Source organism: Pseudomonas savastanoi (assembly GCF_020917325.1).
GTDB lineage: Bacteria > Pseudomonadota > Gammaproteobacteria > Pseudomonadales > Pseudomonadaceae > Aquipseudomonas > Aquipseudomonas amygdali.
This window is the reverse complement of record NZ_CP076652.1, coordinates 402,465-633,150: the sequence shown is the minus strand read 5'-3', so window position 1 is coordinate 633,150 and position 230,686 is coordinate 402,465. Positions and strand designations below refer to the sequence as shown.

General features: G+C 59.6%; 181 protein-coding genes, 1 pseudogene and 2 riboswitches (2 of these 184 only partly in view). Of the genes and pseudogenes, 97 read left to right on the top strand and 85 right to left on the bottom strand.

Annotation, left to right across the window (positions count from 1 at the left end; all coding sequences use genetic code 11):
- Positions 1-799 carry the 5' portion of a phosphoserine phosphatase SerB gene (gene serB, locus KP808_RS02755; RefSeq protein WP_004654576.1) on the bottom strand. The gene continues 416 nt to the left of window position 1, outside the view, so only the first 799 of its 1,215 coding nucleotides appear in the window; it begins with the start codon at positions 797-799; its stop codon lies beyond the left edge, outside the window.
- Positions 800-929: 130 nt separating this feature from the next.
- On the opposite strand from serB, the gene KP808_RS02750 reads away from it, so the two are divergent.
- Entirely contained in the window at positions 930-2,471 is a 1,542-nt protein-coding gene (locus KP808_RS02750) for a HAMP domain-containing protein (protein WP_058401211.1), read from the top strand.
- A gap of 445 nt (positions 2,472-2,916) precedes the next feature.
- Here the strand turns inward: KP808_RS02750 and KP808_RS02745 are convergent, their stop codons facing one another.
- The 7 genes from KP808_RS02745 to cpdA all read right to left on the bottom strand — a co-directional run bounded on the left by KP808_RS02745 (position 2,917) and on the right by cpdA (position 11,059).
- The gene (locus tag KP808_RS02745; protein WP_029241083.1) at positions 2,917-3,612 is read right to left on the bottom strand and encodes a PqiC family protein; all 696 of its coding nucleotides are present in this window, start codon (positions 3,610-3,612) and stop codon (positions 2,917-2,919) included.
- 183 nt (positions 3,613-3,795) lie between these two features.
- Entirely contained in the window at positions 3,796-6,051 is a 2,256-nt protein-coding gene (gene parC / locus KP808_RS02740) for a DNA topoisomerase IV subunit A (RefSeq protein ID WP_230017404.1), read from the bottom strand.
- Between the two features lie 10 nt (positions 6,052-6,061).
- Positions 6,062-6,595 (bottom strand): retropepsin-like aspartic protease family protein, encoded by a 534-nt coding sequence (locus KP808_RS02735; protein WP_011167552.1) that lies wholly within the window; start codon positions 6,593-6,595, stop codon positions 6,062-6,064.
- Positions 6,592-7,569: an esterase-like activity of phytase family protein gene (locus KP808_RS02730; RefSeq protein WP_230017403.1), complete on the bottom strand. Its 978-nt coding sequence runs from the start codon at positions 7,567-7,569 to the stop codon at positions 6,592-6,594. Before KP808_RS02730 ends, KP808_RS02735 begins: the two co-directional genes overlap by 4 nt.
- Positions 7,566-9,470, bottom strand: a complete 1,905-nt coding sequence (gene parE, locus KP808_RS02725; protein ID WP_002551799.1) for a DNA topoisomerase IV subunit B — start codon at positions 9,468-9,470, stop codon at positions 7,566-7,568. The genes KP808_RS02730 and parE overlap by 4 nt, the downstream gene beginning before the upstream one ends.
- A gap of 76 nt (positions 9,471-9,546) precedes the next feature.
- Positions 9,547-10,164 (bottom strand): YqiA/YcfP family alpha/beta fold hydrolase, encoded by a 618-nt coding sequence (locus KP808_RS02720; protein ID WP_230017402.1) that lies wholly within the window; start codon positions 10,162-10,164, stop codon positions 9,547-9,549.
- Positions 10,165-10,252: 88 nt separating this feature from the next.
- Positions 10,253-11,059, bottom strand: coding sequence for a 3',5'-cyclic-AMP phosphodiesterase (gene cpdA, locus KP808_RS02715; RefSeq protein ID WP_230017401.1), 807 nt, complete (start codon positions 11,057-11,059; stop codon positions 10,253-10,255).
- Positions 11,060-11,441: 382 nt separating this feature from the next.
- Here cpdA and KP808_RS02710 point away from each other — a divergent pair, with 382 nt between their 5' ends.
- Positions 11,442-15,422 (top strand): NACHT domain-containing protein, encoded by a 3,981-nt coding sequence (locus KP808_RS02710; protein WP_230017400.1) that lies wholly within the window; start codon positions 11,442-11,444, stop codon positions 15,420-15,422.
- Positions 15,423-15,725: 303 nt separating this feature from the next.
- On the opposite strand, the gene KP808_RS02705 is transcribed toward KP808_RS02710, so the two are convergent.
- Both KP808_RS02705 and KP808_RS02700 read right to left on the bottom strand, forming a co-directional pair.
- Positions 15,726-16,178 carry a DUF1249 domain-containing protein gene (locus KP808_RS02705; protein WP_002551796.1) on the bottom strand — a complete coding sequence of 151 codons (453 nt, stop codon included), beginning with the start codon at positions 16,176-16,178 and terminating at the stop codon, positions 15,726-15,728.
- Entirely contained in the window at positions 16,169-16,786 is a 618-nt protein-coding gene (locus KP808_RS02700; RefSeq protein ID WP_002551795.1) for an NUDIX domain-containing protein, read from the bottom strand. Before KP808_RS02700 ends, KP808_RS02705 begins: the two co-directional genes overlap by 10 nt.
- 207 nt (positions 16,787-16,993) lie before the next feature.
- Between KP808_RS02700 and KP808_RS02695 the strand changes: the two genes are divergently transcribed.
- The gene (locus KP808_RS02695) at positions 16,994-17,740 is read left to right on the top strand and encodes an RsiV family protein (protein ID WP_004654549.1); all 747 of its coding nucleotides are present in this window, start codon (positions 16,994-16,996) and stop codon (positions 17,738-17,740) included.
- Here the strand turns inward: KP808_RS02695 and cytX are convergent.
- On the bottom strand, positions 17,709-18,998 hold the full coding sequence (cytX, locus tag KP808_RS02690; RefSeq protein ID WP_230017399.1) for a putative hydroxymethylpyrimidine transporter CytX: 1,290 nt from the start codon (positions 18,996-18,998) through the stop codon (positions 17,709-17,711). The two genes, KP808_RS02695 and cytX, sit on opposite strands and share 32 nt — an antisense overlap.
- A 666-nt stretch (positions 18,999-19,664) precedes the next feature.
- On the opposite strand from cytX, the gene KP808_RS02685 reads away from it, so the two are divergent.
- A protein-coding gene (locus tag KP808_RS02685; protein WP_122259038.1) for an IS3 family transposase occupies positions 19,665-21,016 on the top strand; the annotation gives its coding sequence in 2 pieces (ribosomal slippage) (positions 19,665-20,124 and positions 20,124-21,016; 1,353 coding nt in all).
- Positions 21,017-21,213: 197 nt separating this feature from the next.
- Here KP808_RS02685 and thiC read toward each other — a convergent pair.
- Positions 21,214-23,103, bottom strand: a complete 1,890-nt coding sequence (gene thiC, locus KP808_RS02680; protein WP_005743016.1) for a phosphomethylpyrimidine synthase ThiC — start codon at positions 23,101-23,103, stop codon at positions 21,214-21,216.
- 156 nt (positions 23,104-23,259) lie between these two features.
- Positions 23,260-23,364: riboswitch (TPP riboswitch) on the bottom strand.
- A 162-nt stretch (positions 23,365-23,526) separates the two neighbouring features.
- Between thiC and KP808_RS02675 the strand changes: the two genes are divergently transcribed.
- The gene (locus KP808_RS02675) at positions 23,527-24,966 is read left to right on the top strand and encodes a TolC family outer membrane protein (protein ID WP_058399891.1); all 1,440 of its coding nucleotides are present in this window, start codon (positions 23,527-23,529) and stop codon (positions 24,964-24,966) included.
- 191 nt (positions 24,967-25,157) lie between these two features.
- Here KP808_RS02675 and waaA read toward each other — a convergent pair whose 3' ends face one another.
- Positions 25,158-26,438 (bottom strand): lipid IV(A) 3-deoxy-D-manno-octulosonic acid transferase, encoded by a 1,281-nt coding sequence (gene waaA, locus KP808_RS02670; protein ID WP_005752733.1) that lies wholly within the window; start codon positions 26,436-26,438, stop codon positions 25,158-25,160.
- A 69-nt stretch (positions 26,439-26,507) separates the two neighbouring features.
- Between waaA and KP808_RS02665 the strand changes: the two genes are divergently transcribed.
- The 4 genes from KP808_RS02665 to KP808_RS02650 are packed head-to-tail and all read left to right on the top strand — an operon-like array spanning position 26,508 to position 29,869.
- The gene (locus KP808_RS02665) at positions 26,508-26,840 is read left to right on the top strand and encodes an SMR family transporter (RefSeq protein WP_002551789.1); all 333 of its coding nucleotides are present in this window, start codon (positions 26,508-26,510) and stop codon (positions 26,838-26,840) included.
- A 48-nt stretch (positions 26,841-26,888) separates the two neighbouring features.
- Positions 26,889-28,064: an NAD(P)/FAD-dependent oxidoreductase gene (locus KP808_RS02660; protein ID WP_230017398.1), complete on the top strand. Its 1,176-nt coding sequence runs from the start codon at positions 26,889-26,891 to the stop codon at positions 28,062-28,064.
- The gene (locus tag KP808_RS02655) at positions 28,061-28,876 is read left to right on the top strand and encodes an aldo/keto reductase (protein ID WP_019742281.1); all 816 of its coding nucleotides are present in this window, start codon (positions 28,061-28,063) and stop codon (positions 28,874-28,876) included. The genes KP808_RS02660 and KP808_RS02655 overlap by 4 nt, the downstream gene beginning before the upstream one ends.
- 36 nt (positions 28,877-28,912) lie before the next feature.
- Positions 28,913-29,869, top strand: a complete 957-nt coding sequence (locus KP808_RS02650; protein ID WP_230017397.1) for a metal ABC transporter ATPase — start codon at positions 28,913-28,915, stop codon at positions 29,867-29,869.
- Positions 29,870-29,916: 47 nt separating this feature from the next.
- Here KP808_RS02650 and hldE read toward each other — a convergent pair whose 3' ends face one another.
- Positions 29,917-31,341 carry a bifunctional D-glycero-beta-D-manno-heptose-7-phosphate kinase/D-glycero-beta-D-manno-heptose 1-phosphate adenylyltransferase HldE gene (gene hldE / locus KP808_RS02645; protein ID WP_058399886.1) on the bottom strand — a complete coding sequence of 475 codons (1,425 nt, stop codon included), beginning with the start codon at positions 31,339-31,341 and terminating at the stop codon, positions 29,917-29,919.
- A gap of 127 nt (positions 31,342-31,468) precedes the next feature.
- Complete coding sequence (gene msbA / locus KP808_RS02640; protein WP_058399894.1) at positions 31,469-33,271, bottom strand: lipid A export permease/ATP-binding protein MsbA; 1,803 nt, start codon at positions 33,269-33,271, stop codon at positions 31,469-31,471.
- A 178-nt stretch (positions 33,272-33,449) separates the two neighbouring features.
- Between msbA and KP808_RS02635 the strand changes: the two genes are divergently transcribed.
- On the top strand, positions 33,450-34,088 hold the full coding sequence (locus tag KP808_RS02635; RefSeq protein WP_038820444.1) for a BUD32 family EKC/KEOPS complex subunit: 639 nt from the start codon (positions 33,450-33,452) through the stop codon (positions 34,086-34,088).
- 45 nt (positions 34,089-34,133) lie between these two features.
- Here KP808_RS02635 and KP808_RS02630 read toward each other — a convergent pair whose 3' ends face one another.
- Genes KP808_RS02630 through KP808_RS02600 form a run of 7 tightly spaced genes read right to left on the bottom strand, consistent with a single transcriptional unit; the run spans position 34,134 to position 42,258 of the window.
- Positions 34,134-35,303: an O-antigen ligase domain-containing protein gene (locus tag KP808_RS02630; protein WP_230017396.1), complete on the bottom strand. Its 1,170-nt coding sequence runs from the start codon at positions 35,301-35,303 to the stop codon at positions 34,134-34,136.
- Positions 35,293-36,066, bottom strand: coding sequence for a hypothetical protein (locus KP808_RS02625; protein ID WP_058399884.1), 774 nt, complete (start codon positions 36,064-36,066; stop codon positions 35,293-35,295). Before KP808_RS02625 ends, KP808_RS02630 begins: the two co-directional genes overlap by 11 nt.
- Before the next feature lie 31 nt (positions 36,067-36,097).
- Positions 36,098-37,054 carry a glycosyltransferase family protein gene (locus KP808_RS02620; protein WP_058399883.1) on the bottom strand — a complete coding sequence of 319 codons (957 nt, stop codon included), beginning with the start codon at positions 37,052-37,054 and terminating at the stop codon, positions 36,098-36,100.
- A gap of 30 nt (positions 37,055-37,084) precedes the next feature.
- The gene (locus KP808_RS02615) at positions 37,085-38,494 is read right to left on the bottom strand and encodes a PIG-L family deacetylase (RefSeq protein WP_230017395.1); all 1,410 of its coding nucleotides are present in this window, start codon (positions 38,492-38,494) and stop codon (positions 37,085-37,087) included.
- The gene (locus KP808_RS02610; RefSeq protein WP_230017394.1) at positions 38,491-39,387 is read right to left on the bottom strand and encodes an antimicrobial resistance protein Mig-14; all 897 of its coding nucleotides are present in this window, start codon (positions 39,385-39,387) and stop codon (positions 38,491-38,493) included. Before KP808_RS02610 ends, KP808_RS02615 begins: the two co-directional genes overlap by 4 nt.
- Positions 39,387-40,517, bottom strand: a complete 1,131-nt coding sequence (locus tag KP808_RS02605) for a glycosyltransferase (RefSeq protein ID WP_005778837.1) — start codon at positions 40,515-40,517, stop codon at positions 39,387-39,389. Before KP808_RS02605 ends, KP808_RS02610 begins: the two co-directional genes overlap by 1 nt.
- Positions 40,501-42,258, bottom strand: a complete 1,758-nt coding sequence (locus KP808_RS02600) for a carbamoyltransferase family protein (RefSeq protein ID WP_002551776.1) — start codon at positions 42,256-42,258, stop codon at positions 40,501-40,503. Before KP808_RS02600 ends, KP808_RS02605 begins: the two co-directional genes overlap by 17 nt.
- A 302-nt stretch (positions 42,259-42,560) precedes the next feature.
- Between KP808_RS02600 and KP808_RS02595 the strand changes: the two genes are divergently transcribed.
- Positions 42,561-48,659 (top strand): membrane-targeted effector domain-containing toxin, encoded by a 6,099-nt coding sequence (locus tag KP808_RS02595; protein ID WP_230017393.1) that lies wholly within the window; start codon positions 42,561-42,563, stop codon positions 48,657-48,659.
- 10 nt (positions 48,660-48,669) lie between these two features.
- On the opposite strand, the gene KP808_RS02590 is transcribed toward KP808_RS02595, so the two are convergent.
- From KP808_RS02590 to glnE, 8 genes are all read right to left on the bottom strand, one after another.
- A complete protein-coding gene (locus KP808_RS02590; RefSeq protein ID WP_122259375.1) occupies positions 48,670-50,115 on the bottom strand; it encodes a lipopolysaccharide kinase InaA family protein in 1,446 nt (481 codons plus the stop codon).
- Positions 50,115-50,894, bottom strand: a complete 780-nt coding sequence (locus KP808_RS02585; protein WP_058399878.1) for a lipopolysaccharide kinase InaA family protein — start codon at positions 50,892-50,894, stop codon at positions 50,115-50,117. The genes KP808_RS02590 and KP808_RS02585 overlap by 1 nt, the downstream gene beginning before the upstream one ends.
- A complete protein-coding gene (locus KP808_RS02580; protein ID WP_058399877.1) occupies positions 50,891-51,625 on the bottom strand; it encodes a lipopolysaccharide kinase InaA family protein in 735 nt (244 codons plus the stop codon). The genes KP808_RS02585 and KP808_RS02580 overlap by 4 nt, the downstream gene beginning before the upstream one ends.
- Complete coding sequence (rfaP, locus tag KP808_RS02575; protein WP_230017392.1) at positions 51,625-52,431, bottom strand: lipopolysaccharide core heptose(I) kinase RfaP; 807 nt, start codon at positions 52,429-52,431, stop codon at positions 51,625-51,627. The genes KP808_RS02580 and rfaP overlap by 1 nt, the downstream gene beginning before the upstream one ends.
- On the bottom strand, positions 52,431-53,552 hold the full coding sequence (locus KP808_RS02570; RefSeq protein ID WP_230017391.1) for a glycosyltransferase family 4 protein: 1,122 nt from the start codon (positions 53,550-53,552) through the stop codon (positions 52,431-52,433). Before KP808_RS02570 ends, rfaP begins: the two co-directional genes overlap by 1 nt.
- Positions 53,552-54,616 carry a lipopolysaccharide heptosyltransferase I gene (waaC, locus tag KP808_RS02565; RefSeq protein ID WP_230017390.1) on the bottom strand — a complete coding sequence of 355 codons (1,065 nt, stop codon included), beginning with the start codon at positions 54,614-54,616 and terminating at the stop codon, positions 53,552-53,554. Before waaC ends, KP808_RS02570 begins: the two co-directional genes overlap by 1 nt.
- 2 nt (positions 54,617-54,618) lie before the next feature.
- Positions 54,619-55,653, bottom strand: coding sequence for a lipopolysaccharide heptosyltransferase II (waaF, locus tag KP808_RS02560; protein WP_122280663.1), 1,035 nt, complete (start codon positions 55,651-55,653; stop codon positions 54,619-54,621).
- Between the two features lie 129 nt (positions 55,654-55,782).
- A complete protein-coding gene (gene glnE, locus KP808_RS02555; RefSeq protein WP_230017389.1) occupies positions 55,783-58,740 on the bottom strand; it encodes a bifunctional [glutamate--ammonia ligase]-adenylyl-L-tyrosine phosphorylase/[glutamate--ammonia-ligase] adenylyltransferase in 2,958 nt (985 codons plus the stop codon).
- Positions 58,741-59,124: 384 nt separating this feature from the next.
- On the opposite strand from glnE, the gene aceE reads away from it, so the two are divergent.
- From aceE to yccS, 5 genes are all read left to right on the top strand, one after another.
- Entirely contained in the window at positions 59,125-61,770 is a 2,646-nt protein-coding gene (gene aceE, locus KP808_RS02550) for a pyruvate dehydrogenase (acetyl-transferring), homodimeric type (protein ID WP_058399871.1), read from the top strand.
- A gap of 142 nt (positions 61,771-61,912) precedes the next feature.
- Positions 61,913-63,559, top strand: coding sequence for a dihydrolipoyllysine-residue acetyltransferase (gene aceF, locus KP808_RS02545; RefSeq protein WP_058407715.1), 1,647 nt, complete (start codon positions 61,913-61,915; stop codon positions 63,557-63,559).
- Positions 63,560-63,860: 301 nt separating this feature from the next.
- Entirely contained in the window at positions 63,861-65,240 is a 1,380-nt protein-coding gene (gene dbpA / locus KP808_RS02540; protein WP_004654486.1) for an ATP-dependent RNA helicase DbpA, read from the top strand.
- Positions 65,241-65,416: 176 nt separating this feature from the next.
- Positions 65,417-66,595: a BaiN/RdsA family NAD(P)/FAD-dependent oxidoreductase gene (locus tag KP808_RS02535; RefSeq protein WP_230017388.1), complete on the top strand. Its 1,179-nt coding sequence runs from the start codon at positions 65,417-65,419 to the stop codon at positions 66,593-66,595.
- A 136-nt stretch (positions 66,596-66,731) separates the two neighbouring features.
- Positions 66,732-68,930 carry a YccS family putative transporter gene (yccS, locus tag KP808_RS02530; protein ID WP_058407717.1) on the top strand — a complete coding sequence of 733 codons (2,199 nt, stop codon included), beginning with the start codon at positions 66,732-66,734 and terminating at the stop codon, positions 68,928-68,930.
- On the opposite strand, the gene KP808_RS02525 is transcribed toward yccS, so the two are convergent.
- On the bottom strand, positions 68,893-69,648 hold the full coding sequence (locus tag KP808_RS02525) for a substrate-binding periplasmic protein (protein WP_058399867.1): 756 nt from the start codon (positions 69,646-69,648) through the stop codon (positions 68,893-68,895). The genes yccS and KP808_RS02525 overlap by 38 nt on opposite strands.
- Positions 69,649-69,875: 227 nt before the next feature.
- On the opposite strand from KP808_RS02525, the gene KP808_RS02520 reads away from it, so the two are divergent.
- On the top strand, positions 69,876-70,334 hold the full coding sequence (locus KP808_RS02520; RefSeq protein WP_002551760.1) for a GNAT family N-acetyltransferase: 459 nt from the start codon (positions 69,876-69,878) through the stop codon (positions 70,332-70,334).
- 61 nt (positions 70,335-70,395) lie between these two features.
- On the top strand, positions 70,396-70,692 hold the full coding sequence (locus KP808_RS02515; protein ID WP_002551759.1) for a winged helix-turn-helix domain-containing protein: 297 nt from the start codon (positions 70,396-70,398) through the stop codon (positions 70,690-70,692).
- Positions 70,693-70,706: 14 nt separating this feature from the next.
- On the opposite strand, the gene KP808_RS02510 is transcribed toward KP808_RS02515, so the two are convergent.
- Together KP808_RS02510 and KP808_RS02505 are read right to left on the bottom strand one after the other, a co-directional pair.
- Entirely contained in the window at positions 70,707-71,231 is a 525-nt protein-coding gene (locus tag KP808_RS02510) for a M48 metallopeptidase family protein (protein WP_058399866.1), read from the bottom strand.
- A gap of 33 nt (positions 71,232-71,264) precedes the next feature.
- Positions 71,265-73,403 (bottom strand): two-component system response regulator, encoded by a 2,139-nt coding sequence (locus KP808_RS02505; RefSeq protein WP_058399865.1) that lies wholly within the window; start codon positions 73,401-73,403, stop codon positions 71,265-71,267.
- Between the two features lie 314 nt (positions 73,404-73,717).
- On the opposite strand from KP808_RS02505, the gene KP808_RS02500 reads away from it, so the two are divergent.
- Positions 73,718-74,389, top strand: a complete 672-nt coding sequence (locus KP808_RS02500; RefSeq protein WP_058407720.1) for a polysaccharide lyase family 7 protein — start codon at positions 73,718-73,720, stop codon at positions 74,387-74,389.
- A gap of 96 nt (positions 74,390-74,485) precedes the next feature.
- Here the strand turns inward: KP808_RS02500 and putP are convergent, their stop codons facing one another.
- Entirely contained in the window at positions 74,486-75,973 is a 1,488-nt protein-coding gene (putP, locus tag KP808_RS02495) for a sodium/proline symporter PutP (RefSeq protein WP_058407721.1), read from the bottom strand.
- A 448-nt stretch (positions 75,974-76,421) separates the two neighbouring features.
- Between putP and putA the strand changes: the two genes are divergently transcribed.
- Together putA and KP808_RS02485 are read left to right on the top strand one after the other, a co-directional pair.
- Entirely contained in the window at positions 76,422-80,375 is a 3,954-nt protein-coding gene (gene putA, locus KP808_RS02490) for a trifunctional transcriptional regulator/proline dehydrogenase/L-glutamate gamma-semialdehyde dehydrogenase (RefSeq protein WP_230017387.1), read from the top strand.
- 226 nt (positions 80,376-80,601) lie between these two features.
- Positions 80,602-82,404 (top strand): acyl-CoA dehydrogenase, encoded by a 1,803-nt coding sequence (locus KP808_RS02485; RefSeq protein WP_122280658.1) that lies wholly within the window; start codon positions 80,602-80,604, stop codon positions 82,402-82,404.
- Between the two features lie 21 nt (positions 82,405-82,425).
- Here KP808_RS02485 and KP808_RS02480 read toward each other — a convergent pair whose 3' ends face one another.
- The gene (locus KP808_RS02480) at positions 82,426-85,071 is read right to left on the bottom strand and encodes a dermonecrotic toxin domain-containing protein (protein ID WP_230017386.1); all 2,646 of its coding nucleotides are present in this window, start codon (positions 85,069-85,071) and stop codon (positions 82,426-82,428) included.
- A 483-nt stretch (positions 85,072-85,554) separates the two neighbouring features.
- Between KP808_RS02480 and KP808_RS02475 the strand changes: the two genes are divergently transcribed.
- Positions 85,555-87,297 carry a potassium/proton antiporter gene (locus KP808_RS02475; RefSeq protein WP_230017385.1) on the top strand — a complete coding sequence of 581 codons (1,743 nt, stop codon included), beginning with the start codon at positions 85,555-85,557 and terminating at the stop codon, positions 87,295-87,297.
- Positions 87,298-87,335: 38 nt separating this feature from the next.
- Complete coding sequence (gene mscK / locus KP808_RS02470; RefSeq protein ID WP_230018786.1) at positions 87,336-90,725, top strand: mechanosensitive channel MscK; 3,390 nt, start codon at positions 87,336-87,338, stop codon at positions 90,723-90,725.
- 69 nt (positions 90,726-90,794) lie between these two features.
- Here mscK and KP808_RS02465 read toward each other — a convergent pair whose 3' ends face one another.
- The 5 genes from KP808_RS02465 to KP808_RS02445 are packed head-to-tail and all read right to left on the bottom strand — an operon-like array spanning position 90,795 to position 96,951.
- Positions 90,795-92,528, bottom strand: coding sequence for an acetyl/propionyl/methylcrotonyl-CoA carboxylase subunit alpha (locus KP808_RS02465; protein ID WP_230017384.1), 1,734 nt, complete (start codon positions 92,526-92,528; stop codon positions 90,795-90,797).
- Positions 92,525-94,129, bottom strand: a complete 1,605-nt coding sequence (locus KP808_RS02460; RefSeq protein WP_230017383.1) for a 5-oxoprolinase subunit B/C family protein — start codon at positions 94,127-94,129, stop codon at positions 92,525-92,527. Before KP808_RS02460 ends, KP808_RS02465 begins: the two co-directional genes overlap by 4 nt.
- 9 nt (positions 94,130-94,138) lie before the next feature.
- Positions 94,139-94,936, bottom strand: coding sequence for a putative hydro-lyase (locus tag KP808_RS02455; protein ID WP_058399855.1), 798 nt, complete (start codon positions 94,934-94,936; stop codon positions 94,139-94,141).
- A 2-nt stretch (positions 94,937-94,938) separates the two neighbouring features.
- Positions 94,939-95,703, bottom strand: a complete 765-nt coding sequence (locus tag KP808_RS02450; protein ID WP_002551748.1) for a LamB/YcsF family protein — start codon at positions 95,701-95,703, stop codon at positions 94,939-94,941.
- 15 nt (positions 95,704-95,718) lie between these two features.
- On the bottom strand, positions 95,719-96,951 hold the full coding sequence (locus KP808_RS02445) for an NRAMP family divalent metal transporter (RefSeq protein WP_230017382.1): 1,233 nt from the start codon (positions 96,949-96,951) through the stop codon (positions 95,719-95,721).
- Between the two features lie 319 nt (positions 96,952-97,270).
- Between KP808_RS02445 and KP808_RS02440 the strand changes: the two genes are divergently transcribed.
- Positions 97,271-97,870, top strand: coding sequence for a GntR family transcriptional regulator (locus KP808_RS02440; RefSeq protein WP_058399853.1), 600 nt, complete (start codon positions 97,271-97,273; stop codon positions 97,868-97,870).
- A gap of 138 nt (positions 97,871-98,008) precedes the next feature.
- Complete coding sequence (gene selO / locus KP808_RS02435; protein ID WP_058407728.1) at positions 98,009-99,472, top strand: protein adenylyltransferase SelO; 1,464 nt, start codon at positions 98,009-98,011, stop codon at positions 99,470-99,472.
- 893 nt (positions 99,473-100,365) lie between these two features.
- Here the strand turns inward: selO and KP808_RS02430 are convergent.
- Genes KP808_RS02430 through pilG form a run of 6 tightly spaced genes read right to left on the bottom strand, consistent with a single transcriptional unit; the run spans position 100,366 to position 110,304 of the window.
- Entirely contained in the window at positions 100,366-100,836 is a 471-nt protein-coding gene (locus KP808_RS02430; RefSeq protein WP_002551743.1) for a chemotaxis protein CheW, read from the bottom strand.
- Positions 100,829-106,789, bottom strand: a complete 5,961-nt coding sequence (locus KP808_RS02425; protein WP_230017381.1) for an Hpt domain-containing protein — start codon at positions 106,787-106,789, stop codon at positions 100,829-100,831. Before KP808_RS02425 ends, KP808_RS02430 begins: the two co-directional genes overlap by 8 nt.
- A 47-nt stretch (positions 106,790-106,836) precedes the next feature.
- Positions 106,837-108,879 carry a methyl-accepting chemotaxis protein gene (locus tag KP808_RS02420; RefSeq protein ID WP_044322893.1) on the bottom strand — a complete coding sequence of 681 codons (2,043 nt, stop codon included), beginning with the start codon at positions 108,877-108,879 and terminating at the stop codon, positions 106,837-106,839.
- Between the two features lie 48 nt (positions 108,880-108,927).
- Positions 108,928-109,467 (bottom strand): chemotaxis protein CheW, encoded by a 540-nt coding sequence (locus tag KP808_RS02415; RefSeq protein WP_002551740.1) that lies wholly within the window; start codon positions 109,465-109,467, stop codon positions 108,928-108,930.
- A 14-nt stretch (positions 109,468-109,481) separates the two neighbouring features.
- Positions 109,482-109,847 (bottom strand): twitching motility response regulator PilH, encoded by a 366-nt coding sequence (gene pilH, locus KP808_RS02410; protein WP_003316741.1) that lies wholly within the window; start codon positions 109,845-109,847, stop codon positions 109,482-109,484.
- A 46-nt stretch (positions 109,848-109,893) separates the two neighbouring features.
- A complete protein-coding gene (gene pilG / locus KP808_RS02405; protein ID WP_002551738.1) occupies positions 109,894-110,304 on the bottom strand; it encodes a twitching motility response regulator PilG in 411 nt (136 codons plus the stop codon).
- A 244-nt stretch (positions 110,305-110,548) separates the two neighbouring features.
- Between pilG and gshB the strand changes: the two genes are divergently transcribed.
- From gshB to KP808_RS02370, 7 genes are all read left to right on the top strand, one after another.
- Complete coding sequence (gene gshB, locus KP808_RS02400; protein ID WP_002551737.1) at positions 110,549-111,508, top strand: glutathione synthase; 960 nt, start codon at positions 110,549-110,551, stop codon at positions 111,506-111,508.
- 156 nt (positions 111,509-111,664) lie between these two features.
- Positions 111,665-112,567: an energy transducer TonB gene (locus KP808_RS02395; protein ID WP_058399849.1), complete on the top strand. Its 903-nt coding sequence runs from the start codon at positions 111,665-111,667 to the stop codon at positions 112,565-112,567.
- Between the two features lie 75 nt (positions 112,568-112,642).
- Positions 112,643-113,215 carry a YqgE/AlgH family protein gene (locus tag KP808_RS02390; RefSeq protein ID WP_002551735.1) on the top strand — a complete coding sequence of 191 codons (573 nt, stop codon included), beginning with the start codon at positions 112,643-112,645 and terminating at the stop codon, positions 113,213-113,215.
- Positions 113,215-113,655 (top strand): Holliday junction resolvase RuvX, encoded by a 441-nt coding sequence (ruvX, locus tag KP808_RS02385; protein ID WP_002551734.1) that lies wholly within the window; start codon positions 113,215-113,217, stop codon positions 113,653-113,655. The genes KP808_RS02390 and ruvX overlap by 1 nt, the downstream gene beginning before the upstream one ends.
- A gap of 99 nt (positions 113,656-113,754) precedes the next feature.
- On the top strand, positions 113,755-114,267 hold the full coding sequence (pyrR, locus tag KP808_RS02380; RefSeq protein WP_230017380.1) for a bifunctional pyr operon transcriptional regulator/uracil phosphoribosyltransferase PyrR: 513 nt from the start codon (positions 113,755-113,757) through the stop codon (positions 114,265-114,267).
- Positions 114,268-114,279: 12 nt separating this feature from the next.
- The gene (locus tag KP808_RS02375) at positions 114,280-115,284 is read left to right on the top strand and encodes an aspartate carbamoyltransferase catalytic subunit (protein ID WP_004666454.1); all 1,005 of its coding nucleotides are present in this window, start codon (positions 114,280-114,282) and stop codon (positions 115,282-115,284) included.
- Positions 115,281-116,552: a dihydroorotase gene (locus KP808_RS02370; RefSeq protein ID WP_054077080.1), complete on the top strand. Its 1,272-nt coding sequence runs from the start codon at positions 115,281-115,283 to the stop codon at positions 116,550-116,552. Before KP808_RS02375 ends, KP808_RS02370 begins: the two co-directional genes overlap by 4 nt.
- 226 nt (positions 116,553-116,778) lie before the next feature.
- Here the strand turns inward: KP808_RS02370 and KP808_RS02365 are convergent, their stop codons facing one another.
- A complete protein-coding gene (locus KP808_RS02365) occupies positions 116,779-117,183 on the bottom strand; it encodes an NINE protein (protein ID WP_057459276.1) in 405 nt (134 codons plus the stop codon).
- Positions 117,184-117,433: 250 nt separating this feature from the next.
- Here KP808_RS02365 and KP808_RS02360 point away from each other — a divergent pair, with 250 nt between their 5' ends.
- A complete protein-coding gene (locus KP808_RS02360; RefSeq protein ID WP_002551729.1) occupies positions 117,434-118,111 on the top strand; it encodes a C40 family peptidase in 678 nt (225 codons plus the stop codon).
- Between the two features lie 95 nt (positions 118,112-118,206).
- On the opposite strand, the gene KP808_RS02355 is transcribed toward KP808_RS02360, so the two are convergent.
- On the bottom strand, positions 118,207-119,241 hold the full coding sequence (locus KP808_RS02355) for a type IV pilus twitching motility protein PilT (RefSeq protein WP_002551728.1): 1,035 nt from the start codon (positions 119,239-119,241) through the stop codon (positions 118,207-118,209).
- Positions 119,242-119,296: 55 nt separating this feature from the next.
- Here KP808_RS02355 and KP808_RS02350 point away from each other — a divergent pair, with 55 nt between their 5' ends.
- The 8 genes from KP808_RS02350 to KP808_RS02315 all read left to right on the top strand — a co-directional run bounded on the left by KP808_RS02350 (position 119,297) and on the right by KP808_RS02315 (position 125,571).
- Positions 119,297-119,983 (top strand): YggS family pyridoxal phosphate-dependent enzyme, encoded by a 687-nt coding sequence (locus KP808_RS02350; protein ID WP_230017379.1) that lies wholly within the window; start codon positions 119,297-119,299, stop codon positions 119,981-119,983.
- 22 nt (positions 119,984-120,005) lie between these two features.
- Entirely contained in the window at positions 120,006-120,824 is an 819-nt protein-coding gene (gene proC, locus KP808_RS02345) for a pyrroline-5-carboxylate reductase (RefSeq protein WP_058399846.1), read from the top strand.
- A 25-nt stretch (positions 120,825-120,849) separates the two neighbouring features.
- Positions 120,850-121,440, top strand: a complete 591-nt coding sequence (locus tag KP808_RS02340) for a YggT family protein (protein ID WP_002551725.1) — start codon at positions 120,850-120,852, stop codon at positions 121,438-121,440.
- A 192-nt stretch (positions 121,441-121,632) separates the two neighbouring features.
- A complete protein-coding gene (metX, locus tag KP808_RS02335; protein WP_003432070.1) occupies positions 121,633-122,772 on the top strand; it encodes a homoserine O-succinyltransferase MetX in 1,140 nt (379 codons plus the stop codon).
- Between the two features lie 7 nt (positions 122,773-122,779).
- Positions 122,780-123,400 carry a methionine biosynthesis protein MetW gene (metW, locus tag KP808_RS02330; protein WP_004666458.1) on the top strand — a complete coding sequence of 207 codons (621 nt, stop codon included), beginning with the start codon at positions 122,780-122,782 and terminating at the stop codon, positions 123,398-123,400.
- 33 nt (positions 123,401-123,433) lie between these two features.
- Positions 123,434-124,027 (top strand): RdgB/HAM1 family non-canonical purine NTP pyrophosphatase, encoded by a 594-nt coding sequence (gene rdgB / locus KP808_RS02325; RefSeq protein ID WP_230017378.1) that lies wholly within the window; start codon positions 123,434-123,436, stop codon positions 124,025-124,027.
- Positions 124,024-125,238: a radical SAM family heme chaperone HemW gene (hemW, locus tag KP808_RS02320; protein ID WP_230017377.1), complete on the top strand. Its 1,215-nt coding sequence runs from the start codon at positions 124,024-124,026 to the stop codon at positions 125,236-125,238. The genes rdgB and hemW overlap by 4 nt, the downstream gene beginning before the upstream one ends.
- 9 nt (positions 125,239-125,247) lie before the next feature.
- On the top strand, positions 125,248-125,571 hold the full coding sequence (locus KP808_RS02315) for a DUF3392 domain-containing protein (RefSeq protein ID WP_002551720.1): 324 nt from the start codon (positions 125,248-125,250) through the stop codon (positions 125,569-125,571).
- 28 nt (positions 125,572-125,599) lie between these two features.
- On the opposite strand, the gene KP808_RS02310 is transcribed toward KP808_RS02315, so the two are convergent.
- Together KP808_RS02310 and ilvD are read right to left on the bottom strand one after the other, a co-directional pair.
- Complete coding sequence (locus tag KP808_RS02310) at positions 125,600-125,959, bottom strand: hypothetical protein (protein WP_005752635.1); 360 nt, start codon at positions 125,957-125,959, stop codon at positions 125,600-125,602.
- A 184-nt stretch (positions 125,960-126,143) separates the two neighbouring features.
- The gene (ilvD, locus tag KP808_RS02305; RefSeq protein WP_230017376.1) at positions 126,144-127,991 is read right to left on the bottom strand and encodes a dihydroxy-acid dehydratase; all 1,848 of its coding nucleotides are present in this window, start codon (positions 127,989-127,991) and stop codon (positions 126,144-126,146) included.
- A gap of 335 nt (positions 127,992-128,326) precedes the next feature.
- Between ilvD and alaC the strand changes: the two genes are divergently transcribed.
- From alaC to otnI, 7 genes are all read left to right on the top strand, one after another.
- Positions 128,327-129,535, top strand: coding sequence for an alanine transaminase (alaC, locus tag KP808_RS02300; RefSeq protein ID WP_002551718.1), 1,209 nt, complete (start codon positions 128,327-128,329; stop codon positions 129,533-129,535).
- Between the two features lie 174 nt (positions 129,536-129,709).
- Positions 129,710-130,165, top strand: a complete 456-nt coding sequence (locus KP808_RS02295; protein WP_002551717.1) for a YkgJ family cysteine cluster protein — start codon at positions 129,710-129,712, stop codon at positions 130,163-130,165.
- Positions 130,166-130,392: 227 nt separating this feature from the next.
- On the top strand, positions 130,393-131,298 hold the full coding sequence (ltnD, locus tag KP808_RS02290; RefSeq protein ID WP_122259110.1) for an L-threonate dehydrogenase: 906 nt from the start codon (positions 130,393-130,395) through the stop codon (positions 131,296-131,298).
- A 10-nt stretch (positions 131,299-131,308) separates the two neighbouring features.
- On the top strand, positions 131,309-132,598 hold the full coding sequence (otnK, locus tag KP808_RS02285; RefSeq protein ID WP_230017375.1) for a 3-oxo-tetronate kinase: 1,290 nt from the start codon (positions 131,309-131,311) through the stop codon (positions 132,596-132,598).
- Positions 132,598-133,236, top strand: a complete 639-nt coding sequence (otnC, locus tag KP808_RS02280; RefSeq protein WP_230017374.1) for a 3-oxo-tetronate 4-phosphate decarboxylase — start codon at positions 132,598-132,600, stop codon at positions 133,234-133,236. The genes otnK and otnC overlap by 1 nt, the downstream gene beginning before the upstream one ends.
- Positions 133,237-133,371: 135 nt before the next feature.
- A complete protein-coding gene (locus KP808_RS02275; protein WP_230017373.1) occupies positions 133,372-134,829 on the top strand; it encodes a GntT/GntP/DsdX family permease in 1,458 nt (485 codons plus the stop codon).
- 22 nt (positions 134,830-134,851) lie between these two features.
- Entirely contained in the window at positions 134,852-135,649 is a 798-nt protein-coding gene (gene otnI / locus KP808_RS02270) for a 2-oxo-tetronate isomerase (protein ID WP_230017372.1), read from the top strand.
- Positions 135,650-135,794: 145 nt separating this feature from the next.
- Here the strand turns inward: otnI and KP808_RS02265 are convergent, their stop codons facing one another.
- Positions 135,795-136,190 carry an acyl-CoA thioesterase gene (locus KP808_RS02265; protein ID WP_002551711.1) on the bottom strand — a complete coding sequence of 132 codons (396 nt, stop codon included), beginning with the start codon at positions 136,188-136,190 and terminating at the stop codon, positions 135,795-135,797.
- A gap of 220 nt (positions 136,191-136,410) precedes the next feature.
- Positions 136,411-136,521, top strand: a riboswitch (S-adenosyl-L-homocysteine riboswitch).
- A gap of 23 nt (positions 136,522-136,544) precedes the next feature.
- Between KP808_RS02265 and ahcY the strand changes: the two genes are divergently transcribed.
- From ahcY to KP808_RS02250, 3 genes are all read left to right on the top strand, one after another.
- Positions 136,545-137,954, top strand: a complete 1,410-nt coding sequence (gene ahcY, locus KP808_RS02260) for an adenosylhomocysteinase (protein WP_002551710.1) — start codon at positions 136,545-136,547, stop codon at positions 137,952-137,954.
- A gap of 150 nt (positions 137,955-138,104) precedes the next feature.
- Positions 138,105-138,950: a methylenetetrahydrofolate reductase [NAD(P)H] gene (metF, locus tag KP808_RS02255; RefSeq protein WP_003346344.1), complete on the top strand. Its 846-nt coding sequence runs from the start codon at positions 138,105-138,107 to the stop codon at positions 138,948-138,950.
- Positions 138,951-139,260: 310 nt separating this feature from the next.
- On the top strand, positions 139,261-141,138 hold the full coding sequence (locus KP808_RS02250) for a DEAD/DEAH box helicase (RefSeq protein WP_058399837.1): 1,878 nt from the start codon (positions 139,261-139,263) through the stop codon (positions 141,136-141,138).
- Positions 141,139-141,576: 438 nt separating this feature from the next.
- Here KP808_RS02250 and KP808_RS02245 read toward each other — a convergent pair whose 3' ends face one another.
- The 3 genes and pseudogenes from KP808_RS02245 to KP808_RS02235 all read right to left on the bottom strand — a co-directional run bounded on the left by KP808_RS02245 (position 141,577) and on the right by KP808_RS02235 (position 144,972).
- Positions 141,577-142,155 (bottom strand): YceI family protein, encoded by a 579-nt coding sequence (locus KP808_RS02245; protein ID WP_058407742.1) that lies wholly within the window; start codon positions 142,153-142,155, stop codon positions 141,577-141,579.
- A 27-nt stretch (positions 142,156-142,182) separates the two neighbouring features.
- A pseudogene (locus tag KP808_RS02240) lies at positions 142,183-142,735 on the bottom strand (cytochrome b).
- Positions 142,736-143,091: 356 nt separating this feature from the next.
- Positions 143,092-144,972 (bottom strand): flavin monoamine oxidase family protein, encoded by a 1,881-nt coding sequence (locus KP808_RS02235; RefSeq protein ID WP_230017371.1) that lies wholly within the window; start codon positions 144,970-144,972, stop codon positions 143,092-143,094.
- A 209-nt stretch (positions 144,973-145,181) separates the two neighbouring features.
- Here KP808_RS02235 and KP808_RS02230 point away from each other — a divergent pair, with 209 nt between their 5' ends.
- Together KP808_RS02230 and KP808_RS02225 are read left to right on the top strand one after the other, a co-directional pair.
- Positions 145,182-146,588: an adenosylmethionine--8-amino-7-oxononanoate transaminase gene (locus KP808_RS02230; RefSeq protein ID WP_230017370.1), complete on the top strand. Its 1,407-nt coding sequence runs from the start codon at positions 145,182-145,184 to the stop codon at positions 146,586-146,588.
- 142 nt (positions 146,589-146,730) lie between these two features.
- A complete protein-coding gene (locus KP808_RS02225) occupies positions 146,731-147,450 on the top strand; it encodes a 16S rRNA (uracil(1498)-N(3))-methyltransferase (RefSeq protein WP_230017369.1) in 720 nt (239 codons plus the stop codon).
- A 21-nt stretch (positions 147,451-147,471) separates the two neighbouring features.
- Here the strand turns inward: KP808_RS02225 and trhA are convergent, their stop codons facing one another.
- Positions 147,472-148,086: a PAQR family membrane homeostasis protein TrhA gene (trhA, locus tag KP808_RS02220; protein ID WP_230017368.1), complete on the bottom strand. Its 615-nt coding sequence runs from the start codon at positions 148,084-148,086 to the stop codon at positions 147,472-147,474.
- 154 nt (positions 148,087-148,240) lie between these two features.
- Here trhA and KP808_RS02215 point away from each other — a divergent pair, with 154 nt between their 5' ends.
- Positions 148,241-149,167 (top strand): LysR family transcriptional regulator, encoded by a 927-nt coding sequence (locus KP808_RS02215; RefSeq protein WP_230017367.1) that lies wholly within the window; start codon positions 148,241-148,243, stop codon positions 149,165-149,167.
- A 1-nt stretch (position 149,168) separates the two neighbouring features.
- Here KP808_RS02215 and madM read toward each other — a convergent pair whose 3' ends face one another.
- The 9 genes from madM to mdcA all read right to left on the bottom strand — a co-directional run bounded on the left by madM (position 149,169) and on the right by mdcA (position 156,490).
- Entirely contained in the window at positions 149,169-149,933 is a 765-nt protein-coding gene (madM, locus tag KP808_RS02210; protein ID WP_058399833.1) for a malonate transporter subunit MadM, read from the bottom strand.
- Position 149,934: 1 nt separating this feature from the next.
- Positions 149,935-150,363: a malonate transporter subunit MadL gene (gene madL / locus KP808_RS02205; protein WP_058399832.1), complete on the bottom strand. Its 429-nt coding sequence runs from the start codon at positions 150,361-150,363 to the stop codon at positions 149,935-149,937.
- 69 nt (positions 150,364-150,432) lie between these two features.
- Positions 150,433-151,368, bottom strand: a complete 936-nt coding sequence (mdcH, locus tag KP808_RS02200) for a malonate decarboxylase subunit epsilon (RefSeq protein ID WP_230018784.1) — start codon at positions 151,366-151,368, stop codon at positions 150,433-150,435.
- Positions 151,365-152,003: a malonate decarboxylase holo-ACP synthase gene (locus KP808_RS02195; protein ID WP_044295656.1), complete on the bottom strand. Its 639-nt coding sequence runs from the start codon at positions 152,001-152,003 to the stop codon at positions 151,365-151,367. Before KP808_RS02195 ends, mdcH begins: the two co-directional genes overlap by 4 nt.
- Positions 151,997-152,797 (bottom strand): biotin-independent malonate decarboxylase subunit gamma, encoded by an 801-nt coding sequence (gene mdcE / locus KP808_RS02190; protein ID WP_219170821.1) that lies wholly within the window; start codon positions 152,795-152,797, stop codon positions 151,997-151,999. Before mdcE ends, KP808_RS02195 begins: the two co-directional genes overlap by 7 nt.
- The gene (locus tag KP808_RS02185) at positions 152,794-153,645 is read right to left on the bottom strand and encodes a biotin-independent malonate decarboxylase subunit beta (RefSeq protein WP_005747356.1); all 852 of its coding nucleotides are present in this window, start codon (positions 153,643-153,645) and stop codon (positions 152,794-152,796) included. The genes mdcE and KP808_RS02185 overlap by 4 nt, the downstream gene beginning before the upstream one ends.
- On the bottom strand, positions 153,638-153,937 hold the full coding sequence (locus KP808_RS02180; protein WP_004654333.1) for a malonate decarboxylase subunit delta: 300 nt from the start codon (positions 153,935-153,937) through the stop codon (positions 153,638-153,640). Before KP808_RS02180 ends, KP808_RS02185 begins: the two co-directional genes overlap by 8 nt.
- Before the next feature lies 1 nt (position 153,938).
- Positions 153,939-154,814 (bottom strand): triphosphoribosyl-dephospho-CoA synthase, encoded by an 876-nt coding sequence (locus KP808_RS02175; protein ID WP_230017366.1) that lies wholly within the window; start codon positions 154,812-154,814, stop codon positions 153,939-153,941.
- A complete protein-coding gene (gene mdcA, locus KP808_RS02170) occupies positions 154,814-156,490 on the bottom strand; it encodes a malonate decarboxylase subunit alpha (RefSeq protein ID WP_058399827.1) in 1,677 nt (558 codons plus the stop codon). Before mdcA ends, KP808_RS02175 begins: the two co-directional genes overlap by 1 nt.
- Before the next feature lie 262 nt (positions 156,491-156,752).
- Between mdcA and KP808_RS02165 the strand changes: the two genes are divergently transcribed.
- Complete coding sequence (locus KP808_RS02165) at positions 156,753-157,157, top strand: PAAR domain-containing protein (RefSeq protein WP_058399826.1); 405 nt, start codon at positions 156,753-156,755, stop codon at positions 157,155-157,157.
- 186 nt (positions 157,158-157,343) lie between these two features.
- Here the strand turns inward: KP808_RS02165 and KP808_RS02160 are convergent, their stop codons facing one another.
- Positions 157,344-158,123, bottom strand: a complete 780-nt coding sequence (locus KP808_RS02160; protein WP_058399825.1) for a ParA family protein — start codon at positions 158,121-158,123, stop codon at positions 157,344-157,346.
- A gap of 308 nt (positions 158,124-158,431) precedes the next feature.
- Here KP808_RS02160 and KP808_RS02155 point away from each other — a divergent pair, with 308 nt between their 5' ends.
- The 18 genes from KP808_RS02155 to KP808_RS02070 are packed head-to-tail and all read left to right on the top strand — an operon-like array spanning position 158,432 to position 175,353.
- The gene (locus tag KP808_RS02155) at positions 158,432-159,151 is read left to right on the top strand and encodes a beta-ketoacyl synthase chain length factor (RefSeq protein WP_002551689.1); all 720 of its coding nucleotides are present in this window, start codon (positions 158,432-158,434) and stop codon (positions 159,149-159,151) included.
- The gene (locus tag KP808_RS02150) at positions 159,127-159,939 is read left to right on the top strand and encodes a lysophospholipid acyltransferase family protein (RefSeq protein WP_058399824.1); all 813 of its coding nucleotides are present in this window, start codon (positions 159,127-159,129) and stop codon (positions 159,937-159,939) included. The genes KP808_RS02155 and KP808_RS02150 overlap by 25 nt, the downstream gene beginning before the upstream one ends.
- The gene (locus KP808_RS02145) at positions 159,914-160,174 is read left to right on the top strand and encodes a phosphopantetheine-binding protein (protein ID WP_002551687.1); all 261 of its coding nucleotides are present in this window, start codon (positions 159,914-159,916) and stop codon (positions 160,172-160,174) included. Before KP808_RS02150 ends, KP808_RS02145 begins: the two co-directional genes overlap by 26 nt.
- 9 nt (positions 160,175-160,183) lie before the next feature.
- Positions 160,184-160,438 (top strand): acyl carrier protein, encoded by a 255-nt coding sequence (locus tag KP808_RS02140; protein WP_002551686.1) that lies wholly within the window; start codon positions 160,184-160,186, stop codon positions 160,436-160,438.
- Positions 160,435-160,980: a COG4648 family protein gene (locus KP808_RS02135; RefSeq protein WP_058399823.1), complete on the top strand. Its 546-nt coding sequence runs from the start codon at positions 160,435-160,437 to the stop codon at positions 160,978-160,980. Before KP808_RS02140 ends, KP808_RS02135 begins: the two co-directional genes overlap by 4 nt.
- 10 nt (positions 160,981-160,990) lie before the next feature.
- Positions 160,991-162,673: an acyl-CoA synthetase family protein gene (locus tag KP808_RS02130; protein ID WP_058407759.1), complete on the top strand. Its 1,683-nt coding sequence runs from the start codon at positions 160,991-160,993 to the stop codon at positions 162,671-162,673.
- The gene (locus KP808_RS02125; protein ID WP_058399822.1) at positions 162,666-163,400 is read left to right on the top strand and encodes a glycosyltransferase family 2 protein; all 735 of its coding nucleotides are present in this window, start codon (positions 162,666-162,668) and stop codon (positions 163,398-163,400) included. The genes KP808_RS02130 and KP808_RS02125 overlap by 8 nt, the downstream gene beginning before the upstream one ends.
- Positions 163,397-164,344: an LpxL/LpxP family acyltransferase gene (locus KP808_RS02120; RefSeq protein ID WP_058399821.1), complete on the top strand. Its 948-nt coding sequence runs from the start codon at positions 163,397-163,399 to the stop codon at positions 164,342-164,344. Before KP808_RS02125 ends, KP808_RS02120 begins: the two co-directional genes overlap by 4 nt.
- Complete coding sequence (locus KP808_RS02115; protein ID WP_230017365.1) at positions 164,325-165,872, top strand: HAL/PAL/TAL family ammonia-lyase; 1,548 nt, start codon at positions 164,325-164,327, stop codon at positions 165,870-165,872. Before KP808_RS02120 ends, KP808_RS02115 begins: the two co-directional genes overlap by 20 nt.
- Positions 165,862-166,287, top strand: coding sequence for an acyl-CoA thioesterase (locus KP808_RS02110; protein ID WP_002551680.1), 426 nt, complete (start codon positions 165,862-165,864; stop codon positions 166,285-166,287). The genes KP808_RS02115 and KP808_RS02110 overlap by 11 nt, the downstream gene beginning before the upstream one ends.
- Entirely contained in the window at positions 166,284-166,898 is a 615-nt protein-coding gene (locus KP808_RS02105) for an outer membrane lipoprotein carrier protein LolA (protein ID WP_230017364.1), read from the top strand. The genes KP808_RS02110 and KP808_RS02105 overlap by 4 nt, the downstream gene beginning before the upstream one ends.
- Complete coding sequence (locus KP808_RS02100; protein ID WP_230017363.1) at positions 166,882-170,547, top strand: tryptophan 7-halogenase; 3,666 nt, start codon at positions 166,882-166,884, stop codon at positions 170,545-170,547. The genes KP808_RS02105 and KP808_RS02100 overlap by 17 nt, the downstream gene beginning before the upstream one ends.
- A complete protein-coding gene (locus tag KP808_RS02095) occupies positions 170,544-171,278 on the top strand; it encodes a class I SAM-dependent methyltransferase (protein ID WP_230017362.1) in 735 nt (244 codons plus the stop codon). The genes KP808_RS02100 and KP808_RS02095 overlap by 4 nt, the downstream gene beginning before the upstream one ends.
- On the top strand, positions 171,275-171,757 hold the full coding sequence (locus KP808_RS02090) for a hypothetical protein (protein WP_230017361.1): 483 nt from the start codon (positions 171,275-171,277) through the stop codon (positions 171,755-171,757). Before KP808_RS02095 ends, KP808_RS02090 begins: the two co-directional genes overlap by 4 nt.
- Entirely contained in the window at positions 171,754-172,950 is a 1,197-nt protein-coding gene (locus tag KP808_RS02085) for a beta-ketoacyl-[acyl-carrier-protein] synthase family protein (protein ID WP_230017360.1), read from the top strand. The genes KP808_RS02090 and KP808_RS02085 overlap by 4 nt, the downstream gene beginning before the upstream one ends.
- Positions 172,947-173,402, top strand: a complete 456-nt coding sequence (locus KP808_RS02080; protein WP_058399815.1) for an ApeP family dehydratase — start codon at positions 172,947-172,949, stop codon at positions 173,400-173,402. The genes KP808_RS02085 and KP808_RS02080 overlap by 4 nt, the downstream gene beginning before the upstream one ends.
- Positions 173,399-174,127, top strand: coding sequence for a 3-oxoacyl-ACP reductase FabG (gene fabG / locus KP808_RS02075; RefSeq protein WP_058399814.1), 729 nt, complete (start codon positions 173,399-173,401; stop codon positions 174,125-174,127). The genes KP808_RS02080 and fabG overlap by 4 nt, the downstream gene beginning before the upstream one ends.
- On the top strand, positions 174,127-175,353 hold the full coding sequence (locus KP808_RS02070) for a beta-ketoacyl-ACP synthase (RefSeq protein WP_122259090.1): 1,227 nt from the start codon (positions 174,127-174,129) through the stop codon (positions 175,351-175,353). Before fabG ends, KP808_RS02070 begins: the two co-directional genes overlap by 1 nt.
- Positions 175,354-175,508: 155 nt before the next feature.
- Here KP808_RS02070 and KP808_RS02065 read toward each other — a convergent pair whose 3' ends face one another.
- Positions 175,509-176,402: a LysR family transcriptional regulator gene (locus KP808_RS02065; RefSeq protein WP_122259088.1), complete on the bottom strand. Its 894-nt coding sequence runs from the start codon at positions 176,400-176,402 to the stop codon at positions 175,509-175,511.
- 116 nt (positions 176,403-176,518) lie between these two features.
- On the opposite strand from KP808_RS02065, the gene KP808_RS02060 reads away from it, so the two are divergent.
- The 6 genes from KP808_RS02060 (at position 176,519) to KP808_RS02035 (ending at position 183,738) form a co-directional block, all read left to right on the top strand.
- Positions 176,519-177,775: an MFS transporter gene (locus tag KP808_RS02060; protein ID WP_230017359.1), complete on the top strand. Its 1,257-nt coding sequence runs from the start codon at positions 176,519-176,521 to the stop codon at positions 177,773-177,775.
- Between the two features lie 77 nt (positions 177,776-177,852).
- On the top strand, positions 177,853-179,118 hold the full coding sequence (locus tag KP808_RS02055; RefSeq protein ID WP_230018782.1) for an AAA family ATPase: 1,266 nt from the start codon (positions 177,853-177,855) through the stop codon (positions 179,116-179,118).
- Positions 179,115-179,759, top strand: a complete 645-nt coding sequence (locus KP808_RS02050; protein ID WP_058399811.1) for a retron system putative HNH endonuclease — start codon at positions 179,115-179,117, stop codon at positions 179,757-179,759. The genes KP808_RS02055 and KP808_RS02050 overlap by 4 nt, the downstream gene beginning before the upstream one ends.
- Before the next feature lie 289 nt (positions 179,760-180,048).
- Complete coding sequence (locus KP808_RS02045; protein WP_002551666.1) at positions 180,049-181,398, top strand: GntP family permease; 1,350 nt, start codon at positions 180,049-180,051, stop codon at positions 181,396-181,398.
- Positions 181,399-182,259, top strand: coding sequence for a MurR/RpiR family transcriptional regulator (locus tag KP808_RS02040; RefSeq protein ID WP_230017358.1), 861 nt, complete (start codon positions 181,399-181,401; stop codon positions 182,257-182,259). It begins immediately after the preceding gene.
- 3 nt (positions 182,260-182,262) lie between these two features.
- Positions 182,263-183,738: an N-acyl-D-amino-acid deacylase family protein gene (locus KP808_RS02035; RefSeq protein WP_230017357.1), complete on the top strand. Its 1,476-nt coding sequence runs from the start codon at positions 182,263-182,265 to the stop codon at positions 183,736-183,738.
- A 60-nt stretch (positions 183,739-183,798) separates the two neighbouring features.
- Here KP808_RS02035 and hemE read toward each other — a convergent pair whose 3' ends face one another.
- From hemE to KP808_RS01965, 13 genes are all read right to left on the bottom strand, one after another.
- Positions 183,799-184,863, bottom strand: coding sequence for a uroporphyrinogen decarboxylase (hemE, locus tag KP808_RS02030; protein WP_005731000.1), 1,065 nt, complete (start codon positions 184,861-184,863; stop codon positions 183,799-183,801).
- 142 nt (positions 184,864-185,005) lie between these two features.
- A complete protein-coding gene (locus KP808_RS02025; RefSeq protein WP_326839555.1) occupies positions 185,006-188,230 on the bottom strand; it encodes a dermonecrotic toxin domain-containing protein in 3,225 nt (1,074 codons plus the stop codon).
- A gap of 328 nt (positions 188,231-188,558) precedes the next feature.
- Positions 188,559-190,106, bottom strand: coding sequence for an amidase family protein (locus KP808_RS02015; RefSeq protein WP_122259084.1), 1,548 nt, complete (start codon positions 190,104-190,106; stop codon positions 188,559-188,561).
- 165 nt (positions 190,107-190,271) lie between these two features.
- Positions 190,272-191,690, bottom strand: a complete 1,419-nt coding sequence (locus KP808_RS02010) for an FAD-dependent oxidoreductase (protein ID WP_122280645.1) — start codon at positions 191,688-191,690, stop codon at positions 190,272-190,274.
- A gap of 122 nt (positions 191,691-191,812) precedes the next feature.
- Complete coding sequence (gltB, locus tag KP808_RS02005) at positions 191,813-196,258, bottom strand: glutamate synthase large subunit (RefSeq protein ID WP_230017354.1); 4,446 nt, start codon at positions 196,256-196,258, stop codon at positions 191,813-191,815.
- 360 nt (positions 196,259-196,618) lie between these two features.
- The gene (locus KP808_RS02000) at positions 196,619-198,238 is read right to left on the bottom strand and encodes an SPOR domain-containing protein (protein WP_005778690.1); all 1,620 of its coding nucleotides are present in this window, start codon (positions 198,236-198,238) and stop codon (positions 196,619-196,621) included.
- A 10-nt stretch (positions 198,239-198,248) separates the two neighbouring features.
- Positions 198,249-199,352 carry a 3-dehydroquinate synthase gene (gene aroB / locus KP808_RS01995; RefSeq protein WP_230017353.1) on the bottom strand — a complete coding sequence of 368 codons (1,104 nt, stop codon included), beginning with the start codon at positions 199,350-199,352 and terminating at the stop codon, positions 198,249-198,251.
- A gap of 115 nt (positions 199,353-199,467) precedes the next feature.
- Positions 199,468-199,986, bottom strand: coding sequence for a shikimate kinase AroK (aroK, locus tag KP808_RS01990; RefSeq protein WP_058399805.1), 519 nt, complete (start codon positions 199,984-199,986; stop codon positions 199,468-199,470).
- 4 nt (positions 199,987-199,990) lie between these two features.
- The gene (gene pilQ / locus KP808_RS01985; RefSeq protein ID WP_005743117.1) at positions 199,991-202,096 is read right to left on the bottom strand and encodes a type IV pilus secretin PilQ; all 2,106 of its coding nucleotides are present in this window, start codon (positions 202,094-202,096) and stop codon (positions 199,991-199,993) included.
- Positions 202,097-202,143: 47 nt separating this feature from the next.
- Complete coding sequence (gene pilP / locus KP808_RS01980) at positions 202,144-202,671, bottom strand: type 4a pilus biogenesis lipoprotein PilP (RefSeq protein WP_002551655.1); 528 nt, start codon at positions 202,669-202,671, stop codon at positions 202,144-202,146.
- The gene (pilO, locus tag KP808_RS01975; protein WP_002551654.1) at positions 202,668-203,291 is read right to left on the bottom strand and encodes a type 4a pilus biogenesis protein PilO; all 624 of its coding nucleotides are present in this window, start codon (positions 203,289-203,291) and stop codon (positions 202,668-202,670) included. Before pilO ends, pilP begins: the two co-directional genes overlap by 4 nt.
- Positions 203,288-203,887 (bottom strand): PilN domain-containing protein, encoded by a 600-nt coding sequence (locus KP808_RS01970; protein WP_004654254.1) that lies wholly within the window; start codon positions 203,885-203,887, stop codon positions 203,288-203,290. Before KP808_RS01970 ends, pilO begins: the two co-directional genes overlap by 4 nt.
- The gene (locus KP808_RS01965) at positions 203,887-204,951 is read right to left on the bottom strand and encodes a pilus assembly protein PilM (RefSeq protein ID WP_002551652.1); all 1,065 of its coding nucleotides are present in this window, start codon (positions 204,949-204,951) and stop codon (positions 203,887-203,889) included. Before KP808_RS01965 ends, KP808_RS01970 begins: the two co-directional genes overlap by 1 nt.
- A gap of 209 nt (positions 204,952-205,160) precedes the next feature.
- Between KP808_RS01965 and KP808_RS01960 the strand changes: the two genes are divergently transcribed.
- Positions 205,161-207,602 carry a penicillin-binding protein 1A gene (locus tag KP808_RS01960; RefSeq protein ID WP_407692673.1) on the top strand — a complete coding sequence of 814 codons (2,442 nt, stop codon included), beginning with the start codon at positions 205,161-205,163 and terminating at the stop codon, positions 207,600-207,602.
- A 1,214-nt stretch (positions 207,603-208,816) separates the two neighbouring features.
- On the opposite strand, the gene KP808_RS01955 is transcribed toward KP808_RS01960, so the two are convergent.
- From KP808_RS01955 to rpmE, 3 genes are all read right to left on the bottom strand, one after another.
- The gene (locus tag KP808_RS01955) at positions 208,817-210,085 is read right to left on the bottom strand and encodes a malic enzyme-like NAD(P)-binding protein (protein ID WP_002551650.1); all 1,269 of its coding nucleotides are present in this window, start codon (positions 210,083-210,085) and stop codon (positions 208,817-208,819) included.
- Positions 210,086-210,268: 183 nt separating this feature from the next.
- Positions 210,269-211,072, bottom strand: a complete 804-nt coding sequence (locus KP808_RS01950) for a thermonuclease family protein (RefSeq protein ID WP_230017351.1) — start codon at positions 211,070-211,072, stop codon at positions 210,269-210,271.
- A 13-nt stretch (positions 211,073-211,085) separates the two neighbouring features.
- Positions 211,086-211,307 (bottom strand): 50S ribosomal protein L31, encoded by a 222-nt coding sequence (rpmE, locus tag KP808_RS01945; protein ID WP_002551648.1) that lies wholly within the window; start codon positions 211,305-211,307, stop codon positions 211,086-211,088.
- Positions 211,308-211,476: 169 nt separating this feature from the next.
- Here rpmE and KP808_RS01940 point away from each other — a divergent pair, with 169 nt between their 5' ends.
- The 10 genes from KP808_RS01940 (at position 211,477) to KP808_RS01895 (ending at position 224,279) form a co-directional block, all read left to right on the top strand.
- Positions 211,477-213,696: a primosomal protein N' gene (locus KP808_RS01940; protein ID WP_058408271.1), complete on the top strand. Its 2,220-nt coding sequence runs from the start codon at positions 211,477-211,479 to the stop codon at positions 213,694-213,696.
- A gap of 97 nt (positions 213,697-213,793) precedes the next feature.
- Positions 213,794-215,530, top strand: coding sequence for an arginine--tRNA ligase (gene argS / locus KP808_RS01935; RefSeq protein ID WP_230017350.1), 1,737 nt, complete (start codon positions 213,794-213,796; stop codon positions 215,528-215,530).
- 1 nt (position 215,531) lies between these two features.
- Positions 215,532-216,227 carry an SPOR domain-containing protein gene (locus KP808_RS01930; protein ID WP_002551645.1) on the top strand — a complete coding sequence of 232 codons (696 nt, stop codon included), beginning with the start codon at positions 215,532-215,534 and terminating at the stop codon, positions 216,225-216,227.
- 206 nt (positions 216,228-216,433) lie between these two features.
- The gene (hslV, locus tag KP808_RS01925; protein WP_002551644.1) at positions 216,434-216,964 is read left to right on the top strand and encodes an ATP-dependent protease subunit HslV; all 531 of its coding nucleotides are present in this window, start codon (positions 216,434-216,436) and stop codon (positions 216,962-216,964) included.
- A gap of 66 nt (positions 216,965-217,030) precedes the next feature.
- Positions 217,031-218,368 (top strand): ATP-dependent protease ATPase subunit HslU, encoded by a 1,338-nt coding sequence (gene hslU, locus KP808_RS01920; RefSeq protein WP_002551643.1) that lies wholly within the window; start codon positions 217,031-217,033, stop codon positions 218,366-218,368.
- 102 nt (positions 218,369-218,470) lie between these two features.
- Entirely contained in the window at positions 218,471-218,842 is a 372-nt protein-coding gene (locus tag KP808_RS01915) for a gamma-butyrobetaine hydroxylase-like domain-containing protein (protein WP_002551642.1), read from the top strand.
- A 313-nt stretch (positions 218,843-219,155) separates the two neighbouring features.
- A complete protein-coding gene (phaC, locus tag KP808_RS01910) occupies positions 219,156-220,835 on the top strand; it encodes a class II poly(R)-hydroxyalkanoic acid synthase (RefSeq protein WP_058402821.1) in 1,680 nt (559 codons plus the stop codon).
- Positions 220,836-220,898: 63 nt separating this feature from the next.
- Entirely contained in the window at positions 220,899-221,756 is an 858-nt protein-coding gene (gene phaZ / locus KP808_RS01905; RefSeq protein WP_004654231.1) for a poly(3-hydroxyalkanoate) depolymerase, read from the top strand.
- Between the two features lie 156 nt (positions 221,757-221,912).
- Complete coding sequence (phaC, locus tag KP808_RS01900; RefSeq protein ID WP_230017349.1) at positions 221,913-223,598, top strand: class II poly(R)-hydroxyalkanoic acid synthase; 1,686 nt, start codon at positions 221,913-221,915, stop codon at positions 223,596-223,598.
- Between the two features lie 66 nt (positions 223,599-223,664).
- The gene (locus KP808_RS01895; RefSeq protein WP_230017348.1) at positions 223,665-224,279 is read left to right on the top strand and encodes a TetR/AcrR family transcriptional regulator; all 615 of its coding nucleotides are present in this window, start codon (positions 223,665-223,667) and stop codon (positions 224,277-224,279) included.
- A gap of 233 nt (positions 224,280-224,512) precedes the next feature.
- On the opposite strand, the gene KP808_RS01890 is transcribed toward KP808_RS01895, so the two are convergent.
- The 3 genes from KP808_RS01890 to KP808_RS01880 all read right to left on the bottom strand — a co-directional run bounded on the left by KP808_RS01890 (position 224,513) and on the right by KP808_RS01880 (position 226,159).
- The gene (locus tag KP808_RS01890; protein ID WP_230017347.1) at positions 224,513-225,298 is read right to left on the bottom strand and encodes a phasin family protein; all 786 of its coding nucleotides are present in this window, start codon (positions 225,296-225,298) and stop codon (positions 224,513-224,515) included.
- A gap of 10 nt (positions 225,299-225,308) precedes the next feature.
- A complete protein-coding gene (locus tag KP808_RS01885) occupies positions 225,309-225,782 on the bottom strand; it encodes a phasin family protein (protein WP_005778662.1) in 474 nt (157 codons plus the stop codon).
- 98 nt (positions 225,783-225,880) lie between these two features.
- Positions 225,881-226,159, bottom strand: a complete 279-nt coding sequence (locus tag KP808_RS01880) for a polyhydroxyalkanoic acid system family protein (protein ID WP_057412218.1) — start codon at positions 226,157-226,159, stop codon at positions 225,881-225,883.
- Between the two features lie 143 nt (positions 226,160-226,302).
- Between KP808_RS01880 and ubiE the strand changes: the two genes are divergently transcribed.
- The 7 genes from ubiE to tatB form a co-directional block, all read left to right on the top strand.
- Positions 226,303-227,073, top strand: coding sequence for a bifunctional demethylmenaquinone methyltransferase/2-methoxy-6-polyprenyl-1,4-benzoquinol methylase UbiE (gene ubiE / locus KP808_RS01875; protein ID WP_002551635.1), 771 nt, complete (start codon positions 226,303-226,305; stop codon positions 227,071-227,073).
- The gene (locus KP808_RS01870) at positions 227,073-227,696 is read left to right on the top strand and encodes a ubiquinone biosynthesis accessory factor UbiJ (RefSeq protein WP_230017346.1); all 624 of its coding nucleotides are present in this window, start codon (positions 227,073-227,075) and stop codon (positions 227,694-227,696) included. The genes ubiE and KP808_RS01870 overlap by 1 nt, the downstream gene beginning before the upstream one ends.
- Positions 227,693-229,312 (top strand): ubiquinone biosynthesis regulatory protein kinase UbiB, encoded by a 1,620-nt coding sequence (gene ubiB / locus KP808_RS01865; RefSeq protein WP_057401435.1) that lies wholly within the window; start codon positions 227,693-227,695, stop codon positions 229,310-229,312. The genes KP808_RS01870 and ubiB overlap by 4 nt, the downstream gene beginning before the upstream one ends.
- A 67-nt stretch (positions 229,313-229,379) precedes the next feature.
- Positions 229,380-229,772, top strand: a complete 393-nt coding sequence (gene hisI, locus KP808_RS01860) for a phosphoribosyl-AMP cyclohydrolase (RefSeq protein WP_002551632.1) — start codon at positions 229,380-229,382, stop codon at positions 229,770-229,772.
- A 2-nt stretch (positions 229,773-229,774) separates the two neighbouring features.
- Positions 229,775-230,107 carry a phosphoribosyl-ATP diphosphatase gene (locus KP808_RS01855; RefSeq protein ID WP_002551631.1) on the top strand — a complete coding sequence of 111 codons (333 nt, stop codon included), beginning with the start codon at positions 229,775-229,777 and terminating at the stop codon, positions 230,105-230,107.
- A 44-nt stretch (positions 230,108-230,151) separates the two neighbouring features.
- Positions 230,152-230,427 (top strand): twin-arginine translocase TatA/TatE family subunit, encoded by a 276-nt coding sequence (locus tag KP808_RS01850; RefSeq protein ID WP_002551630.1) that lies wholly within the window; start codon positions 230,152-230,154, stop codon positions 230,425-230,427.
- Between the two features lie 4 nt (positions 230,428-230,431).
- Positions 230,432-230,686, top strand: the 5' portion of a protein-coding gene (gene tatB, locus KP808_RS01845; protein WP_230017345.1) for a Sec-independent protein translocase protein TatB. The gene runs 222 nt beyond the window's last position; 255 of the gene's 477 nt are visible here — the first part of the coding sequence; it begins with the start codon at positions 230,432-230,434; its stop codon lies off the right edge, out of view.

Genomic DNA, 230,686 nt, shown 5'->3' with positions numbered 1-230,686 from the left:
CAGCGCCTTCGGTCAAGCGCAGAGAAGCGCCGATTTCATCCAGCACACTGACATCCAGGCCCTTGAGCAGAGCCAGACGCTCCTTGAAGCTTTCGCTGAAATCCAGTTCGCCGCGCATCGCCCGCTCGGTAATCTCGGAAACCTGCTCGCCTACGCCTGCAGCCTTGGCCAGCTCATCGATCACTTCGGCCTCAATGAGGGTCGAGTCCATGTCGAACACAGCCAGACGCCGGTTGCGGCGAAACAGCGAATCCTGCTGGAACGCGATATCGACGTTGAGATCCTGGGCAACCGCGAGGAATTCGGCCTGCATGGCTTTCGGGTCGGCTGGCTCGCCGCGCACGGTGAACTCAATGCAACCCTTGCCTTTGTCGGCCGGCGTGTCGAGCGGCATGCGCCCGGACAGACGATCGATCTGATCGATATTCAGCCCGTATTTAGCCGTAATGGCGCTGACGCACTGCAATTGCTCGGCCGTAACCTTGCGGGTCAGCAGTGTGACGATATGACGGGCCTTGCCCTGACCTTCAACCCAGTGCTGATAATCCGCTTCGGACACTGCCGTGAAACGGACCTGCTGATCGAGTTTGTAGGCGGTGAACAGGATGTCCTTGAGCACGGAAGAACCCTGCACGGTATCCGGAATTTCAACCAGGATGCCGAACGACAGGGTGTCGTGGATAACCGCCTGACCAATATCGAGAATGTTCACACCACCCTGGGCGAGGACGCCGGTGATGGCAGCAGTGAGACCTGGACGGTCGACACCTGTGATGTTAATCAGGACGATTTCGCGCAAGGCGCACCCCCATAGTGGAAAAAAACCGCATTCTAACCACATTCAGTGACCACCGGGCACAGGCAGCGCTTTGCCGCTACTGGGTCGCTCGTTATACTGCGCGACAACTTCACCGAAAGAGCCGTGCTCTGTGAACCGGCCCACGCCCGTTAAAACCGATAATTTCTTCCTGCTCATCTTTCGTGCCCTGCGTCATCGCCGTGTACCGATCGCTTTGCGCATTGCCAGCCATAACGTGATCCTGGTCGCTTTGGCGCTGGTGATCTACGCCGGTGTCATGGGTCTGCAATTCAAGCAGGCCATGCATGAACAGGCTGATGCGCTGGGGCAGGCCCTGACGACCCAGACCGCCACCTCGGCCACCGAGCTGTTGGTGTCCAACGACATCCTCAGTCTCAACGTGCTGCTGGGCAATCTGGTCAAGAACCCGCTGGTAGCGCATGCCGCTATCTACAGTGTGGATAACCGCATTCTTGCAGAGGCTGGCCAGCGCCCGAAAAACGGGCTTCTGGGCGAGGCTCAGGGCCTGTATGAAATCAAGATCACGTTTCAGGACGTGATGGCAGGTCATCTGCGCATCAGCCTCGACATGTCACAGTTCCAGCAGCCGATGACCATCAGCCTGCAGAGCATGGGCATTCTGGCGGGCATTCTGCTGGCCCTGGCACTGGCCCTGAGCCTGCGTCTCGGTCGCCATATCTCCACGCCATTGATGCAGATGCGCATCTGGCTGCGCGATATCGACCCGTACACACCGGCTACCGACCGCCAGGATGAAATCGGCGATCTGGCCCGGCAACTGCGCACCTCGTTCGCACCACCGGTTCCGGAGCCGGAACCGCTGCCCGAACCCGAGTATGAAGGTGACGAGGACGACGGTGACGATCCATACCTGGAGCCGGAAGAGCGACCTGCACCACCGGTCTCGGCACGCAGCAGCGAACCGAAGCCGCGCCTGCCGGCACCGCCAGTCCAGCGTCGCATTGTTGCCGAAGAAGATGAAGACGACGACGAAGATCCGTTTGCGGACCTGCGTGACAATTCGAATACCGCACCAGTTGCCCGCCCGGTGGCTGCGCCGGTAGCGCCCGTCGAGCCGCACAACAGTGCTGTGCTGGCCGTGCAATTAGGCGCGCAGGACCAATTGCGCCGCCTGCCGCGTGCACGACTGACCGAATTGCTGCAACGTTATCGCGACTGCCTCGATCAGGCCGCCTCGCTGTATGAAAGCGAGCTGCATACCCTGAACGATGGCAGCACCCTGATGCTGTTTCACAGCCACGAAAGCGGTGATGACTACCTCACCAACGCAATCTGCTGCGGCGAGCTATTACGTGCCCTGAGCCACGCCTTGCAGATCGAGGTGGCCGACAGCGGCATCACCTTGCAACTGCAACTGGGCCTGACGCTGGGTGAGGGCCTGAGCGGTCTGAGCCAGATCGACCTGCTGCTGACTGAAACGGCGCAGGATGCGTTGGCGCTGTCTCAGCACAGCCGCAACCTGCTGCTGGTTGAACGCCGCATCAACGACGATCCGTTGATCCGCCAGCGCGCCCGTATCCGTCCTATCGCCAGCCCTGAAGGCGCCTGCTGTGTGGAACGCCTGATGGAGCCCTACCCTTCGATGCTCGAACGCCAGCTGGCGCGCATGCACGAATCCAACAAGGCCTGACCACCGCCTCTCGTTCACATGCGTAAGCACAGGACGAGAGGCGCCCGACCTTGACTGTGCAGCGCGGCGCAGATCTGTGACGCAGAGCGTCACCCAAGGCATTCCCACGCTGGAGCGTGCGGAACGATAGGTGTTCGCGAGATCACCATCGTGCCCATGCTCCGCGTGGGCATGCCGTTCTGGACGCTCTGCGTCCTATCCTGACGGTGCAGCGCGGCGCAGATCTGTGACGCAGAGCGTCACCCAAGGCATTCCCACGCTGGAGCGTGCGGAACGATAGGTGTCCGCAGATCACCATCGTGCCCATGCTCCGCGTGGGCATGCCGTTCTGGACGCTCTGCGTCCTCCTGACTGCGTGGTGCGTCAGGAACGTCGAGGTGTGAGAAGCGAGGATTCGCGTCCAACAAAAAGCCCGCATCGCTGCGGGCTTTTTGTTGGGCCAACCCTAGAAGCGGAACACTTCAAGGTCGGTGCGTATGGGCGAGGCCATTGGAATTCTTGGTTTGTCAGGCTCTTTGGCCTTGGCAACCGGGGGCTTTTTCGGTTCTTCGATCGGCTGCCAGGAAATCGGCTTGATCGCAGTGCTGACCTGATCGGCCAAGCGTTGCAACAGCATGCCCTGGGCCTTGACCTGGTCGGCGGAGCTGCCGGCATGGACCTGTTCCAGGTGGACCAGTCGACTGTCACGAACATGGCCTTTACGGTCCAGAAGACGCCATTGCGCATCCAGAACAGCAGGCTGTTTGGCACCGGAGTCCAGACGGGTGATCGACAGTACGACCTGAACGTCCGGTGTGAAGTTGGCAACCGCAGGTGCCATGACGACACGCTGGCTGTCCAGCTTCCAGGCCAGCTGGCGCAAAAGCAGCTGGTCGATGTCGGAAGACAGATTGCCCGCCCAGCGCCCGTCAGGCGATGCGGTCAAGGTGCCGTCGGGCTGGCGTTGCAGCAGGGTTTCACGTTGCAGATAGTCGGCCACCGAAACAGGACCCAGCAATACTGCCAGACCACTACTCTGTTTCGGCTGACCAGGCTCACCGCTATCGAGCTGATAAAGCGCGGTCGGCTGGCGCACACTGCAACCAGCCAGACCCAAAACGCCAGTCATCAGCAGGATCAGGGGAAGGCGTAGAAAATTCATCATCCCATCCAGGTGGCCGCCCCGAGGCAGGCCACAGTATAAGTACTTTCAAGACCCATGCAGGCACTGAGCCACGCATGCACCCCAAGACCCCATATCATCCGTGAATATGCATCATGACTCCAGCGATTATGCATCGTACTTCATGGCAAAACGAAGAACGCTGGTGCCAGATCAATGTTTTCAGCTATTTTCCACCAATAACGCGTCTACGCGCTGGAAGCCTCTTGGCAATTTATTGCCACGTCGGCCGCGTTCACCCTTGTAATGTTCAAGGTCTTCAGGTTTAAGCGACAGCGTTCGCTTGCCCGCCTGGAGAACCAGCGTCGCGCCCTGCGCAATCACCGCCAGATCGGTCAAATATTCTTCTCGGCTGGCTACCCGCTCACCCGGAATACCGATGATCTTGTTGCCTTTGCCTTTGCCCAACTGCGGCAAATCGCTGATCTTGAACACCAGCAGACGGCCTTCAGTGGTCACCGCTGCCAGCCAGTTCTGCTCACGGTCGGGCACCGGCCGAGGCAAGATGACTTTTGCCCCGTTCGGCAAGCTCAGCAACGCCTTGCCCGCCTTGTTCTTGGCCTGCAGGTCTTCGCCTTTGACGACAAACCCATAACCGGCATCCGAAGCGATCACATACAGCGCGTCATCTTCAGGCATCAATACGCACTCGAACGTCGCACCCGGTGGCGGTTGCAGCTTGCCGGTCAACGGCTCGCCCTGGCCTCGTGCAGATGGCAGGGTGTGTGCAGCCACCGAATAGCTGCGCCCGGTCGAGTCGATGAACACGGCGAACTGATTCGAGCGGCCGGTGGACGACGTCTTGAAACCATCCCCTGCTTTGTAGGAAAGCCCGGTGGCATCGATATCGTGGCCTTTGGCGCAACGCACCCAGCCTTTTTCCGAAAGCACGACAGTTACCGGCTCGGTGGGCATCAATTCGTTTTCAGACAGCGCCTTGGCTTCGGCACGGGCAACAATCGGCGAGCGGCGATCATCGCCATAGGTTTCGGCGTCGGCGATCAGTTCGGCACGGACCAGCTTGCGCAACTTGGACTCACTGCCCAGCAGTGCCAGAAGCTTGGCCTGCTCTTTGCGCAGGGCTTCCTGCTCGCTGCGCAGCTTCATCTCTTCCAGACGCGCCAACTGACGCAGACGGGTATCGAGGATGTAGTCTGCCTGGATTTCCGACAGGCCAAAGCGTGCAATCAGCTCCGCTTTAGGATGTTCGGCGGTGCGGATGATGTGAATCACTTCATCCAGGTTCAGGTAAGCCGTGAGCAAACCATCCAACAGGTGCAGACGATGCTCGACCTTGTCCAGACGAAACTGCAGACGACGCCGCACAGTACCGATGCGGAACGTCAGCCATTCGCCGAGCAGTGTCTTGAGGTTCTTGAGCTGCGGCTTGCCGTCCAGACCGATGATGTTGATGTTCACCCGATAGCTGGATTCCAGCTCGGTGGTCGCGAACAGATGCTGCATCAACTCGTCCAGTTCAACCCGGTTGGAGCGCGGAATGATCACGATACGACAAGGGTTTTCGTGGTCAGACTCGTCACGCAGGTCGGCAACCATCGGCAGCTTCTTGGCCTGCATCTGCGCGGCGATCTGCTCCAGCACCTTGGCACCGGATACCTGATGCGGCAGTGAAGTCACGACAATGTCGCCATCTTCAATGCGGTACACGGCCCGCATGCGCACCGAACCGCGCCCGGTCTCGTAGATTTTCAGCAGGTCGGCACGCGGCGTGATGATTTCCGCTTCGGTCGGATAGTCCGGCCCCAGAATGTGCTCGCACAGTTCCGGAACCGTGGCCTTGGGGTCGTCCAGCAGATGAACGCAGGCGCTTGCGACTTCGCGCAGGTTGTGCGGCGGCACGTCGGTGGCCATACCGACGGCAATGCCGGTGGTGCCATTGAGCAGGATATTCGGCAAACGCGCCGGCAGCACGGCCGGTTCGTCCAGTGTGCCGTCAAAGTTCGGCACCCAGTCAGCCGTGCCCTGGCCCAGTTCACTGAGCAGGACTTCGGAATAGCGCGACAGACGCGCCTCGGTGTAACGCATGGCCGCGAAGGATTTGGGATCATCCGGCGCACCCCAGTTACCCTGCCCGTCCACCAGCGTGTAGCGGTAGCTGAATGGCTGAGCCATCAGCACCATCGCTTCGTAGCAGGCCGAGTCGCCGTGCGGGTGGAATTTACCGAGTACGTCGCCGACGGTACGCGCCGATTTCTTGTGCTTGGCGTCAGCCCCCAGGCCCAGTTCGCTCATCGCGTAGATGATGCGCCGCTGAACAGGCTTCAGACCGTCCCCGATATGCGGCAAGGCACGGTCCATGATCACGTACATGGAGTAGTTGAGGTAGGCCTGTTCGGTGAAGTCAGCCAGTGATCGGCGTTCTACACCATCCAGGCTGAGGTCAAGGGAGTCGCTCATGCGGGCCTCATTATTTCGTTGACTGGCGCAGCAGCAAGTTGCCGCCACGCTGTGTGAATTCAAGTTGTTTCATGGCGCTCATGCCCAGCAGCACCTGCTCACCGTCCAGACCGGGTGCTACCAGAGCACGCACATTGGTCAGGACAATATCGCCCAGTTGCAAGCGGTCGAGCGTGGTCCGAAAACCCTGGCTGTTGCCATTGGCCGTGCTGACTGTGACCGCAAAGCCGCGTTTCAGGCCCAGGCTGTCAGCCATATCACCGGGTACAGCCACGTCGGTCGCCCCGGTGTCGATCATGAACTCTACCGTCCGGCCGTTGATCTGGCCGGTACTGACAAAGTGCCCCTGACGATTACCCGCCAGTTGCACTTCGATGTATCCGTCACCGTGTTGCGAAGCAACCACCGTATTAGGGTTCTGCTGCTTGTCTTCCCAACTGCCGAAAAAGCGCGTCGCCAGAAACAGGCCAGCAGCCCAGGCCACGATCATTAATATCTTGCCAGCGCGCTTGCCGGGTTGCGGTTGATTCGCGGGCTGGCTCACTGACCGGCGCTCCAGCCCGCTTCAGGCGCAGCGAACCGCCAGACAATCGGGCGTTTTTCACCGTCGGCGCGCGCACCGAAGTTATTGTCGATGCCGATCCACGCGCCCTTCTCGTCCACCACCAGCGCTTCGGTCAGGCCATAGGGCTGATCATAACGACGCGAAGGCACCATCGCTTCCTTGGCGAACGACCAGCAACGTTCGACCTGGCCGGTCTCAAGCCCACGCCGACAGATGCGATAGGCCGCACGTTCAAGCGTGAACAGCTTGCCGTTGTAGAGCGACAGATCGGAAAAGTCCGTGGACACGGTCTTGTGCCCCTGTTCTGCAGGCAGCAGGTCTTTACCGTCTTCGGACAGCAGCACGCAGCTTTGCCCGCAGCTCCATTGTTCCTTGTCACGCTGCACCACCAGCAGCCCGCGTTTCTCCCGCTCGGCGGCCAGCCAGATGCGGTCGCCCGAGGCGTTCACGGCAATACCTTCGAAAATCGCGTTGAAGTGTTGCAACATGCCCTGGCCGCGCGCCTGTTCTATCAGCGCTTGCGGCAAATCCAGCCAGAACGGCGCACCACTGACCGGAACCTTGAGCACCGTGCCATAGGCCTCGCTGACCAGATAGCGATTACCGGCTGCATCACAACTCACGCCTTCGAAATCCAGATCACCGCCACGCACCAACGCGGAAAGGCCTGCCAGCGAACGCAACTTGAGCGGCAGAAAGCTGTGCGGCGCAGGTGCGTCAATGCGGTGTGCTTCTGCCTTCCAGGTGTCTTGCGACACATCGAGGCTGTACAGCACATTGTCGTCACGGTCGGAAACGGTCCACAGCTGGCCATTGCACATGGCCAGACCCGACAGATTGCCGCCGACCATGTCGTCTACCGGGTGCTCGGATTGCAGTTTCAGGACCTCAAGCGGCGCGGCGAAAACCGGCGCGGCAACCAGGGTCAGGGCGGCGAGCCAGGCTCGTATCAAGTCAGGACCTCGGCGAGGTTGCCCTTCGATTCAAGCCAGGACTTGCGATCACCTGCACGCTTCTTCGCCAGCAACATGTCCATCATTTCCGACGTGGCAGCGAAATCATCCAGCGTGAGCTGCACCAGACGCCGCGTGTTCGGGTCCATGGTGGTTTCGCGCAGTTGCGGCGGGTTCATTTCACCCAGGCCCTTGAATCGGGTGACCTGTGGTTTGCCACGTTTCTTTTCAGCCACCAGACGGTCGAGAATTCCGTCGCGCTCGCTTTCGTCCAGCGCGTAGTAGATTTCCTTGCCAAGGTCGATCCGGTACAGCGGCGGCATGGCCACATACACATGCCCGGCGTCGACCAGCGGACGGAAGTGCTGGACGAACAACGCGCACAGCAAGGTGGCGATGTGCAAACCATCCGAGTCGGCGTCGGCGAGAATACAGATTTTGCCGTAACGCAACTGGCTGATGTCCGCCGCGCCCGGATCAACCCCGATGGCAACCGCGATGTTGTGCACTTCCTGGCTGGCGAGCACTTCGCCGCCGTCCACTTCCCAAGTGTTCAGAATCTTGCCGCGCAGGGGCAGGATGGCCTGGAATTCCTTGTCCCGCGCCTGCTTGGCCGAACCACCAGCGGAATCACCTTCGACCAGAAACAGCTCGGAGCGCGCCGGGTCCTGTCCGGCACAGTCAGCCAGCTTGCCCGGCAGTGCGGGGCCTTGGGTAATGCGCTTGCGTTCGACCTTCTTGCTGGCCTTGAGGCGACGACCGGCGTTGTTGATCGCCAGGTCAGCCAGTTGCAGGCCCAGCTCCGAGTGGGTATTGAGCCACAGACTGAAAGCGTCCTTGACCACGCCGGAAACGAACGCCGCCGCTTCGCGGGAAGACAGCCTCTCTTTGGTCTGCCCGGAAAACTGCGGTTCCTGCATTTTCATCGAAAGGACGAAGGCAATTCGCTCCCAGACGTCTTCCGGTGCCAGCTTGACGCCACGCGGCAACAGGTTACGAAACTCGCAGAACTCGCGCATCGCATCCAGCAAGCCCTGGCGCAAGCCGTTCACATGGGTGCCGCCCTGCGCCGTGGGGATCAGGTTGACGTAGCTTTCCTGAACGCTGTCGCCACCTTCGGGCAGCCAGAGCAACGCCCAGTCGACCGCTTCCTTGTTACCAGCGAAGCTGCCGCAGAACGGTTCGTCCGGCAGTCGCAGGAAGTCGCTGACCGAATCCTGCAGATACGAGCGCAAGCCGTCTTCGTAATGCCACTCGACTTTTTCGTTAGTGGATTTGTCTTCAAAGCTGACCAGCAGGCCCGGGCACAGAACCGCCTTGGCCTTGAGCACGTGCTTGAGGCGGCTGACCGAGAACTTGGGGGTATCGAAATACTTCGGATCGGGCGCGAAATAGACGCTGGTCCCGGTATTGCGCTTGCCGACAGTGCCGATAACCGCCAGCTCGGTGGCCTTATAGCCGTCAGCGAAGGTCATTTCGTATTCGTTGCCATCGCGCTTGACCCGCACCCGAACCTGAGTGGAAAGCGCGTTGACCACGGAAATCCCTACGCCGTGCAAGCCGCCGGAGAACTGGTAGTTCTTGTTGGAGAACTTGCCACCCGCATGCAGCTTGGTGAGGATCAGCTCGACGCCGGACACACCTTCTTCCGGGTGAATGTCCACCGGCATGCCGCGGCCGTCGTCGGACACCTCAAGCGAGTTGTCGGCATGAAGGATGACCTGTACCGAGCGCGCGTGACCAGCCAGAGCTTCGTCGACACTGTTGTCGATGACTTCCTGAGCCAGGTGGTTGGGCCGCGAGGTGTCGGTGTACATGCCCGGACGTTTGCGAACCGGATCGAGGCCCGAGAGGACTTCGATGGCGTCTGCGTTATAAGAGCTAGCGCTGGGATTGGCCATGGGTTCTCGTTATCAATCTTTCATGGAGTTTCGGGGGTTCAATGTTCTTGCATTCAGCAGGCCGGGCATCAATCGCCTATAGCGCCGACAGGTCGATCTGCTGCAGCAGATCGGGGGCAAACCCGGCAAAGCTCAACAACGCGGGCATTTGCTCGGCAAAACCCTGAAAACTGTGATCGCCACCCGCCTGAATGCGCAACGCACAGGCCCGGTAAAACTTCTCGGCGCGGCGATAATCAAGGGTCTCGTCACCGGTTTGCAACCACACCTGAAACTGCTGCGGGTCCTGGGGAGCAGGAACCTCCAGCTCGGCCAGCGCCTGAATATGGTCTTCGGTCAACTGCCACTGCTCGCCGGTGTACAGGTTCTGCTGCACGCCGAGAAACCCGTCAAACAGCTGATGCGGGTTGACTGCCGGGTTGATCAGCACCGCCTTGAGGCCAAGCTGCTGCGCCAAATGAGTCGCATAGTAGCCGCCGAGCGAGCTGCCGACCAGTAATGGCCGTCCCAGCTCCTTTATAGCGGTTTCAAGCTGCCCCATAGCCTGACGCGGATGGTGATGCAGTTCAGGGACTTGCAGACGATCAGCCAGACCCAACGACTTCATCAGCGCGGCCAACTGACAGGCCTTTCTCGACAGGGCCGAGCTGTTCAAGCCATGAATGTATAGCAATGAAGGTGTGTCGCTCGTCACGCTGTCGCTCCCGAGTGCAAGGCAAAGCCGTGTAGTTTACAGGGACTTACGCTACAACACCTCACTGGAAACGTGTCCGCCCGCTCATTCAGTAGCCGGTGCCGCCGTAATCGACTTCGAATTCCATGCCGACCACTCTGGAAACAGCGGTTTCCAGCCGTCCGTCGTCATGCAGACGCAACCAGCGATAACCCGGCGCCGTGGTGTCCACCTTGAAATCGGCACTGCCCGGCGCGAACTGGATGCAGGTCGAGGGCGACGCCAGCAGGCGCACGCCGTTACGCATCTGGTCGAACTCCTGATGTACATGCCCCCACAATACGGCCCGAACCTGCGGGAATCGATCCAGCACCGCAAACAACGCGTCAGCATTGCGCAGACCGATGGGTGCCATCCATTCACAGCCGATGGCCACCGGGTGGTGATGCAGGCAGACCAGATGATGCCGGTCAGGCGCTTCGCTCAATGACTGCTCCAGCAACTGCAATTGCCCAGCGGCCAGAAACCCCGGCACCGAACCGGGCACTGCCGAATCCAGCAGCGTCACCCGCCACTGGCCGATGTTGATGATCGGATCAAGCAGCCCTTCAGCCTGTGCCACATGCTCCATCTGCGGCAACTCATCATGATTACCGGCAAACCAGCGCGCGGGCGCGGCGATCTGCGTACTTATCCGGCGAAACGCTTCGTAAGACTCGACGCTGCCATCCTGGGAGATATCCCCGCTGGCCACCACAAGATCAATATGTGGCTGCTCGGCGAGGACCAGATCAACGACTTTTTCCAGACTGTCGCGGGTACTCATACCCAACAACGCCCCGTCCGCCTCGGCGAACAGGTGGCTGTCGGATATCTGCACCAGCAAAACTGACGATGAAGGGGCTGCGCTTGGCAAGACCGTCTCCCAGAGAGGATTCAGCGCGATTATGTGATGTGGCAGCGGGCGGGTAAACCGGGAATTACAATAACGTCCTTTCACGCGCGATGCGGTGGCGAGCGAGCGCGTTAAAAAAGGGAGTGGCCGGACGCCAGAGCTGACGCCTTGCAGCGGCCTAACGAGATCTATCGCTACATTAGATTAAAACGAATTGAAGATTAGGTGCTCGCAGCTCCCCAAGATTATCCAAGACCCATTCTTACTGTTTCGCATCCAGCTTCAAATGCGCGAAGCTGCTTCAGGGGAGGGTCATTATCTCAGCCGACGCACCGATGAGCGCACAGCGTCAGCATGGGTTATCTCATATCGCGCTCGGACGTTTGAAATCAAAGATCTGGCTATGCCGCTGAAACTCGACTGCGCTATAGTCAAGCAGATTTCTCCTACAGCAGGCAAGGTAATGGACTACGACTTTTCGCGACTAACAACTAGATCCTTCGAGCAATTGATTCAAGCCCTGTCGATTTCAATCTTAGGCGGTAAAACACAAATATTTGGTGATGGGCCTGACGGCGGGAGGGAAGCAACATTTCAAGGAACGACATCAGTCCCTGAAAAAAAATACCAGTGGGACGGGTACATCGTAATACAAGCGAAATTCCGTCAAAAAACAAGACATGACGACAATGAGTGGGCATTAAAAGAACTAAAAAAAGAACTTGATAAGTTTGCAAATACAACTAGAACACTAAAAACACCCGAATACTACATATTTGCAACAAACATCTCGCTATCATCAGTTGCAGAATCAGGGGGCAAAGACAAGGCAAGTAAGCTTATAGAATCTTATAAAAATAAAATCGGGCTAAAAGACTATACACTTTGGGACCAAGATCAAGTATCCAGACTATTAGATGGACAAGAACAGATCAGAAAAAGCTATGCCGCTTGGATTACTCCTGGCGACGTCCTGTCTGAAATAATTAATAATTTAAAGTTAAAAACACCCGACTTTCGAGCCGTAATGCATAACTTTATTCAGAAAGAAATGCGCTCTGAACATTATGTAAACTTAGGTCAAGCAGGAAATACTGGGGTAGATGAAATCCCCTTAGCTTCTGTGTACGTCGATCTTCCATTAGAATACGCCAACCACTTACCGGAGCCTGAAACCAGCCAAGGTAATGAAGAAAATCAAGAAGCTTTTGGCGCGTCCTTTCTGAATGAGCAAAACGTAGGGGCTATAGAGAGATTGATTGCTATATCCTCTAACAAGCTAGATCCACAAAGCAATATAAAAGAATCAACCTCCGAAAACGATGAGAATACCCTATCCGCCAACCAAGACGGAAAGATAGTTTTTGTTGGCGGGCCAGGACAGGGAAAAAGCACCCTAACTCAGTTTTTCTGTCAAATAAATCGCGCAAAAATAATTAACAGCACAAAACTTCAAGTCGACTCAGAAACAAAAAAAAGAACAAAGTTAGTATTATCTACTTTACAAGAGGAAGGGATGGGGGAGCTACTAGTAGCCAGGTTCCCTTTTCGCATTGAACTTAACAAATTCGCTGCTGAACTAGCAAACAACCAAGTATCATCCGTACTTCAATACATCGCTAAACGCATAAAAACCAGAACAGATTATTCGGTCGAACCTGAGGACCTTCGTATCTGGTTAAAATCATATCCATGGCTTATTGCACTTGATGGGCTAGACGAAGTACCAGCCACATCAAACAGAGTGCAAGTTATTGAAAAAATTCAAGATTTTCTAGTTGATGCATTTCAAGCCAACTCTGATTTAATGCTTATCGCAACCACCAGACCGCAAGGATACAGCAACGATTTCTCACCGAGATTGTTTCAACATTTAAAACTGAAGTCGCTAGATACTGACACAGCCCTAAAGTACGCAAAAAAACTCATTAACAGAAGATGGTCAAATGATACAGACAAGGCAGAACAACTTCTAAGCAGATTATCTATAGCCAGCGCCGAAGAGTCTACTGCAAGGCTAATGCAATCCCCACTGCAAGTGACAATCATGACGCTTTTGGTGGAAACTCTCGGAGAACCACCAAAAGAGCGCTGGAGATTATTCAATGAATACTATCAAGTTATAAACAGAAGAGAAAAAGAACGAGCAATCCCAGCAGCAAAACTATTAAATACTTATCAAGCAGACATCGATGCAATACATCAAAGCGCAGGACACACACTCCAAGTAAGCTCAGAGAGGACAGGGGGGACTAATTCTTTACTTGACTTAAATCAGTTTTCTGACTTGGTGGACGATCGACTTGAGAAAGAGGGGCATTCAGGAGTTGAAAAAAGCAACCTGCAGAAAAGTATCATAGCTGCGGCTTTGGAAAGGCTAGTTTTTCTCGTTGCACCACAGGAAAATCAAATAGGATTTGAAATTAGATCACTTCAAGAGTTTATGGCTGCTCAGCACCTTATGACAGGTACAGACAAAGAAGTTCTTGAGCGCCTGAAGTTGATAGCCGGGGCAGCTCACTGGCGGAACGTATTTCTATTCGCAGCAGGGCGTTGCTTTCATGATAAGCAGCATCTAAGAAGCGGTTTACATATGATATGCTGTGAGCTGAACGAACAGAACGAAGATCCCATTGAAACCAGCAAGCTTAATAAGATAATTTTTGCCGGAAGCGTTTTAGCATTAGACATTCTTGAAGATGGCGCGGTAGCCAACCAGCCAGGACAGACAATAATATATTTAAGACTTGCTCTTAGAGCAACTGAACTACCTCCAAGCCAAGAACAAATTCGACTTGGAAATCTATATAGGGACAAATATAAAGAGATTTTCTATGACCATTTATCACAAAAGATAGATGATACTGTTTTTTGTAGAACCTTAGGCGCCTGGCAAACTTTGGCCCAACTTGTTAAACACGACATTAGCTGGGCATTCAATCTCGCAGAAGATAAATGGCCTAAAGACCTGCACAATTCTGCAGAACTAATAAAAGCTTTGCACTCAAACAATCATCATAGCAACTGGCTAAATGAAAAAACAACAAACACCAACTTGCAACTACCAATTATAGAGTCTTTCTGGCCCACCGAAAAAGGCACAGATGATGTCGCAAAAATAAGCAACTCACCAGACTGGCTAAATGAGATACTTGAAAGTCTAAACAGATCAGACCAAGAAGAGCTAAAATTAAAAGGAGTACCTAATTCCTTTAATTTCAAATTGATTTCGCACAAGGCGCAAAAGTTAGTATCTCCGCCTCAGTCCTCTGTACATCCAGAATGGCGCTGGCTTGCTCATGCTATGAATTTTAATGCAGCACCTTCTAAAGAACTTCTATCAGAACTGCTTATAAGCTTATCGTCGCTCTGCAAAAGTAACAGTTCTTTTGAGTTGGGCCAATGGATTCACACAATATCTTGGCCGCTCCTGAACTGCATAGTATTTACAGAAAAAAAGATAGAATACATTCGCCTTGCAAATGCAGCGTTAAATGGTGAACTTGGAGACTCTACAGACTGGCAAAACGCAGAGCTAAGGTGGATTAAAGACGGCATTTCCTCCGATGACCTTAACTACACACCTAATAACTTACCATACGACAAATCCATCGCAACATTAGGCTTTCCTTATAAATTTTTCGGCATGTCCTTGGCCCACGACGAACATATGGAAAAGGTACCTTCTGCATTATTAAACATTTACACCACGCTAAAAAAAGATGACGCCAAGGCATTAATTAGCAGAGCACTACTTTTCACTATAAACAATAAAGGCCAACGCCCTATTATTCAGAGAATCCTAGATGAATCACCCGAAATTATTGGGGAATCAGAATGGACCAACCTTCGCTTTCTTGACGAAATACCGGACTCATATTGGGAAAAAGACGAGCCTTTAACTGAAATTGAAAGACTTGCCCAAAGCTCTAAACCATATGCCAATCAACGAAAAAGCATAGCAGCTTCAAAAATAGAAAGGCGACTTAGAAAAGATGAAAATAATGAATCACTAATAAATCTCTTGTCGATACTTTGCTCTAAAGGGCATATCCCTTTAGACAGCACCAATACGCATACAACGTTTCTATCTCAAAAAACCAATGCCGCAGCAGTGATTATCGAGCTATCCAAAGAAAACCCTAGAGTGAAGCATGCCTTACACTTCGCAGGCATATTAGCCAAGAGCAAGGATTACCTAACCATATTCTTTGAGGTTCTAAAAGTAAAAAACCCAAAACACCTTCCTGAAAAACTACTAATTTCAATTTATGAAACGATTTCTTCCGAAGACTGGGAAAGCAAGAGAAAGCTGCTAGCGGCTATGCAAACGCTGCACAAAAGTAAGCTTAGCTTAGCCCGTGATAGCGATTTACCTTTTTAAACCGTAACAGTTTAAGCTCTCCTATATATGCTCCGACAAACTTACCGCCGTAGCGCGAAAAATCAATCGGAGCATCCTTAACGGGGCAAGATGATAATCTTAACAAAAAAAGCAAGACACACCTCAGGAGCCAACCAGCTTATATTTTTGTGCCCCCTTAAAGTTCATCATAGAAACGCTATAATTAAAGCATTCCAACCTCACAAAACTCGACTATAAAAACCTCGATACATTAATAATCTTTTAAATTAAAATTTGTAGAAACTTTCATTAGCCTTGTACACGCCTAGATAAAAACTTCGTTCAGCGCACCGCCTCAAACTCATGCCCACACGCCAGGCAATGACTCAGCCATTCCCCCAAAAACAAATTGAGCTGGGCCTTTTCGTCTGGCTGGTGCATGTCCGCGTTGGGGTAGGGATAAATCCCGCGAAAGCGCCGCGCATGCTCGGCGCCAATGACTTCGGCCATGCGCGCGTCGTGGTAGACCTGAACCTCAAGCACAGGCACCGGCAGCCATGGCAGGCTGTGTTCCTGGCGGACTTGCAGGGTGGTGGTGTACGGGCAGTCGAGCAAAACTTCGACGGCCAGTACGCCCAGCATCTGGTCACCCTGTGTAACGGCGACGCGGCGTGAGCGCTGTTCGTTGCGCATGTCGGGCAGCAGGCGCATCAGGCGCGCGTAGTTGGCCTCACACGCAGCCTGCAGTCCGGCAAGGTCGACACGGTAGCGCTCGCGCAATAGATTCACGACCATAAACCCCTTATCTCCGCCCGATTCAGCGCCAGCCATTGCAGGGCGATAATCGTCGACGCGTTTTTGATTGTTCCGTCTTTCATCGCCTGCATTGCGTCATCGAATGACCAGACTGTGACCCGGATGTCTTCGCCTTCGGACTCAAGCCCGTGAATTCCGCCTGCCCCCTCACTGCTGCACTGCCCCAGGTACAAGTGAACAAACTCATTACTGCCACCTGGAGAAGGAAAGTATTTGGTGATGGGCCAAAGCGAGCGGAACACCAGTCCAGCTTCCTCCTCTGCCTCGCGATGAGCAACTTCTTCCGGCTGCTCATCCTTATCGATCAGCCCGGCGACCAGTTCGATCAGCCACGGGTTGCTGGTCTTTTCCATGGCACCTACGCGGAACTGCTCGATGAGCACCACTTCGTCACGCTTGGCATCGTACGGCAGTACACAAACCGCATCGTGGCGAACGAAAAGCTCGCGGCTGATTTCCTTGCTCATGCCACCTGCGAACAGTTCGTGGCGCACATGCAGCTTGTCCAGCCTATAGAAGCCCTTGAAGCAGTTTTCACGCTGTATGGTTTCAAAAGCGCTTGGTGCAGATCGTGTGGTCTGGGTCATGGGTTTCTCGCTTGCCGCCGTTTTTGACATCGGGTCATCCTAACGCGCATCGACGGTAAGATGCAGCCCCCTTGAAGATGCAGGGTAGACGGCCGGGACTTAAAACAATTCTAATCTGCCATGATCGAACCGAAGACGTTGTTTACAGTCCAACCAGCCTGCATACGCACAACGCAACCGCCTTTACTGACACTGCCAAGGATCAACATGTCGTTATTGAGGATCACTTCACTGGCTTGCCTGGCCCTGTTGCTCGGCGCCTGCCAAAGCCTCTTCACGCCCAACATGCGCACACCGCTGCAAGTCCAGCGCGATGCTTCCGAGCTTATCAAGCCAGGCTGCACCACGGCGGACTGCCCGCTGGTGAACATCGATACCGTGCATTTTCCCGATGAGCCGCGATTGGACGCCATCGTCCAGAAGACCTTGCTGCAACTGACCGTTGCCGACAGCAGCGCCTCGCCGCCTGCGTCCATCAAAGCCTATCAGGAGCAGTTCCTGAGCCAGGCCCAGGGTCGCAACAGCAGTTATCTGCAAGCCAAGGTACGTGAGCAGCATGACGGTATCGTGGTTGTCGAACTTTCCAGTTATCTGGATACCGGTGGTGCCCACGGCAACCCCGGCAGGGCGTTCATCAACTATTCGCGTCAGCAGCAGAAAGTTCTGACCCTGGCCGACATGATCATTCCGGGCAAGGAAAGCGAATTCTGGCAGAAGGCCCAACTGGCCCACCAGGGCTGGCTGGTCTCGACCAAGATGAATGAAGACAGCGAGTTCATGAAGACCTGGCCGTTCAAGCGCACGCCACACATCGCGCTGACCTACGGCGCAGTGATCCTCAAGTACTCGGTGGATACCATTGCGCCGTATTCGATGGGTCACATCGAGCTGAAGATTCCTTACCCTCAGCTCAATGGCATCCTCAAGCCGGAACTGTTCCCCGGTCGCGGTTGATTGCACCGCCGATCAACAACTGCAACACGCCAGCGACAACGAGCGCTGGCAGTGTTGCACCGACATTCGGGTAAAAGCCAGCCAGCAGGTGATAGGTGCTGAGCCCGCCCAGCCACGCCAGCAGACTCATCCAGCGCAAACCGCCCTCCGCTACCTGACCACTGCGACGACGCAGGATGAAATGGTCGACCAGCACCACGCCGAACAGCGGCGCAAACACCGAGCCGATCAGCAGCAGGAAGTTCTGGTATTGGGCCAGCGGTGCCAGACAGGCGATCAGCGTGCAGATCACGCCGATGATCAATGCCAGGTGCTCGACCTTGATGCGTGACAGCAAAGCACTCGATACCGCCGCCGAATGCATATCGGCGAACGCATTTTCCGTCTCATCCAGCAGAATCAGCAGCAGCGGGATACCCAGACCTGCGCCGGCCAGCGCCAGCAGCAAGGCATTGACCTCACCGCTAGGCGCGAACGCCAACGTATAGGCAGCGCCCAGACTCATCAGCCAGAAGTTACCGATGAAAAAGCCTGCAGCCGTGCCGCCGAAGACACTTTTCGCACGTTGGCCGAAGCGCGAGTAGTCAGCAATGAGCGGCAGCCAGGACAGCGGCATGGCGATGGCAATGTCGAACCCCGAAGCAAACGGCAGCGAACCGTCGCCGGATGTCGCCCACAGCGCTGACAGATCAGCCTTGCTCAGCAGGTTCCAGGTCAGCCATGAACACGCGGCCAGCAGTATCCAGATTCCCCACTTGCGTAAGAATCGGCGCACGAAGGTCAATGGCCCGCTGACCGCCAGCAGAGTGGCCAGCGCTCCGAAAAACAATGTCCAGAGCAGCGGACTGGTCAATAGACTGCCCTGCGAAAAAGCCCGATCGCTCAACAGACTGGCGGCGTCGCGCATGACGATGATCTCGAACGACCCCCAACCGATCAGTTGCAGCAGGTTCAACACCGCAGGCAGCGACGCGCCTTTGCTGCCCAGGCTGAGTTTGAGGGCTGCCATGGAAGACAAACCGGTGTCACTGCCGATCACGCCGACACTGGCGAGCAGTAAAACGCCCACCAGCGTGCCGAGGAAAATCGCCAGCATCGAGCCGGACATGCCCAGCCCCGGTGCCAGCAAGGCCCCGGTTTGCAGCACCATCAAACCGATGCCGAGGGAAAACCACAGGGAAAACAGATCCCGCCCACCGAATACTCGCTGGCTGGCGGGTACAGGGGTGTCGGGAGAATAGGTGCCAGGTGTGTTCACGTTGGTGTCTCGTGTGGGGTGTTGATCGGTGATTCGGGATCGGACGCAGAGCGTGGGATCATCGCAATTATCGTGCGGCGCTCTGCGTCGCATGCCGTTCTGGACGCTCCGCGTCCTCTTGACGACGCAGAGCGTCGAGAACTACATTCCCACGCTGGAGCGTGCGGAACGATAATCTCAACTATCGTGCGACGCTCGGCGTCGCATGCCGTTCTGGATGCTCCGCGCCCTCTTGACGACGCAGAGCGTCGAGAACTGCATTCCCACGCTGGAGCGTGCGGAACGATAATCTCAACTATCGTGCGGCGCTCTGCGTCGCATGCCGTTCTGGACGCTCCGCGTCCTCTTGACGACGCAGAGCGTCGAGAACTGCATTCCCACGCGGGAGCGTGCGGAACGATAATCTCAACGATCGTGCGGCGCTCTGCGTCGCATGCCGTTCTGGATGCTCCGCGTCCTCTTGACGACGCAGAGCGTCGAGAACTGCATTTCCACGCGGGAGCGTGCGGAACGATCATCGCAACTATCGTGCGTCGCTCTGCGTCGCATGCCTTTCTGGACGCTCCGCGTCCTCTTGACGACGCAGAGCGTCGAGCACTGCATTCCCACGCTGGTGAACTGCCCCCAAGAAGTTGGACACCAATCCGACCTCATGGGGGTGTTCAAATGGGTAAGTATTCAGAACAGTTCAAGCTCACTGTCGTCAAAGCGTATCTTGAAGGCAACATGGGCTTTCGTATGGTAGCCCGCCAGTTCTCGATCGATTTCAGTCTGCTTCGACGCTGGGTCGCTAACTACAAGAGTCATGGTCACACCGGCCATCGCAAGCCTGGTCTTCGATACAGCGAAGCTTTCAAGCGCTCAGTGCTTGAACACAGGCGTGAACACAAGCTGTCGCTCCGTCAGGCCGCTGCGCATTTTGGTATCGGGGATCCCGGCCAAATAGTCATTTGGGAAAAGCGGCATTACAGTAGCGGTACAGCCCCGTATGTTCCTGCCAGAAGAAAGCCTGTCGCCATGCCAAAGAAGCCTTATCCCGCCAAACCAGTAACCGCCGACGATACGCAGAAGACGCGCGACCAGTTGATGAGCGAGCTTGAATATCTGCGCATGGAGAACGCTTACCTAAAAAAGTTGGAAGAGCTGAAGGAGCAGAAACGACGGCAACCGAAAAAGCCCTGATCATCAAGCAACTGAGGGGCCGGTTCCCGCTTTGCGCTCTGCTGAGGCTGGCGGGCTTGGCACGCAGCACGTTTTACTACCAGGTTCAGGTGCAATCCAGACCCGATCCCGATGCTGCTTTGAAACAGTTAATCGAAAGCATTTACCACGAGGAGAAAGGCCTTTATGGCGCTCGGCGTATCACGGCGGTCATTCGCAATGCAGGTATTTTGGTCAACAAGAAGGTTGTAGAACGACTGATGGCAGAACTGGGCCTGCGATCAGTGGTGCGCCCCAAAAAATACCGCTCCTATAAGGGCGTAATCGGAACCATTGCGCCGAATTTGCTGGAGCGCAATTTCAGCGCGCAACGCCCGAACCAGAAGTGGGTGACCGATGTGACTGAGTTCAAGGTAGGCAATCGAAAGCTGTATCTCTCACCCGTGATGGACTTGTACAACGGTGAAATCGTGGCGTATGAAGTGTCGACAAGGCCGAGCTTTGAGCTGGTCACCAGCATGCTGGACAAGGCGCTTCAGCAGTTGCAGGACGAGCCGAAGCTTGTGATGCACTCGGACCAGGGCTGGCAGTATCAACATGCGCAGTATCGCCATAAGCTATCGGTACGAGGCGTCAAACAAAGCATGTCCCGTAAGGGCAACTGCCTGGACAATGCGGCAATGGAAAGCTTTTTCGGTACACTGAAATCCGAGTTTTTCTACCTGAAACAGTTTGAAAGCATCGATGAGTTGAAAGCAGGTCTGGATGAGTACATCCACTACTACAACCATGACCGCATCAAGCTGAAGCTCAACGGTCAAAGCCCCGTAAAGTACAGGGCTCAGGCGGCAAGCTAAACCGTCCAACTTTTGGGGGGCAGTTCACTGGAGCGTGCGGAACGATAATCTCAACGATCGTGCGACGCTCCGCGTCGCATGCCTTTCTGGACGCTCCGCGTCCTCTTGACGACGCAGAGCGTCGAGAACTGCATTCCCACGCTGGAGCGTGCGGAACGATAATCTCAACTATCGTGCGACGCTCCGAGTCTCGCTCTCTACACCTTCTTGTACAGCTGGCTGCCTTCCTGCTTGAAGCGCTCGGCCTGCTCGGCCAGGCCTTTAGCAACGTCGACATCCACCGCCTCGATCCGCTGGTTGGCGGCGTACTCGCGTACTTCCTGGGTGATTTTCATCGAGCAGAATTTCGGCCCGCACATGGAACAGAAATGCGCGACCTTGGCCGAGTCCTTGGGCAGGGTTTCGTCGTGGTACGAGCGTGCGGTGTCCGGGTCCAGGCCGAGGTTGAACTGGTCTTCCCAGCGGAACTCGAAACGTGCCTTGCTCAAGGCGTTGTCTCGGATCTGCGCGCCCGGATGGCCTTTGGCAAGGTCCGCTGCGTGAGCAGCAATCTTGTAAGTGATGATCCCGGTCTTCACGTCATCCTTGTTCGGCAGCCCCAGGTGCTCTTTGGGCGTGACGTAGCACAGCATGGCGCAACCGAACCAGCCAATCATCGCGGCACCGATGCCCGACGTGATGTGGTCATACCCCGGCGCAATATCGGTGGTCAGCGGGCCCAGAGTGTAAAAAGGCGCTTCGTCGCAGCACTCCAGCTGCTTGTCCATGTTCTCCTTGATCAACTGCATCGGCACATGACCGGGGCCTTCAATCATGGTCTGTACGTCGTGCTTCCAGGCGATCTTGGTCAGTTCACCCAAGGTTTCCAGCTCACCGAACTGCGCCGCATCGTTGGCGTCGGCAATCGAGCCCGGACGCAAGCCATCGCCCAGCGAGAAGCTGACGTCATAAGCCTTCATGATTTCGCAGATGTCTTCGAAATGGGTGTACAGGAAGTTTTCCTGGTGATGCGCCAGGCACCACTTGGCCATGATCGAGCCTCCACGGCTGACAATCCCGGTCACACGTTTGGCGGTCAGCGGCACATAACGCAGCAACACACCGGCGTGGATGGTGAAGTAATCAACGCCCTGCTCGGCCTGCTCGATCAGCGTGTCGCGGAACAGCTCCCAGGTCAGGTCCTCGGCCGCACCGCCGACTTTCTCAAGAGCCTGATAGATTGGCACAGTGCCGATCGGCACCGGCGAGTTGCGGATGATCCATTCGCGGGTTTCATGAATATGCTTGCCGGTAGACAGGTCCATGACCGTGTCAGAACCCCAGCGAATGCCCCAGGTCAGCTTGGCGACTTCTTCTTCGATGGAAGATCCCAGCGCGCTGTTACCGATGTTGCCGTTGATCTTCACCAGGAAGTTGCGGCCGATGATCATCGGTTCCAGTTCGACGTGGTTGATGTTGGCCGGGATGATCGCACGACCACGGGCGATCTCTTCGCGCACGAACTCGGCAGTGATTTCCTTCGGGATGCTCGCGCCGAAGCTGTGCCCGGCATGTTGCTGGGTCAGCAGGCCAGCGGCACGGGCTTCCTGAAGCTTCATGTTTTCGCGGATGGCGACGTATTCCATCTCGGCGGTAATGATGCCCTGACGCGCATAGTGCATCTGGCTGACGTTGGCCCCCGCCTTGGCCCGGCGCGGGTTGCGCACATGAGCAAAGCGCAGCGCGGTCAGTTCGGCGTCGCTCAGGCGTTGCTGGCCGAAGTTGGAACTCAAGCCCGCCAGGCGCTCGGTGTCGTTGCGCGAGTCGATCCACGGCGAGCGAACATCCGCCAGGCCTTTACGCACGTCGATGATCACGTTGGGGTCGGTGTACGGGCCGGAGGTGTCGTAGACCGTGACCGGTGCGTTGATTTCACCGCCGAAGTCAGTCGGTGTGACGTCCAGGGTGATTTCGCGCATCGGCACGCGGATGTCCGGGCGTGAGCCCTGAACGTAGATTTTCTGCGAACGGGTAAACGGCTGTACCGATCCGGAATCGACTTGTGCCGACTCGCTCAAATGGGCTGCGTTTTTTAGTGTTGTACTCATCACGGGCTCTCCAGACATCCGGTTGCGGATTTATTGTCGGAGTGACCTGACGTGACGGACGGGTGCACCAGTGCTGGTGCTGAGTATCGAAAGGAGACGTACGCTGTTCATTTTTTGAACAATCGACCCCGGACGATACTCAAGAGGACTCGCCGGGAGACGAGAAATCTTGTTCCCTACGCAGGCGCTAACCTGATCAGGTTCAACGGGATCCGGTTTAACCGATCTCAGCCTCATAGCAAGGCACCCCGACAAGAACGCGATCAGTCTATGCCGGGGCGCGGTCGCAATGCCAGCCTATTTGCACAGGGCTCGATAAATGGCGCAAATCGCCGATTGTTGCTAAAAGAGTCTGGCTCTACACTCGCTAACCCGGTTTCGCTTAAAACCGTGATTACTTTCTTCATGAACAGGGAATGCCTCATGCTGCGCAAACTTTCGTTGGTTGTGGCCGTTTCGTTTGCGTCCAGCGGCCTGACGTGGGCAGCCGATATGCCACTGCCGACCCAGACAGGTCTGCTGAATGTCTATCAGCAGGCGGTGGACAACAATGCCGACCTTGCGGCATCCCGCGCCGATTACGATGCCCGCAAGGAAGCCGTACCGCAGGCCCGCGCCGGTTTGCTGCCAAACATTTCCGGCAGCGCGCAAAGCAACAATACCCGCACCAGTATCGACCAGCCCAGAGCCGTGGCCACCCGTAGCGGTAACGTCTATCAAGCCACCCTGAGCCAGCCGATCTTCCGTGCCGACCGCTGGTTCCAGTTGCAGGCCGCCGAGGCGAGCAACGAGCAGGCGGCACTCGAGCTGTCGGCTACCGAGCAGAACCTGATCCTGCAAGCGGCACAAAGCTATTTCAGCGTGCTGCGCGCCCAGGACAATCTGGCCTCGACCAAAGCCGAGGAAGCAGCGTTCAAACGCCAGCTCGATCAGGCCAACGAGCGTTTCGATGTCGGCCTGTCGGACAAGACCGACGTGTTGCAGGCGCAGGCCAGCTACGACACCTCGCGCGCCAGCCGGATTCTCGCCAAGCGCCAGGTGGACGATGCGTTTCAGGCCCTGGTGACGCTGACCAATCGTGAATACAACTCCATCGAAGGCATCGTGCATACCTTGCCGGTGCTCGCGCCAACGCCAAACGATGCCAAGGCCTGGGTCGATACCGCAGCACAACAGAACCTCAACCTGCTGGCCAGTAACTACGCGGTCAACGCTGCCGAGGAAACCCTGCGTCAGCGCAAGGCCGGGCATGCCCCGACACTCGATGCCGTGGCGACTTATCAGCGTGGCGACAACGACGCACTGGGTTTCAGCAACCCTAACTACACCGGGCGCAATTATGGCGGCGACGTCGAGCAGCGCAGTATTGGTGTGCAGTTGAATATCCCGATCTACAGCGGTGGCCTGACCAGTTCACAGGTACGCGAAGCCTATGCGCGCCTGAGCCAGAGCGAGCAACGCCGTGAAAGCCTGCGTCGTCAGGTGGTGGAAAATACGCGCAACCTCCACCGTGCGGTGAATACCGATGTCGAGCAGGTGCAGGCCCGCAAACAGTCGATCATCTCCAACCAGAGCGCGCTGGAAGCCACTGAAATCGGTTATCAGGTGGGCACCCGCAACATTGTCGACGTGCTGGATGCGCAGCGCCAGTTGTATGCTTCTGTGCGTGACTACAACAACACACGCTATGACTACATCCTCGACAACCTGCGCCTCAAGCAGGCAGCAGGCACCCTGAACCCGGGCGACCTGCAGGATCTTTCACGCTACCTGAAGGCTGATTACAACCCGGACAAGGACTTCCTTCCGCCCGACCTGGCAACCGCCGCGCAGAAGAACTTCGAGCGACCTGCAAAGCGCTGAGATTGCTGACCGATCTGGATGCTCTGCGCCCGACTTCAAGTCATGCAGCGCGACGCAGATTTGTGACGCGGAGCGTCACCTAAGGCATTCCCACGCGGGAGCTTGAGGAACGATAGGCGTCTGGACGAGCTCAACTATCGTGCCGACGCTCTGCGTCGGCATGCAGTTCTGGACGCTCCGCGTCCTCCGACTCAGCGCCTGCCCATCAACCGCCCGATCCCGTCGAGCAGGCGTTGCAGCGCGCCCTGATTGGCCTTCATCACAGCCAGCCCTGCATCGGCCATGCTGCGAGCCTGCTGTGGCTGGTCGAAAAGCCCCTGCACGGCGGCGGCCAGCGTGGTCGCATCGCTGACCTCTTGCAACGCACCGGCAGTGCGCAGCATGGTGGCAATCTCGAGGAAGTTGAACAGGTGCGGGCCGCTGAGCACCGGTTTGGCCAGCGCAGCAGGCTCCAGCAGGTTGTGGCCGCCGTTAGGCACCAGGCTGCCGCCCACAAAAGCGATATCCGCCAGCGCATAGAGAAACAGCAATTCGCCCATGGTATCGCCCATCAGCACCGAGACGTCCGGCGTGACAGCCTGTGCGGATGAGCGCCGAACCGTCGCAAAACCCTGCTGCTGACACAGTGCATGCACGCTGTCGAAACGCTCGGGATGACGCGGTACCAGGATCAGCAGCGCATCAGGATGGCTCGTCAATAGCGTGCGATGAGCTGAAAGAACGCTTTCATCCTCGCCTGCATGGGTGCTGGCGGCGATCCATACCGGACGCTGCGTCGCCTGCCATTGCTCACGCAAGTGCGCGGCACGTTCCAGCAATTGCGGGTCAATACTCAGGTCGAACTTGATCGAGCCGGTCACCGCAACGCACTCGGGACGCGCGCCCAGATCACGAAAGCGCTGCGCCTCGACTTCTGTCTGCACCGCGAACCAGGCCATTTGCGCCAGCATCGGCCGGGCAAGCTTGGCAAAGCGTGCATAGCCCCTTGCCGAGCGCTCCGAAAGCCGCGCATTGGCGAGCACCACGGGGATCCCGCGCAGGGCGCATTGGTGGATGTGGTTGGGCCACAGCTCGGTTTCCATGATGATGCCCAGCCTGGGCTGCACATGATCGAGAAAACGCCCTGCCGCCCAGGGCAAGTCATATGGCAGGTAGCAATGCTGAATGCGCGGCTCGCTGGCGAACAGCGCCTTGATTCGTTCCGAACCTGTGGGCGTCATGCAAGTCACAGTGATCGGCAGTTGGGGGTATTGCAGCAGCAGCGCGCGAATCATCGGCGCGGCCGCGATGCTTTCGCCCACTGACACCGCATGCACCCAGATACCACCGCGCTGCATGGCAGGCAGACCGCTGGCGAACCGCTCGCCGATGCGTTGGCGATACGCCGGAGCCTTGCGCGCACGTAACCACAGGCGCAGGGCAACCAGTGGCAGGCCGAGATGAAACAGTAGGGTATAAAGGGTTCTATTCATGGGCGCGGAGTTTATCAGCCCGCCATCACAAGTCGCTAGAATGCGCAGCCTGACGAAAAGGAATGCACCATGAACGCTTATTACCTGCTGGCTATCGCCGTTTGCGCGGAAGTCATCGCCACCACCTCCATGAAAGCCGTGAAAGGGTTCAGCACTCCCCTGCCGTTGTTGCTGCTGATCACCGGTTATGCGATTGCATTCTGGATGCTGATTCTGGTGATGCGCACGATCCCGGTCGGCATCACCTACGCCATTTGGTCGGGCATGGGCATTGTCATGGTGAGCATTGCGGCGTTCTTCATCTACGGCCAGAAACTCGACCTGCCCGCGTTGTTGGGCATGGGCATGATTGTGGCTGGCGTAGCGGTCATCCAGTTGTTCTCGAAAACCGCCGGGCATTGAAAAGCCGATCCTTTATAATGCTCGTACTTTTTGCTCACTGAGGTGCTCATGCCATCGGTTATTTCCACTGACGTGCTGATTGTCGGGGCTGGCGTAGCCGGTCTATGGCTCAACGCCCGGTTGCGTCGTCAAGGGTTCTCGACAGTGCTGGTAGAAAGCGCCAGCCTGGGTGGCGGGCAAAGCCTCAAGTCTCAGGGGATCATCCACGGCGGTGCCAAGTACGCGCTGCACGGTGCGCTTTCCGGTGCCTCCGAGGCCATCGCCGACATGCCGCGCCGCTGGCGTGAAGCTCTTGATGGCAAAGGCGAGCTGGACCTGTCCGGTGTACGCCTGCTGTCCGAGGCCCACTACTTGTGGTCGCCGGGCACCATCGCCGGCAACCTCACCAGCTTCTTCGCCAGCAAGGCGGTGCGCGGCCGTGTGGATCAGGTCAAGGGCGAGCAATTACCGCCCGCACTGCAAAACCCCAAATTCAAGGGCAAGGTCTATCGCCTCGCGGAACTGGTGGTCGATGTACCAAGCCTGATCGGGCGACTCGCCGAGCTGGCCGGTGACAGCCTGCTGGCCGGTCAGAGCATCGAGCCGCTGTACGAGGGTGATGAGCTGATCGGGCTGCGCGTCGATGGGCGCGATATTCATGCCCAGCGCATCGTACTCAGTGCTGGCGGTGGCAACGCCGACCTGCTCAATGCACTTGGCGTGTCGCAACCGCAGATGCAGCGCCGCCCCTTGCACATGGTGCTGGTCAAGGGCCCGACCCTGAAACCGCTGTTCGCCCACTGCCTGGGTGGCGGTCCCAAGCCGCGCATCACGGTCACCACCCACCCTGCGGCTGACGGCCAGTGTGTTTGGTATCTGGGCGGCGATCTGGCTGAGGCCGAGGGCGTGGTGCGCGAGCCGGACGCGCAGATCGCCGTCGCCCGCAAGGAGCTTGAAGCCCTGCTGCCGTGGGTCGACCTGAGTCAGGCGCAATGGGCGACCCTGCGCGTGGACCGTGCCGAGCCTGCCCAGTCGGGGCTGGTGCGGCCAGACAACGCCTTTCTCGACAGCCAGCGTCGCCTGATGGTTGGCTGGCCGACCAAACTGGCACTGGCTCCGGACTTCGCTGACCGGGTTCTGTCGCAGCTTTCGAGAGATGGCATTCACCCGACACCGCAGTTACCGCTGGTTGATGTGCCACGGCCGCCGATGGCCATACCTGTCTGGGATGAGCTGCTGCCATGAGCCTGAAAACCCTTCACGACCTGCATCGCCCGCTCGGCAATAGCGGCCTGAGCGTATCGCCCCTTGGCCTGGGCACCGTCAAACTGGGCCGCGACCAGGGCGTCAAATACCCCAGTGGCTTCAAGATTCCCGATGACCAGCAGGCGCAGATGCTGCTGCGCATGGCCCGCGACATGGGCATCAACCTGATCGACACTGCACCCGCCTATGGCACCAGCGAAGAACGGCTCGGGCCGTTACTGCGCGGTCAGCGCCAGGACTGGGTGATTGTCAGCAAGGTCGGCGAAGAATTCGATAACGGCCAGTCGAGCCATGACTTCAGCGCTGAACACACCCGCAAATCGGTCGAGCGCAGCCTGAAACGTCTTGAAACCGATTTTCTCGATCTGGTGCTGGTGCATTCGGACGGCAATGATCTAGCGATTCTTAACGAGGCCGAGGTGTATCAGACCCTCGCCGACCTCAAGCGCGAAGGCAAGATTCGCGGCTTCGGCTTTTCCGGCAAGACGGTCGAAGGCGGTTTGCTGGCATTGCGAGAAGGTGATTGTGCGATGGTCACCTACAACCTCAACGAGCAAGGCGAGAAACCGGTGCTGGATTACGCTGCCGCCCATGGCAAAGGCATCCTGGTGAAGAAAGCGCTGGCCAGTGGTCATGTCTGTCTGACGCCGGGCATGGACCCGGTGCAGGCCAGTTTCCAGCTACTGTTTGAACATCCGGCGGTTGCCAGTGCTATTGTCGGCACCATCAATCCGTTGCACTTGGCGCACAACGTTGCAACTGCCGCTGCCGTGATTTGCCGTCAAGCCTGATTGAGGCGGCCGACCCCAACGCAAGAAGGAGCCGTTATGCCGCGAACACTGATCCGCAAGAACCCCAGCAACTTCAAGACCCTGCCGCTGTTCGTCGAGGCCACGCCGGAAGGCCTGAGCTACCAGAGCATCGGCATGCCGATGAACTTCGCGCAGACCTTGCAGCGGCGGCGCAAGATCGACGTGCCGGACACCGAACGTTTCTCCACCGAGCTTGCCAATCTGGGGGTGTCCGTTCGCCTTACCGTCAGCTGGCAGAATCGCGATTACTGGGTGCTGGTTCGCCAGCGTCGCCAGGACCGTGGCGACGTCGTACTCAAGCTGATCTCGGGTTATGTGCCGGCCCACGAACTGACCCTGCCACTGCATACCGCCATTCAGGAAGTGGCCGAAGAGTGCATGATCGAAACGCCTCAGGGCTGGCTGAGTGGACTGTTCAAAGAGACCTGGCTGCCTGCGCCATATGCCGCTGCGCTGCATTATCGCGAGGCCATGCCCTTTCGTCTGAGCCCGCTCTCCGGCGCAGCGCTACCGGTGCGAAGCGGCAGCCTGACACTGTTGGAACGCCCACGGGCTTATGTGCATTTACCCACCGCGTCCTTGCAGTTGATTTACGACATGCGCCTGGAAATCCCCAAGGAAGCGCGCCCGGTCAGCCTTTTCCATGTCGATGAAGTGTTGGAAAACGATCAACTGGTCGCCCGCCTTAACCGCAGCAAACCCGACCTGTACCTGATGCCGCTGGAAAATGGAGTGCCGCTGCCCGAGCTGTATACGCTCAAGCGCGACAAACTGATCCCGGCTGGCACCCGAGGGCTGTACCTGGCCGAAAGTTTTGCCGCGCAGGATGGCTGGATCGTGCGTGAGGAACGAATTCGCTGGAAGGACTGGCTACGCCAGCAGGGCATGGCCCCACCGGCGAAGAAGTCAGGACTGAAACGCCTGACCGGAAAAGCTCGGGAGCTGCTGCACGCCATGAGCGGCAAGCTGTGAGCCTCAAGCCTTTTGATTTGCCTTGGCTTGCAGCTTGCGGCTGAAAACTACGCCTGCCCGCGGATCTTCTCGACAATTGCCGTGGTCGAGCTGTTTTCCACCAGCCCCAACACACGCACATCGCCACCGTACGCCTGGACGATATCGGCACCGACCACCTGATCGACGCCGTAATCACCGCCCTTGACCAGCACGTCCGGCTTGACGTGACTCAGCAGATTTTCAGGGGTGCCTTCGGGGAAGCTGATCACCCAGTCCACTGCACCCAAGCCTGCCAGCACGGCCATACGCCGGTCGACGCTGTTGATCGGACGGCCCGGCCCTTTCAGACGGCTGACAGACGCGTCATCGTTGACGGCCACGATCAGACGATCACCCAGCGCCCGCGCCTGCTCCAGGTAGGTCACATGACCGGCGTGAAGAATGTCGAAGCAGCCATTGGTGAAGACGATTTTTTCCTTGTGCGCGCGCGCATCATCGACCGCCAGCAACAGTTGTTCCAGCCCCAGCACGCCGCGTTCGGAACCTTCTTCGCGCTGAATGGCGCGGCGCAGTTCCGGGGCGCTGATGGCTGCAGTACCCAGCTTGCCGACCACAATGCCTGCTGCCAGATTAGCCAGCGCCACCGCATGCGGCAGTTCCTCGCCCGCAGCAATCGCTGCCGCGAGAGTGGAAATTACCGTGTCACCGGCGCCGGTCACATCGAACACTTCGCGAGCACGGGCCGGCAGGTGCAGCGCCTGCTGATCAGGACGCAGGAGGGTCATGCCGTGTTCACCGCGGGTTACCAGCAGAGCGCCCAGGTCAAGCTCCTGCATCAACTGCGCACCTTTGGTGACCAGCTGTGCCTCGTCTTCACAATGCCCGACGATGGCTTCGAATTCACTGAGGTTCGGCGTAATCAGGCTGGCACCGCGATAGATCGTGAAATCCTTGCCCTTGGGATCAGCCAACACCGCTATACCGCGCTTGCGGGCGGCCTGAATCAGCGCCTGATGGTTTTTCAGTGCACCCTTGCCGTAATCGGACAGGACCAGCACCTTGATGCCATCGAGCAGGCTGTAGACCTCTGCACTCAGTGCCAGCGGGTCAGTGTTGAACGGTTCTTCGAAGTCGATACGCAGTAACTGCTGATGGCGACTCATGACGCGCAACTTGACGATGGTCGGCTGATCGGCAATACGCTGAAAACGCGCCAGCACACCCGCTGCTTTCAGGCTGTTGGTCAGACTTTCTGCGGCCTCGTCGTCACCCGTCACACCGACCAGCGAAGCCGGTGCACCCAGCGCAGCGATGTTCAAGGCCACGTTGGCAGCGCCGCCCGGACGGTCTTCGATCTGATCGACCTTGACCACAGGCACCGGCGCCTCAGGGGAAATACGCGAGGTACCACCATGCCAGTATCTGTCGAGCATGACATCGCCAACCACCAGGACAGGGGCCTGATCAAAGCGCGGCATGTATAGCTTCATGGAACAACCCGTACTTGAAAAATGGACAGGGGCGGAATCTTAGCACAGGGGTTTATAACCGACAGGCTGTTGAATCACACCGCCCGAAGGCAGGCAGGCCACAGCGGCCCGCCCGGTGAGAGCGAAATCAGACTGCGCCGACAGGTGACGGCTCGTCCAGTCCCATGGCATGCAGACGGGCGTAATAGCCGTTCTGTGCCAACAACTCGGTATGCGTACCGCGCTCGACGATCTGCCCGGCGTCCATGACCAGAATCATGTCAGCCTTTTCGATGGTCGAAAGGCGGTGAGCGATAACCAGCGTGGTACGGCCCTTCATGACGTGATCCAGCGCCGCCTGGATGTGGCGTTCGGACTCGGTGTCCAGCGCCGACGTGGCTTCGTCGAGGATCAGCAGCGGTGCGTTTTTAAGCAGTGCGCGAGCAATGGCCAGACGCTGCCGCTGACCACCGGACAGCAGCACGCCGTTTTCGCCCACCTGAGTATCGAACCCCTGCGGCAACTGGTCGATGAACTCTTTGGCGTAGGCATCGGCGGCGGCCGCTTCGATGTCGGCACGCGGGGCACCTGCCAGATCACCATAGGCAATGTTGTTGGCGATCGTGTCGTTGAACAGCGTGACGTTCTGGTTGACCTGGGCGATGTGCTTGCGCAGGTTGCGCAAACGGTAGTCGTTGATTTCGACGCCATCGAGCAGGATGTTGCCCATCTCGTGCCCGTAAAAACGCGGTATCAGGTTAGCCAGGGTCGATTTACCGCTGCCGGACCGGCCTACCAGCGCGATCATCTGCCCAGGCGCTGCGGAGAAACTGATGTCGTTCAACACCTGACGCTCGGTCTGCGGGTAGAAGAAGCTGAGGTTCTTCACCTCAAGGTGGCCGGTCACGCGATCACGCTCGATGGTGCCGGTATCGACTTCTTCTTCCACGTCCAGTTGTTCGAAGATGCTCTCGGCACCGGCGACGCCTTTCTGGATCGTCGAACTGACTTCCGACAACTGGCGAATCGGCTTGGGCAGCAGACCGGCCGCAGTGATGTAGGCAACCAGATCGCCCGCGGTGGCATCGCCTCGCAGGAACAGCACCAGAAACATCAGCACCGCCATGGCGCTGTAGATCACCAGTTGCAGCATCGGCGTGTAGATGGCACCGGTTTTGGTCATGCGCAGTTGTTTGCGTGTGTTGCTGTCACTGGCCTGAGCGAAGCGGTTCTGTTCGTAGGACTCGCCACCGAAGCTGCGTACCACGCGATAGCCCTGAATAGTTTCCGAGGCAACGTGCGTTACGTCGCCCATCGCTACCTGAATCTTCTTGCTCTGCTTGCGGAATTTCTTGCTCGCACTGCCGACCATGACGGCAATCAGCGGCAGGATGGCGAGCATGACCAGGGTCAGCTTCCAGTTCATCATCAACAGATAGATGAACAGGAAAACCACGGTCAGACCTTCACGAATCACCACTTTGATGGCATCGGTGGCGGCACCGGTGACCATCGTGACGTTGAACGTGATACGCGAAATCAGGTGGCCGGAGTTGGTCGTATCGAAGTAACGATTGGGCAGAACCAGCAACTTGTTGAACAGCTCCACCCGCAGGTCATGGACTAACCCGAGAGACACCTTGGCCAGGAAGTAGTTACCCAGGAAAGAGCCAAGCCCCTGCCATGCGGCGATCAGAACGATCAGCAACGGCACTGCCTGCAACAGTTGCAGCTCACGCAGATAAGGCACATTGGGGAACAGCACGGCTTCAGGGTTGGTCAGGCCATCGACGAAGTATTTGAGGATGCCGGCAAGCATCGGCTGGGTCGAGGCGAAGATCACGAAACCAATGATGCTGAGCAGGAAGATGCCCACATACGGACGCACATAAGACAACAGACGGAAATAGATTTTCACGCTGGAAGTCGAGGACGATTCGGAGGTTGTCATGAGAATCCGTCGTATTAAAAAGAGGCCGAATTGTATCACAGCGGTTTTCGCGGCTGCCTGCTGCGGTAACATAGGCGGCTCGTCCATTCCCTGAGGTTTCTGATTGCTGCTTGAAACCGGCAAAGCAGGCTTCTGTATGACGACCAGTAGCCCTTGGGGCATAAAAACCGGAGTATCGATGCAAGCGTTTGACCACGCCCATTACCTTGATCTGGTTCAAGGTGCCGAAGTGCTTGAAGCCGATGGCACGGGCGACAAAGTACTACGTCTGCGTGACGGCTCCATGTTGAAATTGTTTCGACGCAAACGCCTTGTCAGCTCGGCAGCCTGGTATCCCTATGCCCAACGCTTCGCAGACAACTGTGAAACGCTGATCAAGCGCGGCATTCCCTGCCCGCGCATACGCTCGGTAAGCCGCATCGCCGAAATCGAGCGCGATGCAGTGCATTATGATCCGCTGGCAGGCTTCACCCTGCGCCAGCTATTGGGCAGTGCGGTGGCCGACGACAAGCTGCGCAGGCAACTGGGAAGCTTCATCGCCCACCTGCATGAAAAGGGCATCTACTTTCGCTCGGCCCATCTCGGCAACGTTATCCTCACACCGGAAGGCACCCTCGGCCTGATCGACATTGCCGACATGAAAACCTACCGCCGCGCATTGCGTAAAAGCCTGCGTCTGCGCAACTTCAAGCACATGTTGCGCTATCAGGAAGATCGCCAATGGCTGCTGGACAACGGCAACCCGGCGTTTCTGGATGGCTACATGAGCGCTCAGAGCCTGTGCGACACCAGCGAACTGGTTCAGGCTATTCAGTAACGCTTTCACAAAAAATGGCCGCTTTCGAAGCGGCCATTTTTTATCTTACTGCAGCTGCCGGCGCCGATGCGCCTGCACAATACGGCCCAGCACCATCGTTGCCGGTAACAACACCAGCACCCAGAGCTCATCCGGGTTACCGACCAGTTGGCCGCCGTCGAAGTTAAGCATGACCAGCGCGCACAGCAGGTAGAGACCCCAGGCATCGCCGTTGCGCAAGGCGTTCCACAGCGTCATCGCCATAACAACCAGAAACATCACCAGCGAAGCGGCGCCGGTGTACAGGCCCAGCGACACGAAAATATTGTGCGGGTGCTGGATCGGTATGCCGCCCGTCAGGGTCTGGGTCGTGTAGAAATCGACACCACAGCCGAGCACCCAGCCGCAGCGACGCCATTCACCGGTCATGATTTCAAACAGCTCGATGCGGTAGGAATCCCCTCTGACCATCAGCAGGGCGACCCACTGTTCATCCTTGACGAACCAGAAGGCTGCCGCCGCCACGACGCCCAGCGCCAACAAGGCGACTATCGTGCGCAATGGAAAACGGTACAGCGCATAGGCGCTGCAGACGGCGAACAGAACCGCGCAACCCACCAGCGCGGTGCGGGTCTGGACGACAAAGGCCGTTAACACCAGAGTAACAAGAACAGCACACACCGCTTCAATCCAGCGCCGTTCTCTGGCCCATAGCGGCAGTGCCAGGGCGAGGCTGCAAACCAGCCAGGCGCTGGTGTAGATCACATTCTCCATACGTGCCGGAAGAATGGCCACACGCTGACCGAACTCGAATTTTCCGGTCACCCAGCTATAAATGCTGCCGAGCAGGATGTACAGGCAGATGGCCCAGAACATGCCTCGCACGAACAAACCGCGCCGGAAGAAACCGTTTTCCGTAATCCCGGCCACGACAAAGACAAACAGGCTGACGTAGACAATGTGCTTGTAATACTGAAACTCCTGCGCTTGCAGCGCCGGCACCAGAAAGCACGCCATGAATACAGCCCAGGCTATGCCCAGCGGTTCTGCAAACACCCCGGCGCCACGGTACTTGATCAAGAAGAACAAGCCCGGCAAGGCGGTGAATGCGTAAAACAGATTGTTGGTGATCTTGGCTGACGGGTTAAGAATAAAACTCAGCAGAAAGACAACAATCGCTACGGTGAAATACGTCTGTACTTTGCTACTGGGGATTTTGATTCGGTCAACTGACATTATTGAGCAACCAACCTGTTACCAGACCAGCGAGCACAGCGATGATCAGCTTGACGCGATCACGACGCTTGCGACGCTGTTTGTCGAGCCGCTCCTGCGGCACCACCACATGCTCACCGAACCCGGTGTGCAATACGGCATCATTTTCCAGGATCAGAGCGTAACGGTTTTGCGCGGCAAATAATTGTGAAAGTTTCTTCTCGCCACCATGCCCGGCATACGGCGCATGCTGCTGGTAATCAGCCAGACGGCGCAGCCCGGGATTGAAGGAAAACCCCTGCCACTCCGGCTTGTGCGAACCCAGTTTGTAAAACGGGATACCTTCGACCACTTCACGCTCGTTCAAATAGACATAGGGGCTGTGAATACGCAGATCATGATTGTAGCTGCGCAACCAGACTTGCAATGCCTGAGGATCGTGCTTGAGCAGCGTCATTGATTCTTCAATGAAGTGCGGGCGGTAGAAATCCCAGTCATCCTCGCAATGGAAAACCCAGGATGTCTCGACCAACGAATAGGCCGCATCGACAGAGCGCATCTGCCCCAGCTTGGGGTTGTTGATAATGAAACGTGTATGCGGGCGCCAGTGTTCGGGAATGCAGGCCTGAACCTGAGCATCACCCGAATCTTCGGTAATCAGCACATGGCGTATGGGCGCGGTATTGAAACGGTCGAACGTTTCCAGGGTGCTCTTCAACAAGTCGAATCGACCACAACTGGTGACGACCAGCGTAATGTCGCTGTTTTCGCTGAATACCATCATTCGTTCCCAATCATTGAATATTCATAATTCCTTACCATCCCAAGCGTGACCGCAGGCGATCGAGCCAGCTCATCGCCGGCATACTGCGCAACGGCGAACGCATTGCGTCCACGATGGCTTTTCCAAGGGCATGGAATGTAAAGCGTTCTTCGACCAAAGTCTGCCCATTACAGGATATTTCGCTGGCCAGAGCGGTGTTTTCGCGCAACTTCGCCAGCTTTTCACGAAGCTCGGGAATGTCGCGATAGAGCACGATGTTGTGCATGTCGACAAAGCCCAGCGCGCGGTTTTCTTCAGCACCCTGGTCGAAGGCCAGCAGCACGCAACCGCAGGCCATGGCCTCGAAATTCTTGATCATGTACTCGCCCATGCCGACATCGGCACTGACGAAAAAGCGGATGCGGTTCAGGGTGTCGCAATACTCTTCCCCGGACTTGGTACGCGTGACGAGCAGATTCTCGACCTGCCCCAACTCATCCAGCAGCGCCTTGCGACCGCTGTAGGCCACACTGTTGGTACTGCCAACGAAGGCCAGTTCGATGTCACGTTCACGCGCCTGCAATTGCAACAGGCTCTGGTCATAGCCCTTGGGCACGAAAACCGCGTCGAAGCCTTCCTGGCGCAGACGCTCGCTGACCATGAACCCCGAGCAGATCACCCGCGCCCAAGGCAGCTTGCGATAGTGCGCACTGAACTTGCCGGTGTATTTGCAAGGAATGTAGTTCTGATAGGCATCGTGTTCGAGGATGACCAGATTGGGGATCGTGCGGATGAACCCTACCTGACGCACTTCCTGCTTGAAGCGCAGGAAAAACACGATCCGGTCATAACGGCTGACGTCCACCTCGCGGCGGAAATAGCCACGCAGGTTGCGCTGCTCCCCGGAACTCAGCCAGCGCACGTCGCATTCGCAGTGTGCCGCGATGCCGTCATAGAGACGGTCCAGAATCGCACGCTGCTCTTTCTGGACCAGAAGTAGAACTTTCATGGATTTCCTTGCAGTACTGCGCCTGCTGAATCAGATGTCACGGCTGCGCCAGAACAACTCGTGTCGTCGCACAGCTTTGCGGAAGAATTCGTTTTCGCCTTCGGCCGGCCAGTGGCGACCGGCCAGAACGCGCTGCAACGCACGGCGTACACGGCGTTTGAAAGGCATCGGCGGCAACAGGTCATGCATCATACCCAGCGCCATCGCCTTGTCGCGTTGGGCCGCAACCGATAAGTGCAGGCTGTACGGCACCAGCGGCAGACTGGCATCGAATACCGGCGGCAGGCTGATGCCACTGTAGGCATCGCCCATTGGCCAGCGGTCGTTGTCGTGCAAGTGGTTGGCGTAACCGAGCACCACGTCTGGCTGCCATTCAAGACCGGCCAGCGCTTCACGCACGGCTGCCTGGGCACAGATATGGTCAGGATGCGGATCGATGGCCGGGTGCGGCATGACAATAACCTGCGGCCTGGCCTTGAGGACCAGTGCGCGCAGGTCGGCGAGCAGATTATTCCAGGTCGGCTGGCCGTCATCGCCGGGCAATGGCAGCGTATTGAACTGGCGAAACAACCGCGTATCGGTCAGGTCCGCCTCACGCGAGGCGACCGGCGTATCCGGCGCGGCCTGCATGGCGGGTAACTGCAGGCAGAAATAACCCAACTGCACACAGTGCGACTCAGGCACTCCGCCCCAACGGGCGACGGCGATGCTGTCCCAGGCGCGCAAGCGGCCTTTCATGCGCGCAGCTTCGGCGCGCTGCATGCCCATCTGGCGATAATGTTCGGCCTCGATCTCGCCAGCAGTCAGCGTCACAATCCAGGCTTCCTCGGCCTGGCTGTAAAGCCCGAACGCGGCGAGTTCGGCATCGTCGGCATGCGGTGCGATAACCATGACACGCTGCTTGCGCGCATCCGGCTGACGAAACAGCCAGAGGCGCGGTGTACCGGCAAGACGACAGAAACGCCCGCGCAGTTGCAGGGCACCCGCGGCCAGCGGCTCGCCAAGCCCGGTCAGGTTCAGATAACGCACGCCGCAGACGCCACGCTCGAAGGCCTGCCGGTCACTCAAGGCTTGCCCCTGCAGTTCCACGACCGGGTCGAGAAAACGTCCCAGCCAGGTACTTTTTACGGTCAGTGCCAGTATCAATGTTTCGTCGCCGGTCAGTTGCACGGCGGGGTCGATCAGCAACGTGCCGCCGTCCAGGCGGACGCCCGGCACTTCGCTGTCGGCTGCAAAGTTGTACTGATAGTCGTCAGACGGCGAATAGAACAGATGATCGGCGAACCAGGCCTCATGAGCGACCCAGGCACACACCGCCAGCAGCGGCGCCAGCCACCAGGCCACCAGCACGCCGACCGCGATCAACAGGAACAGACCACCCAGCAACGCCAGCCGCTTGTTACGGCGATGGCGCTTGAGCAACTGTTGCTTGCGACTCAAATCTGGAACACCGGAACGGGGTTGCACCATCGGTCCTTGTACTCGCGGTCGGCACGACCAAAGGAAAAACGCAGTGATTTGCCCAAGGCTCGGGCGTCCTCCCAGGCAGACTGGGTGTTGACAAAGCTCAGCACACTGCCGGGGCTGAAATCACGGGTTTCGGGGTCAACACCACCGTTGACGTACTCGATGCTGACCCACTGCGGCGCTTCGACGCGGTACACCAGTTGAATGGCGATTGGCGCATCGTTGAGGAACACCACAGAACCGATCAGCAGGTCACGCAGCAACTCGATGACTTCGGCCTTGTGCCGGGCACCGGTGGCCTCGAAGCCCCAGCGACGCTGAAACAGATCGCAATACATGCTCGCCAGCTCGGCGCTGCTGAACTCGCTGACAGGTCTTACCGTACCGCCAGCCTCCTCCAGCAAGCGAAGTTCACGACGCTGGTTGTAACGAAATTTCTTGGACAGTTCTTCAGGCGTACGCGCCATCGCGAGCGATTCGGTCTGCGGCCTGAAGGTGCTGATGCGGCCCTCGTTGAGCGCAGACACATAGCGGGCACGATGGCGGACCGGGACCTGAATATCGTCGGCCACCGGCAAAATCAGTTCGGCGTTGCCCAGGTCGAACAGGCCTTTCTTGCCGTGACGCTTGAGTTCGTCCTTGGACAGCGCCAGCGAACGCCCCCAAGTGGCAATCGCTGCCTTTACTTCGCCGCCCTGCTTCCAGGCCAGATAACGCACAGCGATACCGGAAAACGCCGACAGGCGCGCAACGACCAGCGGATGAGTGGCTACGCTGCCACCCAACCGTTGCCATGCCTGCTCGTAAGCAGCCGCGTCGATCTGCACCCAGCCACGCTCACGCCAGCCTTTGAATCGATTGAGCATCAGGCCCCCGCCGTCAGGCTGGAGACTTGCGGCAGCCGCCAGAAGACATCGCGCACAGCATGATCGGAAAAGCGTTCGCGCAAACGCAGCAGCATGCGTTCGGCGCAGTCCTGACGCTGCTCGGCGTCAAGACCGGCCATGTGTACCAGGCCGTGCGCGAGGCTGTGAACATCACCCAGCGGGAACAGCAGACCCACGTCTTCGACCACTTCCTTCGCGCCGCCGCAGGACGTTGCAACCAATGGCACACCAGCCACCATCGCTTCCAGCAGGACCATGCCGAACGGCTCGTGGTCAGAGCTCAGGGCGAATACATCGAACGCCTTGAAGTAGCGGCGTGCGTCAGGCACCTGCCCAAGAAACAGCACGTGCGGACCAATGCCCAGCTCCAGCGCAAGCGCCTTGAGGTTTTCTTCCAGGCGGCCCTTGCCGAGAATCACCAACTGGCTGTTCTCGGGAAGATTGGGCAGAGCCTCGGCAAAGCCGCGCAACAGCGTGGCCTGATCCTTGTCCGGATGCAGGCGACCGACGTTGGCGACGATCCACGCCGAGGCAGACAGGCCCAGCTCTGCGCGGGCATCTTCAGCGGAAAACTGACTGCCCTGCAGTTGCTCGACATCAATGCGGTTGTACAAAGTCTGAATACGCTCGGCCGGCCACTTGGGCAGGCTGCTGCGCATGTCGTCGCGGACCGCATCGGAAACACCGAGTAGGCTCAGGCGCTTGCGAAACAGGTTGGCGAACAGCTTGCGACTGCGCCGGTGGTAATCGCCGAACGCATGATGCACACCGATCACCGGCAACTTCGTCGCCAACAGGGCGATGTACACCGGCTTGAAGCGGTGCGCGATGCAAAAGCTGAACGAGCGCGTCGCGGCAATTTTGCGCAGGTCACGGATGGCACCCAGCTTCAGGCCACGAATGGCGCTGGAGCTGTATTCCATGAACAGCACTTCGTCAGAGCCACAGTCGGCGACCACATCGGGGTCGGCGGCGCCGGTCAGAAACACCGTCGTCACCCGATAGCCCTTGCCGGCAAACAGGCTGGCGTATTGCCGTGCGCAGTCCAGAAACGGCCCGTCATAGCCGTGACAGAACTGCAGCACGTGACGTTCAGCCGAGCGTGTCATAAGCCTCGACGCCCTCTTTGACCACCAGGATGTCTTCCATGATCAGGTACTCGAGGTCCGAGCCGAAGAACATGTTCAGCGCATCGGTCGGCGAGCAGATCATCGGTTCGCCACGGCGGTTGAGCGAGGTGTTCAGGGAAACGCCATTGCCGGTCAATTCTTCCAGCGCCTTCATCATGTCGTAGTAGCGCGGGTTGTATTCGCGCTTGAGCACCTGGGCACGGGAAGTGCCGTCTTCATGGACGACTTCCGGAACACGGGTTTTCCACTCTTCCGCCACTTCGAAGGTGAAGGTCATGAACGGTGCCGGGTGATCGATCTTGATCATCTGCGGCGCGACGGTATCGAGCATCGACGGGCAGAAAGGCCTCCAGCGCTCGCGGAACTTGATCTGATGGTTGATACGGTCGGCTACCCCGGTGACGCTCGGGCAACCGATGATCGAGCGACCGCCCAGAGCACGCGGACCGAACTCCATGCGTCCCTGGAACCAGGCAACCGGGTTGCCCTTGACCATGATTTCGGCAATCCGCTGTGGCGTATTGTCGATCTGACGCCAGACCGGCTTGCTCGGGTGACGGGCACAGGCCGCGATCACGTCTTCGTTGCTGTACGCCGGGCCGAGGTAGACGTGTTCCATCTTCTCGACCGGTACACCGCGAGCGTGGGACACATAAGCCGCAGCACCGACCGCCGTACCTGCATCGCCGGACGCAGGCTGCACGAACAGCTCCTTGACTTCAGGACGGGCGATGATGCGCTGGTTGAGTTTGACGTTCAGCGCACAGCCACCGGCGAAAGCGATCTTGCCGGTTTCCTTGAGGATGTCACCCAGGTAGTGGTCCATCATCTGCAACGCGAGCTTTTCGAACAGCGCCTGCATGCTCGCGGCATAGTGAATGTAGGGCTCGTCGGCTACGTCGCCAACGCGTTTCGGGCCGAGCCACTCGATCAGCTTCGGCGAGAAGTAAAAGCCCTTGCCGTTCTCTTTATAGCGACGCAGGCCAATGACGTTGGCCAGCTCGGTATTGATGATCAGCTCGCCGTTCTCGAACGTGGCCAGACGCGAAAAATCATACTTGCTGGCATCACCGTACGGTGCCATGCCCATAACCTTGAATTCGCCGTCGAGCATCTCGAAACCGAGGAATTCGGTGATAGCGCCATACAGGCCGCCCAGCGAGTCAGGATCGAAGAATTCCTTGATCTTGTGGATCTTGCCGTTTTCGCCGTAGCCGAAGAAGGTCGTGGCGTACTCGCCCTTGCCGTCGATGCCCATGATCGCGGTTTTCTCGGTGAAACCGGAACAGTGGTAGGCGCTGGAGGCGTGAGCCAGATGGTGCTCGACCGGCTCGATCTTGATCTTTTTCGGATCGAAGCCCAGTTGCTCGAGGCACCAGACAATCTTGTTGCGGTAGCGCTTGTAACGGCGGTTGCCCATCAGCAGCGCGTCGAGGGCGCGATCAGGGGCGTACCAGTAGCGCTTGGCGTAATGCCAGCGCGCCTTGCCGAACAGGCTGATGGGGGCGAACGGAATCGCAACCACGTCAACGTCCGAAGGCTTGATGCCTGCCTGTTCCAGACAGAACTTCGCCGACTCGTAGGGCATGCGGTTCTTCGCGTGTTTGTCACGAACGAAGCGCTCTTCTTCGGCCGCTGCTATCAGCTTGCCGTCGATATAAAGCGCTGCGGAAGGATCATGGCTAAGGGCGCCGGACAGGCCAAGGATCGTCAATGCCACTAGGGTCTAGCCTCTTTAGTCTGCATGCAGGCGCATCGCGCCCGAGAAAAGGTGTGCCCCCGCACAGCGGGCTGAGGGCAGCTAAAGGGCGGGATTATAACGTAATGACCAAGGATTGGCTCGACGCGCTGAAATGTCATCGGGGATGCCCGCCAGACGGCGTAGGAAACATCTATTTCTCAGCATCAATAACTATCTACGACTTGACGCCTGTTGCTTCTGATTAATTGAGGCCCATCGTCGCCGGCCCGAAGGCCGTCGCTCAAACCTCAGCGCCTGAAGTGCGCAATGGAACGCCTGTCATGACACAAACACTGCCCCCTTTGGCTGTAACGCCTACACCACTGACACCTGTCGATACCTGGCCTGCCGCCTCTGCCGCACTGAAAAGGCTCGATGAACTGCGCACCCTTCTGGCCATCGAGCTTAAGGCCCAGCCTGGCCCGGGCGAAGCGCTGTTGACTGCGCTTGGCGGTTCCGACGAGTCTGAACGGGAGCTGGAAATATTCAGCCTGCTGCAACAGACCGATGACTACTGGACAGACCCTGGGAAAAACGCTGAAAGCCGCCGCGACCGGCTTGTACCTGCCTTGCAGCGAGCCTTGCGTGATGAAGCCAGCGTCAGGATTCACGAGCGTGACCTGGAAAGTGGCTACCTGGCCTGCCTGCCGGACTCGCCCGATCAGCCGCAAAGCCCGGCGCTCACTTACGCCTCGCTGCATGTGCAATTGCACGATGACGAACACGTCGAAATGGCCGGCGTGCTGGCGATATCCCAGGAACAGGGACGCACGCTGCTGATGTTGCCCGGGCTCGGCATCATGGGCTTTGCCACGCAGGCGCTGATGCTCGCAACCCTGGCGCGCTGGCTCAATACAGCGACATTGCAGGATGCTCTCCTGAACACGATGGAAAAGCGTCATCAAGACCAGCTCTTCAAGATCAGCCAGGACGCCGACCTGTACCTTGAGCCGTTCACGGCTGAAGACCTGCAATTACAGCCGGTCACCACCGCCCCCTTCGTGCATGCCCTGGATCGTCTGCTGAACAAGCAACGCAATGACATTCGCCATGCGTGCGAACGACCTGACAGTGAAGACAGGGCAACACGTCAGGCGCAGATTCAGGCGGCCATCGACATGCGCGGTCTGCTCGGCCCCGCCTGCATGCTCGAACTGCGCGAACTGACCAACAGGCAACGTCAGTATCATCGAAACCTGCCGGACTGGATGAAGATTACCAGCGAGGCCGACCTGCAGACCTATGCCTGGCACTTACGACACTACGATGAGGCGCATGCAGCGATGCTCAGCGTACTGGGCAGCGCGGCCTCTCCAGAACATTTTGCCGAAGCACGTTTGCGCACCCGGCTGGCCGATGACTTGGGCCATGACCTGGACCCACGCGCATTGACCATCGACACGCGGCGCACGCTGCCATCCACGAGCGAGACCTACCGCGTGACATGCTCACTGGTCGAGCTGGCACTCTATGGCCTGCAACCGGAAGACGAGAGTGCAGGCTCGGACTTTCTCGATCACACCGTTATCACTCTTGATGGCAAACCGCTTGATGCAGCCTGCTCGGCATTGAATCCGGCTTACCTTGCCGGAGTGATCGATGAGCTCGATCTGCGGGCGGAGTTTGGCGAGTTTCAACGCAAGGCTTACCAGCAAGAGCACAACCGGCAAATGCTCTGCGCACTGGCGCGAACCCGACTGACCGCGCAGGGTTGGGCGGCGAAGATGCAGGGGCATATCCAGCCCGTTGATTTCGCCATGGTCGCGGCACTGACCGGCCCGGCAGCGCGCGCATCCGATCCAGCATTGCGTGTACAACAGATCAAACTCAACGACCGCTACGTGATGGCCAGATTGCTGGTGTTTCGCAAGCAGGATGCCGAGGGGCGTACGCAGCGGCTGATCATGGTTGCCACCGATGCACCCGGGCAGCAGCACTTCAAAGCCTTCGACACTGAAACCCAACTGCTGCACGAGGTGGTCGGCTGGACTGCTTCGCCATCAATGATCAACTACCTGCTCGATCAGGTGGAAGTGGATGCCCGTGCGGCACTGGCAGAGCAACTGACGGCACTGGCACTCAAACCCCAGCCTTCGAAAGACTTCATTCAGTTTATTGATCATGCGGACTGCGAGTCGGCCTTGCGCCGCTTTACCGACGAACAGACCCGCATATTGCTTTCCGAACAGGCCAGGCATACGCCGGACTGGTACCTGCGTGCCAGCCGCGCCCAGCGCCGGGAACTGCTGGCCCTTGAACAGGCCATTGGCGGAGCACTCGACAACTATCAGGCGCAGCCACACACCGGGGTTCAGCCATTCAAGGCTTACGTACACCAACGTGCCAGCCAGCAAATCGGCAAGCTGCTGAACGTACCAGCCGGCACGGCAGACCCCGACCTGATCGTGATCACCACCGAGCGCGAAACACTGACCTACACCGACATGCTGCTCAATGGCTATGACGACAGCATTGACCCCTTGCGTGCTTCGGCAGCAACCAACGCGACGTTCAGCGGCCCGGAAGGCATCGACGTGAGCGCGCTGTCAGCTGCTGCCGTTGCAGGTTCGGTGCGCGGTCAGTGGCTGGCGGACGAGTACATTGCCTTGATCAGAAACACCCTGCTGAACAGCGAAAGCGAAGGCTATGCCTATCGTCGCCAGTTCAGCGTGATGATCACTCAACTGCAGATGCAGGCAGCGGCATTGCGCAGCGTGCTGAAAGGTCATATCGAAGCAGCGCACTATGCGTGGTTGAAACAATCTCTGGATAACGCCCACCTTGACGACACCGCCTCCCGCGAGCGATATCCCCTCTACCCGCTGCAAGTGCATGTGGACAAACCGTTTATCGCCTCAGGGCTGACCGGCGTAGATCAACTGGTCATCCCCAGCACGCTGCTCACCCACGTCGAAACCGTGCAGGGCTGCCTGGTGATCCTGCCGACACAGACTCGCCATGCTGCGCTGCTCTACACGCCGCAGGCACCTGACGGTATCGAGTTTCGTCTGTTCAGCGACTTTGTGCGTTCGCTCGTTAGCGAAGGCATGATCGACTACTACAAGGATCGCTGCCGGATCAAGGCGCGCCGAACCTTGTCGTTCTTGCTCCGCGACATGCAGCAGGGTAAGGCCAACAAACCTCCGGTTATTCCCAAGGCATTCATTTCAGACTTCGCCGACACCTGTTTCAACAGGCCGCTGGAGCGCAGGTTGCGTGATGTGGAAGAGACCACCACCGGCCGCAACGACATGCTCGTCCGGCTGATCTGGGTCAGCGTCGAGATAATTGCTACCGCCTTGACCCTGCCGTTCCCACCGGCAAGCTTTGCGGTTGGCAGCCTGCTTTCATTGCATGACAGCGGGCAGGCAGTTGCCGCCTTGACTGAAGGCGACCAGCAACGCGCTGCAACATACATGCTCTCGGCACTCCTCAACGGCATCGGCGCAGGCAGCGACTTGTTGGTGGGCATTAAAGGCTTCGGCGGCGTATTGCATCAGCTTGAGCATGGTCATCAATCACCACCGGTCCTCCGCTCGTTCCAGCGCCAGTCCTCGCTGCCGCGTTACGAGGACCTGTACCCGGTTGAACTGCAGGAACAGGTTTTTCTGATCGGCAAGCCCAACGCCCATGGTCACGCCGCAGTTTTCCATGCACCCCACGTCGCCTCGGCGCCGCCGATGGCAACCGGTCAGTTCGCCCTGCGAGAAGCCGCTGGTGCCTGGCAGCCGATCCTGCCACCGCCCAACGCCGCGGCGCGCGTGCCTTCGGGGTTGCGCACCGAACTGGCAGTCGACGTTTCGCTGGATAACGTGCCACGTATCACCGACGGCCACGCGAAAGGCGTGTACGCACTCAACGGAAAAAATTACATCAGGTTGTCAGGCAACACCTTTCAGGTTCAATACGATGCGCATCTGCGCTGCTGGCAGATCATCGATCCGGCCAATCCATTCGCATTCTTCGGCAAACAGCCGGTTCGCCTGAATGAACAGGGCCAGTGGCTGGTCGTCGACCGGCGCTTGCGCGGCGGCGGGCTGGACGGTCCGGGGAGCTATAGGCCACTGCCTGAAGATGCCGCCGCAGGCTCGCTCAACACGTTGATCGACTATGAGATGCCAAGCACCATGAGAGCGCATTTGGACATCGTTATCCGCAAGGAAGTCTTCGACCCGACCGGCGCAGGTCTGGAAGCCTACTTCGAGACCTATTTCACGGAAATACGCCAGACCTTTACAGCGTTTCGGGAAAAGCTTTACCAGGACGCTCAGGCATTTTTTGCCCGATTCTCTGCGCCGCCCAGGCCAGCACTTCCCGCTTATGGCCTGCCCGGCAAAGTCGAGACACTCATCGAGCACATCTTCACGCACAGCAACGGGCTGGTTTTCAGCGAGGCCCCCAGGTCGGTAGCCAGCAAGCGCCTGCTCCTGCTCAACATGCTCTTGCTCGCAGAGCAGCGTGTCGAGGTCCTGTACATCGAACACCTGCTGACCGACAAACACCTGCGCAAGCTGGCCAGATATCGCCAGTTGGGCAAAAAGAGTCGCTCTGGCTCTCATGAGCTCAAGTACTACCTGCACGACGTCAATCGCGGCGCCTTGAACAACTCGAGCAGCGAATACGACTACTACCACCTGATCAAGGAAGCCCACCGTCACGGCATCGAAGTGCGCCCGTTCAGCTCGTCGATAAGCTACCCGTTTTTCGGCCATTCGGTGCTGGCCGCCGCTGATGATCCGGCAGCGGCCAGCAAAATGAGCAACTTCTTCGGGCACAGGCTCATCAGCCAAGACATCGCACCGGGCTCTTCCAAACGCTGGGTCGCGCTGCTCGACCAGAAACTTGCCACGACGCATGATCAGGTGCCCGGCATTGCCGAGATGCAAGGAGTCGTCAGTGTGCATGTTCAGGACATACCGGCAGGACGCCCGACCCGCATAAGTGAAGGTACCGACGGGTCGCATCAAAACACGCCGACTCGCTGTGACTTCACCATCGCGTTTGCCGACCCTGCGCTGCCGGGCGTTCCGCTGCCCCCCGCCACCCCTGTGGATGACATGCTGATCCGCGAGCTGAGGGTCTCCGTTGCCGAGGGCGAGCATTGGGCGGGCCAGTACGGGTTTGTCCACGGCGAAAACACTACCTGGCTACGCGTACCACCCGAAGAGTGGACTGCCGACAGCCCGATGACAGCGATCCAGCAATCCTTGGCCGACGCGACCTATGAGATGCCGCTTGATACCAGAACGACGCTTCATACATTGGCGAACTTCGAAAGGAAAGGGCTCGACATGGAGTATTTCTTTGAAGACACAAAACTCGACACTGTTCGCAATACGTTCGCCCAGCGCCGCAAAAATCTGCAGAAGGACGCCGCCACGATCAGATCAGCCCAACTGCCACCTCGCCCGACATTGCCAGCCATCGAGCCACAGACGAGCACGGCGGGGCTGCTTGAAACCCTGTACCGTCACACGGAAGGCATCGTTATCGGCGAGTCGCATTTTTCTGTTTCGAGCAAAAAACTGATCATCGACAACCTGCCATTGCTGGCGCGGCAAAACGTCAAGACGTTGTACATGGAGCACCTGCTGACCGACCTGCATCAGGCGGACCTGGATCGTTTCTTCGAAACCGGCCAGATGAGCAAAACGTTGCTGCATGACCTGAAAATCCTGGACCGTGGGCATCACACCGATCCGGACAAGGTCTACAACTTCGAACAACTGATCATCAAGGCGCGGCAGTATGGCCTGGAGGTCCGCGCTATCGACTGCGCAAGCAGCTATCACCTCAAAGGCATTGCCAGGGAAGAGTCCATCACCCGCCAGCAGATGATGAATTACTTTGCGTCGCGCACAATCCGCAGGCATCAGGACGTGATGGGTTCCCACAAATGGATCGCGCTGGTTGGCAACAGCCATTCCAATACCTACCAGGGCGTGGTACCCGGTATTGCAGAACTGCAAGGAGGGATCGGTCTGCGGGTTATCGATGTGGCACCAGGCAAATCGACCGGCGTAGTACCGGATCCGGGAGAGCTTGTTACGGGAGGCATAACCAATGAACAGGTCTACATCAAGGGCGATTACCGAGTGGCCATGGAAGTGTCGCGCCCAGAGTCAGCCAGGCTCTTGAGCATTGACCAACGCCTCTTCAAGCCGGGAATGTTTCTGGTGCAACAGGGCGAAGGCGATTTGCAGACCATCGTCCATCGCGCTCGTGACACATGGATTCATCGCACGCCGGTGCAGCGCAATGCCGAGGGCAAACTGTATCTGGAGCGTGTGCGTTGGCCGCGTATCCACCTCAAACCCTTCGACGACATGGACGCGCTGGTGACGGCCCTCGAGGCGATGAACCTCACCCACATTGCCTGAGAGGCCAGGCTCAGTCTGGCGTGATCTTCGGCAAGCGCTGCTCCAGTATCTGGTGCAGCGCACTCTGCACCGGCCAGTTGCGCATGAACCGCGCCCGGTCACGCGCGTAGGCTGCTGCAAAGGAAGAGTGAGAACTGTGCTGCTGCATGGCATCCAGGTCGATCATCGCCCAGCGATCGGTGTGCCAGAACAGGTTATGCCCCTTGAAATCACCATGACTGATGCGCGCCTGGATAAGCTGTGCGAACAGCGTGTCCAGCGCCAGCAGTTCGGCCTCTGGTGCATCACCGGTTTCGACATGGGGAGCGAAGCGCTCGATGATGTCCGGCCCTTCGATAAACTCGGTCACCAGCCAGGCTTTGCTGCGCAAGCCGAGGAAACGCTTTTCCTGAACTGCCAGCGGCTTTGGTGTGGCGATGCCGAGAAACATCAGGCGGTTACCTTCGCGCCATGAATGCCAGGCCCGGCTGGGACGCCAGAAGCGCTTGAGCCAGTGACTGAAATTCTTGATGTTGTAACGCTTGATGACCAGCGTACGACCACTGATTTCGACACGGCCTACGCTCGCAGCGCCACCGGTCTTGTACAGATGGCCCTTGTCGAGCAGGGCATCAGCCTGATCAAGTACCGGCAGCATCGCGGCCTCCTCCTCGCGACGAACAGCACGGAACACCGAAGCGCTGTCCTCGACGCTGAACAGACTGCAATCGCGCACGGTCTTGCTCATGAAGTCCTTGAGCCGCCAGCTGCGAACCTTGTCGATCTGCTTTTGCAGCGCCTCCATCGGCAAACCATGCTCGGCGTTGCTCAGCAGGTAATGCACCAGCAACTCTTCAGTGAAGGGCTCGAAAGACCTGGGCAACTGGGCAAAGAACACACCGAGGTTTTCCAGCACCTTTTGCCGGGACAACGGTGTGCCGGCCTGCTCGGCGCGAATACCGGCACCATCAATCAAGTACAACTGCCCGTTGTGGCGCAGCAGGTTGTCGAGGTGCAAATCTTCCTGCCACAAGCCTTTGGCGTGTTGCCGGGCGATGGCGCTCAGCGCCTCGCCGAGCACGGCTTGCTGCTCATCCGCCAGCGGTGGCAGGTCCTGGACAGTATTCCAGGCATCGCCCAGGCTTGACGCCTGCTCCAGAAACTCGAACAGCAGCCAGCCACCCTCACCATCCTGCAAACCGTCGGCCAGCAACAGCGGCGTGGTCAGCCCCTGTTCGGCAAGCAGGCGCACCCCGGCAAGTTCGCGCTGAAAGTGTCGGGCCGCTTTGTCGCCCACCAGCAGTTTTGCCAGAACCGTTCGGCCTCGCCAGACACCTGCACCGACGTAGCGCTGCCCCGGCAATACACGCAGCAGGGTCAGCAATTGCAGTTCAGCCGAACCGGCAGCATCAGCCAGCGTCAGGCTCATCGGCAACTCGGGGGTACGTCCAGCGGTCTTGAGTTCAGACAAACGCATCAACGGGTCTCTTTATCATCGCGGTGTTGAAGGTCTCGTTTGTGAGCGCCGCGCTTGCCCAGACGCGCATTCCAGGCGTCGACCAGCAGGCTGTTCGGCGTGGCTTGCAGATAAGCCGCCAACAGCTCGCGCCGATCGGCCTCATTCCACATCGGCGCGCGGCGCAGCAGCGGTTCGAGGTCGCGGGCAAGGTCACGCTTGCCGAAGATCACCGGACGGGTTTTCTCCAGGTCGATCAATTGCGCCTGATAGCCCTTTCCCACGGCCTGCAGAAAAATATGCTTGGGATAAAAGCAGCCATGAACCTGTCCGGCACCGTGCAGCGTGCGCGCCAACTGGCCGCAGGCGTGAAGTACCGCCAGACGCTGGACGCTCTCCATCTGGTTCCACTGCTGCAACAGTTCGTCAAGATCGGTCCAGCCGTCCAGCGCACGCGTCATGAGGATCGCCCGGTATTCCCCGTCGACCTTGCGCTCGCCATAAAACACCGCTTGCAGCGCTGGAATGCCCAGCTTGCGGTAGCGACTGATGTTACGAAACTCACGAGAGAAGGACGGCTCGCCAAACGGATGATGCAACGTGTGGGTCAGGTAATTGCTCTGGCGCTTGAGGTAAAACCCCTGACCTTCCAGGTCGAGACGGAACACACTGCTCCAGCCGCCGCGCCCGGTATTGGGCTCGTCGACCGCATCAAGCCTGATGTTCCAAAGCGATTCAAAATCAGCCAGGTTGTGACGCGCCAGTAACGGCTGGTCAGCACTGGCAATAAAAACGCTCATTCACGGCCCTCGAAAAAGCTGACGATATGTCGAATACGTTTCTTGTCGGAGGCGTTCAACCGCGTTCGCTGACGGTACTGCAGGTAGAAGCGCAGGCGCTGGGTGGCCGACAAGTGATACTTGGCGACCTTGTCCAGGCAGGCCAGATCCTTGGTGATCCGATAGCGCAGCATGAAGCTCCACCAGAATGCGCCATTGGGGCAATCGATGAAAAACAGCTTGCCTTCGTCATCGACCAACAGGTTGCGCCATTTCAAATCATTATGTGTGAAATGGTTGTCGTGCATGGTCCGGGTACACGCAGCCAGCTGGCGGCTGACAGCGTCGACCCAGTGCCGGTCGGTCAGTCGCGTATCCTTGCGTTGTGCCAGCGCAGACAAGTCTTCGGTATTGGGCAAGCCGCGAGTGATCAGTGCGCCGCGATCATACGCTGCGCCGTTGCGCTCCAGCCCCCAGGCCACCACCTCTGCCGTGGGAATGCCCCATTTGGCAAAGCGCTTGAGGTTCTGCCACTCGGACTTGACCCTGGGCTTGCCGATGTAACGGCGCAGGCCTTTGCCCGCTCCTACATAGCGTTTGACGTAGTAGTAAACCCCGGCGCGCTCGACGCGAATGACGTCGGAAAGCGGATCGCGGGTCAACTGCTGGCCCTGCAAGGCAAACACGGCATCCAGACTGCCGAAATCCTGTTCCAGAAAAGCGTACTCGGGCTCGAGCTTCCAGCCCGCCATCAGAGTGCATCCCCGTAGCGCACTTTGCGCTGATACAGCTTGTCGGCCTTTTTCTCCAGCCAGCTCAGCAGCGGTGCTTCCTTGCGCAGTATTTCGCGCAGCGGTTTCTGAAAATAACCCTTGAGGAAACGCAGCTTGTCGCGGCGGGTCAGGCCGATGTCCAGCGCTGAAAAATACAGCGCGGCCAGGTCCTTGTTGCGCCAGCGCGGCGTGATCGCACGGCGGGTCTGAGCACGGTGCAGGTCGATGACCGACAATCTGAAATTGTCAGCGGTGACCGGCGTATCGGTGTGCAGCAGAAAATGACAGATGTAACAGTCGCGATGGTTCACGCCGGCGCGGTGCATCATGCCGACCAAGCGGGCAACTTCGGCGATAAACGCTCTTTTCAGACGAGGCTCGGGCGGCTGGGTGCGCCAGTTGAGGCTTACGTCTTCCAGGCTGGTAGTCGGGGCCAGCTCTTCAGTGACAATAAACGAATGCTGCGCGGCAGGGTTGCTGCCACGTTCACCATAAGCCACAGCCGTCATGGTCGGTACGCCGACTTCATGCAGACGCTCGATGGCGTCCCATTCCTTGCCCGCGCCCAGCACTGGCAACTTGGCAGTTGCCAGATTCTTGGCGATTTCGCCCCAGCCAATGCCACGGTGGATCTTGACGAAGTAGCCACGCCCGTTGACCTCGGTGCGCAGCGTGCGGCGTCCTTCCAGCTCGCGGTAGACCTCGCCGCTCAGGCCCTCGACCTCGAAGAACGCATCGCGTCCGGCCCACAGGCTCTTGAACGGTTCAGCCAGGAACAGCTTCATCAATAGTGCTCCGCCAGAATCACATCCGCAGCGTGTTGCGGCATGCTGTAAAGGTCCGCTGTGTCAGCAAAGGCAAGACCATTGCGCCCCCATGCGCTGCGTGCGCCATCATCCTCAAGCATGTCCGACAGGTAGCGATTGAGTTGCGCCTGATCGAACGGCTCGTCCAGCACCCGCCCGCAGTCAGCTTCGGCTATGTAATGGGCGTAGCCGCAGACTGCGCTGACCAGAACCGGCAAACCGGCGACCAGTGCTTCAAGCAATACGGTGCCAGTGTTCTCGTTGTAAGCCGGATGAATCAGCAGGTCGGCGCCCAGCAGAAAGCGCGGAATATCGCTGCGCCCTTTCATGAAGGTCACCTGCTCGCCCAGGCCCAGCGCAGCGCTCTGCAACTGGAATACTTTGGGGTCGTCCTGGCCGATTACAAACAGGCGGGTGCGTTTCTTGAGCTCGGCAGGCAAGGCTGCCAGCGCCTTCAGGCTGCGATCGACGCCCTTTGTCTTGAAACCGGAGCCGATCTGCACCAATAACAGGTCATTGTCGGTAAGCCCGAACTCCTTGCGGAAGCCCGCACGGATGTCAGGCGCGTCCGGCGGTGCGCGGCGATCCTGGGAAATGCCCGGTGGCAGCAAGTGAAAGCGCGACGCCGGGGTGTCGTAATGTTTTATGAACAGCGGCTGCTGCACTTCGGAGATCATCAACACCTGGGTTTTCGAGTCACTGGCGAACACCGCGCGCTCGTAATCGGCGAAGTGACGATAGCGCCCCCACTTGCGATACAACGGGCTGCGCAGGTTCTGCGCCTTGTCCTCGAAACAACCGTCGGCGGCGTAATACACATCCAGACCGGGCATCTTGTTGAAACCGATCAGACGGTCCACCGGGCGTTTGGCCAGGTCTGCCTCCATCCACGCAGTGAGCTTTTCGTTGCGTCGATGGTTGAAGAACGCCTTGACCGGCGCTACCAGCACTTCAAAACCGGGCGGCACATCGCCTTCCCAGATCAGGGTGTAGACGCGGATCTGGTGGCCGCGCTGTTGGCACTCCAGCGCAATGCGCATGAAGTCGCGTTGCAGGCCGCCAAACGGAAAGTATTTGTAGAGTACAAAAGCCAGTTGCATCAGCCAGGTTCCTTTGCCAGCAACAGCGCGCCCAGTTGGCTCGCTACTCGCTCGGGATTCAAGCGAGTGAAGCACATCGGCCACTCGCGTTTAAGGTCGAACCGGCGCTGATCATCGGCGCTCGGTTGGTACGTGCATTTCTTTTGCAGGCACGGCGTGCAGCCCGGATAGTCGCTGGCCAGATGCACCTGCGACTTGCCATACGCTCCGGTCAGGCCGGGGTTGGTCGGGCCGAACAGGGAAATGGTCGGAACGTCCAGTGCGGCGGCCAGGTGTCCGATGCCGGTATCGACCGCAACGCAGGCCTGTGCGCTGGCCAAGACCCGCGCTACACCTGCCAGATTCAGCTTGGGCAGCACGTGTGCGCTGTCCAGACCGTCGGCAATGCGCTCGGCGCGTGCCTTTTCTGCCGGGTTGCCCCATGGCAACTGCACCTGCAGGCCACGAGCGGCCATCAGTTCGGCCAGTTGTCGCCAGTACAGCTCGGGCCAGTGCTTGGTGTCCCAGGTCGTGCCATGCAGGAACAGCACGAACGGGGCCTGCAACGTGTCATCAAGAGTCGCCAAGGGCTTGAGGCCGTAGTCGCCCATGCCGGACGGCTGTGGATAACCCAATGCCTGAGCGAACAACTGACGCAGCCGCTCGACCGCATGCTGCCCGCGTGGCACTGCAAAAGCGTGGTCATAAAAGCGACTGGCGACCGATTCACGTGCCGAGTCGCGGTCCAGTCCTGCCACCGGCGCATCGATATAACGCGTCAGCCAGGCACTTTTGAACAGGCCCTGAGCGTCAATCACCAGATCATAGTGCTGTTCGCGCACCTGCTGCTTGAAGCGCCGCCACTCCCCCGACCTGAACGTCTGCCAGAGGTGCTTGCGCCAGCGGCGGATCGCCACCGGGATCACATTGTCGACCGCCGGGTGCCAAGCGGGAATTTCGGCGAAACCCTCTTCCACTACCCAGTCGAAGCGGATGCCGGGCAGCGCTCGCTGCGCATCGGTCAGTGCGGGCAAGGCATGGATAACATCGCCCAGCGAAGAAGTCTTGATCAGCAGTACCCGCAAAATCAGGCAACCTCCACCGGCGTACTGCTCAGGCGGCTCAGCGCCTGAATAACGGCGTCCGGCTCAAGCAGACGCATGCAGTTGTAATGGCCGAAACGGCAGGTGCGCTCAAAGCACGGGCTGCACTCGATACCCAGGCGCACCACTTCCACCGCGTCGGCCAGCGGTGGCGTGAAGCCCGGCGAGGTCGAACCGTAGACGGCCACCAGCGGGCGATTCAGCGCTGCGGCCACGTGCATCAGGCCGGAATCGTTGGACACCACCGCGTCGGCACACGAGAGCAGGTCGATGGCCTCAGCCAGCGAGGTTTCACCACTGAGGTTGACGGACTCCTCGCGCAGGCCGGGAATCAACTCCTGGCGAATACTCTCGCCGACCGGGTGATCCTTTTTCGAGCCGAACAGCCAGACCTGCCAGCCTTCGCGAATGCTGGCGTCAGCGACTTGTGCGTAATGCTCGGCAGGCCAGCGCTTGGACTCGCCGAACTCGGCACCAGGGCATAGCGCCAGCACTGGACGATCGAGGGTCAGGCCGAACTTGCTCAACGCCGCATCGCGAGTCGCGGTGTCGATGCGCAGGCTGGGCTTGGGATAAGGACGCGGCAACTCGGTGCTCTTGTCGAATGCCAGGGCCATGAAACGCTCGATCATCAGCGGATAGCGCTGTTTGTCGAGGGTGCGCACGTCATTGAGCAGGCCGTAGCGGAATTCGCCACGCCAGCCGGTACGTTTCGGTATACCAGCGAAAAACGGCACCAGCGCGGATTTCAGCGAATTGGGCAGCAGGATAGCCTGATCGTATTGGCCAGCCAGGGACTTGCCGATCCGGCGACGGGTCGCCAGCTCGAGGGCGCCGTGCCCCAGCGGAAAACTGAGCGCAGCGCGAACCTCCGGCATGCGCTCCAGTATCGGACGGCTCCATTCAGGGGCCAGCACGTCGATTTCGCACTCGGGATGACGCTGTTTCAGACACTGGAACAGCGTTTGTGCCATCACCATGTCACCGACCCAGCTAGGCCCAACGATCAGAATTTTCATGTTCTATCCAAAAACGACCAGAAACGATCAGGGAGGCCGATCAGACTGCGTGACATTCCCACACAACCTGTCGCCTCCCTGTCATAGCTTTATATAGTGTTGCAGCGGAATATGGCGTTGCCGCGCGGCTCAGCTCAACCCCATCTGCGTCCAGATCCGCATCACCTCACGCCGCTGGGCATGAAACTGATCGCCGCTGACCACACCCGCCTGCTTCTGCAAAGCCTGACGGTGCGCAGCCGAGCGATACGCCTTGTAGGCTTCGCGTAACAGGCTGGCGTCCGTGTCAGGCAACAGTCCGGCGTCCTCAAGCCCTTCGAGAATCCGGATGTTGTCGGTGTATTGCAGCAGCGCGGGATGCTCTCTGGACCACGCCAAGGCGGCGTATTGCACCATAAATTCGATATCGACGATACCTCCGGCGTCCTGCTTGAGGTCGAACGGCACCGACGCCTCGAAGGCATTGGCCGCCCTTCCGGCTGCTGTCACGCGGGTGCCGAGGTTGTCACGCATCTTGCCGCGCATCTCGCTGACCTCTGCGCGCAGCTTGCCCAGATCACGCTCGCGCCCCAGCACATCGGCACGGACTTTTTTGAACTGCTCGCCAACATCACGACTCCCGGTCATCACTCGCGCACGTACCAGCGCCTGATGTTCCCAGGTCCAGGCTTCATTGGCCTGATAACGGGCGAAGGCCCCCAGCGAACTGACCAGCAACCCGGACGCACCCGACGGCCGCAGGCGCATGTCGACGTCATACAGCTGACCGGAGTTGGTTTGCGTGGTCAGCAAATGGATGACCCGCTGCCCCAGCCGGGTGAAGAACTGCGCACTGTCGATCGGTTTGGCGCCGTCGGTCTCGGCTTGCAGATCGCCATCATGAATGAACACCAGATCCAGATCGGAGCCGTGGCCCAATTCGATACCGCCAACCTTGCCATAACCGACAATCACGAAACCTGGGTCGCACAACGTGCCGTCCGGGCGCGAGGGCGTGCCGTGGCGAGCCACGCTGTAGCGCCACGCCAGCGCCAGCACCTGGTCCAGAATGGCCTCGGCCAGCCAGGTCAGGTAATCACTGACTTTCATCAATGGCAGACTGCCGGATATCTCGGACGCCGCAACCCGCAGGCTGTGGGCCAGCTTGAAATGCCGCAGGGCTTCCATCTGCTGCTCGAGGTCGTCCTCCGGGATACGAATCAGCCGCTCACGCAGCTCGGCCGCCAGCTCTGGTGCCAACGGCGGATTGAACAGGCGACCTTCATTGAGCAGCTCATCGAGCAGCAGCGGGAAGCGTGCGATCTGTTCGGCAATCCATGGGCTGGCAGCGCACAGGGTCAGCAGTTGTCGCAACGCATCAGGGTTTTCGGTCAGCAACACCAGATACGCCGAGCGCCGGGCGACCGCTTCTACCAGCGGCAGCACACGTTCCAGCACCAGGTCGGGCTTCTCATGCTCTACCGCCTGAGCCAGCAACCGAGGGATGAACGCATCCAGCCGCTCACGACTCAGACGCTGCATCGAACGCAGGTTGGGACTGCTGCGCAGGCTGGCCAGATTCTTCAGTGCCTTTTCCGCATCCACGAAACCGGCCTGCAACAGCTGGCGACCCGCGGCTTCCTCGTCCTGGGACTCTTCCCACAGGGGCAGCCACTCGCCACCCACTGCAACCTCACTGTCGTCCTGCTGCTCATCGTCAGGATCAGAATCGGGGTCGGCGATGACCTGACGGAAATGCCAGGACACCCGACTGCGCCAGTACATAAGGCGCTCGTGAAAACTGACCCAGTCGGCAAAGCCCATGATCAGGGCAATGCGTGCCTGATCCTGATCGTTGTCCGGCAACATTTGCGTCTGACGGTCGGCAATCGCCTGAATGGCGTGCTCGGTGTAACGCAAAAATTCGTAACCCTCGCGCAGCTCTTCAGTCACCGCCGAAGGCAGATAACCCTGCCCTTCAAGGGTTTTCAGCACTTTGAACAGCGGGCGCTGTTGCAGGCTCAGGTCGCGGCCACCGTGGATCAGCTGGAACGCCTGGGCGATGAACTCGACTTCGCGAATACCTCCGGCACCGAGCTTGATGTTTTCCGCCATGCCCTTGCGCTTCACTTCCTGCTGAATCAGCTGCTTCATGGTGCGCAGCGCTTCAATGGCCGAGAAGTCCAGATAACGGCGATACACAAACGGGCGCAACATATCCAGCAGCTCGGCACCTGCCGTCTGATCGCCGCCGACCACTCGCGCCTTGATCATCGCGTAACGTTCCCAGTCCCGGCCCTGATCCTGGTAATACTGCTCCAGCGCGTTGAAGCTGAGCACCAGCGCCCCGGAAGAACCGTAGGGCCGCAGGCGCATGTCGACCCGGAACACGAAACCATCGACGGTTACCGGGTCCAGAGCCTTGATCAGCCGCTGCCCCAGGCGAATGAAAAACTCCTGGTTATCCAGCGCACGCTTGGTGCCCAGCGTCTCGCCACCTTCCGGGTAGGCAAAGATCAGGTCAATGTCCGACGAAAGGTTCAGTTCGACCGCGCCGAGTTTGCCCATGCCCAGAATGACCATGTGCTGCGGCTGCCCAGAGTGACGACCGGTCGGTGTGCCGAACTGCTCGCAGTGCCGTGGATACAGCCATTGGTAGGCCAGGTCGATCGAGGCATCGGCCATTTCCGACAGGTCGCGGCAGGTTTCGATCAAATCTGCCTGGCGGGTCAGATCGCGCCAGATGATTCGCACTTGCTGGCGTGCGCGCTGCCGACGTAGATTACGCCCCAACTCGTCATCACTGGCGGCGCTCGACAGGGCATCGGCAATCTGACCGCGCAATTGGCCGGCAGAGAAGCTACGCTCCAGCTCGCCCGAGTCGGCCAGTTGCAGGAGCATCTGCGGGTCACGGCAAACTTGCTCGGTGACAAAATCACTGGCGGCGCAAACCCGGTCGAACGCCTTGCGGCGCGCTTCGGGCCAGGCCTCGAAAGACGCCAGCGCGTCCTCTGACAAAGCAGTGAGCGCGGCCTGGAACGTCTGGCGGGCACGGGTAATCAATGGCAGCAGAATGGCCGGAAATTCAGCCAGTAAAGGTAGGCTCATGGTCTATCCTTGATCGGCGTGCAAACGCCCGTCTGTCATGACGGCAAGACGCATCTGCCAGCACCGCTTGTCGAACAAAGGTTATAAATTGCTGGAAAAATCAAATTAGAAGCATAAAAATCCGCTTTTTCCCTGCAAGATATTCAATAGCAATCAACAGTAACGTTTTAAGTTACAAGACAACAGGAGCGATTGAGTCGCTTCTCTGTAGTTTTACTACTGGGTCCGATACTCGGAGGGCTGAAATCGTCGTCGATTTGTAGTAAAACTACACGCCGCCGGATCCCACCCTCCGGTAATCCAAGAATTTATGTCGTCTGCCCACAAGGCCAGTCGCAAACTCAGGCAACCGATTCTGGAAGCCTTTCCGCCCTGGAGCAAGCCATGCAAGACCTCGATCCCGTCGAAACCCAGGAATGGCTGGACGCCCTGGAATCGGTTCTCGACAAAGAAGGCGAAGACCGCGCTCACTACCTGATGACCCGTTTGGGCGAGCTGGCCACCCGTAGTGGTTCGCAGCTGCCGTACGCCATCACTACGCCATACCGCAACACGATTCCTGTCACCCACGAAGCACGCATGCCTGGCGACCTGTTCATGGAACGCCGCATTCGCTCGCTGGTGCGCTGGAACGCATTGGCAATGGTCGTCAAAACCAACCTGAACGACCCGGATCTGGGCGGCCACATCTCCAGCTTCGCCTCCAGCGCCACGCTGTACGACATCGGCTTCAACTACTTCTTCCAGGCCCCGACCGACGAACACGGCGGCGACCTGATCTACTTCCAGGGTCACGCATCGCCAGGCGTCTATGCCCGTGCGTTTCTCGAAGGCCGTATCACCGAAGACCAGATGAACAACTTCCGTCAGGAAGTCGACGGCAACGGCCTGTCGTCTTACCCACACCCGTGGCTGATGAAGGATTTCTGGCAGTTCCCGACTGTATCGATGGGCCTTGGCCCGATCCAGGCGATCTACCAGGCGCGCTTCATGAAGTACCTGGAACACCGCGGTTACATCCCGGAAGGCAAGCAGAAAGTCTGGTGCTTCCTGGGTGACGGCGAGACCGACGAGCCGGAATCCCTGGGCGCCATCGCTCTGGCCGGTCGCGAAAAGCTCGACAACCTGATCTTCGTCGTCAACTGCAACCTGCAGCGCCTCGACGGCCCGGTTCGCGGCAACGCCAAGATCATCCAGGAACTCGAAGGCGTGTTCCGTGGCGCTCAGTGGAACGTCACCAAAGTCATCTGGGGCCGTTTCTGGGACCCGCTGCTGGCCAAGGACGTCGACGGTATCCTGCAACGTCGTATGGACGAAGTCATCGACGGCGAATACCAGAACTACAAGGCCAAGGACGGCGCGTTCGTCCGCGAGCACTTCTTCAACTCGCCTGAACTCAAGGCAATGGTTGCCGATCTGTCCGACGACGAGATCTGGAAACTCAACCGTGGCGGCCACGACCCGTACAAGGTTTATGCGGCCTACCACGAAGCCGTCAACCACAAGGGTCAACCGACCGTGGTTCTGGCCAAGACCATCAAAGGTTATGGCACCGGCGCCGGCGAAGCGAAAAACACTGCACACAACACCAAGAAGGTCGATGTCGACAGCCTGCGTCACTTCCGTGACCGTTTCGACATCCCGGTCAAGGACTCCGAACTCGAAGCCCTGCCGTTCTACAAGCCGGAAGAAGGCAGCGCCGAAGCCCGTTACCTGAGCGAGCGTCGTGCTGCGCTGGGTGGCTTCGTACCTCAGCGTCGCGCGCAGAGCTTCAGCCTGCCGACGCCGCCACTCGATACCCTCAAGGCCATCCTTGACGGTTCGGGCGACCGTGAAATCTCCACCACCATGGCTTTCGTGCGCATCCTGGCGCAGCTGGTCAAGGACAAGGAAGTCGGTCAGCGCATCGTGCCGATCATCCCGGACGAAGCGCGTACCTTCGGTATGGAAGGCATGTTCCGCCAGTTGGGCATCTACTCTTCGGTCGGCCAGCTCTACGAGCCAGTCGATAAAGAACAAGTGATGTTCTATCGCGAAGACAAGAAAGGCCAGATTCTCGAGGAAGGCATCAACGAAGCGGGCGCCATGTCCTCCTTCATCGCTGCCGGTACTTCGTATTCCAGCCACAACCAGCCGATGATTCCGTTCTACATCTTCTACTCGATGTTCGGTTTCCAGCGTATCGGCGACCTGGCATGGGCTGCTGGCGACAGCCGCACCCGTGGTTTCCTGATCGGCGGCACCGCCGGCCGTACCACGCTGAACGGCGAAGGCCTGCAGCACGAAGACGGTCACAGCCACATTCTGGCGTCGACCATCCCGAACTGCCGCACCTTCGACCCGACTTACGGTTACGAGCTGGCAGTGATCATCCAGGACGGCATGCGCCGGATGTTCGAAGAGCAGCAGGACGTTTTCTACTACCTGACCGTGATGAACGAGTCCTACGCCCAGCCAGCCATGCCGGCCGGTGCGGAAGAAGGCATCGTCAAGGGTATGTACCTGCTCGAAGAAGACACCCGGGAAGCGGCGCACCACGTCCAGTTGCTGGGCTCGGGCACCATCCTGCGTGAAGTTCGCGAAGCGGCGAAGATTCTCCGTGACGAGTTCAACATCGGCGCTGACGTCTGGAGCGTTACCAGCTTCAACGAACTGCGTCGCGACGGTCTGGCTGTAGAGCGCAACAACCGCCTGCACCCTGGCCAGAAGCCGGAACTGAGCTATGTTGAGCAGTGCCTCAACGGTCGCAAAGGTCCGGTCATTGCATCGACGGATTACATGAAGCTGTTCGCTGACCAGATTCGTCAGTGGGTTCCAACCAAGGAATACAAAGTCCTGGGCACCGACGGTTTCGGCCGTAGCGACAGCCGCAAGAAGCTGCGTCACTTCTTTGAAGTCGATCGTCACTTCGTTGTGCTGGCAGCTCTGGAAGCTTTGGCGGATCGTGGCGATATCGAACCTAAAGTGGTGGCGGAAGCCATCGCCAAGTTCGGCATCGATCCTGAAAAACGCAATCCACTGGACTGCTAAGAGTCTGCTTCAAGAGCGCTGATCAGAGCGTAAACAGCCGAGGATGCGGAATTTACCTACCGTAAATGAGCATCCAACGCTGTTTCGTTGTAACTGAACCAGCGTATTGGTGAGTGAACAGGTTCTCCTAAGGAGAGACATAGTGAGTGAGTTAATTCGCGTACCCGACATCGGCAACGGTGAAGGCGAAGTCATTGAATTGATGGTCAAGGTCGGTGATCGCATCGAAGCCGACCAGAGCATTCTGACGCTGGAATCAGACAAGGCGAGCATGGAAATCCCTGCTCCCAAGGCTGGCGTCATCAAGGCCATGAAGGTCAAGCTGGGCGACCGTCTGAAAGAAGGCGACGAGCTGTTCGAGCTGGAAGTGGAAGGCGAAGCGGCTGCCGCTCCTGCCCCCGCAGCCGAACCTGCCGCGGCCCCTGCTGCTGCCGAAAAACCGGCTGAAGCTGCACCGGCACCTGCCGCTGCTGCGCCTGCTCCGGCAGCCAGCGCCAGCGTTCAGGACATCCACGTGCCGGACATCGGCTCGTCGGGCAAGGCCAAAATCATCGAGCTGATGGTCAAGGTCGGTGACTCCATTCAGGCTGATCAGTCGTTGATCACCCTGGAATCCGACAAGGCCAGCATGGAGATCCCGTCTCCTGCAGCAGGCGTTGTCGAGAGCATCGAAGTCAAGCTGGACCAGGAAGTCGGCACCGGCGACCTGATCCTCAAACTGAAAGTCGAAGGCGCAGCGCCCGCCGCTGCTCCGGCACCTGCTGCCAGCGCACCGGCTGCCGCTCCTGCCAAGGCTGAAGCGGCTGCACCGGCCGCTGCTCCAGCGCCGAAAGCCGAAGCAGCACCTGCTCCGGCTGCACCGGCCAAAGACGGCGCCAAGGTTCACGCAGGCCCGGCTGTTCGTCAGCTGGCACGCGAGTTCGGCGTCGAGCTGAGCGCAGTCAGCGCCACCGGCCCACATGGTCGCGTGTTGAAAGAAGACGTTCAGGTCTACGTCAAGACCATGATGCAGAAGGCCAAGGAAGCTCCAGCTGGCGGCGCAAGCGGCGGCTCGGGCATTCCGCCGATCCCGGAAGTCGATTTCAGCCGTTTCGGCGAGATCGAAGAAGTACCGATGACGCGCCTGATGCAACTCGGCGCTTCCGGTCTGCACCGCAGCTGGCTGAACATCCCGCACGTCACGCAATTCGACCAGGCCGACATTACCGACCTGGAAGCTTTCCGTGTGGCGCAGAAAGGCGCTGCCGAGAAAGCTGGCGTCAAGCTGACCGTTCTGCCACTGCTGCTCAAATCCTGCGCCCACCTGCTCAAGGAGCTGCCGGACTTCAACGCTTCGCTGGCACCTAGCGGCAAGGCGGTGATCCGCAAGAAGTACGTGCACATCGGCTTTGCCGTGGACACCCCGGACGGCCTGCTGGTCCCGGTTATCCGTGACGTCGATCAGAAGAGCCTGTTGCAGCTGGCCGCCGAAGCCGCAGCACTGGCGGAAAAGGCACGCAACAAGAAACTGACTGCGAACGACATGCAGGGCGCGTGCTTCACCATCTCCAGCCTCGGCCACATTGGCGGCACCGGCTTCACGCCGATCGTCAACGCGCCGGAAGTGGCTATCCTCGGTGTTTCCAAGGCTACCATCCAGCCAGTCTGGGACGGTAAAGCCTTCCAGCCGAAACTGATGCTGCCGCTGTCGCTGTCCTACGATCACCGCGTGATCAACGGTGCAGCCGCCGCCCGCTTCACCAAGCGCTTGAGCGAATTGCTGGCGGACATCCGCACAATCCTGCTGTAAGCCAGCCAGGCCCGTCACCACGACGGGCCTTGCCGTACACCTTTGCGAGCTGCCACGCTCGAACCTCAACCCCGCCCTCCAGCGGGGATTTTTTTGCCTGGCTATTGCGCCCATGCTCCGCGCTCATTGTTGGATCCTGTGGGAGTGACCGGGGCGGCGATCCGCATTGCTCACGAACCATCTTCTGGTGCTGTACGGGCCCCTTCGCGAGCAAGCTCGCTCCCACAGCCTCTATCGCGGTGTGAGGTCTGGCTGGCGGGTGATACACTACGCGACATTTTTGTTTTGCAGGTCCACCGTCGTGACTAACACCGCTTTCAATTCTCTGCCTCTGTCCGCTGCCATGCTGGCTAACCTGGAGTCGCTTGGTTATGCCGAAATGACACCGATTCAGGCGCAGAGCCTGCCGGTGATCCTCAAGGGCATGGACCTGATCGCGCAAGCCAAGACCGGCAGCGGCAAGACCGCTGCCTTCGGTATCGGCCTGCTCAACCCGATCAACCCGCGCTTCTTCGGCTGCCAGGCACTGGTCATGTGCCCGACCCGCGAACTGGCGGATCAGGTGGCCAAGGAAATCCGCCGTCTGGCGCGCTCGGAAGACAACATCAAGGTCCTGACCCTGTGTGGCGGCGTTTCATTCGGCCCGCAGATCGGCTCGCTGGAGCACGGCGCGCACATCATCGTCGGTACGCCTGGGCGTATTCAGCAGCATTTGCGCAAGGGCTCGCTGGTACTCGACGGTCTGAACACGCTGATCCTCGATGAAGCCGACCGCATGCTGGACATGGGCTTCTACGACGCCATCGCCGACATCATCGAGCAGACCCCGCAGCGCCGTCAGACCCTGCTGTTCTCCGCGACCTACCCGGTTGGCATCAAGCAACTGTCATCGAAATTCATGCGCGACCCTCAGACCGTAAAAGTCGAAGCGCTGCACGCCGACAGCCAGATCGAGCAGATTTTCTATGAAATCTCTCCGGAGCAGCGTCTGGAAGCGGTGGTCAAGGTACTCGGTCATTTCCGTCCGGCGTCCTGTGTGGCGTTCTGTTTCACCAAGCAGCAGGTTCAGGAAGTGGTCGACCACCTGACCGCCAAAGGCATGTCTGCCGTCGGCCTGCATGGCGATCTGGAACAGCGTGACCGTGATCAGGTGCTGGCGATGTTCGCCAACCGTAGTACCTCGGTACTGGTCGCCACCGACGTGGCGGCACGCGGCCTGGACATCGACGCACTGGACATGGTGATCAACGTCGAGCTGGCGCGAGATTCGGAAATCCACATTCACCGCGTAGGCCGTACCGGTCGCGCAGGCGAAAAAGGCATCGCGGTCAGCCTTGTGGCACCGTCGGAAAGCCAGCGCGCCCGCGCTATCGAAGAATTGCAGAAAGCCCCGTTGAACTGGCAGCAGTACGATCAGCTAAGTATCAAGGAAGGCGGCAAGCTGCTGCCGACCATGACGACGCTGTGCATCGGTTCGGGTCGCAAGGACAAACTGCGCCCGGGCGACATTCTTGGAGCGCTGACCGGCGAAGCGGGTATTGCGGGCACTCAGGTGGGCAAGATCGCGATCTTCGATTTCCAGGCGTACGTCGCCGTCGAACGCAGCATGGCCAAACAGGCGCTGGAGCGTCTGAACAACGGCAAGATCAAAGGCAAGTCACTGCGCGTGCGAATTCTCTGAAATAGTCGTTAGCTGGATTATCGTCCCCACGCTCCGCGTGGGGACGCAGTTCTGGACGCTCTGCGTCCGATTTTGAATAGGTGGTGCGGCGCAGGTATGTGACGCAGAGCGTCACGAGAGGCATTCCCACGCGGAGCATGGGAACGATCGTGACCTACATATCGAGGAAACACGCTGTGCCCGTTACCGACGTTGTAATCATTGGCGCTGGCGCCGCTGGTCTGATGTGCGCGTTTACCGCTGCCGCTCGCGGGCGCAGGGTGATATTAATCGATCACGCCAACAAACCCGGCAAGAAGATCCTCATGTCCGGTGGCGGGCGCTGCAACTTCACCAACATGTACACCGAGCCGGCCAACTTCCTGTCGCAGAACCCGCACTTCTGCAAATCGGCCCTGGCGCGCTACACCCAGTGGGATTTCATCGCGATGGTCGCCAAACATGGCGTGCCTTATCACGAGAAGAAGCTCGGTCAGCTGTTCTGTGACAACAAGTCCAGCGACATTCTGGAAATGCTTCTGGAGGAATGTCGACAGGCCGGTGTCAGCCTGCACATGGATACCTCCGTGCAGCAGATCGAAAAGACCGAATCCGGCTACAGCCTGCAAACCACGCTGGGCACGTTGAGCTGCGAGGCGCTGGTCATCGCCACGGGCGGGCTGTCTATTCCGACGCTGGGCGCAACCGGTTTCGGCTATCAGGTCGGCAAGCAGTTCGGCCACACGCTGCTGCCCACCCGCGCAGGCCTGGTGCCGTTCACCATCACCGATCAGCTCAAGGAGCTGTGCACAGAGCTTTCAGGCACATCGGTGGATTGCCTGGTCAGTTGCAATGACACCAGCTTCCGCGAAAACATCCTGTTCACGCATCGCGGCCTCAGTGGTCCGGCGATCCTGCAGATCTCTTCGTTCTGGCAGCCCGGTGACACCGTGGAAATCAACCTGCTGCCCGATCACGATGTGCCCACCTGGCTCAGTCAGCAACAGGCCGAGCGTCCCAACAGTGAGTTGAAAACCCTGCTGGGCGAGATTTTCACCAAGAAGATGGCCAATCTGATCGCCGAACACTGGTTCGTGTCCAAACCCATGAAGCAGTACACCCATGCCGAACTGGCCGACATCGCCGAAAAGCTGGCGAGCTGGCAGGTGGTCCCGGCAGGCACCGAGGGTTATCGCACCGCTGAAGTGACGCTGGGCGGTATTGATACCCGTGAAGTGTCGTCCAAGACCATGGAGTCACTGAAATCCCCCGGCCTCTATTTCGTCGGCGAAGTGCTCGATGTGAGCGGTCATCTGGGCGGCTTCAACTTTCAGTGGGCGTGGGCATCGGCGTACGCAGCGGCGCAGTACGTGTGACGTAGTGCGCGTGGCGTAACATCACGACACTGCAAACCGGTATAAATTTTGCCAGGCGGATGTACAGCCAGTCATTTGGTCTGTACATATCCTCCTGCAGAATTGATCAATTGCGAACAGGGCCGTCAGCTTACCCATGGCATCGAAATCTCTCCGTCATACATTCCGTCGATTGTGGGCGCTGGATAAATTCAGCTATAGCGTTCGAGTCTTTATCGCACTGACCGGCAGCATGGCGCTGTGCTGGTACCAAAACGAGATGGCCTTGCTGATCCCGCTGTTTCTGGGGATTATTGCCTGCGCACTGGCGGAGACTGACGATAGCTGGCAAGGCCGGCTCAATGCTCTGGCCGTGACGCTGGTGTGCTTCAGTGTCGCCGCACTCGCCGTAGAACTGCTGTTCCCCTACCCCTGGCTGTTTGTCTGCTCACTGGCGCTGGCCAGCTTCTGCCTGACCATGCTCGGCGCGCTGGGCGAACGCTATGGTGCGATTGCCTATGGCACGCTGATTCTCTCGGTCTACACCATGATCGGCGTCGATCAGCGCGGCGGCGAGGTGCTGGACTTCTGGCATGAGCCGATGCTGCTGGTGGCGGGTGCGGCCTGGTACGGCCTGCTGTCGGTGCTGTGGCAGATGCTGTTTTCCAACCAGCCGGTGCAACAGGCGCTGGCCCGACTGTTCCGTGAGCTGGGGCAGTACCTGAAACTCAAGTCGACGCTGTTTGAGCCGATCCGCACGCTCAATGTGGAGGCCCGCCGCCTGGAACTGGCGCAGCAGAACGGCAAAGTGGTCGCCGCACTGAACTCCACCAAGGAAATCATCCTGCACCGTGTCGGCAGCGGCCGCCCCGGTTCGAAAGTCAGCCGCTACCTGAAGCTGTACTTCATCGCCCAGGACATCCACGAGCGCGCCAGCTCGTCGCACTACCCCTACAACTCGCTGGCCGACGCCTTTTTCCACAGCGATGTGCTGTTCCGCTGCCAGCGCCTGCTGCGTCAACAGGGCGTTGCCTGTCAGGCCCTGTCGGAATCCATCCAGTTGCGTCAGCCGTTCGTATACGACCCAAGCTTTGCAGAAGCCATGGAAGACCTGCACGCCTCCCTGGAACACCTGCGCATCCAGAGCAATCCTGCATGGCGCGGCCTGTTACGTTCGCTGCGCGCGCTGGCTGCCAACCTCGGCACGCTGGATCGCCTGATCAGCGACGCCAGCAACCCGGATGCCGTGGCCGATGCCACCGACAGCAGCCTGCTGGACCGCTCACCACGCAACCTCAAGGATGTCTGGACCCGCCTGCGCCTGCAGATGACCCCGACCTCGCTGCTGTTCCGCCACGCCCTGCGCCTGCCGCTGGCGCTGACCATCGGTTATGCGATGGTGCACCTGATTCACCCGTCACAGGGCTACTGGATCATCCTGACCACGGTATTTGTCTGCCAGCCGAGCTATGGCGCCACCCGGCGTAAACTCGGCCAGCGAATCATTGGCACGGCAATAGGTCTGACGGTCGGCTGGGTACTGTTCGATCTGGTTACCAGTCCGATTCTGCAATCGATGTGCGCGGTGTTGGCCGGTGTGGTGTTCTTCGTCAATCGCACCACGCGCTACACCCTGTCGACCGCCGCCATCACGGTCATGGTGCTGTTCTGTTTCAATCAGGTCGGCGACGGTTACGGGCTGTTCCTGCCCCGGCTGTTCGATACGCTGCTGGGCAGCCTGATCGCCGGGCTCGCGGTGTTCCTGTTCCTGCCGGACTGGCAAGGGCGACGCCTGAACAAGGTGCTGGCCAACACCCTGACCTGCAACAGCATTTACCTGCGCCAGATCATGCAGCAGTACGCCAAGGGCAAGAGTGACGACCTTACCTATCGACTGGCACGGCGCAACGCCCACAATGCCGACGCCGCGCTGTCGACCACACTGGCAAACATGCTTATGGAGCCCGGTCACTTCCGCAAGGAGGCCGATGTCGGCTTCCGCTTTCTGGTGCTGTCACATACGCTGCTGAGCTACCTTTCCGGCCTCGGCGCGCACCGTGATACCCAATTGCCCGGCGATGTCCGCGAACACCTGATCGATAACGTCGGCGCCACGCTGGCCGCCAGCATCGACGAAATCGCCGCAGGGCTGGCCGAGAAGAAACCGGTCGCTGTACAGAGTGACGCAGAGGAAGCACTGGCTGCGCAACTGGAACAGCTGCCGGAAGAGATGGACGAAAGCCAGCGTCTGGTACAGGCACAGCTAGCCTTGATCTGCCGCCAGCTGGCACCGCTGCGCACCCTTGCCGCACACCTGATCAAAGCTCCGGAGGCTGCTGCAGTCCATGCAGTCTGAACAGCTCGTCGTAGGTGCCGTCGGCCTTCATGGCGGCAATTTCACGATCGAAATCGGCGACGATTTTTGCGTGGTGAGGATTTTTCAGGCTGACCAGAATATGCAGACTGTTCTCGCTCAACGAGCCGGGTAGAAACTCGACACGGTCGCGAACCTCGTCGGGCTCCATCGCCAGGTTATAGCGAGCGACGTATTCGTCCTCCAGTGTCAGGTCCACACGTTCGGCAGCCAGCATGCGAACAGCTGTGGAAAAGTTTTGTACAGGGACCTTCTTGAGCAGGCTGTCGCTGTCAAACGCTGGGGAATAGGCATAACCGCGTACAACCGCAATCATGTAATTGTGCAGTTGTTCATGGCTCCGAACCTCGATAGCCGATTCCTTGCGTTTAATGAAGCGCACCCGATTGAGCAGGTATTCGGCTGAAAACTGACCAATTTTTGTGCGATCGTCGCTGAACCATGCGTTGATCAGCACATCGTGCCGCCCCTCACCCAACCCCAGCATTGCCCGCGCCCAAGGCACTTGCTCATACAGGGTGGTGTATCCGGCGCGGCGCAACGCCGTATTGACGATATCGGTCGCAAGTCCGCCGTTGAGCAGCAGCGCATCGGTAAAAGGTGGCCAGGGGTCAGCGACAAGGCGCAGTTTCTCGGCTGCACTGGCGTGCGCCATCAGCAAAAAGACCAGCAACCCAACCGCTCGAAGCCACTGCGACATACTCAGGTTCCTGAAAAGGGCGGCATTCCCGATTTAATCCTATCGGCAGCAAAACCATCACTCATGAGAGTGCCTGCAGCTTTTAATTGAAGACCTCAAGCAGTCAGTAGACAAGCCGGGAGGGGAACATGCTCAGTAAAGCTGCACGCACATCGTTGACAGCGTTTATTGGGAATGTCGGCGGATACGTTTAGACTTCGCTTCTGGTTTCCCTGCGAGTCTGCGACATGTCTATCAAATGGATCTGCAAACATCACACCGAGCTGAGCATCCAGCAGCTGTATGCCGTGCTGCAACTGCGCGCCGAGGTGTTTGTAGTCGAGCAGCAATGCGTGTATCTGGACGTGGACGGGCAGGACCTGACGGGCGATACCTGCCACCTGATGGCCTGGCAGGAAGACAAGCTGGTCGCCTATCTGCGCTTGCTGGACCCTATCCAGCAGGGCGGCGACGTCACTATCGGGCGAGTCGTGACAGCCCCTTCGATTCGCAGCCGGGGCATTGGCCATGAACTGATGGAGCAGGCCCTGGAAAATGCCGAACGCAAATGGCCTGACCAGCCCATCTATCTATCGGCACAGGCCCACCTGCAAGGCTACTACAGCCGCTACGGCTTCAACCCGGTGGGCGAGGTCTATCTGGAAGACGACATCCCCCACATCGGCATGCGCCGCGATCTGGACTAAAAGCAGTTGCACGCCTTGAGCTGCAAGCTGCACGTTGAAAGCATTGAAAAGGGATTCGTCGATGGAGGTCAGCAAGACCAAAAGCAGTTTCTATCGCCGCCTGTATGTGGCGTACCTGATTGATTCGAAGCTCGCCAGCAGCGTACCCGAACTGACAGCCGTGACCGGCATGCCACGCCGCACCGCTCAGGACACCATCAGCGCGCTCTCCGATCTGGACATCGTGTGTGAGTTCGAACAGCAGGAAGGTGCCCGCAATCACGCAGGCAATTACCGTATTCGTAATTGGGGCGCCATCGACAAAACATGGATCGCCCGCAACCTGAACAGCATCAAGGCCGTGCTCGGGTATCCCTAGCAGCAGTTGCGAGCTTAAAGCTTGCCGTTCGAAGCTTGCAGCTCGTTATAGGTCAGGTAGACGCGCAGGTCGAATTCCAGCTGGTGATACCCGGGCAGCATGTGCTCGCATAACTGGTAGAACGCCTTGTTATGGTCTGACTCGCGAAAATGTGCGAGCTCGTGAACCACGATCATCTTCAGGAATTGAGCAGGGGCTTCCTTGAACAAGGCGGCCACGCGAATCTCATTGCTTGCCTTGAGCTTGCCGCCTTGCACTCTGGATATTTTGGTGTGCAACCCAAGCGCGCGATGGGTCAGGTCCAGGCGATTATCGAACAGCACCTTCCTGATGGCCGGCGCATTGCGCAGGTGATCCTGCTTGAGCGCCAGCGCGTAGGCGTAAAGAGCCTTGTCGCTTTGTATCTGATGACGCTCCGGGTAGCGCTGCTCCAGATAGTCCGCCAGACGGTTCTGGGCAATCAACTGATGCACTTGATCCTGCAGGGCTTGCGGATAGGCCTGCAGGTATTTGAGTGGAGCATGGCTGGCGGCAGTCATGGGGCCTTTTGCATGATGACGAAAGACGCCATTCTACAACAATCCACCCGACCTCAAGCCTGCCACCTCAAAGTGCCCTGGAAAGTGCAGCGCGTCTTCGGACACCATCGGATGCGCGATCAGAAAGCCCTGCATGACCTGACAGCCATTGTCCGCCAGCCACTGGTATTGCTCGCAGGTCTCCACCCCTTCGGCAATGACCAGCATATCGAGGTTGCGACTCAGGTCGATGATGCTGCTGGCCATCGCCGCCTCGCGCCTGGACTCGACGATATTGGCGACAAAACGCCTGTCCAGCTTCAAGGTGTCGAGCTGAAGATTGCGCAAGTGCGACAGCGAGCATTCGCCAGTGCCGAAGTCGTCCAGCGCAATACGCACGCCGACGTCATGCAGTGACTTCAGCTGTTTATGGCTATGCGTAAGGTTATGCACCAGAGCGCTTTCAGTGATTTCCACCTCGATCTGTCCTGGCTTGAGCTCGAAGCGATCCATGGCACGCTTCAGCTCCGAAGCCAGGTTGGGCATGCAGAATTGCGTGGGGCTGACACAGACACTCAGCACCACATCGGCAGCAAATACCCGGCTCCACGCCTGACGCTGTTCGGCGCCCTGATCGAAAATCCAGCTGCCGAGCCGGTTGATCAGTCGGGTCTCTTCAAGCAAGGGAATGAACAGCGCAGGAGGTACCTCGCCGACCGCCGGATGCTGCCAGCGCAGCAACGCTTCGAAACCACGCAGGCGACCATCCGCGACATGGATCTGGGGCTGGTACACCACCGAGAAATCCTTGCCGTCGATGGCCGTGCGCACACTTTCCTCAAGCATCAGCCGTGAGCGGGCGCGTCCGTTCATATTCTGGTCGTAGAACCGGTATTGCTGACGCCCTGCACGCTTGGCCTCATACATGGCGATATCTGCCGCACGCAGCAAACCGTCCAGATTCGAGCCGCAGTCCGGAAAGGTCGCGATACCAACACTGGCACCCAGGGTGATTTCGACACCGTCGACCTGGCGCCTTCCCGACACCCGTTCAATGAGTTTTTCAGCGATTTTGGCCGCCTGTTCGGGGTAATCAAGCCCGTCGATCACAACCGTGAATTCGTCGCCGCCAATGCGCGCCAGAACATCATAGGGACGCATGCTGTCCTTGAACTGCTCGGCGACCCAGAGCAATACCTGATCACCGGCGTCATGACCCAGCGCATCATTGATCTGCTTGAAGCCGTCCAGGTCCATGAACAGCACAACCAGGTATTTGTCTGTCTGCTCCTTGCGCAGGAGCATGCCTTCAACGGCCTGATAAAGCCCGCGGCGATTGAGCAGGCCTGTCAACGCGTCGGTAACAGCCTGTTTTTCAAGTTGCTGATAGAGGTCACGGACTACCGACATATCCAGAACCGTCAGCACCATCGCCTTCTGCTCCGCAGGCAGCGCCGCGCAAGACAAGGCAACCGGCAACTGCGTGCCTTGTGCGGTACGCAGAATGGCATCGTGCACCCGGTAGGTGTCGGCCTTGCGATAGTGTTTGTAGAAGCCTGACTCCAGCCAGTCGCCCACTTGCGGTTCGATGATGTAATCCAGCACTTGCGTACCGCGCAGTTGATCGACCGAAGCGTTCAACAACTGGCAGATGGCGGGATTGGCAAAACTGATGGTACCCGCCTCATCAACGACCAGAATGCCTTCGGCGACGTTGGCCAGCACTGACGCGTTGAACGCACGCGCCGATTCAAGTTCCAGCGAAAGCTGCTGCAGCGCACGACGGTTACGCTGTTGCTCAAGCAGGGTCTGCACCTTGGGCTTGAGAACGTTCGGGTCGAAGGGTTTGAACAGGTAATCCGTCGCGCCGTTTGCATACCCTTTCTGCACGGCATCCTGGGTCTGCTCATTGGCCGTGAGAAAGATAATGGGCGTCAGGCGGGTGCGCTGACTGCCTCGCATCAACCGGGCAACTTCGAAGCCGTCCATGCCCGGCATCTGCACATCCAGCAGAACCAGGTCGACTTCCTGTTCAAGAAGCACCGTCAATGCTTCGATTCCTGAACTCGCAGTCACAATATGCCAATCCGTTCTTTGTAGAACAGCGCACATCGTCACCAGATTTTCCGGATAATCGTCTACAACCAGTAAAACCGAAGAGCCATCATGTGGCTGTGTTGGCACGCGTTCCATGCTGCTTCTCTGTGTGGGCATGACGCCTGAGTTTCAGGACGACCGTCATACTTTGGAATAACTCTAGCCCCGTCTCGCAAAAAGCAGAAGCAAGGCACCCCTTCCCTACCATCAAAGTTCGATCTACCCGACTAACGGTCATTCTCTGCACGCGTTGCAGGCTCTGCCCTGCAGGAAAAGTGACAGCACTTTGACGTCATTGGTTCGACAATTTTTCATTAACAAATCGCCCTACAATCCGTATAAAACGTGATCAAACCCTCTTGCTAGAGGTGCCCCCTTGGTAGAAAAAGACATGCGCGGAAGGATTAAAAATGATCGATCTTGGATCGTACCAACTCAGCATTCCAGTGGACTCACCTCCCAGGACCATTACGACCGCTCAGCTTGTGAAAGGTTATGACGGCAAATACTTCAAATCGAAATCGGACTCCATTGTGTTCTGGTCTCCGGTAACCGGGACCAAAACCGAAAACGCCAAATATTCACGCAGCGAGTTACGGGAAACATGGTCAGATGGATCACTGCACAATTGGGTATATCCCGATGCGGACAACTATCTGAACGCTAAACTGGAAGTCGATCAGGTGCCTTCTTCCGGCAAGATCGTGATCGGCCAGATACATGCCTATGAAAGCACCGAGCCTCTTCTGAAAGTCGAGTATCAATACAAGGAAGACACCAAGAGTGGAGAAATCGTTGCGAAAGTTCGCAATCGTTTCGATGACGACGAAAGCAAGGTCTATAAGATAGTCGACGGTGTGAAGCTCAATCAGACATTCAATTACGTCATTCACCTGAGCAAGGGCGGGAAATTGACTGTCAGTGTCAATGACACCGACTGGAGCAAGCGCATCAGCGAGACCTGGCGCGACAAGCCTTTGTATTTCAAGGCCGGTGTTTATACCCAAGACAATACCGGGTATACCTCCGAAGGTGGCAGGGCCACTTTTTATAATCTCGATATTGATCACAACAAGAGCTGAGCCGCGCGCAGGCCTTGAATCAAGCGCTAAAAAAACGGCCCGCACTTGCAGAAAGTGCGGGCCGCTTTTATTTCATCAGTTCATTAAGCAGCGCTATCAGCGGTTGGCTTTGAACTCCTGCTCAGCCGCCAGGAAACGTGTCTGCATGGACGCCGACGCAGGCTTGCCGATCAGGCTGAATACCACGATGGCGATGCTGGCAAGGATGAAACCCGGGATGATTTCATACAGACCAAGGGTACTGAACTGTTTCCAGAGTACGACAGTCGCCGCACCGACTATTACCCCGGCCAGCGCACCATTGCGTGTCATGCCTTTCCACAGCACAGATATCAGCACCACAGGGCCGAATGCTGCGCCGAACCCTGCCCAGGCATAGCTCACCAGCCCAAGCACGCGGTTCTCGGGGTTGGCGGCCAGCAGAATGGCAATGATCGCGATCAGCAACACCATCGCACGCCCGACCCATACCAACTCAAGCTGCGAAGCGCCCTTGCGCAGGTAAGCCTTGTAGAAGTCTTCGGTCAGCGCGCTGGAGCACACCAGCAACTGACAGCTAAGCGTACTCATCACCGCAGCCAGAATGGCCGACAGCAGCACACCGGCAACCCATGGATTGAACAGCAGCTTGGCCAGCTCGATGAACACCCGCTCGGGGTTCTCGGTCACCGGCCCGGCCACATCCGGGTGCGCGGAGAAGTAAGCGATACCGAAGAAGCCTACCGCCACAGTACCGCCCAGACACAGGATCATCCAGGCCATGGAGATGCGTCGGGCGCTGGCAATCGACTTGACCGAATCAGCCGCCATGAAGCGCGCGAGAATATGCGGTTGGCCGAAATAACCCAGACCCCAGCCAAGCAGGGAAATGATGCCGATGAAAGTCGTGTTCTTGAACATGTCGAAGCTGGTCGGATCTTTCGCTTCAATGGCCAGGAAGGTGGTATCTACCCCGCCTGTCGCCAGCAGGACGATGATCGGCGTCAGGATGAGGGCGAAGATCATCAGCGTGGCTTGTACGGTGTCGGTCCAGCTCACGGCCAGAAAACCACCGACGAAGGTGTAGGCAATGGTCGCCGCAGCGCCAGCCCACAGGGCGGTTTCGTAGGACATGCCGAAGGTGCTTTCAAACAGACGCGCGCCAGCAACGATGCCCGAGGCGCAATAGATGGTGAAGAACACCAGAATCACGATGGCCGAGATGATGCGCAGCAGGCCGCTGTTGTCTTCGAAGCGGCTGCTGAAGTAATCCGGCAGGGTCAGGGCATCACCGTTGTGCTCGGTCTGCACGCGCAGACGACCGGCCACGAACAGCCAGTTCAGGTAGGCACCGATGATCAGACCAATGGCGATCCAGCTTTCCGACAGGCCGGACATATAGATAGCCCCCGGCAACCCCATCAACAGCCAGCCGCTCATGTCCGAGGCTCCTGCTGAAAGCGCTGTTACCACGCTGCCCAGGCTGCGCCCGCCGAGGATGTAATCCGAAAGGTTGTTGGTAGAGCGATAGGCCATCAGGCCGATCAAGACCATTGCCGCTATATAGATCACAAACGTGATCAAGGTAGGGTTGCTGACACTCATGAGTTCTGCCTTGGCATTGTTTTTATGTTGGCACCCGGTGCCAAAGGGAATAGCGACCGATATTCGGCGCATCCATACTTTTGCACCCGACACCGCGTTGACTGATCGCTCCGCAAGGATCGGCAATCAATTGCTGGCGGTTGCACCGCGGGAATGAATCCTATTAAACAAACCAAACAAGGTGCAACCCATTTCAACGTGCAAGTTGCACCTGTTACAAAAAAACCAATAAAGGCGTTTTTCTGCGCCATTTTAGGGCGTTTTCGGCCCTATCTACAAACAATCACGCACCAGCTCTGGGCAAAGCAACGCTATTGCGGCCTGCTTGCCGGGAATGTCACAAAATATTGTCGAAACAGGGTTGCACTCGGTTGCACCTGACCCCGTCACGGCGCTAATCTTTGCCAAAGCCGATGCCACCGCCGCGTGGCTATAATGAGGACAACACATGGCCACCACTACTCTAGGCGTCAAACTTGACGACCCGACCCGCGAGCGATTGAAAGCCGCCGCCCATTCGATCGACCGCACACCGCACTGGTTGATCAAGCAGGCGATTTTCAATTACCTGGAAAAACTGGAGAGTGGTGCAACCTTGCTGGAGCTCAATGGCGCGACTGGCAAAGACAGCGAAGACCGTGGCGAAGTGGCGGAAGACACTGGCCTGCAATGCTTTCTTGATTTTGCCGAGAGCATTCAACCGCAGTCGGTACTGAGGGCCGCCATCACCTCCGCCTACCGCCGCCCCGAGCAGGAAGTGGTGCCGATGCTGCTGGAGCAGGCGCGCCTGACCGCACCTGTTGCCGAAGCCACCAACAAGATGGCCGCGTCGATTGCCGAAAAGCTGCGTAACCAGAAAAGCGCTGGCGGCCGCGCTGGCATTGTTCAAGGCCTGTTGCAGGAATTTTCGCTGTCCTCGCAGGAAGGCGTTGCACTCATGTGCCTGGCCGAAGCGTTGCTGCGCATTCCGGACAAGGGCACGCGCGATGCCTTGATTCGCGACAAGATCAGCAACGGAAACTGGCAGCCGCATCTGGGCAACAGCCCGTCGCTGTTCGTCAACGCTGCCACCTGGGGCCTGCTGCTGACCGGCAAGCTGGTCGCCACTCACAACGAGGCAGGTCTCACATCTTCGCTGAGCCGCATCATCGGCAAGAGCGGCGAACCGATGATCCGCAAGGGCGTCGACATGGCCATGCGCCTGATGGGCGAGCAGTTCGTCACCGGCGAAACCATCGGCGAAGCCCTGGCCAATGCCAGCCGTTTTGAAGCCAAGGGCTTCCGCTATTCCTACGACATGCTGGGTGAAGCGGCGCTTACCGAGCATGATGCGCAGAAGTATCTCGCGTCCTACGAGCAGGCCATACACTCCATCGGCAAGGCCTCCCACGGCCGCGGCATCTACGAAGGCCCGGGCATTTCCATCAAGCTGTCGGCACTGCACCCGCGCTATAGCCGCGCCCAGTACGAGCGCGTGATGGAAGAACTGTACCCGCGCCTGCTGTCGCTGACCCTGCTGGCCAAGCAGTACGACATCGGCCTGAACATCGATGCCGAAGAGGCTGATCGTCTGGAGCTGTCACTGGATCTGCTCGAGCGCCTGTGCTTCGAACCGCAGCTGACTGGCTGGAACGGCATTGGCTTCGTGATTCAGGCTTACCAGAAGCGCTGCCCTTATGTGATCGATTACGTGATCGATCTGGCTCGGCGCAGCCGTCACCGCCTGATGATCCGTCTGGTCAAGGGCGCGTATTGGGACAGCGAGATCAAGCGCGCCCAGGTTGAAGGTCTGGAAGGCTATCCGGTGTACACGCGCAAGGTGTACACCGACGTCTCGTACATCGCCTGTGCCCGCAAGCTGCTGGCGGCACCAGAAGTCATTTACCCACAATTCGCCACACACAACGCCCACACCCTGGCGGCTATTTACCAGATCGCCGGGCAGAATTATTACCCAGGTCAGTATGAGTTCCAGTGCCTGCACGGCATGGGCGAGCCTTTGTACGAGCAGGTCGTAGGCAAGGTCGCAGACGGCAAGCTGAACCGTCCATGCCGCGTGTACGCTCCGGTCGGCACGCATGAAACGCTGTTGGCCTATCTGGTCCGTCGTCTGCTGGAAAACGGTGCCAACACGTCGTTCGTCAACCGGATTGCCGACCATTCGATCTCCATTCAGGAACTGGTGGCCGACCCGGTCAGCCAGATCGAACGCATGGCAACACAGGAAGGCGGTTTCGGCTTGCCGCACCCGCGCATTCCGCTGCCGCGCGACCTGTATGGCACCGAGCGCGCCAACTCCAGCGGCATCGACATGGCCAACGAGCATCGTCTGGCTTCGCTGTCCTCGGCCCTGCTCGCCACAGCGCACAATGACTGGAAAGCTGCTCCCATGCTCGGCTGCCCGGCCAGCGCAGGCACACTGACTGCCGCGTTGAACCCATCCGACCTGCGTGATGTGGTCGGTCATATTCAGGAAGCCTCGCTGCAGGATGTCGAGAACGCCATCCAGTGCGCCTTGAGCGCTGGCCCGATCTGGCAGGCAACACCGCCTGCCGAACGCGCCGCAATTCTGGAACGTGCTGCCGATTTGATGGAAAGCGACATCCAGCCCTTGATGGGCCTGCTGGTCCGCGAGGCGGGCAAGACCTTCGCCAACGCCATCGCCGAGGTGCGCGAAGCCGTCGACTTCCTGCGTTACTACGCCGTACAGGCGCGCAATGATTTCACCAACGACGCCCATCGTCCGCTGGGGCCGGTGGTCTGCATCAGCCCCTGGAACTTCCCGCTGGCAATTTTCAGCGGTCAGGTCGCTGCTGCACTGGCTGCGGGCAACCCGGTGCTGGCCAAACCGGCCGAGCAAACACCGTTGATTGCCGCCCAGGCCGTGCGCCTGCTGCTTGAAGCCGGCATCCCGGAAGGCGTCGTGCAATTGCTGCCGGGGCGCGGTGAAACCGTAGGTGCCGGGCTGGTCGGCGACGAACGCGTCAAAGGCGTGATGTTCACCGGTTCCACTGAAGTCGCCCGCCTGCTGCAACGCAATGTAGCCGGACGTCTGGATTCGCAGGGCCGCCCTATCCCGCTGATCGCCGAAACCGGCGGTCAGAACGCGATGATCGTCGACTCTTCGGCGCTGACCGAACAGGTTGTCATTGACGTAGTTTCTTCGGCGTTCGACAGCGCCGGGCAACGCTGCTCGGCACTGCGCGTGCTGTGCCTGCAGGAAGACTCTGCCGACCGCGTCATCGAAATGCTCAAGGGGGCGATGGCCGAGAGCCGTCTCGGCAACCCGGAGCGTCTGTCTGTAGACATCGGCCCGGTGATCGATGCCGAGGCCAAAGCGGGTATCGAGAAACACATCCAGGCCATGCGCGACAAAGGCCGTACGGTTTATCAGGTGGCCATTGCCGACAGCACAGAGCTCAAGCGCGGCACCTACGTGATGCCGACCCTGATCGAGCTGGAAAGCTTCGATGAACTGCAACGCGAAATCTTCGGCCCCGTGCTGCACGTGGTGCGCTACAAGCGCAAGGAACTCGGCCTGCTGATCGACCAGATCAATGCATCCGGCTACGGCCTGACCCTCGGCGTGCACACGCGCATCGACGAAACCATCGCCAAGGTCATCGATAACGTCAACGCAGGCAACGTCTATGTAAACCGTAACATCGTCGGGGCGGTGGTGGGCGTCCAGCCATTTGGCGGCGAAGGCCTGTCCGGTACCGGCCCTAAAGCCGGTGGCCCGCTGTACCTGTACCGCCTGCTGTCGACGCGTCCGCAGGATGCCATCGAGAAATCGTTCGTGCGCAGTGATGCACTGTCTGCTCCGGACACCCGCCTGCGTGACATCCTCAACAAACCGTTGCAAGCCTTGAAGACCTGGGCAGCCAGTCACCAGCAAGCCGAACTGGATGCCCTGTGCAGCCAATACGCCGAGCAATCGCAAAGCGGCATAACTCGCCAGCTGGCGGGCCCGACCGGCGAGCGCAACAGCTATGCGATTCTGCCGCGTGAACACGTGCTTTGCCTGGCGGATGACGAGAACGACCTGCTGATTCAACTGGCAGCCGTGCTGGCTGTCGGCAGTTCTGCCGTGTGGCCGGAAACAGACATCAGCAAGCCATTGCGCGCTCGTCTGCCAAAGGATGTGCAGGCACGCATCAAGCTGATCCCTGACTGGACCAAGGACGAAGTCATCTTCGACGCCGTCCTGCACCACGGCGACTCCGATCAGCTACGTGCCATCTGCCAGCAGATCGCCCAGCGCAGCGGTGCAATCGTCGGCGTCAATGGCCTGTCCCACGGCGAAACCAACGTGCCGCTGGAACGCCTGGTGATAGAGCGGGCATTGAGCGTCAACACCGCGGCGGCGGGTGGCAATGCGAGCCTGATGACGATCGGCTGATGCCGCTCGGTAACAGATGACGCAGAGCGTCAAGAAAGGCATTCCCATGCTGGAGCGTGCGGAACGAGAGGTGTCGGAAAGACACCGACCGTTCCCATGCTCTGGACGCTCCGCGTCCGCTCTCGATACCCCCCGCACACGCTCGACCATCACCCGAATCAATCTTGCTACCCTCCCTCCTCAACCCGACCTAGACTTGAGCCATTCCAAGAATAGGTACGCCATCATGTCCGAGTCGCTGCTCAGTTCCCGAAACCTGGCTTTCGAGCTGTATGAAGTGCTGGACGCCGAAGGGCTGACGCGGCGTGAGCGGTTTGCCGAGCATTCGCGGGAAACCTTTGATGCAGCGCTGGGGACGGCGCGTACTATCGCGGAAAAGTATTTTGCGCCGCACAACCGCAAGGCTGACGAAAACGAGCCGCGCTATGAAAATGGCGAAGCGATTCTGATCCCCGAGGTCAAGCCTGCTGTGGATGCGTTTCTCGCCGCTGGTTTTCTCAATGCATCGCGTGATTTTGAAGCGGGCGGCATGCAGTTGCCGACCCTACTGTCACAGGCCTGCTTTGCCCACTTTCAGGCAGCCAATGTCGGAACCACGGCCTACCCGTTCCTGACCATGGGCGCGGCGAATCTGATTGAGAGTTTTGGCAACGACGAACAAAAACAGCGCTTTCTGCAACCGATGATCGAGGGGCGCTTCTTCGGCACCATGGCCCTGACCGAGCCACACGCAGGTTCGTCGCTGTCAGACATCCGCACCCGCGCCGAACCGGCAGACGACGGCACCTACCGGCTGCGTGGCAACAAGATTTTCATCTCGGGTGGTGATCACGCGCTTTCGGAAAATATCGTGCACATGGTATTGGCAAAACTGCCGGATGCCCCTGGCGGGGTCAAAGGTATCTCGCTGTTCATCGTGCCCAAGTTTCTGGTCAACGACGACGGCAGCCTCGGCAAGCGCAACGATGTGCTGCTGGCTGGCCTGTTTCACAAGATGGGCTGGAAAGGCACGACCTCCACCGCGCTGAATTTCGGCGATAACGGTGAGTGTGTCGGCTATCTGGTCGGCAAGCCTCATCATGGTTTGAGTTACATGTTCCAGATGATGAACGAAGCACGCATCGGCGTCGGCCTGGGCGCGGTCATGCTCGGCTATTCGGGGTATCTGTACTCTCTGGATTATGCCCGCGATAGACCTCAAGGTCGGCTGCCTGACAGCAAAAGCCCCGAGAGCACGCCTGTTCCGATCATTCAGCACGCCGACGTGCGGCGTATGCTGCTGACCCAGAAAGCGTATGTAGAAGGCGCGTTCGACCTGTGCCTGTATGCCTCGCGACTGTTCGACGACACACAGACCGGCGAAACCGACGACGCCCGCAAGCATGCCCATGAACTGTTGGACTTACTGACTCCGGTGGTCAAGTCCTGGCCTTCGGAGTTCTGCCTGAAGGCCAACGAGCTGGCGATTCAGGTTCTCGGTGGTCACGGCTATACCCGCGAATACCCCGTTGAGCAGTACTACCGCGATAACCGGCTTAATCCGATTCATGAAGGCACTCACGGCATTCAGTCGCTGGACCTGCTTGGTCGCAAGCTGGCGCAAAATGGCGGCACCGGCCTCAAGCAACTGCTGCGCCTGATATCCGACACATGCGAGCGGGCGCAGGTTTACGACTCACTTCATGAGCTGCGCCAACCTCTGGAGCAATTGGTCACTCATGTGCAGGCTGTCACCCTCGGTCTGCTGACCGATCTGGCGCAAGGCAGAATCACCAGTACCCTGGCCAATTCGGCGCTGTACCTCAAGGTATTCGGCCATACCATTATTGGCTGGCGCTGGCTGGAACAGGCGATTCGCGCTGAGGAAGGTCTGGGCAAAGGTCATTCGGCCGACAGCGACTTCTACAAGGGCAAGCTTCAAGCAGCCCGGTACTTCCTGACCTGGGAAGTACCGGGCTGCCATCACGAACTGAGCATTCTGGAAAACCGCGATGACACTTGCCTTGCCATGCGCGATGGCTGGTTTTAAATAAAACCGGGCGGCGCTTGATCAGTGAGGGCTGAACAGGTCAGTCATCGGGTTCTGTGGAAAGAACCGGTCGACCAATGCCTTGGCATCTGCCCCCAACTTGAGCGCGTATTGCTCTCGACTGAATGGCTCGCCCGTGCGCATATCGTAAAGCGCTCTTCCCTGAACCGGGCGATCGACCTCCTGCATCTGGACTTTCATGATGCGGTAAAACTCGCCGACCACTTCTTCGATACTCTCGATTTGAAAATAACAACCAGGCAAAAAGATCGATTCGGCCTCATCGGGCGAGGCTGAAAATGGCGCGATCGGCGTGGCCCTCAAATACCGTCCTTTGGGCAACACAAAGACCACCGAAGTATCATCGAACGTTATCGGCCCAATCACCGCGTTAGTAGGAGCACCGGCTCGACTGCTGGCAAACGCGCTGACCACGTAGGGGTTTTCACTGAACGAAGTGATATCGGTATTGACCAGCACATCGCCGATCTTGATCTGCCCGCTGCGGAACACGGCACCCGAGGTACCCCGATCACCGCTGCCACCCCGATACAACTCGACATCATTGCTATAGCCCACTACCTGGATGTCATCGGCAAGACGCTCAATGAACCTTACCTGGTTGGAGCCCCTACGTTCGCCTGTACGCAGGAATCGATTGAACACCGTATCCTCCTGGGTATAGAGCATGATGTTAGCGCCGTAATAGTCGTCCTCGCCCAGCTTGAATACCCTGTGTTTACCGTGCCACGGGTCCCGGTACACTTCATCGCCTTCGGGTGAAGAGTCAGACTCCAGAACATCGTCCGTGGTTGGCTCCCAGATATCCATGACCTCTTTCTGACGAGTCAGGGCTCTTTCTGCATAATATTGCTCATTGAATATGTCCGTTTGCAGGTACCTGTCCCAGAACGTTGAATGCACTGTTGCATAAGGTTTTCCTGGCGGGACTGATGAGCTGGTAGACGGCACCTGCGGATCCATAGGCGAGCCACCCTGCAAGCCAGGTGGTTGGATCAGCGTCCATTCCCCGTCGAGCCCCAAGCGAACCGGCTTACTGCCAACGAACGCAAAAGGATTGTCAGGGTCAACGATGAACCAGCACTGCTGTTGCTCACTGAACATCACGCGGTACGGCAACCGCGCAAGCTTGATCCAGGTTTCGCCATTGCCCAATGAGTAAACGCCACGAAACCTGCCTTCTTCGGCTGAAGGCGTGAGGCTCTCCAGCAGCAGGTTGCCTTCCATGTTTTCCAGCGGATCGACAATCACGCCACTTTCCACAACTTCACCGGGGAGCGACACGACATCCGCCCGCACTAATGGCATACGCTCAGGCATGGCACGAATGGACATCAGTAGCGGCAGGTTAAAAAGCAGGTAAAGGGTGTTGATAATGGCACCCAATACACCAGCGCGACGTTGCGCCGGGGTCTTGCCATTGACCGCCTGATCAATGTTCAACCCGGTATTGGCGAGGCCTGCGCCAACCAGCGTCAGAGCAATGGGCCACCCCAACGCGGCTAGCCCGCCAAAAGCCTGCATGAAGGCACTTAGATAACCGATCCACATCTGCTTGCGCAGATCGGCGTTGGACGTCAGCAACTGATGCGCGTCGGCGGTCATGACCTGACGCGCGATATCACGCAGATAAATAAAGGGATCACCCACGATGGGTGCCCGGGATTGATTGATAAGTCGGACATCGGCACGCCAGTCATGCGCGAGCAATTCACTGACTCCGCGCGCAAACCTGACGCTGTCCTGTGTTCGTGCCGCCTCGCCGCGCAGGAAATTGCCTGTCAGTGCCTTACCCGCCTGCTCGCTCGCGAACTGCCCCTTGAGCCAGTTGTACAGCGCGCGTTCGTTTTCGAACACCTGAAAAGGCTGCTCGGCATCAGGCCGGTAAATCACTTCCCGGCCATCAGCGATAACGATACGCAGCATGTCGTAAGTCTTGACGCCGTTGATGTCCAGCGTATGCACCGAAAGGCCAGGCGTTACCAAAGGCGAGTCCCGCAAGGCCTTCAGCGTCGCAGGCTGCGAGGGATCAGTGACGACGAATCGAGTGACGTGCTTGAATTCGTCTGGCGAAAGCTGACCTTTGCGCAGGCAATTACCGGCTGCAACCAAATAGTGTGCTTTGGCCAGAATGCAAAAATTCTCACTGTGCGCACTCCAGAAACGCTCCATGCAGCGGGTGTACAGCGAGCTGAAATCCAGCGTCCACATTTCTGCCAGCAAAGTCTGCGGCAGCATGGGCACCTCGTTGCGCTCGTCGAACACCTCATGATCCGGACCGTCGGTATAAAAACCGCCGTAAAGGGAAAGCTCATCACTGGCCTCTTGGTCGTGGGCGTTGAAGTTCTGCATGAGCAGTTCGATCAACGTCATCGATTGCAGCGGTTTGCCGGAATGCCGCCAGCCGGTAAATGTACGCGGGCTGCTGCTTGCGCTGCCGAAACGATGCCAATAGACCTTGTCGGGGTTGAACACCTTTTTCGTGTGCTGAAGCATGATCTTGCTGACTACGCTATAGGCCAGATCGTGCAGATCGGGGTAGTCGAAAACAAATTGCTTCGCGCGTTCACGCAGCAGTTGCTGATCGGTTTCAGGTATTTTCAGAGATTGGGTCGTCATGACTTCTTCCTGTATGAGAGAAGTCATGCACGTAATCACCCCTTACGGCATACGTGGCACTAACTATTTATAACGCGACCCTGCGCAGGCAGGCGCGTGAACTGATTCAGTCAGAGGCCCGACAGCAAAGGCAGCGGGTGACTGCAGATTGATCGGGTTCAGCCGTAAGTACTGACTCGCCCGCGCCCAGAACTCTGCATGCGGATTCAGGTAATCGCTAAATGAATTTCCGCCCTTCTTATTTCTGCACTTTCATCGTCCATGATGAAAACCTTCTATAGCTGGAGCTCGACAACAGGCCGCAAGAAGGCTTGGCTTGTGGCATATACGTCTGTGTCGACCGCCAGATTGCGACGAGTCACGTGCTCTGGAACGCCGAATCTGCGTGATCCGCCGAAAATTGATCTTTGACAGCCAAGCAATTCAACAGGTTAAATCGCTTGGCACGCGGACTGCATGGTCAGTTTTCGCCCCTCTCGCTTCAATTCAGTTTTCTACGGAGTACCGCCCTTGGACGCCACCACCATCAACAGCCTGTTCCTGGTCGGCGCGTTGCTGGTAGCCGCAAGCATCCTGGTCAGTTCTCTTTCATCACGCCTGGGCATTCCGATCCTGGTCATCATCCTGGCCGTGGGTATGGTAGCGGGCGTGGATGGCGGCGGGATCATCTTCGATAACTACGCTACCGCGTACCTGGTCGGCAACCTTGCGCTGGCCGTCATTCTGCTTGACGGCGGGCTGCGCACCCGGGTGGCCAGTTTCCGGGTAGCGCTGTGGCCTGCCTTGTCGCTGGCGACGGTGGGCGTGCTTATCACCACGGTACTGACCGGCATGGTGGCGGCATGGCTGTTCAATCTGAGCGCTATCCAGGGGCTGCTGATCGGTGCAATCGTCGGTTCGACAGACGCTGCTGCGGTGTTCTCCCTGCTGGGCGGCAAAGGCCTGAACGAGCGGGTCACCGCCAGCCTCGAGATCGAATCGGGCAGCAACGACCCTATGGCCGTGTTCCTGACCGTCACCCTGATCGGCATGCTGGCCAGTGGGCAGACCGGTTTGCACTGGGGGCTGCTGGGGCATTTGATTCAGGAGTTCGGCATCGGCAGTTTCATCGGCCTGGGCGGCGGCTGGATCCTGCTGCAGCTGGTCAACCGCATCAATCTGGCGGCCGGCCTGTACCCGATTCTGGTGATTGCCGGCGGCCTGGCGATCTTCGCCCTGACCAACGCTATCCACGGCAGCGGTTTTCTCGCGGTCTACCTGTGCGGTCTGGTGCTCGGCAACCGGCCGATTCGCAGCCGCCACGGCATCCTGCACATGCTCGACGGCATGGCCTGGCTGGCACAGATCGGCATGTTTCTGGTGCTGGGCCTGCTGGTCACACCCCACGACCTGCTGCCGATTGCGATTCCAGCGCTAGGCCTGGCGCTGTGGATGATTCTGGTGGCACGCCCGCTGTCGGTGATGGTCGGCCTGCTGCCGTTCAAGGCCTTCCATGGCCGCGAAAAAGCCTTTATCGCCTGGGTCGGCCTGCGTGGCGCGGTGCCGATCATCCTTGCCGTGTTCCCGCTGATGGCCGGGCTGCCCAATGCGCAGCTGTATTTCAACCTGGCGTTCTTTATCGTGCTGGTCTCGCTGTTGCTGCAAGGCACCAGCCTGCCGTGGATGGCCAAACTGTTGAAAGTGACGGTTCCGCCTGACCCCGCGCCTATTTCCCGGGCCGCGCTGGAGGTGCACGTCACCAGTGAATGGGAGCTGTTCGTCTACCGTCTGGGCGCTGAAAAATGGTGCATTGGTGCTGCGCTGCGTGAGCTGAAAATGCCTGAGGGCACGCGTATTGCCGCGCTGTTCCGGGGCCAGCAGTTGCTCCACCCGTCCGGCAGTACGACGCTGGAAGTGGGTGACCTACTGTGTGTGATCGGTCACGAACACGACCTTCCGGCGTTGGGCAAACTGTTCAGCCAGGCACCGCAACGTGGCCTGGACCTGCGCTTCTTCGGCGACTTCGTACTTGAAGGCGATGCACGGCTGGGTGAAGTCGCGGCCCTGTATGGCCTGAAACTCGATGGTATCGACCCCGGAATGCCGCTCAGCCAGTTCATTGTGCAGAAGAACCGCGGCGAGCCGGTGGTGGGCGACCAGATTGAATGGAATGGAACTATTTGGACAGTTGCCGTCATGGACGGGAACAAGATCCAGAAAGTGGGCGTCAAATTCCCCGAAGGAACCCGCCCGGGCCCCGGACTGTTCCTTTAAACTGCCAATCCACACGTATCATCATGCGACCGGTGTCTATGTTTTCCCTGCGTTCCATTTGTGCTGCCGCACTGTTTGCGCTTTGCCTGTCCACCTTCCCGGCGCTCGCCGCCGATCCGCCCAGCAGCGATGCCGTGCAGCAAAGTCTCGACAAGATTGCTGATCGCAAGCTGCCTGATGCCGAGCAGAAAGCGCTGCAACAGGTACTCGAGCAAACGCTGGCTTTTCTCGCCAGCAAGAAGGACAGCGAGCAGAAACTCGAAGCGCTCAAGCAACAACTGGCCCAGGCGCCAAAACAGACCTCGGAAAACCAGCGCGAGCTGGCCCGCCTGAAAGAAAGCAAAGTGGTGCCCGTCGCCCAGCGCTATGGCGGCCTGGATGTGCCGCAACTGGAGCAACTTCTCAGCCAGCGCAGTACTCAGCAAAGCGACCTGCAAAGCGAACTCAACGACGCCAACAGCCTGGCAATCACCGCGCAGACCCGGCCTGAGCGGGCGCAGACTGAAATCAGCGCCAATCAGACGCGTATCCAGCAGATCAACGCCATCCTCAAGAGTGGCAAAGACAACGGCAAGACCCTGAGCGCCGACCAGCGCAACCTGCTCAATGCAGAACTGGCCTCGATCAACGCCCTCAACCTGCTGCGCCGTCAGGAACTGGCCGGCAACAGTCAGTTGCAGGATCTGGGCAATAGCCAGCACGACTTGCTGACCGAAAAGGTCGCGCGCCAGGAACAGGAAATTCAGGACCTGCAAACCCTGATCAACGATAAGCGTCGCGCCCAGTCGCAGAAAACGGTCGCCGACCTGTCCCTGGAAGCGCAAAAGTCCGGTGGCAGCAGCCTGCTGGCGACCGAAAGCGCCGCCAACCTCAAGCTGTCTGACTACCTGTTGCGCGGCACCGACCGCCTCAACGAGCTGACCCAGCAAAACCTCAAGACCAAACAGCAACTGGACAACCTGACCCAGACCGATCAAGCCCTCAGCGAGCAGATCAACGTGCTGAGCGGCAGCCTGCTGCTGTCCAAGATTCTCTACAAGCAGAAGCAGGCGTTGCCACATCTGGAGCTGGACAAGGGCCTGGCCGACGAAATCGCCAACATTCGTCTGTATCAGTTCGACATCAACCAGCAACGCGAGCAGATGAGCACGCCGACCGCCTATGTCGAGAAGCTGCTCGCCACTCAACCGCCTGAAAACATTACCCCGCAACTGCGCCGCACGCTGCTCGACCTGGCGATCACCCGCAGCGACTTGCTGGAGCGTCTCAATCGCGAGCTGAGCGCGTTGCTCAACGAGTCCATCACGCTGCAACTGAACCAGAAGCAGCTGACCAGCACCGCTCAGGGGCTGCGCGCGACACTCGACGAGCAGATGTTCTGGATCCCCAGCAACAAGCCGCTGGACCTGGAATGGTTTCAGAATATCTGGCCGCGCCTGCAAAAGCAGATCGCCACCCTGCCCTGGACATCCAGCCTGAGCGAGCTGTCAGACGGTCTGACTCAGCGACCGCTGCTGTTCCTGCCCCTGCTGCTGTTGATCGGCGTACTGACCTGGCGGCGCAAGGCGCTGTATCAGAAGCTGAATCGCCTGCATGCCGACATCGGCCACTTCAAACGTGACAGCCAATGGAAAACGCCACTGGCGCTGCTGATCAACGTGCTGCTGGCCATGCCCGTGGCGCTGGGCCTGGCGCTGTGCGGCTATGCACTGCAAATCGATGCACGCGGGCAGAACGCCAACCTGGGTGAGGCATTGCTGCAGATCGCCCTCGCCTGGCTGGTGTTCTACACCGCCTACCGCGTACTCGCCCCATCTGGCGTTGCCCAGCTGCATTTCCGCTGGGAAACGGCGCAGGTCGAGTTCCTGCGTGGCTGGGTGCGTCGCCTCGGACTGGTCGTCCTGGCCCTGGTGGCGGTGGTGGCCGTAGCCGAGCACCAGCCTGCCGCGCTGGCCGACGATGTGCTGGGGATCGGCGTGGTGCTGACCTGTTACGCTCTGATGACCTGGCTGCTCGCTCGCCTGCTGATCTCAAGCCCCACGCATCATAACGCTTCGCTGTTCCGCAAGACTGTCGGTGTGGTGTTCACGGCACTGCCCGTCGCACTCTTTCTGGCCGTGTGCTTTGGCTACTACTACACGGCGCTCAAGCTCAGCGACCGCCTGATCGACACCCTGTACCTGATGATGATCTGGCTGATGGTCGAGGCGACGTTCGTCCGCGGCCTGAGCGTCGCCGCCCGCCGCCTAGCTTACCAGCGTGCACTGGCCAAACGTCAGGCAGCCCGGGAAAACGGCGACAGCGACATTCCGGTCGAAGAGCCGAAACTGGACATCGAACAGGTCAACCAGCAGTCGCTGCGCCTGATTCGTCTGGCCCTGCTGGCCGGTTTCGTCGGTGCGCTGTACCTGGTCTGGGCCGAGCTGATCACCGTGTTCGCCTACCTGGACAACATCATCCTCTACGAATACACCAGCGGTACCGGTGCCAACATGAGTATGGTGCCGATCAGCCTGAGCGACTTCCTCGGTGCAGGGGTGATCATCGTCATCACCTTCGTGCTCGCCGGCAACCTGCCCGGCCTGCTGGAAGTGCTGGTGCTGTCACGCATGAACCTCGCGCAAGGCAGTGCCTACGCGACGACCACGCTGCTGTCGTACACCATCGCCGGTGTCGGCTTCGTGACAACGCTGTCAACGCTGGGCGTGAGCTGGGACAAATTGCAGTGGCTGGTCGCGGCGCTGTCGGTAGGGCTCGGGTTCGGCATGCAGGAGATCTTCGCCAACTTCATATCCGGCATCATGATCCTCTTCGAACGTCCGGTGCGGATCGGTGACACCATCACCATCGGCGCCCTGTCGGGGACGGTCAGCAAGATCCGCATCCGCGCAACGACCATCACTGACTTCGATCGCAAGGACATCATCGTCCCGAACAAGACCTTCATCACCGGCCAGCTCATCAACTGGTCGCTGACCGACACTGTCACCCGCGTAACGCTCAAGCTGGGCGTCGATTACGGCTCGGACCTGGATCTGGTGCGCTCCCTGCTGCTGCAAGCCGCCCGGGAAAACCCTCGGGTGCTGAAGGAACCAGAGCCCATCGTTTACTTCCTGAACTTCGGCGAAAGCACCCTCGACCACGAACTGCGCATGCACGTCCGCGACCTGGGCGACCGCAACCCGGTGCTGGACGAGATCAACCGCTTCATCAATCGCGAGTTCAAGAAGCAGCACATCAACATCTCGTTCCGCCAGATGGAGATCTACCTCAAGAACACCCAGGGCCTGGAATACAAACTGGTGCCCGCAGAGCCGAGCGATAAAAACGGTGCCCCGACCGGGCAAACAACGCTGCAACCGGTAAACACCAAAGTGGCCCCGGCGACCAAGGATGCACCGGAGCCGCCTGAGTTGCGGCTGGACTAAGGCGATTACTTTCTGCAACAGCACGCGTCAATCGGGTAACAGCCCGGTTGACGCGTGATTGCTATCAAATCAGGCCTCAACCCGCCCAATCACCACCTTCGCCTCCAGATACCCGCCAGGCTCCTTGCTGATCTGCACGGTTCCGGCACACGGCGCCAGTATCGATGTTTCCATCTTCATCGCCTCCATGATGGCGATCACCTGGCCCTTTTCTACTGTCGCTCCGTCCTCAACTGCCCACGCATGCAGATTACCCGCGACCGGCGTCAGTACTGCGTGCGGGTCAGGGGCGTCGGCAGCTGGCTGGCTGGCGTCAGCCGGTGCGGCAGCGTTCAGGCTCATGCCGGCCAGCAGCGCGGCGGGCAGGCCCAGTTCGTGGCGTTTGCCGTCGATTTCAACGAAGGTGCGTAGCACGCCTGCATCGACTGGCGCAGCGTTGCGCGGTGCGATGGTGACGTGCTCGGCGAAGTCGGTTTCGATCCAGCGGGTGTGGACGGCGAAGGTATTGGCGGCGGTGAAGTCGTCGTGGGCCATGACGGCTCGATGGAACGGCAGCACGGTGGCGACGCCTTCCACCTTGAACTCGGCCAGGGCGCGGCGGGCGCGGCTGATGGCCTGTTCGCGGGTCGCGCCGGTGACGATCAGTTTGGCGATCATCGAATCGAAGTTCGCTGACACTCGCGAGCCTTCTGTCACGCCGGTGTCCAGGCGCACGCCCGGTCCGGACGGTGGCTGAAACACGTCGATGGTGCCCGGGGTCGGCAAAAAGCCGTTGCCTGCATCTTCGGCGTTGATGCGGAATTCGAAGCTGTGCCCGCGTGGTACAGGCGTACCATCGAACGACAGCGGCAGGCCGTCGGCCACGCGCAGTTGCTCGATGACCAGATCCACACCGCTGGTTTCTTCAGTCACCGGGTGTTCGACCTGCAAGCGTGTGTTGACCTCCAGGAATGACAGGGTGCCGTCGCCACTGAGCAGGAATTCCACCGTACCGGCACCGACATAGCCTGCCTCGGCACAAACCGCACGGGCCGAATCGTGGATGCGCTGGCGCAGTTCATCATCCAGGTAAGGCGCTGGCGCTTCTTCGATCAGCTTCTGATTGCGGCGTTGCAGCGAGCAGTCGCGGGTGCCGACAACGACTACGCGGCCGTGGCGGTCGGCGATGATCTGCGCTTCGATATGACGAGGACGGTCCAGAAAGCGTTCGACAAAACATTCGCCCCGACCAAACGCGGTTACTGCCTCGCGTACGGCAGACTCGTACAGTTCGCTGACTTCATCCAGCTTCCAGGCCACCTTCAAGCCTCGACCGCCGCCGCCAAATGCCGCCTTGATGGCAATCGGCAGGCCATACTGCTCGGCGAACGCAAGCACTTCAGAAGCATCTTTCACCGGGTTTTCAGTGCCAGCTACCAGCGGCGCACCGACTTTCAAAGCGATGCGCCGGGCTTGCACCTTGTCGCCCAGCGCGTCGATGGTTGCAGGGTCCGGGCCGATCCAGGTCAGGCCGGCGTCGATTACGGCGCGGGCAAAGTCGGCGCGTTCCGAGAGGAAGCCATAACCTGGGTGAACCGCGTCGGCACCGGCACGAGCAGCGACTGCCAGCAGCTTTTCGATGTTCAGATAGGTGTCGGTGGGGCGCTCACCTTGCAGCCCGTAGGCTTCATCGGCCTGACGCACATGCAGCGCGTCGATATCGGCATCGGCATACACGGCCACCGAGGCAACCCCATAGTCACGGCAGGCGCGGGCAATGCGCACCGCAATTTCGCCACGGTTGGCAATCAGAACCTTTTTCATCTGTTATTGGTCTCGTCTGAAGTGGCGGGGCGCACTGGCTCGAAGGCGCTCAGCGGGTTGAAACGAATGCGGGCATTGACCGGAATCTGCCCGGCCTTGTCCAGGTGATAGGTAGCGACTGCGCCGATGACCGGGTAACCGCCGGTCAACGGGTGGTCCGCCAGAAACAGTACCGGCTGGCCACTGGGCGGTACCTGAATGGCACCGACCGTGGTGCCCTCGCTGGGCAGTTCGCCACTGACGGCGCGCGCAAGCGACTGCTCGCCCGCCAGGCGGATACCGATACGGTTGGATTGCGGCGTAACCAGCCAGGTTTGCTGCGCAAGCAACGCCTGCGCCTCGGCCGTGAACCAGTCGCTGCGCGGCCCCATGACCACATCCAGGGTAATGACCTGATCATTGCGCGGCATGTCGAAGGCCGGTTGTTCGCCAGTCGACACCGCAGCGCCGCCGGTTCTGCACTTGAAGCCCAGCCGGTCGCCAGCCGCCAGCGCTGCGGGTCCGACCTGGGCCAGCGTGTCAGTGGACAGACTGCCCAGCACCGGCTCGTGGACAAAACCACCGCGAACGGCCAGATAACTGCGCAAGCCTGCGGTGGGCGAACCGATGCTCACCTGATCGCCGCTCTGCAACGAAAACGGCGCGTAAAGCGGCGGCTGCATGCGTTGGCCATCAGCCGTCAGCACCTCGACAGGCGCCTGAGCACCGGTAACCGCTACCACGGCCTGGCCCTGACAGGTAAACGTCAGGCCACCCATGAGAATTTCCAGACAAGCAGTGCCTGGCTCGTTGCCTACTGCACGATTAGCCGCACGCAATGCGCCGCGATCCAGCGCGCCTGATGCGGAAACACCCTGCCCTGCCCGACCAGGACGACCCAGGTCCTGAAACAGGGTCTGCAAACCCGGCGTAACGACTTGCAGATAGTCTTCGGTGATTGTCGACGCCTGCTGACGAACGGGCGCAGCAACCGAAACGCTGGTCACGGGCAGCGGACCGGCGTCTTGAAAGCGCACGCGATAGCCAGGCTGAAGCAAGGCTGGCTCGTCGCGGCCCAGGTCCCACATTTTTGAGTGAGTCACGCCGATGATCTGCCAGCCACCGGGGCTGGCCTGTGGATAAATGCCGCTGAAACCACCGGCCAACGCCACTGCACCAGCGGGAATGCGCGTGCGCGGTGTGCTGCGCCGCGGCACGACAAAGCCGGCACCGCCACTGAGGTAGGCAAAACCGGGCGCAAAGCCACAGAAGGCAACGTTGTAGTCGCTGCCGGTGTGGCGCTTGATCACTTCGTCAACGCTGATCTCCAGCTCGCGGGCCACATCAGCCAGGTCTTCACCGTTGTAATGCACGGGTATTTCAATCAGCTTGCCGGGCTCGCGAGCGCTGCCGCGAATGTCACGCGAGGCAATCTGCGCCGCCAGCGCCTCGAAACCGATGGCGGACGGGCGAAAATGCACCAGCAGCGTCCGGGCCGCTGGAACGATTTCCTCCACGCCGAAAATGGGCATCTGCTGTAACGATTCGAACAGGGCCAGAGTCTCGTCCAGGTTCGACAGTTCAACCAGAAGCGCGTCCAGGTTGGCCGGGTAGAAACGCATGAGCCTCTCCTATACGTGGTAGTAGCTGTCCGGAATATCGGTAATGAACATGTGCCCCGGCGCATGGGAAATCGCGAACGGCACACGAGACGCCATGACAACCGCCTGCGGGGTCACGCCGCAGGCCCAGAACACAGGAATCTCGCCGGGCTTGATGCTCACGGCATCGCCGAAGTCCGGGTGCGCAAGGTCCTTGATGCCGAGCAGTTCGGGCTCGCCGACATGCACCGGCGCGCCATGCACGCCGGGGTAGCGCCCGGTGATCCGCGCTGCCTCGGCAACACGGTCGGCAGCGATGGGTCGCATCGACACCACCATGTTTCCCTGCAAGCGCCCGGCAGGTCGACAGACACGATTGCTGCGGTACATCGGTACGTTGCAGCCTTCGCTGATGTGGCGCACATCGATCCCGGCGTTCATCAGGTCGGTTTCGAAGGTGAAGCTGCAACCGATCAGAAAACTGACCAGATCGCCGTGCTGCGCCCAGATTTCGCTGGCGTCGCTGACTTCTTCAGCCAGTTGCCCATCACGCCAGACCCGATACAACGGCAGGTCGGTGCGCAGGTCGGCCTGTTCGGCCAGTAACGTGGTGTAGCTGCCAGGCTCGGTCACATCCAGCACCGGGCAGGCTTGCGGATTGCGCTGGGCGAACAGCAGAAAGTCATAGGCCCAGTCGCGCGGCAGCGTGATCATGTTGCACTGGGTCAGACCGGGGGCCTGACCCGCGGTCGGCGAAACAAACCCTTGTCGATAGCGGGTACGTGCCTCGATAGCCGCCTGACGGGCGTGTTGCAAGGTGTTGTTCATGGTCAGCCCCGGTTGAATGCGCGGACGGTAACGCCTGCGTCGTGCAAACGGTCTTTCAGGATGCGGGCGATGTTCACCGCGCCCGGACTGTCGCCGTGTACGCAGATAGAGTCGGCTTGCAGACTGATTTCGCGGCCATCTTCAGCCTCGATAACCCCGTCGCGCACCAGACGCAGCATGCGTTCGGCGATCAGTTCGGCATCGTGCAGCACGGCACCGGGTCGCGAACGGGAAACCAGCGTGCCTTCGGCAGTGTAGGCGCGGTCGGCGAACGCTTCGGCAACGCACGCCAGTCCGGCTTCCCGCGCCCAGCCGAGCAGTGGCGAATTGGCCAGACACACCAGCTTCAGCGCAGGGTCGATGCGCAACAGCGCCTGAATGACCGCCGCCGCCTGGCGCTGATCGCCAGCGATGGTGTTGTACAGCGCGCCGTGAGGTTTGACGTATGTCACGCTGGTACCGGCGCTGCGCGCCAGGCCCTGAAGCGCGCCGATCTGATAAATGACGTCGGCCGTCAGCTGGTCGCTCGGGATGTCCATGTTGCGACGGCCAAACCCGACGAGGTCCGGGTAAGCCACATGCGCACCAATGGCAACGCCGCGGGCCGCAGCGGCCTCGAGGGTACGGAGGATGCCGGCCGGATCGCCAGCATGAAAACCGCAGGCCACGTTGGCACTGCTGACCACATCGAGAATCGCCTCGTCGTCGCCCATGCTCCAGGCGCCGAAGCTTTCACCGAGATCACTGTTGAGGTCTATTGCAGGCATTTTTATTCTCCGAAATCAGGCTGCATTGATGAAGGCAAAGATGGCTCCCGCCGATTTGAACGCCATGTACCACGACAGCAGACAGGTCAGCACGCCCAGCACCAATAGCCAGCGCGGGTAGTGGTAGCCGTCCATCATGTCGGACCGGCGCCAGCCGACGTACATGAAAATGCTCAGGCCCAGTGGCAGGATCAAACCGTTGAAGCCCCCGGCAAAGACCAGCAGCGCGGCCGGTGGTTTGCCCCACATGACGTATACGACCACGGTGATCAGGATAAAGCCGACAGTTGCCAGGTTGCGCACGCGCTCGGTGATGCGTTTGGAAAATACCGTGATGAACGACATCGAAGTATAGGACGCGCCGATCACGCTGCTGATGCCGGCCGCCCAGAGCACCAGGCCGAACATGATCAGGCCGAAGTTGCCAGCGGCAGCGGTGAACGCCTGGGCCGCAGGGTTTGCGCCCTGGCCGGATACATCGATTACGACGCCGCTGGCGACCACGCCGAGGATTGCCAGAAACAGTATGTAACGGACAACCCCGGTGACCAGAATACCGGTCAGCGCCGCCTTGGACACTACATTGATGTTCTCGACCCCGACGGTGCCGCGATCCAGCAAGCGGTGAGCACCGGCATAAGTGATATAGCCGCCGACCGTGCCGCCGACGATGGTGGTGATGGCGGCGAAATCGACCATGTCCGGCAATACCGTCTGACGCAGCGCCTCGCCCAGCGGCGGGTGCGAGGCGAAGGCAGCGAACAGGATCAGGCAGACTTTCAAGGTACCCAGCACCATCATGATGCGATCCATCGCAATACCCGCACGGTGCGACGAGAAGATCGCAATGGCGATCAGCGCGCTCAAGGCGCCACCCCATTTGGGATCAAGGCCGATCAAGGCATTCAACCCCAGCCCTGCACCGGCAATGTTGCCCAGACTGAATACCAGCCCGCCGAAAATGACCAGCACTGCCAGCAGGTAACCACTGCCGGGGATCGCCGCGTTGGCCAGATCCGATGCGCGCATTCTGGTCAGCGTGACAATGCGCCAGACATTCAACTGCACCACGAAGTCGATCAGGATCGACGCCAGAATGCCGAAGGCAAACGCCGCCCCCAGGGTCGCGGTGAAGGTGGCTGTCTGGGTCAGAAAGCCTGGGCCGATGGCAGAGGTCGCCATCATGAAGATCGCGGCGATCAATGAGGCGCGACGCGCCTTGGTGAACTCATTGGCAGTCTGTGTCACGGCGGCATTCCTGAGATGAGAGGTAACCTGCCAGAGCAATGAGCATGCCAAAGGGCATTAAACAGCGGCAAGTTGTAGATACATAAAGATAATATTGTTGAACAATCCATATCTCATGGATCAACAATACGCACCATATTGTTACGCTTGAACTCAAGTGTGCTACCTGATGAAGCATCGGATGGCCTTCGTCCTTGCCAGCCAATGAGCTGTCGTGGAATATCGACTCGGCTTTTCCTTATCCGGACCCTTTATGAACGACGCTGCTTCTCTCCTCCCTCGTACGCTTGGAGAATCAATCACCACAGAGCTTCGCAGAATGCTGGTCGAGGGTGAGCTGGTTCCCGGTCAACGTCTTTCGGAAGCGGCGCTGGCCGAAAGCCTGCAGATTTCCCGCAATACCTTGAGAGAAGCCTTCAGAATTCTGACCCGCGAGGGTTTGCTCACTCATGAACCCAACCGCGGAGTGACCGTGGCCAAGCCTGATATGGCCTCGATCATCGATATTTATCGCATCCGGCGCTTCATCGAATGCAGGGCGATTGCCCAGGCATATCCGCAGCATCCTGGCGTGCAGAACATGCGCAATGCGGTCGAGGCAGGCGTGCGCGCCCGTGAAGCCAATGACTGGATGGCCGTGGGCACCGCCAACATGAAGTTTCACAAGGCCATCGTCGAACTGTCCGACAGCCCGCGACTGGTAGCGTTTTATGCGCAGATCTCGGCAGAATTGCGCTTGGCTTTCGGGCTGCTCAACAATCCGGAATTGCTCCACTCGCCCTACCTGGACATGAATGCTGCCGTGCTCGGCCGCCTCGACGCTGGCAAGACCGATGAAGCGACCCATATGCTCGAAGAATATCTGGTGCAATCGGAGCGCACGATTCTAGCCGCCTACGAGCGAACCCGGGCCCGGTAGTCCGGGCGTCTACCTGATCGCCAGAACTACCACCCCGGGGCCCGGTCTACGGGTTCTGACCGTTGCAACACGCCCGACGAGCCAGGCAGGCCGCCGCTTCGTTGAAAGCCTGAAATCCCCCTCTGGAGGCGCTACGTTTTGAAAGCACTCGACGAACTCATTTTCGACAACCGCTTTGCCCGTCTGGGCGATGCGTTCTCCACCTCCGTGCTGCCTGAGCCCATCGAAACGCCGCGGCTTGTGGTTGCAAGCCAGTCAGCACTGGCACTGCTGGACCTGGCCCCTGAACAAGCCGATCTGCCACTGTTCGCGGAGATATTCAGCGGCCACAAGCTGTGGTCCGAAGCCGAGCCGCGAGCGATGGTTTATTCCGGCCATCAGTTTGGCTCCTACAACCCGCGCCTGGGCGACGGTCGCGGGCTGTTGCTGGGCGAGGTGTACAACGACGCAGGCGAACACTGGGACCTGCACCTCAAGGGCGCGGGCCGCACGCCGTACTCGCGGATGGGCGATGGACGCGCTGTGCTGCGTTCGTCGATCCGTGAGTTTCTGGCTTCCGAAGCATTGCACGCGCTGGGTATCCCCAGCAGCCGTGCAGGGTGCGTAGTCAGCTCCAGCACGCCGGTATGGCGCGAAACCCAGGAGCACGCCGCGATGGTGCTGCGTCTGGCGCAGAGCCATGTGCGCTTCGGCAGTCTGGAGTACTTCTTCTACACCAAACAGCCAGAGCAGCTGAAGACGCTGGCCGAACATGTGCTGACCATGCATTACCCGCATTGTCAGGAACAGCCCGAGCCGTATCTGGCGATGTTCCGCGAAATCGTCGAGCGCAACGCAGAGCTGATTGCCAAGTGGCAGGCCTACGGCTTCTGTCATGGCGTGATGAACACCGACAACATGTCGATTCTGGGCATTACCTTCGATTTCGGGCCGTTTGCGTTTCTGGATGATTTCGACGAGCACTTCATCTGCAACCACTCCGATCACGAGGGCCGCTACTCCTTCAGCAATCAGGTGCCTATCGCACAATGGAACCTGAGCGCACTGGCGCAGGCGCTGACACCGTTCATCAGCGTGGAAGCGTTACGCGAGACTATTGGCTTGTTCCTGCCGCTGTATCAGGCGCACTACCTGGACCTGATGCGTCGTCGCCTGGGCCTGACCATTGCCCAAGAGCAGGACGAACAACTGGTCAGCCAATTGTTGAAGCTGATGCAGAACAGTGGCGTGGACTACACCCTTTTTTTCCGCCGCCTGGGCGATCAGCCCGCCGCAGAAGCGCTGCGCACATTGCGCGACGACTTTGTCGACATCAAGGGTTTCGATGGCTGGGCAGAAGCGTATCTGGCGCGTATTGCCCTCGAGGACAACGGCACCGAGCAGGAGCGTCAAACCCGCATGCACGCGGTAAATCCGCTGTACATACTGCGCAACTACCTGGCCCAGAACGCTATCGCCGCAGCGGAAAAAGGTGACTATGCAGAAGTCCGCCGTCTGCATCAGGTGCTCTGCACGCCCTTCACCGAACAACCCGGAATGGAAGGCTACGCCCAGCGACCACCGGACTGGGGCAAGCATCTGGAAATCAGCTGTTCGTCGTGAGGCTTTTGGTCCCCTATCGTGCCCATGCTCACCGTGCTCTGCGTCCTGCCTTGAGTGTGCGGCGCGGCATAGATCTGTGACGCGGAGCGTCACGCACGGCATTCCCACGCTGGAGCGTGAGGAACGATAATCCTGTAACTATCGTGCGGCACTCCGCGTCGCATGCCGTTCTGGACGCTCCGCGTCCTATCCGGAATGTGCGGCGCGGCACAGATCTGTGACGCGGAGCGTCACGCACGGCATTCCCACGCTGGAGCGTGAGGAACGATAATCCTGTAACTATCATGCGGCGCTCCGCGTCGCATGCAGTTCTGGACGCTCCGCGTCCTATCCGGAATGTGCGGCGCGGCACAGATCTGTGACGCGGAGCGTCACGCACGGCATTCCCACGCTGGAGCGTGAGGAACGATAATCCTGTAACTATCGTGCGACGCTCCGCGTCGCATGCCGTTCTGGACGCTCTGCGTCCGATCCTGACTGTGCGGTGCGGCGCAGATTTGTGACGCGGAGCATCACACACGGCATTCCCACGCTGGAGCGTGAGTAACGATAATCCTGTAACTATCGTGCGGCGCTCCGCGTCGCATGCAGTTCTGGACGCTCCGCGTCCTATCCGGAATGTGCGGCGCGGCACAGATCTGTGACGCGGAGCGTCACGCACGGCATTCCCACGCTGGAGCGTGCGGAACGATAACCGGACTATCGTGCGACGCTCCGCGTCGCATGCCGTTCTGGACGCTCTGCGTCCTATCCGGAATGTGCGGCGCGGCACAGATCTGTGACGCGGAGCGTCACGCACGGCATTCCCACGCTGGAGCGTGCGGAACGATAACCGGACTATCGTGCGACGCTCCGCGTCGCATGCCGTTCTGGACGCTCTGCGTCCTCTTTACCTATGACAGCCCTGCATCCACCAGCCACTGCTCCAGCCCTTCCAGGTCGGGGATGCGCGCCACGGTTTCGCCGATCTGCACGGCAGCCAGCTCCAGTTCAGCCAGTGGGACGTCGACGTAGCTCAACTGGCTGTCGACTTTGCACGAGCGCGGAATGCCTTGGGTGAGCAACGCAATGAACCTGACGTCGTTGCGCCCACCCAGTGCGTTGAGCACTACAATCCGGGCCCGGCCACCCACGCGGGTACGGCCTCCGCAGGCGGCTTCGAAACTGAGCAGCGGCAATGTCAGCTCACGCCAGCTGATCGGTCCCAGATACCACTCGGGAGCGCCCGGCTCTGCGCTGCAGTCCTGATAGTCGATCAACTCGGCGACCGCGACGTTGGGCAGCAGCAAATGCCGGTCACTCAACGGCAACAGCAGGCCGGTCAGGCTGGTCAGGCGACTGGTCTGGAACGTACCTTCAGACATGCACCTGACTCCAGTAAGCAATACTCTCCAGCAACACGGTTTCCTGATAAGGCTTGCTCAGGTACTCATTGACGCCCACCGCCATGGCCCGATCGCGGTGCTTCTGGCCCGAGCGGGAAGTGATCATGATGATCGGCAGTTCCTTGAGCTGTTCGTCCTGGCGGATCTGGCTGGCCACTTCAAAGCCGTCCATGCGTGGCATTTCGATATCCAGCAGCATGATGTCAGGCGTGTGCTCCTGCAACAGGGTCATGGCGTCAATCCCGTCCTTGGCGGTCAGCACATGCATGCCGTGGCGCTCAAGCAACCGGCTGGTGACTTTGCGTACCGTCACCGAATCGTCCACCACCATCACCAGCAACGGTCTGGCGTGCTCGGCTTCGTGGTAGACAGGCGCCAACCCTCTGAAAGGCAAGCCCTGCAAGGTACGAATCTGCGCCATCAAGTCGAGAATCAGCACCACACGCCCATCACCGAGAATGGTCGCACCGGAAATGCCCTGCACCCTTGAGAACTGCGCGCCAAGGCTCTTGACCACGATCTCGCGCGAGCCTGCCAGCGCATCGACCTGCACCGCCACCCACTGATCCTGCAAATGCACCAGCAACACCGGCAGCGGCTGCAATTGCCCGGCAAGCCTGGGTGGACTGCTGCCCAGCAACTCGCCCAGATAACGCAGCTCGTAACTACGTCCGCCGTATTGATAGCGCGGCGGGCTGGTCTGGTAGTAGCCGTCCAGCTCATTGGCCATGACGCGCACGATGCCATCAACGGTATTGAGCGGCACGGCATATTGCTCTTCGCCGCAGGTCACCATCAACGCACGGTTGACCGACACCGAAATAGGCAGGCGAATACGGAAGCGCGTGCCCTTGCCAGGCACCGAGTCGATGACCATCGAGCCGCCCAGTTGTTTGACCTCGGCATGCACCACATCCATGCCGACGCCACGTCCGGAAATCTGGGTGATGATCTCGCTGGTGGAAAACCCCGCCTGCAGAATGAACGGCAAAACCTCATGGTCGGACAGATCGGCATCCGGATGGATCAAGCCGCGCTTGATGGCCTTGCGGCGCACGGCTGCCAGGTCGACACCCGAGCCGTCATCGCTCAACTCGATCACCATATCGCCGCCTTCGTACATCAGCTCAAGGCTGATATGGCCCTGCTCCGGCTTACCGGCAGCGATGCGTTTTTCAGTGCTTTCCAGGCCATGATCAACAGCGTTGCGCAGCATGTGTTCCAGCGGCGCGACCATCCTTTCCAACACATTGCGGTCCATTTCACCGTCGGCATTACCGACCTCGAAATGGACCTTCTTGTGCAGCTCCGAGGCAACCTGGCGTACCACGCGACGCAAACGCGGCACCAGGCGCTCGAACGGCACCATGCGCGTACGCATCAGGCCTTCCTGCAATTGGGTGTTGACCCTGGCCTGTTGCGACAGCAGCGTTTCAGCGTCGCGGGCTCGCGCACCTAGGGTTTCCTTGAGGTCCATCAGGTCGGAGGCAGACTCGAAAAGTGCACGCGACAACTGTTGCAACTGCGAATGACGGTCCATTTCCAGCGGGTCGAATTCCTCATAACCCAGCCGCTCGGCCTGAACCTGTTCACGACTGAGAATGCGGCCCTGGGTTTCCATATCCAGGCGACGCAATTGATCGCGCATCCGCTCGATAGTGGTTTCCACTTCCAGCAGCGCGACCTGTGAATCAAGAATCTGCTGTTCGATCCGCCCACGGAAAATGGACGTTTCACCGGCCAGGTTGACCAGGTCTTCCAGTTGCTCGGCGGGCACCTTGACCATTTCCGGCCCACTGCGCTCAACCTCGCCGTCAGCAGCAGGCGCGACGGCCACCACCGATTCAGGACCGGTTTCAAAAGCTTGCGCAACCACCGGCTCGCCCACCGGTTGATCGCTGGCCAGTCTGCGGATGCTTTCAATCAGCAGCGAGGCATCAGGCAGCGGCTTTTCGTTACGCACTGCGTCGAGCATGTCAGCCAGCACATCGTGACCACTTTGCAACAGGCTGATCATCAATGGCGCAGGTTGCAGGTTGCCGGCAGAAAGCCCTTCGTAAAGCGTTTCCAGCTCGTGGGCGAGGTCGCCTATCGGGGCGATTTCGACCATCCGCGCACCGCCCTTGAGGGTGTGCAGGTCGCGCAACAGGTTTTCGACTTCCAGCAGGTTGTGCGGATCGGCCTGCCAGCGGGCCAGCGCAGCGCCCGAGCTTTCGATGATATCGAAACCCTCCTCAAGGAAGACCTCACGCAGCTCGGTGTCATGTTCGGGAAGATCTTCGCTGGCCGCTGGCGGTGCCTGCACATCAGACCCTGAGCTCTCGAGCGTACGACAACGGCCCAGCGCTTCGATCAAGGCCGAGGGGTCACTGAGCGCTTCCTGCCGATACAACTGCTCCAGCAGAATCGCCAGATGGTCGTGACTCTCATGCAGCAGTTCGGCCAGCGCTGGCGAATGGTTGAAGCGCCGGTCAATCAAGCCTTCGTAGAGGTTTTCCAGTTCGTGGGCAAGGTCGCCCACCTCGGCCACCTCGGCCATCCGCGCGCCGCCCTTGAGGGTGTGCAGGTCGCGCTGCAGTGAGGCCAGCGGCGCGGAGTTTTCCGGATCAGCCAGCCAGCGCTGTAAGGCCTGACCGGCGCTGTCGAGGATATCGACGGCCTCTTCCAGAAATATCTCGACGATCTCGTCGTCCGGGCCGGCAGTTTCAGTGTGCTCGGCCTCACTGGCCAATTGCTCGGTGGCCGCGTTGAGTTCGGTAACGCTCAGGGTCCGGTGGCCGTCGCTCTTGACCAGACCGGTCGCTGAAGGGTCCAGCGCCTGATCCAGCAACTGGTTCAAGGCACGCACGCATTCGGGACGCGGTTCGACATCCTGACCGGCAGCCACCTGATCAAGCATATTGATCAACGCTTCGTGGGCGCTCTCTGCCGCATCGAAAAAGCGTTCGCTGACCGCCAGGCTGCTTTCCTCGACCGCGCCGTAAAGGTCGAGCAAGGCTTCGCAGAGTTCATCGACCTGCGGCAGATCGGCCAGATGCGCGCCATGCCCCAGCGTGGTCAGTTCATCGAGCAACGCGCTCAGTTCCTGACGTTCGCCGGGGTGCTGACGCCAGCGCCGCAACAGGTTTTCCGCGTCCAGCACGATATCCATGCCTTCGGCCAGAAAGCCGGCAAGCAGCGTGGGATTACGCTTGATCCGCAGGCCACTGTCCGACTCGCGCAACACCACGGTGAGGCGCTCGTTGAGCAGCGCCAGAGCCGCTTCGATCAGCTGCGCAGCACCCGCAATGGCTGCCAGCGGGGTTGTGTCGAGTTGCTTGAGCCCGCTGTGCAACAACGGTTCTGCGCTGCGCAGCAGGGCGAGTTCGGGCGCGCCGATGTCGATAAGGTTGGCTTTGTATTCACGCACCAACTGGTCGAGCGGGCTGGCCAGCTCGGCAATCGGCAACACGCCGGCCATGTGCGCGCTACCTTTGAGCGTGTGCAGTGCACGCAGCACAGCGTCGCTGATCGAAGGCGATGCCGATTGTTCCGCATTGTCGAGGAAACGACCCAGGGTATTCAGATGCCCGAGCGCTTCCTGACGGAAAATTTCCAGCAATTGTGGATCAAGCGCTTCGCCTGGCACTGGGTCAGGGGCTGCAGGCAGTACCGGCAACTCAAGCCCATTGGCCAGCGCATGGGCACGGGCCGCCAGCAGGTCGACATCGTTACGCTGGCGCTGCGCATCCTCGGCGAAATCGCGAATCACCGACGGCAGCAGCGTCAGCACTTCGCTCATCAATTGCTGAACTTCAAGGCCAGGCAGAACATCGCCTTCCAGCACCCGGTTGAGCAGGTTCTCCACCGACCAGGCCAGTTCACTGAGGATCAGCGCACGCACCATCCGGCCGCTGCCCTTGAGGGTATGAAACGCCCGGCGCACTTCGGTCAGTGCGGTGCTGTCCCATTGGCCGCCGCTGCCCAGTGAGGCAAACCAGCGTGGCAGATACTCGCGCAGTGCATCGAGGACCTCGTCTGCCTCTTCCAGAAAGACTTCGCGCAACTCGTCGTCCACTGCCTCTTCATCTGCCGAGGGCGGCAACAGGCTGGTGGGTACGTTGCGGGCAGGCGGATTGACTGCCGACACTGGGCTGGCAAGGACCTGAGCAATGGTTTGCGCAGGGCTGACCAGCGCCTTGCGATCATCCAGTTCCAGCAACTCATCCTGGGTGATGATTTCTTCCAGCAACGGCACTTCAAGGGTGTCGGCAGCGGGCGTATAGCCCAGCCGCGCCAAGCTTTGCTGGGCCATGTCGAGGACCTGATCACCCGGTGCTTCATGGTCTTCGAGCATGCGTTCCAGGTAATACTCGATGCCGGTGATGGTGTCGGCCAGGCAATCGAGCTGAACCCAGCCGGGACGGGTTTCGTCCACCAGCAGGTGTTCCTGAATGTATTCGTTGCAGGCGGCCAGCAGGCTGGCAGCACGGGCCAGCGGGATCATCGCCAGCGCACCCCGTACCTGCACGATCAGCGCGCAAAGCGGGTCGAGCCGCTGGCGATCCCACTCGCCGTCGATGTAATCGAGGATCACGTCCTTGGCCTGCTGCAACACCGTGCGGGCTTCACGAATCACCAGTTGATGAATCTGCGTCAGGTCAGTGGTCGGCAGGCGGCTTTCTTCGCGACTGGCCTGTTCGTTGCTCCCGGCCATGCCCGCGAGGGTAGATTCGACGTAGAGCAAGGCGCCCGCGACATCCATCAGCGCGCCGTCGCTGGGCTCGCGCTGCCCCTGCGCCAGCCCCAGAACGACAGAAAGCTGATCGATGATCACCTTGCGCGGCTGACCGAAGCCAAGCACCGCCAGGGTATCGGCGATCTGCCGCAACGGCGGCAGCAGCGCGTTGAGCTCACTGACATGCTGGCGGTCACCGCGTACGAACACATCGAGCCGTTCCTTGACCCGGACCAGCCCTTCGCACAAGGCTACGATTACCGAGCGCATGGCGTCGCGGTCCGGCCCGGCCATACGTGCGCGCTCTTCGTTGACCACATCGTTGCCGGGCAAGGCATCGGCCAGCGCGTACTGGTCTTTGAGGTCGAGCATCTTCGGTGCCAGGCTGTCGGACTTGGCGATGTAGAACAGCAGGCTTTTCAGCAGCTCTTCGGGGGCCGGCTGATTGATGCCGGTCACGCCCTGCTCGGCCAGCCGCTTGAGTTCCTTGTCGGCATCCTTCAGCAGGCTGCGCAGGGCCGGGCTGTTGGTGAAGTTACCGTTGAGCATGGTTTCGACCAGCGCCGAGGCGATTCGCCAGAGCGGCCCGAGCGGCGCGTCCTCACATAACTGCTCCAGCCGGGCAAACACCTTGGCCATGTAACCGAGCTGGGTCTGAACACCCTGCTCGCGCATCAGGCCCGCCAGCGCCGCCTGCAAGGTCTGACGCAGCTTGCGCAGCAGGTTGGGCAATTCCGGGGTATTGCGCCGCGCCAGTTCCTGGTCATCGAGCGCAGGAACGACGACCAGTTGCGGGGCGAACAAGCTGGTTTCCGAGAGCAGACTTTCGCCCCGCGCACTGCGCAGGTCATTGAGCAGCGGCAACACCACCAGCGGCAGGTCGCGGCGCGCGGAGTGGATACGCTCCAGATAAACCGGCAACTGACTCATGGCCTGAATCAGCAGTTGCTCGGACTCCACCGGATGGCTGACACGGTTCTGCTGGACCGCCAGCGCCAGTTGCTCGATTTCCTCGGCCAGCAACGCCGCGCCGTAAAACTCGATCATCTGCAGACTGCCGTGAACCTGATGCACCAGGTTCAGACACTCGGCCATCGCCGCGCTGTTGGCCGGGTCTTCTATGAAGGCATCCAGCTCGTTGCGGGCCTGGCGCAGCGTTTCGGCGATTTCGCCCTTAAGCCATTCAAGGGCCACGTAATCGTGACGATCAGCCATGACGAGTACCGCCTGTTACCCAATCAAGGTTGTTCATTGGTTGTACATCATCCGGCTTTCTTCGATGACGGCAGGGCAAAACCCGATACCGAACGACGCATTTCGCTGGCCATTTTTGCCAGATTGCCGATGCTTTCGGCCGTGGCCGAGGTGCCCGAGGTGGTCTGCGAGGTGGTCTGCTGAATGACGGTCATGATCTGTGAAATCTGTCCGGCCGACTCGGCCTGCTGGTGAGCCGCATCGGTGATGCTTTCGATCAGTTCGGCCAGCACTCGGGAAACCCCTTCGATTTCACCCAGCGCTACCCCGGCGTCCTGCGCCAGTCGTGCGCCGCGTACCACTTCGCTGGTGGTCTGCTCCATGGAGATGACCGCCTCGTTGGTGTCGTTCTGAATGGCCCGCACCAGCGTTTCGATCTGCTTGGTGGCAGACGACGAGCGCTCGGCCAGCCGCTGTACTTCGTCAGCCACCACGGCAAAGCCACGTCCTGCGTCACCGGCCATCGAAGCCTGAATGGCCGCGTTGAGGGCCAGAATATTGGTCTGATCGGCAATGTCGTCGATCAGGCTGACAATATCGCCGATTTCCTGAGAAGACTCACCCAAGCGCTTAATACGCTTGGACGTGTCCTGAATCTGTTCGCGAATGTTATCCATGCCGTGAATAGTGTTGTGCACGACCTCATTGCCCTTGTTGGCAATCGCTACAGAGCGCTCTGCCACCGCCGAGGACTCCGATGCATTGGTCGACACCTGATCGATGGACGCTGCCATGTCGTTGATTGCCGTCGAAGCCGCGCTGATCTGCAGCGCCTGATGCTCGGAGGCGGCAGACAACTGCATGGCCGTGGCCTGAGTTTCGGTAACGGCAGCAGCAACCTGTTCGGCCGTCAGGTTGATGGTCACCACCAGCTCGCGCAACTGGTCGATGGAATAATTGATGGAATCGGCAATCGCGCCGGTGAAATCTTCGGTCACCGAGGCCGTCACCGTCAGATCACCGTCAGCGAGGTTCTCGATCTCGTCCAGCAAACGCATGATCGCCGTCTGGTTACGCTCGCTCTTCTGTGCGGTTTCGCGCAACTGGCGGTTGGTCTCGCGGACCATGACCAGACCGATAAGGATGATCGACATCAGCGCCAGCAAGCCCAGTACATAGCCACCGATGGTATTCACAGTACGGCGCTTGGCCATGTTTTCCAGGCTGTTGGTGAGTACCGAGGTTTCATCCAGCAGGGTCTGTGAGGTGTTGAAAATGTTTCCGGACGCCTCACGCACCTGATACAGCTCGGGCGAGGTTTCAAGAATCTCGTCTACCGAGCCGGACACAAACTCGAACAGCTCGGCAATTTCCGCCAAACGTGCACGGGCATCGCGGTCTTCAACCTGGGAGATTCGCAGCGTGGCGTTGCCCTCCAGCATGCCGTTGAGCACACGACCAAACTGGCTGGCGTCGCGGCCAAACGCATCGGCTGCCTGCACCGCTGTTTCGTCACCGGCCAGCACGGTATTGACCGAGCCGAGGATTCGTTCTGCGAGCAGCGCCTGACGTTGCGCAACCACCACCTGCGCAGCCGGCGCACGGCTTTGCAGAAGGCTTTCCACGACTTTTTCGTATTCGGCCTGCAATTGCGGGATGGTTTCGGCCAGTGTCGCAGCCACCTGATGCAGAGACAAAACCGTCTGTTCGCTGGCCAGAATCACATCGGTACTTTTGCGCAGCCCTTCCCAGTCGCGCTGAACGGTGCGCAATTCGTCGCGTATCAGATCAGGCGCCGCAGGCAGCCCGGTGGCCGGGTCGCCTTTTCTCAGGTAGCCCCAGCGCAGGTCGAAATCGTTGCGCGCATCGGCCAGCAGCTTGAACGCCTGGGTTTTACCGGCGGCCGCTTCGGTGGCGTTTTTCGCGATGCGCTGGGATAACACTCGTAGCTCACCAGCATGCCCGATGTACTGTTTGTCGTAGTTCGATTGAGTGTTGAGATAGGCGAAGTTGGCGAACAGCAACATGATGAAAACGATAAGCGCGACAAACAGCAGAATAATCTGCGTCCGGCTGCGCGCGCCTTCCCTTGATCTGCCTGTATTACTCATTAATCAGGCCCCCGCCTGGATCAATTGTGAAACAAAACAAACCAGAGCCTAAGATGCCAGGTCCATGAAATCTGCAGACTGTACCAGCGCCCACGGACTGAATATCTGCCACGCCTGCTCGCGAATGAACTGCCCACGCAAGAACGGCGCGATACCTTGATCGATGTCTTGTGATGTCTGGGGTATGAGGCTCAACTGACTGAAACGTTGCATGCCGAACACCTCATCGACCAGCAGACCAGCGAACACGTCGTTGTGCTCGACAACCAGCACCCGGCGCTGTTTGCGCGCGGGGGTCAGTTCATGACCGAAAAACCCGCATAAATCCATGAGCGGCAACAGCCGGCCGCGCAGATTGGCGATACCCGCCACCCAGAACTTCACGCCCGGCATCACCGCATGATGAGGCTCGTGAAGGATTTCGGCGATTTCGCCGATAGGCGCTACGAAACGCTGCTCACCCATCCGGAAACCGATGCCGACCCAATCCTGCTGATGAGCTTCCTGCAGCGGCAGGCCCGCCGCCAGCGAACGACAGCGTCGATCCATATCAAGAAGCAGTTCAAAGGCGGTACGTGGCTCGGCCATGGCGATTCCGGCAATCAGCCGGCCAGCACCGCATTCAGGGTTTTCATCAGGGTTTCTTCATCCACCGGTTTGGTCAGGTAATCCCGCGCGCCCTGGCGTTTGCCCCAGACCTTGTCAGTCTCCTGATCCTTGGTGGTGATCATGATCACCGGGATCATGCTGGTGTCGGCATCCTTGGTCAGCTGACGCGTGGCCTGAAAGCCGTTGAGCCCGGGCATAACGATGTCCATCAGCACTGCATCGGGTTTTTCCTGACGGGCCAAGGCCACGCCATCAGCGCCATTTTCGGCCTTGAGCACTTCATGACCGTGCTTTTCCAGCATGCCGGTGAGTTTGTACATTTCAGTCGGCGAGTCATCGACGATCAATATTCGAGCCATGGGTGTTCCCCGTCAGGTTACGAGCGTGCCACATCGGGCGCGGGCGTCATGATATGTGTTGTTCTGCTGCAACGAAGCCCGGCACATGAGCCTTGATCGCGCTGAGCAGTTCTTCCTTGCTGAAAGGCTTTGTCAAAAACTGATCGGAACCGACAATCCGCCCCTTGGCCTTGTCGAACAGTCCGTCCTTGGAGGACAGCATGATGACTGGCGTGGACTTGAATGCGCGGTTGTTCTTGATCAGCGCGCACGTCTGATAACCATCCAGACGCGGCATCATGATATCTACGAATATGATTCGTGGGTGGTTATCGGCAATCTTGGCCAGCGCGTCGAAACCGTCTATCGCAGTGATGACTTCACAACCTGCGTTTTTAAGCAGCGTTTCGGCGGTGCGGCGAATGGTCTTCGAGTCATCGATGACCATGACTTTCAAGGCGGAGGCGTGTTGTTCCATAGCTGCTCTTCCATCGCCGCAGCGAATTTTTGCGCATTCTGCGAGGCACTGGGAGCCTGACGGTATCGCTTCATTGATCCACAAGGATCGAAAACCGGATGCCGAGCCTTTTTAGCATACTCTCCAGACTCAATCCATAAAGCGCACCGTGGCGGGCCTGCCCCTTGACCGGGAGCAAACGGAACGCCACCCTGATGCCAATTTTACGGTCGTTACGACCCTTACCGATCAGAGGATATTGCCCATGAGCGTTCGCCTAGGGATTGTCATGGACCCCATTGAGCGCATTTCCTATAAAAAGGACAGCTCGCTGGCCATGCTCCTTGCCGCACAGGAACGCGGCTGGTCGCTGTTCTATATGGAACAGAAAGACCTGTATCAGGACGCTGGCCAGGCCCGCGCGCGCATGAAGCCGCTCAAGGTGTTTGCCGACCCGGCCAAATGGTTCGAGTTCGAAGCAGAAGTGGACGCAGGTCTCGATGACCTGGACGTGATCCTGATGCGCAAGGACCCGCCGTTCGACATGGAATTCGTCTACGCCACCTACCTGCTGGAGCAGGCCGAGCGCGCAGGCGTGCTGGTCGTCAACAAGCCGCAGAGCCTGCGTGACTGCAACGAGAAGCTGTTCGCCACGCTGTTCCCCCAATGCACGCCGCCGACCCTGGTCAGCCGCCGCGCCGACATCATTCGCGAATTTGCCGAAAAACATGGCGATGTCATCCTCAAGCCGCTGGACGGCATGGGCGGCGCGTCGATCTTCCGCCATCGGGCGGGCGATCCGAACCTGTCAGTAATCCTCGAAACCCTGACCGCTCACGGCACGCAGCAAATCATGGCGCAGGGCTACCTGCCCGCCATCAAGGACGGCGACAAGCGCATACTGATGGTCGATGGCGAACCGGTCCCGTATTGCCTGGCGCGCATCCCTGCCGCCGGTGAAACACGTGGCAACCTGGCCGCAGGCGGGCGTGGCGAAGCCCGTCCGCTAAGCGACAAGGACCGCTGGATCGCCGAACAGATCGGCCCGACCCTGCGCGAAAAAGGCCTGTTGTTCGTCGGCCTCGACGTGATCGGTGAGCACCTGACCGAAATCAACGTCACCAGCCCGACCTGCATCCGCGAAATCGACAATGCCTTCGGCACCAACATCGGCGGCCTGTTGATGGATGCAATCGACAAGAAGCTGCAGGCGCGCAAGGGCTGATCAACGGTTGACGCCGCTGGCCACGGATCAAACCGTGCGCCACGGCGTCCCTTCGTCCGATCCGCAACAGAGCTTCGCCGTACATTGCGTTATCATGCGCCACCTGTAACACGACACGGATTTTGACATGCAGGCTGACGAGATGCTGAACCGCCAATGACATCCATGGCCAGAAACGACCTCCCCCTCGAGCTCGCCAATGTGGGTGTGCGTCCTGCCGATCGCCTGGGCTTTACCATGATGATCGCGGCGCTGATCCACCTCGCGGTGATCCTTGGCGTGGGTTTCACCTATGTAAAGCCGGAGCAGATCTCGCAGACCCTGGAAATCACCCTCGCCACGTTCAAAAGCGAAGAAAAGCCTAAACAGGCGGATTTTCTGGCACAGGACGATCAACAGGGCAGCGGCACTCTGGACAAGGCCGAAACGCTCAAGACCACCGAGCTGGCGCCGTATCAGGACACCAAGGTCAACAAGGTCACCCCGCCTCCGGCCAGCAAGCCGGTGGTCAAGCAGGAAGCGCCCAAGACCGCGGTCGCGACCACTGCGCCCAGCCAGCAGAAAACCGTGGCCAAACGCGATGAGGTCAAGCCCGAGCCAACCACCAAGGCCGCACCGACCTTTGACAGCGCGGAGCTGAGCAACGAAATTGCCAGCCTGGAAGCCGAACTGTCGACCGAGCAGCAGCTTTACGCCAAGCGCCCGAAGATCCACCGCCTCAATGCGGCCTCGACCATGCGCGACAAAGGTGCCTGGTACAAGGACGACTGGCGCAAGAAGGTCGAGCGGGTCGGAAACCTGAACTATCCTGAGGAAGCACGACGCAAGCAGATCTATGGCAATTTGCGACTTCTTGTGTCAATAAATCGGGACGGCTCGCTGTATGAAGTGCTGGTGCTTGAATCATCAGGGCAACCTTTGCTGGATCAGGCTGCACAACGAATCGTGCGTCTGGCAGCACCTTTTGCGCCGTTCACCGGCGATCTGGCAGACATCGACCGGCTGGAGATCATCCGCACCTGGAAATTTGCACGCGGCGACAAGCTGTCAAGCAATTGAATTTTTTGCCAACTGACACCCGACACGTACAAGTGTCAGTTGTCAGGCACGCAAGGCAACGCCAAACTAGGACTCATGAAAAAAGTCTCCCCGAGTTATCTAAAGCACCAGTTCCTGATCGCCATGCCCCACATGCACGACGAGAACTTTGCTCAGACCTTGACCTACGTTGTCGAGCACAACGCCAATGGCGCAATGGGGCTGGTGATCAACCGCCCGCAAAGCCTGACCCTGGCAGATGTACTCGAGCAACTGCGACCGGAGCTTCCTGCGCCCAAACGCTGCCAGGAAATCGCCATACATTCGGGCGGCCCGGTGCAAACCGATCGCGGCTTTGTCCTGCATCCCAGTGGCCAGACGTTTCAGGCCACAGTCAATCTTCCCGGCGGGATTTCGCTGTCGACCTCGCAGGACGTGCTGTTTTCAATCGCCGATGGCTACGGGCCTGATCAAAATGTGATCACCCTCGGCTACGCGGGGTGGGACGCCGGCCAACTGGATGCGGAAATGGCTGACAACGCCTGGCTGACCTGCTCGTTTGACCCGGCCATCCTGTTCGATGTCGACAGCGAGCAACGCCTGGATGCGGCAGCCAGACGCCTGGGCATCAATCTCAACCTCATATCGACCCAGGCAGGACACGCTTGATGGCCGCTTTACGGCTGCTGCTGGGGATTGATTACGGCACCAAACAGATCGGCGTTGCGGTCGGTCAGGCCATTACCGGTCAGGCACGTGAACTCTGTACGCTCAAGGCGCAGAATGGCGTGCCGGACTGGGACAAGGTTCAGGCACTGATCAACGAATGGAAACCTGACGCCATCGTGGTCGGCCTGCCGTTGAACATGGACGGCACGCCCAGCGACATGAGCGCGCGCGCGGAAAAGTTTTCGCGCAAGCTCAACGGCCGCTTTGGTGTAACCGTCTACACCCATGATGAACGCCTGACCACCTTCGAAGCCAAGGGCGAGCGCATGGCTCGCGGCGGCCAGAAAGGCAGCTACCGCGATAATCCGGTGGATGCCATTGCTGCTGCGCTTCTTCTGCAAGGCTGGCTGGACGAGCACCCCGAGCTGTTGAATGTGTGACTTTTTCTGCCTTTATCGCTTCGAGATACCCGGATTCCACGTTATCGCTTGAGCATTGCGCCACGGACCGACGCTGCCCGAGCCTCTGAAGGAGCAACCATGAGCCTGCCCGATCCCGCCGAATTGATTCGTCAGATGGCCACTGACCTGAACGCTCACCTGAGCAAGCGCGGCATCAGCGATCCTCGTTTCATTGGTATCCGCACGGGCGGTGTATGGGTTGCCCAGGCGCTGCTCAAGGCACAGAACAACCCCGCTCCGCTCGGCACCCTGGACGTTTCGTTTTATCGCGATGACTTCAGCCAGAACGGCCTGCACCCTCAAGTGCGACCTTCGGACCTGCCGTTCGAAATAGAAGGGCAGCATCTGGTGCTGATCGACGACGTGCTGATGAGTGGTCGTACCGTCCGCGCCGCCCTCAATGAACTGTTCGACTACGGCCGCCCGGCCAGCGTTACGCTGGTCTGCCTGCTGGACCTGGACGCCGGTGAACTGCCGATCCGCCCGAATGTGGTTGGCGCGACTCTGTCGCTGGCACCCGATGAACGCATCAAGCTGTCCGGCCCCGAGCCGCTGGCGCTCGAGCTTCAAGACCTCTCCACCGCCCTTTAAGAGTCCATTGCGATGACGCCTCTCGACGCCAAGCGCCCGCTGCAGCTCAACCACCAGGGCCAGCTGCGCCATTTTCTGTCTCTGGACGGCTTGCCCCGCGAGCTGCTTACCGAAATTCTCGACACCGCCGACTCGTTCCTTGAAGTCGGCGCACGGGCGGTGAAGAAGGTCCCGCTGTTGCGCGGCAAGACGGTGTGCAACGTGTTCTTCGAGAACTCCACCCGTACCCGTACCACCTTTGAACTGGCCGCGCAGCGACTGTCTGCCGACGTGATCACGCTGAACGTCTCGACCTCGTCTACCAGCAAGGGCGAAACGCTGTTCGATACCTTGCGCAACCTTGAGGCGATGGCCGCCGACATGTTCGTCGTGCGTCACGCAGACTCGGGTGCTGCGCACTTCATCGCCGAACACGTATGCCCGGACGTCGCGATCATCAACGGCGGCGATGGCCGTCACGCACACCCGACCCAGGGCATGCTCGACATGCTGACGATTCGTCGGCACAAGGGCGGCTTTGAAAACCTGTCGGTGGCTATCGTTGGCGACATCCTGCATTCACGGGTAGCACGCTCCAACATGCTCGCGCTCCAGGCGCTCGGCTGCCCGGACATCCGCGTGATAGGGCCGAAAACCCTGCTGCCGGTCGGCGTCGAACAATATGGGGTGAAGGTCTACACCGACCTCAACGAAGGCTTGAAGGACGTGGACGTGGTGATCATGCTGCGCCTGCAACGCGAACGCATGACCGGTGGGCTGCTGCCCAGCGAAGGCGAGTTCTACCGCCTGTTCGGCCTGACCACAGCGCGCCTTGCGGCCGCGAAGCCGGATGCGATTGTCATGCACCCCGGCCCGATCAACCGCGGCGTGGAGATCGAATCGGCAGTGGCCGACGGCGCGCATTCGGTGATTCTCAATCAAGTGACCTACGGCATCGCAATCCGCATGGCAGTGCTGTCCATGGCCATGAGCGGGCAAAACGCACAACGCCAATTCGAACAGGAGAACGCCCAGTGAAGCTCAGCATCCTCGGCGCTCGCGTCATCGACCCGGTCAGCGGGATGGATCAGGTTACCGACCTGCATGTTGAAGCAGGCAAGCTCACCGCTATCGGTGCCGCTCCGGAGGGTTTCGAGCCCACCCAGACCATCGATGCTGCAGGACTGGTCGCAGCACCCGGTCTGGTCGACCTCAACGTGTCCCTGCGCGAGCCGGGCTACAGCCGCAAAGGCAGCATCGCCAGCGAAACCCGCGCGGCGGTGGCAGGCGGCGTGACCAGCCTGTGCTGCCCGCCGCAGACCAAACCGGTGCTCGACACCTCGGCGGTGGCCGAACTGATTCTGGACCGCGCCCGTGAAGCCGGTTTCAGCAAGGTGTTTCCTGTCGGCGCACTGAGCAAGGGCCTGGAAGGCGAACAACTGGCAGAGCTGATCGCCCTGCGCGACGCAGGCTGCGTGGCGTTCGGCAACGGTCTGAGCAGCTTCAGCAACACCCGTACGCTGTGCCGGGCGCTGGAATATGCGGCCACCTTCGACCTGACGGTGATTTTCAATTCGCAGGATCGTGATCTGGCCGAAGGCGGTCTGGCGCACGATGGCGCGACGGCGGCGTTTCTGGGTCTGGCGGGCATCCCCGAGACGGCCGAGACAGTGGCGCTGGCTCGCGACCTGTTGCTGGTCGAGCAAAGCGGTGTGCGCGCGCACTTCAGCCAGTTGACCAGTGCGCGTGGTGCGGCGCTGATTGCCCAGGCCCAGGCACGCGGTCTGCCGGTGACGGCGGATGTAGCGTTGTATCAGTTGATTCTGACTGACGAGGCGCTGATCGACTTCTCCAGCCTCTATCACGTCCAGCCGCCGCTGCGCACTCGCGCCGACCGCGATGGTCTGCGTGAAGCAGTGAAGAGCGGTGTCATTCAGGCGATTTCAAGCCATCACCAGCCGCATGAGCGTGACGCCAAGCTGGCACCGTTTGGCGCTACGGAACCGGGCATCAGCAGCGTGGAGTTGCTGTTGCCGCTGGCCATGACGTTAGTGGATGACGGCCTGCTCGACCTGCCGACCCTGATCGCTCGCCTGAGCAGCGGCCCGGCCGCCGCCTTGCGCCTGCCGGCCGGCAAGCTAAGTGCCGGTGCGCCAGCGGATATCGTGCTGTTCGACCCTGCCGCCTCGACGGTTGCAGGCGAGACCTGGCTGTCAAAAGGCGAAAACTGCCCCTTCATCGGCCACTGCCTGCCCGGCTCGATACGCTACACGCTGGTGGATGGACGGATCAGTTACAGCCGTTGAGCTTAAAGCCTCAGACTCTCGTTACCACGCTCCGCGTGGTAATGCCCTGCTGGACGCTCTGCGTTCGATCACGAGTCTGTGGTGCCGCGCAGATTTGTGACGCGGAGCGTCACGAAGGGCATTCCCACGCTGGAGCGTGAGGAACGAGAGGTGTCTGGACTGGAGCGTGAGCAACGATAGGTGACCGGGCCGGACCACCCTCTGCGTCAGCCCCTCGCCCCAAGCCTTACCCGCGTCGGGCGTTCTTCATCGAGATCTGGTCATTCAGGGTCCAGAAGTCATACAGAATCCCCAAGAGAAACAACCCGCCCGTGCACAGGTAGATAATGCCGGTGATCCACTTGCCCTGATACATGCGGTGTACGCCAAACAGGCCCAGGAAGGTCAGCAGGATCCACGCCAGGCTGTAATCGGTGGAACCCGAGGTAAAGCGCAGGTCGGCTTCGCGGTCCATCGACGGGATCAGAAACAGGTCGATCAGCCAGCCAATACCAAACAGACCGAAGGTGAAGAACCAGATGGTCCCGGTCACCGGCTTGCCGTAGTAAAAGCGATGCGCCCCCAGGAACCCGAAAATCCACATCAGGTAGCCCATGACCTTGCTGTGCGTGTCCGAACGATAGGCGTTCATTTTTACCCTCTTTGCGCTGATAGAAAAAAATACATAACAAATTTGTGACTTGGTTTCCCTCTTCCGACGTATGGCACATGAGGCGGGTTTATGCCGCCAAGCCCTTGTCGTCAAAGGGATTAGCAAGAAAAAAGAAAGAGTCTGTCGCATAAAACGCAACGATACCAGTGTGATGCGCTCGACAAATGGGGTCAGATTTTCCGAAAAAGCTGTTATAAAGTTGCGCGCTGACCACTACGAGCCCTGCCGAATGCGTCCTTTTTTCAAGACATGGCTAACCATTTGCCTTTTTATGCCACTGGCCGCCCACGCCACCAATCGTGAGCAACAACTTCCTGCGAGCTTCACGGGCTACACCGCCAAAAGTCACTCTTCACCGGCACTCGCGACTCGCAATGCACCACAGGAAGCCACACCAGTATCCGTTCACCCCAAAAATGCCCGCGCTTCCAAGCCGGTTTCACGCAAGAACGCCAGCAAGGCCACCTTGCAGGCGTCGGCTGCTGTCCCTGCCAAGCAGGGCAATGCCGTCGTGAAACGCGCCTTGCAGGCTGTCGGTACGCCTTACCGCTGGGGCGGCACCACACCCGGCAAGGGTCTGGACTGCAGCGGGCTGGTCAAATATGCCTACACGGATGTGCGTGAGGTCGACCTGCCACGCACCTCCAATGCCATGGCCCAGGGTCATGGACAGACGGTGGATCGCAAGGATCTGAAACCGGGTGACTTGCTGTTCTTCAACATCAAGAGCCGCAACATCAACCACGTCGCCATTTACCTGGGTGACAACAAGTTCGTGCATGCGCCGCGTCGTGGCAAGGCCGTAACTGTCGATACGCTGAACAAGCCGTACTGGAACAGTCACTACAAGATCGCCAAGCGCGTTCTGCCAAAACAGCCCGGCCAGATGCGCGTGGTTCAGCGCTGATCCTGGCGTGAATCTGCGGTCCGCAAGCCGCATCTGAAAAAAGGGGTCTTGAACGCGTTCAAGACCCCTTTTTCGTTCCTGCAGCCTCCCTGTGATCAGAAGTTATCTGGCACCTTGGCCCGCTCACGAGCGCTTTCGCGGGTGATCAGGCCTTTCTTCACCAGATCAGCCAGGCACATATCCAGCGTCTGCATACCCAACGAACCGCCGGTCTGGATCGACGAATACATCTGCGCCACCTTGTCCTCGCGAATCAGGTTACGGATCGCGGGCGTGCCCATCATGATTTCATGCGCGGCCACCCGTCCGCCGCCGACCTTCTTGAGCAGCGCCTGTGAAACCACTGCGTGCAGCGATTCGGAGAGCATCGAGCGAATCATCGACTTTTCCTGAGCCGGGAACACGTCCACAATCCGGTCAATGGTCTTGGCCGCCGACGTGGTGTGCAGCGTGCCGAACACCAGGTGGCCGGTTTCAGCGGCGGTCAGCGCCAGGCGAATGGTCTCCAGGTCGCGCATCTCGCCGACCAGAATCACATCCGGGTCTTCGCGCAGGGCCGAGCGCAGCGCTTCCGAGAAGCCCAGCGTGTCGCGATGAACTTCGCGCTGGTTGACCAGGCACTTCTTCGATTCGTGGACGAATTCGATCGGGTCCTCGATGGTCAGGATGTGGTGATGCTTGTTGCAATTGAGGTAGTCGATCATCGCCGCCAGCGTCGTCGACTTGCCTGAGCCGGTCGGTCCGGTGACCAGAATCAGGCCGCGCGCCACATCCGTAATCTTCCGAAACACACTGCCCATCCCCAAGTCTTCCATGCTCAGGATTTTCGAAGGGATGGTCCGGAAGACCGCGCCAGCACCGCGATTCTGGTTGAATGCATTGACCCGAAAACGCGCAACGCCCGGCACTTCAAAGGAAAAGTCGGTTTCCAGACGCTCCTCGAAATCCTGCCGTTGCTTGTCGTTCATGATGTCGTAGATCAGCGCCTTGACCTCCTTGGCGTCCAGCGGGGGCAGGTTGATACGCCGCACATCGCCGTCGACGCGGATCATCGGTGGCAGACCTGCAGAGAGGTGCAAGTCCGACGCGCCCTGTTTGGCACTGAAGGCCAGCAGCTCGGTAATATCCATACAGCTCCTCAATCACATAGAATGCCGCAGACTTTAGCCCTGCTGGCGCAAATCAATGTCCACGATAGCAGCGAACATTTCAACGCTCGAACAACGAATTCGCGACGCAGCCCTCGCCGCCAACCGCGAACCGGCGTCCGTCGGCCTGCTGGCGGTGAGCAAAACCAAGCCCGCCGGCGACTTGCGTGAAGCTTACACCGCAGGCTTGCGCAACTTTGGCGAAAATTATTTACAGGAAGCACTGGGCAAACAACTCGAACTGAGCGACCTGCCCTTGTGCTGGCACTTCATCGGCCCCATTCAATCGAACAAGACGCGCGCTATCGCCGAGAACTTCGCCTGGGTACATTCCGTGGACCGCTTGAAAATCGCCCAACGCCTGTCCGAGCAACGCCCCGAGGCGCTTGAGCCACTGAACATCTGCATTCAGGTAAACGTCAGTGGCGAAGCCAGCAAGTCGGGCTGCACGCCTCAGGACCTGCCGGAGCTGGCCGCCGCCATCATCGCCCTGCCGCGACTGAAGCTGCGCGGCCTCATGGCGATCCCCGAGCCTATAGACGACCCTGCGGCTCAGCATGCCTCGTTCGCCGCTGTACGCACGTTGCAGGAGCAATTGAACCTGGCGCTCGACACACTTTCCATGGGCATGAGCCACGACCTGGAAGCCGCCATTGCACAAGGCGCAACCTGGGTGCGTATCGGCACAGCTCTCTTTGGCGCCCGCGACTATGGCCAGCCATAACCTTCCCCACAAGGACCCCTTCATGAGCAAGACTCGTATTGCCTTCGTCGGTGCCGGAAACATGGCTTCCAGCCTGATCGGCGGCCTGCGCGCCCAAGGCGTGGACGCGGCACTGATCTGTGCCAGCGCGCCGGGTGCCGAAACCCGCGAACGCATCGCCAACGATCATGGCATCCAGGTATTTGCCGACAACGCCGAGGCGATCAAGGGCGCAGATGTCGTGGTGCTGGCGGTCAAGCCGCAGATGATGAAAAACGTCTGCCAGGCGTTGAAGTCCAGCCTTGAAGCCAATCAGCTGATTGTGTCGGTTGCGGCCGGCATTACCTGCGCTAGCCTGACTCAATGGCTTGGCGATCAGCCGGTGGTGCGCTGCATGCCCAATACCCCGTCGCTGCTGCGTCAGGGGGCCAGCGGGCTGTATGCCACCGACAAGGTCACTGCCGAACAACGCGGGCAGGCCGAGCAACTGCTGTCTGCCGTCGGCGTAGCGGTCTGGGTCGAGCAGGAAAAACACATGGACGCTGTAACGGCGGTGTCTGGCAGTGGCCCTGCGTACTTCTTTTTGATGATGGAGGCGATGACCGCGGCAGGTGTAAAACTGGGCCTGCCGGAAGACATCGCGAAAAAGCTGACTCTGCAAACCGCACTGGGCTCAGCGCTGATCGCGACCGGCAGTGATGTGGGTGCGGGCGAGCTGCGTCGTCGTGTCGCCTCGCCGGGCGGGACCACCGAGGCGGCCATCAAGGCATTTCAGGCAGGCGGCTTCGAAGCACTGGTGGAAACGGCACTGACTGCCGCAGATCATCGTGCAGCCGAGCTGGCTGAGCAACTGGGCAAATAATTTTCGGGTTTTCTGGAGCAGATCGATGATCGGATTGAACACCGCTGCAATTTACGTCCTGCAAACGCTTGGCAGTCTTTACCTGCTGATCGTGCTGTTGCGCTTTGTGCTGCAACTGGTGCGGGCCAATTTCTACAACCCGCTGTGCCAGTTCATCGTGCGCGCCACCCAGCCGCTGCTCAAACCGCTGCGGCGCATCATCCCCAGCCTGGGCGGGCTGGACATGTCTTCGCTGGTACTGGCGATCATCGTGCAGATGGTGCTGATGGCCCTGACCCTGCTGCTGATGTTCGGCACCACGGGCGATCCGCTGCACCTGCTGCTCTGGTCGATCATCGGCGTAACCGCACTGTTCCTGAAGATATTCTTCTTTGCCCTGATCATCAGCGTGATTCTGTCGTGGGTAGCCCCGGGTAGCAGCAACCCTGGCGCAGAACTGGTCAACCAGATCTGTGAGCCCGCACTGGCACCGTTCCGCAAGATCGTCCCGAACCTGGGCGGGCTGGATATCTCGCCGATCCTCGCATTCCTAGTGCTCAAGCTGCTGGACATGCTGGTCATCAACAACCTCGCCGCCATGAGCAACATGCCGGATGTGCTGCGGTTGCTGATGTAAGCAATCTTGTTCCACGCTGGAGCGTGAGGAACGATCACCTCAACTATCGTGCGACGCTCCGCGTCGCATGCCGTTCTGGACGCTCTGCGTCCTGTCCCGAGGTGCAGCTGATTTGCTCCCGGCAACATCCCTTATTGCCGCTGCACCCCGCGGTCTTTAGACTTACGCCTCATTTATGCGAGAGCAGGGTCGATGCCCACGGTATTCCCTCACGATTCTGTCGGACTGGTCACACCACAGACGGCGCATTTCAGCGAGCCTCTGGCGCTGGCATGCGGTCGTTCGTTGCCAGCCTATGACCTGATTTACGAAACCTACGGTCAGCTCAACGCCGCACGCAGCAATGCCGTGCTGATCTGTCATGCGCTGTCCGGGCATCACCATGCCGCAGGCTTCCACAGCGCCGATGACCGCAAACCGGGCTGGTGGGACAGCTGTATCGGTCCCGGCAAGCCTATCGACACCAACAAGTTCTTCGTCGTCAGCCTTAACAATCTGGGCGGCTGCAATGGCTCGACCGGCCCGAGCAGTATCGACCCGGACACCGGCAAGCCGTTCGGTGCCAATTTCCCGGTGGTGACCGTAGAAGACTGGGTCAACAGCCAGGCCCGGCTGGCGGATCTGCTGGGTATCGACACCTGGGCTGCAGTCATTGGCGGCAGTCTGGGTGGCATGCAGGCGCTGCAATGGACCATCAGCTACCCGGATCGCGTGCGCCATTGCCTAGCAATCGCCTCGGCCCCCAAGCTGTCGGCACAGAACATCGCGTTCAACGAGGTGGCACGTCAGGCCATTCTCACCGACCCTGAATTCCACGGTGGCTCGTTCCAGGAGCGCGGTGTGATCCCCAAACGCGGCCTGATGCTCGCGCGGATGGTCGGGCACATCACCTACCTGTCGGATGACTCGATGGGCGAGAAATTCGGCCGTGGTCTGAAGAGCGAAAAACTCAACTACGACTTCCACAGCGTCGAGTTTCAGGTCGAGAGCTACCTGCGTTATCAGGGTGAAGAGTTTTCCGGGCGTTTCGACGCCAATACCTACCTGTTGATGACCAAAGCGCTGGACTACTTCGACCCTGCCGCCAACTTCAACGACGATCTGGCCAAGACCTTCGCCAATGCCACCGCCAAATTCTGCGTGATGTCGTTTACTACCGACTGGCGCTTCTCGCCGGCCCGCTCGCGAGAACTGGTTGACGCACTGATGGCCGCGCGCAAGGACGTCTGCTATCTGGAAATCGACGCACCTCAAGGCCACGACGCCTTTCTGATCCCGATTCCGCGCTACTTGCAGGCTTTCGGTAATTACATGAACCGAATTTCGTTGTGAGGACGTCATGAGAGCCGATCTGGAAATCATCCAGGAGTGGATTCCCGCAGGCAGCCGCGTGCTCGACCTGGGTTGTGGCGACGGCGAATTGCTGACCTGGCTGCGTGACCACAAGCAGGTCACCGGTTACGGGCTGGAAAACGACGCGGCCAACATTGCCGAGTGTGTCGCCAAGGGCATCAACGTCATCGAGCAGGACCTCGACAAGGGGCTGGGCAACTTTGCCAGCAACAGCTTCGACGTCGTGGTCATGACCCAGGCTCTGCAAGCGGTGCATTACCCGGACCGAATCCTCGACGAGATGCTGCGCGTCGGGCGTCAGTGCATCATCACCTTTCCGAACTTCGGTCACTGGCGCTGCCGCTGGTACCTGGCGAGCAAGGGTCGCATGCCGGTGTCCGAATTCCTGCCGTATACCTGGTACAACACGCCGAACATCCACTTCTGCACCTTCGGCGACTTCGAAGAACTGTGTCGTGAACGCGATGCAAAGGTGCTCGACAGGCTGGCCGTCGATCAACAGCATCGCCACGGCTGGGCCAGCAAACTCTGGCCCAACCTGCTGGGTGAAATCGGCATCTACCGGGTCACCAGCCCAGGGCTGACAGACCACAAGATTGCCGTTTAACCGACCGTTTTCAAGCACCACGACAGGCCAACCATGAACCTCACACAACTCGTACTGGCCAGCCACAATGGCGGCAAACTCAAGGAACTCCAGGCCATGCTCGGCGGCAGCGTAACGCTGCGTTCGGTCAGCGAGTTCAGCCTGGTGGAGCCGGAAGAAACCGGCCTGTCCTTCGTCGAGAATGCGATCCTCAAGGCGCGCAATGCCTCGCGCCTGTCCGGGCTGCCGGCGCTGGCCGACGACTCGGGGTTGGCGGTGGACTTTCTCGGCGGTGCGCCGGGTATCTATTCCGCTCGCTACGCCGATGGCCAAGGCGATGCCGCCAACAACGCCAAGCTGCTGGAGGCGCTCAAAGACGTGCCGGACGGCCAGCGTGGTGCACAGTTCGTCTGCGTATTGGCGCTGGTACGCCACGCCGACGATCCATTGCCGATCCTCTGTGAAGGGCTGTGGCACGGGCGCATCCTGCACGCCGCCAGCGGTGAACACGGCTTCGGCTATGACCCGCTGTTCTGGGTGCCGGAGCGCAACTGCTCGAGTGCCGAACTGGGCCCGACCGAGAAGAACCAGCTCAGCCATCGCGCTCGCGCCATGGTCCTGTTGCGGCAACGCCTGGGTCTGCAATGACCCACGATTCGCCTGCGCAGCCGCTGTTTCTCGGCGAGAGCGGTTTCTCGTCAGAAAGCCCACGCCCTGCGCTGCCGCACCTGCCACCGCTGTCGCTGTACATCCATATTCCGTGGTGCGTGCGCAAATGCCCGTACTGCGACTTCAACTCGCACACCGCAAGCCCCGTATTGCCGGAACAGGAATACGTCGACGCCCTGCTCGCCGACCTGGATCTTGACCTGCCGCACGTCTATGGCCGCGAACTGCAATCGATCTTCTTTGGCGGCGGTACGCCAAGCCTGTTCAGCGCAGACGCACTGGGCCGCCTGCTCAAGGGCGTGGAACAACGCATCCGCTTTGCCAGCGACATCGAAATTACCCTGGAAGCCAACCCCGGCACCTTCGAACAGGTCAAATTCAGCGCCTATCGCGGTCTGGGCATCAATCGACTGTCGATCGGCATTCAGAGCTTTCAGGAGTCCAAACTCAAGGCGCTGGGCCGCATCCACAATGGCGACGAAGCAATTCGTGCCGCCGATATGGCGCGTCAGGCCGGTTTCGACAACTTCAACCTGGACCTGATGCACGGCCTGCCGGATCAGTCCCAGGACGAAGCGCTGGCTGATCTGCGCCAGGCCATTGCCCTCGCGCCGACCCACCTGTCCTGGTATCAACTGACCCTGGAACCCAACACGGTGTTCTGGAATCAGCCACCGGTGCTGCCCGAAGACGACATTCTTTGGGACATTCAGGAAACCGGACAGCAGTTGCTGGCCACTCATGGTTACGCGCAGTACGAAGTGTCGGCTTATGCGCAGCCCGGAAAACCGGCCAGGCATAACCTCAACTATTGGGCGTTCGGAGATTTCATCGGTATCGGCGCAGGCGCACATGGCAAGTTGAGCCATCCGGACGGACGCATCATGCGTACCTGGAAGACCCGTCTGCCCAAGGATTACCTGAACCCGGACAAGCCTTTTCAGGCCGGGGCAAAGCTGTTGCCACTCGATGAATTGCCGTTTGAATTCTTGATGAATGCATTGCGACTGACAAATGGTGTGGACGCTGCGTTATTTCGTGAAAGAACCGGTCTAAGCCTCGATTCGCTGACCGAGGCGCGTCGACAGGCTGAACAAAAGGGGTTGCTGCACCAGGACCCGACACGCCTGATCGCCACGCCACAAGGCCAGTTGTTCCTCAATGACCTGCTGCAATACTTTCTGATCTAAGGACCCTGCATGGATTTCGTACTCGATCTGCTCGCCACCGTTTCACGCTGGAGTCGCAGCAATCTTTCAGAAATCGCACTCGCGCTGGTGGGCTGCCTGCTGGTGCTGTTCGGCTCGGACATCAAAGGCTGGCTGGAACAGCGAATCAGCGGCATTACCGGTGCCCTGCGCATCCCGCTGATCGCCCTGCTCTGCGCAGTGGGCAGCGGCGCGGCGCTGATCTACGCCACGCCGTGGGTAGTGCGCGGCCTCAGCCAGTTCAACAACTACAGCCTGGCGCCGGTGCTGTTGGTGGTGCTGGTGTTGATCGGGGTGATTGCGGACAGGAAGTGAGCCTGTTCTGGATCAACCTTCTGTCGCACTACTGAACGATGAGGCAACTGGCAAACGTGCATGCCCCGGATTTTCCGGTAAATGTCACAAACTTTATGCTCGGTGTGCCACTGACAGGCGTGATACTCAGTGGGTAAGTGGCGGCGCTACTGACGACGTAGGTGCCTTTGCTCGCCACTTCCTGCTTCACGCCCTTCTGTATGACGTAGATCGCGAACGCACTGTTATTGCGTACCTGTACCGCCGTATCCACACCCTGAGGCGGCGCAACTTGAGCAGTATCGGCGGGCGGCGCTGTTTCGTTCTGGACAGCGTCTGTTGAATCGAGTGCGTATGCGCCGAGGCAGACGCTCATGAACAATGTTGGTGCCAATAGCCATGCTTTCATCACGCTCTCCATAAAAGTCGATAGCGGTTAACCGCGGCAGATCACTCGCGGCTATTGGCCCAATATACAGCGCCCACGCGCGCTCGACAGCTGTCAGAAATAGCAGTAAGAAAGCCCGCCAGTCGTTCTCTCCAGACAAAAAAACACCCCGACTGGCGGGGTGTTTTCGCTGCGTCGCCGAACGTTACGGCACCAGTTTGTCCAGCAACGCCTTGTCACGCACCGCGCCCTTGTCAGCGCTGGTTGCCAGCAGGGCGTAGGCCTTGAGGGCGGTGGTCACTTTGCGTGGACGCGATTCCACCGGTTTCCAGCCTTTCTTGTCCTGTTCGGTACGGCGCTCGGCCATTTCCGCATCGTCGATCAACAGGTTGATCGAGCGATTGGGGATGTCGATCAGCACTTTGTCGCCATCGCGCACCAGACCGATTGCACCGCCTGCCGCCGCTTCCGGTGAAGCGTGACCGATGGACAGGCCGGAAGTACCGCCCGAGAAGCGGCCGTCAGTCAGCAACGCGCAATCCTTGCCCAGCCCTTTGGACTTCAGGTACGACGTCGGGTAAAGCATTTCCTGCATGCCCGGACCGCCTTTTGGGCCTTCGTAACGGATGATGACGATGTCGCCAGCCTTCACTTCGTCAGCAAGAATCCCGCGCACCGCGCTGTCCTGGCTTTCGAAGATCTTCGCGTTGCCTTCGAAGACGTGGATCGACTCGTCGACGCCAGCGGTTTTCACCACGCAGCCGTCCAGCGCGATGTTGCCGTACAGCACGGCCAGGCCACCTTCTTGCGAATAGGCGTGCTGGACGCTGCGGATGCAGCCGTTTTCACGGTCGTCATCGAGGCTGTCCCAACGGGTCGACTGGCTGAACGCGGTCTGCGTCGGGATGCCTGCCGGGCCCGCCTTGAAGAAGGTGTGCACGGCCTCATCGTCAGTCTGGGTGATGTCCCATTTGGCGATGCCTTCGGCCAAGGTCTTGCTGTGCACGGTCGGCAGATCGGTGTGCAGCAGGCCGCCACGGGCCAGCTCGCCGAGGATGCTGAAGATCCCGCCCGCGCGGTGCACGTCTTCCATGTGGTACTTCTGGATGTTCGGCGCGACCTTGCACAGCTGCGGCACCTTGCGCGACAGGCGGTCGATGTGGCGCAGGTCGAAGTCGATCTCGGCTTCCTGAGCAGCGGCCAGCAAGTGCAGGATGGTGTTGGTCGAACCGCCCATGGCGATGTCCAGCGTCATGGCGTTCTCGAACGCCTTGAAGTTGGCGATGTTGCGCGGCAACACCGAGTCATCGTTTTCCTTGTAGTACTGACGGCACAGGTCAACGATGGTGCGGCCGGCCTGCAGGAACAGTTGCTCGCGGTCGCTGTGGGTGGCGAGTGCGGAACCGTTGCCCGGCAGGGCCAGACCCAGTGCTTCGGTCAGGCAGTTCATCGAGTTGGCGGTGAACATGCCGGAACACGACCCGCAGGTCGGACAGGCGCTGCGCTCGTACTCGGCGACTTTTTCGTCAGTGGCTGTCGAGTCGGCGGCGATGACCATCGCATCGACCAGATCCAGGCCGTGGCTGGCCAGTTTGGTCTTGCCCGCTTCCATTGGCCCACCGGAGACGAAGATCACCGGAATGTTCAGGCGCAACGACGCCATCAGCATGCCCGGGGTGATCTTGTCGCAGTTGGAAATGCACACGATGGCGTCGGCGCAATGCGCATTGACCATGTACTCGACCGAGTCGGCAATGATCTCGCGGCTCGGCAGCGAATAGAGCATCCCGTCGTGGCCCATGGCGATGCCATCGTCGACCGCAATGGTGTTGAATTCCTTGGCCACGCCACCGGCGCGCTCGACTTCACGCGCGACCAGCTGGCCCATGTCCTTGAGGTGGACGTGGCCGGGTACGAACTGGGTGAAGGAGTTGGCGATGGCGATGATCGGTTTCTTGAAGTCTTCGTCCTTCATGCCCGTGGCGCGCCACAGGGCACGGGCGCCGGCCATGTTGCGGCCGTGGGTGGACGTTTTCGAGCGGTAATCAGGCATTGAAACACTCCGGCAAAAATAAGGCTGATCAGGAAGGGAGTGAGCTTCTATTGACGTCGCGAACGAGCGGCAGTGACCGCAGGCAGCGAAGAAACCGAACACCACGGGATCACCGTGTACTCGGCCTGAGCTCATAAACCCGCCGGGGGATGACTGGCGATGAATAGCGCGATTCTACACCGCCGACTCCGTTTGGTGGGTGAACAATATTTGTACAGCTCGCGCTGTAATCCTTGTGGACAAAACGCTGTCAGCGCGTCTATCTTCCTCGGCAGGCCGCCTCATGTGGCCACGTCGCTCGGACGGTTCCGGGCGCTTACGTACGCGAGATACTCATGGCAGACCAAGGTTCGCCGCGCCGCTTTGCGCGCATCGATCGACTCCCCCCTTACGTGTTCAACATCACCGCCGAGCTGAAAATGGCTGCTCGTCGTCGTGGTGAAGACATTATCGACCTGAGCATGGGCAACCCCGACGGGGCCACGCCGCCGCACATTGTCGAAAAACTGATCACCGTCGCCCAGCGCGAAGACACCCACGGCTACTCCACCTCGCGCGGCATTCCACGCCTGCGTCGGGCGATTTCCAACTGGTACAAGAAGCGCTACGAGGTCGACATCGACCCTGAAAGCGAAGCGATCGTGACCATTGGTTCCAAGGAAGGCCTGGCCCACCTGATGCTCGCCACGCTGGATCAGGGCGATACCGTGCTGGTGCCAAACCCCAGTTATCCGATCCACATCTACGGTGCCGTGATTGCCGGCGCCCAGGTGCGATCGGTGCCGCTGGTGCCAGGCGTGGACTTCTTCGACGAGCTGGAAAAAGCCATTCGCGGCTCGATTCCCAAGCCGAAGATGATGATTCTGGGCTTTCCGTCCAACCCGACTGCGCAATGTGTGGAGCTGGATTTCTTCGAGCGCGTGGTGGCCCTGGCCAAACAGTACGACGTGCTGGTGGTGCATGACCTGGCGTACGCCGACATCGTCTACGATGGCTGGAAAGCCCCGTCGATCATGCAGGTGCCGGGCGCCAAGGACATTGCAGTCGAGTTCTTCACCCTGTCCAAGAGCTACAACATGGCGGGCTGGCGGATTGGCTTCATGGTCGGCAACCCCGAACTGGTGAATGCACTGGCGCGGATCAAGAGTTACCACGACTACGGTACCTTCACGCCACTGCAGGTGGCGGCGATTGCCGCGCTGGAAGGCGATCAGCAGTGCGTGCTCGACATTGCCGAGCAGTATCGCCAGCGCCGCAACGTGCTGGTCAAAGGCTTGCACGAACTGGGCTGGATGGTCGAAAACCCCAAGGCGTCGATGTACGTCTGGGCAAAGATTCCCGAAGCCTACGCGCATCTGGGCTCGCTGGAGTTCGCCAAGAAGCTGCTGGCCGAAGCCAAGGTGTGTGTCTCGCCGGGCATCGGTTTCGGTGAGTACGGCGACGATCATGTGCGCTTCGCCCTGATCGAGAACCAGGACCGTATCCGCCAGGCCGTGCGCGGCATCCGCAGCATGTTCAGGGCTGACGACAAGCTCAAGTCCTGAGTTCGCCCTTTACGCCATGCCTGCTGACCGAATGCGCTCGGCAGGCATGCGCATCACCACCGATTACGCCCCGCCCTGACTGACCGACAGTCGCCTCGGCAATTTTTACTTACTGCAAATGGCCGCGGACCGGTATGATCGCGCGCCCCGATACACCCGGAATTCTGAAATAAAATGAAACCCACCTTGATCGCCGCCGCAGAACTCGATCGCATCGACACCTGGGCCAAATACTCCAGCCACATGTGCGGGGGCTGCGTATCCAGTTGCTGCACGTTGCCGGTAGAAGTGAAGATCAAGGACCTGATCCGCATCGGCATCGTCGATGAGTTCGAACGCGGCGACCCGGCCAAGAACATCGCCAAGCGTCTGCAGAAAGAAGGCATCGTTGAGCGTTACAACCAGAAGTCGGAAATCTTCACGTTGCAGCGCATGAGCAACAACGACTGCCTGTATCTGGACCGTAAAAGCCGCCTGTGCACCATCTATGACAAGCGCCCGGACACCTGCCGCAACCACCCGAAAGTCGGACCGCGCCCCGGTTATTGCGCGTACAAGCCCAAAGAAGTCGTGCGTCAGGAAAGCGGTTCTTTGAGAAACGCCACCAGCGCGCCAGTGCCGAAGTTCTGACCCCTTGAAGGGCTGCGCAACGCGCAGAATATCGGCTCACATCAATCAAGCCCCGGTCAGGGGCTTTTTTGTGGGCGATGGAAAAAGCCTATCGATGTTAATTTTTGTGAAAAATAAAAATACTTCACATTATTTACTCATTGATTCACTATCCGATTCACAGATCAGAACAATAACGCTCGAATGCCAGCGACACAGGCATCGGCACTGACTTTGAGGATTACTGCATGACCAGCAAAAACGTTGGCGTTATCGGCCTGGGTGCGATGGGTCTGGGCATTGCCCGTTCACTGCTGCGTAGCGGCTTCACTGTGCATGCCTGCGATGTGCGCAGCAGCGTGACCGAAGCGTTTGCTCAGGAAGGCGGCGTTGCCTGCCAATCCCCGGCCAGCATGGCCGCTGCCTGCGATGTGATCATTACCGTCGTGGTCAATGCCGAGCAGACCGAAACCGTTCTGTTTGGTGAAAACGGCGCGGTCGCGGCGCTGCGTCCGGGCAGTCTGGTCATCGGTTGCGCCACCGTTGCGCCGACCTTCGCCGTCGAACTTGGCGAGCGTCTGGCCGCACAGAACCTGCTGTACCTCGACGCACCGATCTCCGGCGGCGCCGCCAAGGCTGCCGCTGGCCAGATGACCATGATGACTTCCGGCCCGGCCGAGTCTTACGCCAAGGCCGAAGCCATCCTCAATGGCATGGCCGGCAAGGTATACCGCCTGGGCGACGTCCACGGGCTGGGCTCGAAAGTCAAAATCATCAACCAGTTGCTGGCCGGCGTACACATTGCAGCCAGCGCCGAAGCCATGGCCCTCGGTCTGCGTGAAGGTGTCGATGCTGACGCGCTGTACGAAGTGATCACCAACAGTGCCGGTAACTCGTGGATGTTCGAGAACCGCGTGCCGCACATCCTCAACGCCGATTACACGCCGCTGTCGGCTGTGGATATCTTCGTCAAGGACCTCGGCCTGGTGCTGGATACCGCGCGCAGCAGCAAATTCCCGCTGCCGCTGTCGGCCACCGCACACCAGATGTTCATGCAGGCCTCCAGCGCCGGTTTCGGCCGCGAGGATGACTCGGCAGTGATCAAGATTTTCCCGGGCATCGAATTGCCGAAAGTCAAGCCAGAAAAAGCCTGAGGAGCGACTGATGAGCCTGAACAACGCTCGCCCGCTGCTGGGCTGCATTGCCGATGACTTCACCGGCGCCACCGACCTTGCCAACATGCTGGTGCGCGGCGGCATGCGCACCGTGCAGAGCATCGGCATCCCCAGCGCCGAAATGGCTGCCGGTCTGGACGCCGACGCGATTGTCATCGCCCTGAAATCGCGCACCACGCCAAGCGCCGACGCGGTGGCTGAATCCCTCGCCGCGCTGGAATGGCTGCGCGAGCGCGGTTGCGAGCAGATCTTCTTCAAATATTGCTCGACCTTCGATTCGACCGCCGCTGGCAATATCGGTCAGGTGAGTGAAGCACTGCTGAAACAACTGGACAGCGACTTCACCCTGGCCTGCCCGGCCTTCCCGGAAAACGGCCGCACGATTTTCCGCGGCCACCTGTTCGTACAGGACCAGTTGCTCAGCGAATCGGGCATGCAGAACCACCCACTGACGCCGATGACCGATGCCAATCTGGTGCGCGTGCTGCATGCGCAGACCACCGGCAAAGTCGGCTTGCTGCGCTATGACACAGTCGCCAACGGTGTGGATAGCGTGCGCAGCAAGATTGCCGAACTGCGCGCCGAGGGCGTGAGCATGGCGATTGCCGACGCCCTGTCGGACGCGGACCTGTACACACTGGGCGCAGCCTGCGCTGACCTGCCACTGCTGACCGGCGGCTCGGGGCTGGCATTGGGCTTGCCGGGCAATTTCCGCAAAGCGGGCAAGCTGCGTGACATTGATGCAGCCAAACAGATCGCTATCAGCGGCGGCGAAGTGGTGTTGGCGGGCAGCGCTTCGGTTGCCACCAATGGCCAGGTCGCGGCCTGGCTGGAAGACAATCGCCCTGCGCTGCGCATCAACCCGCTGGACCTCGCGGCAGGCAAGCCGGTGGTCGAGCAGGCGCTGGCCTTTGCCAGAGACGCCGGGCAAACCGTGTTGATCTACGCCACCAGCACTCCGGATGAAGTCAAAGCCGTGCAGAAAGAGCTGGGTGTTGAACGCTCCGGTGCCATGGTCGAAGCCGCGTTGGGCGAGATCGCCAAGGGGCTGCTGAACGCTGGTGTGCGCCGTTTTGTAGTCGCCGGTGGCGAAACCTCCGGTGCGGTGGTTCAGGCGCTGGGCGTGCAACTGTTGCAGATCGGCGCACAGATCGACCCGGGCGTCCCGGCCACGGTCAGCAGCGGCGCACAACCGCTGGCACTGGCGCTCAAGTCCGGTAATTTCGGCGCTCGCGACTTCTTCGCCAAAGCCCTCAAGCAACTGGCGGGGGCAGCCTGATGATTGATGAAAACGCCCTGCGTCAGGAAATCTGCGACGTCGGCAGGCTGTTGTATGGCCGCGGCTACACGGTGGGCAGCGCGGGCAATATCAGCGCGCGGCTCGACGATGGCTGGCTGATCACCCCGACCGACGCCTGCCTGGGCCGCATGGACCCGGCGGATATCGCCAAGGTCAATCTGGCCGGTGAATGGGTATCGGGTAGCAAGCCGTCCAAGACCCTGGCCCTGCACCGCGAAGTCTACGACCGCAACCCTGAAGTCGGCGGCGTGGTGCACACCCACTCGACGCATCTGGTCGCCTTGACCCTGGCCGGGGTGTGGCAGGAGGACGACATTCTGCCGCCGCTGACGCCGTATCAGGTCATGAAGGTCGGGCATATCCCGCTGATCCCTTACCAGCGTCCGGGCTCGCCGAAAGTCGCCGAGCGCGTGGCGGAACTGGCCAACAGCGTGCGCGGCGTGATGCTCGAGCGGCTCGGCCCGGTGGTCTGGGAAAGCTCGGTGGCCAAGGCCTGCTACGCCCTGGAAGAGCTGGAAGAAACAGCGCGTCTGTGGCTGATGAGCAACCCCAAACCTGCACCGCTGGACCCGGCGGCGCTTGAAGAGCTGCGTCAGGTGTTCGGCGCCAAGTGGTAACGAGCACACGGTGATCGGGGAGCGCATTGCGCCTCCCGGTCGAAAAACAATAACAACAGGAATCGAGAGCATGACTCACCCCTACCCCGCTGTTTCGTTGTCAGTCTTTACCACCATTGACCGGAGTGCACGGGCATGACGCCGCTCATGTTGATGGTCGTGGCCGGTGCGGGCATCGCACTGCTGTTGTTTCTGGTGCTCAAGTACAAATTCCAGCCCTTCGTCGCCCTGATGCTGGTCAGCATTATCGTGGCGCTGGTCGCCGGTGTTAAACCGGCCGATCTGGTTGCCACCATTGAAGGCGGCATGGGCAAGACCCTCGGCCATATCGCGATCATCATCGCCCTGGGCGCGATGATCGGGCGCATCATCGAGCTGTCCGGCGGGGCTGAAGCACTGGCCAAGACCCTGATCAACCGCTTCGGCAACAAGCGCACGCCTCTGGCGCTGACCATTGCGGGTTTCATGGTCGGTATTCCGGTGTTCTTTGAGGTCGGCGTGATCATCCTCATGCCGTTGGCATACGGCGTGGCACGGGCGGCACGCAAGCCGCTGCTGATTTTCGCGCTGCCGATGTGCGCCGCCTTGCTCGCCGTGCATGCGTTTCTGCCGCCACACCCTGGTGCGGTCGCCGCTGCCAGTCAGTTGGGCGCGGACCTTGGACGGGTGCTGATGCTGGGCATTCCGATCGTTGCCGTGCTGTGCATGATCGGTTATTTCGTCGCGGGCCGCATGACCCGCAAGACCTACCCGATGACCGATGACATCCGCACCGAAGTCTACGGCCCGCACGTTACCAACGAAGACCTGGAAGCCTGGGCGCGCAACGATTATTCCGCTGTGCGTGAAGCCACTGAAACCAGAACCCTGGGCGCAGAAGAGACCGCCAGCAGCCTGGCGAGCAAACTGCCGCCTGCGCCCGCACCGGGTTTCGGACTGATCATCGCGCTGATTCTGTTGCCGATCGTGCTGATTCTGATGGGCACCCTGGCGACGACCATGCTGCCAGCCACGTCCACGCTGCGCGCAGTGCTGACCGTACTGGGTGCCCCCTTGGTTGCGCTGCTGATCGATACCCTGCTGTGCGCATGGCTGTTGGGCTCGCGTCGCGGCTGGAGCCGTACTCAGGTGTCCGACGTGATCGGTTCGGCCTTGCCCGGTGTGGCGATGGTTATTCTGATTGCCGGTGCCGGTGGCGTGTTCGGCAAGGTGCTGGTCGATACCGGCATTGGTGCGGTGGTCTCCGAGGCGCTACGCAACACCGGTCTGCCGGTACTCGCGCTGGGCTTCCTGCTGACCCTGCTGCTGCGCGCTGTTCAGGGCTCGACCACCGTTGCACTGGTGACCACTGCAGGCATTCTCAGCCCGCTGATCGCCACGCTGGACCTGAGCGCCAACCACCTGGCCCTGCTGTGTCTGGCCATGGGCGGTGGCGGTCTGGCCATGTCGCACATCAACGATGCCGGTTACTGGATGTTCACCAAGCTGGCGGGCCTCAACGTCGCCGACGGCTTGCGCACCTGGACCGTACTGGTCACGCTGCTCGGCACACTGGGCTTCGTGATCACCCTGCTGCTTTGGCCATTCGTCTGACCTTTTGAAGACTGGAGTTAACATGCCTCGTTTTGCCGCCAACCTCAGCATGCTGTACCCGCAGCATGACTTTCTTGAGCGCTTCGCCGCAGCCGCTGCCGATGGTTTCGGCGCGGTCGAGTACCTGTTCCCTTACGCCTACGGCACTCAGGAACTCAAGCAGCGCCTGAGCGACAACGGTCTGGTGCAGGCGCTGTTCAACGCCCCGCCAGGCGACTGGGAAGCAGGCGAGCGAGGCATTGCCACGCTGCCGGGCCGTGAAGCGGAATTTCGCATTGGTATCGAGCAGGCCTTGGAATATGCGCAGGTGCTGGGCAATGACCGAGTGCATGTGATGGCTGGCTTGCTGGCCGATGAAAGCTTGCGTGAGCGTCATCAGGCGGTCTATCTGGAGAATCTGGCGTTCGCGGCTCAGCAAGCCAAGGGCGCAGGTGTCACGATTCTGATCGAGCCGATCAACACCCGCGACATGCCGGGCTTCTTCCTCAATCGTCAGGATCAGGCACAGGAAATCTGCAGACTGGTGGGCGCTGACAATCTGAAGGTGCAGTTCGACTGCTACCACTGCCAGATCGTCGAAGGCGACCTGACCAGCAAACTGCGCCGGGACTTTGCGGGCATTGGCCATATTCAGATTGCAGGCGTCCCGGACCGCCATGAGCCGAACCTTGGCGAGCTGAACTACGAACACCTGTTCAATGTGATCGACGAGTTGGGCTACAGCGGCTGGATCGGCTGCGAATACCGCCCTAAAGGCGACACCAGCGTGGGTCTGGCGTGGTTGCGCAAGCTAAGCCAAGGGCTGAAAAACGCGGGATAGACGACGCGGAGCGTCGTGAACGGCATTCCCACGCGGAGCGTGAGGAACGATCATTCTGTAACTGTCGTGCCCGGGAGAACACTATCGTGCGACGCTCCGCGTCGCATGCCGTTCTGGACGCTCCGCGTCCGATCTTGAAGAGGTATCAATCCTCTACGTCGAACTGGTCCTTTATATAGCGGATTTCAGTCCGGCCATGCGGCGCTGGCTGGCCGTCTTCGTCGAGGTTGACGAAGACGATCTTCTCGACAGTCAAAATGCTTTTGCGGGTGATCTTGTTGCGCACCTGGCACTTGAGGGTGATCGAGGTGCGGCCGAATTCCGTGGCGGTGATGCCTAGCTCAATGATGTCGCCCTGACGCGAGGCGCTGACAAAGTTGATTTCCGAGATGTACTTGGTCACCACGCGCTGATTACCCAACTGGACAATCGCGTAGATCGCCGCTTCTTCATCGATCCAGCGCAGCAGGCTACCGCCGAACAATGTGCCGTTGGGGTTGAGGTCTTCGGGCTTGACCCACTTGCGGGTGTGGAAATTCATGTTCACTCCTGAGCGTCTGGCCGGTAGAGATGCGCATGATGGCAGAGCCGGCGGCCCACGCCCATGCCTGCGTCATAGCAACTGTGCATCGACCCGATTACAGGCAGATGGCAATTGCATGGCCTTTAAACCGACAGAAAGCCTTGGGAAGAATCGCGAGCGCAGCTATACTGCCCAACGTTTCAAAACGGTCATCCACGCTTGATACCGTTCCCGCCACCTGTCCGAGGGGCGCTGCAGCAGGTTTTCCCTGTCAGGCTCGGATGGGGCGTTGTTTGCCAGGACGATCCTCGACCGGCAAACCTTAAACGCACAACGGCGCCCATTCGCATTTTTATGGAATGGAGACTCTCAATGAGTGCTGTAATCACGCCCGCAGAATTTAATGACTACAAGGTTGCCGACATTTCCCTGGCCGCCTGGGGTCGTCGCGAAACCATCATTGCCGAATCCGAAATGCCTGCCCTGATGGGTCTGCGTCGCAAATACGCTGGTGATCAGCCGCTGAAAGGCGCGAAGATTCTCGGCTGCATCCACATGACCATTCAGACCGCCGTGCTGATCGAAACCCTGGTTGCCCTGGGTGCCGAAGTTCGCTGGTCGTCGTGCAACATTTTCTCCACTCAGGACCAGGCTGCTGCGGCCATCGCTGCTGCCGGCATTCCTGTGTTCGCCTGGAAAGGCGAAACCGAAGAAGAATACGAGTGGTGCATCGAGCAGACCATCCTCAAGGATGGCCAGCCATGGGACGCCAACATGATTCTCGACGACGGCGGCGACCTGACCGAGATCATCCACAAGAAATACCCGGCGATGCTGGACAAGATCCACGGCGTTACCGAAGAAACCACCACTGGCGTTCACCGCCTGCTGGACATGCTGGCCAAGGGCGAGCTGAAAATCCCGGCCATCAACGTCAACGACTCGGTGACCAAGAGCAAGAACGACAACAAGTACGGCTGCCGTCACAGCCTGAACGACGCCATCAAGCGCGGCACCGACCACTTGCTGTCCGGCAAGCAGGCACTGGTGATCGGCTACGGTGACGTGGGCAAGGGCTCGGCCCAGTCGCTGCGTCAGGAAGGCATGATCGTCAAAGTGACCGAAGTCGATCCGATCTGCGCCATGCAGGCCTGCATGGACGGTTTCGAGCTGGTCTCGCCGTTCATCGACGGTGAAAACGACGGTACCGAAGCAAGCATCGACAAGGCTCTGCTGGGCAAGATCGACCTGATCGTGACCACCACCGGTAACGTCAACGTTTGTGATTCGAACATGCTCAAAGCGCTGAAAAAACGCGCTGTGGTGTGCAACATCGGTCACTTCGACAACGAAATCGACACCGCTTTCATGCGCAAGAACTGGGCATGGGAAGAAGTGAAGCCACAGGTTCACAAGATCCATCGTACCGGCCCAGGCTCGTTCGACGCACAGAACGACGACTACCTGATCCTGCTGGCCGAAGGCCGTCTGGTAAACCTGGGTAACGCCACTGGCCACCCAAGCCGCATCATGGATGGCTCGTTCGCCAACCAGGTTCTGGCGCAGATCTTCCTCTTCGAGCAGAAGTACGCCGACCTGGCACCGGCCAAGAAAGCCGAGCGTCTGACCGTTGAAGTGCTGCCGAAGAAACTCGACGAAGAAGTGGCCCTGGAAATGGTCCGCGGCTTCGGCGGCGTTGTGACCAAGCTGACCAAGACCCAGGCCGATTACATCGGCGTGACCGTCGAAGGTCCGTTCAAGCCGCACGCTTATCGCTACTGATTGAGCAGGCTCGGTCCGCTTCTTACGCAGAAGCGGATCGAGCGTGATCAGCCATCACCGGTAGCACTCGCTGCCCCGGTGATGCTCAGTATCTGAAGGCCGTTCCGGCCTTTTCGCGAACAAGTTCGCTCCTACGACGAGATCGGCTCCATGTCTCAAGAACGCCGCTTCAGCTTCGAGTTCTTTCCTACCAAGACCGACGCTGGACATGAAAAGCTGCTGACCGTTGCTCGTCAGCTCGCTACGTACAACCCCGATTTTTTCTCCTGCACCTATGGTGCCGGTGGCTCGACCCGCGACCGCACGCTCAATACCGTGCTGCAGTTGGAAAACGAGATCAAAGTCCCTGCTGCACCGCATTTGTCCTGCGTGGGCGACAGCAAGGACGACCTGCGCAACCTGTTGGCGCAGTACAAGGATGCGGGCATCAAACGCATCGTGGCACTGCGCGGCGACCTGCCTTCCGGCATGGGCATGGCCAGCGGTGAGCTGCGTCACGCCAATGACCTGGTGAGCTTCATTCGCCAGGAAAGCGGCAGCCACTTCCACATCGAAGTCGCCGCCTACCCGGAAATGCACCCTCAGGCGCGTAATTTCGAGGATGACCTGAAGCACTTCGTCAACAAGGCCAACGCCGGCGCCGACAGCGCGATCACGCAGTACTTCTTCAACGCCGACAGCTATTTCAACTTCGTCGAGCGCGTTGAAAAGATGGGCGTCAGCATTCCGATCGTGCCGGGCATCATGCCGATCACCAACTACAGCAAGCTGGCGCGTTTCTCGGATGCCTGCGGTGCGGAAATCCCGCGCTGGATCCGCAAACAGCTGGAAGCCTATGGCGATGACGTGCAAAGCATTCAGGCGTTTGGCGAAGAAGTCATCACGCAGATGTGTGAACGACTGCTGCAAGGCGGCGCCCCTGGCCTGCACTTCTACACCCTGAACCAGGCAGAACCGAGCCTGGCGGTGTGGAATAACCTGCAATTGCCACGCTGATACCGCTGTAAAGCCGCGATCTGTCGGGCTATTCTCGGGAGATCGCGGCTTGATACACCGTTGGGCAGCAGGAAAGCGGCGTATTGCGTTCGCTCTGTTATACTCCAGCCTTCCCGCCAGGCTTACGCCCGGAGGCCCGGTCTTGAAATCGTCACTCGTTCACGCCAACAGCGCAATTTTCATCAAGCGCAGACGTCACGAGATGCACTGAAGACCCGGCAGGACCGGACGGGATCGCGTTGTCTTTACACGCCATTCGCGCCAGGCAAGACATCCCTTGAGCTTAAGCTCCAACAGAACAGGATTACTCATGTCCTTTGCTTCCCTCGGTCTCTCCGAGGCTTTAGTCCGCGCCATCGAGGCAGCGGGCTATACCCAGCCTACCCCAGTGCAACAGCGGGCCATTCCCGCCGTGTTGCAAGGTCGTGACCTGATGGTTGCGGCACAGACCGGTACTGGTAAAACCGGCGGTTTCGCCCTCCCAATTCTGGAGCGGCTGTTTCCCAATGGTGTTCCGGACAAATCCCAGCGTCATGGCCCGCGCCAACCGCGCGTTCTGGTCCTGACCCCCACCCGCGAACTGGCCGCACAAGTGCACGAGAGCTTCAAGCTCTATGCCCGCGACCTGAAGTTCGTCAGCGCCTGCATCTTCGGCGGCGTCGGCATGAACCCGCAGGTTCAGGCCATGTCCCGTGGTGTGGACGTACTGGTAGCCTGCCCCGGCCGCCTGCTCGACCTGGCCGGTCAAGGCAGTGTCGATTTGTCCCACGTTGAAATTCTGGTGCTCGATGAAGCAGACCGGATGCTCGACATGGGCTTCGTCCATGACGTCAAGAAGGTCCTCGCGCGGCTGCCGGCCAAGCGTCAGAACCTGCTGTTCTCGGCGACCTTTTCCAATGACATCACGTCGTTGGCTGGCAAGCTGCTGCACAACCCCGAGCGCATCGAAGTCACGCCGCCGAACACCACGGTCGAGCGTATCGAGCAACGGGTTTTCCGCCTGGCAGCCAACCACAAACGTTCACTGCTGGCGCACCTGATTACCGTCGGCGCCTGGGAACAGGTGCTGGTCTTCACCCGCACCAAGCACGGCGCCAACCGTCTGGCCGAGTACCTGGACAAGCACGGCCTTGCGGCTGTCGCGATCCACGGCAACAAGAGCCAGAACGCCCGTACCAAGGCACTGGCCGACTTCAAGGCGGGTGATGTACGCATCATGGTTGCGACCGATATCGCCGCACGCGGCCTGGATATCGACCAGCTGCCGCATGTCGTCAACTTCGAGCTGCCAAACGTCGATGAAGACTACGTTCACCGTATCGGTCGTACCGGCCGGGCCGGTCGTTCGGGTGAAGCCATTTCCCTGGTTGCGCCGGACGAAGAGAAGCTGCTCAAAAGCATTGAGCGCATGACTAAACAGAAGATCGCCGATGGCGACCTGATGGGCTTCGACATCACCGCAGTCGAGGCTGAAAAGCCGGAAGTGCGTGAGCGTCCGGATGTTCGCAACTCCCGTGGTGCACGTCCTGCCGGAGACAAGAACAACGGCGGTCGTCGCGACAAGGGCAAGGACAAAGGCAAGGAAAAACCTGCTGCTGCAGCCGCCACTGGCGAACGCCCTGCAAGGCAGCCACGCGAAAAAAAACCTCGTGAGGGCACGCCTCGCAGCGAACAGCGTGCATCGCAGCCATCCATACCGCGTCCGGCGGCCGATCGTGCGCCGGACGAGTTCCGCGACGACGAAGTAGACAACTTCGGCAATCGTGCTGACTACGTCAGTCCTTATCAGGGCAAAGGCCAGAACCGTGGTCGTCGTCCTGCAGCAGCACCCGGTGCAGCACCGGCTGCTGGCGGCGCAGCTCGCCCAGCCAATTCGGGTAGACCTGCGGGCGGCGCTCGTAACGGTTCCGGTACTGGCGCGCCAAAGCGCAACGGTTCGGGTTCGTCGGCTCCGCGTTCGCGTGATGGCCAGCCGCGCGGTCGTCGCCCGGCACGTGAAGATCAGCCCTTGCCGCGTGAAGGTCAGGAGCCAGCCGTGCGTGCCCCGCGCGACGGTCAGCCTCAGCCGAAGATCGTGCATAAGGAATCCAAGATCGACCGTTTCCCGTCTGCCGAGCAGCTGGACCAGTTGCCGAGCCGCCCACGCGGTGAAAAACCGGCCCTGCTGACCCGCAACCGCGACAGCTGATAGCCACGCAACACCCAAAACGCCCCGACTTGCTCGGGGCGTTTTTGTTTGTGGCCCTGGAGGATGTTGATCATCGCTCCCACGCTCCGCGTGGTAGCGCAGTTCTGGACGCTCTGCGTCCGATCTTGAGACGGCAGCGCGGCTCAGACCTGTGACGCAGAGCGTCACGAACTGCATGCCAACGCGGAGCATTGGCACGATAGTCATCTCAAGATTTTCTGTCCGCAAGGTTCATCGCTCCCACGCTCTGCGTGGTAGCGCAGTCCCGGACGCTCCGCGTCCGATCTTGAGACGGCAGCGCGGCTCAGACCTGTGACGCAGAGCGTCACGAACTGCATGCCAATGCGGAGGATTGGCACGATAGTTATCTCAGGAAGTTTCAGCGCACCAACAAAAACGCCGACCCAAGGGTCGGCGTTTTGTCGATCAGGCGTGCAATTACTTCTTCTGTACGCCTTCGAAGGTGATGTCCAGATCCAGCGTCTGCGACGTCGGGCCAGGGCCTTTGATGCCGAAGTCGTTCAGGTTCAGCGTCGAAGTGCCGTTGAAGCCAGCACGGTAGCCGCCCCACGGATCCTTGCCTTCGCCGTTGAAGGTTGCCTTGATCACGATTGGCTTGGTCACGCCGTGCATGGTCAGGTCGCCAGTCACGTCAGCAGTTTTCTCACCGGTCGATTTGACGCTGGTGGAAACGAACTTGGCTTCCGGGTATTTGGCAACGTCCAGGAAGTCCTTGCTGGCGATGTGCTTGTCGCGCTCGGCATGGTTGGTGAACAGGCTGGCGGTTTTCAGCTCGACATTGATTTTGCTGGCTTCAGGCTTGGCAGCATCAAAGCTGAACGTGCCGTCCCAGTCCTTGAAAGTACCGTGAATGAAGCTGTAGCCCAGGTGGCTGATCTTGAAGTCAACGAATGCGTGCTGACCTTCCTTGTCGATAACGTAGTCGGCAGCCATGGCCTGGCCAGCAGACAACAGTGCAGTACCCAGAGCCAGAGCGGCGAGAGACTTCTTCAACATGCTTTTATTCCCGTTTTGGTTGAACAATCAATTACGACCCAGCATACGCTTGAGGGTCACATCGCGATCGATGAAGTGGTGTTTCAATGCTGCAAGACCGTGGAGCCCCGCGAATATCACGATGACCCAGGCCAGATACAAGTGAATCCAGCCCGCCCGCCGTTTCTGCCTGATCAGGAAGGCCCGAAACCAGCGCGGGCACATCGAACAGGCCGAATACCGGAATCCCCACGCCGTCAGCGGTGGAGATGAGGTAACCGGCAAACATCACGGCAAACAGTGCTACATACAAAAAAAGGTGACCGAATGCGGCACCGATGCGCGTCAACTTACTGTAGCTGGTCAACGGCGGCGGTGGCGGGCTGAGCAGACGCCAGACCACGCGGATCAACATGATCGCAAACAGGGTGATACCAATACTCTTGTGCAGATCAGGGCCTGCCTTGCGCCACGTATCGTAGTAATCCAGCCCGACCATCCACAGCCCCAGCGCGAACATTCCAAACACGACAGCAGCCACACCCCAGTGCAGCACCATGCTGACCAGACCGTAGCGAGAGGATGAATTACGTAGCTGCATTACCAGTACCTTGTCAGAAGTGTTACCAGACTAGCTTTTTATCTATCGAATGAAAGCGCAAAATTTCGCTCGGACATATCGAACAATACGATAGGTCTGTTGGACGTTTCGTATGCCGGTTCTGCTGGTGACACCAACACCTGACAGGCTTTACAGCATCTCAGGCTGTCCTCGCTGCGGCAGCATCTCGATAATTTGCCGTCAGTAATACTTTGCAATGACCATCGGCCGTTCGATACCGATGAACGGCATGATCCGCTCAGATATCCCCAGCCCACATAGACAGAACGAATTCAGCGGGCATAAAAAAAGGACGCGGTATACACCGCGTCCTCTTTCGCTCAGCTATTGCCCGGTCAGTTGTTAACGTCTGCGGGCGCTGTTTCAGCAGGGGTTTTGGCAGGAGCCGGTTTGCTCTGAGCCTTTTTCGCTGCCTCTTTTTTCGCAGCTTCCTTTTTTGCTGCTTCTTTCTTCGCCGCTTCTTTTTTGGCGGCTTCCTTGCTCTGCGGTTTTTTCGCAGGTTCAGCCTTGGTCGCCGGTTTCTTCGCAGGCTCGGCTTTAACCGGCGGCTTGGCAGGCTGAACCACCGGTGCAACCACTGGCGCCGGAGCAACAGCCGGTGCAGGCGCTGGAGCAGGCTCTACAGCCTTCTCTACCGGAGCAGGTGCCGGGGCCGGGGCCGGTTCTTCAGCACCACCAAACATGCGCGAGAAGAAGCCTGGCTTGTCGGCCTGCGGCTTGGCAGCTTCAGCCGGTTTTTCGGACGAACCGCCGAACATGTTGCTGAAGAAATTGCCTTCGGACTTCTGCGAAGCCGGGGCCGGCGCTTTCGGCGGTGCAACCTTGACCGGTTCGAACGACTTGCCAGCCGCCAGATCCTGGACCTGACCGGCCGCACGCTGACCGCTGCGCAAGGCACCTTCCAGAGTGCCGGGGTACAAGGTGTCGGTGTGCTCGCCAGCAAAGGCTACGCGCAGAATCGGCCGCTCCCACAGACGCCAGTATTTACTGATCTGGCCGGGACCGAATGCCAGGTAGGAACCACCGGTAGACGGGTCGACGCTGTAACGGCGGATTTCATAGCCGGTGTAGGCGCCGCGTGCTTCAGGGTAAAACGCATGCAGACGGATCAGCACCTGATCGACCATCTGCTTGTCGCCGAAGGCTTGCATGATGCGTGCGTTGTCGCCGGACAGGTTGATCACCACGTTGGCGCCGCCCTTGAGCGCGGGCTCTACCCACAGCATGCCCAGACCGGTGTTGCTGAACACCTCACCGGACATGCGTGCCTTGCTGTCCCAGACCGGAGTCTTGAACTTGAGCATGATCTGGTCGCGCCAGCCGTAGTTGGTGCTCTTGATCGCGCCCATGTGCTGAGCGTCCAGCGCAGGCGTCATCTGGATCTTGCCCAGCGAGCGCAGCGGTACGGCCATGACCACGTAATCTGCGGTGTAGCTGGTTGCGCCAGCCTTGACGGTGACCTTGTCCTTCTCCTGAACGACTGCCGTCACCGGCGAGTTGGTCTTGACGGTCTTGAGCTGCTTGACGAACGCCTGGGTCAGCACCGCACTGCCACCGGGCAGGCGCGCAGCACGCAAGTCACGCTCGTCGACCGAGCGATAAACCCGCGATTGCTGGGCAAGGTACAGCAACGACAGGCGCGAAGGCTCGTCGTAGCGGGTACGGATCTGCTGGTTGATCAACTGACGCGCCGTGGCCGGCAGGTTCAGGCGGTCCAGCCAGTTGGCGACGTTGATCTGGTCCAGCGCGAACAAGGTGCTGTTGGACGCCGGGTTTTCGGGGTCGTCAACCGAGCGCGCGAGGTTATCCAGCGTGTCGTTGTAGCGCTTGATGGCTTCGGCGGTCGCCGGCTGCTTGACGGCCAGGTCAGCCTGGGTGAAGTACACACCGTCGATCAGGTAGCTGGGCGTGCGTACGAATTCAGGCGCGGGCACGGTAGTCAGCTTGAAGCTGTCCAGGTAGCGGTTCAGCACAGGCTGAGCCTTGGTGTTGCCGATCCACTCGCTGGTCGCCAGACCGGAGCGTCCACCCAGACTCGGCTTGGCTTCCAGCACCGTCACCTGCCAGCCTTTGGCCTGCAGTTCATAGGCGGCAGTCAAACCTGCCAGACCACCACCGACGACAATGGCGGTTCGTTGTTTTTCATCGGCGAGCGTCGAAACGCTGACCAACCCTGCCACTATCAGCGCACAGGCGCGCAGCCAACCAGAAAGCATTCGGCGAACTCCAGAAAACATAGGGAAGATTGGGCAAGTCAGCCCGGCACATCGACTTGCTGCGCAGGATACGCGAGCCATCAAATAGCCGCCAGCAATGTCCATCAGCTGTTAAAACTGCATCAAAGGTTGTTCCGCAGCCGGGCATTGCATAGGCTTGCGCGATTGTTCGTCCTCGCATCAGGCGAGTCGCTACCCGGAGATTGAAAATGGGCCTCAATGACCAGTGGATGCAACGTGACCTGAAGGTCCTGTGGCACCCCTGCACCCAGATGAAAGACCACGAAAATCTGCCGTTGATACCGATCAAGCGCGGTGAAGGCGTATGGCTTGAAGACTTCGAAGGCAAGCGTTATCTGGACGCTGTCAGCTCCTGGTGGGTCAACGTTTTCGGACACGCCAACCCGCGCATCAACCAGCGCATCAAGGATCAGGTCGACCAGCTGGAGCATGTGATCCTCGCCGGTTTCAGCCATCAGCCAGTGATCGAACTGTCCGAACGACTGGTCAAACTGACCCCTGAAGGCCTCAACCGCTGCTTCTACGCCGACAATGGCTCATCGTGCATTGAAGTCGCGCTAAAGATGAGCTTTCACTACTGGCTCAATCGCGGCCAGCCAGACAAGAAACGCTTCGTCACCCTGACCAACAGCTACCACGGCGAGACCATGGCGGCGATGTCGGTGGGCGACGTGCCGTTGTTTACCGAAACCTACAAGGCGCTGCTGCTCGACACCATCAAGGTACCGAGCCCCGACTGCTATCACCGCCCGGAAGGCATGAGCTGGGAAGAACATTCACGCAACATGTTCGCCGCCATGGAGCAGACCCTTGCCGAACACCACGCCAGCGTTGCGGCGGTGATCGTCGAACCGCTGATTCAGGGCGCGGGCGGCATGCGCATGTATCACCCGATCTACCTCAAGCTGCTGCGCGACGCCTGCGACCGCTATGGCGTGCACCTGATCCACGATGAAATCGCTGTAGGTTTCGGCCGTACCGGGACCATGTTCGCCTGCGAACAGGCCGGCATCCGTCCAGACTTCCTATGCCTGTCCAAGGCACTGACCGGTGGCTACCTGCCGCTGGCGGCCTGCCTGACCACCGATGATGTGTACGACGCGTTCTACGACGACTACCCGACCCTGCGTGCGTTCCTGCACTCGCACAGCTACACCGGCAACCCGCTGGCCTGTGCGGCGGCGCTGGCGACCCTGGATATCTTCGAGCAGGACAACGTCATCGAGAACAACAAGGTCCTGGCGCAGCGTATGGCGACAGCCACGGCGCATCTGGCCGATCATCCGCACGTCGCGGAAGTGCGTCAGACCGGCATGGCCATCGCTATCGAAATGGTTCAGGACAAAGCCACCAAGACCGCCTACCCGTGGCAGGAACGGCGTGGCATGAAGGTCTTTCAGCATGCGCTGGAGCGCGGTGCATTGCTGCGACCACTGGGCAGTGTGGTGTATTTTCTGCCGCCGTACGTGATTACCCCGGAGCAGATCGACTTTCTGGCCGAGGTGGCCACCGAGGGCATTGATATCGCTACGCGCAGCAGTGTCAGTGTTGCCGTGCGCGAGAACTTTCATCCGGATTTCAGAGATCCGGGCTAGGGCTGGAATTTGCGGCGCCGCGACTGACACCTTCGCGGACAAGTCCGCTCCCACGAGCGGACCGGGCAACACCGCATTAATGTGGGAGCGGACTTGTCCGCGAAAGGGCCATCACAAAACAACACCGGAACCGAGACACACCATGAGACTCTCCCGCTTTTTTACTGAAGCGCCGCTTAGCCTGGGCGAGCACGAACTGCCTGAGGCCCAGGCGCATTACATCAGCCGCGTGCTGCGCATGACCGAAGGTGACGCGTTACAACTGTTCGACGGATCGGGCCAGGAGTTTCGCGGCACCTTGCTGGAAGTCGGCAAGAAGCGCGTGCATGTGCAACTGACCGAAAGCTTTGCCGGGCAAGTCGAGTCAGGGCTGCGCATTCATCTGGGCCAGGGCCTGTCGCGTGGTGAACGCATGGACTGGGCTATTCAAAAGGCCACCGAGCTGGGCGTCAGCGAAATTACCCCGATTGTCAGCGAGCGCTGTGAGGTGCGTCTCAAGGACGAGCGCGCCGAGAAGCGTCAGGCGCATTGGCAACAGATCGCAATCAGCGCCTGCGAGCAGTGCGGTCGCTCGGTGGTGCCGGTGATTCATGCGCCGATGCCGCTGGCCGAGTGGATCAAGCACACCGAGGCCGTCCTGAAACTGGTCCTGCACCCGGTGGCCGAGCCGCTGACCAGCCATGACAAGCCAGCCAGCCTGGCCTTCCTGATTGGTCCGGAAGGCGGCTTGAACGACGCAGAAGTCGATCAGGCGCAAGCCGCTGGCTTCCACGCCGCGCGCCTCGGCCCGCGCGTTCTGCGCACCGAAACCGCCCCTGTGGTCGCGCTCAGCGTGGCGCAACAGCTGTGGGGCGATTTCTGACTACTGATGCTCGTCCCCTCCTCACAGCACATAAAAACAAATCGCCACGAAGTGCATCAAACTGCCGCCGATCACGAACAGGTGCCAGATGCCGTGAAAGTGGCGGATCTGGTCGTAGGCGAAGAACAGAATGCCGACGGTGTACAGCACGCCGCCGCCGGCCAGCCAGATGAAGCCCGCCAGGCCGAGCGCAGCAAGCAGTGGTTTGACCGCCACGAGGACGATCCAGCCCATCACGGCGTAGATCACGATGGACATGATTCGCGCTTCAGAGCGGGGTTTTATCTCCTGCACAATGCCGATCAACGCCAGCCCCCAGACGATACCGAACAGGGTCCAGCCCCACGCGCCGCGCAATGTCACAAGACAGAACGGCGTGTAGCTGCCCGCAATCATAAGGTAGATCGAAAAGTGATCGACCTTCTGCATGATCGATTTCGAACGGCCCTTGACGCTGTGGTAGATCGTCGAAACGCTGTACAGCGTGACCAGGCAGGCACCATAGATCGCAATACTGACCACTTTCCAGACATCGCCGTGCAGACTCGCCATCACCAATAGCCAGATTGCGCCGACACCTGCCAGCACTGCGCCCACCAGGTGGGACCAGGCGTTGAATTTTTCTCCGTAATACATCCGCTCAATACCCTCTTGTGGCAAAACACTGGGAGCAGAGGCTCGCGGTTATTGAAACAAACCGCAACACCCTGTTTCAGTGACGGATATTTTAAGCAGCTATCGGCGCACGACTTGTGCACAATCAGCGCACATCAATAACCAGCGCCACGACATGCAGATCGATGACGAACTGACGCTCAAAAAACTGGAAATATTCCTGGCCTTCATGCGCACCGGCAATCTGGCGCGGGCGGCGGAGGAGTTGCAGACCAGCAACGTCAGCGTGCACCGCGCCATTCACTCGTTGGAAAGCGCCCTGCGTTGCCCGCTGTTCAAACACGAAGGCCGCAACCTTACGCCGCTGGAAAGCGCGTATGTGCTGGAAGAGCGTGCGCAGAAGCTGGTGCAGGATGTGCTCGCCACCGTAGAGCTGACCCGTCAGGCGGCAGGCTTTTCGGCGGCACGCTTCCGCCTTGGGGCTTTGTATTCACTGACCGTCAAGACCGTGCCGCAGCTGATCATGGGCCTGAAAATCCGCCGCAGCGAGCTGAATATCGACCTGATTCTGGGCTCGAACATGGACCTGCTGTACAAGCTCAAGAACATGGAAGTCGACGCCATGCTGGTGTCGCTGGATGAAAGCACCCATGACCCGGACTGCGAGCACCTGGCGCTGTTTTCCGACGATATCTTCCTGGCTGTGCCCACCGACTCGCCGTTTGCCGAGCACAGCGAGGTGGATCTCAGCGACCTGCGTGAAGCGACATTCATCACCCTCACCCAAGGCTTTGCCACTCATCGCGATGGCATACGGGTGTTTCAGCAGGCCGGGGTCGAGCCCAAAGTGGCGATGCAGGTCAATGACATCTTCACCCTGCTGAGCATGGTCAGTTCCGGCGTCGGCTATGCGCTGCTGCCGGGGCGCATAGCCGCAGTGTATGAAAACCGCGTGCGGCTGATTCCATTGCAGAGCCGCTACCGGATGCAGCAACACATCGGCATGGTCTTTCTCAAGTCCAAACAGCGCGATCCCAACCTGCTCGCGCTATTGGCCGAGTGCCGGATGTATGCGAATCGCCTGCTGGAGCAGGCGACCTGACCTAGCCGACGATGGCGCGTACGATGAAATACAGTACCGATGGTCCGAGCAGGCAGCCCAGCCCGGTATGGAACGTAGCGGTCAGCGCGCCGTAAGGCACCAGACGCCGGTCGGTTGCCGCCAGCCCTGCGGTAACGCCGCTGACCGTACCGGCCAGACCACCGAAGACCATCGCCGAACGCGGGTTGTCCAGGCCCATCCAGCGCGCTGCCATGGGCGTACCGACCATCACCAGAATCGCCTTGATCAGGCCGGTGGCAATCGACAGGGCAATCACATCAGAGGTCGCACCCAACGCAGCACCGGTCACCGGACCGACAATGTAAGTTACGGCGCCCGCGCCAATGGTGGTCATGCTGATTGCATCGCGGTAGCCAAACACCCAGGCAATGCTCGCGCCCACGATAAACGGCAGAATGGTGCCCAACAGCAAGGCAATTGCTCCGATCAGCCCGGCCTTGCGTGCTTCGGTGGCCTGCACTTCAAAGGCAGTCGCCACGATGGCGAAGTCACGCAACATCGCCCCGCCCATCAGGCCGATGCCTGAGAACAGCGCCATGTCGGCAAGCCCCTTCTGGCCTCCGGTCAACGTGCCGCCGACCCAGGCCAGAATCAGCCCGATGACAATCGCGATGGCCGAGCCATGCACCCGGCCGAAGGTCAGGCGCTTTGAAAGCACCACCGAGACCCACATGATGATACCGACGAAGGCAAATGCGGTGATCAGGCCGTTGTGTTCAAGTCCTTTCTCGATGAGGTCCCACATATCAGCGACCTCCAGCCGGGGTGATTTCAGGCTTGATCACAGGCGTCAGCAGCGGCTCTTCCTTGGGTAAAGGCTCGCCACGATTGGTGCGACTGATCACTGCGATGGTGCAGGCGCAGAGCACCACTGAACCGACAGCGGCCAATACCGCGACCGGCCCGCCCTTGAGTGCGGTCACAACGTTTTGTTGCGCGGCCATCGCCACCACCACCGGTATGTACAACGCGCCCCAGAAGCCCACGCCCATTTCGCAGTCCTTGGTCATGCCGCCGTGTTTCTGCATCCACAGACGTGCGCAGATCAACAGGATCATGGCGATCCCGACCCCGCCCACATTGGATTTCACGCCCAGCAGAACGCCGAGCATGTCACCGAGAATCACGCCCGCGAGCGTGCAGATAGCCAGTAGTGCAACACCATAGATAATCATTGTTGTTATTCCTCTGTTTGCATTGCTGAAGTTGTTGTTTTTGTCCTTCGTAGCAGCTGCACGGCGGCTCTATGGAGTGCGGCGACCCTCCTCGTGCGACAGCGCGATCAGGCTGTCCAGACGCGCAGCCTGAAAGGCCAGCGCCGTTCCTTGCTGGAAGACTTTGCGCGCCAGCCCGGTCAACACGGCACCGGGCGGCAATTCGATGTGCAGGCGCACGCCTCGCTCCCAGGCGGTTTCCACGGTGCTGCGCCAATCGATGACCCGGCACATGTTGAAGGCCAGGTCGTCACGCAGTTTTTCGGCACTCAGCAGCGGACGCGCCGTGCTGCCGCTGAGATAACGTATCTTCGGTGCCTGCAACGCAACCCTTGAAAAGGCTTCTGCCAGTTGCTGCGCGGGAGCTTCCAGCAAGGCGCAATGCGAGGGCACACTGACCGCAAGACGCTTGACCGCCGCGGCCCCCGACGCCTTGGCCAAATGACCGACCTGCTGCATCGCCTCGGCGCTGCCCGAGATCACCATCTGGTTGTCGGCGTTGATATTGGCGAGAAACACTGGCATTTCCGGGCTGTGTACTTGCGTGATCAGAGCCTCGACCTGTGTCTGGTCCAGACCGATCACCGCAGTCATGCCATAACCTTCGGGCCAGGCGTTCTGCATCAACTCGCCGCGCAACGCGACCAGGCGCACGGCATCGTCAAAGGCCAGCGCCCCGGAGATCACCGCTGCCGGATATGCGCCGATGGACAGTCCTGCAACGTAGTCCGGCACACAGTCACGCGCCTGCAACAGACGGGCGCAGGCGACACCGGCGATCAACAGGCAAAGCTGGACGGCGCGGGTCGCTTGCAGCGCCTGAGTGCTGTCCAGCGCCAGTACGTCTTCGCCCAGAGCATCGGCAGCTTCCTGCAGGCAATCGTGGACGACAGGGTCGTCGGGTAACTGATGCAGCATGCCGGCCTGCTGCGCGCCCTGACCGGGAAACACCCACAGGCTGCTCATGCGCACGCCCCGATCAGATGCCATGGGTCTGCAACCAGCCGCGCCCCTGCTGCGGTCTTGAGCAACACCCGCCCCGCTGGGCGCGCCCATTCACGCAGCGCCACAGCGCCATGATCGAGTTGCAGCTGCACATCGACCCGGCAGACCGATGTTTCCAGCGCCTCGACCAATTCGGCTGCGCAACTGCGACTTAACGGCTCAGGCGTGCGCAAAATCAGGTCCAGATCGCTGTCCTGATTCAACGCCGCAATACCACTGGCCAATTCGAACCCGGCGCTGCCACCGACACCCCAGACCAGTTCCAGCGCATCCATCACCGGGCGGACCTGGCGCAAGGCACGCAACGCGGGCCAGTCCTGAATATTCTCGACCGGGCACAAGACCAGTTGTTCGGGGGTTACCCGCCGATAGACATCCGTCAACAGCATGCTCGCGGCATAGCGCTGCTCACGACCGTAGCCGCGCAACCCTACGGCCACCTGACCGGCTGGCATGGCCTGCCGACGCACCACGACCGGCTGCCCGGCCAGCACCGTTTCGACCGCCCATTTGGGCGCATCGTCCGGCAAAGCAGACAGCGGCATGCCCCACAGCAAATCATGGGGCAGTACTGCGCAAGCGCTGTCGATCACCATTGCGCCCGCAGCAACTGGCGCACGGTGGCCGATGCCGCACGATTGCTCGCGCCCAGACGGCTGCTCAGGTCGACCCCGCTGGCCCGCACGTCTCTGATCGCACTGCTCAGAACATTGCGAACCTGAGTCAGGTCATCCGCAGTGGGCTGCTCGATCTGGCTGACCGAAAGGGTTTCCCACAGCAGACCAAGGCTGGCATAGCTGTCGATGTCGTAGGCCATTGGCGGGATGCTGGCGGCGAGCTTTTCCAGGTCTTCGACACTGCGCAGCGTTACCCGAGCGGCGGAAGCCTTGCCCATCGCATGCACCATCACGCCGGGATCACGCAGTGCGATCAACCGATTGGCCTGATACCCGTGGGCCAGAAACGCGCCGGACATAGCCTTGCCGACCAGCAGACCAATCACCGCATGCCCGGCAAGACGTGCCCGCGCATAGCTGTCCACCGCACCGGCCAGCGCCTGATGAATGCCCAGCGCTTCTTCGCGGCGGCCATAGGCCTGGCTCGGCACATCGACAATCGCAATCAGTGCACGTTTTTCGGCGCGGTCGCGGTCCTGCTCGATGGCATCATCCACAGCTTTGGCCAGGCCCCAGCCTTCCAGCAGACCGACCTCGCCCTGACGCGCCCGAGGGAAACGATTGCCGGTATCGGCAACCACCGCCACAAAGCGCACTGGCTGGTCGCCCAGCAAGCCATCGGCGACCTTGAGCGAGGCAGGCAGACCGTCAACTTGCGTAGCACCTGCGCTCAATGCGTTGAACCAGTGCAAACCCCGTTGTGAATAGCTCATGACCGGGCTCCTTGATAAAGGGTACGTACACTCTGCGGATCGATTTGCGCTTCGGTGTCGAGGCTGGTGAGGCGCTGCAGAAACAGTTCGTACTGGCTACTGCGATGCGCTGCCGGTACGCCCTGCTTGAGCCAGCCGCTGACCTGCTGCCGGACATCGGCCACATCGTCTGCGGCAAAACCGTCCACCAGATCACTGGCAAACCGCTGCTCGCCACCGGTCAGGCTCCAGATGAACGGGCGGTCACGGGAATCGTATTCTTCGATGCCGGCTTCCTGCTCGATCACCTGCGGGCCGTTCAGGCCCAGGCGGGCTTCCTGGGTCACCAGCAAATAGCTGCACAAGCCCGCAGCAATGGACATCCCGCCAAAACAGCCGACGCTGCCAGCCACTACGCCGATCACCGGCTGGTACTGACGCAAGTCGACCATCGCGGCATGAATCTCGGCAATCGCTGCCAGACCCAGATTGGCTTCCTGCAAACGCACGCCACCGGTTTCCAGCAGCACGATGGCTGCGGTGGGAATACCGTTGCGGTTGTCTTCGGCGGCCAGCTCAAGCGCACCGGCCATTTTTGCGCCGCCGACTTCGCCCATGCTGCCGCCCTGAAACGAGCCTTCGATGGCCGCAATGACTACCGGCCGTCCATCAACAGTCCCCTTGGCGACCACCACGCCATCGTCGGCTTGAGGGACAACGCCTTGCCTGGCAAGCCAGGGCGACATGACGCGATCAAACGGGCCAAGCAATTCGCGGAAGCTGTCGGCATCCAGCAGAGCGCGGGCGCGCTGTCGGGCACCGAGTTCGATAAAACTGTGCTGGCTCAGCAAACGTGCATTATCAGTCATGACCGATCTCCTCGAAGCCCTGCTCCAGGCGCAGGCGCACCACGCCGGGCGTTGCCCCGAAGTCATGGATGTCGATGCTCAGCGCAGGCGGGGTCTGGCCGTCGAACATGCGCTCGAAAAGATGCTTCCAGCGCAGCGAGGCACCGTTGACCGAGGTCACCACCTGAATCGACAACTTGCCGGGCGAACCGGGCTCCAGCAGTACTTCCAGATCACCCGAGCCAACCACGCCCACCAGCGCGCGGCCTTTGGGCGGCTGTCCGGCAGGAAATTCAAAAGACAGGGTTTCCATTTCAGGCACTCCTCGAAACACGGCCGAGCACAGGCTCCAGGCCGTCGATAAACAGGCAGGCAGCCAGCAGATCAGCCGCGCCGCCAGGCGAAGCATTCAGCGCCAGCAGTTGCTGATCCAGTTGGTTCAGTGCTCGACGCCCGGCAAGGCTGGCACTGCCGCCAACGTCCAGCACGTGCTGAGCGCCGCGCTGCATGGTGTGCAAGCCTTCGATACCGGCACGATGCAGCACGCAGGTGTCGGACAGGGTGGTCATGATCGCCAGCAACGCATCCAGCCGGGCGTTCTGCTCGCCACTGCCCGCCGCGCGACTGCGTTGCAGTTGCGGCAAGGCGAAATCCCTGACTGCCGGGAAGCCTTGCTGCGCCTGTTCCCGGGCGCCCATTACACCGTAACGGCGAACCACTTCATTACCGTGACTGCCCTGCACGAGCACCTGGCGATCCTTGATCTGCGCCAGGCTGGCAGCCCGCGCGAGCACGGCTTCGGGTGCGCAGTTGCGGGCGTCCAGCGCGGCAGCCGTCACCAGCAGGCCCAGTGCCCAGATCGCACCTCGATGAGTATTCACACCCTGGGTGGTGCGCAGCATCGTGGCTTCACCTTCGCGACCGAGACGACCGAGCGCCTCACGTAATGGCTGGCCCACTGTGTTGAATTGCCCGGCGGCGTCAGCCATTAACTTGAAGGTCGGCCACAGTGACAGCGCCGAGGAATGCATCAGGCCCAGATGCAGATCGGTGTGCGCGCCGCTGCCACGCCGGTCCACCAGTGCTGGCTTGGGCGACAGGTCGGCTTCGGCGATCAGGGCATCGACGGCCAGATCGGCCAGTCGCTCGGCAAGCGAAGCAGCTTGCGGTGTCAATTGAAGTGCGCTCATCACCAACTCCTGAATTTGGCAGGCGGGCTGTACAGGCCACCGGACCACTGAACCAGATCGGCAATGCTCTTGGCCGCAAGCAGTTCACGGCTGGCATCGGTACGCCGGATACCCAGGTCTTCCGGAAGCGCGATCAGCCCTTCACGACGCATACGTGCAGTGTCTTTCGGGTTATGGCGCAAGCCGATCACGGTCACGCCCGCCACGGCGGCGATCATCGCCTGACGCTCTTCCAGGCTGCGCGCCTTGTAGAGGTAGGCGATGCCTTCTTCGGTCAACAAGTGGGTGACGTCGTCGCCGTAAATCATGATCGGTGCCAGCGGCATGCCGCTTTTCTTTGCCACCTCGACCGCATCGAGGGTTTCAACGAAGGTGGGTTTACCGCCTTCCTGAAACGTCTCGACCATCTGCACCACGAGCTTTTTGCCGCGTTCCAGATAGGCATCCGGGCCGCTCTCGTGCTGTTGGCGCATGTCCAGCCAGGCAGGGGTGGCATGACGTCGGCCGCGCGGATCATGGCCCATGTTCGGCGCGCCGCCAAAACCTGCCAGCCTGCCACGGGTGACGGTCGAGGAATGCCCGTCGCCATCCACCTGCAGGGTCGCGCCGATGAACAGGTCAACGGCATATTGGCCAGCCAGCTGACAGAGTTGGCGATTGGAACGCAGCGAGCCGTCGCGTCCGGTGAAGAACACATCCGGGCGCGCAGCGATGTAGTTTTCCATGCCCAGTTCGGTGCCGAAGCAATGCACGCTCTCGACCCAGCCGCTTTCGATGGCCGGGATCAGCGTCGGATGCGGGTTAAGCGTCCAGTTACGGCAGATCTTGCCCTTGAGGCCCAGCGACTCGCCGTAAGTCGGCAGAATCAGTTCAATGGCTGCGGTATTGAAGCCAATGCCGTGGTTCAGCGACTGAACGTTGTGTTTTTCGTAGATGCCGCGAATCGCCATCATCGCCATCAATACGTGCACTGGCTTGATGTGCCGCGGGTCGCGGGTGAACAGCGGCTCGATGTAGAACGGCTTGTCGGCCACCACCACAAAATCGACCCACGAGGCCGGAATGTCCACGCGAGGCAGTTCGCTGACGTCATCCACCAATTGATTGACCTGAACGATGACGATGCCATCGCTGAATGCGGCCGGCTCGATCAGCGCCGGGGTGTCCTCGGTGCTCGGGCCGGTGTAGATGTTGCCTGCCCGGTCGGCCATGAAGCCTGCGGCCAGCACCACGTTGGGGATCAGGTCCACCACCAGCCGCGAATACAGTTCGATGTAGGTGTGGATGGCACCGATTTCCAGCAGGCCGTCTTCCAGCAGTTGGCTGATGCGCAGGCTTTGTGTGCCGGCAAACGAGAAGTCCAGTTTGCGTGCGATGCCTTGCTCGAAAAGGTCCAGATGCTCGGCGCGGCCAACGCTTGGCATGATCATGTGCAAGTCATGCACCTTGCCCGGATCGACTTTGGCCAGCGCGCGGGACAGGAAGTCCGCCTGCTTCTGGTTGTTGCCCTCAAGCACCACCCGATCACCGGAAACCAGCAAGGCCTCCAGCGCCGAGACAATCTTGTCGGTCGGCAGCACTACGCCATCGGCCAGCGCCCGCACCTGCTCCAGACGCCGCTGCTTCTCGGTGCGACGACGTGTCCAGCGTGCGTCGGGGGAAGTTGTTGTTGTCATGATCGCTCCACGATTTTGCTGTCGTGGGCCACCTTAGGAGCGATAGGGGCACGCATCAATCAAGCAGCGAGGCGAATCGTTACGGCTGGAGTAACGATAGTAAAAGTGTTCATTTTTTGATCACCTTTATTGGTGACCGTAACATCCACGAAACGCCCTGCTGATCTTTGTGTAGGACCGGTCTTTAACAGAACTTCTGCGCACCTGAGTAGCGGTTTTACGCCTAGCCTTCAGGCTTCCAGACCTCAAAGGAAGCATTGCCATGTCGTTCATAGTCAGGGAAGGCGATCTCACCACCACCGGCGGTTTTGTACTGAGCGCATCGGCAAGCGAGGTCATCGACCTGCGTCGCGTGGCCCGGATGGGCGACCCGGTGTGGTGCCCGGCATGCGGGGAGATTGGTTTCATCGCCCAGGGCAACCCTACGTATGTCGACGATCTGGTGGCGGTCGCTACTCAGGGTCATGAGGTGCAGTGTGGCTGCGCACCCGGCAGCAATACGCTGACCACCTCGCAGGAGCACGTCCGGGCCGACATGGACGCGACCGTCGCCATCCCCGAAGAACTGGCCTCGACAGCGCGACTCTATGCCGAACATCTGGCGCGCTCATTGAGAGACGGCAGCTATACGCCCGAAGTACTCAGGCCTCTTTCGCAGCCATGTTGAGTTGCGAATCTCGTGCCCATGCTCCGTAGTCAGCATACACATGCTTTGTGGGAGTGAGCTTGCTCACGAATGCGGTGGTTTAAACGCCCTGCTTTCGGGGTCTGTACCGGCCCCTTCGCGAGCAAGCTCGCTCCCACATGACTTGCGTTTCAACTATAGCGCCAAGGCTCCGTATAGGTATGCCCATCACGGATGGGCGTTGGTCTCGAGCAAGTGATGCAGTTCCATGAACTGCTGCGTCAGTTTGTGCCGTGGGTCCAGGTGGATCAGCGGCAGGTTGGCCTGATGAGACTCGCGCATTTTCACCGATGCGCCCAGGTAGACCGGCAACACCGGCAGACCCTCGGCTATCAGCTCGTCGAGCATTTGCTGCGGCAGGCTGGCTCGGGGCTGGAACTGGTTGACGATGATGCCTTCAACCTGAAGATCTTCGTTGTGATCCTCTTTCAGTTCCTCGATCTCGCGCATCAGCCCGTACAGCGCCTGTCGGGAAAAACTGTCGCAGTCGAACGGGATCAACACACGATCAGACGCAATAAGTGCCGAAACCGCATAAAAGTTCAGTGCTGGCGGCGTATCCAGATAAATCCGCTCGTAATCCTCACTCAATTCGTCGAGCAGTTTGCGCAGCTTGTTGATCTTGTGTTTCGCCTCAAGTTTGGGCTGCAAGTCGGCAAGCTCGGCAGTGGCCGTGACCACATGCAGGTTATCGAACGGTGTTTCATAGATATCGACGTGGTTTTTCTTGGCGAACGGTGCTGCTGACAGCGTGTTCTTGAAGAACTCGGCAATACCCATCGGAATATCCTGACCGGTAAGCCCGGTGAGGTACTGAGTCGAGTTGGCCTGGGCATCGAGATCGATCAACAACGTCCGATAGCCTTCGTGAGCGCTGACTGCAGCCAGATTGCAGGCGATGCTCGATTTGCCTACACCGCCCTTCTGATTGAATACCACGCGACGCATGCTTTGGGTTCCTTGAAAGATGAAGAAACAGCAGGTGTGGCCGATAACGACCTTAAGAGGTGTAGAGTCTAGGCAGTGCATATGACAACAGCGAGCTTATCGCAAAACGGCACGTACCTGCCTGTCATCCTGAAACCAGACTTGAACTTTAAAATACACGTCTGTAAACGGTTTTTATGTAACAAATTTGCTAGTAATGACCCCCATCGGGATAATGCGCGCACTCGGTCAAATTACCGCACCCAGGCTGATATCTACCTGATATCGATGTAGCGAGAAACAAGCCCGCAGGGGCGGGAAGAGAAGTCTTGATCACCTTCAACATTGCACGATGGCATGCCTGGGCTCCGGGCCTGGCGAGCGCTGACGACTGGTTGCAATGGAGCCGCAATCCGACTTTGCTGGAAACCAGTGACGCCGCGCCAGACGTGTCTTTCCTGCCTGCCATGCAACGCCGCCGCCTGGGCCGCATGGCCAGAATGGCATTTGCCGTCGGCTGGCCATTGACTGAAGGCTTGGGACGCGTACCACTGGTGTTTGTCTCGCGCCACGGAGAAACCCCGAGAACGTTTGAAATTCTGCGCGATCTGGCCGCGAACGAGCCGGTTTCACCGACCCAGTTCAGCCTTTCCGTGCATAACGCAGTGATTGGTCTGTGGTCGATCATGCGCGGTGAAACAAGTGAGATGACAGCCCTGGCCGCCGCAGGCGACGGGCTGGAGTATGGAGCGTTCGAGGCCGCAGCGTTGCTGGCCGAGGGTGCAGAAGCAGTATTGCTTGTGGTGACTGAAGAACAGCCACCACACGCTTATGCACAATGGATTGATGACGTGCCCTTTCCCTACGCGGTCGGCTTGCTGCTGACGCCCGGCAACGAGTGGGAATTGTCTTTGCACAGCGACACACAAGGGAACCCGCAGACTCGATGGCCCCACGCATTGAATCTGCTGCAAGCCTTGCACACTGATCAATCCGTCTGCCTGCACCCCTGGAATAACCGGTTATGGAACTGGCAACGCAAGAACTGAAAAAACGTCAGGATGCTTATTACTGGCGTTTGCTGGCAACCGCCTTCAGCTTTGCCCTGTTCGGGTTCAGCGGCCTGTGTCTGCGCTTGTTCGTTTTTCCGATACTGAGTTGCCTGCCCGGCAGTGTAGCCAGTCATCAGCGCCGCGCCAGGCGGACCATCAGCCGCCTGTTCTGGCTGTTCATCCGCATCATGGCGCGCATGGGCGTGTTGACCTACGAGGTGCAGGGAGCCGAAAAGCTCGGCCGCCCCGGGCAGATGATCATTGCCAACCACCCGTCACTGATCGACGTGGTGTTCCTGATCGGGCTGGTGCGTGACGCCAATTGCGTGGTCAAGCGCAGCCTGTGGGAAAACCCGTTCACCCGCGGCCCGGTGCGCTCCACCGGTTACATCAGCAACGACGGCAGCATGGACATGCTCGATGCCGCCGTGGAGCGCCTGCAAAGCGGCCAGACACTGATTATTTTCCCCGAAGGCACCCGCACCCAGCCGGGTCAGCCGCCGGTCTTTCACCGGGGCGCGGCCGCCATTGCACTGCGTGGCGCGAGCATGATCACCCCGGTGACCATCAAGGTCCAGCCGACCACTCTGACCAAGGCCGAGCCCTGGTATCGCATTGCACAACGCCGCGTGCACTTCAGTTTGCGCGTCGGTGCCGATATAGACCCCACCGCCTTCAGTTCGCTGGGTCCGCCGCCCGTGGCGTCCCGCAAGCTCAACGATTACCTGCATGACTATTTCACCAAGGAGCTCGCCTCAGATGAGCGATCTGCACCAGGACATTAAATTGTTGATCATCGATGCCCTGGGCCTCGAAGACATCACCCCGGAAGATATCGGCAACGATATGACGCTGTTCGGCGAAGGACTGGGACTGGACTCGGTGGATGCGCTCGAACTGGGCCTGGCCATCCAGAAACGCTATGGCATCAAGATCGATGCCGATGCAAAGGACACCCGTAACCATTTCGCCAGCGTCGACAGCCTTGCGGCCTTCGTCAGCGCCAGACAACCGGCCTGAGAATTGAACATGCAAACCCGTGAAGACATCTTCGAAATCCTGCGCGCCGCAATGGTGGAACTGTTCGAACTGGAGCCTGAGAGGGTCACACTTGAAGCCAACCTGTATCAGGATCTGGAAATCGACAGCATCGATGCCGTGGACCTGATCGACCACATCAAACGCAAGACCGGCAAGAAGATTGCCGCTGAAGAGTTCAAATCAGTCAGAACCGTGAACGACGTGGTAGAGGCCGTCTACAAACTGGTCAATACGGCCGAATGAAGCGGCTGATTGGCCTGATTCTGGTACTGGCCGGTGTGCTGTATCCGTTTGCCGTCTACTGGGGAACCGAACACTTCGCCCCGTGGCAGTTCGCGCTGCTGCTGGGCAGCCTGTGGCTGGCGCGCGCACTGACCGGCGAGCGCAAGCCAGGCAGCCTGGCGATGGCGATTGTCGCCCTGGTTTTTTGCGTGGCGCTGGGCGTACTCGACAGCCACCTGATGCTGCGCTGGTATCCGGTACTGGTCAGCGCGTTCATGCTCGGCCTGTTCGGTTCAAGCCTGGTCTACGGCCCGCCGATCGTGGAAAGAATGGCGCGCATAAACCGCCCTGAACTGCCCGAGTCCGGCATCCGCTACACCCGTAAAGTCACGCAGATCTGGTGCCTGTTCTTCCTCGCCAATGGCCTCACGGCAGCCATACTGACGCTCTGGGCACCGTTGTCCTGGTGGACGCTTTACACCGGCCTGGTTTCCTACGGATTGATGGGCCTGTTGTTCGCTGTTGAATGGATAGTCCGCCCACCCGCTGCGGGCGGCAAATGAAATGGATCGCATGAACTGGTTGAACCTAGAACACCTGCTGCTCGACGCCCTGCCCGACCGGCTGCTGACGCTGGCCCCGACCCTGGACCACGCGCAATTTCGTGATCAGGCACTGAGCGTGGCCGCAGGGCTGCAAGCCCGCGGTATCAAAAACCTCGCAGTACACCTTGAAGATGCCGCTGACCTGGCCGTCGCCTTGTTCGGCGCCTGGCGCGCCGGTGTGCATGTGTTGCTGCCCGCGGACTTGCAAGGCCAGACCCGCGAGCGCTGGGCCAATCAGGTCGACCTGTGGCTGACCGATCTGGCGCACGACACGCATTTAAGCGATCTGCACGCCGTGCAACTGGCTCCAGCAGCGCTCGACCTTGACCAGTGCCGGTTGAGCCTGTGCACCTCGGGTTCCAGCGGCGAGCCCAAACTGATTGAAAAACGCCTGCGCCAGCTGGCCAACGAAGTCTGCGGGCTGGAACAGTTGTGGGGCGCGCAGCTTGGTTCGGCATGCATGATCGGCAGCGTCGCGACGCAACATATTTATGGGCTGCTGTTCCGTTTGCTATGGCCGCTGTGCGCCGCACGCCCGTTCGTGCGCCGCCAGTTGCCGTTCGCCGAAGACCTGCAACGCGCCAGCCGCGAATACCCGTCCTTTGCCTGGGTCGCCAGCCCGGCACTGCTCAAGCGCATGGGCGACAACCTCGACTGGAGCAGCCTCAGTGCCGTGCGCCGGGTGTTTTCATCCGGCGGCGCATTGCCAGCCGAAGCGGCGCAAAGCCTGCAACAACGTCTTGGCCAGTGGCCGACGGAAATTCTCGGCAGTTCGGAAACCGGTGGCATCGCCTGGCGGCAGGGCGAACAACGCTGGCAAGCCTTCGATGGCGTAGAGCTGAGTCAGGACAACGAGGGTGCGCTGCGCATCAGCTCGCCCTATCTGCCGCCCGGTCATGTCGAGCAGACCGCCGATGCGGCGCTGATCGGTGCAGACGGGCGCTTCGAACTGCTCGGCAGGCTCGACCGCATCGTAAAACTTGAAGAAAAGCGCGTGTCGTTGCCGCTGATCGAGCAGGCCCTCGCGGCTCACTCGTGGGTGAGTGAAGCGCGCCTTGGCGTGGTGCAGGCAAACCGTGCCTCGCTGGGCGCGCTGCTGGTGCTGAGCGACGCGGGCTTGCTGGCCCTGCGCAATCAGGGCCGTCGGGCGCTCACCGAAGCCTTGCGACAGTACCTGCAACCGCATTGCGAAACCATCGCTCTGCCGCGTCGCTGGCGTCTGCTGCGGCAGATGCCGCTCAACGCCCAGGGCAAGCTGCCTCAGGCAGAGGTCGAGGCGCTGCTGCTGGCGCCACGCTCGAAACAGCCAGAAGTGCTTGAGCAACAGAACGTCGAAGGCGAGCTGCACCTGCAATTGAGCGTCCCGCCAGATCTGGCATTTTTCAGCGGCCACTTTCCCAAGGCACCGGTCTTGCCCGGCGTGGTTCAGGTCGAATGGGCGATCAGTCTGGGGCAGCGCCTGTTGAATCTGCCACCCGACTTTGCCGGCATGGAAGTGCTCAAGTTTCAGCAACTGGTGCGCCCCGGCGACCGCCTGAAATTGACCCTGCGCTTCGATGCCGCACGCTCAAAGCTGCATTTCGCCTTTCACAACAGCGAAAACGCACCCTGCTCCAGTGGCCGGATTGTGCTGGAGGGCGGCCATGCATAAGCCTTGCGTGATCATTCCGGTGTTCGACCACGAGCTGGCCGTGCCCAACGTGGTCAAGGCCGTCCGCAATGCAGGCTTGCCCTGCATACTGGTGGACGATGCCAGCAGCCCGGCTTGCGCCGCAGTGTTACAGCAACTGGCGCAGGGTGAGGATATCTACCTGTTGTGCCTGCCGGTCAATCAAGGCAAGGGCGGCGCGGTCATGGCCGGGTTTCGCGAAGCGGCACGCCTGGGTTTCAGCCATGCGCTGCAGGTCGATGCCGACGGTCAGCATGACCTGAGCGATATTCCGGTGTTTCTGGAGCAGTCACGCCAGTACCCGCAAGCGTTGATCTGTGGCTATCCGCAGTACGACGAAAGCGTGCCCAAAGGCCGCCTGTACGCCCGTTATCTCACCCACGTCTGGGTATGGATCAACACCCTGTCGCTGCACATTCGCGATTCCATGTGCGGCTTTCGGCTCTACCCGCTGGCCCCGGTTCTGGCGCTGATCGACAGCGTGCAGATCGGCAGGCGCATGGACTTCGACTCGGAAATTCTCGTGCGCCTGTCATGGCGCGGCCAGGCGATGCGCTGGCTGCCGACCCGCGTTCACTATCCGCAGGACGGCCTGTCGCATTTCCGCCTGTTTCACGACAACGCCCTGATCTCGAAAATGCACGCCAAGCTGTTCTTCGGCATGCTGATGCGTCTGCCGGTGATCCTCTGGCGACGGTGGCGCTCATGACCATTGAAAAATCGCCCAAGGAACATTGGGCCAGTCACGAAGAGCGTGGCAGTTTCCTGCTCATGAAGCTTACCGCCTGGGGCATGCGCGTGCTCGGTCGTCGCCTGCTCAGCCCGGTGCTGTATGGCATCGTCCTGTATTTCTTCGCCTTCGGCCGCCGTGCCCGACGCAGCATCTGGGAATACCAGCAGCGCCTGGCGGACTGGAGCGCCAGACCCGAACTGCGCCCCAGCCAACGGCGCGTGTTTGGCCAGTTCATGGCCTTCGCCGAGGCACTGCTCGACAAGCTTGACGTATGGAATGGCAAGCTGGGCATCGAGCAGATCGAGATCATCGACCCTGCCCTGCTACGCCACAACCTGCGCGGCGAGCGCGGGCAGATGCTGGTGGGGGCGCATCTGGGCAACCTTGAGGTGTGCCGCGCACTGGCCGAGCTCGGCGAAAAAGTCACCATGAACGTGCTGGTGCACACCAAGCACGCCGAACGCTTCAATCGCCTGCTCGGTGAAGCCGGGGCGACCAACCTGCGCCTGATTCAGGTCAGCGAGCTGGACCCGGCGATCATGCTGCAACTCAGCCAGCGTCTGGACGAAGGCGAGTGGCTGGCCATCGCCGGTGACCGCGTTGCCCTGCACGGCGGGCGCAATGTGCGGGTCGACTTTCTGGGCCAGCCCGCGACGTTTCCGCAAGGCCCGTGGCTGCTGGCCGGTCTGCTCAAATGCCAGGTCAATCTGTTTTTCTGCCTGAAAGGCCCGAAGGGCTATCGGGTGATTCTCGAACCGTTCGCCGACGCCATCGAATGGCGGCGCAGCGACCGCGCCCAGGTCATCGCCCACTGGGCCGAACGTTATGCCGAGCGTCTTGGGCACTACTGCCTGGAAGCCCCGCAGCAGTGGTTCAATTTCTACCCATTCTGGAAGTCCGATGATGATTCAAGCTCCTGACCCGATCATTTTCGGTGAGCGCGCCTTGTGTATCGAAGACGTACTGGCCCTGGCCAATCGTCAGGCGCCGAGTGCGTTGCAAGGCGACGCTGAATTTCGCGCACGCATCGCCAGGGGCGCGCAGTTTCTCGATTCGTTACTGAACAAGGAAGGCGTGATCTACGGCGTCACCACCGGCTACGGCGACTCCTGCGTGGTGGCCGTGCCGCTGGAGCATGTCGAGGCGCTGCCGCAGCATTTGTACACATTTCACGGCTGTGGGCTGGGCAAGCTGCTGGACGCCCAGGCCACCCGCGCAGTGCTGGCGGCGCGTTTGCAGTCACTGTGCCAAGGCGTTTCCGGAGTGCGTGTCGAACTGCTTGAGCGTTTGCAGGCGTTTATCGATCACGACGTGCTGCCGCTGATCCCGGAAGAGGGCTCGGTGGGTGCCAGCGGTGATCTCACCCCGCTGTCTTACGTGGCCGCGACCCTGTCCGGCGAGCGCGACGTGATGTTCCGTGGCGAGCGCCGTCCGGCCAGCGATGTGCACCGCGAACTGGGCTGGACACCGCTGGTGCTGCGCCCCAAGGAAGCGCTGGCGCTGATGAACGGTACCGCGGTCATGACCGGCATCGCGTGCCTGGCGTTCGCCCGCGCCGATTACCTGCTGCAACTGGCGACCCGTATCACCGCCATGAACGTGGTGGCGCTGCAAGGCAACCCGGAGCACTTCGACGAGCGCCTGTTCGCCGCCAAGCCGCATCCGGGTCAGATGCAGGTAGCCGCATGGTTGCGTCAGGACCTGGCCATCGACGCGCCAACCGCACCGCTGCATCGCTTGCAGGACCGCTATTCGCTGCGTTGCGCACCGCATGTGCTGGGCGTGCTGGCCGACAGCCTGAACTGGCTGCGCTCGTTCATCGAGATCGAGCTGAACAGCGCCAACGACAACCCGATCATCGATGCCGAAGCAGAGCGCGTGTTGCACGGCGGGCATTTCTACGGCGGGCACATTGCGTTTGCCATGGACAGCCTGAAAACGCTGGTGGCCAATGTCGCAGACCTGCTCGACCGGCAACTGGCGCTGCTGGTCGACGAACGTTACAACCACGGCTTGCCGAGCAATCTGTCGGGGGCCAGCGCCGAGCGGGCCATGCTCAATCACGGTTTCAAGGCGGTGCAGATAGGCACCAGCGCATGGACCGCCGAAGCATTGAAAAACACTATGCCGGCCAGCGTGTTCTCGCGCTCCACCGAATGCCACAATCAGGACAAGGTGAGCATGGGCACCATCGCTGCGCGTGACGCCATTCGGGTGCTGGAGCTGACCGAGCAGGTTGCCGCCGCCACGCTGATCGCCGCCAACCAGGGTATATGGCTGCGCAGCAAGGCCGCCGATGCGCGCCCGCTGCCACCGGCACTGGCGGCCATGCACCAACAACTGGGCGAGGACTTTGCCCCTGTCATCGAAGACCGGGCGCTGGAGAATGAACTGCGCCTGTGCCTGAAACATATTGCCAACCGCCGCTGGAGGTTGCATGCGCAGTAAGGGTTTTCTGCACGTCGACACCGAAATCGTGGTGCCGTTTTTCGACGTCGACATGATGAACATTGTCTGGCACGGGCATTACGTCAAATACCTGGAAGTCGCCCGCTGCGCATTGCTCGACCACATCGGTCATAACTACATGCAGATGCTCGAATCCGGTTATGGTTGGCCGGTGATCGACCTGCAATTGCGCTATGTGCGCAGCGCGGTGTTCGGCCAGACACTGAACGTACGCGCCAGTCTGGTGGAGTGGGAGAACCGTCTGAAGATCAACTACCTGATCACCGACGCACACACCGGCGAACGCCTGACCCGCGCCAGCACCGTGCAGGTTGCGGTCGACAGCCAGAGCCGGGAAATGCAACTGGCTTCGCCCCAGGTCTTTATCGATGCCGTGAAGAGAGCCTTGCCATGAACCGTCCGTGTCGCGCCTTGCTGCTACTGGGGTTGCTGTGCCTGTCTTCACTGGCGCAGGCTTTCGATCTGCAACAACTGAGTGACCAGCTGGCTAAACCTGCGGTGGTGCAAGGGCGCTTCATTCAGGAAAAACACCTGCGCGCCCTGCCGCAACCGCTGCTCAGCAAGGGCCGCTTCGTGCTCGCCAGGGATTTCGGGCTGCTCTGGCTGCTGGAAACACCGCTGAAACAGGATTACCGCATCAATGCCAGCGGCATTTCCCGCCGCGAAAGCGTGGGCGACGTCAGCACCTGGAAGCCCGTACCGAACAAGAATGCCGGGGCCGAGCAGAACCGCTTGTTCCTTGCTGTATTGCAGGGCGACAGCAGCGGCCTGCAACGGGATTTCGACTTGCAGCTCAAGGGCGACGCAAACGCCTGGCAACTCACGCTCACGCCGCGCTCGATGCTGCTGCAGCAAGTGTTCAAACAGATCAACATCGATGGCGGCGAACTGGTCCAGCGTATCGAGTTGCTGGAAACCCAGGGCGACAGTACCGTCCTGAAAATGATCGACAGCAGCAGTGCCCCCACCCTGACCGATGCGCAGCGTAATGACTTCAAAGACTGAGCGGCTATTGCCGCGACTGTTCCTGCTGATTCTGGCAAGCGTGCTGGCGCTGGCCGGCTGGCAGTGGCACGACCGCTCACCGCTGTCGGCCAACCTCATGGAACTGGTGCCGGGCACTGACAACGACGAACTGGTGGTGAGCGCCGAAAAGCGCATGCAGGAGCCGCTCAATCGCGAAATGCTCGTGCTGGTGGGACACACCGACCGCCAGCAGGCTGTGGAACTGGCTCGCACGCTGGCGGAGCAATGGCAAGCGAGCGGCCTGTTCGAGAAGGTTCAGTGGTCGCTGCAAGCCGATCTGCCCGCGTTGCGCACCCAGTTGCTGCAAGGGCGAATCGCGATGTTGCCGGCAGCCGATCGCGCTCTGTTGATCGATGAGCCGAAGACTTTCATCGAGCAGCGCGTACAAACACTCTTCGACCCGTTTGCCGGGTTCAGCCTGGTGCCGGGTCAGGATGACTGGCTGGGGCTGACCGGGCGTATCCAGAACGGCTTGCCGAAACAGGGCTCGGTCGAGGCGGATCTGGCCAGTGGCGCGCTGATTGCCAGCGCCGAGGGCAAAAGCTGGGTACTGCTGCGTTCGCGAACCCGAACCGATGCCTTCGACCTGCACCTGCCCGGTCAGGTCGCGGACCTGCTGGCGCAAGCGCGGGTGCAGGCGCAGCAGGCCGGTGGTCAATTGCTCGCCGCCAGCGGCCTGCTGTACGCCGCCGACGGGCAGAAGCAGGCCAGCCGGGAAATCACCTGGGTGGGCGGCGGCGCAACGCTCGGCATCCTGTTGCTGCTGTTGCTCGCCTTCCGACGCTGGAGCGTGCTGCTGGCGTTCGTACCGGTGGTGGTCGGCATGCTCTTCGGCGCAGTGGCTTGCGTGGCGCTGTTTGGCAGCATGCACGTCATGACGCTGGTGCTGGGCTCCAGCCTGATTGGTGTGGCGGTGGATTACCCGCTGCATTACCTGTCCAAGAGCTGGAGCCTGAAACCCTGGCGCAGCTGGCCCGCCTTGCGCCTGACCCTGCCGGGCCTGACGCTGAGCCTGATCACCAGTTGTATCGGCTATCTCGCCCTGGCCTGGACGCCGTTCCCGGCACTCACTCAAATTGCGGTGTTCTCGGCGGCCGGCCTGATCGGCGCCTACCTGACGGCGGTGTGCCTGCTGCCCGCGCTGCTCGCAAAAGTCGAGATCAGCCCTGCCCAGTGGCCGCTGAAACTGGCGCAATTGATGCTCGATTGCCGCGCCGCCTTGCTGCTGCGCATCAGCACACCGATCCTGCTGGTGCTGCTGTTGGTCTTCTGTGGCGGCGGACTCTGGCACCTGACCACCAAGAACGATATCCGCCAATGGGTGGCAGCACCTCAGGCGTTGACCGATGAAGCCCAGGCCATCGCACGGATCACCGGTTATCAGCCCACCAGCCAGTTTTTTCTGGTGCGCGGCAAGGACCAACAGCAGTTGCTGGATCGGCAGTCCGAACTGACCCAACGGCTCGACCAACTGGTCAGCATGGACAAGCTGCAAGGCTACATGGCGCTCAACCAGTTGCTGGATTCGCCTGCCGAGCAGCAACTGACCCGTGATGCACTGGGCAAATTGCCGCAACACTGGGCGCCACTGGTACAGCTTGGCGTTCCGGCCAACGCACTGAAAACCGAACTCGCGCAATTGCAGGCACTGCCAGCGCAAGACATTGATCAGGCGCTTCAAGGCCCGCTCAGCGAACCGTGGCGCACGCTCTGGCTGGGCGCCAGCGAAGATGCCGAAGGCGACGCTCAGGTAGCCAGCATCGTCAGCCTGCGTGGCATGAACAGCATGGCGTTGCTGCGCGTGCAGGCCATCGGACTGGAGGGCGTGCAACTGGTCGACCGTCTGGGTGAGCTCAACGAGGTGTTCGCCCACACGCAGATCAGCGCAGCGGAATTGAAGCTGGCATCGTGCGTACTGATTGTTTTGCTGCTGATCGCTCCGTTTGGCTTCGGCGGTGCGTTGCGCATTGTCGCCCTGCCCCTGCTGGCGGCCCTGTGCAGCCTCGCCAGCCTGGGCTGGCTCGGTCAGCCGCTGACTCTGTTCAGCCTGTTCGGCCTGCTGCTGGTCACGGCGATCAGCGTCGATTACGCCATTCTGATGCGCGAGCAGATAGGCGGCGCGGCGGTCAGCCTGCTGGGCACGCTGCTGGCAGCGGTCACCACCTGGCTGTCGTTCGGCCTGCTGGCTGTTTCCGGCACCCCGGCGATCAGCAACTTCGGCCTGTCGGTCAGTCTGGGGCTGGCGTTCAGCTTCCTCCTGGCGCCCTGGGCCAGCCCGCGTAAAGCGCTTCATTCGCCAGCCAATGCTGAAGGGCCACACGCATTAGTCTTGCAGCGTTGTCGTCACTCCCAGCCACCGCCCAACCGAAAAGGAATACCTGTGCCCATCACTGATAGGGAAATTCGTCAGGTCGTCATCATCGGTGCCGGTCCGGCCGGTTCAATAGCGGCTGCCCTGCTAAAACGCCAGGGCCATGACGTGCTGATCATCGAGCGCCAGCTGTTTCCGCGCTTCTCCATCGGCGAAAGCCTGCTGTGCCACTGCCTGGACTTCGTCGAAGAAGCCGGGATGCTCGACGCCGTGCAGGCCGCCGGTTTCCAGCTCAAGAACGGTGCTGCCTTTGCGCGCGGCGAGCAGTACAGCGATTTCGATTTTGGCGATACCTTCAGCAACGGCAAGCCGACCACCTTTCAGGTGCAACGCAGCGAGTTCGATAAGCTGCTCGCTGATCAGGCCGAGCTGCAGGGTGTGGAAATCCGCTATCAGCAAGAAATCATCAGCGCCGACTTCGACAGCCTGCAGCCGGTATTGCGGGTAAAACGCGAGGACGGCAGCGAATACAGCGTACAGGCAACCTTCGTCCTCGACGCCAGCGGCTATGGCCGTGTGCTGCCGCGCTTGCTGGATCTGGAAGCGCCATCGGGCTTTCCGGTGCGTCAGGCGGTGTTCACCCATATCGAAGACCGCATCGAAAGCCCGCCCTTCGACCGTCAGAAGATCCTGGTCAGCATCCATCCGCAGCACAGCGATGTGTGGTTCTGGTCGATCCCGTTCAGCGAAGGCCGCTGTTCGATAGGCGTGGTCGCCTCGGCCGAGCGCTTCAACGACAAGCCCGAGGACCTGGATGCCTGCCTGCGCGCCTTTATCGATGAAACACCACAACTGGCCAGCGTGCTGAAAAATGCGGTCTGGGATACACCGGCAAGGACCATCGGCGGCTACTCGGCGAACGTCACAACCTTGCATGGAAAGGGCTTTGCGCTGCTGGGCAATGCGGCGGAATTCCTCGACCCGGTGTTTTCATCTGGCGTGACCATCGCCATGCGTTCGGCGAGCATGGCCGCTGGCGTGCTGAATCGACAATTGCAGGGTGAGAGCGTGGACTGGGAAAGCGAGTTCGCCGTTCCGTTGAAACGTGGCGTTGACACCTTTCGCGCCTATGTCGAGGGCTGGTACGACGGTACGTTCCAGGGCGTGATTTTCTACCCCGGCAGCGCTCCGGACATCCGCCGCATGATCAGCTCGATTCTGGCTGGTTATGCCTGGGATGAGCGCAACCCATTTGTCAGCGAGCCTAAACGTCGCTTGCGCACGCTCTCGGAAATCTGCGCGGACGGTGACTCATGAATCGACCGTTCCTGAGTGACAGCTATGTCGAGGAAACCCGCTTCGGCCTGTGGTTTCTGCGCAGCAACATCTGGCAGTACCGCGTGCTGCGCGTGGCGATAGACGACTTGCGCAGCCTGTTCGATAGCGCGCTTCCGGCCGCACCGGTTTTGCTCGACGCCGGTTGCGGGCAGGGCAAGTCGTTTCAGCACCTGAGCAGGGTTTTTCAGCCTTCAAGGCTGATTGGTGTCGATGCCGACCTGCACAGCCTGGAGATGAGCCGTCAGGAAGCGCGCGCCAAAGGCATAGAGGTCGAGCTGATCGGCAGTGACTGCGCGGCGCTGCAAGTGCCGGACGCCAGCGTCGATCTGCTGTTCTGTCACCAGACCTTTCATCATCTGGTCGAGCAAGAGCAGGCGCTGGCCGAGTTTTATCGTGTACTCAAGCCAGGCGGCTACCTGCTGTTCGCCGAGTCGACCGAGGCGTACATCGACACCTGGGTAATTCGCTGGCTGTTCCGTCACCCCATGCACGCTCAGAAAAGCGCGGCGCAGTATCTGCAGATGATCCGCGACCAGGGTTTCGAGTTCGATGCACCGAATGTTTCGTACCCTTACCTGTGGTGGAGCCGCGCCAGGGACTTCGGCCTGCTCGAAGTCTTGAAACTGCAAAAGCCCAGGCCGTTCGGGCAACGTGAGGAAACGCTGGTCAATGTCGTGGCCCGCAAACCGCTACAAGGTGGCGCATCATGATCCGGGTATTCTTTCTGGCCTTTCTGCTGCTGGGCGGCTGCGCTGCACAGGCACCGCTGCCGACCACCGCACCGACCATGCAATTGCCGATGCAGCTGCACATCGAGCGTCGCCAGGCCGATCAGCATCAGGACTGGTTACTGATCATCCAGCGCGAAAACGGCGGATTGCGCTGGTCGATGATGGACCCGCTGGGTATTCCCCAGGCTCGCCAGTTGCTGATCAACGGACAATGGCAAGCCGACGGTCTGCTTCCCCCCAACCCCGAAGCACGCGAGCTGTTTGCGGCAATAATGTTCGCCATGACCTCGGATCTGGAAATGCATGGCCGCTATCCCACGGCGTACCGCCAGGGCATGCAGCGGCGTCTGGATGATCGCTGGCTGGTCGAATATCAGTCAGCCAACGCCTACACCATCCGTCTCAAGGACGGGTTGAGCTACAGGGTTACACCGCTGAACGACGAGAGCATGCCATGACTGCCTATCTCAATGCGCTGGGCCTGATCTGCTCGCTGGGCGACAGCCGTGAAGAGGTGTCGCGCAGACTGTTCGCAGGCGACAGCTCGGGCATGGTGTTCGAAAGCGGCTGGGTGCCGGAACGCGCGTTGCCGGTCGGCGCGGTCAAATCCGCATTGCCGCCCATTCCGCCCACCATGCAATCGCAGCGCAGCCGCAACAACCAGTTGCTGCTGGCCGCGGCCTTGCAGATCGAAGATGACATTCGTCAGGCTATCGCGCGCTACGGAGCCGGGCGGATTGGCGTGATCGTCGGCACCAGCACCTCGGGTATCGATGAAGCAAGCGAGAGCATGGCAAGCTGGCTGCGTGATAAGACCTTCCCCGAAGATTACGATTATCGCCAACAGGAGCTGGGCGCACCGGCGAATTTCCTGGCCAGCTGGCTGCAATTGAGCGGCCCGGCCTATGTGATTTCCACAGCCTGCACGTCCAGCGCGCGGGCGCTGCTCAGCGCACGCCGGGCGCTGGACATGGGCCTGTGCGATGCGGTGCTGTGCGGCGGAGTCGACAGCCTGTGCAGGTTGACCCTCAATGGGTTCTCGGCGCTTGAAGCCATGTCGCCACAACTGTGCAATCCGTTTTCCACGCACCGCAACGGGATAAACATCGGCGAGGCGGCAGCGCTGTTTCTGATGACCCGCGAAGCTGCCAACAGCCACTCGATTGCCCTGCTGGGCGCGGGTGCCAGTTGCGACGCCCACCACATCTCGGCCCCCGAACCTACCGGGCGGGGTGCGCGGGATGCCATGCTGCAAGCGTTGGGCAATGCCCGACTCGATGCCGCACAGATCGGCTATCTGAACCTGCATGGCACCGCTACGCCGCATAACGATGCCATGGAAAGCCTGGCCGTGCAGGCGGTATTCCCGAACGGTGTACCCTGCTCGTCGACAAAGCCGCTCAGCGGCCACACGCTGGGCGCGGCGGGTGCGCTGGAAGTCGCGTTTTGCTGGTTGAGCCTGGCACCGGATAACACCGAACAGGCACTGCCCCCGCACCTGTGGGACGGCGAAGCTGACCCGCTATTGCCTGCACTGCAATGGACGCTGCCAGGTTCACGCCTGGCACCTGCAAATGCTCGTTACACGATGAGCAACTCGTTTGCCTTCGGTGGCAACAACATCAGCCTGATTATCGGAGATGCCCCATGACCGAGTGGCCGCTCGCCGAACTCATCCCCCATGCTGGCGACATGATTCTCATCGATCAGGTGCTGAGTTTTGACCAAGAGCAGATTCAAACCCGCCTGACCGTGCGCGCCGATGGTCTGTTCAACCAGCCGGACGGCAGCCTGCCCGCCTGGCTTGGCGTAGAGCTGATGGCCCAGAGCGTCGCGGCCTATGCCGGTTGCCAGGCGCGCACCAAGGGTGAAGCGGTCAAGCTGGGGTTTCTGCTCGGCAGCCGCAAGTTCGAATGCAACGTAGCGCGCTTCCCGCTGGGCAGCGAGCTGCATATCCATGCCGTGCGCTCCTTGCAGGACGACAGCGGCATGGGCGTGTTCGAATGCACCCTGACCGGACCGGATATCAAGGCTTTTGCCCGACTCAATGTATATTGCCCGCCCAACACTGCTGACTATCTGGCTGAAGGAGCCCCGGCATGACTGAATCGATACTGGTCACCGGCTCCAGCCGTGGCATCGGCCGCGCCATCGCCCTGCGTCTGGCCCAGGCCGGATACGACCTGATCCTGCATTGCCGCACAGGTCGCAGCGAGGCCGAAGCCGTACAGGCCGAAATCGTTGCGCTGGGCCGTCAGGCGCGCGTGCTGCAATTCGATGTCTCGGACCGTGCCGCCTGCAAGGCGATTCTGGAAGCTGATGTGGAGACCCACGGCGCTTATTACGGCGTGGTGCTCAACGCCGGGCTGACCCGCGACGGCGCTTTTCCGGCACTCAGCGATGATGACTGGGATCAGGTGCTGCGTACCAACCTGGACGGTTTCTATAACGTGCTGCACCCGCTGACCATGCCGATGATTCGCCGTCGCGCGGCGGGCCGTATTGTCTGCATCACCTCGGTTTCCGGGCTGATCGGCAATCGCGGCCAGGTCAATTACAGCGCCTCCAAGGCCGGCCTGATCGGTGCCGCCAAGGCGCTGGCCATCGAACTGGGCAAACGCAAAATCACTGTCAACTGCGTCGCGCCGGGGCTGATCGACACCGCAATGCTGGATGAGAACGTGCCAGTCGACGAACTGATGAAGATGATCCCGGCGCAACGCATGGGCACGCCCGAGGAAGTGGCGGGTGCCGTGAATTTCCTGATGTCGGCCGAAGCAAGCTACATCACCCGTCAGGTGCTGGCCGTCAACGGAGGGCTGTGTTGATGAAGCGTGTGGTCGTCACCGGGATGTCCGGCATTACCTCGGTGGGCAGCGACTGGCCGACAATCGATGCGAGCTTCACCGCCAATCGCAGCGGCATTCGCCGAATGGACGAGTGGAACCGTTTCGCCGAACTGAATACCCGACTGGCTGGCCCCATCGACGATTTCGCGGTGCCCGCACACTGGACACGCAAGCAACTGCGCAGCATGGGCCGCGTGTCGCGACTAGCGGTGGCTGCTGCGGAGCAAGCGCTGATCGACGCCGGGCTGCTGAATGATCCGCTCATTCGCGACGGACGCATGGGCACTGCCTGCGGCTCGTCGACCGGCAGCACCGACGAGATCAAGGCCTTCGGCAACATGCTGATCAACTCGGTGGCAGTGGGCCTGAACGCCAACTCCTACGTACGGATGATGCCGCACACCACCGCCGCCAACATCAGCATTTTCTTCGGCCTGACCGGACGCCTGATTCCGACCTCCAGCGCCTGTACCAGTGGCAGCCAAGGCATCGGCTACGCCTACGAGGCGATCAAGTTTGGCCGTCTGCCGCTGATGCTGGCGGGCGGGGCCGAAGAGCTGTGCCCGACCGAAGCAATGGTCTTCGACGCGCTGTACGCCACCAGCCTCAAGAATGACGCGCCACACACCACACCGCGCCCCTACGACAGCGGGCGCGACGGTCTGGTGATCGGTGAAGGCGGCGGCATGCTGGTGCTCGAAGAGCTTGAGCACGCCCAGGCACGTGGCGCACACATCTACGCCGAAATCGTCGGCTTCGGCAGCAATGCCGACGGCGCGCACAGCACTCGTCCCGAGCAGGCCACCATGCGTCGCGCCATGGAGCTGGCCCTGGAAGATGCCAACCTGTCGCCCGACGCCATCGGTTACGTCAACGGTCACGGCACCGCCACCGAACAGGGCGACATCGCCGAAACCCTTGCCACGAGCAGCTTGTTCGGCTCACGCATGCCACTGAGCTCGCAGAAAAGCTTCCTCGGCCACACACTGGGAGCCTGCGGCGCACTGGAGTCATGGTTCAGCATCGAAATGCTCAACAGCGACCGCTATATCCACACGCTGAACCTGGTCGACATCGACTCACAGTGCGGCGAACTGGACTACATCGTCGGAGAACCTCGGCGGATGAATAATGAATATGTGATGAACAACAACTTTGCCTTTGGCGGGGTGAATACGTCATTGATATTCAAGCGTTGGGGGTGAGACCACGCACGTCTCAACTCTCGTACGTCGCTCCGCGTCGCATGACGTTCTGGACGCTCTGCGTCCGGTCTTGAGTCTGCGGCACGGCGCAGATTTGTGACGCAGAGCGTCACGACAGGCATTCCCACGCGGAGCGTGCGGAACGATAACCTCAACTATCGTGCGACATTGCGCGTTAAAAGCTCGGTAAATGCCTTGGCCATTGGTGACTGTTCGTCCTTGCGCTGCACCAGCCATACCGCGCTGGTCGCGCCGGGGTCGAGGACGTTGCGATAGACCACGCTGTCGATGCGCATTCGGCGGTAGGACGCTGGCAGCACGGTGACGCCCAGTCCAGCTGCGACCAGGCCGATGATGGTCATCACTTCGCCCGCCTCCTGAGTGATCAGCGGGCTGAAACCCGCGGCGCGTGCCAGACTCAGAACCTGCGCATAAATGCCGCTGCCATAAGTGCGCGGGAAGAACACGAACGGCTCGGCGGCCAGTGCCGACATATAAATCCCGTCCTCGCTTTCTGCGGCCAGGGGATGGTCGGCACGCATGATCGCCACCAGCGGCTCGTTCAGCAGCTCAAACACCACCAGCGAATCGGGTAACGCCAACGGGCGCATGATGCCGACCTGAATGGTCTTGTCTTCAAGCCCTGCTGCCACTTCCTGGCTGGTGATTTCGGTCAGGGTCAGGTGCACATCCGGATAAGCCTGACGGAAAGCAAAAATCGCCTGCGGAATGCTGGAAGTGAACGGTGCCGACGAAGTGAAGCCAATCTTCAGCTCGCCGATTTCACCCAGTTGCGCACGCCGGGCAACATCAGTGGCTTTATCGACCTGCGCCAGCACCAGACGCGCCTCATCGAGAAACAGCCTCCCGGATTCACTCAGTTCGACACGCCGGTTGGTGCGGTCAAACAGACGCGTGCCCAGCTCCTGCTCCAGCGTCTGGATCTGCTGACTGAGCGGCGGTTGGGAGATACCCAGCGCCTGGGCTGCACGACCGAAATGCAGCTCTTCGGCAACCGCGATGAAGTAACGCAGATGACGCAATTCCATGTGGCCCCCATTAAGTCGTTCTACCTATCAAACAGGTCGAACAATATATTGGATGGAATGATTGGTGGGCTATATGATTTTTTCACTGCCTGCCCAATCGTGCTCCGAGGTCTACCTTGAATCCTGCCGTCGCCCCATCCACCACAGACCTGAATGCCTCCGCTAAAACGTCTGGCGACACTTACATCGAGAAGAACACACCGCTTTTCAAACGCACCGCACTGGCGCTGTTCGCTGGCGGGTTCTCGACGTTCACCCTGCTGTATTGCGTCCAGCCGATGATGCCGACGCTGTCCGGCGAATTTTCCCTTTCAGCAGCCCAGAGCAGCCTGATTCTGTCCGTCGCCACGGCGATGCTCGCCATCGGCCTGCTGATCACCGGACCGATATCCGATCGGCTGGGGCGCAAATCGGTGATGGTCATGGCGCTGTTCTGTGCATCGCTGTTCACCATCGCCAGCGCGCTGATGCCCAGCTGGGAAGGCGTACTTATCACACGGGCACTGGTGGGCCTGTCGCTGAGCGGTCTGGCGGCAGTGGCGATGACTTACCTGAGCGAGGAAATCCACCCCACGCATCTGGGCCTGGCAATGGGGCTGTATATCGGCGGCAGCGCGGTCGGCGGGATGAGCGGACGGCTGATCGTCGGGGTCATGATCGATTACGTAAGCTGGCACGCGGCGATGCTGGTGGTCGGTGGGCTGGCCCTGATCGCAGCTATGGTGTTCTGGAAGATCCTCCCGGAATCGCGCAACTTCCGACCCCGCTCACTGCACCCTCGCAGCCTGCTGGACGGCTTTGTGGTGCAGTTCAAAGACGCCGGGTTGCCGCTGCTGTTTCTGGTCGGGTTCCTGCTGATGGGCGCATTCGTCACGCTGTTCAACTACATCGCCTACCGTTTTTTGAGCGCCCCCTACAATCTGAGCCAGGCAGTGGTCGGCGTGTTTTCCGTGGTGTATCTGTCGGGTATCTATAGCTCGGCAAAGATCGGCTCATTGGCCGACCGTCTTGGCCGCCGACGGGTGCTATGGGCCGTGATCGTGATGATGCTGGCCGGTCTGCTGCTGACCCTGTTCACACCGTTGCCACTGGTTATCGCAGGTGTGCTGATATTCACCTTCGGCTTTTTCGGTGCGCATTCGGTAGCCAGCAGCTGGGTGGGGCGCAGAGCCACAACAGCCAGAGGTCAGGCTGCTTCGCTTTACCTGTTCTGCTACTACGCAGGCTCAAGCGTGGCCGGAACCGGCGGCGGCGTGTTCTGGCATTACGCGGGCTGGAACGGCATCGGGCTGTTTACCGGGGTGTTGCTGTTGATTGCCCTCGGGGTAGCGTTGCGGCTGGCTAGGTTGCAGCCGCTAGGGGCGAAGGTTTAGTCACAGATAGGGCGATGGCGGATAGAGTGAGCCAAGGTACACTGGCGCATCCGCCAGTTCTGGTAAAGGAAACCGACATGCGCCTCGACCATCTCCACCTGCAGAATTTTCATTGCTACGAAGATGCTCATTTTGATTTCCAGCCGGGGTTCAATCTGGTGGTGGGGGTTAATGGCAGTGGGAAGACGTCGCTGTTGCTGGGGGTGGCGGGATGCTTCGGGAATTTACTTGGAAGCATTGGCGTCCATCAGCCATCGATAGCTGAGTCCGATGTTCGGTTCGCGTTAGTAAAGTTCGAAGACAGGATTCGTTTCGAACGCAGCTATCCTCTTGTACTGACTGCCCAAGGTGGCGCGTTTGAGCGTCAGGAATGGCACGTATCGCTAGAACGCAGCAGTCTTCAGACAAATTTCAGCGCGCTGAACAGTCTCGCGTTTTCGGAAAATCTAATTAGCATCGATGTAAGTACCCACGGGGATTTGCCTGTATTCGCCGTCTATCAAGCCAATCGACGCTGGCTGACGATGAGTGTAACCGCTGAGCTTGCTGCACAGAGCAAACCATCAAGACTGGATGCTTACACCTCTTGGTTCGATGCCGCCTCTAATTTGAAAAACTTTGAGACCTGGTTCATCGGCAAAACACTGGAGCGCTTTCAAAGACTATCCCGAGCAGGTTCTTCCAGCGTTTTCAACGACGAACTGACCTGGATAAACTCAGCCATCCAATGCGCACTACCCGACGCCAAGGGAATAGAGTACGACATGGAGCTACGTGCGTTGGTAGTCGATATGGATGACCGAAAAATCCCGTTCAACGACCTGAGCGACGGACAACGCGGAATGGTCGCACTCTTCGCCGATATCGCTCGCCGTATATGCCTGCTCAACCCGCACATGGGGAAGGATGTGCTAAGCAAGACAAACGGCATCATCGTGATCGACGAACTAGACATCCATCTGCACCCCGGCTGGCAACGCACTATTGCTCCAGCGCTGAAAAAAGCATTTCCCAGCGTACAGTTCATCGCCGCCAGCCACTCGCCACAGGTCATCGGCAGCCTGCAACCGGGCGAGGTCATCCTGCTGAATAACCATGACGGCTCTCACCCAAGAGCAACCTACGGCCTGGACTCCAGCAGTATTCTGGAAGAAGTCATGGGTGTACCGCAGCGCGAGCCTGAAATTGAAGCACTGCTCGACGAGCTATTCAGCACATTGGAAAACAACGAACTTGAAAAAGCCAGGCTGCAGCTTGATGCGTTAAAACAGAAAGCGCCCGATCTGCCCGAGTTCGCAGGTGCCGAAGCGTTGCTCAAACGCAAGGAGCTCATTGGACGATGAGACGCGTTATCAAGGGAACTGAGCCTGCGTCACTCACCGAATGGAAAGCCAGCGCAAACGAAGACTGGACGCCCACCTATCCAACCTTGCAGAACCCGCAAAGGCGCGATCTGCATAACAGTCTGCTACAGGAGCAGAACTTCTTATGCTGCTATTGCGGCGCAGAGACAGATCTTGATAACAGCCACATCGAACATTTCCGACCGCAGGAGCGTTATCAGCCGCTGGCACTTGAATACAGCAACCTCCATGCGTCCTGCCTGCGTGGAACAAATAAAGGCACTCTGTTGCACTGCGGCCATCGTAAGAGGAGCTGGTTCGATGAGCAGTTGCATATATCTCCACTGGAAGACGATTGCGAACAGCGCTTTCGCTATCTGCCGAATGGAAAAATCCAGAGTAACCATCCAGCAGACGCTCCTGCCGCAACGATGATTGAGAAACTCGCACTCGATATTGCCTATCTGACAAAAAGACGCCAAGAGGCAATCACGCGTGTGTTTGATGAGCAAATCTTAGCCAGCATCAGTGATACAGAGCTGACACTTTTGGTGCAAGGCCTGCGCTCTGGGGATGCCAACAAACAGCTCGCCTTTGGCCACGTTGTTGCCCGCTATGCGGAGCAATTGCTGGCATCTTGAGGCCCTCCCCCCGAAAAAGCTCGGTCGGGAATACGTGACACGCGTCGTCCTGCGCACGTACTCGGGAAGAAAATTACTTTCATATATTTTTTTATATCCAGTTTTCGTGTAATTTATTTTCATCACGAAAACAGAGATAAAAATAATGAATACCTGTGATCGCCTCGAAACCTGCTTCACTCCTTTTCCTGCGTCATCCCTGCCGAGTACCCCCGAGTCGCCTTCCGGCTAACGGCTTCAGCCGTTGGTATTGCGCTCTCGCCTACCCATTCTGCAAGGAACCGCCGCTATGTCGCCGTCACCCGGTATTTCGCTGTTGGTCTACGCCGCTGTCGCCATCATTGCCTTGATCGTGCTGATCGCGCGCTATCGTCTCAATCCGTTTATTGTCATTACGCTGGTGTCGGTAGGTCTGGCGCTGGTTGCCGGGATGCCGGCCAGTGGCGTGGTCGCCTCTTACGAAGCGGGAGTGGGCAAGACGCTGGGGCATATCGCGCTGGTCGTGGCGCTGGGCACCATGCTCGGCAAGATGATGGCCGAGTCCGGTGGTGCCGAGCAGGTGGCGCGCACTTTGATTGACCGCTTTGGCGAGCGCAACGCGCACTGGGCCATGGTCTGCATTGCGTTTCTGGTGGGTTTGCCGCTGTTTTTCGAAGTGGGTTTCGTTCTGCTGGTGCCGATTGCCTTTACTGTGGCCCGACGTGTCGGGGTGTCGATCCTGATGGTAGGCCTGCCGATGGTCGCCGGTCTGTCGGTGGTGCACGCGCTGGTGCCGCCACACCCTGCGGCAATGCTCGCCGTTCAGGCTTATCAGGCGTCGGTAGGGCAAACGCTGTTTTATGCCATTCTGATCGGCATACCCACAGCCATCATCGCCGGTCCGGTATATGCCAAATTCATCGTGCCGCGTATCCATCTACCGGCTGAAAACCCGTTGGCGAAACAGTTTCTCGACCGCGAACCAAGAGCAAAACTGCCCAGTTTCGGCCTGACCATGGCAACCATTCTGCTGCCGGTGGTGCTGATGTTGCTGGGTGGCTGGGCCAACCTGATCAGTACACCGGGCAGCGCGTTCAATGGCTTTTTGCTGTTCATCGGCAACTCGGTGATCGCCCTGCTGCTGGCCACCCTGCTGAGTTTCTGGACGCTGGGCATCGCTCAGGGTTTCAATCGCGACTCGATCCTGAAATTCACCAATGAGTGCCTGGCACCGACCGCCAGCATCACGTTGCTGGTCGGTGCCGGTGGCGGTTTGAACCGTATTCTGGTCGACAGCGGCGTCACCAACCAGATCGTTGGTCTGGCGCAGGACTTTCATCTCTCGCCTTTGCTGATGGGCTGGCTGTTCGCGGCGCTGATGCGTGTTGCGACAGGCTCGGCAACGGTGGCTATGACCACCGCATCGGGGATCGTTGCACCAGTGGCGATGGGCCTGGGTTACCCGCACCCCGAGTTGCTGGTGCTGGCGACAGGCGCAGGCTCGGTGATCTTTTCCCACGTCAACGACGGCGGTTTCTGGCTTATCAAGGAATATTTCAACATGACTGTAACGCAAACCTTCAAGACCTGGACGGTACTGGAGACACTGATTTCCATCGTCGCTTTCGCCTTGACGCTGGGCCTGGCGCAGGTGCTCTGAGTGGACATTCTGTACCAGATACGTGCCCGTCAGGATTCACTCAGCGCGGGAGAAGGCCGGATCGCCAGGCTGGTGCTCAGCGATATCGCCTTTGCCGCAAGTGCCAGTCTGGACGAGCTGGCCAGCCGCGCCGGGGTCAGCAGCGCGACGCTGTCACGCTTCGCTCGCAGCATCGGTTGTCGGGACCTGCGCGACTTGCGCCTGCAACTGGCTCAGGCGAGCGGCGTGGGCAGTCGTTTTCTCAACCCTGAGCCGGCCCCGGAGCAGTCGGCCTTTTTCACCCGGATTGTCGGTGACATAGAGGCCACTCTGCATCAGCACCTGGCCGGGTTTGATGAGTCGCGCTTTGCCACAGCCGTAGCGTGCCTCAGCGATGCACGCATGATTCATGCGTTCGGCATGGGCGGTTGCTCCAGCCTGTGCAGCGAGGAGCTGCAAACCCGGATGGTACGTTTGGGCTACCCGGTGGCGGCCTGCCGCGACCCGGTGATGATGCGCATGATTGCGGCCACGCTTGGTCCGCAACACAGCCTGATTGTCTGCTCGCTCAGCGGGCGCACGCCGGAACTGCTCGACGCAGTAACTCTGGCGTGTAGCTATGGTGCTCGCGTGCTGGCCATTACCTTGCCCGACTCCCCTCTGGCGCAACTGGCCGAGGTGGTGTTGCCGTTGCAAATTGCTGAGACCAATTTCATTTATAAACCCACCGCCGCGCGCTACGGCATGCTGCTGACCATTGATGTGCTGGCCACTGAACTGGCGCTGCTGAGCCCTGAAGACAATCAGGAACGGCTGCGTCGGATCAAGCTTGCACTGGATGAATACCGTGGCGGCGAAGACGGCCTGCCGCTGGGAGACTGAAGCATGATTTACGACCTGATCATTCGCGATGCGCTGGTCATCGATGGCAGCGATACGCCCGGAGTGCGCGCCGATGTAGCGATTAGCGACGGGCGCATCCAGCGCATCGGCAACCTGATCGATGCCACTGCGCAGGAAGAGGTCAATGCTGCCGGTCGTGTGCTGGCCCCCGGCTTTATCGACGTCCACACCCATGACGACACGGTAGTGATTCGTAAGCCCGACATGCTGCCCAAGATCAGCCAGGGCGTAACCACGGTTATCGTCGGCAATTGCGGGATCAGCGCATCACCGGTCTCGCTGCGCGGCAATCCGCCAGACCCCATGAACCTGCTGGGCGACGCGGCAGCGTTTGTCTATCCGCGCTTCGCCGACTATCGCGCAGCCGTGGATAGCGCCCGGCCCGCCGTGAACGTGGCCGCTTTGATTGGCCATACGGCGCTGCGCAGCAATCACATGGATGATTTGTTTCGCAGCGCCAGCCCGGAAGAGATTGACGCGATGCGCGAGCAGTTGCGCGACAGCCTCGAAGCCGGCGCGCTGGGTTTGTCGACCGGCCTTGCTTACGCTTCGGCCTTCTCGGCCGAGACCAGCGAAGTCAAGCAACTGGCTGAAGAGCTCAGCGCTTTTGGCGCGATCTACACTACCCACTTGCGCAGCGAATTCGAGCCGGTGCTGGAGGCGATGGCGGAGGCCTTCGACATAGGCCGCCATGCGCGCTCGCCAGTGGTGATTTCCCACATGAAATGCGCTGGCGCGGGTAACTGGGGCCGCAGCCCGCAACTGCTGGCGGCCCTGGAAAAAGCTGCGCAGGACCATCCGGTCGGTTGCGATTGTTACCCTTATGCGGCCAGCTCTTCGACGCTGGACCTGAAACAGGTCACCGACGCATTCCGTATCACCATCACCTGGTCAACGCCGTACCCGGATCAGGGCGGCCGGGATCTACAGGACATTGCCGCCGACTGGGGGCTGTCATTGCTGGACACCGCACGCAAGTTGCAGCCTGCGGGTGCGGTGTACTACGGCATGGATGAGGGCGACGTCGAGCGCATCATGTCTCACCCGCTGTCGATGATCGGCTCCGATGGCCTTCCGGAAGATCCGTTTCCGCATCCGCGCTTATGGGGCGCATTCCCCAGAGTGCTCGGCCATTTCAGCCGCGACAAAGGGCTGTTTGCATTGCACACCGCCGTACACAAAATGACCGGGCTGTCGGCAGCGCGTTTTGCCTTGCACGAGCGCGGCTTTATTCGCGAGGGCTATTGGGCAGACCTGGTGCTGTTCAATCCGCAAACCGTGCGCGATGTGGCGGATTTTAAAGACCCTCAGCGAGCGGCGCAGGGCATTGATGGTGTCTGGGTAAACGGTCGCTTGAGCTATGCCGAAGGCAAGCCGCAAGGCGAGCGCCAGGGCAGGTTCCTGCCGCGCAGCGGTTCGCTGCTGGAGGGTTTTACAGATGGAAAAGCGCCAACGTAAGCGTCGGCGCTGAAAAGAGCCGATGCGCCCTGATGTATCGACGCATCGTCAGCCGGACAATTACTGGTGATACTGCGCCGACAACTCATGTACTGCGTTGATGAACGCACCAGCATTGGCCGGGTCGACTTCAGGGGTGATGCCGTGGCCGAGGTTGAAGACGTGGCCGGTGCCGCTGCCGTAGCTGGCGAGGATGCGTGCGACTTCCTGGCGGATGGCTTCCGGGCGGGCGTAAAGCACGGTCGGGTCCATATTGCCCTGCAGCGAAACCTTGCTGCCGACACGCTGACGCGCTTCGCCGATGTCGCAGGTCCAGTCCAGGCCCAGAGTATCGGCGCCGATGTCGGCGATGCTTTCCAGCCACAGACCGCCGCCTTTGGTGAACACGATGACCGGCACCTTGCGCCCATCGTGCTCGCGAATCAGGCCGTTAACGATCTTGCGCATGTAAGCCAGCGAGAATTCCTGATACGCCGCCGAAGACAGGCTACCGCCCCAGCTGTCGAAGATCTGCACCGCCTGGGCGCCCGCGAGAATCTGGCCATTCAGGTAGGACGTGACTGACTGCGCCAGTTTGTCGAGCAGCAGGTGCATGGCTTGCGGGTTGTCGTAGAGCATGGCCTTGGATTTGCGGAAGTCCTTCGAAGAGCCGCCTTCGACCATGTAGGTCGCCAGGGTCCACGGGCTGCCGGCAAAACCGATCAGCGGCACACGGCCGTTGAGTTCGCGACGGATGGTGCTGACCGCGTCCATCACATAGCCCAGGTCCTTCTGTGCATCCGGGATGGGCAGTGCTTCGATGTCAGCCAGCGTGCTGACGGTTTTCTTGAAGCGCGGGCCTTCGCCGGTCTCGAAGTACAGGCCCAGGCCCATTGCGTCGGGAATGGTCAGGATGTCGGAGAACAGAATCGCCGCATCCAGCGGGTATCGATCCAGTGGCTGCAGCGTGACTTCACAGGCGAACTGCGGGTTCTTGCACAAGCTCATGAAGTCCCCGGCACTGGCGCGGCTGGCGCGGTATTCAGGCAGGTAACGGCCTGCCTGGCGCATCATCCATACCGGCGTGACGTCTACGGGTTGCTTGAGCAAAGCGCGAAGGAAACGGTCGTTCTTCAGGGCAGTCATGTCGGCATCCGCAATAAAAGTGCCGGCATTTTCTCAGAGCGCGACGCAAAAGGCACGGCAAGAGCCGTGCCTTTTGTCTATCGTGCCGATTTGCTGTGCCAATACAGCTCCGCGCCCGGCGTAAGACTGGGGCGGGCCTGCGCTATTTGTGGGGATCTATGACGTCAAACGCCTTGATAACGCCTTTTTCAGCCGGGGCAAGTATCAGGCGCCAGGCACCTCTGCCGGTGCTCCTGCCTATACCGGGAAGGTCCAGCGAGAACTGGCTTTTACCATACTTGTGCAGACTGCCATTGCCATCCAGCACATATCTATCAACTGCTTTTTTGACAGCAGCTTCAAGGTCATCGTTAGGGAGGTCATTTTCTGCATGCCTGAAACGCCTACTTGCAAAAAAGCCATCGGTGTCCACTTTGTATCTTTTTACCCGATTGCTATCCGAGGAATCGCCATCACTCCCCGAGCCGCTCGATGGTCTGCCTTTTAATCGTTTGTTGCCGCCGCGCAACCCTGCCGACGCATGTACCCAGACCCCTTGCCTATCAAGCTGAATCGGCAATTGATAATGCGCATCTGGCCGCCGGGGATCGATCACCCTCCATGCTGCGAAATCGGCATCGTATCTGACGGCATAGGTCTTACCTTGTTGCACAGCATAAAAGCGGCTTGGCGCACCTTCATGAGTCTTTTCATAAACGCCGTTGTAAAACCCGCTGTCGAGCAGTTTCAATCCACCGGGTGTTTTTGCCACTGCTGTTTTCGGATCAAGGACAGAACGGCCGATTGATGTTGTCGACGATGTCTGGACCCTTCGTGCTCTGGGCAGCGTCAAACCATCAGCCAGCAGCAACGCCGCCTGGACAAAATACAAGGGGGCACCTTGCTCTTCACCGCCAGCTTTTGCGACGCCCTGCCAGATGGCATAAAAGCTGCGCAATGCTGCAATCGGCAGCCTTACCTTGAAAGGCGCGAAGGTGAGCACGATGTCGCCAACGACTTTGGTGATTTCCCAAGCACTTTCCCAATAGGTTTCCCAGTTGGTGTTGGTCTGTTCATCGACAGCAGAAATCACCCTCCCGACTTCAGAGTCATAGACTGCCTCAAGAAAACTTCCAGTGCAGGGCTGCAGTTCCATGAACAGCGTTTCACGGCGGACGGTCAGAATACGCCTGACATCGTCCCGGGAGGCCAAAGGCGCCCTGCCCACCAGATAGTCCAGCAAACCCGGTTCAAGCAGTATCCGCTGCTGAAACTCCTGCGGATCGCTCATTTCCCGGAAGCATATTCCGTCAGGAGCCTGCGGGGTAAAAACTACAAAAGCGGCGACGCTCGAGCGCGACTCTGCGCCGATCACCAGTACGCCGCTCAATGACACGTCATTGATGGATAACTGGCTGACCTGAATGCGATGCCCCTCTACCGTTGCGCGGTCATCACTGTCAGTTGGGTGATCGAGCACGGCAGCAACCCATTTGTAGCCCCTGCTCGCCAGCTCGGGAGGAAGTCCACCATCGCCCAGAAAGTCACCCGCCATCTTCGCCTCTATCACATCGAGGCGCATTTGCGCGCGCATGACGCGTGCATAACGTTCACGGTGCCATTGCCCTGACGCCGACGTGGACAGTACTGTGCGGAGGTATCTTGAATAATCTTCGCCAATATTCAGATCACGAATCAGGCCGAACAGATAACCGGCGTTGAGGAAACTGACCAGTTGCCCCTGATCGTCAAACGCGCGGCTGGTGAGCAGAAAGTTGATATTGGTGAGTGCAATGTTTTCCAGCGACAGATCTGTAAGGCTGCGCTCATGCGTTTCATAATGCGGCTCCAGTTCTGAAGGGCCGATATATTCGTAATCGGTATCAATAATAATGCCTGGATCAATCTCGATGCTGACGGTATGCACGCTGATATGGTCAGGATCCACTGCAATACCGTGGTCGAGCAAAATCCGTTCCTGCAGCTTTTGCCGTGCATATTTGCGCAATTGGTCGGGCTGTCCGTAGCCGGAAGGATCCAGCAGGTCAGGTGCCTGAGCTTCGAGCAAGGCTTGGCTGTAGTCCTGCACCGCCATTTTCCAGCTTTGTTTTTCGGCAGCCGTCGCGTTCGCGAACCAATCAGGCAGAAACCCGCTTTCGATTTCGGTTGGTTTGCCGGGGTCGAACCAGCCGCGATTTTCCTCGATCGCGCGCCGCGTCAGAACGTCGCGAAAGCCCTGTACGTCCTGCTCGAATTGCATACCCAGCGATGACCGCTCGTCAGCCTTCAATTGCGAACTGATTGCCAGATAGAAGCTGTCGGTGCCCTGTTTGAACGAAGTTATCTCACCGTTGCCGGTGTCCTTTGCGCTGTAATTTCCGTAGTTGTCGTGCAGCAGAATAATACGGTTATCGTCAGTATCTGCCGGGGCGTAATTGCTCGCACCAGCGTCGAAGATCAACACGTCCCGACCCGATTCGGCCGCCAGTAATTCCCGGACGATACTGCGGGCCAGCTCATCCGTGTACGAATTGAAGCTTCGCGTTCGCGACAGCCCGTCGATAGCCAGACTGTTGCTCCACTCATCCAGCGAAATGTTCATTGCCTCGCCAAAAGCGTCCGGCAGAACAAGATTGTTCAGGAAATCGGCCTCTTCCTGTTCTGTCAGCGGCATCTGCTGCAACAGCTCTTCGAGACGTCCTGCCGGAACCTCGGGGCATAAGGCGCACAGCACGCTCAGGGCCGGAGACAGCGGCGTCTGCTGACGAACCCAAAGAGGCAGGAAAGGATTGTGTTCGCGGGTATCCAGTTGGCCCTTTGAGGTGCCTTCATCAGCTGCAACCAGCGCATCGAATAACAGCGGTCTCTGGTCTTTTGCCAGCCCCGCTATTTGCTCACGCAGGGTAACGATTCGTCCGGCATCACTGCCACTGCCCGGAAAGTTACCCCCCATTCCAACGCTGGAACCTGCCGGCAACTGACTGAACACCCAGCGCAGTAACGGCTCGTCATCGGCGACCTGAACATTGTCCGGGACGATGTACGCGTCGCCATTTTGCGTCAGGACAATGCTGTCTTGAACGACGCTTTCATCACTGCCTTTAAGAAAAACCGCGAGTACTTCATCGTTTTCGTTGTGAATCCTGATGGACAGGTCTGCTGGCCAGTCTGGCAACTGAACCAGCAAGGAGAACAGCGCGCCTTCACCGTCTTCAGGAAAAAAATCCTTTTCTGTAAAGCGCTCGACGAACTGGTCGATTATCCGGTCCGCGCGTTCTCGGGTCCGGTGTTCGCGCACGGCAACCGTGCTGGGCGTAAACCTGTCCGGCCCGAGAGATTTCTGCTCATTGGATCGAGCAAGTTTGCCCATGGGTGCTGCTTTCAACATGGCTATTTCCTTATAGCGACATGGATGGCGGGAGTATCTAAGGCGATGAACTCCCCAAAAGGATCAGGAGCCTAAACCTTTTTAAGAGCAGGTACAGAGGGCGGAAAACAGCTGTAAACAATCGCTTGTCGCAGACGCCGGAACAGGCCTTGATCGGGACCTGGACAAGAGGGTTGAAACCTTGATGCGCCGCCTCTGGCGGGGCGACGCAACTTAATGAAAGGCGGTTGTAATACCGGGACCGGATTATTTCAAAACGTCACAACACCGTTTTCCGAGGCCCGCCCCTGACATCCAGGCCTGGCCTGCACCAGACTGGAATATGGAATCAATCAGCCTGGCTGATACCCGAATGAACCAAAGCTGCAGATGTTGCAAGCGCCTGTTCAAGTGCGTAGGCATAGCTCAGCAAAGCACCTTCATCCCAGGCAGTGGAAAGGAAATACAACCCTCTTGGCAGGCCATTCTCTTCGAGCCCGACAGGCACGGTTATTCCCGGATAACCTGCGATAGCGCCAACCGCTTTGAAAGAAACCTCTGACCAGTCAATGAGCACGTCGAGCGAGTGTTGCTGCAAGAGCCCATCAATCAATTGTCGATGAGCAGCACGCAAGTTGGTTGCAATCGACAGGTAATCCTCCTGATCTACAGACACGCTGGAGGAGTCAATCAATAAATCCTGATCATAGGCTTGCGCTCCAGGAAACGCGGTGTTGAATGCAATGATCTCATCCAGCGTGCTGACACCCAGCCCGGTGCGTGTGCTCAAGTAAGCGTTAAGCTCGCGCTTGAAATCATGCACCAGCACTAAATACTCTGAAGTGCTATCAATCGACGGAACATCGACGGGAACCAGTATCGCCCCGGCAGCACTCAGACGACGCTTCACCTTTTGGAATTCAGGATCGTCGTCCATTGGCATGCCGTCATGGGTGTGACTTGGATAGCCCAGGCGCTTACCGCTCAAGGCGTCCGTCCTGAGGTGGTCGACATAGTTCACTACATCGGTGGAGGCTCGGGCGGTGGCTTCGTCGAGAGGGTCGTTGCCGCTCATCGCCGTCAGCAGGATCGCGGTATCCGTGACCGTTCGCGCCATTGGGCCGGGGGTGTCCTGACGACTGGAGAGCGGAATCATACCGGTACGACTGAGCAGACCCAGCGTAGGCCTAAGCCCTATGACACCACTCGTGGCGGCAGGTTGAATGATCGAACCATTGGTCTCGGTGCCTACCGCCAAAGGTGAAAATCCAGCTGCAAGACCCACTGCCGAACCTGAGCTGGAGCCAAGCGGATCAGCGCTCAAGTCATAGGGATGACGCGTCTGCCCGCCTCGGCCGCTCCAGCCGCTAGGTACCTCGTACCCACGGAAATGCGCCCATTCGCTGAGATTGGCCTTGCCGATAATGATCGCGCCGGCATCGCGAAGCCGCTGCACCACAAAAGCATCGCGTGGAGCAGGCAATCCGACCATTGAGAGAGCGCCCGCGGTGGTCTGCATCTGATCGCCCGTATCAAGATTGTCTTTTACCAGTATGGGGATGCCATGCAGCGGCCCACGTTTTTCCCCGCGAGAACGCTCCCCGTCCATTTGCGCGGCTATCTGCAGAGCGTCGGGGTTGATTTCAATGACAGCGTTGAGCGCCGGGCCATTTTTGTTCAGCACTTCGATGCGCTGGAGCAAGTCTGTCACCAGCCCGACAGAGGTCAGGTTGCCTGCACTCATGCGTCGCTGAAGCTCGACACCGGATTCAAAGTAAACGGCCTTGTTTTCGATGATCGAACCGAAAACGGGTCCATCGAAGTTGGCGGGTGTCTGGCTGGCAAATGCAAAGGGCGCTATCGAGAGCGCGAGGCAGAAACCAAACTGATTTTTCATGATGTCCTTCCCTGGTTGATAAAACGCTCGTCTTGAGCGAGTTACACCGAGCTTAGGAAGGAGGGCGCAGAAGGGATGTCAGAAAAGTCGGTAAATCACCCGTGATGGGTAGACGCCTGTTGTCAGAGCGCGCCTCAGTAACGGCGCGCTCTGGCAACACAAGGCTTAGACGCCCAGGTAATCCAGAATCCCTTCAGCCGCATTACGGCCTTCGAAGATAGCGGTCACCACCAGGTCGGAGCCGCGCACCATGTCGCCACCGGCGAAGATCTTCGGGTTGCTGGTCTGGTGCTTGTACTGTGCTTGTTCCGGGGCCACCACACGGCCCTGGCTGTCGGTGCTGATGGTGAACTGCTCGAACCATGGCGCCGGGCTTGGGCGGAAGCCGAAGGCGATGACCACGGCTTCTGCCGGGATGATCTCTTCGGAGCCCGGAATCGGCTCGGGACTGCGACGACCACGGGCATCCGGTTCGCCCAGGCGCGTCTCGACCACTTTCACGCCTTCAACCTTGCCCTCGCCGATGATGGCGATAGGCTGACGGTTGTAGAGGAACTTCACGCCTTCTTCCTTGGCGTTTTTCACTTCCTTGCGCGAGCCAGGCATGTTTTCTTCGTCGCGGCGGTAGGCGCAGGTCACTGACTTGGCGCCCTGGCGGATCGAGGTGCGGTTGCAGTCCATCGCCGTGTCACCACCGCCCAGAACCACGACCCGCTTGCCCTTCATGTCGACGAAGTCTTCCGGCGCCTTTTCGAAGCCCAGGTTGCGGTTGACGTTGGCGATCAGGAAGTCGAGCGCATCGTGCACGCCCGGCAGATCCTCACCGGGGAAGCCGCCTTTCATGTAGGTGTAGGTGCCCATGCCCATGAACACCGCATCGTATTCTTCGAGCAGTTGATCGATGGTGACGTCCTTGCCGACTTCGGTGTTGAGCCGAAACTCGATGCCCATGCCGGTGAACACTTCGCGACGATGGCTGAGCACGGATTTTTCCAGCTTGAACTCGGGGATGCCGAAGGTCAGCAAACCACCGATTTCCGGATTCTTGTCGAACACCACCGGCGTCACGCCGCCACGCACCAACACGTCGGCACAGCCCAGGCCCGCAGGCCCTGCACCAATGATGGCGACGCGCTTGCCGGTCGGCACAACTCTGGACATGTCCGGACGCCAGCCCATGGCAAACGCGGTGTCGGTGATGTACTTCTCGACCGAGCCGATGGTGACCGCGCCGAAACCGTCGTTCAGCGTGCAGGCACCTTCACACAGGCGATCCTGCGGGCACACGCGGCCGCAGACTTCCGGCAGAGTGTTGGTCTGATGAGACAACTCCGCCGCCGCGAGAATATTGCCCTCGGCGACCAGCTTGAGCCAGTTGGGAATGAAGTTGTGCACCGGGCACTTCCACTCGCAATACGGGTTGCCGCAACCCAGGCAGCGATGCGCCTGATCGGCGGACTGCTGGGGCTTGAACGGTTCGTAGATTTCCACGAACTCCTTCTTGCGTTGACGCAGCAGTTTCTTCTTCGGGTCTTTACGTCCGACGTCGATGAACTGGAAGTCGTTACTGAGACGTTCAGCCATTCTCTGGAGCCTCTTTACGGCAGCTTCAGGTTACAAGCCTGAAGCTGCAAAAAATCGTGATCGCAGGCAATTCGCGCACTGCCGTTGGCTTGCGGTTTGAAGCTCACCGCTAGCAGCTGCTTTTACTGTGGATTCGCCCGAGTGCTGGAGAGCAGCGATTTCAGGTTGGCAGCCTTGGGCTTGACCAGCCAGAAACGACGCAGGTAGTCGTCCAGGTTTTCCGCAAGATTGCGGCCCCATTCGCTGTCGGTTTCAGCCACGTACTCGTTGAGAACGCTCTGCAAGTGACTGCGATAGGCTTCCATCGACTCGCCGCTGATGCGCTGGATCTCGACCAGCTCATGGTTGACCAGGTCAACGAAGGTGTTGTCCTGATCGAGCACGTAGGCGAAACCGCCAGTCATACCGGAACCGAAGTTGTAGCCGGTCTTGCCCAGTACACAGACGAAACCACCGGTCATGTATTCGCAGCAGTGGTCGCCAGTGCCTTCCACAACAGTGTGGGCACCCGAGTTACGCACCGCGAAACGCTCGCCCGCCGTGCCCGCCGCAAACAGCTTGCCGCCGGTTGCGCCGTACAGGCAGGTGTTGCCGATGATAGCGCTCTCGTTGGTCTTGAACGGGCTGCCCTTGGGCGGCACGATCACCAGCTTGCCAGCGGTCATGCCCTTGCCGACGTAGTCGTTGGCATCGCCTTCCAGATACATGTTCAGGCCACCGGCGTTCCACACCCCGAAGCTCTGACCGGCAGTGCCTTTGAAGCGGAAAGTGATCGGTGCCTTGTTCATGCCCTGGTTGCCGTGCAATCGGGCGATTTCACCGGAAATCCGTGCGCCAATGGAACGGTCGCAGTTGCAGATGTCCAGTTCATACTCGCCACCGCTGAGGGACTCAATGGCCGGCTTGGCCATCTCCACCATCTGCTCAGCCAACAGGCCCTTGTCGAACGGCGGGTTGCGATCCACCAGGCTGAACTGAGGCTTGTCAGCCGGAATATGGTCGCTGCCCAGCAACGGTGTCAGGTCAAGATGCTGCTGCTTCTCGGTTTCGCCCGGCAGGATATCCAGCAGGTCGGTACGTCCGATCAGCTCTTCCAGCGTGCGAACGCCCAGCCTGGCCAGCCACTCACGGGTTTCTTCAGCTACGTAGGTGAAGAAGTTGATCACCATGTCGACGGTGCCGATGTAGTGGTCCTTGCGCAGCTTTTCGTTCTGCGTCGCAACGCCGGTAGCGCAGTTGTTCAGATGGCAGATACGCAGGTATTTGCAGCCCAGCGCGATCATCGGCGCGGTGCCGAAACCGAAGCTTTCAGCACCGAGAATGGCTGCCTTGATCACGTCCAGGCCGGTTTTCAGACCACCGTCGGTCTGCACCCGGACCTTGCCGCGCAGGTCGTTGCCGCGCAGGGTCTGGTGAGTTTCGGCCAGACCCAGTTCCCACGGCGCGCCAGCGTACTTGATCGAGGTCAGCGGCGATGCACCGGTGCCGCCGTCGTAACCGGAAATGGTGATCAGGTCGGCATAGGCCTTGGCCACGCCAGCGGCAATGGTGCCAACGCCCGCTTCTGCCACCAGCTTGACCGACACCAGCGCCGCCGGGTTGACCTGTTTCAAGTCAAAAATCAGCTGCGACAAGTCTTCGATGGAATAGATGTCGTGGTGCGGAGGCGGCGAAATCAGCGTCACGCCCGGCACGGCATAGCGCAGCTTGGCGATCAGGCCATTGACCTTGCCGCCCGGCAGCTGCCCGCCCTCACCCGGCTTGGCACCCTGTGCAACCTTGATTTGCAGCACATCGGCGTTCACCAGGTATTCTGGCGTGACACCAAAGCGGCCAGTGGCAATCTGCTTGATCTTGGAGCTGCGGATGGTGCCGTAACGCGCCGGATCTTCGCCGCCTTCACCGGAGTTGGAGCGCGCGCCCAGACGGTTCATCGCCTCGGCCAGCGCTTCATGAGCCTCCGGCGACAAGGCACCCAGAGAAATACCGGCCGAATCGAAGCGCTTGAGGATTTCGCTCAGCGGCTCGATTTCGTCGATGTTCAGCGGCTGGTCAAGCGTTTTGACCTGCAGCAGGTCGCGAATCATCGACACCGGACGCTGGTCTACCAGCGAGGTGTATTCCTTGAACTTGCTGTAGTCGCCCTGCTGCACGGCGGCTTGCAGGGTGCTGACCACGTCCGGGTTGTAGGCATGGTATTCGCCACCAAACACGAACTTGAGCAGACCGCCTTGCTGGATCGGCTTGCGCGTGCTCCAGGCTTCGGCTGCCAGCGCTTTCTGTTCGGCTTCAATATCGACGAAACGCGCGCCTTTCAGGCGGCTCGGCACACCGCGGAAACTGGTGTCGCAAACTTCCTCGGACAGACCGATGGCTTCAAACAACTGCGCGCCACGGTAGGACGCAACGGTCGAGATACCCATCTTCGACAGGATCTTGAGCAGGCCCTTGGTGATGCCTTTGCGGTAGTTCTTGAAGACTTCGTACAGATCGCCCAGCACTTCGCCAGTACGGATCAGATCGCCCAGCACTTCATAGGCCAGGAACGGATAGACCGCCGACGCGCCGAAGCCGATCAACACCGCGAAATGGTGCGGGTCACGCGCGGTTGCGGTTTCGACCAGGATGTTGCTGTCGCAGCGCAGGCCCTGTTCGGTCAGACGGTGGTGAACCGCGCCGACCGCCAGCGAAGCATGCACCGGCAGTTTGCCCGGTGCGATGTGTCGGTCGCTCAGCACGATCAGGGTACGACCGGCACGCACGGCCTCTTCGGCCTGATCGGCAACGCTGCGCACAGCGGCTTCAAGACCCAGGCTTTCATCGTAGTTCAGGTCAATGATGTGGCGTTCGAAGCCCGGACGCTCCAGGTTCATCAGCGAACGCCATTTGGCTGGCGAAATGACCGGCGAACTAAGGATTACGCGTGAGGCGTGCTCTGGCGATTCCTGGAAGATATTGCGCTCGGCACCGAGGCAGATTTCCAGCGACATGACGATGGCTTCACGCAGCGGGTCGATCGGCGGGTTGGTGACCTGCGCGAACTGCTGGCGGAAGTAATCGTAGGGCGAACGCACACGACGCGACAACACCGCCATCGGTGTGTCGTCACCCATCGAGCCCACAGCTTCCTGGCCTTGTTCACCCAGCGGGCGCAGCACCTGATCGCGTTCTTCGAACGTGACCTGATACATCTTCATGTACTGCTTGAGCTGCTCGCTGTCGTAAAAAGCCGAGCCGTGGTCGTTGTCTTCCATGGTGGCCTGAATGCGCAGGGCATTCTTGCGCAGCCATTGCTTGTACGGATGACGCGACTTGAGACGGTTGTCGATGGCGTCGGTGTCGAGGATCTGACCGGTTTCAGTGTCCACGGCAAAGATCTGCCCAGGACCGACGCGGCCCTTGGCGATAACGTCTTCAGGCTTGTAGTCCCACACGCCGATTTCCGACGCCAGGGTGATGTAGCCGTTCTTGGTCGTGACCCAGCGCGCCGGGCGCAGGCCATTGCGGTCGAGCAGGCAGACGGCATGACGACCTTCGGTCATCACGATGCCGGCCGGGCCGTCCCACGGCTCCATGTGCATGGAGTTGTATTCATAGAAGGCGCGTAGATCCGGGTCCATGGTCTCGACGTTCTGCCACGCAGGCGGAATGATCATACGCACGCCACGGAACAGGTCGATGCCGCCGGTCACCATCAGCTCAAGCATGTTGTCCATGCTCGATGAGTCCGAACCCACGCGGTTGACCAGCGGGCCCAGCTCGTCCAGATCCATCAGGTCGTTGGTGAACTTGGTGCGGCGCGCCTGTGCCCAGTTGCGGTTGCCGGTGATGGTGTTGATCTCGCCGTTGTGGGCAAGAAAGCGGAACGGCTGCGCCAGCGGCCATTTCGGCAGGGTATTGGTGGAAAAGCGCTGGTGGAACACGCAAATGGCAGTCTGCAGACGCTCGTCGCTCAGGTCCGGGAAGAAGGCCGTGAGATCGGCCGGCATCATCAGGCCTTTATAAATGATGGTCTTGTGCGAAAAGCTGCAGATGTAATGATCGGTATCTGCGGCGTTGGACACTGACGAACGGCGGCGCGCGCTGAACAGCTTGATGGCGAATTCCTGATCGCTCAGGCCTTCACCACCAATGTACACCTGCTCGATTTTCGGCAGGCGCTCCAGTGCCAGACGGCCCAGGACGCTGGTATCGATCGGCACCTGACGCCAGCCGACCAGTTCCAGGCCCTCGGCGAGGATCTCGCGGTTCATGTTTTCGCGTGCGGCGTCCGCCTTGGCGTCGTCCTGATTGAGGAACACCATGCCCACAGCATATTGGCGGGGCAGATCGGCACCGAAGTGCTCTTTGGCCATCGCACGCAAGAAGCCATCGGGCTTCTGAATCAACAGACCGCAACCGTCACCGGTCTTGCCGTCGGCGTTGATGCCGCCACGGTGGGTCATGCAGGTCAGGGCCTGAACGGCCGTCTGCAACAGGTGATGACTGGGCTCGCCCTGCATATGAGCGATCAGGCCGAAGCCGCAGTTATCCTTGAATTCATCTGGTTGGTACAGACCTGCTTTCATAGACACTTTCTCACCAGGCTGCCTCTATGTGAGGCAAATTTCCTTTTAATTCAACCAATTACCTGTCACGCCGAACGTACGCCAGCTTCGGACAGGCAAAACGGAGGTCATTGTACACAGCGACACAAGGGCTAACAAATTTAACGACGACTGGTTGATAATCAATGTCGCAATTATGAAAGTTTTAAAACGGGTCGCTGTGCTAGTCAAAGCATTTCTTCAAGTATCTGACTGACGCGACGGGAGACTGTAAAGCGCTTGTAACGCAGACGCCGCAAGGCGCGCACCAATCTGGTGGCGCGCTTTGCGGGTTAAGTCAGGCTGGCTGGGTGAAGCGGCCCGGATAAGGCCGCTGCGACTTCAGCGACTGGCACCAAGCTCTTGTTGGACGCTGGCGACAGTACGGGGCCAAGGTTTACCAGCCTGAACCTTGGCTGGCAATACTTTGATGGCTGCCAGGGCGGCAGCACGGTCAGGAAAGTTGCCATACGTGATGACGTACAGCGGCTTGCCCTGCAGGGTTTTCTTGAAATAACGGTACTCGCCACCTTGCTCTGCGATGTAGGCCTGAGCGGTCGCTTCGGAGCTGGTGCCCAGAATCTGTACCACATAATGGCCTGGCGCCTGACTGCTGTACCAATTGCTACCGGCAGCCGGTTTGGCGGCTGCTGGCGCAGGTTTTTCCGCAGGCTTGGCAGCCGGGGCCGGAGCTGGCTTGGCTGTGGCGACCTGAGCAGGCGCAGGTGCAGGCGCTGGCGCTGGCTTGGCGGCTGGGGCAGGAATAGACGAGCGTGGCGTCTGGGCAGCAGCCTGACCGGCAGGCACGCCCGCAGGCGGCGCAGTGGTGGTCACGGTCGGCGGCTGGGCAGGCGAACCTGTCGGCACCGCGTCTTCGTCGGAATCACTCGACCCGGCTGCTTCAGCCAGCGGGCCGCGCATCACCGGTTGCGAGTTGCCATTCATCGGCAGCGGCATCGGCTGGGAATTGCCCGCGAACTCGATGGCCGGGCTACCGTTGTTCGATTGCTGAGCAGTTGGCTTGCCCTCGCCCAGCGGCAATTGCGCCTGAGCAGAAGCAGGGGCATTGGCTGGCGTGCCCGTTTTGTCACCGCGACCCGGGATCAGCACTGCTGCTGCCACGGCCACTATGACGACGGCACCCAAGGCCAATACGTGTTTTTTCGGCATGTTGAACCCCACACTTGGACGCTTGACCGCGGAACGACTCGCGATCATCGCCTCGATCATTGAATCGCGGGCTACCTGGTTGATTGCCCCAGGCCAGCCATCGGACTGTTCATGAATATCGGTGATCTGGTCGGCAGTGAACAACGCGATTCCTTGCCCTGCACCCTCCAGACGCTGAGCCAGATACTCTCGGGTTTCCTCTTCCGTATAGGGTTGCAGCTCGATGACGTGAAAGCGTTCGCCTTCGACATCGCCCTGCAGGTCGGCACACATCTGATCGAGACGATCGAGCAGCGATGGCTCTCCGAACAGGAATACATGCGGACGCCCTTCAGGCGTTCCCGCAGCAAGACCCAGCAACGCTTCGAGCGCCGAATCGCCCAGTTGTTCCGCATCGTCAACCAGCAAGTAGACTTCCTGGCCGGTCAGCCCGAGCTGTACGACCTGCGACAGGATCGCCTGCATTTCAGCCTGGGCAACGCTCAGCGCCTGGGCAACCTGCTGCAGCACACCTGCCGCATCGCCAGCGCCGCGTGCAGAAACCACAACGCTTTGCACAGACTGCTTGTTGGTGCTTGCTACCAGCGCCTGACGCAGCAGGGTCTTGCCGCTGCCCTGCGGCCCGGTCACTGCCAGCAACAACTGGCTGTAACGCGCCAGATGATGAAGCTGACCCAGTACAGGCTTGCGCTGGGCAGGAAAGAATTTGAAGCCAGGTACCCGCGCTGCAAAGGGGTCATGACTCAACTGATAATGGCCGAGGAAGGCCTCGTCGGCATGCAAACTAGTCATGGGTTTTCCGTTAACCTCTAAGCTGATCCACCAGGGCGCGATAGTCCGCAACCAGAGTGGCCTGTAATACTTCTTTTGGATAATCGTCCGTGATAACCGCTTCACCCATCTGGCGCAACAGCACCAGACGCAAGCGACCGTCGATGACTTTCTTGTCGATCGCCATGTGTTCGAGGAAATTGTCTTCCGTCATGTCCTGCGGTGGCACCACAGGCAGCCCGGCGCGCTGAAACAGGCGAATACCGCGATCCCGATCCTGCGTGCTGATCCAGCCCAGACGCGAGGACATTTCCAGCGCCATGACCGTACCGGCAGCTACTGCCTCGCCATGCAGCCAGACACCATAGCCCATATGCGTCTCGATGGCGTGACCGAATGTGTGACCCAGGTTCAATGTGGCGCGAACACCGGACTCACGCTCGTCGGCGCCGACCACCAGCGCCTTGGCCGCACAGGAGCGTTCGATGGCCACGGTCAGCGCTGCCTGATCCAGCCCGCGCAGCGCGTCGACGTGCTCTTCAAGCCAGGTCAGAAACGGCTCGTCGCAGATCAGGCCGTACTTGATGACCTCTGCCAGCCCGGCGGACAGTTCACGCTCGGGCAGGGTATTGAGCGAGGTGGTATCGATCAGCACGACGCTTGGCTGATAGAAGGCCCCCACCATGTTCTTGCCAAACGGATGATTGATGCCGGTCTTGCCGCCCACCGATGAGTCTACCTGGGACAGCAACGTGGTCGGGATCTGGATGAAATTCACGCCGCGCTGATAACAGGCGGCAGCAAACCCGGCCATGTCACCAATCACACCGCCACCCAAGGCGATGACCGTGGTGCGGCGATCATGACGAGCGGTCAGCAGGCCATCGAAAATGGTCTGCAGGGTTTCCCAGTTCTTGAACGCCTCGCCATCGGGCAGAACAATCGGAAGAACGTTGTAACCGGCCAGGGTCTGCGTCAGACGCTCCAGATACAGCGGTGCCACTGTCGTGTTGGAAACGATAGCCACCTGACGCCCGACGATATGCGGGGTCAGGAGCTCTGGCTGATCCAGCAGGCCTTCGCCAATATGGATCGGGTAGCTACGCTCACCAAGCTCGACCTTAAGTGTCTGCATGTGTCCCCACATTGATTACCGGTTGGACGGTTTGTGCTTCAGCAGGTCATGACGCAAGGCCATGCACCGTCGCTGTTTTGCTGGTCGACGAGAATAGCGCATTTTCGCCTGCGCTTTAACGGGGAGGAAGCTCTGCAAGGCGCGCCAATATCTCGAGAACCACCATTCGGGGTGGCCGCTCATCGGTTTCAATCACCACGTCGGCGATTTCCCGATACAGCGGGTCGCGGATAGCCAGCAATTCGCTCAGCACCCGGGCCGGATCGGCGGTACGCAACAAAGGACGATTTCTGTCACGCGCGGTGCGCCCGACCTGCTGTTCTATGGAGGCATGCAGATACACCACGCGCCCACCGGCACGCAGCGCATGACGGTTTTCACTGCGCATGACGGCGCCGCCACCGGTGGCCAGAACCAGGCCATCGGCTTCGCACAGCTCGGCAATCATGGCCTGCTCGCGCTCACGGAAACCCGGCTCACCTTCCTTGTCGAAGATCCACGGGATATTGGCACCCGTGCGCAACTCGATTTCCTTGTCGGAATCCTTGAACGGCAGTCGCAACTCTTTGGCAAGCAAACGGCCGATGGTGCTTTTGCCAGCACCCATCGGCCCCACAAGTATTAAATTTCGCACAAAATCAACGACTCACAGAAATCGCCTGGTTGTTCATGATACGCGGAGTCAAAAATACCAACAGCTCGGATTTGGACTCGGATACCACATCGCGCCTGAAAAGCCGGCCAAGATACGGTACATCGCCAAGAAATGGCACTTTATCGACAACTTTACTTTGCGTATTTGAGAACACACCACCAATGACGATGGTTTCGCCATCGGAAATAAGCACTTTGGCGTTGACCTCGTTTTTCTTGATCGGTGGTACGCCAAGCACCGCATTCAGGTAGTCCGGCTCATCCTTGGTGACCTTGACCTCCATGATGATGCGGTTATCCGGCGTGATCTGCGGCGTTACTTCAAGCGACAGCGAGGCTTCCTTGAAGCTCACCGTGGTTGCACCGCTGGAGCTGGATTCCTGATACGGGATCTCGGTGCCCTTGAGGATCTTGGCGGTTTCCTTGTCGGAAGTGACTACCTTGGGCTGGGAGACGATTTCACCGTTACCGGTCTTCTCCATCGCGCTCAGTTCAAGGTCCAGCAACGTATTGTTGGTGACGAAGCCCAGGCCAATGCCGGAGGTTGCGCCAGATGCGCCCATATCGACAAACGGCACGTTGGAGGTCACGTTGCTGCCAGTGTTACCTGCCTCATCGCCATTATTATCAAGGCCATAGGTTGTCCATTTTCCATTGCCGCTGGTGTTGGTCGAGCCGCCCCAGCGCACACCCAGTTGCTTGTTGTAATCGACGTTGGCCTCGACGATGCGCGCCTCGATCATCACCTGACGCACCGGAATGTCCAGTTGCGAGACGATGCGACGCAGTTCGTCGAGCCGGTCCTGGGTTTGATAGGCAATGATGTTATTGGTCCGGTCGTCCACAGTGATCGAACCACGCTCGTCGGTCTTGGACTCGGCGCTGGTCACCGACTGGAACAGCTTGGCGATATCGGCAGCCTTGGCGTAATTGACCTGCAACAATTCACGACGCAGGGGCGCCAGCTCGGCGATCTGCTTGAGCGATTCAAGCTCCTGACGCTCGCGGGCAGCAATTTCATCGGCGGGCGCGACCAGCAGGACGCTGCCGACCTTGCGCTTGTCCAGGCCTTTGGTTTTCAGCACCAGGTCCAGCGCCTGATCCCATGGCACGTTCTGCAGACGCAGAGTAATACCGCCCTGAACCGTGTCGCTGGCTACCAGATTGAGGTTGGTGAAGTCGGCAATCAGTTGCAGCACCGAGCGTACGTCGATGTCCTGGAAGTTCAGCGACAGCTTTTCACCGGTGTACACCGGTTTGTCAGCGGCGCGGCGGTCCAGATCCTCATTGGTCAACGGCCGCACACTGATGGTCAGCTTGTTTTCGGTCTGAAACGCCGAGTAGTCGAAGGCACCCGACGGCTCGATCAGAATACTGGCCTTGTCACCCGTAGCCGACGCACTGACAAACTGCACCGGCGTGGCGAAGTCCTTGACGTCCAGCCGGACGCGCAGCGGTTCGGGCAGTTGGGTCTTGGCGAAGTCGACACGGATCTTGCCGCCCTGCTCCTGAATATCCGGGGCAATGCCGGGGTTGCTCAAGTCTATGATCACATTGCCTTCACCCAGCTCGCCGCGCTGGAAATCGACATTCCTGATGGCCTTGACGCCCGCAGGGATAAACGGTTTGGCAGATGCCGGAGTGGGTGGCGGCACCGCTACCCGTTGCGCGCCCATCGCGGTGGTTGGCTGGGAAGCCTGCGCAGCGGCTGCGCCCTGACCGATAACCACGTACAGGTTGTTGCCGTCGACGCGGGAGCTGTAGGGCGAAAGCGTGGTCAGGTTAATGATTACCCGCGTGCGGTCCTGAGCCTGTACAACGACCACGCTGCGTGCGTTACCGTTACCGAGTTCACGGCTTTTGGTCGCCAACTGACTGGTCACGCCCGGCAGGTCCAGCGCAATACGCGCAGGTTGCGCCGTGGTGTAACCGCGCGGCGCAGGCACCGGCGAGTCGAATGCCAGCTTGAGCTCGATGCGATCACCCGGCAGGGCGGCGACATCCAGGGTCTTTAGGTTGGCAGCCTGGAGAACCGGCGAAAGCATCGCGATGCATAACGACACGCCGATAATCGAGAAAATCCGGGTCATGATCAATTTCCGTTGAGCGCTACTGTGCATACTTGGCCTTGCCCACTTCATGAGCGTTCTTTGAGGGCGATAGTGCGCGGCCTTTCCAGCCAGGCCCCCTCTCCATCAGGAACAATTTCAATGACATCTACCTGCGCATCACCGATTGACACTACCCGGCCGTTGTTACGGCCCAGGTAATCGCCCACCTTGACGCGATGAACGCCTCCGGCACCGCGCAGCAGGGCAAATGTCCCTGACTCGTTGCCAATCGTGCCGACCATCTCGAACGACTCGATATTGAACCCTTCCAGGAACTGCCTGACCCGGTGCTCGTCCGGTGCTACCAGCCGCGAGCCCTTCTGGCGGTTGAGCAGGTCGATCTTGACCGGTGGCTGAAAAGGACTGCGCAGCGTAGAGGCGTTGTAGGTGAACGCTTCATACGGACGAAACTTCGGCAGGGCCTCGATAGTGCCGCTCGGGCGCGCTCTGGCCTGATCCATGAACGCCGACAGGTCGGCAAAATCATTGTCATTACCGCAACCGGCCAACCCTGTCATAACCACACTGACGCACAGCAATCGCGCCGCCCTCATTTCTTCAGCCCTTCATCGTTGTAGCGGTAGGTCTTGGCCAGAATGCTCATGCGCAACTTGGTCGGCACCTTCGGGTCGACCGGCTTGATCTCGAAATCATGCAGCGTGACGATGCGCGGCAGGCTGGCGACACCGCTGACGAAGGTCGCCAGGTCGTGATAACCACCGACTACCGTGATCTGTATCGGCAGCTCGATGTAGAACTGCTGGACCGCCTCGGGCAGCAGTTTGATTTCCTCGAACTCAAGACCGCTTCCCAGCCCGGTCCGGGTTATATCCTCAAGCAAGCCAGGCACTTCGGTGTCGCTGGGCAATTGCCGCAGCAGGGCCCCGAAGGTGTTTTCCATTTCTTCCATCTGCTTCTTGTAAGGCTCAAGGTTGGCAGCCTGGAAGGCCTTGTTGGAAAACTGCTCCTTGAGCGTCACCTCACTGTTCTGTGCGCTTTCCAGCTGGGTTTCCAGGTCCTGAATAAAGAAGAAGTAGCCCAGTGCGAAAATCAGTACCGCGACCAGCACGCCGGCAATGGCCTTGACCGCTGCGGGCCAGGAACCCAGGTTGTTCAGGTCCAGCTCGCTCAGGTCAACCTTGCGAAGCCCTTCCAGCCATTCAGACATATTCATGGCTTGGCTCCTGTAGCAGGCGTAGTTGCAGCGGGTGCAGCCGCGGCAACCGGCGGCTGGGTCTGACGCACTGTCAACTGAAAGACGTTGGCCTGATCCACGGCCCCTGCCGTCGTGGCCTTCACTTCGGTCAGGCTCGGCGCTTCCAGCCAGTCAGAGGCTTCAAGGTTGCGCATCAGGTCGGAAACCCGGTTGTTCGATTCGGCAGCGCCACTGATGGCAATCAGCTTGTCGGTCATTTTGACCTGCGAGAAATAAACGCCATCCGGAAGAGTGCGCGCCAGTTGATCGAATACACGCCCTGTGATCGGGCGGTTGCCTTGCAGGTCCTGAATGATCTTCATGCGCTCAAGTAACTGTTTACGACGCGCCTTCAGGTCGCTGATCTCCTTGATGCGTATATCGAGCTGAGCGATCTGCGTCTGCACAAACGCGTTGCGCGCCATCTGATGCTCTATGGCATTGCTGACGTAACGATCAATCAGAAACAGAATACCGACTGACACCACCAATACGCCGACCAGCGCGGTCAGGAAGCGCTTTTTACGTTCTTCGCGAAGCTCTTCGCGCCACGGTAATAAGTTGATCCGCGCCATCAGTCGAAGCTCCTCAACGCCAGACCGCACGCGATCATCAATGCGGGAGCGTCACTGGCCAGTGCCCCGGCATTGACCTTGGAGCTCAGGGCCATATCGGCAAACGGGTTGGCGACCATCGTAGGGGTGCCAATGCGTCGCTGAATCAAATGCTCCAGCCCTGAAATCGAAGCCGTGCCGCCTGCCAGCATGATGTGATCCACGGAGTTGTATTGACCGGCCGCAAAAAAGAACTGCAAAGAACGGGAGACCTGCTGCACCAACGCATCCTTGAAGGGGTCCAGCACCTCGCTGACATAGTCGTCGGGCAACCCGCCCTGCTTCTTGGCAAGCCCGGCCTCCTCCATGGAAAGGCCATAGCGGCGCTGAATTTCGTCAGTCAGCTGGCGGCCGCCGAACAGTTGCTCGCGGGTATAGATGATCCGGCCATGATGCAGCACGCTGAGGGTGGTCATGGTGGCTCCGATATCGACCACCGCCACGGTAAGCTCGTCATGACCGTTACCCAGTTGCGCAGCCAGCAGCCCGAACGAGCGTTCAAGGGCGTAAGCTTCGACGTCCACCACGCGCGCGGTCAGCCCGGCCAGCGCCAGCGCTGCCTCCCGCACTTCGACGTTCTCTTTGCGGCAGGCAGCCAGCAATACCTCGACGCGTTCGGGATTGCGCACCGAGTAGCCCTGCACTTCGAAATCGATGGCGACTTCTTCCAGCGGATAAGGGATGTACTGGTCAGCCTCAAGCTTGAGCTGGTTTTCCATGTCGTCGTCGGAAAGACCGGCGTCCATTTCAATCGTCTTGGTGATCACGGCGGAACCGGCTACGGCGACCGCCACAATCTTGACGCTGGTCTTGGCCTTGGCGAGCACGCGAGACAGCGCCTGGCCAACCCCTTCGAGCTCGGCAATATTCTTTTCGACGACAGCGTTGGCCGGCAACGGCTCGACTGCGTAAGACTCGACCTTGTAACGAGTGCCGGAACGACTCAATTCCAGGAGTTTTACCGAGGTGGAGCTAATATCGATCCCTAGAAGGGTGTTGGCCTTCTTACTGAAGAGTTCGAACACAACCTGATTCCTATGAGTTTCCGCCACTTACGGAGTTATTTCGGGTCAACGTCACTGTCGACAGCCTTGACAGTAGCGCAAATCACGCTCGTGGACGAAAAATGCTTATAATGCCCAGCGATTTTTTCATTTAAGAAAGCTTCAAGGCGTGTTCATTTGTAAATGCCTGCGCTTAACCCATTATTTTTTCTGGAAATCCAAAAGCCTTGATACGCCTGCTGAAGTTTTTCTGGTGGTCCCTCGTCGCGGTATTCTGCTCGCTGTTGCTTGGCCTGAGTGGCGCGTTTCTCTACCTGAGCCCGACCCTGCCATCGGTTGAAGCGCTGCGAAGCATTCAACTGCAAATCCCCCTGCGCGTATTCAGCAGCGACGGCAAGCTGATTGCCGAGTTTGGCGAGATGCGCCGCACGCCGATTCGCTTCGCGGAAATTCCACCCAATTTCATCAACGCCCTGCTATCGGCCGAAGACGATAACTTCGCCAATCACTATGGCGTCGACCCGAGCAGCCTGATGCGCGCTGCCACACAACTGGTAAAAAGCGGCCATATTCAGTCAGGCGGCAGTACCATCACCATGCAGGTCGCGAAAAACTTCTTCCTGACCAGCGAAAGAAGCTTTTCACGCAAAACCACCGAGATTCTGTTGGCCTTGCAAATCGAGCGCCAACTTACCAAAGACGAGATTCTCGAGCTGTACGTCAACAAGATTTATCTGGGTAACCGCGCCTACGGAATCGAAGCCGCGGCGCAAGTCTACTATGGCAAATCGATTCGCGATGTAAGCCTTGCGCAAATGGCCATGATTGCCGGTCTGCCCAAGGCGCCGTCACGCTTCAACCCGCTGGCCAACCCGACCCGCGCCAAGGAACGTCGCGACTGGATCCTCGGCCGCATGTACCGCCTGGGCAAGATTGACCAGACCGCTTACCAGACAGCCTTGAACGAACCGCTCAACGCCAGTTATCACGTGCCAACGCCGGAAGTGAACGCGCCGTACATTGCTGAAATGGCACGCGCCGAAATGGTCGGCCGTTACGGCAGCGAGGCCTACACAGAGGGCTTCCGCGTTACTACCACGGTGCCGAGCGACCTTCAGGAACACGCCAACAAGTCCATCCAGCAGGGCCTGATCGATTACGACCAGCGCCACGGCTATCGCGGCCCGGAAAGCCGCTTCCCGGGCATGACCCGCGCCAACTGGGTACAGGAACTGACCAAACAGCGCATTATCAATGGCCTCGAACCCGGCATCGTGACCCAGGTCGACAAGACCGGCTTGCGCGTTCTGACCCGCAACGGCGAGAAAGAAGAAACCGTCGACTGGGCCACCATGAAGTGGGCGCGGCCTTACCTGAATACCAACAGTCTGGGGGCGAATCCGAAGCAGCCAGGCGATGTTGCGAAGGTGGGCGACCTCGTTCGTCTGCTGCGCCAGGACGACGGCTCGCTGAAATTCAGTCAAATTCCCGTCGCGCAGAGCGCTCTGGTCTCGCTTGACCCGCAAAACGGTGCCATTCGTGCACTGGTCGGCGGCTTCGCTTTCGAGCAAAGCAACTACAACCGCGCCATGCAGGCCAAGCGTCAGCCGGGCTCCAGCTTCAAACCGTTCATCTACAGCGCTGCACTGGATAACGGCTACACCGCCTCCAGTCTGGTGAACGACGCACCTATCGTGTTCGTCGACGAGTATCTGGACAAGGTATGGCGTCCGAAAAATGACACCAACACCTTCCTTGGCCCGATCCGCCTGCGCGAGGCGCTGTACAAGTCTCGCAACCTGGTATCGATCCGCCTGCTCCAGGCCCTCGGCATCGACAGCACCATCGACTACATCACCCGTTTTGGCTTCTCCAAGCAGGACTTGCCGCGCAACCTGTCGCTGGCACTGGGTACGGCTACGTTGACCCCGATGGAAATCGCCACCGGCTGGGCCACCTTTGCCAACGGCGGTTATAAGGTCAGTCCTTATCTGATCCAGACCATCGAGAACCGTGACGGCCAGACTCTGTTCGTCGCCAACCCGCCAAGCGTACCGGCCAACGACGTCAATACTGCGCCCAATACATCGACCTTTGCCGTGCATGACAGCCCGAGCGTGGTCGCAGGCCCACCGGGCACACCGGCCCAGCCGCAAGCGCCCGCCGTTGCAGAGCGCATTGTAGATGGCCGCACGACCTACATTCTGAACAGCATGCTGCAGGACGTAATCAAGCGCGGCACCGGGCGTCGCGCCCTGTCGATGAACAGGCCGGACATCGCTGGCAAGACCGGTACCACCAACGATTCCAAGGATGCGTGGTTCTCCGGTTACAACTCGGACTACGTGACAACCGTGTGGAGCGGCTTCGATCAGCCTGAAAGCCTTGGTCGTCATGAATTTGGCGGTACGGTTTCCCTGCCGATCTGGATGGACTACATGAGCGCTGCACTCAAGGACAAGCCTCCGCATCAGCAGGCCGAACCGCCAGGCATTCTCAGCCTGCGTGTAGACCCGTTGAGCGGCCGCGCTGCCACACCTAGCACGCCGAACGCATTCTTCGAACTGTTCAAAAGCGAAGACACACCGCCAAGCGTCAACGAACTGGGCGGCAGCAGCGCACCGGGCAGCCCGTTGCCAGCGGATGAGTCAGCACCGATCGATTTGTTCTGATAACACTGCGCAGGCAGGTGACGCAGTGCGTCACATGGACGTGAGGAACGATAATCCCAACTATCCCGTTAATCCCAATATCGTGCGACGCTCTGCGTCGCATGCCGTTCTGGACGCTCCGCGTCCTCTTTTGATTCAGCGTCGCTGCGCAGATTTGTGACGCGGAGCGTCACCCAAGGCATTCCCACGCGGGAGCGTGAGGAACGATGATCCCAACTATCCTGTTAATCCCAACTATCGTGCGATGCTCCGCGTCGCATGCCGTTCTGGACGCTCCGCGTCCTCTTTTGATTCAGCGTCGCTGCGCAAATTTGTGACGCAGAGCGTCACCCAAGGCATTCCCACGCGGGAGCGTGAGGAACGATAATCCCAATTATCCCGTTAATCCCAACTATCGTGCGACGCTCTGCGTCGCATGCCGTTCTGGACGCTCCGCGTCCTCTTTTGATTCAGCGGCGCGGCGCAGATTTGTGACGCGGAGCGTCACCCAAGGCATTCCCACGCGGGAGCGTGAGGAAAGATGATCCCAACTATCCTGTTAATCCCAACTATCGTGCGACGCTCCGCGTCGCATGCCGTTCTGGACGCTCCGCGTCCTCTTTTGATTCAGCGGTGCCGCGCAGATTTGTGACGCAGAGCGTCACCCAAGGCATGCCCACGCTGGAGCGTGAGGAACGATGATCCCAACTATCCTGTTAATCCCAACTATCGTGCGACGCTCTGCGTCGCATGCCGTTCTGGACGCTACACGTCCGCTCTTGATTCAGCGGCGCTGCGCAGATTTGTGACGCAGAGCGTCACCCAAGGCATTCCCACGCTGGAGCGTGAGGAACGATAATCCCAACTATCCCGTTAATCTCAACTATCGTGCGACGCTCCGCGTCGCATGCCGTTCTGGACGCTCCGCGTCCTCTTTTGATTCAGCGGTGCCGCGCAGATTTGTGACGCAGAGCGTCACCCAAGGCATGCCCACGCTGGAGCGTGAGGAACGATAATCCCAACTATCCCGTTAATCCCAACTATCGTGCGACGCTCCGCGTCGCATGCCGTTCTGGACGCTCCGCGTCCTCTTTTGATTCAGCGGTGCCGCGCAGATTTGTGACGCAGAGCGTCAACCAAGGCATTCCCACGCTGGAGCGTGAGGAACGATGATCTCAATTCCGGGCATAAAAAAACCCCTGCATCGCTGCAGGGGTTTTTTATTGCGTCAAGGATCAGCCCTTGAACACATCATCCACGCTGGTCAGCGGGTAGTGCTTCGGATACGGCAGGGTTGCAACACCGCTCTCGATGGCTGCCTTGGCAACTGCGTCGGCGATCAGGCCCAGCAGGCGGGTGTCCATTGGTTTCGGGATGATGTACTCACGACCGAATTCCAGTTTGATACCGCCGTAGGCATCGCTGACTTCCTGAGGAACAGGCAGTTTGGCCAGTTCGCGCAGGGCGTTGGCTGCAGCGATCTTCATTTCTTCGTTGATACGCTTGGCGCGAACGTCCAGAGCACCACGGAAGATGAAAGGGAAGCCCAAAACGTTGTTGACCTGGTTCGGGTAGTCCGAACGGCCGGTCGCCATGATCACATCGCTACGGGTGGCGTGAGCCAGCTCCGGGGAGATTTCCGGGTCCGGGTTCGAGCAGGCGAACACGATCGGGTCCTTGGCCATCAGCTTGAGGTTTTCAGCGCTCAGCAGGTTAGGACCTGACAGGCCAACGAACACGTCAGCGCCATCCAGCGCGTCGGTCAGCGAGCGCTTCTCGGTCGCGTGAGCGAACACAGCCTTGTACTGGTTCAGGTCGGTACGGCCAGAGTGAATGACACCGGTACGGTCAACCATGAAGATGTTTTCGATCTTCGCGCCCATGCTCACCAGCAGCTTCATGCAGGAGATGGCTGCAGCGCCAGCGCCCAGGCAGACGATCTTCGCGGAATCGAGGGTTTTACCGACAATTTCCAATGCGTTGATCATACCGGCAGCAGTCACGATAGCGGTGCCGTGCTGGTCATCGTGGAAAACCGGGATGTCGCACTGTTCGATCAGCGCCTTCTCGATTTCAAAGCACTCAGGTGCCTTGATGTCTTCCAGATTGATACCACCGAAGGTGATGGAGATACGCTTTACGGTGTCGATGAACGCCTGTGGGCTTTCGGAATCGACTTCGATATCGAAAACGTCGATACCGGCGAAACGCTTGAACAGAACCCCTTTACCTTCCATGACCGGCTTGGAGGCCAATGGGCCCAGATCGCCGAGGCCGAGAATCGCGGTGCCATCGGAAATAACTGCTACCAGGTTGCCTTTGCCGGTGTACTTGTAAGCCAGCTCGGGGTCACGGGCAATTTCACGCACGGGTTCAGCAACGCCAGGGCTGTAGGCCAGAGCCAGATCACGAGCGGTTGCAGTCGGCTTGGTGAGTTCGACGCTCAGCTTCCCCGGACGAGGATTGGCATGGTATTCGAGCGCGGCAGTTTTCAAATCTGACATGTATTGGATTCCGCTTTTTTTACTGTGGGACAGACGGACCGCCGAGGATACGCAAGATGCAGAGTCCTAACAAGACTGACCAGTCACTGCTGTCAATAGGCACAGGATTAGACTTTACGCTTAGATACCTGAAACGTGAACACCCAGTCCCCCATCGCCAGACAACTGGCCAAAAGGCAGTATCTATCGACCTGACGGGCTCAGCATCGCGGGGTGGGTCAGTGGCAGCAGCCAGCGTGCCTGCCCTGATTTCAGAGCACCGCGCCGGGACCGATCGACCACCCAGCCGCGCGCCTCGACCTGCCGACCCTTGAGGCGCTCCAGCATTGCCGTGTCGAATGAGTTCACGTTAGCCGGGGCAACGCGCAGGACCAGCGAGCCTGGCAACTCGATCCAGATACCGCCGCGATTGCGCTGCACGCTTTTGACCTGACCGGACACTATCGCAAAGCCGCTTTTGCTCAGCCTGGTCGAGGGCTGAACCGGCGAGTCGCGCCACACCCCCAATTGCGCCTGCCGCGCTGCACGTTCGGCAACTTGCTGGCAATCGACCAGCGCAACGTTGGGCGCAACGGCCACCAGATACCCCAACCCTTCGCTGAGCAACTGCGCCTCAAGGTTTGCACCCTTGCGATCGTAAACGTTGGCCAGAGTCCGACCGTAATGGTCCTTGCCCTGCTGGCCGACACGCAAACCGACCTGACCGCCGCTTTCATCCACCAGCGCCTGCAAGCGTCTTTTCGCAACCTCGGCAAATGGCTCGGCAGACTGGCCTTTCTTGCCGGTTTCAGGCGTGTTGAGCCCGATCATCCGCACGCTGCGGCCATCACTCAGGCGCAGCGTGTCGCCATCGACCACGCGCTGCACCTGCGCAACCGGCAACGAGGCAGGTGCCGGGCAGAAGGCCTGCGCGCCGGAAACCCAAATCGCGGGCATAAAAAAGACGCCCACAAGGAGCGCCTTTTCAAGCAGCCTGGAGATGCCCATGGGGCAGCCAGTCTTACTTCGCTTTGGTAGCGCCGAACGCACCGAAACGGGATTTGAACTTGTCGACACGGCCGCCAACGTCAAGCGTCTTCTGCTTGCCGGTGTAGAACGGGTGGCACTCGTTGCACACGTCCAGGCTCAGCGGAGCGGCCAGGGTGGAACGGGTCTTGATGACATTGCCGCAGCTGCAGGTCGCGTCAATGGCTTCGTAAACTGGATGGATATCAGCTTTCATCGGTACTTCCTCGGTCTAACGCGCCGCCATCCAACACTATTGTTGAATACCGCACGGAAATAGGCTGCGGATAGTACCAGACAATTGCAACGACGCAAGCGAACCTTCACACCGGTCGTCTGCTAAGATCGCGCCTCCGTCATCACTCATCATCACAGGGAAACACCGCGTGCCCGACGCCATCCTGCGCCTTGCCCTGCCCTCGCCGCTTCGCCGCCTGTTCGACTACCGCGCTCCTGCGGGCGTGTCGCGCAGCGCCTTGCAGCCGGGCATGCGTCTGCGGGTGCCGTTCGGGCGGCGGGAAATGATCGGCATTCTGGTGGAAGTGGTCGATCACAGCGAAGTGCCTGCAGACAAGCTCAAACCGGCCATCGCCCTGCTCGATAGCGAAGCGCCATTGCCGCCCGCGCTGTTCAAGCTGTGCCTGTGGACCTCGCAGTATTACCAGCACAGCCTGGGCGACACGCTGAGCTGGGCCTTGCCGGTGTTGCTGCGTCAGGGCGAACTGGCCGAAAGCCGCCAGGAACGCTTCTGGCACGTTGCACCGGGTGCCAGCGTCGATGACCCGCGCATCGCGCGGGCACCCAAGCAACGCGAAGCGCTGACCACCCTCGCCCAGCATCCGCATGGTGTGGCGCATCAGTTGCTGAGCAAGCTGATGCTTAATAAAGACAGCCTCAACCTGCTGCTGGCCAAGGAGCTGGTGTATGTCGAGGTTCGCAGCCACGCACCCAGCGCACGCCATGAACACTGGCTGGCCCAGCCTGAACTGCCGCTCAACACCGAGCAGCGCGCTGCTTACGAAGCGATCCGTGCCGGGTTCGACAGTTTTCATGCGTTTTTGCTGGCTGGCGTCACCGGCAGCGGCAAGACTGAAGTGTATCTGCAACTGATCCGCGAAACGCTTGAGGCCGGCAAACAGGCGCTGGTGCTGATTCCGGAAATCAACCTGGGACCACAAACCCTGGCGCGTTTCGAACAGCGCTTCAATGCCCGCATCGCGCTGCTGCATTCGGCAGTCAACGACCGCGAACGACTGGATGCCTGGCTGGCGGCTCGCGATGGCGAAGCCGACATTATTATCGGCACGCGCTCGGCACTGTTCACGCCGATGAAGAACCCCGGCCTGATCATCATCGACGAAGAACACGACGGCTCCTATAAACAGCAGGAAGGTCTGCGCTATCACGCCCGCGACCTGGCACTGGTGCGGGCGCGTCAGGAAAACATTCCGATTGTCCTCGGCTCGGCCACGCCTTCGCTGGAAAGCCTGCACAACGCCTACACCGGACGCTACGGCCTGTTACGCCTGAACCAGCGCGCAGGCGGTGCGCAACAGCCGCGTTTCATGCGCCTGGACGTCAAGAGCAGGCCACTGGACAGCGGCATTTCCGGGCCGATGCAACAGGCCATCGGCCAGACGCTCGCGGCAGGTCAGCAGGTGCTGGTCTTCCTTAACCGTCGCGGCTTCGCACCCACCTTGCTGTGCCACGACTGCGGCTGGATGTCTGGCTGCCAGCGCTGTGATGCGCGCATGACCGTGCACCAGCGCTCGGGCGAGCTGCGCTGCCATCACTGCGGGTATGTCGAACGTGTACCGCGCCAGTGCCCGTCCTGCGGCAAGGTGGATTTGCGCCCGGTAGGCGCGGGCACCGAACGTGCCGAAGAGCGCCTGGCGATTCTGTTTCCGGACTACCCCGTGCTGCGCGTGGATCGCGACAGCACCTCGCGCAAGGACGCCATGAATCAGTTATTCGCGACCATCCAGCGCGGCCAGCCGTGCATTTTGGTGGGTACGCAAATGCTCGCCAAAGGGCATCACTTCCCAAGGGTAACGCTGGTGTCGATTCTGGATGCCGACGGCGGGCTGTTTTCCGGTGACTTCCGGGCCAGCGAGCGCATGGCGCAGTTGATCGTGCAGGTTGCAGGCCGTGCCGGCCGCGCGGAAGAGCCGGGCAAGGTGATCATCCAGACTCATCTGGCCGAACACCCGTTGCTGATCCAACTGACCGAGCAGGGTTATTTCGCCTTTGCCGAGCAGGCCTTGAGCGAGCGCCGCTCGGCTGGTTTGCCACCGTTTTCACACCTCGCCCTGCTGCGCGCCGAAGCACACAAGCCGGGGCAGGCCGAAGCCTTTCTCGATCAGGCCTGCAGTGACGCCGAGCAACTGGTTGCGCAAATGGGCCTGGGCGGCATCGAGCTGCTGGGCCCGGTTCCGGCACCAATGGAACGCCGCGCCGGGCGTTATCGTGCGCAACTGCTGGTGCAGTCCAGCGCACGCGCGCCACTGCACAAATTGCTTGCCACCTGGTTGCTCGCGCTGGAGCAAATGCCCAGCGGACGACAGGTCAGATGGTCGCTGGATGTGGACCCGGTGGATCTTTATTAAGTCACGCCGTTGGCAAGCAGGCTTGAGCAACGGATAATGCGGAGTTTTTCCACCCGCGCATCGAAGCGCCACCGCGCTTGCGGTCGAAGAGAGCACAATGAAAGACACCATTCGCCAGCTGATTCAACAAGCCCTGACCCGTCTCGTCACCGAGGGCGTCTTGCCAGAAGGGCTGACGCCGGCGATCCAGGTGGAAAACGCCCGTGACAAGACTCACGGCGATTTCGCCAGCAATATCGCGATGATGCTCGCCAAGCCTGCCGGGATGAAGCCGCGCGACCTGGCTGAAAAGCTGATCGCCGCCCTGCCTGCCGACGAGCAGGTCAGCAAGGTCGAAATTGCCGGTCCGGGCTTCCTGAACTTCTTCCAGAACACTGCCGCACTGACTTCGCGCCTCGACGCAGCCCTGGCCGACCCGCAGTTGTCGGTACGCAAGGCGGGTGCCGGGCAGCGTGTGGTGGTCGACCTTTCGGCACCCAACCTGGCCAAGGAAATGCACGTTGGCCATTTGCGCTCGACCATTATTGGCGACGGCGTGGCGAACGTTCTGACGTTCTTGGGCGACACAGTCATTCGCCAGAACCATGTGGGCGACTGGGGCACCCAGTTCGGCATGCTGCTGGCCTATTTGCAGGAAAAACCGGCGACCAGCGACGAGCTGTCCGACCTGGAAAACTTCTACCGCGCCGCCAAGCAGCGCTTCGATGAATCCGAAGAGTTCGCCGAGCGGGCGCGTGGCCTGGTGGTCAAGTTGCAGGCAGGCGATGCCGAGTGTCTGGCCCTGTGGACACGCTTCAAGGACATCTCGCTGTCGCACTGTCAGGAAACCTACGAACGCCTCAACGTCAAGCTGACCCCGGCAGACGTGATGGGCGAAAGTGCCTACAACGATGACCTGGCCAATGTGGTCAACGACCTGAAAGCCACTGGCCTGCTGGTCGAGAGTAACGGCGCGCAATGTGTGTTCCTTGAAGAATTCCGCACCGCCGATGACACGCCTCTGCCGGTGATCGTGCAGAAGGCCGGTGGCGGCTACCTGTACGCCACCACCGATCTGGCCGCCATCCGCTACCGCAGCAAGGTGCTCAAGGCTGACCGCGTGCTGTATTTCGTCGATCAGCGTCAGGCCCTGCACTTCCAGCAGGTGTTCGAAGTCGCTCGCCGCGCCGGTTTCGTCCACGACGGCATGCAGCTGGAACACATGGGTTTTGGCACCATGAACGGCGCCGATGGCCGCCCGTTCAAAACCCGCGACGGCGGCACGGTCAAACTCATCGACCTGCTCGATGAAGCCGAAGAACGTGCCTACACGCTGGTGAAGGAAAAGAACCCGGAGGTCGCCGAGGCCGAGCTGCGCAGTATCGCCAAAGCCGTGGGCATCAGCGCGGTGAAATACGCTGACCTGTCCAAGCACCGCGCCAGTGATTACAGCTTCAACTTCGATCAGATGCTGAGCTTCGAAGGCAATACCGCGCCTTATCTGCTCTACGCCTACACCCGTGTGGCCGGTGTATTCCGCAAGCTGGGCACGCCGTTCGACGCCAGCAAGGGGCAGATTGTCCTGAACGCGCCGCAAGAGCTGGAACTGGCTGCACGCCTGGCGCAGTTCACTGAAACACTGAATAACGTCGCAGAAAAAGGCACACCGCACGTACTTTGTGCTTACCTGTATGACCTTGCGGGTCTGTTTTCGAGCTTTTACGAAAACTGCCCGATCCTTGGTGCGGAAAATCCCGATCAGCAGCAAAGCCGTCTGCGTCTGGCTGCCCTGACCGGCCGCACCCTCAAGCAAGGCCTGGACCTGTTGGGTCTGGAAACTCTGGAGCGTATGTAAGTTGGCAGTTGCGAAGAAGAAACCGGCACCCAAGCGGGGCGCCAGCCGTTATCAGGCACCCGCGAAGAAGCCGATTCCAGGATGGTTGTGGCTGGCGATTGGCTTGACCGTGGGCGCGTTCGTGGTCTTTCTGATGAAACTTGAACCGGGCGGCGAAGACGTCAAGCGGGTCAAGGCGGATGCCAAGGCCGCGAAGATCGCCGAGGCGAATAAAACACCACCGAGCCCGACGGCTCCGGTCAAGCCGAAGTACGACTTCTACACATTGCTGCCGGAATCGGAAGTGATCGTGCCGAACGAAGCCGTGCCGGAGAAGACCCCGCCGCCTGTGGCACCGACAGCACCGGTCTCGCCGGAACAGGCAGCCAAGATCGACACGGCACGCGCCCAGGCAGCCCTCAGCGGCCTGACGCCTCCGCCAGCGCCACCGGTTGCGACCACCAAGCCGGCCGCGGTGACGACGTTCTTCCTGCAGGCGGGCTCGTTCCGCAAACAGGCTGACGCCGAGAAAGTCCGCGCGCAAATCATCCTGCTGGGCCAGACCTCTACCGTCGAGTCGGGCACCGTCAAGGATGAAACCTGGTATCGCGTACTGGTCGGCCCGTTCAGCAACCGCGAACAACTGACCACCGCCCAGAAACAACTGGCAAGCGGCGGATTTAGTAACCTGTTGTTGCAACAGCGTCAGAGCCGCTAGCTGAAACAGAGCGCGCAAAGCGCTCTGCGCTACAGGTGGGAGTGAGCTTGCTCACGAAGAGGCCGTTACAACTGCCGGAGATTTATGCCTCCGGCAGTCAGCTGCCAGTTATCCCCGCTGTTCATCCTCAAGGTTGAAATACTCGTCCACACCCCCATATGAGTTTGCATCAGGGCATTTTCGCCCCGCAGTGTGGAGACTCTCCCTTGACCACCATCGTTTCAGTGCGCCGTCACGGTAAAGTCGTCATGGCTGGCGACGGCCAGGTTTCTCTGGGCAACACCGTCATGAAAGGCAACGCCAAAAAGGTACGCCGCCTGTATCACGGTGAAGTGATCGCCGGCTTCGCTGGCGCGACCGCCGATGCATTCACGCTGTTCGAACGCTTCGAAGCCCAACTGGAAAAACACCAGGGGCATCTGGTTCGTGCAGCTGTCGAGCTGGCCAAGGACTGGCGTACCGATCGCTCGCTGAGCCGTCTTGAAGCAATGCTGGCCGTCGCCAACAAGGACGCCTCGCTGATCATCACCGGCAACGGCGATGTGGTCGAGCCCGAGGACGGCCTGATCGCCATGGGCTCCGGCGGCGCATTTGCTCAGGCCGCCGCACGCGCCCTGCTGCTCAAGACCGACCTGTCGGCACGCGAAATCGCCGAGACCTCGTTGCATATCGCTGGCGACATTTGCGTGTTCACCAACCACAACATCACCATTGAGGAGCAGGACCTCGTTGGCTAAGCTCTTGCCGGGCCGCACAGTCTGCGGCCCCTTCGGCTTGACCGTACCAGAGGACCGTGAATTACCATGTCCATGACTCCCCGCGAAATCGTCCACGAACTTAACCGCCATATCATCGGCCAGGACGATGCCAAGCGCGCCGTCGCCATTGCCCTGCGCAATCGCTGGCGCCGCATGCAGCTGCCCGAAGAGCTGCGCGTTGAAGTGACGCCCAAGAACATTCTGATGATCGGCCCGACCGGTGTCGGCAAGACCGAAATCGCCCGTCGTCTGGCCAAGCTCGCCAATGCACCGTTCATCAAGGTTGAAGCGACCAAGTTCACTGAAGTGGGCTACGTAGGCCGCGATGTAGAGTCGATCATCCGCGACCTGGCCGATGCGGCGATCAAGCTTCTGCGTGAACAGGAAATCATCAAGGTTCGCCATCGCGCCGAAGATGCGGCCGAAGACCGTATTCTTGATGCTCTGTTGCCGCCTGCCCGTGTCGGTTTCAACGAAGACCCGGCGCAGAGCAACGATTCCAACACCCGCCAGCTGTTCCGCAAGCGTTTGCGCGAAGGCCAGCTGGACGACAAGGAAATCGAGATCGAGATCAACGAAGCCGTAGGTGTCGATATCTCCGCGCCGCCCGGCATGGAAGAAATGACCAATCAGCTGCAGAGCCTGTTTGCCAACATGGGCAAAGGCAAGACCAAGAGCCGCAAACTCAAGGTCAAGGACGCGCTCAAGCTGGTACGCGAAGAAGAAGCGGGCCGTCTGGTCAATGACGAAGAGTTGAAGGCCAAGGCGCTGGAAGCGGTCGAGCAACACGGCATTGTGTTCATCGACGAAATCGACAAGGTTGCCAAGCGCGGTAATTCGGGCGGTGTCGATGTGTCCCGCGAAGGCGTACAGCGCGACCTGCTGCCGCTGATCGAAGGCTGCACCGTGAATACCAAACTGGGCATGGTCAAGACTGACCACATCCTGTTCATTGCATCTGGCGCGTTCCATTTGAGCAAGCCAAGTGATCTGGTGCCCGAGCTGCAAGGCCGTCTGCCGATCCGCGTTGAACTCAAGGCGCTGTCGCCGCAGGACTTCGAACGCATTCTCAGCGAGCCACATGCGTCGTTGACCGAACAGTATCGTGAACTGCTCAAGACCGAAGGCCTGAAGATCGAGTTCAAGCCTGAAGGCATCAAGCGTCTTGCCGAGATTGCCTGGCAGGTCAACGAGAAAACCGAGAACATCGGTGCCCGTCGCTTGCACACGCTGCTTGAGCGTCTGCTTGAGGAAGTCTCGTTCAGCGCTGGCGATCTGGCTATCAGCCCTGACGCAGCACCGATTGAAATCGATGCAGAATACGTCAACAGCCACTTGGGCGATCTGGCCGAAAACGAAGACCTCTCGCGGTATATCCTTTAAAGCTGCAAATGGTTAGCTACAAGCTGCAAGAGGTTCTCCACTCTTGCAGCTTTTTTGCTTCTGCCTGTAGCTTGTAGCTGCTCTTCCTTGAGGCTGCTTTCAATGCTCCCCACCGCCATCCAGCTGCACAAAGCTTCCAAAACCCTGACGCTTAAGTACGCGCCGGATGAGGAATATCATCTGCCCGCCGAATTTCTGCGGGTGCATTCCCCTTCTGCCGAGGTTCAGGGCCATGGCAGGCCGATCCTGCAATTCGGCAAACTGGGCGTCGGTCTGAGCAAGGTCGAGCCGGCTGGGCAATATGCACTGAAATTGACCTTTGATGATGGCCACGACTCAGGACTGTTCACCTGGGAGTACCTGTACGAACTGGCAAGACGCCAGGAGTCCCTGTGGGAGGACTATCTGCAAGAGCTGAAAAAAGCCGGCAAATCCCGCGATCCCTCCGAGCAAGTCATCAAGCTGATGCTCTGACCCCTGCCGCCCGCGCGATCCTCACAGAACATTCAAACCCGTGCAGCCTCACCGCTCGCCGTTTTAGGACGCGCTTTCTAATCGTTTTTGTTTCAATGTTCCGCGCAGCGGCCAATGAGTGGCTGACGCTGCTTGCGATTTTTTGAAATCTCGCGTAACCAATAACCTTGGCAAATTCCCTGCATCGAAGTCGATGCGAGAAACAGCCTGCAAGGCATGAGTTACACGAGCAGTAGTGCTGGCTAACCGCCTGTGTCACTGGTTCACAGGCAAGGAATGTCAGTGTTCGCATCAAGACAATGGAGCGTCGTAGATGAGTAACGCGAAAGACGATGACCTGCAGCGCCAGGCTTCCGAGCACACCCTGGGCCTCAACCCGGTCGTTGGCCTGCGGCGCAAGGATTTACTGAGCACCGCGCGGATGGTTTTGCGTCAGGCTTTCAAGCAACCGATCCACAGCATCAAGCACGTCGCGCACCTTAGCGTCGAACTCGGCAACGTGATCTTCGGCAAATCTGCCTTGCAGCCAACACCGGAAGACCGTCGCTTCGCTGATCCGGCCTGGAGCCAGAACCCGCTGTATCGCCGTTACCTGCAGACTTACCTCGCCTGGCGCAAGGAACTGCATGACTGGATCGGTGGCAGTGATCTCACCCCGCAAGACATCAGTCGCGCGCACTTTGTGATCAACCTCATGACCGAGGCCATGTCACCGACCAACTCTGCCGCCAACCCGGCCGCCGTGAAACGCTTCTTTGAAACCGGTGGTAAAAGCCTGCTCGATGGCCTGTCGCACTTGGCCAAGGACCTGGTGAACAACGGCGGAATGCCGAGCCAGGTCAACATGGACGCGTTCGAGGTTGGCAAGAACCTGGGCACCTCCGAGGGGGCCGTGGTGTTTCGCAATGACGTACTGGAACTGATCCAGTACAAGCCGATTACCGAGCAGGTTCACGAGCGACCGCTGCTGGTGATCCCACCGCAGATCAACAAATTCTATGTCTTCGACCTGAGCCCGGAAAAAAGCCTGGCGCGCTTCTGCCTGCGCAGTAACGTGCAGACCTTCATCATCAGTTGGCGCAACCCGACCAAGGCACAACGCGAATGGGGGCTGTCGACCTACATCGAAGCGCTCAAGGAAGCGGTCGATGTGGTACTGGCGATCACCGGCAGCAAAGACCTCAACATGCTGGGCGCCTGTTCCGGTGGCATTACCTGCACAGCGCTGCTGGGCCACTACGCAGCCCTGGGCGAAAAGAAAGTCAACGCCATGACCCTGCTGGTCAGCGTGCTCGATACCACGCTGGATACCGAGGTCGCGCTGTTCGTCGACGAGCAGACCCTGGAAACTGCCAAGCGTCATTCCTATCAGGCGGGTGTGCTGGAAGGTCGTGACATGGCCAAGGTGTTTGCCTGGATGCGCCCTAACGACCTGATCTGGAATTACTGGGTCAACAATTACCTGCTGGGCAACGAGCCGCCAGTCTTCGACATTCTGTTCTGGAACAACGACACCACACGCCTGCCCGCCGCCTTTCACGGCGACCTGATCGAAATGTTCAAGAACAACCCGCTGACCCGCGCCAACGCGCTGGAAGTCTGCGGCACGCCGATCGACCTCAAACAGGTCACGGCCGATGTGTTCTGCCTGGCCGGCACCAATGACCACATCACGCCATGGGCCTCCTGCTACAAATCAGCACGGCTGTTTGGAGGCAAGACCGAGTTTGTACTGTCCAGCAGCGGCCATATCCAGAGCATCCTCAACCCGCCGGGCAACCCCAAGTCGCGTTACATGACTCACGACGAGTTGCCAGCAGACCCGGCGGCCTGGCAGGAAAACGCTACCAAGCACACCGATTCCTGGTGGCTACACTGGCAAGAGTGGCTGGCCACGCGCTCGGGCAAGTTGAAAAAGGCGCCTGCCGGGCTTGGTAACAAAGCCTATCCGGCAGCCGAGGCAGCGCCCGGAACCTATGTTCACGAGCGTTAGACCCGTCAGTCTTGAAAGAACCCGGGGTGCGTTCCCGGCGGTTAAATCAACAGGGCTTAGCGCATGCCGCAACCGTTTGTTTTTCGCTCCATCGACCTGAACGGACACACTATTCGTACGGCCGTGCGCCCAGGCAAGAGCCATCTGACACCGCTGCTGATCTTCAACGGCATCGGTGCCAACCTGGAACTGGTATTCCCGTTTGTTGAAGCACTGGACCCGGACCTGGAAGTCATCGCCTTCGATGTGCCGGGGGTCGGTGGTTCGTCGACACCCAATCGGCCTTATCGCTTTCCGGGGCTGGCCAAGCTCGCAGCGCGCATGCTCGATTACCTCAACTACGGGCAGGTCAATGCGATCGGTGTTTCGTGGGGCGGGGCGCTGGCTCAGCAGTTCGCTCATGACTACCCGGAGCGCTGCAAGAAACTGGTGCTGGCCGCCACGTCGGCAGGCATGGCGATGGTGCCGGGCAAGCCTCGCGTGCTGTGGTTGATGGCCAGCCCGCGCCGCTACATTCAGCCGTCGCATGTGATCCGTATTGCACCGGAGATCTACGGCGGCGCGTTTCGACGCGATCCCAATCTGGCGGCCAATCATGCTGCCAAGGTGCGCTCGTCCGGCAAGCTGGGCTATTACTGGCAATTGTTCGCGGGCATGGGCTGGACCAGCATTCACTGGCTGCACAAGGTTCACCAGCCGACTCTGGTTCTGGCCGGTGATGACGACCCGCTGATTCCGCTGGTGAATATGCGCCTGTTGGCCTGGCGAATACCCAATGCCCAGCTACACATAATCGATGACGGGCATTTGTTCCTGATCACGCGTGCCGAAGCCGTGGCACCGATCATCATGGGTTTTCTGCAACAGGAACGGCAGCGCGCAGTCATGCACCCACAGCCAACGCCGCCCAGAACGCGCTGATAGCGCCAACACGCCCGGCAATGTGAGCAGCCCGAGAGAAACAGCGTCACCCACTGCGCAACACAACGGAGTTTCAACCGCGCAGAGCGACGCCAGCCCCTTCGCAAGCGGACTGGCGCCAACCCATGAGTTGCCTGACGAAGGAGTGTTGCCCTCATGCAAGAAAAATCCGCGAAGGTTGCCAGCGCTGCACCCACAAACTTCATCAACGCGCAGAGCGCCATCATCGGCCTGCGCGGGCGAGACCTGTTTTCTACCTTGCGTAACGTCGCAGCCCAGGGTTTGCGGCACCCGGTTCGTAGTGCTCGCCACGCTCTGGCACTGGGCAAGCAGTTGGGGCGGGTGGTGGTGCTGGGCGAAACACCCTATCCGCACAATCCCAAAGACCCCCGCTTCGCTGACCCGACCTGGAGTCTCAACCCGCTTTATCGCCGGGGTTTGCAGGTGTATCTCAGTTGCCAGCATCAGGTCAGACAGTGGATCGATGACAGCGATCTGTCCACTGAAGAGCGGGCGCGGGCGCACTTTCTGTTCACACTGATCAACGATGCGCTGGCCCCTTCCAATACGCTGCTCAACCCGCAGGCCGTCAAAGAGCTGTTCAACTCGGGTGGTACCAGCCTGATCAAGGGCCTGAGCCACATGGCCGATGATCTGTTGCACAACAGCGGGCTGCCCAGCCAGACCACCAAGGACGCTTTTGAGGTAGGCCGAACCGTAGCGACCACGCCTGGTGCGGTGGTGTTTCGCAACGAAATGTTCGAGCTGATCCAGTATCGGCCCATGAGCGAAAGGCAGTTCAGCCGACCGGTCCTCATCGTGCCGCCGCAGATCAACAAGTTCTACATCTTCGACCTCAGCCCAACCAACAGCTTTGTGCAATATGCGCTCAAGAACGGCCTGCAGACCTTCGTCATCAGTTGGCGCAACCCGGATGTCCGTCATCGGGAGTGGGGGCTGTCCAGTTATGTCGAAGCGACCGAGCAGGCGATGAATATCTGCCGGGCGATTAGCGCAGCACGCGAGGTCAATCTGGTGGGCGCTTGCGCGGGAGGTCTGACCGTTGCCGCATTGCTGGGTCACTTGCAGGCCAAGCGCCAAACCCGCCGTGTGGCCAGCGCAACCTATATGGTCAGCCTGCTGGACAGCCAGATCGAAAGCCCCGCCACGCTGTTTATCGACGAGCAAACCCTCGAAGCTGCAAAGCGCCGCTCCTATCAGCGCGGAGTGCTGGAGGGCAGCGAGATGAATCGGGTGTTTTCCTGGATGCGCCCCAATGACCTGATCTGGACTTACTGGATCAACAATTACCTGCTGGGCAAATCGCCACCGCCGTTCGACATTCTTTACTGGAACAACGACACCACGCGCCTCCCCGCTGCGTTGCACGGTGATCTGCTGGACTTCTTCAAGCACAACCCGCTCAGCCATGCGGGTGGCCTGGAGGTCTGCGGAACACCCATCGACCTGCAGAAAGTCACGGTGGACAGTTTCAGCATCGCTGGCATCAACGACCACATCACGCCATGGGACGCAGTTTACCGTTCTACGCTGCTATTGGGCGGTGAGCGCCGCTTCGTGCTGTCCAACAGCGGCCATGTGCAGAGCATTCTCAACCCGCCGGGCAACCCGAAAGCCAACTATGTCGAGAACAGCAAGCTGAGCAGCGACCCGCGCGCCTGGTACTACGACGCGCAGCATCATGATGGCAGCTGGTGGCCGAACTGGCTGAAATGGGTTCAGGAGCATTCCGGGGCCGAGCACGACACCAGGATGGAGTTGGGCAACGCTACTTATCCGCCCATGGAGGCTGCGCCCGGGACTTATGTGCATGTGCGCTGAAACGCTGGATTGCGCCCTGCCCGATCAGGCAAAGCCGGCCCTTTGACTTGTGAACAAGAAGACTGGATGAAAACCCGCGACCGTATCCTTGAATGTGCCTTGACGCTGTTCAACCAGCAGGGCGAGCCCAATGTTTCCACGCTGGAAATCGCCAATGAAATGGGTATCAGCCCCGGCAATCTGTATTACCACTTTCATGGCAAGGAGCCGTTGATTCTGAGTCTTTTCGAGCGGTTCCAGGCAGAGCTGGCACCGCTGCTCTATCCGCCTTCGGATGCCAGGCTTGAGGCCGAAGACTACTGGATGTTTCTGCACCTGATTGTCGAGCGATTGTCGCACTATCGTTTCCTGTTTCAAGACCTGTCCAACCTCGCCGGACGGCTGCCAAAGCTGGCCCGCGGCATTCGCAACCTGCTCAACTCGATCAAGAAAACCCTCGCGTCACTGCTGGCCCGTTTGAAATCGCGGGGGCAACTGGTCAGCGAAACCCAGGCGTTGGGGCAACTTGTGGAGCAGATCACCATGAATCTGCTGTTTTCACTGGATTACCAACGCATTCTGGGTCGCGAGGGTAATGTGCGGGTGGTGGTCTACCAGATCATGATGCTCGTGACCCCACACCTGCTGCCCACCTCAAGGCAGGCAGCCGAACAGCTGGCGATGGAGTATCTGGGCAGGTAAACCCGGGCACGATAAGAAAACGCATCGACAGGCTGAACGCAACCCCTTGTAGGAGCGAGCTTGTTCGCGAAGTCGGTGGTTAAGGCGATACATATTCGCGGAATGTGCAGGCCCCTTCGCGAACAAGTTCGCTCCCACGGCCTTCGGCCAGAAGCATTGGCAGGAGAGGTGTTCGGAATATCAAAAAAGCCCGGGCTGCTTGGCAGGCCGGGCTTCGATGTTACAGCTGTCTGTCAGGACTGGCTGGCGGGTGTTGCCGGTGCAGCGGTCGGGGCTGATGCAGCGGGGGCCGAACCGGTTGCCGGAGTCGCCGATGCAGCGGGCTTGGCGGCAGGCTTGGCAGCCGGTTTTATGGCTGCTGGTTTCTTCGCCGCAGCTGGTTTGGCAACTGTCTTGGCCTTGCTGGCGGTGGCAGTAGCGGCCTTGCTGGCTGCATCGACCGGTTTGGCCGCAGCTTTCTTGACTGCTGGCTTGGCCGCTGCGGCTTTCTGCGCCGTTTTATCCGCTGTTTTGGCGACGGTTTTAGCCGCGGCCTTGACCAGCGGTTTTGCCGCAGTTTTCGGCGCAGGTTTGGCCGCAGCAGTACGCGAAGCGACCGGTTTGGCTTTCTCACCCGTCAACAGCTCGATCTGCCGGGTCAACTGGTCGACCTTACTGTGCAGCGCCTGAACTTCATTGCGGCTCGGCACGCCCAGACGCGAAATGGCACTGTTCAGGCGCTTGTCGAAGGCCCCTTCCAGCTCATTCCATTTACCCACCGCGAGATCTTTTACGTCACCGACCCGCGACTTGGCGGTCTTGGCGGTGTCCTTGACCTCATCCAGCTGCTTCTGCGCCTCGACCTTGGTCTGCTTCTCGGCTTTCTCGCCGTCTTTGACCAGTGTCTCGAAAAGCTTGCTGCCGTCATTGCTTATCTTGGAATAAGCGCCCAGGCCCGCCAGCCAGATCTGGCGAGAGTATTTCTCGACCTCACCAATCCATGAGCTGCCGTCTTTGTCGGTTTTTTTCTTGCCAGCCATCCTGCTCTCCTTATTGTCCAGACTCTGAACGTTCGAATCGTTTCGACCCGGAGCGTTCAAGCTTTTTAGGCACGACACGTTCAAGCAATGCCGTCAGCTCGTCGAGCTTGGCAGAGAGCGTGTCAACATCATGTTTAGACGGGATTGCGATGCGGTTCAAGGCTTTTGCGACACGACGGTCGAAAGCACTCTCGATTCTGCCGAGTTGCGCCTCTACACGACCTTTGGCGTAGGACACTTCGCCCTTGATCGAGTCGATTTCGCTGTTGGCCGCAAGACGCTTCTCATCGACCGTTTTGACGACTTCCTTTTCGGCCTGCTCGCCAGTCCTGATCAGGTCCCTGACGTACTGCGTGCCTTCTTCGTTGACCCTGGAATAAGCCCCCAGACCGGCCAGCCAGATCTTGCGGGCATACAGCCTGACGTCGGAAAGCGTGGAGGATTGCTGGTCTTCGATGTTTTTCTTCGTGTTCGCTCTGGCCATGGTGCACCTCATGTTCGAAAGTTGAAGGAACCGCCCAGCTATGGGCATAAGCGCAACGTTACGGAGAAAAATTAGAATGCTCACCCTAGGGCGAAGACTCAGGCGGCCAGTGCTTTATCCAGGACGCGCTCGACTTCAGTCTTGATGGAGCCGCTCATGGCCGACAGGATGAAGTTCAGCTCGATGTTGATACGGATCAACGCTTCTTCGACTTCGACCTTGCCCTTGGCCCCCTTGCCTTCCAGTTTTACGGTATCGCCTGCCCATTCGTGGGCCAGCCCGTATTTGTCGGAAAGCTTCTCGACCAGTTGCTCGGCCCTCTCGCGAGCCTTTTCCCGGCCCAGTGCGTGCGGGCGTTCAACGGTTATCTTGGCCATGCAGGCTTCCTTGATGATCAGATGAAATGCGGCGCAACTATATAGACCCGCCTGCATCCAAGAAAGCGTTGCCGGTGAGCCTTGTCAAGACAAAGCCGGCCCTGGCGATTAGAATGGCCCGCACTCTATTCCGGTGAAGCGATATGAACGATCAGCGCAAAGGCAGCGATGCCGAACCTACGACTCACTTCGGTTACAAAAATGTACCGGAAAGCCAGAAGGCAGAAAAAGTCGCTGAGGTTTTCCATTCGGTTGCGGCCAAATACGACCTGATGAACGACCTGCTGTCCGGTGGCATGCACCGTCTGTGGAAGCGTTTTGCAATCGAGCTTTCGGGCGTCCGTACCGGCAACCGCGTGCTGGACATTGCCGGCGGTACGGGCGACCTGACCCGCAAATTCTCCAACCTGGTCGGCCCGACCGGCCAGGTGGTACTGGCTGATATCAACGCCTCCATGCTCAAGGTCGGCCGTGACCGCCTGCTGGACCTTGGCGTGTCGGGCAACGTCGAGTTCGTCCAGGCCGACGCCGAAAAGCTGCCGTTCCCGGACAACCATTTCGACTGCGTGACCATCGCCTTCGGCCTGCGCAACGTGACGCACAAGGAAGACGCTCTGCGTTCCATGCTGCGCGTGCTCAAGCCCGGTGGACGCCTGCTGGTGCTGGAGTTTTCCAAGCCGACCAACAAGCTCATGTCCAAGGCCTATGACGCCTATTCGTTCGCGTTCATGCCGTTGATGGGCAAACTGGTCACCAATGACTCGGAAAGCTACCGCTATCTGGCCGAATCGATCCGCATGCACCCCAACCAGGAGACCCTCAAGTCGATGATGGTGGAAGCCGGTTTTGACCGTGTGACCTACCACAACATGACGGCGGGCGTCGTGGCCTTGCATCGCGGTATCAAACCCTGATGTTGCTCCGGGGGCTGCTCGCCAGTATCGAGCACGGCATCAATCGCGTGTTGCGCCTGGACAGCACCGCGCTACCGCGTATGGCGCGCTTGTCCGGGCATGTCATTGCCGTGGACTGTCGCGATCCGTCCCTGAAAATCTTTATCCTGCCCAGTGACGAAGGTCTGCTGCTGGCCGCAGACTGGGCTGCCGACGCCGACTGCACCTTGCGTGCGCCAGCCTCCAGCCTGCTGCGTCTGGCCCTGAGCAAGGACAAGACCGCCGTGTTGCATGGCCCCGACGTCGAGCTGGACGGTGACAGTGGCGTACTGCTGGAACTGGTCGGCATTCTTCAGGACCTGGAACTGGACTGGGAACACGAATTGTCCAACTGGGTCGGCCCGGTAGCCAGTCAGTTGTTCAGCAGCCGACTGCGCGACAGTGGACGCTGGACACGTGAAAGTTTCACCAGCCTCAGCCAGAACGTTGCCGACTACCTCAGCGAAGAATCGCGTACGCTGGTGGGTAAGCACGAAGCCGAAGCACGATTCGCCGAACTCGATCAGATCAAACTCGATCTGGACCGTCTCGAGGCGCGCTTTGCCCGCCTCGCCCACTCCCTCAATACCAGCGATAACGCATGAAGCTGCTTGCCGTCCGCCGTCTGTTTCGCATTCAACGTGTCGTTATCCGCTATCGCCTTGATGACCTGTTGTTCGCCCTGCCCCTGCCCTGGTGGATGCTCGCGGTGCGTTTCGTGCTGCCCTGGCGCTGGCTGCCACGGCGTAAATCCGAGCTGAGCCGTGGCGTACGCTTTCGTCTGGCATTGCAGGACCTGGGGCCGATTTTCATCAAGTTCGGGCAACTGCTGTCTACTCGGCGCGACCTGCTGCCCGAGGACATCGCCGACGAACTGATGCTGCTGCAGGACCGCGTGCCGCCGTTCGACCAACAGGTGGCCATCAACCTCATCGAAGAACAACTGGGCGCACGTATCTGCGACGTCTTCAGTCGCTTTGACGAAACCCCACTGGCATCTGCTTCGGTCGCCCAGGTGCATGCCGCCTGTTTGAAGACCGGCGAAGAGGTCGTGGTGAAAGTGGTACGCCCAGGCCTCAAGCCGGTCATTGGCCAAGACCTCGCGTGGCTGTTCATCCTTGCCCGCATGGCCGAACGCGTGTCAGCGGACGCACGCCTGCTGCACCCGGTGCAGGTGGTGATGGATTACGAAAAAACCATCTACGACGAGCTGGACCTGCTGCGTGAAGCCGCCAATTCCAGCCAGTTGCGTCGCAACTTCGAAGGCTCGGATCTGCTCTACGTGCCACAAGTCTACTGGGACTGGTGCCGCCCCAAAGTGCTGGTCATGGAGCGTATTTACGGCCTGCAGGTCACCGACATGGCCGGGCTGGCCGACCAGCGCACCGACATGAAACTGCTGGCTGAGCGCGGCGTGGAAATCTTTTTCACCCAGATATTTCGCGACAGTTTCTTCCACGCCGACATGCACCCCGGCAATATTTTCGTCAGCACGGTCAACCCGTGGAGCCCGAAATACATTGCCATCGACTGCGGCATCGTCGGCAGCCTGACGCCGGAAGATCAGGATTATCTGGCCCGTAACCTGTTTGCCTTCTTCAAGCGTGATTATCGTCGGGTTGCGCAGCTGCACATTGATTCGGGCTGGGTGCCGGCAGAGACCAAGCTCAATGAATTCGAAGCTGCAATCCGCACGGTCTGCGAGCCGATTTTCGAGAAGCCGCTCAAGGATATTTCCTTTGGCCAGGTGCTGATGCGCCTGTTTCAGACCGCGCGCCGCTTCAATATGGAAGTCCAGCCGCAATTGGTTCTGCTGCAAAAGACCCTGCTCAATATCGAGGGGCTGGGTCGTCAGTTGTACCCTGATCTGGACCTGTGGAGCACCGCGCAGCCTTATCTGGAGCGCTGGATGCGTGAGCGGGTCAGCCCGAAAACCTTGCTGGGCAATCTGCAATCACAGGTCGAGCAACTGCCGCATATCGCGGGCATGACCCGCGATCTACTGGAGCGTATGTCTCGCCCGCATGCTTCGGATCCGCCACGTCCCTGGCAGGAGCGCAAGGACGAGCCGGTCCTGCGGCTTATCGGTGCAGCGTTATTGGTAGGTGGCGCGATACAGGGTTGGGTGATGAGCGAGGCAGCCACACAACTGCTGACGCTCACCGCCTGGCCAGCGGCGATCATGCTGATTGCCGGGCTGTATCTGATCGTTCGCCGATAGCCAGCAGCGAATGGCGCTGGCACACTGTTCAATCCGCCGGGCATGAACGCCGGCTGCCGGAGTAGATATGAAAGACTGGCTGGACGAGATTCACTGGAACAGCGACGGTCTGGTGCCTGCAATTGCTCAGGATCACAAGACCGGCCGGGTATTGATGATGGCCTGGATGAACCGCGAGGCCCTGAGCCTGACGGCGTCGGAGAATCGTGCCATCTATTGGTCGCGTTCGCGTGGCAAACTCTGGCGTAAAGGTGAAGAATCAGGTCATGTGCAAAAGCTCCATGAACTGCGCCTGGACTGTGATGCCGATGTCATTATCCTGATGGTCGAGCAGATCGGCGGCATCGCTTGCCATACCGGCCGCGAAAGTTGCTTCTATCGAGTGTACGAAAACTCAGGCTGGAAGACCGTCGACCCGGTTTTGAAAGATCCTGACGCTATTTACTCAGCAGGCCACTGAACATGACTGATACGTTATCCCGCCTGGCTGAGGTGCTGGAATCACGCAAGGACGCTGCTGCCGACAGTTCCTACGTCGCCAGCCTGTATCACAAGGGCCTGAACAAGATTCTGGAAAAGCTCGGCGAAGAATCGATCGAGACCATCATCGCTGCCAAGGACGCTGCAGTCAGCGGTGATTGCAGCGACGTAATCTATGAAACCGCTGACCTGTGGTTTCATAGCATGGTGATGCTCGCAGCGCTGGGTCAGCACCCACAAGCCGTGCTCGATGAACTGGACCGCCGATTCGGCTTGTCCGGCCACGCGGAAAAAGCCGCCCGCACGGCAGAATAACGCTCTCCCCTTTCAAGCTTGAAATCTTTTACGAGGACTGTTTCATGGGTATTTTTGACTGGAAACACTGGATCGTCATCCTGATCGTCGTGGTACTGGTTTTCGGGACCAAGAAACTCAAGGGTCTGGGCAGCGACGTGGGTGAGTCGATCAAGGGCTTTCGCAAGGCGATGAATGACGACGACAAGCCAGCCGAACAGCCTGCACCTCAGCCACAGCAGGCACAGGCTGCCCCTCAGGGCTCGCCATTGAACCAGCCGCATACCATCGACGCGCAGGCGCACAAAGTCGACGAGCCGATCCGCAAAGACCAGGTTTAAGCCCATGTTCGGTATCAGCTTCTCTGAACTGCTGCTTGTCGGCCTGGTTGCCTTGCTGGTACTGGGTCCCGAGCGCCTGCCGGGTGCGGCACGCACCGCAGGCCTATGGATCGGCCGGTTGAAGCGCAGCTTCAATGCGATCAAACAGGAAGTTGAACGTGAAATCGGGGCCGACGAAATTCGTCGGCAGCTGCACAACGAGCACATTATTTCGCTGGAAGACGAAGCGCGCAAAATGTTCGCGCAGAATCCGCCGCCC

Excerpts from the sequence above, each read along its gene's own strand:
- KP808_RS02415 (WP_002551740.1), bottom strand. The coding sequence starts at position 109,467 with ATGGCCGAGCCACGTACCGCCTTTGAACTGCTTCTTGATATGGATCGA.
- ubiB (WP_057401435.1), top strand. The coding sequence starts at position 227,693 with ATGAAGCTGCTTGCCGTCCGCCGTCTGTTTCGCATTCAACGTGTCGTT.
- KP808_RS01880 (WP_057412218.1), bottom strand. The coding sequence starts at position 226,159 with ATGGCCAAGATAACCGTTGAACGCCCGCACGCACTGGGCCGGGAAAAG.
- KP808_RS02080 (WP_058399815.1), top strand. The coding sequence starts at position 172,947 with ATGACCGAGTGGCCGCTCGCCGAACTCATCCCCCATGCTGGCGACATG.
- yccS (WP_058407717.1), top strand. The coding sequence starts at position 66,732 with ATGGCATCGAAATCTCTCCGTCATACATTCCGTCGATTGTGGGCGCTG.
- KP808_RS02430 (WP_002551743.1), bottom strand. The coding sequence starts at position 100,836 with ATGTCTGAAGGTACGTTCCAGACCAGTCGCCTGACCAGCCTGACCGGC.
- KP808_RS02505 (WP_058399865.1), bottom strand. The coding sequence starts at position 73,403 with ATGGAACGCGTGCCAACACAGCCACATGATGGCTCTTCGGTTTTACTG.
- KP808_RS02605 (WP_005778837.1), bottom strand. The coding sequence starts at position 40,517 with ATGACACGCTCGGCTGAACGTCACGTGCTGCAGTTCTGTCACGGCTAT.
- KP808_RS02465 (WP_230017384.1), bottom strand. The coding sequence starts at position 92,528 with ATGAAAAAGGTTCTGATTGCCAACCGTGGCGAAATTGCGGTGCGCATT.
- fabG (WP_058399814.1), top strand. The coding sequence starts at position 173,399 with ATGACTGAATCGATACTGGTCACCGGCTCCAGCCGTGGCATCGGCCGC.
- KP808_RS02135 (WP_058399823.1), top strand. The coding sequence starts at position 160,435 with ATGAAGCGGCTGATTGGCCTGATTCTGGTACTGGCCGGTGTGCTGTAT.
- KP808_RS02045 (WP_002551666.1), top strand. The coding sequence starts at position 180,049 with ATGTCGCCGTCACCCGGTATTTCGCTGTTGGTCTACGCCGCTGTCGCC.
- KP808_RS02095 (WP_230017362.1), top strand. The coding sequence starts at position 170,544 with ATGAATCGACCGTTCCTGAGTGACAGCTATGTCGAGGAAACCCGCTTC.
- KP808_RS02050 (WP_058399811.1), top strand. The coding sequence starts at position 179,115 with ATGAGACGCGTTATCAAGGGAACTGAGCCTGCGTCACTCACCGAATGG.
- KP808_RS02250 (WP_058399837.1), top strand. The coding sequence starts at position 139,261 with ATGTCCTTTGCTTCCCTCGGTCTCTCCGAGGCTTTAGTCCGCGCCATC.
- glnE (WP_230017389.1), bottom strand. The coding sequence starts at position 58,740 with ATGAGCCTACCTTTACTGGCTGAATTTCCGGCCATTCTGCTGCCATTG.
- KP808_RS01850 (WP_002551630.1), top strand. The coding sequence starts at position 230,152 with ATGGGTATTTTTGACTGGAAACACTGGATCGTCATCCTGATCGTCGTG.
- gshB (WP_002551737.1), top strand. The coding sequence starts at position 110,549 with ATGAGCGTTCGCCTAGGGATTGTCATGGACCCCATTGAGCGCATTTCC.
- otnI (WP_230017372.1), top strand. The coding sequence starts at position 134,852 with ATGCCTCGTTTTGCCGCCAACCTCAGCATGCTGTACCCGCAGCATGAC.
- KP808_RS02150 (WP_058399824.1), top strand. The coding sequence starts at position 159,127 with ATGGAACTGGCAACGCAAGAACTGAAAAAACGTCAGGATGCTTATTAC.
- KP808_RS02675 (WP_058399891.1), top strand. The coding sequence starts at position 23,527 with ATGCTGCGCAAACTTTCGTTGGTTGTGGCCGTTTCGTTTGCGTCCAGC.
- mdcE (WP_219170821.1), bottom strand. The coding sequence starts at position 152,797 with ATGAGCTATTCACAACGGGGTTTGCACTGGTTCAACGCATTGAGCGCA.
- KP808_RS02010 (WP_122280645.1), bottom strand. The coding sequence starts at position 191,690 with ATGGCTGAACGTCTCAGTAACGACTTCCAGTTCATCGACGTCGGACGT.
- KP808_RS02130 (WP_058407759.1), top strand. The coding sequence starts at position 160,991 with ATGAACTGGTTGAACCTAGAACACCTGCTGCTCGACGCCCTGCCCGAC.
- pilQ (WP_005743117.1), bottom strand. The coding sequence starts at position 202,096 with ATGACCCGGATTTTCTCGATTATCGGCGTGTCGTTATGCATCGCGATG.
- KP808_RS02350 (WP_230017379.1), top strand. The coding sequence starts at position 119,297 with ATGTCCACGATAGCAGCGAACATTTCAACGCTCGAACAACGAATTCGC.
- KP808_RS02025 (WP_326839555.1), bottom strand. The coding sequence starts at position 188,230 with ATGTTGAAAGCAGCACCCATGGGCAAACTTGCTCGATCCAATGAGCAG.
- aceE (WP_058399871.1), top strand. The coding sequence starts at position 59,125 with ATGCAAGACCTCGATCCCGTCGAAACCCAGGAATGGCTGGACGCCCTG.
- putP (WP_058407721.1), bottom strand. The coding sequence starts at position 75,973 with ATGAGTGTCAGCAACCCTACCTTGATCACGTTTGTGATCTATATAGCG.
- KP808_RS02085 (WP_230017360.1), top strand. The coding sequence starts at position 171,754 with ATGACTGCCTATCTCAATGCGCTGGGCCTGATCTGCTCGCTGGGCGAC.
- madM (WP_058399833.1), bottom strand. The coding sequence starts at position 149,933 with ATGTGGGACCTCATCGAGAAAGGACTTGAACACAACGGCCTGATCACC.
- KP808_RS01915 (WP_002551642.1), top strand. The coding sequence starts at position 218,471 with ATGCTCCCCACCGCCATCCAGCTGCACAAAGCTTCCAAAACCCTGACG.
- KP808_RS02000 (WP_005778690.1), bottom strand. The coding sequence starts at position 198,238 with ATGACTAGTTTGCATGCCGACGAGGCCTTCCTCGGCCATTATCAGTTG.
- KP808_RS02230 (WP_230017370.1), top strand. The coding sequence starts at position 145,182 with ATGGGCCTCAATGACCAGTGGATGCAACGTGACCTGAAGGTCCTGTGG.
- KP808_RS02625 (WP_058399884.1), bottom strand. The coding sequence starts at position 36,066 with ATGATGGTATTCAGCGAAAACAGCGACATTACGCTGGTCGTCACCAGT.
- KP808_RS01870 (WP_230017346.1), top strand. The coding sequence starts at position 227,073 with ATGTTGCTCCGGGGGCTGCTCGCCAGTATCGAGCACGGCATCAATCGC.
- ltnD (WP_122259110.1), top strand. The coding sequence starts at position 130,393 with ATGACCAGCAAAAACGTTGGCGTTATCGGCCTGGGTGCGATGGGTCTG.
- KP808_RS02070 (WP_122259090.1), top strand. The coding sequence starts at position 174,127 with ATGAAGCGTGTGGTCGTCACCGGGATGTCCGGCATTACCTCGGTGGGC.
- KP808_RS02520 (WP_002551760.1), top strand. The coding sequence starts at position 69,876 with ATGTCTATCAAATGGATCTGCAAACATCACACCGAGCTGAGCATCCAG.
- metW (WP_004666458.1), top strand. The coding sequence starts at position 122,780 with ATGAGAGCCGATCTGGAAATCATCCAGGAGTGGATTCCCGCAGGCAGC.
- KP808_RS02710 (WP_230017400.1), top strand. The coding sequence starts at position 11,442 with ATGCCGCTGAAACTCGACTGCGCTATAGTCAAGCAGATTTCTCCTACA.
- KP808_RS02160 (WP_058399825.1), bottom strand. The coding sequence starts at position 158,123 with ATGCGTCGCGTGGTATTCAATCAGAAGGGCGGTGTAGGCAAATCGAGC.
- KP808_RS02195 (WP_044295656.1), bottom strand. The coding sequence starts at position 152,003 with ATGGTGATCGACAGCGCTTGCGCAGTACTGCCCCATGATTTGCTGTGG.
- KP808_RS02515 (WP_002551759.1), top strand. The coding sequence starts at position 70,396 with ATGGAGGTCAGCAAGACCAAAAGCAGTTTCTATCGCCGCCTGTATGTG.
- KP808_RS02580 (WP_058399877.1), bottom strand. The coding sequence starts at position 51,625 with ATGGCGGGCTGGAAGCTCGAGCCCGAGTACGCTTTTCTGGAACAGGAT.
- KP808_RS01890 (WP_230017347.1), bottom strand. The coding sequence starts at position 225,298 with ATGGCTGGCAAGAAAAAAACCGACAAAGACGGCAGCTCATGGATTGGT.
- waaF (WP_122280663.1), bottom strand. The coding sequence starts at position 55,653 with ATGAAAATTCTGATCGTTGGGCCTAGCTGGGTCGGTGACATGGTGATG.
- rpmE (WP_002551648.1), bottom strand. The coding sequence starts at position 211,307 with ATGAAAGCTGATATCCATCCAGTTTACGAAGCCATTGACGCGACCTGC.
- madL (WP_058399832.1), bottom strand. The coding sequence starts at position 150,363 with ATGATTATCTATGGTGTTGCACTACTGGCTATCTGCACGCTCGCGGGC.
- KP808_RS02570 (WP_230017391.1), bottom strand. The coding sequence starts at position 53,552 with ATGCAACTGGCTTTTGTACTCTACAAATACTTTCCGTTTGGCGGCCTG.
- KP808_RS02145 (WP_002551687.1), top strand. The coding sequence starts at position 159,914 with ATGAGCGATCTGCACCAGGACATTAAATTGTTGATCATCGATGCCCTG.
- KP808_RS02215 (WP_230017367.1), top strand. The coding sequence starts at position 148,241 with ATGCAGATCGATGACGAACTGACGCTCAAAAAACTGGAAATATTCCTG.
- hisI (WP_002551632.1), top strand. The coding sequence starts at position 229,380 with ATGAAAGACTGGCTGGACGAGATTCACTGGAACAGCGACGGTCTGGTG.
- KP808_RS02585 (WP_058399878.1), bottom strand. The coding sequence starts at position 50,894 with ATGAGCGTTTTTATTGCCAGTGCTGACCAGCCGTTACTGGCGCGTCAC.
- KP808_RS02315 (WP_002551720.1), top strand. The coding sequence starts at position 125,248 with ATGGATTTCGTACTCGATCTGCTCGCCACCGTTTCACGCTGGAGTCGC.
- KP808_RS02295 (WP_002551717.1), top strand. The coding sequence starts at position 129,710 with ATGAAACCCACCTTGATCGCCGCCGCAGAACTCGATCGCATCGACACC.
- phaZ (WP_004654231.1), top strand. The coding sequence starts at position 220,899 with ATGCCGCAACCGTTTGTTTTTCGCTCCATCGACCTGAACGGACACACT.
- KP808_RS02425 (WP_230017381.1), bottom strand. The coding sequence starts at position 106,789 with ATGGCTGATCGTCACGATTACGTGGCCCTTGAATGGCTTAAGGGCGAA.
- parC (WP_230017404.1), bottom strand. The coding sequence starts at position 6,051 with ATGAGCGACTCCCTTGACCTCAGCCTGGATGGTGTAGAACGCCGATCA.
- KP808_RS02180 (WP_004654333.1), bottom strand. The coding sequence starts at position 153,937 with ATGGAAACCCTGTCTTTTGAATTTCCTGCCGGACAGCCGCCCAAAGGC.
- KP808_RS01970 (WP_004654254.1), bottom strand. The coding sequence starts at position 203,887 with ATGGCGCGGATCAACTTATTACCGTGGCGCGAAGAGCTTCGCGAAGAA.
- argS (WP_230017350.1), top strand. The coding sequence starts at position 213,794 with ATGAAAGACACCATTCGCCAGCTGATTCAACAAGCCCTGACCCGTCTC.
- KP808_RS02460 (WP_230017383.1), bottom strand. The coding sequence starts at position 94,129 with ATGCGTTTCTACCCGGCCAACCTGGACGCGCTTCTGGTTGAACTGTCG.
- parE (WP_002551799.1), bottom strand. The coding sequence starts at position 9,470 with ATGGCCAATCCCAGCGCTAGCTCTTATAACGCAGACGCCATCGAAGTC.
- waaA (WP_005752733.1), bottom strand. The coding sequence starts at position 26,438 with ATGAATAGAACCCTTTATACCCTACTGTTTCATCTCGGCCTGCCACTG.
- KP808_RS02665 (WP_002551789.1), top strand. The coding sequence starts at position 26,508 with ATGAACGCTTATTACCTGCTGGCTATCGCCGTTTGCGCGGAAGTCATC.
- ilvD (WP_230017376.1), bottom strand. The coding sequence starts at position 127,991 with ATGCCTGATTACCGCTCGAAAACGTCCACCCACGGCCGCAACATGGCC.
- KP808_RS02440 (WP_058399853.1), top strand. The coding sequence starts at position 97,271 with ATGCTGGTCGAGGGTGAGCTGGTTCCCGGTCAACGTCTTTCGGAAGCG.
- KP808_RS02055 (WP_230018782.1), top strand. The coding sequence starts at position 177,853 with ATGCGCCTCGACCATCTCCACCTGCAGAATTTTCATTGCTACGAAGAT.
- ubiE (WP_002551635.1), top strand. The coding sequence starts at position 226,303 with ATGAACGATCAGCGCAAAGGCAGCGATGCCGAACCTACGACTCACTTC.
- KP808_RS02360 (WP_002551729.1), top strand. The coding sequence starts at position 117,434 with ATGCGTCCTTTTTTCAAGACATGGCTAACCATTTGCCTTTTTATGCCA.
- KP808_RS02105 (WP_230017364.1), top strand. The coding sequence starts at position 166,284 with ATGAACCGTCCGTGTCGCGCCTTGCTGCTACTGGGGTTGCTGTGCCTG.
- metX (WP_003432070.1), top strand. The coding sequence starts at position 121,633 with ATGCCCACGGTATTCCCTCACGATTCTGTCGGACTGGTCACACCACAG.
- KP808_RS02630 (WP_230017396.1), bottom strand. The coding sequence starts at position 35,303 with ATGTCAGTTGACCGAATCAAAATCCCCAGTAGCAAAGTACAGACGTAT.
- KP808_RS02175 (WP_230017366.1), bottom strand. The coding sequence starts at position 154,814 with ATGAGCGCACTTCAATTGACACCGCAAGCTGCTTCGCTTGCCGAGCGA.
- aroB (WP_230017353.1), bottom strand. The coding sequence starts at position 199,352 with ATGCAGACACTTAAGGTCGAGCTTGGTGAGCGTAGCTACCCGATCCAT.
- KP808_RS02705 (WP_002551796.1), bottom strand. The coding sequence starts at position 16,178 with ATGGTCGTGAATCTATTGCGCGAGCGCTACCGTGTCGACCTTGCCGGA.
- hemW (WP_230017377.1), top strand. The coding sequence starts at position 124,024 with ATGACCCACGATTCGCCTGCGCAGCCGCTGTTTCTCGGCGAGAGCGGT.
- KP808_RS02185 (WP_005747356.1), bottom strand. The coding sequence starts at position 153,645 with ATGACTGATAATGCACGTTTGCTGAGCCAGCACAGTTTTATCGAACTC.
- KP808_RS02225 (WP_230017369.1), top strand. The coding sequence starts at position 146,731 with ATGAGACTCTCCCGCTTTTTTACTGAAGCGCCGCTTAGCCTGGGCGAG.
- KP808_RS02590 (WP_122259375.1), bottom strand. The coding sequence starts at position 50,115 with ATGCGTTTGTCTGAACTCAAGACCGCTGGACGTACCCCCGAGTTGCCG.
- KP808_RS02395 (WP_058399849.1), top strand. The coding sequence starts at position 111,665 with ATGACATCCATGGCCAGAAACGACCTCCCCCTCGAGCTCGCCAATGTG.
- ahcY (WP_002551710.1), top strand. The coding sequence starts at position 136,545 with ATGAGTGCTGTAATCACGCCCGCAGAATTTAATGACTACAAGGTTGCC.
- KP808_RS02245 (WP_058407742.1), bottom strand. The coding sequence starts at position 142,155 with ATGTTGAAGAAGTCTCTCGCCGCTCTGGCTCTGGGTACTGCACTGTTG.
- KP808_RS01885 (WP_005778662.1), bottom strand. The coding sequence starts at position 225,782 with ATGGCCAGAGCGAACACGAAGAAAAACATCGAAGACCAGCAATCCTCC.
- rdgB (WP_230017378.1), top strand. The coding sequence starts at position 123,434 with ATGAACCTCACACAACTCGTACTGGCCAGCCACAATGGCGGCAAACTC.
- KP808_RS01950 (WP_230017351.1), bottom strand. The coding sequence starts at position 211,072 with ATGGGCATCTCCAGGCTGCTTGAAAAGGCGCTCCTTGTGGGCGTCTTT.
- pilH (WP_003316741.1), bottom strand. The coding sequence starts at position 109,847 with ATGGCTCGAATATTGATCGTCGATGACTCGCCGACTGAAATGTACAAA.
- phaC (WP_058402821.1), top strand. The coding sequence starts at position 219,156 with ATGAGTAACGCGAAAGACGATGACCTGCAGCGCCAGGCTTCCGAGCAC.
- phaC (WP_230017349.1), top strand. The coding sequence starts at position 221,913 with ATGCAAGAAAAATCCGCGAAGGTTGCCAGCGCTGCACCCACAAACTTC.
- KP808_RS02745 (WP_029241083.1), bottom strand. The coding sequence starts at position 3,612 with ATGAATTTTCTACGCCTTCCCCTGATCCTGCTGATGACTGGCGTTTTG.
- thiC (WP_005743016.1), bottom strand. The coding sequence starts at position 23,103 with ATGAGTACAACACTAAAAAACGCAGCCCATTTGAGCGAGTCGGCACAA.
- KP808_RS02660 (WP_230017398.1), top strand. The coding sequence starts at position 26,889 with ATGCCATCGGTTATTTCCACTGACGTGCTGATTGTCGGGGCTGGCGTA.
- pilP (WP_002551655.1), bottom strand. The coding sequence starts at position 202,671 with ATGAGGGCGGCGCGATTGCTGTGCGTCAGTGTGGTTATGACAGGGTTG.
- KP808_RS02110 (WP_002551680.1), top strand. The coding sequence starts at position 165,862 with ATGCGCAGTAAGGGTTTTCTGCACGTCGACACCGAAATCGTGGTGCCG.
- KP808_RS01895 (WP_230017348.1), top strand. The coding sequence starts at position 223,665 with ATGAAAACCCGCGACCGTATCCTTGAATGTGCCTTGACGCTGTTCAAC.
- pilG (WP_002551738.1), bottom strand. The coding sequence starts at position 110,304 with ATGGAACAACACGCCTCCGCCTTGAAAGTCATGGTCATCGATGACTCG.
- ruvX (WP_002551734.1), top strand. The coding sequence starts at position 113,215 with ATGGCCGCTTTACGGCTGCTGCTGGGGATTGATTACGGCACCAAACAG.
- KP808_RS01955 (WP_002551650.1), bottom strand. The coding sequence starts at position 210,085 with ATGTCAGATTTGAAAACTGCCGCGCTCGAATACCATGCCAATCCTCGT.
- KP808_RS02450 (WP_002551748.1), bottom strand. The coding sequence starts at position 95,703 with ATGCCTGCAATAGACCTCAACAGTGATCTCGGTGAAAGCTTCGGCGCC.
- KP808_RS02610 (WP_230017394.1), bottom strand. The coding sequence starts at position 39,387 with ATGCTCAATCGATTCAAAGGCTGGCGTGAGCGTGGCTGGGTGCAGATC.
- putA (WP_230017387.1), top strand. The coding sequence starts at position 76,422 with ATGGCCACCACTACTCTAGGCGTCAAACTTGACGACCCGACCCGCGAG.
- KP808_RS02650 (WP_230017397.1), top strand. The coding sequence starts at position 28,913 with ATGCCGCGAACACTGATCCGCAAGAACCCCAGCAACTTCAAGACCCTG.
- KP808_RS02595 (WP_230017393.1), top strand. The coding sequence starts at position 42,561 with ATGACACAAACACTGCCCCCTTTGGCTGTAACGCCTACACCACTGACA.
- KP808_RS02115 (WP_230017365.1), top strand. The coding sequence starts at position 164,325 with ATGATGATTCAAGCTCCTGACCCGATCATTTTCGGTGAGCGCGCCTTG.
- hslU (WP_002551643.1), top strand. The coding sequence starts at position 217,031 with ATGTCCATGACTCCCCGCGAAATCGTCCACGAACTTAACCGCCATATC.
- KP808_RS02065 (WP_122259088.1), bottom strand. The coding sequence starts at position 176,402 with ATGGAATTGCGTCATCTGCGTTACTTCATCGCGGTTGCCGAAGAGCTG.
- trhA (WP_230017368.1), bottom strand. The coding sequence starts at position 148,086 with ATGTATTACGGAGAAAAATTCAACGCCTGGTCCCACCTGGTGGGCGCA.
- KP808_RS02480 (WP_230017386.1), bottom strand. The coding sequence starts at position 85,071 with ATGACTTCTCTCATACAGGAAGAAGTCATGACGACCCAATCTCTGAAA.
- KP808_RS02695 (WP_004654549.1), top strand. The coding sequence starts at position 16,994 with ATGTCGTTATTGAGGATCACTTCACTGGCTTGCCTGGCCCTGTTGCTC.
- KP808_RS02165 (WP_058399826.1), top strand. The coding sequence starts at position 156,753 with ATGTCGTTCATAGTCAGGGAAGGCGATCTCACCACCACCGGCGGTTTT.
- KP808_RS02420 (WP_044322893.1), bottom strand. The coding sequence starts at position 108,879 with ATGAGTAATACAGGCAGATCAAGGGAAGGCGCGCGCAGCCGGACGCAG.
- KP808_RS02090 (WP_230017361.1), top strand. The coding sequence starts at position 171,275 with ATGATCCGGGTATTCTTTCTGGCCTTTCTGCTGCTGGGCGGCTGCGCT.
- KP808_RS02635 (WP_038820444.1), top strand. The coding sequence starts at position 33,450 with ATGCAAGCGTTTGACCACGCCCATTACCTTGATCTGGTTCAAGGTGCC.
- KP808_RS02035 (WP_230017357.1), top strand. The coding sequence starts at position 182,263 with ATGATTTACGACCTGATCATTCGCGATGCGCTGGTCATCGATGGCAGC.
- KP808_RS02510 (WP_058399866.1), bottom strand. The coding sequence starts at position 71,231 with ATGACTGCCGCCAGCCATGCTCCACTCAAATACCTGCAGGCCTATCCG.
- KP808_RS02700 (WP_002551795.1), bottom strand. The coding sequence starts at position 16,786 with ATGACCCAGACCACACGATCTGCACCAAGCGCTTTTGAAACCATACAG.
- metF (WP_003346344.1), top strand. The coding sequence starts at position 138,105 with ATGTCTCAAGAACGCCGCTTCAGCTTCGAGTTCTTTCCTACCAAGACC.
- mscK (WP_230018786.1), top strand. The coding sequence starts at position 87,336 with ATGTTTTCCCTGCGTTCCATTTGTGCTGCCGCACTGTTTGCGCTTTGC.
- msbA (WP_058399894.1), bottom strand. The coding sequence starts at position 33,271 with ATGACAACCTCCGAATCGTCCTCGACTTCCAGCGTGAAAATCTATTTC.
- KP808_RS02525 (WP_058399867.1), bottom strand. The coding sequence starts at position 69,648 with ATGTCGCAGTGGCTTCGAGCGGTTGGGTTGCTGGTCTTTTTGCTGATG.
- rfaP (WP_230017392.1), bottom strand. The coding sequence starts at position 52,431 with ATGAAGCTGTTCCTGGCTGAACCGTTCAAGAGCCTGTGGGCCGGACGC.
- KP808_RS02390 (WP_002551735.1), top strand. The coding sequence starts at position 112,643 with ATGAAAAAAGTCTCCCCGAGTTATCTAAAGCACCAGTTCCTGATCGCC.
- KP808_RS02140 (WP_002551686.1), top strand. The coding sequence starts at position 160,184 with ATGCAAACCCGTGAAGACATCTTCGAAATCCTGCGCGCCGCAATGGTG.
- KP808_RS02275 (WP_230017373.1), top strand. The coding sequence starts at position 133,372 with ATGACGCCGCTCATGTTGATGGTCGTGGCCGGTGCGGGCATCGCACTG.
- KP808_RS02375 (WP_004666454.1), top strand. The coding sequence starts at position 114,280 with ATGACGCCTCTCGACGCCAAGCGCCCGCTGCAGCTCAACCACCAGGGC.
- KP808_RS01855 (WP_002551631.1), top strand. The coding sequence starts at position 229,775 with ATGACTGATACGTTATCCCGCCTGGCTGAGGTGCTGGAATCACGCAAG.
- KP808_RS02355 (WP_002551728.1), bottom strand. The coding sequence starts at position 119,241 with ATGGATATTACCGAGCTGCTGGCCTTCAGTGCCAAACAGGGCGCGTCG.
- mdcA (WP_058399827.1), bottom strand. The coding sequence starts at position 156,490 with ATGACAACAACAACTTCCCCCGACGCACGCTGGACACGTCGTCGCACC.
- otnC (WP_230017374.1), top strand. The coding sequence starts at position 132,598 with ATGATTGATGAAAACGCCCTGCGTCAGGAAATCTGCGACGTCGGCAGG.
- KP808_RS02015 (WP_122259084.1), bottom strand. The coding sequence starts at position 190,106 with ATGAAAAATCAGTTTGGTTTCTGCCTCGCGCTCTCGATAGCGCCCTTT.
- proC (WP_058399846.1), top strand. The coding sequence starts at position 120,006 with ATGAGCAAGACTCGTATTGCCTTCGTCGGTGCCGGAAACATGGCTTCC.
- alaC (WP_002551718.1), top strand. The coding sequence starts at position 128,327 with ATGGCAGACCAAGGTTCGCCGCGCCGCTTTGCGCGCATCGATCGACTC.
- KP808_RS02235 (WP_230017371.1), bottom strand. The coding sequence starts at position 144,972 with ATGCTTTCTGGTTGGCTGCGCGCCTGTGCGCTGATAGTGGCAGGGTTG.
- hldE (WP_058399886.1), bottom strand. The coding sequence starts at position 31,341 with ATGAAGCTATACATGCCGCGCTTTGATCAGGCCCCTGTCCTGGTGGTT.
- KP808_RS02120 (WP_058399821.1), top strand. The coding sequence starts at position 163,397 with ATGACCATTGAAAAATCGCCCAAGGAACATTGGGCCAGTCACGAAGAG.
- KP808_RS02340 (WP_002551725.1), top strand. The coding sequence starts at position 120,850 with ATGATCGGATTGAACACCGCTGCAATTTACGTCCTGCAAACGCTTGGC.
- KP808_RS02455 (WP_058399855.1), bottom strand. The coding sequence starts at position 94,936 with ATGAACAACACCTTGCAACACGCCCGTCAGGCGGCTATCGAGGCACGT.
- otnK (WP_230017375.1), top strand. The coding sequence starts at position 131,309 with ATGAGCCTGAACAACGCTCGCCCGCTGCTGGGCTGCATTGCCGATGAC.
- mdcH (WP_230018784.1), bottom strand. The coding sequence starts at position 151,368 with ATGAGCAGCCTGTGGGTGTTTCCCGGTCAGGGCGCGCAGCAGGCCGGC.
- KP808_RS02500 (WP_058407720.1), top strand. The coding sequence starts at position 73,718 with ATGATCGATCTTGGATCGTACCAACTCAGCATTCCAGTGGACTCACCT.
- KP808_RS02125 (WP_058399822.1), top strand. The coding sequence starts at position 162,666 with ATGCATAAGCCTTGCGTGATCATTCCGGTGTTCGACCACGAGCTGGCC.
- KP808_RS02620 (WP_058399883.1), bottom strand. The coding sequence starts at position 37,054 with ATGAAAGTTCTACTTCTGGTCCAGAAAGAGCAGCGTGCGATTCTGGAC.
- gltB (WP_230017354.1), bottom strand. The coding sequence starts at position 196,258 with ATGAAAGCAGGTCTGTACCAACCAGATGAATTCAAGGATAACTGCGGC.
- KP808_RS02265 (WP_002551711.1), bottom strand. The coding sequence starts at position 136,190 with ATGAATTTCCACACCCGCAAGTGGGTCAAGCCCGAAGACCTCAACCCC.
- KP808_RS02100 (WP_230017363.1), top strand. The coding sequence starts at position 166,882 with ATGACTTCAAAGACTGAGCGGCTATTGCCGCGACTGTTCCTGCTGATT.
- KP808_RS02655 (WP_019742281.1), top strand. The coding sequence starts at position 28,061 with ATGAGCCTGAAAACCCTTCACGACCTGCATCGCCCGCTCGGCAATAGC.
- KP808_RS02310 (WP_005752635.1), bottom strand. The coding sequence starts at position 125,959 with ATGAAAGCATGGCTATTGGCACCAACATTGTTCATGAGCGTCTGCCTC.
- KP808_RS02485 (WP_122280658.1), top strand. The coding sequence starts at position 80,602 with ATGTCCGAGTCGCTGCTCAGTTCCCGAAACCTGGCTTTCGAGCTGTAT.
- hemE (WP_005731000.1), bottom strand. The coding sequence starts at position 184,863 with ATGACTGCCCTGAAGAACGACCGTTTCCTTCGCGCTTTGCTCAAGCAA.
- KP808_RS02365 (WP_057459276.1), bottom strand. The coding sequence starts at position 117,183 with ATGAACGCCTATCGTTCGGACACGCACAGCAAGGTCATGGGCTACCTG.
- pilO (WP_002551654.1), bottom strand. The coding sequence starts at position 203,291 with ATGAATATGTCTGAATGGCTGGAAGGGCTTCGCAAGGTTGACCTGAGC.
- pyrR (WP_230017380.1), top strand. The coding sequence starts at position 113,755 with ATGAGCCTGCCCGATCCCGCCGAATTGATTCGTCAGATGGCCACTGAC.